The sequence below is a fragment of the Paenibacillus sp. CFBP 13594 genome, assembly GCF_014842675.1.
GTDB classification, from domain to species: domain Bacteria; phylum Bacillota; class Bacilli; order Paenibacillales; family Paenibacillaceae; genus Paenibacillus; species Paenibacillus amylolyticus_B.
The window spans coordinates 1-230686 of sequence record NZ_JACYVQ010000002.1 but is presented as its reverse complement, the minus strand read 5'-3'; the positions used below and the strand labels follow the sequence as shown (position 1 = coordinate 230686).

Annotated in this window: 165 protein-coding genes and 3 pseudogenes (1 of these 168 cut by a window edge); 93 read left to right on the top strand and 75 right to left on the bottom strand. The window is 46.4% G+C overall.

Features of this window, described 5'->3' with window-relative positions; genetic code table 11:
- Both IFU39_RS08365 and bglB read left to right on the top strand, forming a co-directional pair.
- Positions 1-888 carry the 3' end of a hypothetical protein gene (locus IFU39_RS08365; protein ID WP_192132176.1) on the top strand. Its footprint begins 1662 nt before the window's first position, so only the last 888 of its 2550 coding nucleotides appear in the window; its start codon lies off the left edge, out of view; it ends in the stop codon at positions 886-888.
- A 41-nt stretch (positions 889-929) separates the two neighbouring features.
- Positions 930-2000, top strand: a complete 1071-nt coding sequence (bglB, locus tag IFU39_RS08360) for a beta-galactosidase BglB (RefSeq protein WP_101313873.1) — start codon at positions 930-932, stop codon at positions 1998-2000.
- 59 nt (positions 2001-2059) lie between these two features.
- On the opposite strand, the gene IFU39_RS08355 is transcribed toward bglB, so the two are convergent.
- Positions 2060-4342: an FAD-dependent oxidoreductase gene (locus IFU39_RS08355; protein WP_342345649.1), complete on the bottom strand. Its 2283-nt coding sequence runs from the start codon at positions 4340-4342 to the stop codon at positions 2060-2062.
- Positions 4343-4455: 113 nt separating this feature from the next.
- Here IFU39_RS08355 and IFU39_RS08350 point away from each other — a divergent pair, with 113 nt between their 5' ends.
- From IFU39_RS08350 to IFU39_RS08290, 13 genes are all read left to right on the top strand, one after another.
- Entirely contained in the window at positions 4456-5220 is a 765-nt protein-coding gene (locus IFU39_RS08350) for a helix-turn-helix domain-containing protein (RefSeq protein ID WP_127546136.1), read from the top strand.
- Positions 5221-5585: 365 nt separating this feature from the next.
- A complete protein-coding gene (locus IFU39_RS08345; protein ID WP_206759551.1) occupies positions 5586-7919 on the top strand; it encodes an endo-1,4-beta-xylanase in 2334 nt (777 codons plus the stop codon).
- Positions 7920-8117: 198 nt separating this feature from the next.
- Positions 8118-9938 carry a cache domain-containing sensor histidine kinase gene (locus IFU39_RS08340; protein WP_192132170.1) on the top strand — a complete coding sequence of 607 codons (1821 nt, stop codon included), beginning with the start codon at positions 8118-8120 and terminating at the stop codon, positions 9936-9938.
- Between the two features lie 23 nt (positions 9939-9961).
- Positions 9962-10813 carry a response regulator transcription factor gene (locus IFU39_RS08335; protein WP_192132169.1) on the top strand — a complete coding sequence of 284 codons (852 nt, stop codon included), beginning with the start codon at positions 9962-9964 and terminating at the stop codon, positions 10811-10813.
- A gap of 168 nt (positions 10814-10981) precedes the next feature.
- Positions 10982-12298, top strand: a complete 1317-nt coding sequence (locus tag IFU39_RS08330) for an ABC transporter substrate-binding protein (protein ID WP_192132167.1) — start codon at positions 10982-10984, stop codon at positions 12296-12298.
- Positions 12299-12506: 208 nt separating this feature from the next.
- Positions 12507-13388, top strand: a complete 882-nt coding sequence (locus tag IFU39_RS08325; protein ID WP_192132165.1) for a carbohydrate ABC transporter permease — start codon at positions 12507-12509, stop codon at positions 13386-13388.
- A gap of 17 nt (positions 13389-13405) precedes the next feature.
- Positions 13406-14302 (top strand): carbohydrate ABC transporter permease, encoded by an 897-nt coding sequence (locus tag IFU39_RS08320; protein WP_244660929.1) that lies wholly within the window; start codon positions 13406-13408, stop codon positions 14300-14302.
- A gap of 186 nt (positions 14303-14488) precedes the next feature.
- On the top strand, positions 14489-15037 hold the full coding sequence (locus tag IFU39_RS08315; RefSeq protein ID WP_091017021.1) for a glutathione peroxidase: 549 nt from the start codon (positions 14489-14491) through the stop codon (positions 15035-15037).
- Positions 15038-15117: 80 nt separating this feature from the next.
- Positions 15118-15966 (top strand): AraC family transcriptional regulator, encoded by an 849-nt coding sequence (locus tag IFU39_RS08310; protein ID WP_244660942.1) that lies wholly within the window; start codon positions 15118-15120, stop codon positions 15964-15966.
- Positions 15967-16102: 136 nt separating this feature from the next.
- Entirely contained in the window at positions 16103-16357 is a 255-nt protein-coding gene (locus IFU39_RS08305; RefSeq protein ID WP_091017016.1) for a hypothetical protein, read from the top strand.
- A gap of 146 nt (positions 16358-16503) precedes the next feature.
- A complete protein-coding gene (locus IFU39_RS08300) occupies positions 16504-17103 on the top strand; it encodes a nitroreductase family protein (protein ID WP_036670536.1) in 600 nt (199 codons plus the stop codon).
- Between the two features lie 93 nt (positions 17104-17196).
- A complete protein-coding gene (locus IFU39_RS08295; protein ID WP_342345648.1) occupies positions 17197-18828 on the top strand; it encodes an S-layer homology domain-containing protein in 1632 nt (543 codons plus the stop codon).
- A 181-nt stretch (positions 18829-19009) separates the two neighbouring features.
- Entirely contained in the window at positions 19010-19927 is a 918-nt protein-coding gene (locus IFU39_RS08290) for an NAD(P)/FAD-dependent oxidoreductase (protein ID WP_192132161.1), read from the top strand.
- Between the two features lie 121 nt (positions 19928-20048).
- On the opposite strand, the gene IFU39_RS08285 is transcribed toward IFU39_RS08290, so the two are convergent.
- Positions 20049-20258, bottom strand: coding sequence for a hypothetical protein (locus IFU39_RS08285; RefSeq protein ID WP_091017011.1), 210 nt, complete (start codon positions 20256-20258; stop codon positions 20049-20051).
- 247 nt (positions 20259-20505) lie between these two features.
- On the opposite strand from IFU39_RS08285, the gene IFU39_RS08280 reads away from it, so the two are divergent.
- The 5 genes from IFU39_RS08280 to IFU39_RS08260 all read left to right on the top strand — a co-directional run bounded on the left by IFU39_RS08280 (position 20506) and on the right by IFU39_RS08260 (position 23650).
- A complete protein-coding gene (locus IFU39_RS08280) occupies positions 20506-20859 on the top strand; it encodes a DUF3243 domain-containing protein (protein WP_091017009.1) in 354 nt (117 codons plus the stop codon).
- Between the two features lie 293 nt (positions 20860-21152).
- The gene (locus IFU39_RS08275; RefSeq protein WP_192132159.1) at positions 21153-21719 is read left to right on the top strand and encodes a hypothetical protein; all 567 of its coding nucleotides are present in this window, start codon (positions 21153-21155) and stop codon (positions 21717-21719) included.
- A gap of 157 nt (positions 21720-21876) precedes the next feature.
- Entirely contained in the window at positions 21877-22734 is an 858-nt protein-coding gene (gene cyoE, locus IFU39_RS08270) for a heme o synthase (RefSeq protein ID WP_047842615.1), read from the top strand.
- A 196-nt stretch (positions 22735-22930) separates the two neighbouring features.
- Entirely contained in the window at positions 22931-23413 is a 483-nt protein-coding gene (locus IFU39_RS08265) for a tetratricopeptide repeat protein (protein ID WP_105598317.1), read from the top strand.
- A 30-nt stretch (positions 23414-23443) separates the two neighbouring features.
- The gene (locus IFU39_RS08260; protein WP_091017005.1) at positions 23444-23650 is read left to right on the top strand and encodes a hypothetical protein; all 207 of its coding nucleotides are present in this window, start codon (positions 23444-23446) and stop codon (positions 23648-23650) included.
- 37 nt (positions 23651-23687) lie between these two features.
- On the opposite strand, the gene IFU39_RS08255 is transcribed toward IFU39_RS08260, so the two are convergent.
- On the bottom strand, positions 23688-24563 hold the full coding sequence (locus tag IFU39_RS08255; RefSeq protein ID WP_192132157.1) for a LysR family transcriptional regulator: 876 nt from the start codon (positions 24561-24563) through the stop codon (positions 23688-23690).
- Positions 24564-24728: 165 nt separating this feature from the next.
- On the opposite strand from IFU39_RS08255, the gene IFU39_RS08250 reads away from it, so the two are divergent.
- From IFU39_RS08250 to IFU39_RS08205, 10 genes are all read left to right on the top strand, one after another.
- Positions 24729-25676, top strand: coding sequence for a DMT family transporter (locus tag IFU39_RS08250; RefSeq protein WP_192132155.1), 948 nt, complete (start codon positions 24729-24731; stop codon positions 25674-25676).
- Between the two features lie 188 nt (positions 25677-25864).
- Positions 25865-26896, top strand: a complete 1032-nt coding sequence (locus IFU39_RS08245) for a LacI family DNA-binding transcriptional regulator (protein ID WP_100528793.1) — start codon at positions 25865-25867, stop codon at positions 26894-26896.
- 247 nt (positions 26897-27143) lie between these two features.
- Entirely contained in the window at positions 27144-29693 is a 2550-nt protein-coding gene (locus IFU39_RS08240) for a beta-mannosidase (protein ID WP_192132153.1), read from the top strand.
- A gap of 166 nt (positions 29694-29859) precedes the next feature.
- Positions 29860-30393: a hypothetical protein gene (locus IFU39_RS08235; protein ID WP_192132151.1), complete on the top strand. Its 534-nt coding sequence runs from the start codon at positions 29860-29862 to the stop codon at positions 30391-30393.
- A gap of 77 nt (positions 30394-30470) precedes the next feature.
- Entirely contained in the window at positions 30471-31175 is a 705-nt protein-coding gene (locus tag IFU39_RS08230; RefSeq protein WP_105598321.1) for a response regulator transcription factor, read from the top strand.
- On the top strand, positions 31172-32212 hold the full coding sequence (locus IFU39_RS08225) for a sensor histidine kinase (RefSeq protein WP_105598322.1): 1041 nt from the start codon (positions 31172-31174) through the stop codon (positions 32210-32212). The genes IFU39_RS08230 and IFU39_RS08225 overlap by 4 nt, the downstream gene beginning before the upstream one ends.
- 34 nt (positions 32213-32246) lie before the next feature.
- On the top strand, positions 32247-32972 hold the full coding sequence (locus tag IFU39_RS08220) for a cytochrome c biogenesis CcdA family protein (RefSeq protein ID WP_223199926.1): 726 nt from the start codon (positions 32247-32249) through the stop codon (positions 32970-32972).
- Positions 32973-32990: 18 nt separating this feature from the next.
- Positions 32991-33572: a redoxin family protein gene (locus tag IFU39_RS08215; RefSeq protein WP_105598324.1), complete on the top strand. Its 582-nt coding sequence runs from the start codon at positions 32991-32993 to the stop codon at positions 33570-33572.
- Positions 33573-33588: 16 nt separating this feature from the next.
- Entirely contained in the window at positions 33589-34677 is a 1089-nt protein-coding gene (gene msrB, locus IFU39_RS08210; RefSeq protein ID WP_105598325.1) for a peptide-methionine (R)-S-oxide reductase MsrB, read from the top strand.
- A 235-nt stretch (positions 34678-34912) separates the two neighbouring features.
- Complete coding sequence (locus tag IFU39_RS08205; protein ID WP_192132150.1) at positions 34913-36823, top strand: AraC family transcriptional regulator; 1911 nt, start codon at positions 34913-34915, stop codon at positions 36821-36823.
- 134 nt (positions 36824-36957) lie between these two features.
- Here IFU39_RS08205 and IFU39_RS08200 read toward each other — a convergent pair whose 3' ends face one another.
- Both IFU39_RS08200 and IFU39_RS08195 read right to left on the bottom strand, forming a co-directional pair.
- Positions 36958-37629, bottom strand: a complete 672-nt coding sequence (locus IFU39_RS08200; RefSeq protein ID WP_105598327.1) for a hypothetical protein — start codon at positions 37627-37629, stop codon at positions 36958-36960.
- Positions 37630-37673: 44 nt separating this feature from the next.
- On the bottom strand, positions 37674-38195 hold the full coding sequence (locus IFU39_RS08195) for a hypothetical protein (protein ID WP_105598328.1): 522 nt from the start codon (positions 38193-38195) through the stop codon (positions 37674-37676).
- A gap of 228 nt (positions 38196-38423) precedes the next feature.
- Here IFU39_RS08195 and IFU39_RS08190 point away from each other — a divergent pair, with 228 nt between their 5' ends.
- The 5 genes from IFU39_RS08190 to IFU39_RS08170 all read left to right on the top strand — a co-directional run bounded on the left by IFU39_RS08190 (position 38424) and on the right by IFU39_RS08170 (position 42453).
- Positions 38424-39101, top strand: a complete 678-nt coding sequence (locus tag IFU39_RS08190) for an SOS response-associated peptidase (RefSeq protein WP_105598329.1) — start codon at positions 38424-38426, stop codon at positions 39099-39101.
- A 188-nt stretch (positions 39102-39289) separates the two neighbouring features.
- Entirely contained in the window at positions 39290-40420 is a 1131-nt protein-coding gene (locus tag IFU39_RS08185; protein WP_105598330.1) for an NADH-dependent flavin oxidoreductase, read from the top strand.
- Positions 40421-40557: 137 nt separating this feature from the next.
- The gene (locus IFU39_RS08180) at positions 40558-41325 is read left to right on the top strand and encodes a DeoR/GlpR family DNA-binding transcription regulator (protein WP_105598331.1); all 768 of its coding nucleotides are present in this window, start codon (positions 40558-40560) and stop codon (positions 41323-41325) included.
- A 20-nt stretch (positions 41326-41345) separates the two neighbouring features.
- Entirely contained in the window at positions 41346-41804 is a 459-nt protein-coding gene (locus IFU39_RS08175) for an OsmC family protein (RefSeq protein ID WP_192132148.1), read from the top strand.
- A gap of 58 nt (positions 41805-41862) precedes the next feature.
- The gene (locus tag IFU39_RS08170; protein ID WP_036670565.1) at positions 41863-42453 is read left to right on the top strand and encodes a DUF2062 domain-containing protein; all 591 of its coding nucleotides are present in this window, start codon (positions 41863-41865) and stop codon (positions 42451-42453) included.
- On the opposite strand, the gene IFU39_RS08165 is transcribed toward IFU39_RS08170, so the two are convergent.
- Complete coding sequence (locus IFU39_RS08165) at positions 42431-43360, bottom strand: AEC family transporter (protein WP_105598333.1); 930 nt, start codon at positions 43358-43360, stop codon at positions 42431-42433. The genes IFU39_RS08170 and IFU39_RS08165 overlap by 23 nt on opposite strands.
- A 215-nt stretch (positions 43361-43575) precedes the next feature.
- On the opposite strand from IFU39_RS08165, the gene IFU39_RS08160 reads away from it, so the two are divergent.
- From IFU39_RS08160 to IFU39_RS08100, 13 genes are all read left to right on the top strand, one after another.
- Entirely contained in the window at positions 43576-44658 is a 1083-nt protein-coding gene (locus IFU39_RS08160; RefSeq protein ID WP_192132146.1) for a lactonase family protein, read from the top strand.
- 386 nt (positions 44659-45044) lie between these two features.
- On the top strand, positions 45045-45677 hold the full coding sequence (hxlA, locus tag IFU39_RS08155) for a 3-hexulose-6-phosphate synthase (RefSeq protein ID WP_036670570.1): 633 nt from the start codon (positions 45045-45047) through the stop codon (positions 45675-45677).
- A gap of 4 nt (positions 45678-45681) precedes the next feature.
- Positions 45682-46245 (top strand): 6-phospho-3-hexuloisomerase, encoded by a 564-nt coding sequence (gene hxlB, locus IFU39_RS08150; RefSeq protein ID WP_105598336.1) that lies wholly within the window; start codon positions 45682-45684, stop codon positions 46243-46245.
- A gap of 259 nt (positions 46246-46504) precedes the next feature.
- Positions 46505-46864 carry a winged helix-turn-helix transcriptional regulator gene (locus tag IFU39_RS08145; RefSeq protein WP_062833989.1) on the top strand — a complete coding sequence of 120 codons (360 nt, stop codon included), beginning with the start codon at positions 46505-46507 and terminating at the stop codon, positions 46862-46864.
- Positions 46865-47363: 499 nt separating this feature from the next.
- A complete protein-coding gene (gene pepF / locus IFU39_RS08140) occupies positions 47364-49166 on the top strand; it encodes an oligoendopeptidase F (RefSeq protein WP_192132144.1) in 1803 nt (600 codons plus the stop codon).
- Between the two features lie 124 nt (positions 49167-49290).
- Complete coding sequence (locus IFU39_RS08135) at positions 49291-49791, top strand: DUF2500 domain-containing protein (protein WP_342345645.1); 501 nt, start codon at positions 49291-49293, stop codon at positions 49789-49791.
- Positions 49792-50026: 235 nt separating this feature from the next.
- A complete protein-coding gene (locus tag IFU39_RS08130) occupies positions 50027-51520 on the top strand; it encodes an FGGY-family carbohydrate kinase (protein WP_192132143.1) in 1494 nt (497 codons plus the stop codon).
- 1 nt (position 51521) lies between these two features.
- Positions 51522-52283, top strand: coding sequence for a DeoR/GlpR family DNA-binding transcription regulator (locus IFU39_RS08125; protein WP_192132141.1), 762 nt, complete (start codon positions 51522-51524; stop codon positions 52281-52283).
- A 244-nt stretch (positions 52284-52527) separates the two neighbouring features.
- The gene (locus IFU39_RS08120) at positions 52528-53256 is read left to right on the top strand and encodes a (Fe-S)-binding protein (protein WP_091031478.1); all 729 of its coding nucleotides are present in this window, start codon (positions 52528-52530) and stop codon (positions 53254-53256) included.
- Positions 53253-54773 (top strand): LutB/LldF family L-lactate oxidation iron-sulfur protein, encoded by a 1521-nt coding sequence (locus IFU39_RS08115; RefSeq protein WP_192132139.1) that lies wholly within the window; start codon positions 53253-53255, stop codon positions 54771-54773. The genes IFU39_RS08120 and IFU39_RS08115 overlap by 4 nt, the downstream gene beginning before the upstream one ends.
- Complete coding sequence (locus IFU39_RS08110; protein ID WP_192132137.1) at positions 54763-55488, top strand: LutC/YkgG family protein; 726 nt, start codon at positions 54763-54765, stop codon at positions 55486-55488. Before IFU39_RS08115 ends, IFU39_RS08110 begins: the two co-directional genes overlap by 11 nt.
- Positions 55489-55703: 215 nt before the next feature.
- Entirely contained in the window at positions 55704-56258 is a 555-nt protein-coding gene (locus IFU39_RS08105) for a glutathione peroxidase (protein WP_192132135.1), read from the top strand.
- Between the two features lie 297 nt (positions 56259-56555).
- A complete protein-coding gene (locus tag IFU39_RS08100) occupies positions 56556-59729 on the top strand; it encodes a bifunctional cytochrome P450/NADPH--P450 reductase (RefSeq protein ID WP_192132133.1) in 3174 nt (1057 codons plus the stop codon).
- Positions 59730-59928: 199 nt separating this feature from the next.
- Here the strand turns inward: IFU39_RS08100 and IFU39_RS08095 are convergent, their stop codons facing one another.
- Positions 59929-60351: a hypothetical protein gene (locus IFU39_RS08095; protein WP_192132131.1), complete on the bottom strand. Its 423-nt coding sequence runs from the start codon at positions 60349-60351 to the stop codon at positions 59929-59931.
- A gap of 124 nt (positions 60352-60475) precedes the next feature.
- On the opposite strand from IFU39_RS08095, the gene IFU39_RS08090 reads away from it, so the two are divergent.
- Positions 60476-60820 (top strand): hypothetical protein, encoded by a 345-nt coding sequence (locus tag IFU39_RS08090; RefSeq protein WP_091016960.1) that lies wholly within the window; start codon positions 60476-60478, stop codon positions 60818-60820.
- A gap of 171 nt (positions 60821-60991) precedes the next feature.
- Here IFU39_RS08090 and IFU39_RS08085 read toward each other — a convergent pair whose 3' ends face one another.
- The 7 genes from IFU39_RS08085 to IFU39_RS08055 all read right to left on the bottom strand — a co-directional run bounded on the left by IFU39_RS08085 (position 60992) and on the right by IFU39_RS08055 (position 70677).
- Positions 60992-62647, bottom strand: coding sequence for an MGH1-like glycoside hydrolase domain-containing protein (locus IFU39_RS08085; protein ID WP_192132129.1), 1656 nt, complete (start codon positions 62645-62647; stop codon positions 60992-60994).
- Positions 62648-62676: 29 nt separating this feature from the next.
- Positions 62677-64005: an ABC transporter substrate-binding protein gene (locus IFU39_RS08080; protein WP_192132127.1), complete on the bottom strand. Its 1329-nt coding sequence runs from the start codon at positions 64003-64005 to the stop codon at positions 62677-62679.
- A gap of 39 nt (positions 64006-64044) precedes the next feature.
- The gene (locus IFU39_RS08075; RefSeq protein ID WP_091017729.1) at positions 64045-64884 is read right to left on the bottom strand and encodes a carbohydrate ABC transporter permease; all 840 of its coding nucleotides are present in this window, start codon (positions 64882-64884) and stop codon (positions 64045-64047) included.
- A gap of 5 nt (positions 64885-64889) precedes the next feature.
- Positions 64890-65804, bottom strand: coding sequence for a carbohydrate ABC transporter permease (locus tag IFU39_RS08070; protein ID WP_091016954.1), 915 nt, complete (start codon positions 65802-65804; stop codon positions 64890-64892).
- Positions 65805-65920: 116 nt separating this feature from the next.
- Complete coding sequence (locus IFU39_RS08065; RefSeq protein ID WP_192132126.1) at positions 65921-67477, bottom strand: helix-turn-helix domain-containing protein; 1557 nt, start codon at positions 67475-67477, stop codon at positions 65921-65923.
- A complete protein-coding gene (locus tag IFU39_RS08060; RefSeq protein ID WP_192132124.1) occupies positions 67452-69269 on the bottom strand; it encodes a sensor histidine kinase in 1818 nt (605 codons plus the stop codon). Before IFU39_RS08060 ends, IFU39_RS08065 begins: the two co-directional genes overlap by 26 nt.
- 118 nt (positions 69270-69387) lie before the next feature.
- The gene (locus IFU39_RS08055) at positions 69388-70677 is read right to left on the bottom strand and encodes a Gfo/Idh/MocA family oxidoreductase (RefSeq protein ID WP_192132122.1); all 1290 of its coding nucleotides are present in this window, start codon (positions 70675-70677) and stop codon (positions 69388-69390) included.
- Positions 70678-70804: 127 nt separating this feature from the next.
- Between IFU39_RS08055 and IFU39_RS08050 the strand changes: the two genes are divergently transcribed.
- The 18 genes from IFU39_RS08050 to infC all read left to right on the top strand — a co-directional run bounded on the left by IFU39_RS08050 (position 70805) and on the right by infC (position 90551).
- Positions 70805-71707: an AraC family transcriptional regulator gene (locus IFU39_RS08050; RefSeq protein WP_192132120.1), complete on the top strand. Its 903-nt coding sequence runs from the start codon at positions 70805-70807 to the stop codon at positions 71705-71707.
- Positions 71704-72150: a RidA family protein gene (locus tag IFU39_RS08045; protein WP_091016945.1), complete on the top strand. Its 447-nt coding sequence runs from the start codon at positions 71704-71706 to the stop codon at positions 72148-72150. Before IFU39_RS08050 ends, IFU39_RS08045 begins: the two co-directional genes overlap by 4 nt.
- Before the next feature lie 8 nt (positions 72151-72158).
- The gene (locus IFU39_RS08040) at positions 72159-72749 is read left to right on the top strand and encodes a GNAT family N-acetyltransferase (protein WP_091016943.1); all 591 of its coding nucleotides are present in this window, start codon (positions 72159-72161) and stop codon (positions 72747-72749) included.
- Positions 72750-72865: 116 nt separating this feature from the next.
- Positions 72866-73096: a phosphotransferase gene (locus tag IFU39_RS08035; protein WP_091016942.1), complete on the top strand. Its 231-nt coding sequence runs from the start codon at positions 72866-72868 to the stop codon at positions 73094-73096.
- Positions 73097-73138: 42 nt separating this feature from the next.
- On the top strand, positions 73139-75361 hold the full coding sequence (locus IFU39_RS08030) for a class I SAM-dependent methyltransferase (protein WP_192132118.1): 2223 nt from the start codon (positions 73139-73141) through the stop codon (positions 75359-75361).
- Positions 75361-75936, top strand: coding sequence for a histidine phosphatase family protein (locus IFU39_RS08025; RefSeq protein WP_192132540.1), 576 nt, complete (start codon positions 75361-75363; stop codon positions 75934-75936). The genes IFU39_RS08030 and IFU39_RS08025 overlap by 1 nt, the downstream gene beginning before the upstream one ends.
- A 58-nt stretch (positions 75937-75994) precedes the next feature.
- Positions 75995-76657 carry a 3'-5' exonuclease gene (locus tag IFU39_RS08020; protein WP_091016938.1) on the top strand — a complete coding sequence of 221 codons (663 nt, stop codon included), beginning with the start codon at positions 75995-75997 and terminating at the stop codon, positions 76655-76657.
- 22 nt (positions 76658-76679) lie between these two features.
- Positions 76680-77054: a hypothetical protein gene (locus IFU39_RS08015; RefSeq protein WP_105598354.1), complete on the top strand. Its 375-nt coding sequence runs from the start codon at positions 76680-76682 to the stop codon at positions 77052-77054.
- A 179-nt stretch (positions 77055-77233) separates the two neighbouring features.
- Entirely contained in the window at positions 77234-78238 is a 1005-nt protein-coding gene (locus IFU39_RS08010; protein ID WP_192132116.1) for an ABC transporter substrate-binding protein, read from the top strand.
- 294 nt (positions 78239-78532) lie between these two features.
- Complete coding sequence (locus tag IFU39_RS08005; RefSeq protein WP_244660928.1) at positions 78533-80011, top strand: AraC family transcriptional regulator; 1479 nt, start codon at positions 78533-78535, stop codon at positions 80009-80011.
- Between the two features lie 131 nt (positions 80012-80142).
- Positions 80143-80463 carry a hypothetical protein gene (locus tag IFU39_RS08000; protein ID WP_192132113.1) on the top strand — a complete coding sequence of 107 codons (321 nt, stop codon included), beginning with the start codon at positions 80143-80145 and terminating at the stop codon, positions 80461-80463.
- A 183-nt stretch (positions 80464-80646) separates the two neighbouring features.
- On the top strand, positions 80647-81741 hold the full coding sequence (locus IFU39_RS32845) for a fibronectin type III domain-containing protein (protein WP_341073012.1): 1095 nt from the start codon (positions 80647-80649) through the stop codon (positions 81739-81741).
- Positions 81742-82003: 262 nt separating this feature from the next.
- Positions 82004-84376, top strand: a complete 2373-nt coding sequence (locus IFU39_RS07990) for a putative PEP-binding protein (RefSeq protein WP_192132111.1) — start codon at positions 82004-82006, stop codon at positions 84374-84376.
- Positions 84377-84491: 115 nt separating this feature from the next.
- Entirely contained in the window at positions 84492-86429 is a 1938-nt protein-coding gene (locus tag IFU39_RS07985; protein WP_192132109.1) for an LTA synthase family protein, read from the top strand.
- Positions 86430-86663: 234 nt separating this feature from the next.
- Entirely contained in the window at positions 86664-87671 is a 1008-nt protein-coding gene (locus IFU39_RS07980; protein WP_091016929.1) for an LLM class flavin-dependent oxidoreductase, read from the top strand.
- A gap of 99 nt (positions 87672-87770) precedes the next feature.
- On the top strand, positions 87771-88523 hold the full coding sequence (locus IFU39_RS07975) for a metallophosphoesterase family protein (RefSeq protein ID WP_091016927.1): 753 nt from the start codon (positions 87771-87773) through the stop codon (positions 88521-88523).
- Positions 88524-89006: 483 nt separating this feature from the next.
- Positions 89007-89939, top strand: a complete 933-nt coding sequence (locus IFU39_RS07970) for a manganese-dependent inorganic pyrophosphatase (RefSeq protein WP_091016924.1) — start codon at positions 89007-89009, stop codon at positions 89937-89939.
- A gap of 120 nt (positions 89940-90059) precedes the next feature.
- On the top strand, positions 90060-90551 hold the full coding sequence (gene infC, locus IFU39_RS07965; protein ID WP_192132107.1) for a translation initiation factor IF-3: 492 nt from the start codon (positions 90060-90062) through the stop codon (positions 90549-90551).
- 183 nt (positions 90552-90734) lie between these two features.
- On the opposite strand, the gene IFU39_RS07960 is transcribed toward infC, so the two are convergent.
- The gene (locus IFU39_RS07960) at positions 90735-91559 is read right to left on the bottom strand and encodes a protein-glutamine gamma-glutamyltransferase (RefSeq protein ID WP_192132105.1); all 825 of its coding nucleotides are present in this window, start codon (positions 91557-91559) and stop codon (positions 90735-90737) included.
- Positions 91560-91831: 272 nt separating this feature from the next.
- Between IFU39_RS07960 and IFU39_RS07955 the strand changes: the two genes are divergently transcribed.
- Complete coding sequence (locus IFU39_RS07955; protein ID WP_192132103.1) at positions 91832-94579, top strand: PAS domain-containing hybrid sensor histidine kinase/response regulator; 2748 nt, start codon at positions 91832-91834, stop codon at positions 94577-94579.
- Positions 94580-94628: 49 nt separating this feature from the next.
- Here the strand turns inward: IFU39_RS07955 and IFU39_RS07950 are convergent, their stop codons facing one another.
- Positions 94629-94841: a hypothetical protein gene (locus tag IFU39_RS07950; RefSeq protein ID WP_017688899.1), complete on the bottom strand. Its 213-nt coding sequence runs from the start codon at positions 94839-94841 to the stop codon at positions 94629-94631.
- 119 nt (positions 94842-94960) lie between these two features.
- Entirely contained in the window at positions 94961-95716 is a 756-nt protein-coding gene (locus tag IFU39_RS07945) for a DUF3153 domain-containing protein (protein WP_206759550.1), read from the bottom strand.
- 606 nt (positions 95717-96322) lie between these two features.
- Between IFU39_RS07945 and IFU39_RS07940 the strand changes: the two genes are divergently transcribed.
- From IFU39_RS07940 to IFU39_RS07930, 3 genes and pseudogenes are all read left to right on the top strand, one after another.
- A complete protein-coding gene (locus tag IFU39_RS07940; RefSeq protein ID WP_076217123.1) occupies positions 96323-98017 on the top strand; it encodes a M3 family oligoendopeptidase in 1695 nt (564 codons plus the stop codon).
- 249 nt (positions 98018-98266) lie between these two features.
- Positions 98267-99418, top strand: coding sequence for an iron-containing alcohol dehydrogenase (locus IFU39_RS07935; RefSeq protein ID WP_192132100.1), 1152 nt, complete (start codon positions 98267-98269; stop codon positions 99416-99418).
- 137 nt (positions 99419-99555) lie between these two features.
- Positions 99556-100481, top strand: a pseudogene (locus IFU39_RS07930) (tyrosine-type recombinase/integrase); the annotation flags it as partial.
- Position 100482: 1 nt separating this feature from the next.
- Here IFU39_RS07930 and IFU39_RS33570 read toward each other — a convergent pair.
- The 13 genes and pseudogenes from IFU39_RS33570 to IFU39_RS07835 form a co-directional block, all read right to left on the bottom strand.
- On the bottom strand, positions 100483-105856 hold a 5374-nt coding region (locus tag IFU39_RS33570), incomplete at its 3' end, for an SDR family NAD(P)-dependent oxidoreductase (protein WP_446740337.1).
- 747 nt (positions 105857-106603) lie between these two features.
- A pseudogene (locus IFU39_RS33565) lies at positions 106604-109255 on the bottom strand (beta-ketoacyl synthase N-terminal-like domain-containing protein); the annotation flags it as partial.
- A 111-nt stretch (positions 109256-109366) separates the two neighbouring features.
- Positions 109367-116800: pseudogene (locus IFU39_RS33560) on the bottom strand (SDR family NAD(P)-dependent oxidoreductase); the annotation flags it as partial.
- Complete coding sequence (locus tag IFU39_RS07880) at positions 116703-123401, bottom strand: beta-ketoacyl synthase N-terminal-like domain-containing protein (protein WP_192132096.1); 6699 nt, start codon at positions 123399-123401, stop codon at positions 116703-116705. The pseudogene IFU39_RS33560 and the gene IFU39_RS07880, both read right to left, overlap by 98 nt.
- Before the next feature lie 47 nt (positions 123402-123448).
- Complete coding sequence (locus IFU39_RS07875; protein WP_192132094.1) at positions 123449-129661, bottom strand: SDR family NAD(P)-dependent oxidoreductase; 6213 nt, start codon at positions 129659-129661, stop codon at positions 123449-123451.
- Positions 129658-133599 carry a type I polyketide synthase gene (locus IFU39_RS07870; protein ID WP_192132092.1) on the bottom strand — a complete coding sequence of 1314 codons (3942 nt, stop codon included), beginning with the start codon at positions 133597-133599 and terminating at the stop codon, positions 129658-129660. The genes IFU39_RS07875 and IFU39_RS07870 overlap by 4 nt, the downstream gene beginning before the upstream one ends.
- Positions 133600-133633: 34 nt before the next feature.
- Positions 133634-136921: an ACP S-malonyltransferase gene (gene fabD / locus IFU39_RS07865; RefSeq protein ID WP_192132090.1), complete on the bottom strand. Its 3288-nt coding sequence runs from the start codon at positions 136919-136921 to the stop codon at positions 133634-133636.
- 20 nt (positions 136922-136941) lie between these two features.
- A complete protein-coding gene (locus IFU39_RS07860) occupies positions 136942-137622 on the bottom strand; it encodes an MBL fold metallo-hydrolase (protein ID WP_192132088.1) in 681 nt (226 codons plus the stop codon).
- A 15-nt stretch (positions 137623-137637) separates the two neighbouring features.
- Positions 137638-138381 carry a hypothetical protein gene (locus tag IFU39_RS07855; protein WP_105598411.1) on the bottom strand — a complete coding sequence of 248 codons (744 nt, stop codon included), beginning with the start codon at positions 138379-138381 and terminating at the stop codon, positions 137638-137640.
- Positions 138382-138546: 165 nt separating this feature from the next.
- Complete coding sequence (bacA, locus tag IFU39_RS07850) at positions 138547-139389, bottom strand: undecaprenyl-diphosphate phosphatase (protein WP_223199987.1); 843 nt, start codon at positions 139387-139389, stop codon at positions 138547-138549.
- A gap of 394 nt (positions 139390-139783) precedes the next feature.
- A complete protein-coding gene (gene yidC / locus IFU39_RS07845) occupies positions 139784-140662 on the bottom strand; it encodes a membrane protein insertase YidC (RefSeq protein WP_105598409.1) in 879 nt (292 codons plus the stop codon).
- A complete protein-coding gene (locus tag IFU39_RS07840; RefSeq protein ID WP_244660927.1) occupies positions 140599-140949 on the bottom strand; it encodes a hypothetical protein in 351 nt (116 codons plus the stop codon). The genes yidC and IFU39_RS07840 overlap by 64 nt, the downstream gene beginning before the upstream one ends.
- Positions 140950-141041: 92 nt before the next feature.
- The gene (locus IFU39_RS07835) at positions 141042-142661 is read right to left on the bottom strand and encodes a DUF4153 domain-containing protein (protein WP_192132084.1); all 1620 of its coding nucleotides are present in this window, start codon (positions 142659-142661) and stop codon (positions 141042-141044) included.
- A 134-nt stretch (positions 142662-142795) separates the two neighbouring features.
- Here IFU39_RS07835 and IFU39_RS07830 point away from each other — a divergent pair, with 134 nt between their 5' ends.
- The gene (locus tag IFU39_RS07830; protein ID WP_192132082.1) at positions 142796-144607 is read left to right on the top strand and encodes an ABC transporter substrate-binding protein; all 1812 of its coding nucleotides are present in this window, start codon (positions 142796-142798) and stop codon (positions 144605-144607) included.
- 50 nt (positions 144608-144657) lie between these two features.
- On the opposite strand, the gene IFU39_RS07825 is transcribed toward IFU39_RS07830, so the two are convergent.
- Entirely contained in the window at positions 144658-145995 is a 1338-nt protein-coding gene (locus IFU39_RS07825) for an FtsW/RodA/SpoVE family cell cycle protein (RefSeq protein ID WP_192132080.1), read from the bottom strand.
- Positions 145992-146327 carry a PadR family transcriptional regulator gene (locus IFU39_RS07820; RefSeq protein ID WP_167483549.1) on the bottom strand — a complete coding sequence of 112 codons (336 nt, stop codon included), beginning with the start codon at positions 146325-146327 and terminating at the stop codon, positions 145992-145994. Before IFU39_RS07820 ends, IFU39_RS07825 begins: the two co-directional genes overlap by 4 nt.
- A gap of 247 nt (positions 146328-146574) precedes the next feature.
- Between IFU39_RS07820 and IFU39_RS07815 the strand changes: the two genes are divergently transcribed.
- The 4 genes from IFU39_RS07815 (at position 146575) to IFU39_RS07800 (ending at position 152630) form a co-directional block, all read left to right on the top strand.
- Positions 146575-147159: an AAA family ATPase gene (locus IFU39_RS07815; RefSeq protein ID WP_105598405.1), complete on the top strand. Its 585-nt coding sequence runs from the start codon at positions 146575-146577 to the stop codon at positions 147157-147159.
- A 333-nt stretch (positions 147160-147492) separates the two neighbouring features.
- A complete protein-coding gene (locus tag IFU39_RS07810; RefSeq protein ID WP_192132078.1) occupies positions 147493-149529 on the top strand; it encodes a serine hydrolase in 2037 nt (678 codons plus the stop codon).
- 387 nt (positions 149530-149916) lie between these two features.
- Positions 149917-151998, top strand: a complete 2082-nt coding sequence (locus tag IFU39_RS33390; RefSeq protein ID WP_192132075.1) for an ATP-binding protein — start codon at positions 149917-149919, stop codon at positions 151996-151998.
- The gene (locus IFU39_RS07800; RefSeq protein WP_105598402.1) at positions 151995-152630 is read left to right on the top strand and encodes a response regulator; all 636 of its coding nucleotides are present in this window, start codon (positions 151995-151997) and stop codon (positions 152628-152630) included. The genes IFU39_RS33390 and IFU39_RS07800 overlap by 4 nt, the downstream gene beginning before the upstream one ends.
- A 135-nt stretch (positions 152631-152765) precedes the next feature.
- Here IFU39_RS07800 and IFU39_RS07795 read toward each other — a convergent pair whose 3' ends face one another.
- From IFU39_RS07795 to IFU39_RS07745, 11 genes are all read right to left on the bottom strand, one after another.
- A complete protein-coding gene (locus tag IFU39_RS07795) occupies positions 152766-153731 on the bottom strand; it encodes a sugar phosphate isomerase/epimerase family protein (RefSeq protein WP_192132073.1) in 966 nt (321 codons plus the stop codon).
- Between the two features lie 55 nt (positions 153732-153786).
- The gene (locus tag IFU39_RS07790; RefSeq protein WP_192132071.1) at positions 153787-155505 is read right to left on the bottom strand and encodes a hypothetical protein; all 1719 of its coding nucleotides are present in this window, start codon (positions 155503-155505) and stop codon (positions 153787-153789) included.
- 21 nt (positions 155506-155526) lie between these two features.
- Positions 155527-156399 (bottom strand): carbohydrate ABC transporter permease, encoded by an 873-nt coding sequence (locus IFU39_RS07785; protein WP_105598399.1) that lies wholly within the window; start codon positions 156397-156399, stop codon positions 155527-155529.
- Between the two features lie 38 nt (positions 156400-156437).
- Positions 156438-157340: an ABC transporter permease gene (locus IFU39_RS07780; protein ID WP_017688833.1), complete on the bottom strand. Its 903-nt coding sequence runs from the start codon at positions 157338-157340 to the stop codon at positions 156438-156440.
- Between the two features lie 111 nt (positions 157341-157451).
- A complete protein-coding gene (locus tag IFU39_RS07775) occupies positions 157452-159053 on the bottom strand; it encodes an extracellular solute-binding protein (protein WP_105598398.1) in 1602 nt (533 codons plus the stop codon).
- A gap of 395 nt (positions 159054-159448) precedes the next feature.
- Positions 159449-159820: a hypothetical protein gene (locus tag IFU39_RS07770; protein ID WP_105598397.1), complete on the bottom strand. Its 372-nt coding sequence runs from the start codon at positions 159818-159820 to the stop codon at positions 159449-159451.
- A gap of 238 nt (positions 159821-160058) precedes the next feature.
- Entirely contained in the window at positions 160059-162302 is a 2244-nt protein-coding gene (locus IFU39_RS07765) for a helix-turn-helix domain-containing protein (RefSeq protein ID WP_149846563.1), read from the bottom strand.
- A 21-nt stretch (positions 162303-162323) separates the two neighbouring features.
- Positions 162324-163547 (bottom strand): MFS transporter, encoded by a 1224-nt coding sequence (locus IFU39_RS07760; protein ID WP_223199933.1) that lies wholly within the window; start codon positions 163545-163547, stop codon positions 162324-162326.
- A 43-nt stretch (positions 163548-163590) separates the two neighbouring features.
- Positions 163591-164649, bottom strand: coding sequence for an ROK family protein (locus IFU39_RS07755; protein WP_192132069.1), 1059 nt, complete (start codon positions 164647-164649; stop codon positions 163591-163593).
- A gap of 36 nt (positions 164650-164685) precedes the next feature.
- Positions 164686-165897, bottom strand: a complete 1212-nt coding sequence (locus tag IFU39_RS07750) for an ROK family transcriptional regulator (RefSeq protein WP_105598394.1) — start codon at positions 165895-165897, stop codon at positions 164686-164688.
- A 537-nt stretch (positions 165898-166434) separates the two neighbouring features.
- A complete protein-coding gene (locus IFU39_RS07745; RefSeq protein ID WP_062834072.1) occupies positions 166435-167274 on the bottom strand; it encodes a YitT family protein in 840 nt (279 codons plus the stop codon).
- Positions 167275-167648: 374 nt separating this feature from the next.
- Here IFU39_RS07745 and IFU39_RS07740 point away from each other — a divergent pair, with 374 nt between their 5' ends.
- The 3 genes from IFU39_RS07740 (at position 167649) to IFU39_RS07730 (ending at position 170539) form a co-directional block, all read left to right on the top strand.
- Positions 167649-168707 (top strand): fatty acid desaturase, encoded by a 1059-nt coding sequence (locus IFU39_RS07740; RefSeq protein WP_105598393.1) that lies wholly within the window; start codon positions 167649-167651, stop codon positions 168705-168707.
- 87 nt (positions 168708-168794) lie between these two features.
- Positions 168795-169943 carry a sensor histidine kinase gene (locus tag IFU39_RS07735; RefSeq protein WP_105598392.1) on the top strand — a complete coding sequence of 383 codons (1149 nt, stop codon included), beginning with the start codon at positions 168795-168797 and terminating at the stop codon, positions 169941-169943.
- Positions 169940-170539 carry a response regulator transcription factor gene (locus IFU39_RS07730; RefSeq protein ID WP_036608692.1) on the top strand — a complete coding sequence of 200 codons (600 nt, stop codon included), beginning with the start codon at positions 169940-169942 and terminating at the stop codon, positions 170537-170539. Before IFU39_RS07735 ends, IFU39_RS07730 begins: the two co-directional genes overlap by 4 nt.
- Before the next feature lie 151 nt (positions 170540-170690).
- Here IFU39_RS07730 and IFU39_RS07725 read toward each other — a convergent pair whose 3' ends face one another.
- The 7 genes from IFU39_RS07725 to IFU39_RS07695 all read right to left on the bottom strand — a co-directional run bounded on the left by IFU39_RS07725 (position 170691) and on the right by IFU39_RS07695 (position 182545).
- The gene (locus IFU39_RS07725; RefSeq protein WP_192132067.1) at positions 170691-171599 is read right to left on the bottom strand and encodes a hypothetical protein; all 909 of its coding nucleotides are present in this window, start codon (positions 171597-171599) and stop codon (positions 170691-170693) included.
- Positions 171600-171643: 44 nt separating this feature from the next.
- Positions 171644-172384 carry a polysaccharide deacetylase family protein gene (locus tag IFU39_RS07720; RefSeq protein WP_192132065.1) on the bottom strand — a complete coding sequence of 247 codons (741 nt, stop codon included), beginning with the start codon at positions 172382-172384 and terminating at the stop codon, positions 171644-171646.
- A gap of 471 nt (positions 172385-172855) precedes the next feature.
- The gene (locus tag IFU39_RS07715; RefSeq protein WP_036608705.1) at positions 172856-173359 is read right to left on the bottom strand and encodes a ferritin; all 504 of its coding nucleotides are present in this window, start codon (positions 173357-173359) and stop codon (positions 172856-172858) included.
- Between the two features lie 156 nt (positions 173360-173515).
- Positions 173516-173635, bottom strand: a complete 120-nt coding sequence (locus IFU39_RS07710; RefSeq protein WP_017688846.1) for a hypothetical protein — start codon at positions 173633-173635, stop codon at positions 173516-173518.
- Positions 173636-173735: 100 nt separating this feature from the next.
- Positions 173736-173993: a YolD-like family protein gene (locus IFU39_RS07705; RefSeq protein ID WP_036608707.1), complete on the bottom strand. Its 258-nt coding sequence runs from the start codon at positions 173991-173993 to the stop codon at positions 173736-173738.
- 153 nt (positions 173994-174146) lie between these two features.
- Positions 174147-175838, bottom strand: a complete 1692-nt coding sequence (locus IFU39_RS07700) for a DUF11 domain-containing protein (protein WP_192132063.1) — start codon at positions 175836-175838, stop codon at positions 174147-174149.
- Positions 175835-182545 carry a DUF7507 domain-containing protein gene (locus IFU39_RS07695; RefSeq protein WP_105598388.1) on the bottom strand — a complete coding sequence of 2237 codons (6711 nt, stop codon included), beginning with the start codon at positions 182543-182545 and terminating at the stop codon, positions 175835-175837. The genes IFU39_RS07700 and IFU39_RS07695 overlap by 4 nt, the downstream gene beginning before the upstream one ends.
- Positions 182546-182777: 232 nt before the next feature.
- Here IFU39_RS07695 and IFU39_RS07690 point away from each other — a divergent pair, with 232 nt between their 5' ends.
- Complete coding sequence (locus tag IFU39_RS07690) at positions 182778-183917, top strand: GGDEF domain-containing protein (protein WP_192132061.1); 1140 nt, start codon at positions 182778-182780, stop codon at positions 183915-183917.
- Between the two features lie 102 nt (positions 183918-184019).
- On the opposite strand, the gene IFU39_RS07685 is transcribed toward IFU39_RS07690, so the two are convergent.
- Positions 184020-184541 (bottom strand): hypothetical protein, encoded by a 522-nt coding sequence (locus IFU39_RS07685; protein ID WP_192132059.1) that lies wholly within the window; start codon positions 184539-184541, stop codon positions 184020-184022.
- 71 nt (positions 184542-184612) lie between these two features.
- Positions 184613-186253: a sensor domain-containing diguanylate cyclase gene (locus IFU39_RS07680; RefSeq protein ID WP_192132056.1), complete on the bottom strand. Its 1641-nt coding sequence runs from the start codon at positions 186251-186253 to the stop codon at positions 184613-184615.
- Between the two features lie 301 nt (positions 186254-186554).
- Here IFU39_RS07680 and IFU39_RS07675 point away from each other — a divergent pair, with 301 nt between their 5' ends.
- From IFU39_RS07675 to mnhG, 6 genes are read left to right on the top strand one after another with little or no spacing between them, the layout of a single operon-like run.
- Positions 186555-189509, top strand: coding sequence for a Na+/H+ antiporter subunit A (locus IFU39_RS07675; RefSeq protein ID WP_192132054.1), 2955 nt, complete (start codon positions 186555-186557; stop codon positions 189507-189509).
- Position 189510: 1 nt separating this feature from the next.
- Positions 189511-189849, top strand: coding sequence for a Na(+)/H(+) antiporter subunit C (locus tag IFU39_RS07670; RefSeq protein ID WP_036670645.1), 339 nt, complete (start codon positions 189511-189513; stop codon positions 189847-189849).
- Complete coding sequence (locus IFU39_RS07665; RefSeq protein WP_192132052.1) at positions 189842-191320, top strand: Na+/H+ antiporter subunit D; 1479 nt, start codon at positions 189842-189844, stop codon at positions 191318-191320. The genes IFU39_RS07670 and IFU39_RS07665 overlap by 8 nt, the downstream gene beginning before the upstream one ends.
- Positions 191321-191326: 6 nt before the next feature.
- Positions 191327-191803: a Na+/H+ antiporter subunit E gene (locus tag IFU39_RS07660; protein ID WP_091016876.1), complete on the top strand. Its 477-nt coding sequence runs from the start codon at positions 191327-191329 to the stop codon at positions 191801-191803.
- On the top strand, positions 191803-192087 hold the full coding sequence (locus IFU39_RS07655; protein ID WP_017688855.1) for a Na(+)/H(+) antiporter subunit F1: 285 nt from the start codon (positions 191803-191805) through the stop codon (positions 192085-192087). The genes IFU39_RS07660 and IFU39_RS07655 overlap by 1 nt, the downstream gene beginning before the upstream one ends.
- Entirely contained in the window at positions 192071-192463 is a 393-nt protein-coding gene (gene mnhG, locus IFU39_RS07650) for a monovalent cation/H(+) antiporter subunit G (RefSeq protein ID WP_074094788.1), read from the top strand. The genes IFU39_RS07655 and mnhG overlap by 17 nt, the downstream gene beginning before the upstream one ends.
- 128 nt (positions 192464-192591) lie before the next feature.
- Here mnhG and IFU39_RS07645 read toward each other — a convergent pair whose 3' ends face one another.
- From IFU39_RS07645 to IFU39_RS07620, 6 genes are all read right to left on the bottom strand, one after another.
- A complete protein-coding gene (locus IFU39_RS07645; RefSeq protein ID WP_244660938.1) occupies positions 192592-193707 on the bottom strand; it encodes a rhamnogalacturonan acetylesterase in 1116 nt (371 codons plus the stop codon).
- Positions 193708-193814: 107 nt separating this feature from the next.
- Complete coding sequence (locus IFU39_RS07640) at positions 193815-194834, bottom strand: dienelactone hydrolase family protein (RefSeq protein WP_192132048.1); 1020 nt, start codon at positions 194832-194834, stop codon at positions 193815-193817.
- A 191-nt stretch (positions 194835-195025) separates the two neighbouring features.
- Positions 195026-197272, bottom strand: coding sequence for an MMPL family transporter (locus IFU39_RS07635; RefSeq protein ID WP_192132046.1), 2247 nt, complete (start codon positions 197270-197272; stop codon positions 195026-195028).
- Between the two features lie 113 nt (positions 197273-197385).
- On the bottom strand, positions 197386-198540 hold the full coding sequence (locus IFU39_RS07630) for a type III polyketide synthase (RefSeq protein WP_192132044.1): 1155 nt from the start codon (positions 198538-198540) through the stop codon (positions 197386-197388).
- A gap of 241 nt (positions 198541-198781) precedes the next feature.
- Positions 198782-199402: a flavin reductase family protein gene (locus IFU39_RS07625; RefSeq protein ID WP_192132043.1), complete on the bottom strand. Its 621-nt coding sequence runs from the start codon at positions 199400-199402 to the stop codon at positions 198782-198784.
- Between the two features lie 166 nt (positions 199403-199568).
- Complete coding sequence (locus IFU39_RS07620) at positions 199569-200561, bottom strand: iron-hydroxamate ABC transporter substrate-binding protein (protein ID WP_244660926.1); 993 nt, start codon at positions 200559-200561, stop codon at positions 199569-199571.
- A 232-nt stretch (positions 200562-200793) separates the two neighbouring features.
- Here IFU39_RS07620 and IFU39_RS07615 point away from each other — a divergent pair, with 232 nt between their 5' ends.
- Positions 200794-201438, top strand: a complete 645-nt coding sequence (locus IFU39_RS07615) for a hypothetical protein (RefSeq protein WP_192132039.1) — start codon at positions 200794-200796, stop codon at positions 201436-201438.
- Positions 201439-201576: 138 nt separating this feature from the next.
- Here IFU39_RS07615 and IFU39_RS07610 read toward each other — a convergent pair whose 3' ends face one another.
- Both IFU39_RS07610 and IFU39_RS07605 read right to left on the bottom strand, forming a co-directional pair.
- Positions 201577-202812, bottom strand: coding sequence for a multidrug effflux MFS transporter (locus tag IFU39_RS07610; protein WP_192132037.1), 1236 nt, complete (start codon positions 202810-202812; stop codon positions 201577-201579).
- A 6-nt stretch (positions 202813-202818) separates the two neighbouring features.
- Positions 202819-203562: a GTP pyrophosphokinase gene (locus tag IFU39_RS07605; RefSeq protein WP_105598476.1), complete on the bottom strand. Its 744-nt coding sequence runs from the start codon at positions 203560-203562 to the stop codon at positions 202819-202821.
- Positions 203563-203807: 245 nt separating this feature from the next.
- Between IFU39_RS07605 and IFU39_RS07600 the strand changes: the two genes are divergently transcribed.
- Both IFU39_RS07600 and IFU39_RS07595 read left to right on the top strand, forming a co-directional pair.
- Entirely contained in the window at positions 203808-204686 is an 879-nt protein-coding gene (locus IFU39_RS07600; protein ID WP_091017721.1) for a prolyl oligopeptidase family serine peptidase, read from the top strand.
- Between the two features lie 85 nt (positions 204687-204771).
- The gene (locus IFU39_RS07595) at positions 204772-205488 is read left to right on the top strand and encodes a YoaK family protein (protein ID WP_192132035.1); all 717 of its coding nucleotides are present in this window, start codon (positions 204772-204774) and stop codon (positions 205486-205488) included.
- Between the two features lie 127 nt (positions 205489-205615).
- On the opposite strand, the gene IFU39_RS07590 is transcribed toward IFU39_RS07595, so the two are convergent.
- A complete protein-coding gene (locus tag IFU39_RS07590) occupies positions 205616-206512 on the bottom strand; it encodes a LysR family transcriptional regulator (protein WP_192132032.1) in 897 nt (298 codons plus the stop codon).
- A 138-nt stretch (positions 206513-206650) separates the two neighbouring features.
- Between IFU39_RS07590 and IFU39_RS07585 the strand changes: the two genes are divergently transcribed.
- Genes IFU39_RS07585 through IFU39_RS07575 form a run of 3 tightly spaced genes read left to right on the top strand, consistent with a single transcriptional unit; the run spans position 206651 to position 209106 of the window.
- Positions 206651-207394: an O-methyltransferase gene (locus tag IFU39_RS07585; protein WP_197997727.1), complete on the top strand. Its 744-nt coding sequence runs from the start codon at positions 206651-206653 to the stop codon at positions 207392-207394.
- A gap of 37 nt (positions 207395-207431) precedes the next feature.
- Positions 207432-208742, top strand: coding sequence for an MFS transporter (locus IFU39_RS07580; protein WP_091016894.1), 1311 nt, complete (start codon positions 207432-207434; stop codon positions 208740-208742).
- Positions 208743-208746: 4 nt separating this feature from the next.
- A complete protein-coding gene (locus IFU39_RS07575) occupies positions 208747-209106 on the top strand; it encodes an AbrB family transcriptional regulator (protein WP_192132028.1) in 360 nt (119 codons plus the stop codon).
- 85 nt (positions 209107-209191) lie between these two features.
- Here the strand turns inward: IFU39_RS07575 and IFU39_RS07570 are convergent, their stop codons facing one another.
- The 13 genes from IFU39_RS07570 to IFU39_RS07510 form a co-directional block, all read right to left on the bottom strand.
- On the bottom strand, positions 209192-209395 hold the full coding sequence (locus IFU39_RS07570) for a hypothetical protein (protein ID WP_017688872.1): 204 nt from the start codon (positions 209393-209395) through the stop codon (positions 209192-209194).
- Positions 209396-209471: 76 nt separating this feature from the next.
- Complete coding sequence (locus IFU39_RS07565; protein ID WP_192132026.1) at positions 209472-209750, bottom strand: YkgJ family cysteine cluster protein; 279 nt, start codon at positions 209748-209750, stop codon at positions 209472-209474.
- 79 nt (positions 209751-209829) lie between these two features.
- The gene (locus IFU39_RS07560; RefSeq protein ID WP_091016899.1) at positions 209830-210678 is read right to left on the bottom strand and encodes a chemotaxis protein; all 849 of its coding nucleotides are present in this window, start codon (positions 210676-210678) and stop codon (positions 209830-209832) included.
- Between the two features lie 222 nt (positions 210679-210900).
- Complete coding sequence (gene treP, locus IFU39_RS07555; RefSeq protein ID WP_192132025.1) at positions 210901-212919, bottom strand: PTS system trehalose-specific EIIBC component; 2019 nt, start codon at positions 212917-212919, stop codon at positions 210901-210903.
- A gap of 28 nt (positions 212920-212947) precedes the next feature.
- Complete coding sequence (treC, locus tag IFU39_RS07550) at positions 212948-214669, bottom strand: alpha,alpha-phosphotrehalase (protein WP_192132023.1); 1722 nt, start codon at positions 214667-214669, stop codon at positions 212948-212950.
- Positions 214670-215034: 365 nt separating this feature from the next.
- Positions 215035-216390: a C4-dicarboxylate transporter DctA gene (gene dctA / locus IFU39_RS07545; RefSeq protein WP_192132021.1), complete on the bottom strand. Its 1356-nt coding sequence runs from the start codon at positions 216388-216390 to the stop codon at positions 215035-215037.
- 238 nt (positions 216391-216628) lie between these two features.
- Positions 216629-217321 (bottom strand): metal-dependent hydrolase, encoded by a 693-nt coding sequence (locus IFU39_RS07540; RefSeq protein WP_091016906.1) that lies wholly within the window; start codon positions 217319-217321, stop codon positions 216629-216631.
- A 98-nt stretch (positions 217322-217419) separates the two neighbouring features.
- The gene (locus IFU39_RS07535) at positions 217420-219132 is read right to left on the bottom strand and encodes a glycoside hydrolase family 13 protein (protein WP_197997726.1); all 1713 of its coding nucleotides are present in this window, start codon (positions 219130-219132) and stop codon (positions 217420-217422) included.
- Positions 219133-219440: 308 nt separating this feature from the next.
- On the bottom strand, positions 219441-219899 hold the full coding sequence (locus IFU39_RS07530; RefSeq protein WP_192132019.1) for a VanZ family protein: 459 nt from the start codon (positions 219897-219899) through the stop codon (positions 219441-219443).
- A 42-nt stretch (positions 219900-219941) separates the two neighbouring features.
- Complete coding sequence (locus tag IFU39_RS07525; protein WP_192132016.1) at positions 219942-220811, bottom strand: effector binding domain-containing protein; 870 nt, start codon at positions 220809-220811, stop codon at positions 219942-219944.
- Between the two features lie 264 nt (positions 220812-221075).
- A complete protein-coding gene (locus tag IFU39_RS07520) occupies positions 221076-223508 on the bottom strand; it encodes a glycogen/starch/alpha-glucan phosphorylase (RefSeq protein WP_192132014.1) in 2433 nt (810 codons plus the stop codon).
- A gap of 358 nt (positions 223509-223866) precedes the next feature.
- On the bottom strand, positions 223867-224970 hold the full coding sequence (glgD, locus tag IFU39_RS07515; RefSeq protein ID WP_192132013.1) for a glucose-1-phosphate adenylyltransferase subunit GlgD: 1104 nt from the start codon (positions 224968-224970) through the stop codon (positions 223867-223869).
- A gap of 26 nt (positions 224971-224996) precedes the next feature.
- Positions 224997-226166 (bottom strand): glucose-1-phosphate adenylyltransferase, encoded by a 1170-nt coding sequence (locus IFU39_RS07510; protein ID WP_274599260.1) that lies wholly within the window; start codon positions 226164-226166, stop codon positions 224997-224999.
- 601 nt (positions 226167-226767) lie between these two features.
- Here IFU39_RS07510 and IFU39_RS07505 point away from each other — a divergent pair.
- A complete protein-coding gene (locus IFU39_RS07505) occupies positions 226768-229089 on the top strand; it encodes a tetratricopeptide repeat protein (protein ID WP_192132009.1) in 2322 nt (773 codons plus the stop codon).
- 262 nt (positions 229090-229351) lie between these two features.
- Here the strand turns inward: IFU39_RS07505 and IFU39_RS07500 are convergent, their stop codons facing one another.
- Entirely contained in the window at positions 229352-230587 is a 1236-nt protein-coding gene (locus IFU39_RS07500) for a hydoxy methyltransferase (protein WP_192132007.1), read from the bottom strand.
- Between the last annotated feature and the right edge of the window lie 99 nt (positions 230588-230686).

Below are 230686 nucleotides of genomic sequence, written 5' to 3'. Positions count from 1 at the left end.
AGCTATGAGAAGGAACTGCTGGGTGGTTATGCAGCGGGAACCACTTCAATGTGCTGGATCGCTTATGGCGTTGGCAATGTAAACAATTATTCAATAAGCAATGTTGCCTTGAGTTTATCGGATTACAGCCCTCCAGCAGCATATCAGGAGCATCTGTTGCTTGGGGACAATCAGCAGTTGGTGTTCGCTAATCAGCAGGGCAAGGGAGGTTACGCCAAGCTCTATCATTGTCGGACCAGGGAATACTCCTTATCCTCAATCATTCGCTTTCGTCCAGGCAAGCCAGGTTATCAGGAGCATGTCCAGCATTTATCTCTGTCACCTGAGGCGCTGATCTGGGTGAATCATCCGGCAGAAATATACAAGCATGGGGATGGTCGACCTTGCTTCTGGGCTGGGAATGGGATATTGCCCGATGTTGTTCAGCATGAGGGGATCGCTTTGATGATGTTTGATATTCCTGCGGATAACAACTCTGACTGGACACATGCTTATTTTCCTACTCACTCCTTCACGGAATGGGTAAGGCATGAGAACTGGCACTTTGCCCGTTTGGATAAGGGTTATGCAGCTATATATGCGGCCAACGGGACGAGTATGGAGAGCAGCGGGGTGACAAGAAAACGTGAGCTTATTTCACCTGGCTTGCGTAACGCCTGGATTATAAGAGCAGGAAGCGAACAGCAATTCGGGTCATTTGACGCTTTTATCAACCAAGTTCGTTCTGCAAGCCCGCAATTCGATAATCAAGCTTTAACTCTCACTCTAACAGACCCGGTATATGGTCCAATTCAATGGGGAATGAACAAGCCTTTTCTTATTAAAGAAGAGGAAATTATACATGAAGGTTATGGAGTGAAGGGACAACTGAAGTTACTGGACATGTAGCGCTGAATCATTTGCAAGAAACCAAGGGAGTGATAACCAACATGCCGAATCAAATGGTGCTGCAGGAGAGAATAAGCAAGGTATCCCAAGCGATGGAGTCTATGAAAAACACAAGTATCAATGAACAGTTTCCCATCGGACTAATCGACATACATCTATGGGAATGGCCGCAAGGTGTCGGTCTGTATGGCTTGCTTCAACTCCATGAGGCAACGAAAGATCCTAAAGTGCTGGAATTTCTCGAATCATGGTACAATGCAAGGCTGATGGAAGGGTTACCGGAAAAAAATGTGAACACCTGCGCTCCGCTCCTTACTTTGATCTCACTATGCGAGCTGACCGAAAACAGGGAGTACGAACAGGTCTGTGAGGAGTGGAGCAGTTGGATCATGGATGGACTGTTGCGAACCGGAGATGGTGCGTTTCAACATATGATTACGGGAGATGCCAATGATGGTCAAATTCTGATTGATACCCTGTTTATGACGGTGCTATTTTTGGCCAAGGCAGGGGTATACTTCAAGAAACCCGACATGGTGGAAGAAGCCAAACGACAGTTCCTTGTGCATATCAAATATCTATATAACAAGAAAACCGGATTGTTCTATCATGGCTGGGATTTCAATGAAAATCATAACTATGGTGCTGTTCATTGGGGAAGAGGCAATGCATGGTATACAGCGGGAGTTATGGATTTCCTGAATATCATTCCGATCGAAGACGGGTTAAAGGCCTATCTGTTGGATACAGCAACCGCTCAAGTCAGAGCACTGAGCAAGCTTCAAGGTGAGGATGGCATGTGGCACACTGTGCTGGATGATCCAACCTCTTACAAAGAAACCTCGGCAACGGCAGCGATTGGATACGGCATTCTTAAGGGAATTCGGTATGGATACCTGGATGAATCCTATCGCCAGAATGGCTTGAGTGCGCTTGAAGCGGTGTTGAAACAGATTGATGATAACGGCGTTGTACAGCAGGTGTCCTATGGTACACCTGTGGGGCAGGATGCTCAGTTTTATAAAGATATAGCGATCAGTCCGATGGGATATGGACAAGCACTTACGTTGTTTATCCTGATTGAGGGCTTGCGGGCTCCAACCGCCGAATAGAATCAGGCGGACTTGTACGGAGGATAGGGGATACAGTTTCCTGTATCCTCCTTTTTGTTTTAGTAAGCTCGAATCTCGATTAATTGGGCATATCTGCTGCCATTTGTGGCATCAATTATGATTCTCAGAGCCTGAGCTGACAAAGGGACATCCAGGGAATGAATAACTTTTCTTTTGTGATTTTCTTGAACACTTGCGACTTGTGTCCATTCGCCAGCAGGAGTCAGTACCTCCACGTGATAATCACGCACCAGCTCAGGCATCACACGGAATGTTGTGTGATGGTGATGTAAATTAACCAGATCCTCGTTCACATCATCATTAAACGTCAAGTGCAACTCAGCCAAGGTTTGTGGCTCTTCCCATGTCAGTTGCACCCATTCAGGATTGCCAGACTGCATCGGCTGCGACATCCACTGTTGCGGCCCACCGTAAGGGCGATGATAACCGTTAATCGTGTTGTCCGCTGAATATGCCGAAGTCTCAGAGAGGGTACGACAGCAGAATGGCTGACGCGCGAACCCCTGCATGGACCATAATACGACAGGCTGATTCGTGGCATGATCCTCCAGATTTTTGGACACGTGGTTTTCTTCTGTTTTGAAGAAGATCAGTACTCCGCTGTGTGCTTCTGTCGAATGGTAGAGTGAGACGGCTTTATTGGAGCGGATGATTATAAAAGCATTCTGCGGTTCTTCCGGTCGCCATTCGAGCGGCAGCTTCACCCACTGCGCATTTCCTGTTGTAACGTTAACAGTCGCCGTAACTTGTAACAAATGCGGGACGTAGTTCTCCTTACGCCCCGTATCCCACAGCTCTACCGTCAGTGCGGTATCGCTGGATGCATCCAGCAGTAGCTCCAGGCCGCTGAGCACTGGATGCACAGGCAGCAACAGGGCGACATCTGTACCCAGCGGGTACGTCTCGCCAGGCTGCTCAAGGGCGATGCCCGTCAGCGTGCTGGAGGCTGTAACCTGGGCACGCCGGGCCAGATCCAGCTCATCGTGGCTGCGCACCCCGATGATGGAAGCGTCCTGCCGCAGCAACGTCTGTTGCAGGACCGCTAGATGCCTCGCGTGCAGCTCGCGCGGCGACACCCCCATGGACGTGCAGAGCGCTGCGCCCGTACCCGCGGCTTCGCCGATGACCGCGCATGTTGCCATGACGCGCGTTGTGCCGAAGGCGACATGTGATGCACTGATGTCGCGCCCGGCCATGAGCATATTCCGCACATTTGCGGAATACAGCGAGCGGAACGGCACGTGATATACGCCATCGGCATGCATATGCTTCGAGCCGCTCGCTTCGGCGTACATGCCCTGCGGAGGATGCAGGTCAATGGACCAGCCGCCAAAGGCAACGGCATCCGGGAATTCCCGCTGGCTGATTATATCGTTCTGGGTGAGCACATAGTCACCCGTGAAGCGGCGGTACTCCCTTTTGCCAGGCAGCGAACCAATCCACTCCAGCGTCATATGATCTGCATCAAACTTGCCGGAGTTCTTGATATAGTCCCAGATCCCGTAGATCACGGACCACAGTTCATCACGGATCAGCTCATTGTCATGAACGGTGTCATGTTCACCGCCCCATTCAATCCACCAATAATGACAACCGGAATCCCCGCTGCGAATGACCCGGCGAATCGGAATGCTGGTCTGTGTAATATCCTTGGCAAAAGAAGGGGGGATATAACGGACAGGCGCACCAGCATCCTTGGTATAAAAGAGAAGTGTACTGCCCAGCGTGATCTGATCAGCCACCTCTGGTGCCCACTCTTCGCCATACTCGCTGCGGGCTTCCCGGCCGAGTGCAAACTTGGCTCCAGCCAGAAAGCCGACCAATCCATCACCCGTACAGTCCAGATAGATCTGACTTTCGAATCGGATTTTGCGCTCAGAACCCATCATCCAGCCAGTGACAGAGGTGATCTTTCGTTCATCCCCATCGCCAGTAGCCTCGACTTCATGTACATCCGTGTTCAGGTACAGGCTGATGTTGGATTCAGCTCGAACGGCTTCCAGAATGATTAAGTCCCAGAGATAGGGATTGCCCTCCGGATTACGATACTGATTCTCTACAAATAGTTCCCCCATAATACCCGTTTCCCGGGCATAACGGTTAATCCCGTGGGCGGTGGCACCGCACACCCAGACCCGAACCTCGCTGCTGGAATTGCCGCCAAGCACGGGGCGGTTCTGCACCAGCGCAACCTGCTGCCCCATGCGGGCAGCGGCTATCGCGGCGCATACACCAGCAAGTCCTCCGCCGATGACGGTGATGTCGTTTTGTACATGCTCTTGTTTCATATCTGTGACCTCCTTAACTGAAGTTAGATCCACCTTCACTCCAACTACATATCTATAATTTCATCTTAGATTTATATATTCACTTTTTAAATGCACTATACTATCATCAAACATATACTTTATTTCACAGAAAGGGTGGTCAAGTCATGGAGCTGCTTAACCACATCTACTGGAAGCAAAAAGGAGAATTTGCTCTTACGGAAGATATCTATACGACTTGGGTGGCTTTTGCCGTCGAAGAGGGAATATTCCATTATGAGATTGGGGGTCAGATCGGAGAAGCGAGTTTTGGCGATCTGGTGCTGTGCCCCCCGGCGGTTCCTTTTCGGCGGACAGTCATTACCCCGCTGACATTTCACTATTTACAGTTTAGCAGTAGCCTGGAGGAGGAGGAGTTTCTGCCACCAGCCGGAAAATCGCTGATTAATGACACGAAGCGGTTAGCCTCGACGTACGCTTATTTACGCCAGGACAGTGAGGAGAATAAGGGGGGAGTTGCCCGTTGGAAGACACATTTTATGATGGATTTGTGGCAGTTGTATCAGGTGGAACGCAGACAGAATCGCTTAAAGGAGCGGAGATTTACCGAAGACGCACGAATGGCTGAAGCGGCAGCGCTACTGGAGGAGCGGGCGGAAGAGGAGATCAGCCTTCAGGAATTGGCACAGCGACTGGCCTTGAGTCCGGTGCAGTTGACAAGGCGTTTCCGGGAAGCTTTTCAGGAGACGCCATCAGGCTATCTCAAACGGGTCCGTCTGAAAAAAGCGCAGAACCTCTTGGCTGACAGCAGCCTGACCCTTAACCAAATTGCCGAGCGATGCGGATATGAGAACGGTTTTTATCTAAGTAGAGTGTTCTCCAAAACGTTGGGCATAAGTCCATCTGAGTATCGCAGGAGACACAGGGTGTAGGCTGAAAGAAGTAAGCAGAAAGCTTTGAAGACTACTTTAAAGACAACTTTTGAAGCCAGCGGAGCACCAGGTATACACCTTCGTTATGGGTTGTCAGATTATGGAGGAGCTGGTGTGAATGAGTGCAGAAGCAACGGATACTGCATTTCTAACCGAAATTAGAGGGGGAAGTACATTTCAGTTGTAGATCATAGACAATTTATACTATAATTTACCATATGGAGTCCTTATCCGAACGTATGCCCCCCCCCGTATCCGTTTGAATGAGGACTCTGATTTTATAACTAAAACCAAGGAGGTGGATATGGCCTTAGCCTTTGGAATAAGGAATTCATCCTAATATTCGATAAAGGAGAATGGAAGCGATGAGAAAAATGATATTTTTGAAAGCGCTTAAATTTGTTTTGATGATAACTTTGTTAGTTCCTTTGTATTGGGCGGCTCCATCTGTCCATGCGGCAGAAGGGGAAAATACCTTGATTCTGAGTCATGATTTTGAAGATGGCACGGTCCAGAGCTGGAGCGGACGCGGTGAAGTAGAAACGCTTCATGCAAGCGCCGTTGCAGCGCGTACCGGAGATTATGGACTGGAAGTGAGCGGGCGTGCTATGACATGGCATGGGCCAGCGCTGGATGTGACAGAACTTTTGGAGGTGGGACAGACGTATGTGTTCACTGGCTGGGTGAAGCTTCCGGCGGGAGCGTCCAGCACAAACCTCAATATGTCTTTACAGCGTACCCTGCCAGATATAACACATTATGAAAATTTAACATTCGGTACCGCATCCGCAGGCGGATGGACTAAGCTTACTGCACAGTTTAAAATGCTGGAACCAGCGAATCAGTTATCGGTTTATTTTGAAGTGCCAGACAGTGCCACAGCTTCTTTTTATGTGGATGATTTCCGATTGGAGAAGCTGCCAGATCTCGGACCCATTGTGATCGAAGAAGACATTCCTTCCCTACAGGATGCTTTTGCGGGCAAGTTTCGAATTGGGACGGCCTTCACGAACAATGAACTACTGACCGAACCGGACAAGCAACTGCTTACGAAGCATTTTGATAGTCTGACACCAGGCAATGTTCTGAAATGGGACAGTACCGAGCCGCAAGAGGGTATGTATAATTTCAGCGGGTCGGATGCCGCAGTCGCTTTTGCAGCAGCGAACGGACAAGAGATACGCGGGCATACCCTCGTTTGGCATACACAAACTCCGGATTGGGTATTCCACGATGCCAACGGCAATCTGGTGAGCAAAACGGTGCTGTATGAACGGATGCAGCAGCATATTGAGACGGTAATGGAGCGTTATCAAGGCCAGATCTACGCTTGGGACGTTGTGAATGAAGTCATTGATGCCTCCGAGCCGGATGGCCTGCGGCGCAGTCTGTGGTACCAGATTGCCGGGGAAGAATATATTGAGAAAGCATTTGAATTCGCCCATGCAGCGGACCCGGATGCCAAGTTGTTTATTAATGACTACAATACCCATGAGCCGGCCAAAAGCCAGGCCCTCTACAATCTGATCACTCGCCTTCAAGCCAAGGGTGTGCCTATTGACGGAGTCGGTCATCAAACACACATCAGCCTCTTTTATCCAACCCTTTCGGAAATTGAGAGTTCCATTGTCAAATTTAAGGCGCTGGGCCTCGAAACACATATTACTGAGCTTGATGTAAGTGTATATTCCAATGATTCGCAATCTTATGATATCTTCCCGGAAGAACTGAAGACACAGCAGGCAGCGCTGTACAAGTCCCTGTTCCAGATCTTCCTGAGGCATACGGACACAGTCAAAAATGTTACCTTGTGGGGCAAGGATGATGCCAATACCTGGCTACGAACCTTCCCGGTCGCTCGCAACAACTGGCCGCTGCTTTTCGACGAGCGACTCCAGTCCAAGCCAGCCTATTGGTCCGTATTAGAGACGGTCCAGGTCGAGGCAGTACCAGCCGCTCCGCAGAATCTGACCGCCACTGCGGTTAGCGACAACAGCATCAATCTAAGCTGGAGTGCATCTGCAAGTGCGACCTCCTATACGGTAAACAGGTCGCTGACAGCAGCCGGACCGCATACATCTGTGGCCGCTGTATCGGGAACAAGCTATAAGGATATGGCGGTATCTGCTGGAACCACCTACTACTATGTGGTGAATGCGGTTAACAGCGTTGGGAAGAGTGTGAACTCTGTTCAAGCTTCCGCAAAGGTCCAGGGTGGAGGGCCGCCAGAGCCTGCTGGTAATCTGACTCTAGCTTATCGTGCAGGGGATACAAATCTGCTCGATAACCAAATGAAACCGCAGTTTGTCATTCACAACAACGGTACCTCCACAGTTAGCCTGAATGAACTGACAATTCGTTACTGGTATACAGTGGACGGGGAGAAACAACAATCCTTTTTCTGTGATTATGCACAGCTTGGAGGCAGTCAGATCAGCGGCAGCATAGTGAAACTGCCTGCACCTGTTCCTGGAGCGGACCATTATCTGGAACTGAAGTTCGGTACCGGAGCAGGCGTGATCCCGGTCGGAGGAACCTCTGGGGAGATACATACCCGGTTGCACAAAGCAGACTGGTCCAATTACAGCGAAGGGGATGATTATTCCTTTAACCCGCTGCAGACCTCTTTTGCCGATTGGACCAAGGTAACTCTTTACCGGAACGGCGAGCTTGTCTGGGGAGTGGAGCCTATATCCTAATTTACTAAGTCGTTATATCTAGCCTAGCCGGAGATCCCAGATCTCCGGTTTTTTTAATGCAATAGAACAAATCTGTGTATCTCTATCCCTTCCCTGGCAACTGGTATCACATATCCATGCGAATGAGCCCGGCCCCGGCCGAAGCGGGGGAACTGATGGTATAATGATCTCAATAATTGCAGGAGGAGCGCTGAGGGGATGACAAAGCCCGACTGGAAGACCTTTTTGCCGCATAAGCTCAGGTATCGGCTGTTTGGTGCGTTTGTGGTGTTGATTCTGCTGCCATTCAGCGTACTTAATGTCTACAACTATGGACAGATCGAATCTCTAGTTGAGCAAAAAATCAGCGAACAGAGCCACGAGCAACTGGTGCAGATGTATGGTTCTCTGGAGGACCAGATGAGTATTGCATTTAAAACCCTGATTTTTCTGGAACAGGATTCAGCCGTAAGAAACGCCCTGACTTCTCCAGACAATCGTTCTCCGCTTGAGAATAAGTCGTTGGTGGAAGAGAAGTTCAAGATGATCAACAACAGTTTTTTTCTATATAATCCTTCCGTGTACTTCACGCTGTTAGATTTTCATGATAACGTTTACACTTCGTATTTGCCCAAAAAAGCTCTGGCCTATGGCCCTTATCGGGAACAATTTCGCAAGCATCTTGGAGAAATGACCTTTATCAAGGGCAACACTGATTCAAACTCGTTTCCATCAGAAGAGTTACTCTACCGCTGGGATGCCCGGGATACCAACCATGTCCTGCGGGAGTTATCCTCCAGCCCGTATCTGTTGTCCCTCTATGCGTATATGAAGGACAGTGGCGGCAAAAGGTACGGAATGGCACGGATCAGCATCGATTATTCGTACTGGTTTCAGTCTATGTTGAAGGATTCGCAGAGCAATCAGGAGTATTTCCTGATTACTGGCAATGGGGAAACAATTGCCCGCTCGTCCGAAAAAGCGGTACTTTCCCCAGACGTGACCCGGGAAATTGCACTTCATCCGGCAGAGGCCTATCTGACGGATAATGATTCAGATACGCTGATTAACTACGTATACATCGAGTCACTGGACTGGTACATGGTAAATCGTATTCCACTAGCTGTGTTGTTTACGGAGATATCGGGGCTTAAGCAGCGCTATTTTTTAACGTTTTTTGGCTTCACAGCAGCATTTGTGCTCATGGCCTTTATGATCTCGGCGACGTTCACTCGGCCTTTATCACATCTGCAGAACCAGATGAAGGAGGTTGTACGCAAAAACCTCAAGGTCCGTATCCCTGAAGGCCGCAGCCGCGGAGAAGTGCTGGAACTGACCCGTACGTTCAATACGATGCTGGATGATGCCAATCAGATGATCAACAGACTCAAGGCGGAGGAACGCCAGAAGGAAGCGGTACATTTTCATATGCTCCTGGCCCAGATGAATCCGCACTTTCTCCTGAATACATTGAATACAATGAAATGGAGTGCGATCCGCAGCGGGAATGAAGAGATCTCCGAGATGTGTGTTTCCTTGGGCAAATTACTGGAGGTCAGCCTGAATTCACAGGTCGAATTGGTATACCTGAAGGACGAGATTGAGTTGGTTCAAGCCTACCTTCATATCCAGCGGATTCGTTACCGCGATAGCTTTGAGGTGACTTGTGAATTTGACGAAAAACTTGAGTATGCGCTCGTGCCCAAGCTGAGCTTGCAGCCACTGGTGGAGAATGCCATTCACCACGGTGTCGGGCCACTGGAGCAGCTTGGTCAGATCCGCATCGGAATTTACAGGCAAGACACAGGAAAGCTGATTCTGGAGGTGGCAGACAACGGAATTGGCATGGAGGAATCCCGGCGTCAGCAGATGACCCGCACACGTCCGGGGATTGGTCTGTCTAACCTTAAGGAACGATTGCGATTATTGTTCAAAGGCCAAAGTGAACTTGAAGTGATTGATACCAAGCCGGGGACATTAGTGAGGTTCAGCATTCCTTTTTTATTGTCGACGCCGTACGTACAGAAGCGATCTCACTAGACGACTGGAGAGGGGAATCTGGCATGTGGAAAGTATTACTTGTAGAGGATGAGGTATTCGTACGAGAGTCGGTACGAGAGATTATTTCCTGGGAAGAGCTGGGCTTCACGGTCATCGGGGAATCCGGTAATGGGACCGAAGCGCTGGCGATGATTATACAGGATACACCGGATCTGGTACTGACCGATATTGTCATGCCAGGTATGGATGGCCTGGAATTACTCAAACAGACCCGTCAGGCCGGGTTAAAAACCAAATTTGTCATGCTCACCTGTATGGGGGAGTTCGAATATGTACGTCGTGCAATGGAATACGGGGCTTCCAATTATATTCTGAAACTGTCCATGAGTGTGAATTCACTGCGTGATACACTCCGTAAAGTAAGTGCAGAACTGGGTGCTTCGACTGAAGCCCGGACAGAGACAGATCATCATCAAGTGCCACCTTCCACACCGGTTCTCACATCAACGCCTGTTTCGCCTGATTCTCTTACGGTCTCTTCTGCGTCCTCGCCTGAAACGGATCTTCCATTTACACCTGTTCGTGAGCCGATTGTGAAGCACCCGGAGATTAGCAAAATAATTCAGTACATCGGACAGCATTACGACCAGGACATTACCGTCAAATCCATGTCACGATATGTGATGATGGGTGAGAATTATGTGAGTGCTCTGTTCAAAAAGAAAACCGGCCATACCCTGATTCATTACTTGCATGGGGTACGGATGGAGAAAGCGGCTGAATATTTGCGTGAGACGGACCTCCCTGTACAGGAGATTGGTTACCGGGTAGGGTTCGGAAGTGATAATTATTTCATTAAAATATTCAAGCGTTGGACCGGTTGCACGCCCAGCCAGTACCGCCATCGTTCGTGACTCACAGGATGAGTAGAAGGAATATGTGTACCGAGTGCTCAGGCAAGCACAAGTAAATCCGTATTTTTGTTCAATCCGAATCATGGATATGTATCTTATGAACCCAGCAAGGTCCCTGCTACGATGTAACGGAAGGTACACTTCAATTCAGGGAGGTCATGTGACCAGATGAGAATCAAAAAAGGATTAACGGGATTAATCGTAGGTGCGCTGATGCTGGGCTTGCTTGCCGGCTGTGTAGGTAAAAATGAGACGAACGGTGGAGTTAACGGAGGTGGAGCGGCAGGGGGAAAAGTGAAGCTCACCATGTGGGGCGCGGTGCCGCCCGAGAATGGTCCACAGGAAGTGGTGGATACCTGGAATGCGGAGCATCCTGATATTCAGGTGGAATATGTTCGGTTTGTGAATGATGATGATGGCAACCTGAAGCTGGATACAGCGCTGTCCACCGGGCAGAACGTTGATCTGTATGTCAACTATACCCTCACAAATCTGGATAAACGCATCAAGGGTGGGACAGCACTGGATCTGGGCGAGTTCACCGATTATAACATTGATGAGAAAATGGGTGAAGATGCGGCTTCCTGGAAAGTGGACGGCAAATATTACGGGATGCCAACCAAGAAAAACGCTGCCTTCTTCGCTTTAAATATGAAAGCGCTTGATCAAGCGGGACTGAGCGTACCAACAGCCTGGACTTGGGATGAAGCCCGTGAATATGCACTCAAACTGAAGACAGCTGGCTTCAAGTACGGATTGGTGCAGCATACCGCTTCCTATGTAGACCCGCTCGATTCCGTTCTGGTGAAGAACGGTTATGTTAAGGCAGACGGCACTTCCAACCTAGATGATCCGCTCGTCACTAAATGGCTGGAGACGTTGAACGGAATGATGAAGGAGGATGCAACCACTCCTCCGCTCGGAGAGCAGCTGACTTCCAAAATGCCGGTGGAGAACATGTTCCTTGGCGGTGAGTCTGCCATGATTAATATCGGCGAATGGCTGATCCGCACATCGAACAACATGACCGAGTTCCCGCGGGATTGGAAAATTGCCTTTGCCCCTGTACCGAGACTGGCTGCACAAGAAGCAGATATGGTGAAGAGTGGAGGACTTGGTGACTTTATTGCGATTAATTCCAAGTCAAAAAATAAAGAAGCCGCATGGGAGTTCCTGAAATGGTACGCCGATGGGGGAATGATGCCGATGGCTGCGGGTGGACGTCTGCCTTCATCGAATGCCGTTGATCAGCAGACTGCCATTGATCATTTGCTTGGCGATTATGCCGATTCTTATGATAAAGAGTCACTGGAATTTGTGTTGTACGGTGACGAGACACCTACGTTTGTCCGCAGCATTGCGCAGGAAGTGGTTGATCTGCGTGCACAGGAGTATGAAAAGTTCTTCCTCGGTAACCAGACTGCCGAAGTTACGGTACAGAACATGGTCAAACGCCATAATGACTGGCTGAAGCAGAATCAATAGAATGCAAAAGTAATAAGTCCAAAGACCGTCCCTAATGGGGCGGTTTTTTGTATATAAGTAATAGAACAATTCCATGTTGTTTTCCTCCGAAAGTCACTGCCGAAATACATAGTTCTGTGATATCAGGTACAGGGTTATGTTCCTTAAATGTTAGAGGACATCTTGTTATGCTTAATTCCAGAACAGATGTTAAGGAGTGGGGGAGCATATGCATAAATCCTGGATGAAACGACAGAGCAGGCTCGGGTATTTGTTTATTGGGCCCAATATGATTGGCGTGCTGTTGTTTTTTATTATACCGGCTATCTATTCATTCTATCTCATGTTCACCGATTACAAATTCATGAGCCCTGAGACACATTTTGTGGGGCTGGACAATATCCGCCGAATGTTCAATGATGATCTGTTTGGGGTGGCGCTGCGAAATACATTTGTATTTCTGTTAGCGGTTCCAGTATCGATGGGGTTGGCATTTATCGTGGCTGTAGCATTGAACAAGTCGGTGTACTGGCAAAAAACACTGCGCGCCCTCTATTTCATGCCCTATATCACTAGCGGCGTTGCGATCGCCTTTGTCTGGATGCTGCTGTTCCAGCCAACGTCGGGACCGATCAACGGTTTTTTGCGGGGGATCGGTATTACAAACCCACCTGGCTGGTTATCGACAACTGAATGGTCCATGTATGCGATTGATATCATCTGGATTTGGTTCATGCTGGGGTACAACATGATTATTTATTTAGCAGCTCTGCAGGAGATCCCGGAGGAATTAGTTGAGGCTGCTAAGATTGATGGAGCCCGCCCTTGGCAGACCATTCGTCAAGTGATCTGGCCGCTTGTGAGCCCAACGACCTTTTTGCTGCTGATTACAGGACTGATTATGACGATCAAAAACTTTGGCATTATTCAGGCGATTACTCAGGGTGGGCCGGGAAACAGTACAACCGTCCTGTCGCTGTTTATCTACCAGAATGCCTTCCGCTACTACGAGATGGGATATGCTGCTGCCATTAGCTGGGCGCTCTTTGCCATCATCATGGTCTTCACAGTATTGCAGTGGCTCGGACAGAAACGTTGGGTTCACTATTAAGGAGGGAAGGGATCGTTATGGAGAAACCAATTGCCACGAACGCGAAGCCCACAGCTCCGCATGCACCTAAAGGTAAAGTCCGCATGGAGTCCTTGACCCAGATTCGGAGAATCATACTGACACTTCTGATGTCCGGGTTTGCTTTGCTGATGATTATGCCGTTTATCTGGATGATTAGCACGTCGTTCAAATCTCCTGCGGACGTATTCACCTATCCCATCCAATGGATACCCTCCAGCATGAACTGGGAGCATCACATTAAGGTCTGGAGCGGAGCGGATACCTTTGCCACCTATTATCTGAACTCGTTGAAAATATCACTAATTAGCACGATCGGAGCTGTGTTTCTCTCGGCGTTTGCAGCTTATGGCTTCGCAAGGATTCAATTCAAAGGACGGGAGACACTGTTCCTCATCTATCTCTCGATGATGATGGTGCCTCCGCAGGTGCTCTTTGTGCCCAAGTTCCTCATGTTCGAATGGGTCGGCATCTATAATACGCATTGGGCCTTGATTCTGCCCGGAATGTTCACGATCTTTGGGGTGTTTATGCTGCGGCAATTCTTCCTGTCGGTGCCATCAGAGATTTCGGAAGCGGCGTTCATCGACGGTGCCGGTCACCTGCGCATATTTTTCAGGCTGATTCTGCCCTTGGCGAAGCCAGCGCTGGCTACACTTGCGATCATTGATTTCTCCTGGCACTGGAATGACTATGAGAATGCGCTTGTGTTCCTCATCGACAAAGACCTGTATACCGTGCCGCTTGGTCTGCAGAACTTTATTCTGGAGAACAACGTGGATTACAACGGCATGATGGCCGCTGCCACGGCAGGCATTATTCCGATGATCATCGTTTTTCTGGTGGGGCAGCATTATATTATCCAGGGCGTGGCCGGAAGTGCCGTGAAGGGCTGAAGCTGCTGTCACTGCAATCCATCAAATACCCCTTTTGCTGAACGAAGAAATCTTCGCGGCAGAAGGGTTTTCTGTTGAAAGGGAGAATAACGATCTTTCCGCAATACAATAGTTCAAACTTCGTATATAATATAAAATCATATGATGCTGTATGACTACATAACTATCGCGAGGTGCACTAGACTTATGCCAACCATCTACGACTTTACCGTAACCAGAACCAGTGGAGAGCGTTTCCCACTCTATCAATATGAAGGAAAACCTGTGCTCATCGTAAACACGGCAAGTAAATGTAAATATACGCACCAGTTTGATGACATGCAGAAGCTGTATGACCAGTACAAGGATCAAGGACTTCAGATTATTGGTTTCCCATGCAACCAGTTTGCAGAGCAAGAGCCTGGAAGCAGTTCGGAAGCAGAATCCTTCTGCCAGATTAACTATGGTGTGAAATTTCCGATGTTCTCCAAATTGGACGTGAATGGAGAAGGGGCGCACCCTCTCTACGACTTTTTGAAAAAATCAGGGCCTTTTGCTGGCTTTGATGAAACCGATATACAGGCCAAACTATTGAAATTGATGGTGTCCGATAAAGCACCAGAATGGTTACATGGAGATGCAATCAAATGGAATTTCACGAAATTCCTGATTGATGCAGAGGGTCGTGTGGTCAGACGCTTCGAACCTATCGATTCCATCGATGAGATTCAAGAGAGTATTAAACAGCTTCTATAATTTCACTTTGATATCTCATACAGGGGTATGACACGAATCGTTTCCCTCTTCCGAACAGGAGGTGCATGAATGTGCCGAGCATGATGCAATTTAGTGCTTCACTGGAGTATAGTTACCGATCCACCAGCACGTTTAACCCAGGCAAGTCAGATGGATTCCATTCACATCCACATTATGAGATTTATTATTTTCATGACGGAGAATGTACCTATATCATAGGAGATCGGGTATATAACCTGGAGCCGGGTGATCTGGTGTTAATGCATGGCTTGACCCTTCACCGACCACATCCGAAGCCAGGCAGTGCTTACGAGCGAAGCACACTGCATTTTGATCCGTCTGCCATTCGCAGCAGCCTGCATCCGGACCGTATGGTTGAGGTCCTGAGACCATTTGAAGAACTCAGAAACTGTCGGGTCAATCTGAAGGGAGATAACCGCTCTGAATTTGAAGCTCTATTGCATGATCTTCATCGTCTGTCTCAAAGTCAGAGCAATTTCAGGCAAGAGCGAATGAATGTCAGACTGTGTGATCTGTTGTATTTTGTAGCAGAGATCTGCCAAGGTGATGTCCAGGAACAACTTCCCTCATCGGAGAGGGAGCGGCATGTCCAAAACATTATTCGTTATGTGGATACGCATTATATGAAGGACATTGGTCTGGATGATCTGGCACTGGAATTACATCTATCCAAACCGTATCTGGCAGGCATGTTTAAGGAAATGACAGGTTTGACAATATTCAAATACCTGTATGACCGTCGCATCAATCAGGCGAAGCTTTTGTTTCAGTTCCAGCCTGAGATCACCGTGACAGAAGCAAGTCGATTGTCCGGTTTCAAGCGCCTTTCGCATTTTAGTCGGATGTTCAAACAAAGTGTGGGATGTTCGCCTGATCTTTACCGTACCCAATTGCATCGCCAATCATAGAAGTCGTCTTTGAGCTGACCAGCTTGTCTGGTTGGCTTTTTTTGTTGATTTTCGTTTGAGGAATGCATCCCACTGTGTTTAGAGGACACGCAGAACAGGTAAAGAAAGGTAATGAACCCAGAGGAGGCGAATATGAATGAAACAGCGCACACCGGATCAGAATAACAGTGATACCCAACAGGAACAATCCCGTGACAATCCTGAACAATATAAGACAGAGCACGAAAGTCTGCTTGACCGACATGAAGAAGAACAGACTGTAGATCCAATTCCGATGGAAGATCTGAATATGGAAGCTCAGGAAGAGAAGAATAAAGATCAGACAAAAAGCAACTCGTCTACGGAAGAGAAATACCGGGCGGATTATCGCAAAAAGACGGGCGAAGGATAATTCCAATTGTTGTTTTGGGCAAACTTGTTGAAATATTTTCGGTGAATGTATATTTAGTGAAAATAAATTAGTTTGTTGACTAATGTAGGTTACTATATTATAGTTACTATGTTGGCAGTTGAAAAAAATTTGGGAGGCGAATAAGAATGACAACTTTTTTTGATGCGTTGAAAAACAGAAGATCTTATTATGGAATCAGCAAGGAATCTACAATTTCGGATGCTAAAATCCAGGAAATCGTAGAAGAAGCGGTGAAATATACACCAACTTCCTTTAACTCACAAACATCCCGTGCCGTTGTATTGCTCGGTGAACAACATGATAAATTGTGGAATCACACAGAAGAAATTTTGCGTGAAGTGGTAGGCAATGAAGAAGCCTTCAAATCCACAGCAGAAAAAATGACTGGATTCCGCAGCGGATATGGTACGGTTCTCTTCTTCGAAGATAACAATGCGATCGCACAGCTTCAACAAAATTTTGCAGCTTATGCAGATAACTTCCCAATCTGGGCTAACCAATCCAACGGTATGTTGCAACTGGTAATCTGGACTGCTCTGGAACAAGAAGGTCTGGGTGCATCTTTGCAGCACTACAACCCGTTGATTGACGAGAAAGTGAAGCAAGAATGGAACATTCCTGAGAACTGGAGATTGATCGCTCAAATGCCATTTGGTAAACCAACGGCAGCACCGGGTGAGAAAGAATTCCAACCAATTGAAGAGCGCGTAAAAGTACACAAGTAAGCTTCGCATTCCCAACATTTAACCACATACGGCCTCGCTTCAATTTGATACGATGATAGTTGATCGTAATCCAATGAAGCGAGGCTTTTTAATGTGAATAATAGATTAAAAGACATAACGAACCAACGGATATGGAAAATGGCTTTATGCGGGTTATTAACCCTTGGATCGGTAGCTGGATACGGCTCTACTGTTCAGGCTGCAACCGTGCAGCAACAGTTTCAGGATACACGCACCAGTTATGCGAAGGATGCCATTACACATCTGGTGAACAAAGGCATTGCTGCCGGTACGTCAGAGACTACGTTTGAACCGAAGAAAGCTGTTACTCGTGTAGAATTTGCGACGTTTGCGGTGAGATTACTAGGTTTGAAGCCCGTTAAAAATAATATAAATCCCTATCAGGATATAAGCATGAATGCTTGGTATTACGGCAACGTTGCTGCCATGACGAATCTTTTTATTTTGGAGGGTAAGGGTCAGGGAACGTTCCAGCCTAATGCCTCCATTACGCGCGAAGAAGCGGCTGCCCTTCTTGTTCGAATGTTGAAACAACAACCCGTAGAGACCTCGCTCTTATCTTCAACGTATTTTGACGCAGCGGATATCTCGGACTGGGCACGTCCATATGTTCAGACGGTATATCAACTTGGACTAATGCGGGGAAGTGGAGGCGTGTTCCGACCACATGACCAGGTAACGCGAGAAGAAGCAGCCGTAATGCTCGATGCCATTTTACAAAAGAAAACATGGTCTGAGCAGTTACAACGTGGGGATGAACTTGGCGTTCAGTTGGGCTGGCAATATAACTCCACTACAGCTGAATTCAAGAAACAAGTGGAACAGTCTGAAGTGAATACACTCGTCCCACGCTGGTTTTTCCTGAACAGCAGTATGAAAGTAACGGATCACGCGGACCCGGCATTGATCTCCTGGGCATCCGCCACCGACAGGCAGCTATGGCCATTGCTCGGTAATCGTTCGGATTCGGCACTTACGCATCAGATGTTATCCAGCTCAGCCAACCGAGCGGCAGTGATCTCACAGGTAGCCGCTTATGTCAAAACCTATAAACTGGACGGCATTAATGTGGACTTCGAGAATGTTGATCCGGCGGATCGTGAAGGTCTGACGGCATTTGTCACCTCTTTGACGGCTACGTTGCACGCACTGGGTGCAGTTGTTTCTGTGGATGTATCGCCAGACCTGGGTACTGATTGGACGGATGCATTTGATTATGCCAAACTGGGCGCTGTATCGGATTATATGGTGCTGATGGGATACGAGGAACACTGGAACGGTGATCCGAAAGCAGGGTCAGTGGCGTCTCTTCCATGGGTGGAAAAGGCTTTGGACACCATGCTCTCCGAGGTGGTACGTGCCAAAACAATTTTGGCCCTTCCATTGTATACACGGGACTGGTCTTCAGTGAATCCGGCAGCTAGTTCTTGGGACATTACACTTTCAGATCAGGGAATGCGTGCGCATGCTACGGGATCTGTAAGACGATGGGATGCAAGTCTGGTTCAATATATTATCGGGTACAACAGTAATGGTAAGCCAAGATATATATGGGCAGAGGATAGTCGTTCGTTATCAGCCAAAGTGTTAATGAGTGAGCAACGGCAAATCGCTGGACTGGCTTACTGGTATATGGGCGGCGAAACTGCCGATGTATGGAACGCCATTTCAAATGCTTCGCGATTTGAATCGTATAACTTCTAAGCAATCATGAATCTTATAGACCCAAACTCATCGTGATTCCGGCGGATGGTTTGGGTCTGTTTGTTTTGGTATAAGATAAGCAATATGAGGAATCGTTTAAGCTTGGCTGAACGGTTTAATGTATAGAAGGACAAACAATTTAATTAAATTAGATAAATGGAAGTTCAGGAGGAGAAGGAGCATGCGAGAGGTTGATTGCATAATTGTAGGTGGAGGGCTCGCAGGGCTTCAGGCAGCCATTCAGCTTGGACGTTATTCAGCTCATCAGGTGTTGGTAATCGACGCGGGAGAAGGCAGATCGACGTTGTGCCGGACTTATCATAATATCCTCGGTTTCCCCGATGGGGTATCCGGTGAAGAGTTTAGAGAACGAGGCAGGATGCAGGCAGAGCGGACCGGTGTATCTTTTGAGAAAGACCGTATTGTTAAAGCAGAACGTCATGGAGAGAAGATCCAATTGTTCGGTACTTCAGGAACTGAATATAGGAGCAAAACCGTGTTATTGGCAACGGGGCTCACGGATAGAGTTCCGGACATTCCGGGACTAACCCCTACGCTGGGTCGAACAGTGTATGTCTGCCCTGATTGCGATGGTTATGAGATTCAGGATCAACGTACGGTACTATTGGGATCTGGCGAACCAGGTGCCAATATGGCGATGATATTAATTCAGCGTACGAATGATCTGTTATATATCAATCATGAGCAGGCTCCCATATCTGCAGAGCTGCATCGCAGCATGAAAGAGGCGGGAGTTCGTTATCTGGAAGCGGCTGTCCAGGAAGTACAACAGATTGAGGATGGCCATATCACCGGTGTTCTGACCGAGGATGGACAGATCTTTGAGTCGGAGCGTGGATTTATCGCATTTGGAGGCAATCGTGTACACTATGAACTGGCGGAGCAGCTGGGAGCTGTAATCGCAGATAATAAACATGTGGAAGCTGATCCGCGCAGCTTGCAGGCAGCGACGAATGTGTGGATTGCCGGGGATCTGGGCCTGCACGCAGAACAAGCAACCGTTGCGATGGGTGAAGGTTCCATTGCCGCGATCTGGATTCATAAGGCGTTACAGCAGATGACAAAGGATTCACGTTGAACCTCACCTTCAAATATGAGGTTGATTATTTAATTGTTCATTACCAAAAAGTCCTCCCAAGCCATATATGTGGCAGGAGGACTTTTTGAGCTATCTTTTGCTAGGGAGAAAAGGAGTACGCTTATTTGTCTGATGAATCCGTTGACTTGGAAGATGACGTCTTGTCCTTCGAGTCATGGGAGAAGTCTTTGCGAATGTTGTCCACGATATCGCCAACCACGCCTTCAATCATATCGGTTGGTCCGGGATTATTTTTGTCTGGATGGATAACGGTATTCACTCCTGGTTCAAGTTCATCATTTTTCTTCTCATGTTTGGTTTTATCACGCATGGGATATCCCTCCTGGTTCAATATTGTATAAGGTGTTCATTAACATATCCAAACACCGTTACGTATATGTAAACGATTAACCGCTGTAGTTCTTTTGAAACGTGTACTTGCTCATATATAGAAGATATATACAGAATTGAACGTACTGATTAAACTTCTGCAATACGTTTATATTATAGATAACCAATGAGTATTAAGTTTAAAGCTTAATAACAATAAACAAACTATTATACAGGAGGTTATTCAAATGAATGAAGAAAATCATGTAATCCATAAAGATGGTCAGGTTTCAACGGACAAGGTGGACAATGCAATCGAAAAGATTGCACCGGAAGAGAGAGAACAGATTTTACAAAACTTTGATGCATTCAAAGAATACTTGGGTAAACGAATTGCGATGGGCGAGTCTATCGGATTAAGTGAAGAACAGATGGCTAAAATTGCCCAGAAAGTAGCTGACCATCTGGCTGCGAACGAAGAGCCTCGTAACCGTGAAGAAAAACTGCTTCAGGAGCTGTGGAATGTCGGCAAGGAAGATGAACGTCACATGCTGGCTCATATGCTCGTTCGTTTGGCACAAGACTCCACAACCAATCATTAAAATTAACATGTATGCATAAGCATAATATTCATGAACAAACATAAGAATCTTATGCTAGTCAATAACCTCTGAATGGCGATGCCTTCAGGGGTTATTGCCGTTTACGGAGACTACAGACACGAGTGATGACGCACATTGTAACTATTTTTAATCTGGCTGATACTTTTATAATCCCTGTTCCAAGTATGATAGGAAAAGAAAGAACGTTGGAATCGATAGTTCACATGAGCGTTTGAGAAGCAAGACTTCCGGTTAAGGAATAGTAACGTTCATATTAAGGAGAGATGTTACCTATGAAGAACGCGACAAAACAATGGAAACTAGGAATGATCGGTGCAGTTGTTGCTTTACTTGGTATGATTGTGCTGACTACATATTTACTTACCCCTGCGAATGCTCAAGGTAGTACGGATGCTCAACAACCTTCTGCGAAAGAAGCTCAAGTTGCAAACTCCGAGATGTTTACAGCCTATGTTGAAGGTATGCATATAGTAGACGGCAAATTGTTTATGACAGTGGACAAGATTGGCTGGTATCAGGGTGAAGAAGCCGATGCTATTTTTGCACAGCGCAATCCGGAAGCAGGTATAGACGGTGCTCCAGATGGTTACTATATTGTCAACGATAGTAAAGAGCAGGAACAAGTTGAGGTTAGTGCCAATGCTGAAGTATTGATGCAGTTGTATGATCGGGATGGTACGATGCAGGGCGCAGACATTCAGTGGAATGAACCTGTGACATTATCCAAGTTCGAATCGTTATATGAGAATACCCGTATTCTTGATCTGTCCGTATTCCCGTATCATCTGACGGTGCAGGACGGAAAAGTTACTAAAATTGTGCAACAATACATCCCATAAAATAAGATGAAATTCATCATTCAAGCATTCCTCCTGTTCATTGGAACGGTGAGGGATGCTTTTTGGTTATGACAAATTCATGAAAGCGATTGTAATTAATGGTAGGTACATGTATCATTATTGGAATGGCGTTTTTACATAGTTCAGGAGGAGCCTCATGCTTAAAGACATGATTGCATTAACTAAGCCCGGACTTCTAAGGTTAAATGTGTTTGCGGTGGCGGTAGGATTCTGGGTAGCTTCAAAATGGGATATCAACTGGTTATCTCTGCTCATGGTCGTGATTGGATCAACTTTGGTTATTGCTTCAGCTTGTGTTATCAACAATTATTGGGATCGTGAATTGGACCAAAAGATGGAGCGCACCAAAAAAAGGATGGATTACATTAACCATCTGAAGCCAGGGTTTGTACTTGGCTATGGCATTATCCTTGGTGTTGTGGGACTAGCAGTACTGTATCTCCTGGTGAATCCGTTATCAGGCTGGATGGCACTGCTTGGATGGTTCGCTTACATCGTGATTTACACGATGTGGTTGAAACGCAGTTCAACGTGGAGCACGTCGCTCGGTGGAATTGCAGGAGCGATGCCGCCTGTCATCGGTTATACGTCTGTAACCAATGAGATTGATGCAGGTGCCTGGTTGCTGTTTGCACTATTATTCTTGTGGCAACCACCACACTTCTGGTCATTGGGTATTCGCCGGGTAGAGGAGTATCGTGCTGCGGGCTTCCCGTTATTGCCAGTGGTTAAAGGGGTGAAACGCACCAAGTTTCAGATGATTCCTTATGTTTTTCTGCTGCTTCCTGCTGTATTTCTGTTGTATTATTACGACTACGTAGGTCTGGTATTTCTGATTGTATCTCTGGTCGGTGGACTGATCTGGTTTGTGCATACACTTAGCGGACTGAAGACACAGGATGATGAGAAGTGGGCAAAAGTGAACTTTCTGATCTCGGTGAACTATCTCATGCTCGTATTTATTGTCATGGTAGCGAATACGGTATGGTCTTAATTAGACGATGAACAGATCATTTTCAGAGAGATTTCAGCTTAAGCGAGTTGGCTGCATCGAATGAAAAAGCACACTAGGGAATAGCGTTTGGACAACCTTGAGTTGTTACAACATATTCTCCGGTGTGCTTTTTTGGTATAATCAAACAATTAAATAATATATGTGGGAATTATAATGCAAGATGGGAAGTGACAGCATGAGTAATTTGGAACAGGCCGTACAATGGAGACAAGGAGGTAAGGTGCAGGAAGCGATTGAACTACTGCAAGAGATTACAGTCCAGGAACCCGAGAATGCGAATGTCTGGTATCAGCTGGCTTGGGCGCATGATTCGCTTGGGTTAGAGCGAGAAGCTGTTCCGCATTATGAGAAGGCACTGAGTCTTGGACTTTCTGATGAGGACAGGGCAGGTGCAATACTTGGACTAGGCAGTACATATCGAACGCTTGGACAGTATGAGCAGGCAAAGGCTTGGTTTGAAACGGGCATGAAAGAATTCCCGGCGTACCGGGAATTTGAGGTTTTCTATGCCATGGTGCTCTATAATCTGGGTGAACATGCAGAAGCGATGCAAAGACTGCTCGTACAACTCGCGGACACATCGAGTGATAAGAGAATAAACGACTATAACCGAGCAATCCGTTACTACGCAGATCAGCTGGATCGGGTGTGGGAATAGATCGAATACACAGAAAAGGGAGATGGATGAATGAACTCCAATCAAGATCTGAAACAGGTGAATGAAAGGTTGGATCAAATTGAGAAAAAGCTGGATAACCTGGGAGGTAGCCAGCAGAACAAACGCTCACCTGGCGTACGCTTCCTGATTGGTTTTGGCATCACGATTGCGGTTATATTTATACTGCTGCTGACTCTTGGTGTTATACAATTTGTGAGTAACGCGAGTAACGGATAGAAAAAGTTGATGACGACAGGTAATGAGTTCTCCAAAGTTACATAGCCGGGCCGAGCCACTGTTGCACCTCTTCAATGAAACGCCGCGTAGCTGGCGATAGATTAACCAAAGACGGGCAGGCCATGCCAATCGTACGATAAGGATCTCCAGTTAGTGGCACGAGCGCGAGCGAATCAGTATGATTTTGAAGTACCATTTCCGGCAGCAAACTGATTCCGAGACCATTACGGACCATCGCCATGATGGCTTGATCTTCGGCTACTTCATAGACGACATTGAGCTTGGCTGCATGCTGCCGGATCAGTCGTTCAATCTCGTTATCTCCGCCCCACTTGGGCAGAATAAAGGGTTGCTCCAGCAGAATATCAAACGAAACAGACTCCTCTGAGGCGAGAGGATGATCCAGAGGCAGGATACACATCATCCTGTCTTTTTGCAATGGGATCGTCTCAAAAGGTGATGAATCGCCGAGAGACAGAAATCCGAGATCGATGGCACCTCCAGCCAACCAGCCCTCAATCTCAGCATAATCGCCCTCCCACAGCTTGATCTCAATTCCGGGATGACGCAGGCGAAATTGTTTCAGGATGCCCGGCAACCATTGTGTGGAGACACTTGCGAAGGTACCAATACGCACCGTACCAATCTCCGCGCCGCGAATGAGGGAGATTTCCTGGTTCATCAGTTCCGTCCAGCGCAGAATCTCACGTGTGTATCCCAGAATGCGTTCCCCTTCAGCGGTAACCCGCACACCGGAGCGGCTGCGATGGAGCAGGGAAAAACCACATTCTGTCTCCAGACTGGCGATGGCATGGCTGACTGCGGATTGGGTGATGTTCAACGCTTCTGCCGCTTTGGTGAGACTGCCATATTCCACAACGGTATTCAATATTTCGTATTTGATCAGTGACATGAATGGTTCCGTTCCTTCCCATTTTTGATACATGAATTTATTTCATATGATCCATTATAAATATTCATTTTTATAATGCAAAGAGATCGTTTATACTTGCCAAGGCGAGTTAGTTTGACGCACGATCACACAGATCAGAATACATAGAATGAAGGTTGAAGCAAGATGAATGGTGTACAGGTTAATCAAGGTCAGACAACAAGAAGAGCGGACATACAGATGCTGCTCGCAACGGTTATATGGGGATCTTCCTATCTGTTTATGAAATCGGGCCTGGAGTCCATGCAAGAATTGAATCTGGTCGCATTTCGTTTTGGAATTGCCTTTATTGCCGCAGGAATTCTTTTTCATCGGCGGTTGTTTAAGATGGATCGCAGAACACTTGTGGCAGGCGCTATTATGGGGACAGCTTTATTCGCTGCATTTGTTTTCATCACCTATGGTGTGCAACGAACCACGACATCTCAAGCGGGATTCCTAATAAGTTTGGCCGTTATTTTTGTACCGATCCTGACGACGATCCAGCATCGTCGTATGCCGGATAAACGATTGACACTCAGTATCCTGGTTGCCGTTACCGGGCTTGGCTTGTTGACGCTTCAGCATCAGCTTAGTCTGCACACAGGAGATATTCTCTGCATACTAGCAGCACTTGTGTATGCCATCTATATAATGATTGCTGGCAAGTTCACACCGAAGCATGATCCACTAACATTGGGAACAGTTCAATTGGGTGTTGCGGCGATGTGGGGAATTGCAGCTACATTTATGCTGGAAACGCCACGTATGCCCGATACGGCTGAATCCTGGGCAGCCATTCTTGGCTTAGGTGTTTTGTGTAGCGGCTTGGGGTATATTCTGCAGACACTCGCGCAGCGTCATGCCTCTCCCACAAGAACAAGTCTGATTTTTTCACTCGAACCACTGTTTGCAGCAGCCTTTGCATTTACCTTTCAAGGGGAATCGCTAACGTTGCAAGGGTATGCGGGAGCAGTTTTGATGTTGGTTGGTGTTCTGATCACAGAGATCAAACTTCCACAGCCTATCTTCTGGCGCAGAAAACGCCCGGTTTTACAGTCGGAACTTGGCGATCAGGGAGCACCAGGCATATAATTTGGGGATAAAAGGTCCTTCGTCATCTTCTATGGAAGGTGGGGAGAGGGCCTTTTTTGGTTATGTCGTACACCTTGTGAAATAGATAAACAACTACCTAACAAAAACAGAATAACATAACCTTGTTTTGTTGAATTTTGTTTTTTATGCTACACTGAATGGAAAATTAGGAAAAACGGGTGAGTAGGATGGCCAAAAGAGTAACGATGCAGCAAATTGCGGATGCTGCGGGGGTGTCCAAATTCGCAGTCTCACGTGCGCTGACAGGCAAGCCTGGTGTGAGTGAGCATACACGCGAGATGATTGTCAGAACGGCGGGGCAGCTTGGGTATTTCAGAACTGAGCCTAAGCGTTATCCGGGGGAGACACAGATATCAACGGAGATGAAGCCAGAAGCGGAGCGACAAGGCACCATATTGATTTTGTTTCCCAACATTCGTTCTCAGAATCGAGCTTCCTTATACTGGGGGCCTGTGTTTGATGGCATTTCTGAGAGGTTGAATGAGAAGGGGATGGATATTTTAACGCTGACAGAACCTTCTTCAGATCGGATGTTCTCGGTCCTTAATCCCGAAGCAATCAGCGGAGTCATAACCGTGGGCACCATCTCGACATCGGTATTGCTGGAGATTTACAGACTGCGTATTCCGCTTGTCATGGTGGATCATGAAGACCCTGCCATATACGCAGACTCGGTTTTTACGGACAATATGAAATGTATGAAAGAACTGGTTCTCATGCTCGTTGGTAAAGGGTATAGAAGGTTCCAGTTTGCCGGGCAACTGCCCGATGCAGCAAGTTTTAGAGAACGCTGGCTTGGATATCGTATGGTGCTGGAAGAGAAACAGTTGGAGGGGGAACAGCAAGACGGCTTGCTGGGACCCGAGTATGATCAGATCCGGAGATCCATTGCTGAAATGGAGCTGGAGGATATCCCTGAAGTTATTGTATGTGCAAATGACCATACAGCTGTCATTGTCATTCAGGCACTCCAAAGTCGAGGCATTCAGGTGCCCGAACGTTGTGCCGTAACCGGATTTGACAATACGCAGACGGATGAACCCATTCTTGCTTCGGTACATATTAACAAAGAGAATCTGGGAACGAGAGCAGTAGACCAGCTATTGTGGCGGATCAAACACCTGGATGAACCTTATGAACGCAAGCTGATCTATTCGGAATTAATTATTCGTGATGAATATAACGCCAGTATACTGTAATGGGATATGAATTTACGGGCTCATTTTAACAATGATCATACGGGTAAATGAAATCAGGTGAAAGACATGGAGAGGTCAGAGCTTCATGTCTTTTTGTTATGCAGAGATTGTTTAACAAATTAAATCACAAAACAGATTGACTATAAGAAGCATATCGTGTTAATTTTGTTTTGTAAGTTATTTGTTTTTATAATAACAAAACCTAACAAAATGATATTTACCAACTCTAACAACAATGGAGGCTGTCATGAGCACAATACAATCACATGTTTTTCAGAATTGGACGTTCAAGGCTTGCGAAGATCAAGAGTGGATGCCGGCTCAGGTGCCCGGCTGTGTGCATACAGATTTGCTGAAGCTGGGCAAGATTCCAGATCCTTTTTATGGAACAAACGAGAAGGAAGTACAATGGATTGATAAGATAGATTGGGAATATCAGACGGAATTTGACGTTGCCGAAGGGTTGTTCTCTCAGGAACATCTGGAACTGGTGTTTGATGGTCTGGATACATATGCGGATGTGTATGTGAATGAGGTGCATGTGTTATCAGCAGATAATATGTTCCGAGTATGGAAGGCAGATGTAAAGGCTGTATTGAAGGGGAACGGTAACATTCTCCGAATACGTTTTCGGTCTCCGATTCAGGAAGATCTGCCGAAGCTGGAGAAGCTCGGATATGCATTACCTGCATCCAATGATCAGTCCGATGTTGGCGGACTTGGCGACAAGAGAGTAAGTATTTTTGCACGTAAAGCCCCGTATCACTATGGTTGGGACTGGGGGCCGCGTTTTGTAACCAGTGGGATCTGGCGTGAAGCACGTCTTGAAGGTTGGACACAGGTACGAATCAATGATGTGTATATCCAGCAAAATGAAGTAAGCGCTACCTCAGCTTCATTAACTGCTGTTGTGGAAGTCGAGACATCACAAGCGGTAGATACGACTATTCGTATCGGCGCAGATGGACAGAGATGGGAAAGATCCGTATCACTACAACCCGGAACTCAGACTGTGGAGATTCCAATCTCTATTGATGAACCGAAACTGTGGTGGAGCCGTGGACTTGGTGATCCGCATATGTACAACTTCCTTACCGAAGTGCTTCAAGGTGAGCGAGCTGTGGCTGAATCTACAGTGAAGACTGGGCTTCGTTCCATTCGCTTGGTACGTGACAAAGATGAAGCAGGAGCATCCTTTTATTTTGAATTAAACGGGGTTGCGGTCTTTGCCAAAGGGGCCAATCACATTCCGAATGATAGCTTTATCACTGAAATTACTCATGAACGTTATCGTCATGAGATCGTATCCGCAGCCGAGTCCAATATGAATATGCTGCGCGTGTGGGGTGGCGGAATCTATGAGCAGGATGTGTTCTACGAACTGTGTGATGAATATGGAATCCTGGTATGGCAAGACTTCATGTTTGCATGCAGCATGTATCCAGGAGATGAAGCGTTCCTGAACAGTGTGAGACATGAGGCGATTGATAATGTGAAACGTCTGCGCAACCATCCAAGTATTGCACTCTGGTGTGGGAACAACGAGATTGATTCGGCTTGGGCTCACTATGTTGAGAATGGTGGCTGGGGTTGGAAAAAGGAATTTACTGCCGAGCAGCGTGAAAGCATCTGGGCCGATTACGAAGCCATCTTCCATGATTTGCTGCCAGAAGTCGTTGAAGCGTATGCGCCAGGTGTGGATTACTGGCCTTCCTCACCACTGGTATCACTGACAGGGGATGAGACGCAGCATGCGCACCCATCCACAGCTGAAGGGGATATCCACTACTGGGGCGTGTGGCACAATGTAGAACCATTCGAGAACTACAACGTGCATGTGGGTCGTTTCATGAGTGAATACGGATTCCAGTCTTTCCCGGAGTACAAGTCAGTACGCACTTACGCGGAAGAAGAAGATCTGGCTCTGGAGTCGGAAGTCATGTTGGCTCATCAAAAGAATGGCGCAGGCAATCGTCTGATCAAACAGTACATGGATATGTACATGCATGAATCGAAGGACTTCCCATCGTTCCTGTATATGAGCCAGGTGCTTCAGGCGGAAGCAATGAAGACAGCTATTGAAGCGCACCGTCGCCGCAAACCATTCTGTATGGGCACACTTTACTGGCAAATGAATGACTGCTGGCCGGTGGCTTCATGGGCAGGTATGGACTACCTTGGTCGTTGGAAAGCATTGCAATATTATGCGAAACGCAGCTTCAGCGATGTGTTGGTATCGGTAGATGGAACAAAAGAAGATACAACAGATATATATATCATCTCGGATCAATTACAACCTGTTAAAGGGCAGTTACAGATTCGTTTGCTCGGGTTCGATGGAACGGTGCATCGTGATGAAACACATGACGTGACCTTGGCACCTAATACAGGTGATCGAGTGCTGTCATTACGTAACGCGGAATGGCTTGAAGGTCATGATACAGCTAACACGCTGCTGCGCCTGGATCTGAAACAGGAAGGTGCTGCGAATATCGTACAGGAACACTATTTTGTACCGTCCAAAGACCTTGCTCTGCAGCCTGCAAACATCAATGTAAGCGGAGGAGCGGATGAGAACGGCGTTCATCTGGTACTGGAAAGTGACGTGCTTGCTAAACAGGTATGGTTATCTTCGGATGTGGAGGGTGTCTTCTCAGATAACTTCTTCGACTTGATTCCTGGCATTCCGGTGAAGGTGCAGTTCACTTCCAGAGAGGGATTGCAGTCTAATGATGTGATATCAAATCATGGACCGATCGAGGTTCGATCCATGATTGATTTTATTCGTTTGACCTAGAAGAAACGGTTGGAGTCTCTCGTAAGAGAGATTTCAACCGTTTTTTTATTGAAACCTGACCCCATTTATATATCGTAATGGTTTCGTAATACTTCGCTTAGAGAATCGTAAGCTGTCTTGCTTATTGTAATCCATGTAAGTAATAAACGAATGGAGAGTGATAAGAATGATGAAAACAAATAAGAGCAAAAAAGTGATGGTAGCAGCGGTATTGGTGATGTCTATGGCCTTTTCTGGATTGGCAAGTGCTGCAGATATGAAAACGATTAAAAAGGATGGCATGGAGCTTGTTCAATTGAGACAGGCAGCCAAAATGTATGATTACAGCATTATGTGGGACAGCAAGGATAGATCTGTAACTCTGATGTATATGGGCAAAATGGACGACAAGATGATGAAAGACGACAACATGATGGAAGACGACATGATGATGAAAGACGATAAGATGATGGAAGATGACATGATGATGAAAGACGATAAGATGATGAAAGATGACATGATGATGAAAGATGACATGATGATGGAAGAAACGATGATGCCTGCGGGGAAAACGATTAAATTGTGGATTGGATCGAAAAAAATCATGGTAGACGGTATGCAAGTTAACTTGAAATCGATGCCTGTCATCCATGAAGGGAATTCGTATGCGGCTGAGTCTGTAATTAAACAATACATGATGCCCGCCATGGGAATGAAGTAATTTAAGGGCTAAGCATCGCCATCACCATATGATATGATTGGCTCAAATGTATTTTCTGGAATATGGGGTGGGTTCGTTTGAATGAATGTGTACTTGTTGCTGATGATGATACAAATATTACGGACGTTTGTCGCAGGTATCTGGAACGGGAAGGTTATCTTGTTGTGACGGCCAAGGACGGTTTGGAGGCTATTGAGCTGTGGCACAGCCAAACGCCAAACTTGATTGTGCTCGACCTGATGATGCCGCATAAGAATGGCTGGGAAGTTTGCAACGAGATTCGGCAAACTGAGGATGTGCCCATTGTAATGCTGACGGCCCGTGGTGAGGAACAGGACCGTCTGATGGGACTGACGATGGGGGCGGATGATTATCTGACCAAACCATTCAGTCCAAGAGAACTTGTCTTACGTGTGAAGGCAATCCTGCGGAGAATGCGAATTGCGCAGGCATCACCTGTTACAACATCTGAATATACGATCAATTATGAAGGGCTTACCATTGATTTTACCAAGCGTGAAGTGCACATCAGCGGGCAGGCCATTGAATTGACCGTTACAGAGTTTGAGATGTTGTATTTGCTGGCAAGTCACCCGGGCCAGGTGTTCTCCCGTAACCAGATGTTAAGCAAGATTTGGGATTTTAGCTATGAGGGAGATACAACAACGGTGACTGTACATGTTCGGAGATTACGAGAGAAGATCGAACAGAATCCTTCTGATCCAAAATATATTAAAACAGTTTGGGGTATAGGCTACAAGTTTGCGGGTGGCAGTTCATGAAACTTCGCACATACTTGGTGTTGTCCAGTCTCACAGGCATTGGCGTATTATTAATTTGTTTGTTCATCAGTTATTCCAAAATGCTGCTTACGATCGAACAATTGTATTGGTTATCGGCTATAACGGCAGGGGTAGGCTTACTTTCATTTATTCTTCAATATTTGCTGACCAAGCCATTAGAGAAATCAATTGCGCGAATTACACAGCAGACGATCCGAATTGCCGAAGGGGATTTCCATACGGAAGTCCCTCTCATCGGTACGCAGGAATTTAAGCTCCTGGCACAGCAATTTAATGAAATGAGTTCCAAGCTGAAGGAAAGCTTTGATCATCTGCATCACTCAGAAACCGCGAGACGAGAGTTGATCGCCAATGTTTCCCATGATTTACGGACTCCCTTGGCATCCATTCAGTCATTCGTCGAAGCGTTGGAGGATGATGTCATTAAGGATAAAGAAACCTTTCAGCGTTACCTGAACACGATACGACTTGAGACGAAGCGTTTGGGAGGGCTTATTCAAGATTTGTTCGAATTATCCAGCCTGGAAGCGCAAGGGGAGGTATTTGTGCCTCAGCCTTGTCACGTCGATGAGTTGCTGCTCAGTACGTTGGAGAGTTTTTCGTTTCATCTCGCCGAGAAAACGCTGAACGTTGAAATCGATTTGCCCGATAAATTACCAGCCGCGGTCATGATGCCTGCACAAATGAAGCGGGTCCTTTCCAATTTGCTGCAAAATGCCATTCAATACTCTCCTATTGAAGGAAAAATTATTCTGGCTGCCGAAGAGAAGGGGCCGTTTATACGAATTTCAGTTACAGATGAAGGGGAAGGCATTGAAGCGGAGGAAACTTCGCGTATATTTGAACGTTTTTATCGAATTGACAAATCACGTAGTAAGAGCAATGGGGGGGCCGGGCTTGGCCTTGCTATCGCTCAATCGATTGTGGAACTCCATGGTGGCGAGATTGGGGTTCAGAGTACAAAAGGAGAAGGAAGCTGCTTCTGGTTCACGCTTCCGATCTACGTCAGTCGTTAACCTTGGTTAATCAAACGTAGTATTTATTCAGGTGGTGAATGACTTGACCAGTGATTTGGTTTTTCTTTTCGGCGTTTTTGGTGCAGGATTGTTATCGTTTTTTGCGCCATGTATTCTGCCGCTGATCCCGGTATATGTGTCTTATCTATCCGGAAGTATGGTCAACGGTACGAATCAGCAGCAGCCTGACACCAACTCGGTTCGGTTGAGGTCCACACTTGTTTTGCGGACATTTTTATTTGTTCTTGGGTTGTCCCTGGTATTTGTTTTACTCGGTTTTGGTTCCGGCATCGTTGGTAATTTGATCTCAAGTCCTGTGTTTATTGCCATCTGCGGAGCCATCGTGGTGCTTTTTGGGATTTATCAAACCGGGTTGATCCGACTATCCTGGCTGGAACGGGAGAGAAAGCTGTCAAACGATCAAGCCAAACGGGGAGGGTATGTCGGAGCGTTCCTGTTGGGTCTGACGTTTAGTTTTGGCTGGACGCCTTGTATCGGGCCTGTTCTGGCTGCCATTCTTGGTATCGCCGCAGGAGAAGGCTCTCCACTGTATGGCGGGTTTCTCATGTTCCTGTATACCCTTGGATTAGCGATTCCTTTCCTGATTCTGTCCGTTTTTTCGGAATATGTTATGAAGCGGATACGTGGTTTATACAGATATATGGGTGTCATCAAAATAACTTCCGGCTGTATTCTTATTGTCATGGGACTACTGTTAATGACAGACCGACTAAACAACTTGGTGACCTGGTTTCAATAATCATTGGAGGAATTTGGTATGAAGACGGCACGGAAATGGATGTTATCTGTAATCGTATTTGCTGGAGTCCTGTTGATCTTGAGCGCATGTGGATCACAGCAAACTGAATCAAAACAAACGGGGTCATCATCAACCCTGGCATCAACATCCGATATGAGTTCGTCAATCATGATGAACAAGGGAGAGACGGCTCCTGAATTTTCATTGCTTGATCTGAAAGGAAACACGGTTGGACTTTCTGATGTTCAAGGCAAGAAAGTGTATGTGAAATACTGGGCTTCCTGGTGCTCCATCTGCCTTGCGGGTTTGGAAGACCTGAATAATCTGGCTGGTCAAAACAATGATTTTCAAGTCATTACGATTGTGACGCCAGACTACAAAGGAGAGAAATCCTCCCAAGCGTTTACCGAATGGTTTGACCAACAGCCATATGATAACATAACTGTTCTTTTGGATGAGAAAGGTGTATGGGCCAAGAAATTTGGCGTAAGAGCATATCCTAGTTCCTTTTATATTGGCTCTGATGGTATTTTAGCGAAATCGCAGCCAGGGCATGCATCTAATGAACAGATCATGGAATCATTACAAGAGATTTTGTGAGAAGGGAGGAAGTGTCATGAAAAGGACGCTGCTCGGCTTGTTCCTCCTTGTTATAGCGATCGTTGTGTCTGCTTGTGGAAACAGGGCTGAGAGCCATTCATCTTCATCTTCGATATCCACTCAACCTGTCAAGGCATCGAGTGTCTCCGAGGAAAACCTGAGTAACCTGTACTTGGCAGGAGGCTGTTTCTGGGGTGTGGAGGCATATATGGCTCGTATTCCAGGGGTTCAGGATGTGACTTCCGGTTATGCCAACGGTGAAGGAGAGAATCCAACCTATGAGGATGTTATTCGCGGAGACCAGGGGTTTGCGGAGACTGTTCATGTAAAATATGATCCGCAGCAAGTATCTTTGCAGAAATTGCTGGAATCTTATTTTCGAGTAATTGATCCTACCAGCTTGAATAAGCAGGGCAATGATCGTGGCGTTCAGTATCGGACTGGAATATATTATACGTTGCCTGAAGATGCCAAAATCATCGAGCAAGCTGTAGAGGCAGAGCAAGAAAAATATGACCAACCCATTGTAACGGAAGTAATGCCTCTGCAGAGTTATTATTTGGCGGAGGAGTACCATCAGGATTATTTGGAAAAAAATCCGAACGGATATTGTCACATTGATATGACTGTCCTGGATGACCTGGAGATTGGGATTGATCCCGCTCAATATCCACGTCCAACAGATGAACAATTAAAGGAACGATTAACAGACGAACAGTATGCAGTTGCGGTAAACAATGATACGGAGCATGCGTTCAGTAACGAATACTGGGATAATGAGGAGCCCGGTCTGTATGTTGATATTGCAACGGGAGAGCCATTGTTCACCAGCCGGGATAAGTACGATTCTGGTTGTGGGTGGCCGAGTTTTACAAAACCGATTGTACCAGAGGTTGTTACCTATACAACGGATACGAGCTTTAGTATGGAGCGCACGGAGGTACGAAGCCGGGCAGGAGATATCCACCTTGGGCATGTGTTCGATGATGGTCCCGAAGATCGTGGCGGCAAACGTTACTGTATTAATAGTTCATCGATCCGGTTTATTCCCTTAGACAAGATGGAGGAAGAACGTTATGGGTATTTACTGTCTTTTGTCGAGTAGAGAAGGGTAGCTGACTTTATCAAAATATAATAACGCCATAATTTAGAACGGTTGAGATCTCTCTATGAGGGATTTCGACCGTTTTTTATTCTGAGGCATCTAACAAAAACGGAGGTAGGCTTCTAAGATGGTTCCATCATTGTTATAATTGATAATCATTATCAATTATGGGTAGGCTTCTGGTCACAATGCCAAGGTATTGTGTGTGTTTGATCGCTTAGGAGAGGGAGTTTATATGGGAATTCAGAATGACATCAAGCTGTGGGATCAGGTACAGGTTCGCGTGCTTGATGTGCGTCTTATATCACTCGCAACACACGAGTTCATACGCAATTATGTGTTACCAACCAGCGCATTTGTGTATGTTCAAGGCAGAGGCCAGGTCTGGCTGGATGAAGAGGTATGGACTACAAACCAGTTCTTGCTGCTGCATGGGGGAAAAGGAAGACGTCTGACACTTGAAGCGACAGGGGCTTTGGAGGTACATCTGATTTTGTACAAATCAACCTTGCCCTCCAACGTGCTTGTGGAGTACCGAATGATGTTGAACCAGCGTAATCCGTTTGAAGAGTCCTGGGCGACAGTGCCGGATCATACACTTGAGCTACGTGAGCTTGTGCGGAATATACATGAATGCTGGTCAGGGCAGGAGCGAGTGAGCAAAATTCAGGTCAAAGTGTATTTCTTTCAACTGGTACAGCTTGTCTTGTTACAGCGGAGTCGCATGTTTAACGAAGTTCAACAGCCTTCGCTTACCGATCAGGTTTTGCGATATATCAAAGCTCATTACCGGGAATCGATCTCACTTGATTTGCTTGCCCAGTCCTTGAGTTACAGTCCGCAATATTTATCACGCAAATTCAAGGAACAGACGGGATGTACACCGACAGAATATGTGATTCGGTTACGAATGGCTGAGGCAAGGAGTCTGCTTGCGTCCACAGAAGCTTCATTACAGGAGATTGCTGCGTATGTGGGTTATATGGACCCGTTTTATTTCAATCGTATATTCAAAAAAGAGACCGGTATCACACCGGGACAATATCGGTTGAAGCACCAGGAAAACTCGAAATCAGTTTCAGAAAGTACATTAAATGCAACAAATGAATCCATTGTAACAGGAGGGGATGAACGTTATCCTTTAATTGATGATGATAATCATTATCAATATAAGGGAGATGAGGAAATCAACATGTTTAACCATTTTAAATCAGCGATCATGTCGCTTGCACTTGTACTCACATTGAGTGCTTGTGGAACAGCCCAGCAGGGGGCAGAAACATCCGAAGTTGCGGCTGAACCCGAACAACCGGCAGTAGTGGAAACCCAAATGGTAAATACGACCTTTGGCGAGGTAGAGATTCCTGCACATCCGGAGCGTGTTGCTGCTATTGATTATCTGGGAACGGTGCTTGCTCTTGGTGTCAAACCGATTGGTGGAGGACAATTTCTGATGAACAGCCCTTATCTGGAAGGCCACTTGGATGGTCTTGAGACCATAGGGGACTCCGTTGAACAATTGATGGAGCTGGAACCTGATCTTATTATTACATTGAATCCGGACAAGGCGGCTTATGAGAAATATAGCAAGATTGCTCCGACCGTTTCGATCGCATCCATCACATTCCCGACACTTAAGGATGAAGTGAACTATTTCGGTAAAGTCCTTGGCAAAGGAGCGGAAGCAGAGAAGTGGCTGGCTGATTTTGATGAGGAGATTGCTAAAATTAAGCAGGAAGTGCAGAGCGTTGTTCCAGCTGATACTACATTCTCCGTTATGCAGGAATATGATCGCCAAGTCTTCATTTTTGGCAATCAGTCGGGCCGGGGAGGACGTAACATCTACGAATTGCTTGGATTGCAAACACCAAAGAACATTCCATCCGAGTTGATGCAGGGCGCTTATCATGAATTCTCCATAGAACTGCTCTCCAAATATGCCGGAGATTACATTGTGCTGACCAGCAAGTCTCAGTTGAAAGACCTTCAGGCAGATCCGATCTGGGGTTCATTACCTGCTATCAAAAATGGAAAAGTATACATATGGACGGAAGAACAATCCTGGTTCCGTGACCCTATCGCCTTGTTGAAACAGACACAGGATCTGGCTGAATGGATTATTGAACTTAATACACCGTCTAAGTAAGAAACTCCAAAAAAACCGTGCTTCCCAGTTTGCTGAGCAGCACGGTTTTCATATTTCTATGTAGGACTGAAAAGTAGAAGGGGATTAGCTGCCTGTAGGCAGATGAAGTAACAGTGTGATTACCGTATAAGAGATTATTCGCTCTTTTGTTCGTTTTGAATTTCTTGCAGATCCTCCAGCTGGAGTGTAAGGTCATTCTCGGGGTTTGCACTCACAATGACTTCTGACTGTGATTGTTGCTGACCTGGCTGATTCGACTTGGCGGCAGGTTTGATCACGTAGAGACTTTGAACGGAGTTGAGCAGGCTGGCAGGGGTGTCTTCATACGTTTCCAGGAAGAGTACATAGTCTTTGGTAGGAATCAGCTTGAGGTTGTCATCATTAAAAATCTCGGTGTTGCCAAGTTGTCCGCCAAGTTGCTTCACTTCAAGTTTTTCCCCGGCAGTGTAACCGCCCTTATAGGATTCAGCGACCTGAATCGTGTGGATCGTATAGATTTTGTCAAAAGAAGATGGATCTCCGCCCGGATCGGACGCGGGGTTTAACTCGTTTTCATTGGCAGCACCGGTAACTTGTACGATATCGTTTAAAGCTTCCACACGAGTCTCAACAACACTGCCTTTCACAATGGCATTTGCTCTCTCGGACAGGTCGCCAATGCTGGCATAACTCGGGTAATCTTCAGAAGCAATAATGGTCATGGGTGCATCGGATGGGGACGCGGTAGGTGTAACAGAAGAACATCCAACAGCAGATAAAATGAAAATGGAAGAGAGAAGCAGCGTTAATACTCGATTTTTGTTCATGGATAGGAATCCTCCTTGGATTTTTGGGATAAGTTCGTAACGGATTAGTATTTGGATTTTACGTTATTGATATCAAAGGTTTGAGGTTGGGTCATGGAATTGCGGTTACGGGAGTAAGACATAATGGAAGGACTGCTTGTTGTCGGGTTGTCACCGAGCCAGATGGAGTGTCCGAGTTCGTGGACAAATACGCTTTGAATGAAGTTGGATAAGTTGGTTGCGTCAGGGGTGATGGTGGATGCATTGAGTTCGATGCGGAAGCTTACGACTTGACTGCCGGATACGGAGGCGTAGTTGACACCATATGCTGTATTATTGAAGTTTCCTGCGGTGATGGTGTTTGGGGAGTTACTTGTTTTGGTGAATTTAACTTTGGCACCTGCATTGTTCCAGTTGGTAAGGGAAGCGTCCATGGGAGTCTGCCATGCGGAGGCGTAATTATACGTACGAATGGGGATGGTGGTGCTGGGATAACCGTAGGTTAGAAAGGTTGCCGCATAGATGGTACTGCCAAACATCGCAATCGCTGAGAACAACATGATGCTCATCAAAAACTTCCTTTTCATACTTAAAACCTCCAATAAATGTATTTTATTCTCTATCATAGTAACAAGGAATAGTTGAGTTGAAATGAGTCCGAGGTCGTTGTTTTTGTCGTGAAAAACATGAAATATATCTTGATCAGACCATAATGGTGTCAAAATAAGTCATTTTCTGTTCGATATGCATGCATAATTTCCCTGAAATAACAAACAATACGTTCAACTTCTCACAGGGAAAGGTAGTGCTAGAGCATGTGCAACCGTTTTTCATTGGCAGCCGATTTGGACGATGTCAGAGATCATTTCAAGATTCAGCGAGTGATGTATTATTATAAAAACCGATACAATATCAGCCCAACCCAGCATACGCCAATTATTTTGCATCAGGATGGTGAGCGTGTATTGGATGAGTTCCGGTGGGGGTTCATTCCATTCTGGGGTCGTGATGCCGTTAACGCGAATCTCATGACGGTACATGAGAATCCTTCCTATTACAAACTGGTAGAGACCAAGCGTTGCGTCATTCCTTGCAATGGATTATATTACTGGCGGCAAGAAGGCAAGAAAAGTTATGCGGTTCGTGTTGTCATGCCAGATCGCGGTCTGTTCGGCATAGCTGGGTTATACGAAGTATGGAGAGATACACGGAAAGAGCCGCTTCGTACCTGCACGATGCTTATGACAGGCGCGAACATGGTTACACGCGAGTTTGGCAGTAAAATGCCGGCGATCCTCTCCGAAGAAGAGATCAACACTTGGCTTGACCCGGCCAATACACGGGTGACTCAATTGTTACCGCTATTGAAATCGTATAACAGAACAGAGATGAATCTGTATCCAGTCACCCCAATGGTCGCCAACGATGAACACGACTGTTACGAGTGCGTAGAAGAGATGGATCAGAAGCTGGCTTACGTTCGGAGTTTCTGAATATCCTTTGGATAGAATGAAGAAGATTAAGGGGCTGAGAGTCTGGAGACACTCTGCTCTTTTTTTTTCCTTTCTGAAAATGAAAAGTTGCAATTGCAAAGAAACGTAACTATAATCATTACAGTAAGAGAACGCACATATTCATATATCTATTAAAAGAGATATTTATAATCAGGAGGGAACCACGAATGAATCCAAAGTTTAACCAGATGTTTGAACAAGTTTCACTGCCGACTGGTATTACACTGAAAAACCGTATCGTGCTCGCTCCCATGACTCATATGTCCTCGAATGCGGATGGTACGATATCCGACGCTGAACTTGCTTATTATGCACGTCGCACCGGTGGTGCTGGCATGTCAATTACGGCTGTAGGGCATGTAACAGAGACGGGCATTGGTTTCCCGGCTCAATTTGGTGTTTATGACGACCGCTTCATTCCTGGTCTGAAAAAACTGGCTGACACTATGAAACAACAAGGCTCCGTAGCTGTATTGCAAATTTTCCATGCGGGCCGTTTGACGCCTGAACAAGCTGTACCTGCGGGTCAAGTGGTTGCTCCTAGTGCGGTTGCAAGTGAGCGTCCGGGATCTCCTGAACCAAGAGAATTGACGGATGCCGAGATTACTTCCATTATCAAAGACTTTGGTGAAGCGACACGTCGTGCAATTGAAGCTGGCTTTGATGGTGTTGAGATTCACGGTGCTAATGGTTATCTGATCCAGCAATTCTTCTCCCCGCATTCCAACCGACGTGAAGATCGTTGGGGCGGAAGTGTAGAGAAACGTCTGACATTCCCACTTGCTGTTGTGGATGAGATTCAGAAAGTGGTTGCCGAACATACCAAACTGCCGTTCATCATTGGTTACCGTTTCTCCCCGGAAGAGCCGGAAACACCGGGACTCACGATGGAAGATACGTATGCACTGGTGGATGCGCTTAAAGATAAAAACCTGGATTACCTGCACGTTTCCTTGAACGAATTCTGGTCCAAGCCAAGACGTGGCGAAGCAGATACACGTTCAAGAATGGAATTCATCCTGGATCGTGTGAACGGTAAATTGCCTGTGATTGGCGTAGGTTCAATTCATACGGCTGATCAGGCCGCTGAGGCGCTCCAAACGGGAGTACCACTACTTGCCATTGGACGTGAGCTGATTATTGAACCGGATTGGGTTGAGAAGATCGAGAGCGGACGGGAAGAAGACATTGAAACGATTCTGACCAAATCCGATCAGGAGCGTCTGGTTATCCCTGACGGGTTGTGGAATGCAATCGTCCACACACCGGGATGGTTCCCTATGGCAGAAGATAAATAATATACACTTCAGAACTGGAATGGAGGGGGCGAAAGCTCCCTCTTTTTGCACATGGTCCAAATTCTCCTTGTCATCGCTCTGTGGTATGATGGATGAACAGGATCAACTGGATAATCAACGGTTTGGAGTGAAGAAATATGCTCGTAGCTGAACGGTATGAGAAAATAGTGGAATGGGTGGATACGCAAGGCAGTATGCGTGTGACCGAACTTAGTGAGCGCTGCGGGGTGACGGAAGAGACGATACGTCGTGATCTGGACAAGCTCGAACAGGCGGGCAGGCTCAGAAGGTCCCATGGCGGGGCGGTCAGCGTAAAATACAAGGAAGAGTTACAGTCGGAGATTCCGTATCCGGAACGTGCTGTAGCCCATGCAGAAGAGAAGCGCAGAATTGCAAGCGAAGCGGTGAAAATGGTGGAACCCGGCGACCGGATTGCTCTGGATGCAAGTACAACTGCGTGGTATATGGCGGCAGGATTGCCGAACATTCCATTGACCGTATTAACCAATTCGATAAAAGTGGCCGCAGAGCTGAGTAACAAGGAGCAGATTCGTGTGATTGCCACAGGTGGGCAATTGGCTTCGAAGTCACTTTCTTTTGTAGGACCTCTCGCGGAACGTTCGTTGGATGCGTATCATGTCGATAAAGTGTTTTTGTCTTGCAAAGGGGTGCATCTGACCAAAGGCATCAGTGAGTCAAATGAATTACAGGCCTTGGTGAAGCAGAAAATGATCCAGATTGCGGATGAAGTCATATTACTTGCAGATTCCAGCAAATTTAATATACAGGCATTTACCAGAGTCGCTGAGATGAGCAGTGTGGCAAAAGTGATTACAGATCAGGGTGTAGATGAAGAGCAAGTTAGCGCATTGATTGAGCAGAATATTACGTGTATACGTGTGTAAATAAGAAAGGAATGAATATCATGAAACATCCTTTTCATCTGAAAGCGGTATGGAATGGTGGGCGTAACAGTGAGGGAACAATCGATGCAGGTGGATTAAAAACGGTCATATCGATTCCGAAGGATATGGGCGGACCCGGTACGGGAACTAACCCGGACGAGATGCTGCTGGGTGCAGCCTCCACCTGTTACCTGATCACACTGGCAGCGATGCTGGAGCGTTCGGATATTACGCCGGATGAATTGACGCTTGAATCGGAAGCAACGGTAGATGTTACGAATAACGTATTTACGTACGAACGGATCGTACATAGACCCCGGATTGTACTCAGCCAAGATGCTTCAGAGGCGGATCTGACCAAGGCTGAGCGCCTGGCGCATAAGGCTGAATCATCCTGTATGATCTCCCGAGCGGTGGCAGGTAATGTCCAGATGGAGACACAACCGGTCATTGTTACTACAGGAGCTAACGCGGTGTGATATACTGAAGAATAGACGATTCAAGTTGTCATTTGTGTAAAATAAGGAGTAATTCGGTATGAACACACAGAAGCGCAAGACTAACCGCTGGGTACGTTTAACACGTGCTATGAAGCTGAATTTTCTCAAATTGTTACGTGCTCCCGGAGGTGCCCATAAAGTATCTACCGGATTTGCCATAGGGTTCGGACTGGAACTGATCGTGATCTCGACCGCTTCCCTGATATATCTCGTATTTTATCCAATTGTGCGATTGTCTGGGGGTTCGGTGCCAGCAGCGATTGTTGGTAATGTGATCGGGAAACTTACGTTTTTACCTATTATCCTGATGCCGCTCGCGAAACAAATTGGCTCATGGATATTGCCTGCTCACAGCATGGGACAGGGACCGGTACATGAGAGTGCATTCATGGAGCTGTTTCGGGGGAACTGGTCGGCCGTGAGTGAATTGTTGCTTGGTGGACTGGATATTCTGGCGGGTATGTCCGTGTTTGGTGTCATTTTAGGTGTGATATCGTACTTTGTCGTGAAATTTTTCTACGTCAGAGCGCTCAACCGGCGTTATGAACGCCGGCTGGAGAAACGCCGACAAGCGGATATCGCTTCGGTATCACCTCCGGTGTTAATCAGGAAGCCATCACAATCATAATGGGCAGCATGAACATGGATGCAGCAGTTGTCCACAGAATGCAGCGCGATACAAACTGCGGTGAAGCATTGAACTGTTCAGCCAAAATAACGGCGTTCACTGCGGTGGGCATGGATGCGAGGATCAGCAGCACACTGAACAACGTACCTTCGACCTGAAGAGCGGTCAGAATCAGCCAGGAGAGGATTGGCGCAGCTGCGAGACGCACCACAAGTCCGGTCCAGAAGGCTCGGCGTACATTGGGCAACCAAGGCACCGTTGCCCCTTTGGGTCTGAGCATCTGTGCTCCCAGAATGGCGAGAACGACAGGAGAGTAACCCATAGCCAGCATGGCAATCCCTCCATCCAGTGCTTCAGGCAGGCTCAGATTGGACGCACGCAGCGCAATGGCGATGCCAGCAGCATAGATGGATGGCATGCGGAAAACGGACAGAATCGCATTTTTTACGGTGAATTCGGATCTCGCGGCAAAAAAGATACCTACCGTATTAACAATAATCATCTGTCCAATAACGTAGACAGAAGCCTTGTCCAGTCCAAGCTGACCAAAGGCAAGCAGTACAAGCGGGAGCCCGTAATTCACGCAGTTCGTAAACGTGGAGACGAGGGTGAGACCCGCTTTTTCGCTTGCACCCAGACGGAAAATCCGGCTTAACAGCTCGGCGAGTGCCCACAGGGCAATCAGATTAATAATAGAGAACCAGAACGTGCTGGTGACGTCCGTCCAGGTAATCTCTGCATGCAGCAATGTATTGAAGATGAGCGCAGGGCTCAAAATATAAAGGGAAAAGGTCGAGAGCGACCGGGTATCCCAATTCTTGAAGCGTTTTAACAGAATACCTCCAATCACGGGAAGTGAGATCGGCAGGAACACATGGTATAACGTGAGTAAAAATGAGTGAAGCAATGCAATTCAGTCCCTTCTGGATGAAAAACTGATCTTATCATAGCAGAAGATGCATCTCATATGAATGGATATCAGTATGATCATGTTGTTGTAATCGCCTTGTTTAACTAAGGATTTCCCTGCTGGGCAGCGACAGCGGATTGCTATTTTGATATGGCAGATTTATTATAGAAGAGGTGCAACAAGATTACATACACATAGAGGAGGAAACTGTAATGAGTGAATCAAAACGCTTGCTCGTACTTGCTGGCTCTTACGCTGAAGCGGAAAATGAGGGCATTTATGCATATGAATTGAATGAGGATACAGGCAGCTTGTCCAAGCTTGACGGCATCGCGGGCGTGAAAAACCCAACGTTTGTCAACGTGGATACTGAGGGTAACAAACTGTATGCGATTGGTGAAACAGCGTCAGTTGAAGGCAACAAAATGTCTGAAGCGGTAGCTCTGAGCATTGATCCTTCTACAGGAAAATTATCGTTGCTGAACCGGAATAACTCCATTTCAGCTCCGCCATGTCACATCCAGCGTGACCCTTCCGGCAAATACTTGATTCTCTCCAGCTACCACGGTGGTCTGGTAGGTCTGCAAGCCTTGACGGATAACGGTGAAGTTGGAGCGCTTCTGGACGAGAAGAAACATGAAGGACAAGGTGCGCATCCTGAACGTCAGGACAAGCCACATGTTCACTCCGCATTCTTCAGCCCGGATGGTAAATACATGATGGTACAGGATCTGGGCGCGGATAACATTGCGATCTATTCCATCGATGCAGACAAAAATGAACTTGTGCTGCACAGTGAAACCAAAACACATCCGGGAGCAGGCCCACGTCACTTGGCGTTCCATCCGAATGGTCAATTCGCTTATGTGATCAACGAAGTGGATTCTTCCATTACTTCGTTCAAATATGATGCAGCAGCGGGTACGTTGACTGAATTGTCTACAGTATCCACTCTGCCTGATGGATATGATGGCAAAGAGAATACAACAGCGGAAATCACCGTTTCCAATGATGGACGTTATGTATATGGTTCTAACCGTGGACATGACAGCATCGTTGTATTTGCAGTAGATGCAGACAAAGGTCACCTGACACTGGTTGAGCATGTATCTGCTGAAGGTGAGCACCCACGTCATTTTGCTCTGACACCTAACGGCAAATTGCTGATCGCAGCTAACCGTGATACGAACAACCTCGTGACATTCACGGTGGATCAGGAGAGCGGCCGTCTGAAATACACAGGTCACAGCACAGGTGTATCCAAGCCGGTATGCGTGAAACCAGTATATCTGTAAAATGATAAATTTCTAAACCAGCCCTGGCTGGATTGAAAATGATAACGATGATAAAGATAAAGACTCTGCCAGGTGGCGGGGTCTTTTCTATTGAATATCTTATTGGATGATTAGGCTGCTGCTCTGCTGTAAGCGGGTGGATTGGAATAGAGGATTAATTCTATATTTGATTCACCTAACAACGAAAGATTATCAATAGTATCTCCCAAGTAACTACCCCACTTCAAAGTGCGTACTTCCTGAATGGATAGTCAGGGTCTACAATGAGTGAGTAGCCAAAAACAAACACTGCATGCATCTGAACAGACCAATTGGTGCAGGCTAAATATCTGATTATTATTTTTACAGGAACGAATCATACTTGAACAACAAAGGAGAAATAAATGATGAAATTGCAATTGGCGCTCGACTTGGTAAATATCCCTGAAGGTATCGCACTGGTTAAAGAGGTTGAACAATATATTGATATCGTTGAGATTGGTACACCAATCGTTATTAATGAAGGTTTGCACGCGGTAAAAGCGATGAAAGAAGCATTCCCTAATCTGCAAGTTCTTGCAGACCTTAAAATCATGGACGCTGGTGGTTATGAAATCATGAAAGCTGCTGAAGCTGGTGCGGATCTGATCACTGTGCTTGGGGCAACCAATGACAGCACGATCAAAGGTGCAGTAGCAGAAGCGAAGAAACAAAACAAACAAGTTCTTGTGGACATGATCAATGTGCCTAACCTTGAACAACGTGCTCGTGAAATTGATGCGCTTGGCGTAGATTACATCTGTGTACACACAGGTTATGACCTGCAAGCTGAAGGACAAAGCCCGTTCGAAGATCTGCAAACGATCAAAGCTGCTGTGAAAAATGCTAAAACGGCTGTCGCTGGTGGAATCAAGCTGGAAACATTGCCAGAAGTGATTAAAGCACAACCGGATCTGGTTATTGTAGGCGGCGGTATCACAGGACAAGCAGACAAAGCGGCAGTTGCAGCTGAAATGCAACGTCTTGTTAAACAAGGGTAAGCAGATGGGCAAAACACAGTACGCAGCTGACATCTTGAAGGAGCTGGAACGTACGTTAAGCCAGATCGATGATGCAGAGATGCAAGCGATGGCTGAACACATTCTGGCTGCGGAACAGATTTTTGTAGCAGGAGCAGGCCGGTCAGGACTTATGGGAAAGGCTTTTGCCATGAGACTGATGCAGATGGGGCTTCGTGTATATGTGGTGGGCGAGACCGTTACACCCGGGATCAGCTCGAAGGATTTCCTCTTGCTGTGCTCTGGCTCAGGAGAGACAGGCAGTCTCGCAGCGATGGCTAAGAAGGCTAGTCAAGCAGGAGCACCTGTCGGCCTGATTACGATCAAGCCAGAGTCCACGATTGGTCAATTGGCAACTACGGTAGTGCGCCTTCCGGCTTCAGCCAAAGAGGACACAGCGACTTCCGGAGCGGAAGTAACCATCCAGCCAATGGGCTCGCTGTTTGAACAGGGACTGTTAATCGGCATGGATGCTCTCATCCTTACGATGATGGAAATGAAGGGTATGACCGGAGCGGATATGTTTGGCCGCCACGCGAACCTGGAATAGTGAATAGATGAAAGACCGGAATCCTTTGATCATGAAGGGTTCTGGTCTTTTCTGCGATACATATCTGTATAGGTTTTATCCGAGATTTACAGTTAAACTTTGCATCCCGACCAGGCTGTAGTAGAATTAATAGATAGCTGTATCGAATGAATGTACTTATTACATCATGCATGGAGCGGAAAGCTTCCCTCGTGTGAAGTGTCCCCGTGATATGTGTAATATACGCGATATAAGATTGAAGATGAGGGGGCTCGGAGCCATGGCAGCCGAAGTCAAGGAACGGATTAATCTGAAAGAAATCAACTGTGAGAAGGAATTGACGCTTGCGGTAATTGGTGGCAAATGGAAACTGATTATTTTGTGGCATTTGGGTCTGGAAGGCACCAAACGTTTCAGTGAGCTGAAACGCCTAATCCCTCATATTACCCAGAAGATGCTGACCAACCAGCTTCGTGAGCTGGAGGAAGACAAGCTGATTGAGCGCAAGGTGTATGCAGAGGTCCCTCCTCGGGTGGAATATACGTTGACAGATCACGGCCAGAGCCTGATGCCTGTGCTGCACGCAATGTATAACTGGGGTAAAAATTACGGTGAAAATGTAATCTGGAAAGAAAGCTAAATAGTAAGATTTACAATGAACCGCCGGAAAATGGATACTTCCATAACCAGCGGTTTTTTAGTTACTTTTAAACCATGGTCACATGAGCAAAAGTTTATACGAAACGTAGGGGACAGAAATAGCTAGAAGAAGCGGAGCTAAAAGCTTTCTGAAAGAAAGCTACATCGGAAGCATACGCCTCGCCTTTTTCCAGATGCCCCTTTTATATAGATTGAACTAAACATTCACACGAGAACGTAGAGGACAGAAAGAACCTGAAGAAGCGGAGCGTTCGCCTTTATCACCGGATTTTCACCTTTATAAAATTGAATCAAAAAATTAGGGGATAACAGCGATCGGAAGGTTGTTCTGTCATCGGAGTGGTAAGTGTGAATATTCTTTAGTCCAATCTATACTCTCCTGAACCAAAAGTCTCATTATTTGCAAATGTCATGTATACATAAACCGATTATGATACGATGAGAGATATTGGAAAATACAAGGAGGATGACAACTAAAGATGGAAAAAATACGTACACGTGCTGAGGTAGATCAGGAATCCACATGGGATCTGAGAGACTTGTTTGTAACCGATGTAGAGTGGGAGCAGGAACTTCGATCACTTCCTAAGGCTGCTGCCCAGATTGAAACATTCAAAGGACGTCTGGGCGAAGGCGCTGAACAATTGCTGGCTTGTCTGGATGCGCGTGAAGCTTTGCAGGAGCGTATCGGCAAGACAGCTTCTTATGCTCGACTGAAGCAGTCAGAGGACAGCACCAATCCGGTCAATATTGAGAATTCGGCCAAGGCAGGAGATATCCTATCAAATCTGTCGTCATCCTTGTCTTTTGTCAATTCGGAGATCGTTGATCTGCCGGAGGGAACCGTTGAACGTTACCTTGCAGAACTTCCGGGATTGCAGCCGTATGCTCGGAGTTTGGAGCGTTTGATTCGAGAAAAAGCACATCGGCTTACCCCAGAGACCGAGAAGGTACTCGCTTCACTAGGAGAGGTACTGGATTCGCCATATCGTATCTATCTGCGCGGTAAACTGGCAGACATGACGTTTGACGATGCTCTCGATGAAGAAGACAATAATCGGCCACTGTCCTGGTCATTCTATGAAAATAATTATGAGATGTCATCCGATACCAAGCTGCGCCGCTCTGCTTATGCTGCGTTCAGCTCGACATTAAATGATTACAAAAATACGTTTGCAGAAGGTTATGCAACCGAAGTGAAGAAGCAAGTTGTGTTATCCAGGCTGCGTGGTTACGACGATGTTACAGATATGCTTCTTAGCCCACAGCAAGTAAGCAAAGAGATGTACAATAATATTCTGGATATTATCCAGCAGGAACTCGCACCTCATATGCGCAGACTGGCCGCTCTCAAGAAACGTGAGCTGGGTCTGGACAAGCTGATGTTCTGTGATCTGAAGGCCCCGCTTGATCCTGAATTTAGCCCTGCCATTACATATGATGAGGCGTGCACACTCATCCGAGAAGCACTTGATGTGCTTGGGCCAGAGTATGGCGAGATCGTAGAGCGCGCATTCAGTGAACGCTGGGTGGATTACGCAGATAATGCAGGCAAATCCACAGGGGCATTTTGTTCCTCTATATATGGTTCACACTCCTATATCTTGATCTCATGGGCGAACAATATGCGCGGAGCATTTACACTTGCCCATGAAGTGGGACATGCAGGCCACTTTATGCTTGCGGGACGTTACCAACGGCTCACGAATACAAGACCATCACTTTATTTCATTGAGGCACCATCGACCATGAATGAAATGCTGCTGGCAGATCATCTGTTGAAGCGTTCCGATAATCCGAGAATGCGTCGTTGGGTCATTTTGCAACTGTTGAATACGTATTACCATAACTTCGTTACGCATCTACTGGAAGGTGAATTGCAGCGCAGGGTATATGCACTCGCAACTAATGATGAGCCGATTACGGCGAAGACGTTAAGTCAGCTCAAAGGGGACATCCTCTCTGAATTCTGGGGACCTGATCTGGTGATTGATGAAGGGGCCAAGCTCACGTGGATGAGACAACCTCATTATTATATGGGACTGTATCCATATACCTATGCGGCAGGTTTGACCGCTTCCACAGCGGCAGCACAGCAGATTCGGGAAGAAGGACAGCCGGCGGTAGATCGCTGGCTTGAAGCACTCAAAGCCGGTGGAAGTCTCACGCCGCAGGAGTTAATGAAGCTTGCAGGTGTCGATATGTCCGGACCCGAGCCGATTCGCTCTGCGGTTGCTTATGTCGGCAGTCTGGTCGACGAACTTGAACGTCTGTATTCCTGATCTGGTTCATATAGTATATGGACAAGGCAGAACGGGTTGTCTGCATGCACCGCCTTCCTTGCGTGGGGGCGGTGCATCTTATTTTGCAAGGGGAAAGGAACGATGATGAATGGCGTTAACGAGCGTGTCCTCATCGATGGGCCAATTAAGCGTGGACGGCTTTGGTGTGTTTGACGACATGAGTGGAGTACCGGGTTTTGAAGGCAATCAGGGTGGTTTTTTTTCGGGATTGAATGAGTTTGGTGCCATGGGTGCGTTTGCTTCCATTTTTATTGGTGCCGTATTTCTTATTGTTGCGGGTGTGATTGTATATGCCATCATCTCAGGGGTACGCACATGGTCATCGAATAACGCAGCGGCCTTGTTAACCCTGCACTCAACGGTGGTGGCCAAACGAACGGAAGTATCAGGTGGCAGCGGGGATAGCAGTGCGACTACCCGGTATTATGTTACATTTGAATTCGACAATGGGGAGCGCGCTGAACTAATTGTTGGCGGAAACCATTATGGCATGATGGTGGAAAATGATCGAGGGATGCTGACGTATCAAGGGACACGTTTCAAGCATTTTGAGAGAGATGTACAGCCCCAGTCGGGAGTAAACAATGGTCAATTTTATACGTAAAACAAGAACTGCGGCTCCTCCCAAGTGGGAGAGAGTCGTTTTTGGTATACCCAAAAGAAAGAAAAACCGAAGGGTATTCAAACGCTTACAATGGTGATATACTCGTAAAATAAAGTAAAACAGTATCAAACAAAAACAAACAAACAATAAATACAGCATAAAGTACAGGATTACGGACTGAAATAAGAGATGCCGTTTGGAAAATAGGATGGGTTCGAAAGGTTGGTGAAGCGCGGTGAGTGTGCTGGCTTATGATTTGGGCGCTGGGAGCGGGAGAGCGCTACTAGGACATCTGAATGATCGAGGGATCGAAACGAGCGAAATTCATCGGTTCAAGAATGAACCAGTGAAGGTTGGCGAGCGGATGCACTGGGATATTCTGCGTTTGCATCATGAATTGTTGCAAGGGCTTACTCTTGTGAAACAGCAGGGAGAACAGCCGGAGAGCCTGGGGATCGATTCCTGGGGCGTTGATTTTGGTCTGCTTGGCAGTAATGGTGAGCTTCTGGGTAACCCGTATCATTACCGTGATACACAGTTTAACGGCATGATGGATCAGGTACGCCAAGAACTGAGCTCTCAGCGAATCTTTGAACGTACAGGGATTCAGTTTCTTAGCTTTAATACCCTGTATCAGTTGGCAACCCTTCAACGTAGCGGTTCTCCGCTTCTTCATGAAGCAGAGCGGTTTCTCATGATTCCGGATCTGCTTCGATATTTCCTGACGGGAGAAGCCGTGAATGAGTTCACCAATGCCACGACAACACAATTATATAATCCATCGGAGGGTCAATGGGACGGTGAGTTGCTGAAGCATATTCGCATTTCGGAGAAACTCTTTGGTGAAGCGGTGATGCCTGGCACCCGTGTTGGACAATTGCGCAGTAGCATCTGTAACGACCTTGGCCTTTCTCCTATACCTGTGATCGCCGTTGCGGAGCATGATACGGGTTCAGCCGTTGTGGCTGTTCCTGCAACGGAACGTTCATTTGCTTACTTGAGCTGTGGAACCTGGTCCCTGATGGGGACGGAGATAGATCATCCTGCGATTAGTGCCGAGAGTCTGGCTTTGAACTTCACGAATGAAGGCGGGGCGGGTGGAACATTCCGTCTGCTTAAGAACATTATGGGTCTATGGATTTTGCAGGAAAGCATGCGGGAGTGGGAGCGTCAGGGGCAGGGAATTAGCTACAATGCGTTATTGGCAAAGGCGGAACAGGCACCTCCATTTGCAAGTTTGTTTGATCCGGATGATGAACTGTTCATGCCAGCAGGAGATATGACTACCCGAATACGCCAGTATTGCCGTGATACAGGGCAAGTGGTACCCACGGATCAGGGGGCTATTGCCCGGGCAATTCTGGAGAGTCTGGCATTGAAGTATAGAAGAGTTCTGGGATGGACGGAACAATTATCGGGACAGTCGTTCAACGGATTGCATATGGTCGGTGGAGGTATCCAGAACCGCCTGTTATGTCAGTGGACTGCGAATTCCATTGGCAAGCCGGTATGGGCGGGTCCAGCAGAGGGAAGTGCTATCGGGAATATGGCTGTGCAATGGATGGCGAGTGGAGCTTTTAAGGATATCTGGGAAGCTCGCAAGGCTATTCGTGATTCATTTCCGGTAACTGCGTATGAGCCGCAGGACGGGGCAATCTGGGAAGAGGCTTACGGCAGATTTCTGCGTGTGACGGCTTCAGCTACTTCACAAGCGGGGAGTGAGATGTAACATGTTGGCAGCCGAGCGGTATGACCGGATTGTGGAGATGGTGAATGTTAAGGGCAGTATGCGTGTATCCGAGCTTAGTGAGCGCTGCCGGGTGACGGAGGAAACCATCCGGCGAGATCTGGATCGTCTGGAACAGGCAGGACGACTGCGTCGCTCTCACGGTGGTGCCGTGAGTGTGAAGGAAGATCAGCCGGAGATCCCTTACCGGATCAGGGAGACAACCCATGCGGAAGAGAAAAAGCGGATTGCACAAGCGGCTCTGGCGATGATTAATCCGGGTGATCGCATTCTGTTGGATGCGAGCACAACGGCAGGTTATATGGCAGCGAACATGCCGGATTTCCCGCTGACGGTTTTAACCAACTCGATTCAAATCGCCACCGAACTCAGCAGCCGTGACAAGGTTGAGGTCATCTCAACAGGAGGCCAGTTGGCATCTCGCTCGTTGTCTTTTGTTGGGCCGCTCGCGGAGCGTTCTCTGGAAACGTATCACGTGGATAAAATGTTCATGTCGTGCAAAGGTGTACATCTCGAAGGTGGCGGAATCAGTGAATCCAATGAACTCCAGGCAAGGCTGAAGCAGAAGATGGTTGGCATATCCGATCAGGTCATCTTACTTGCCGATGCCAGTAAATTTGGTGTCCGTGCTTTTGCTCGTGTATCCGGGTTAGATGCAGTCCATACGATCGTTACCGATCAGCCATTGGAGGCTGAACAGACAGACCGTTTGAGTGGATACGACATAGGGATTATTACAGTTTAAGCTTTTAGAATTTACTAATATAAAATGAACTAAACATTTACACGAAACGGAGAGGACAGAAATAACTTGAAGAAGCGAAGCGTGCGCCTTTATCCCCGGATTTTACCCTTTAAAAAGTAAATTTAAAAATCTGGGGATAACAGCGATCGGAAGGTTATTCTGTCATCGGAGTGTTCATTGTAAATATTCTTATTCAATATTTTTAGTCAATCATCTACTAATCAGTTAATAGGAGCGTGTAATTATGAAGGTCTCCTTATTCATTACCTGCCTCAGCGATGCCATCTATCCCCGAGTGGGGGAGGCCATGGTTAGATTGCTCGCCGCTCATGGCGTTCGGCTGGATTTTCCGCCAATTCAGACCTGCTGTGGTCAGCCATCCTACAATAGCGGGTACTGGGATGAGACTCGGGTAGCGGCCAAAACGATTCTTGAAGCGTTTGACGACAGTGATTTTGTAGTCTGTCCTTCGGGATCGTGTACGTATATGATTCATCATTATCCCGAACTGTTCGCGGATGAACCGGTGTGGTTGGAGAAGGCAAAACGATTGGAAGCCAAAGCCTATGAATTCACTCAATTCCTCGTTCAGGTACTCGGGATAACCGATCTGGGCGCACATTTTCCGCACAAAGTAACCTATCATCCATCCTGTCATGGCAGCCGTCTGCTGGGTGTAAAGGATGAACCGATGGCATTGCTATCCCAAGTAAAGGGACTGGAATTGGTTCCACTGCCGTTTGCTGAGGATTGCTGCGGGTTTGGGGGTACGTTTGCCATTAAAATGTCCGATATTTCGGGAGCGATGGTGACGGAGAAAGTTGATCATGTCAAAGAGACCCAAGCCGAAGTGCTGGTTGGTCTGGACATGGCCTGTCTGATGAATATCGCAGGTAATCTGCGTTATCGGAATGAACCGGTGCGTGTGATGCATCTGGCGGAACTACTGTATGAGGGGGTGCGAACAGGATGAGCCAACCGGGAGTTATGGATACTACGGTCAAAGAACGTGCCGGACTGGCCTTGAATGATGATTTTCTGCGTAAAGCGGTCAAATTCACAACAGAACGATTGCGTAACGGGAAGAAGTCGGCCTCAGAAGAACATGGAAACTGGGATGAATGGCGGGAACGTGGACGTCAGATTCGTCTGCATACGATTGCGCATCTGGATTATTATCTGAATGAATTTGTGAATAACGCCCGTGCGAACGGGGTCCATATTCATTTTGCAGATACATCGGTAGAAGCAGCGGCGATTGCACTCGATATTGCGGCTCACAAACAGGCGTCTACAGTGGTAAAGTCCAAATCGATGGTGTCGGAGGAAGTACATCTGAATCATGTGCTGGAGTCGGCGGGTATTGAAGCTATCGAGACCGACCTGGGTGAATACATCATACAGTTGGCAGGCGAAGCCCCATCTCATATTGTCATTCCAGCCATCCATAAGAACCGCTATCAGATTGCAGAGTTGTTATCGAAGGAAGCGGGTGAAATTCTGGAGCCGGACACAACGGTACTTGCCGGATTTGTTCGCAAAAAGCTGCGCGAGAAATTCCTTGAAGCAGATATCGGCATGACCGGCTGCAATTTTGCGATTGCAGAGACAGGTTCCATGGTTTTGTTCGAAAATGAAGGTAATGCCCGTATGGTATCCACTGTTCCAAAAACGCAGATTACACTGATGGGTATGGAGCGCATCATCCCGTCGTGGACGGATCTGGAGGTCATGGCAACCTTGTTGCCGCGTTCTGCAACAGGTCAGAAACTGACAATGTACATGTCAGGCATCACAGGTCCGCGTCGTACAGCGGATGCCGATGGACCAGATGAAATGCACATTATTATCGTGGACAACGGTCGATCCTTACAGCTCGGTGATCCTGAATTCCAGGAGTTGCTGAATTGTATTCGCTGTGGTGCTTGTCTGAATGCTTGCCCGGTATATCGTCATATTGGAGGTCATGCCTACGGCGGAACCTATAGTGGTCCGATTGGCGCGGTACTGACACCTGCACTCAATGGCAACATTGATGAATGGAACGATATTGCGGGAGCATCGAGTCTGTGCGGAGCCTGTTATGAAGCATGTCCAGTTAAAATTCCATTGCATGATATGCTCGTTTATCTACGCAGGCGTAAAGTGGAAGATGGCCATGGAAACAAAATGGAAAGCATGGGCATGAAGGGATTTGCTGCCGTTGTATCCAATTCCAAACGTTTCAGTGCGGCCATACGTCTGGGACAGATTGGGCAGAAGGCAATTGTACGCAACAACGGCATTTCTCTCAAGCTGGGTCCACTCAAAGGCTGGAACAATTATCGGGTTGCGCCAAGTCTCGCCAAGAAATCCTTCCGGCAACAATGGAACAAGCTGGATCAGGAACTGAACGAGGAGCAACAAGCCATGGATTCTTCCGTTCGCAGCCGTATGGAGCAGATTATTCGTGAACGAGAAGAAGGGGAGGGGAAGAAGCATGGTCACTGAACATCAGCAATGGCTTGCACAATTGGAGAAGAAGTCCATTGAGAAACAGGAGCAGTTTATGAATGACATTGCTTCGAAATTGAGAAGACCAAGGCAACGCCAAGCGCCGACCCAACCCTTTCGGGGAGCACCCGACTTTTGGACTGAATTGGAATGGGATGAAGAGAAGCGTATTCAAGCATTCACCGATAATTTTGTGAGTGTAGGAGCCCACATTGCCCGGGTTCAGAACATGGAAGAAGTGTCTCAATTTATTGCTAACAAATCTCATGAACTGAGTGCCAGATATATCATTCGTCAAAATGAAGAGGCGCTTGAGGATCTCGGTTTGGAAGCGCAGCTCCCGGATGTACAGATCTCAGTCTGGAATAGTCAAGCCGATGAGAACTGGAAGGCTCGTGCAGCTGAGGCTGATATCGGTGTGGTCATGGCGGATTATGCAACAGCATACACAGGCTCGGTTACTGTACTTTCTTCACCGGAAAAAGGTCGCTCGGTTAGTCTGTTGCCTACGGTACTCATCATCATTATTCCAGTAGACCGACTGTACACCAGACTGGGGGAGACGCTGGATCGATTTGACGAAGCGGGAAGAGAGAATCTTCCGGCAGGTATCCACTTTATTTCAGGGCCAAGCCGATCTTCCGATATTGAAAATGATTTAACCATTGGGGTACACGGACCAGGCATTGTATATGGTTTAATTATGGGTTAACGGTGTGCTGAGTGTGATGGCACATTATGATTTTGATAACTGTCCGAGATGCAGTATTTGACTGCTGAGGGCAGTTTTTTATTTGGTCTACTATAGTTAAAAACTATTAAAATTATATTAATTATATATTTCACCTATTAATAAGGGAGGTGTATAATCCATCTCAAGATAGAATTCATATGAGATACAAAAGACAAATAGGAGGATGAATATAGATGAGTATATTTTCTTACCAAGTTCCATTTATGGAGGCACACGAGGGTGATTTTGCTGCTTTTAAAGGGAAGGTTCTGCTTATTGTGAATACAGCAAGTCGGTGCAGCTACTCCCGGCAATTCAGTGAACTTCAGCAGATGTATGAGAAATATGGTGATCAGGGGCTGGAGATTCTGGCGTTTCCATGCAACCAGTTTAACGAGAAAGAACCTGGCAGTAGCGTTGAGATTGCCGAGTATTGCAGGAGTCAGTTTCAGATCTCCTTTCCGATCCTCGAGAAGGTTGAGGTCGTTGGGCAATTCATGCATCCTTTGTTCCGTTATCTGATTGAAGAAGCGCCATTTCAAGGTTATGATCTGGACACGAAGGAAGGACAGTGGATGGACACCTTTGTGAAGGAGAAGCATCCAGAATTGTACCAAGGAGACGGGATCAAATGGAATTTCACCAAATTCCTGGTTGACCGCAGCGGGAACGTCCGTGGCCGTTATGAAACGACAGTTGCTCCATTAGAGATGGAGTCGGCTATTCAGATTCTGTTAAAGAAATCATAAGTATATCTTAATCCCTGTCCTGAGGTCCTATGACTTTGGGACTGTTGAAGATTAGAACTGGAAATGTTAGGGTAAAAGAAGATAACGAAGTCCTCCATTTTTTTTATTCAAAAATGACCAATATACCATTTCAGTCAGTTGGTTTTATTATGGTTTTATCGTTATCTGGATGAAATATGAAAATGTGCAAAAAATAACTTGAATCTGTTGATCTGAAGAGTAAGTGCAATTGCGTTGTAATTAAGTCATTATTTTTTAGTTGTATAACTCTTAACTTGGAAAGAAGGAGTGAGCGTCATGCCACCAATTTCAGTACCTCAACCAAAAACATTTGGCCCGCTGGGTAATTTGCCGCAATTGAACTTTGAAGAGCCGGTGCAGTCCCTGGTGAAACTGGCTGAAGAATATGGACCGATCTTTCGTATGGAGTACCCCGGGCGAAGTGAATTGTATATTTCCGGTCACAAACTGGTCGCCGAGGTAACGGATGAATCCAAATTCGACAAACGTGTGTGGGCACCCCTTGCGAAGGTTCGTGCTTTTGCAGGAGATGGGCTATTTACGAGTTGGACCGAGGAGCCGAATTGGAAAAAAGCCCATAACGTACTGCTGCCAAGTTTCAGTCAACGTGCCATGCAGGGATATCACAACAAAATGATTGATCTGGCTGTGCAGCTGGTTCAGAAATGGTCACGATTGAACCCGGATGAGACGGTTAATGTTCCGGATGATATGACACGTCTTACGCTCGACACGATTGGACTCTGTGGGTTCAACTATCGGTTTAATAGCTTCTACCGGGAAGAACCACATCCATTCATTACGAGTATGGTCCGTGCATTGGATGAATCCATGAGTTCATTGCAGCGACTGCGTCTGCAAGACAAGCTGATGATCACCAAAAAGAAACAGTTTGAACAGGATATCCGTTCCATGTTCTCTTTGGTGGATCACATTATTGCCGAGCGTAAAGAGAAACCGCAGGAAGGCGCAGATGATCTGTTGTCCCACATGCTCAGCGGCAAGGACCCGGAGACAGGAGAAACGCTGGATGATGAGAATATCCGTTATCAGATTATTACATTCCTGATTGCTGGACATGAGACCACAAGTGGACTGTTATCCTTCGCCGTTTATTATCTGATGAAGAATCCGGATACGCTGGCTAAAGCTCAAGCTGAGGTGGATCAGATTCTGAAAGATCCGGTTCCCACGTACAACCAGGTTCGCAATCTGAAGTACGTTCGTATGGTTTTGAATGAAGCCTTGCGGTTGTGGCCGACGGCCCCGGCATTTTCTCTGTATGCAAAAGAGGACACGGTACTTGCGGGTCAATATCCTTTGCAAAAAGGAGACAGCGTCAGTGTACTTATTCCCAAGCTGCATCGTGACCGCGAAGCCTGGGGAGACGATGTAGAGGAATTCCGCCCGGAACGGTTCGAAGATCCGAGCAAAGTGCCGCATGATGCCTACAAACCTTTTGGTAACGGTCAACGGGCCTGCATTGGTCAGCAGTTTGCACTTCAGGAAGCAACGCTGGTACTGGGCATGGCGTTGAAGCATTTTGACTTCATAGATCATTCCGATTATCAGTTAAAGGTGAAAGAAACGCTGACGCTCAAACCGGATAACTTCACCATTCGTGTACGTGCGCGTGGGGGGCAGCCCGTCATGGCCGTTCCGGGTGTAGCGGTCGAAGAACCAAAGCCGATTGCCAAAAGAACAGAGCCGGATGCGGCCAATGCCCATCACACACCAATGCTTGTTCTGTACGGTTCCAATCTGGGTACAGCCGAAGGCATTGCACGTGAAATTGCCGATACCGCCAGATACCAGGGTTTCCGCAGTGAGGTCGCTGCGCTGGATGATCGTGTTGGCAAACTGCCAAAGGAGGGTGCCGTCATTATTGTCAGTGCATCCTATAACGGTCAGCCGCCAAGTAATGCCAAGATGTTTGTCGAGTGGATCGAACATGCAGATGCGAATGAATTCAAAGGTGTGCGTTTCGCGGTTCTTGGATGCGGTGACCACAACTGGGCCAGCACCTATCAGCGTATTCCGCGTTTAATCGATGAACAGTTATCTTCCAGAGGAGCAGAGCGGTTATCACCGCTGGGTGAGTCAGATGCCAGTGGAGATTTCGAGAAACAGGTGGGGGATTGGACAGAGCAATTATGGCCGGATCTCGCACGAACGATGGGACTGAAACTGAACACAAGCTCCAATAGCGAACGCAGTTCACTATCTGTACAGTTTGTCAGTGGGCTCGCCGTAACACCGCTTGCGGATACGTATGATGCTCATGTGGCAGAAGTGCTAGAGAACAGGGAGCTTCACGACGCGGGCAGTGAACGCAGCACACGTCACCTGGAGATTAAATTGCCTGAAGGCATAACCTACAAGGAAGGGGATCACCTGGGCATTCTGCCGCAGAATCCACCGGAACTTGTGGAACGTGTACTTCGTCGATACGGGTTTACCGGAACGGAGCATCTCGTTCTGGATGCATCCGGTCGGAGTGCCGCACATCTACCATTGCATCAACCGGTTAACCTGTATGATCTGCTCAGTCATAGCGTCGAGCTTCAGGAGGCGGCAACTCGTGCGCAGTTGAGAGAAATGGCAGCATACACCGTATGTCCACCGCATAAGAAGGAACTTGAAGCGCTGCTTGATGAATCTGTGTATATGGATGAAGTGCGGAATAAACGGATCTCCATGCTGGATTATCTGGTGAAATATGAGGCATGTGAACTGCCGTTTGAGCGTTTCCTTGAATTACTGCCTTCATTAAAAGCCAGATATTATTCGATCTCCAGTTCACCGCGTGTGCAACCCGATCAAGCGAGTATTACGGTCAGTGTTGTGCGTGCCCCGGCATGGAGTGGACAGGGAGAATACAGAGGTATTGCTTCCAACTATCTGGCTAACCTGAAGTCGGGTGACGAGATCGTGATGTTCACGCGGACACCGGAATCCGGGTTCCAACTGCCGGAGGATACACAGGTTCCCGTCATCATGGTAGGCCCGGGTACAGGGGTTGCTCCATTCCGAGGTTTCTTGCAGGCAAGGCATGTATTGAAGGAACAAGGTCAAGAGGTTGGCGAAGCCCATCTGTACTTTGGATGCCGAAATCCCGAGCATGATTATCTGTACAAAAATGAATTGGAAGCAGCCCAGCAAGAAGGGCTTGTGAAGCTTCATACGGCCTTCTCCCGTGTAGACGGGGAGGAGAAATGTTATGTACAGCATCTGATGAGAGACGATGCTCAGCATCTGATTCCTTTGTTTGAAGAGGGTGCGCATCTGTATATCTGCGGTGATGGCAGCAAGATGGCACCTGATGTGGAAGCTACACTCCAGCAGGCATACGCTGATATTCATGGCAAGTCCGCGAAGGAAGCAGAAGATTGGCTCAATCAGCTTCAGCAGGAAGGTCGTTATGCCAAGGATGTATGGACAGGAATCTGATGTACACATGTGAAGGGCCAGCTTGATCCTTAACTGGCTGAGCGGTGAGATACAGAAGCAGTTCTGTTCTCACCGCTTTTTGACATAAAATGATTCTTCAGCAGATTAGTGGTTGCATGGGTTATAATTATATATTGGAAGGGAGCACCCGTATGCAGACATTTGGAAAATATTGTATGGCTTGCGAAAAGAACCAGCTTTACTTCCGCCTACAAGGCCGTTTCAGGTTTTTTCTTCCGATGGTTGGCCGATAGATCGACTCGATGCTGGAAAGAGGAAATAAAATACGGGAAGGGACTCTGCCTTTTCCCTGAAGTTCAAGATAATCCAGTCCCACGCCCACAAGTCTGATATTGTTAAATGCATTCCTGGAAGGGAAAGTCGTGCGGATTCCCACTCGGACGCCTCGCCGTGTTCGAGGAATATCGAATACCCGAATGGAATTCAGACTAAGTGGAATGAATAACTGACGGTTTACTTTGATAAACTGCCTTGGATAGACACGACGAATACGTCCCGGTTCCAGCCCGGAGAGTGGAGTATTCAGTTCTGCAAGGTGCCCCTGGAGTTGTGCCAGGCGCTGCTGAAGTGTTTTTCCAGTATGGAGATGCTGCCAGCTCATAAGTATTCCTCCGTTCGCCATTTGTACCTAGTATATGAAGGAACGGGGTAGGAAGGTGTACGTTTGATAGCCCATGTTCGTTACGGCTAACGGGGTTTCATTTTATAATAGAGGAGTGATTCAAATGATCGTAGAGATGTATAAAGACCTCATTCAGGATGAGCGTGGCAATTATTATCTGGCAGTACAGATGGATGGCAATGAGCTTACACTCGTTAATGCATTCGTCGAAGCGGCATTCACACCTGAACTGATCTACAATGAAGAGTTCCGTGCCAAGCATAAGGAGATGGAAGGCGGGTTTGTAGGCAAAATTGCGATGGACCTGCTAAGGCACGATGTGGTCATGGGGATGAAGCAAATCGACCGAAAACTGTTGAACCTGTCAGAAGTTGAGCAGCAGTTCACGGTAAATTATATTGATACGATTGAATTTTATCGTCATCCGGCGTGGCAACGGAAGGTGTAAGGTAAACTCATCTCCTCTGTAACCAGAGCGAGAATGATTTCCGCAGTGGTAGTCAATTTCTATCTTGTGTCCTTATGAATAAGAAATAAAGAAATGTAAACACGCAAAAGGGAAAAGCGCAAGTGCAGGGGCAGTAAACCTCCGCAACTTGCGCTTTTTGCATACAAACCATTAACGATACGTAGGATAGATGATGCCAATATCGCGCTCGGTTTTCAAATTTCCATCAGCATAACGCTGCATTTCATTTCCTTTGATCTGAATCGGAATGCGCTTTCCTTGATAGTAAAGCTCTCCCTCGACGGTGCGGACGCTCATTCCAATTACGCCTTCCAGATGTCCACTATGATCCGTCACCAGTCGAATCCCTGACGGGCCATCCAGATGAACCTTGCCTTCCAGATATACCGTCATGCGATCAGGGGTGTTGACCAATTCATATCCTACTCCGTTGACTTTTCGGCTATAAGCCGTGTTGCCAGATACGACCTCGCCATGATCCATATCGATAGGGAGTAGACCGGTAAACCAGAGCTGATTCGATCCAACAGGCATAATTCCGCATAAACGCTCCACATAATCAAGGAGACAGAGGATGGAAGGGGAGTATGTCTCGGTAAAACCTTGTTCGCCGGTCCATGGGCTGAGTACCTGACCAAAACGCTTATCTTTGGATAGAGCGGACAAGATAGGCTGCATTACCCAGGTTAGCTCCACATATCGATGATGATACTCAAATGCGTGTGGTGCCCGAATCAGACTCAGAAAATTGGATGCCCCTCCCCAGCTGTTATAGGAGGAAAAGGGATCAAATCTGGGATCATCCATTGAAATTGATGTAAATGGGTATTTTGCGAAAAACTTGCTTGTATTCAACAAGTACCGACGCAGTAGATTATCGAACAATTCACGCTCGCCCACCTCGCAGGCCATCACGCGGAGCAGCACATCGGATTGCACTCTGACGAATTCGTCATTGCGATCCCGATCATAGAAGAACATATCCTGTTCGTCGTAACAATAACGGAAGAGACGTTCCAGGCTGGACTCGGCTTTGGCTTTCCAATCCGTTCCCGACTCCCCCAACTCCTCAGCCATGCGGGACAGATACATGCGCTGACAATAGATATTGGCGGTCAGATCTGGTGCCAGAAAAGGCAGAATTGGAGAATCCGGGTGATAGGCAGAAGCATCATTCATATAAGGTGTATCCGGAACATGCCAGAACCGGGGGGATAAGTCATGTCCAGTGTCAAACGTACTGAAAGCTTCTACACAGCCGCTTCCTCGGGTATTACGGTTGCGGGCAATCCACTCATCGTAACGAACCATAGCCTTATACATGGTGTTCAGGAAAGGCGACTGCTTGCCATGATTGTCATGAAGCTGATAGTGGTTCCATACACTGCGTGCCAGTGGAGTGACCAATTGGATTTGCCGGAAAGAGGGCCCGTTTGCCGTAAGTTTATACGGAAGCAATCCATCATCTCTTTGCTGCTCGGCTAATGCGAGGTACGTTGTTTCGGACACGGAAGGCAGCAGGCGAGACAGCAGCTCCGCATTGATGGTACCTGTGCTCTCTAACCAACATCCCAGATAGATGCCACCTTCTTGTAAAATGGGATCACTGTCTCCCATGGGCAGGATGCAAGCAAGCAATTTTTCCACTGCTGCATAATACGTAGCTTCCATTCGTCCGCCCGATGCTGCAAACCGGACACCCGACGCATGCCATTCCTGTAATAATTGCTGATCTTCCGGTTTAACAGGCTGAACTTGATCCATAATCGAAATGTTGCGCAGCCGATTCAGTATCTCTTCTGTCATATGTTCCTCCTCACAGATTCTGTTTCTGGTTATTGATTCGATTCAAAAATACGAACGGTTCCGTTATAGAAGTCGGAGACAGCTTGCTCTACACTTTTTCGTCCAAATCCGATCTCTTGATTTGTCGTCTGAGCTAACTTGGAGAACTCTGCAAATCCCGGAGGATTGTAACTCACCTCAAAAGGTTCAGTCTTCGTAGCTTCAGAGACAAGATTTGTATAGTTATAGACAATCTCCTCCACAGGGCCTGCACCTTCCTGAAGAAGAGTACGATTGGCTTCCGTAACGGGCACGCCGCGGTCATTACCGAGGATTTTGGCTGCTTCCGGATCATGAATCCAGAAGTCCATTAACATTGCCACTTCCTTCGGATGTTTGGTATTCGCGTAACCTGATAATCCCTGACTGGATTCAAATACAACACCCGTTCCCTTAGGACCTCGTGGTACAGGGAGAAGAACCAAAGGATCTTCCGTCAAGCTCTGGAATGCAGCGAGTTGGTTGGATGGTAGTAGAGTCATGGCTGCTTTGCCTGTGATCAACAGGGATTTACTGGTATCATCATGCGGGTTGGATACCTGCAATTCCGGTGTGACTACACCGCCGGATGCCGAAGTCTTTTCCCAATACTGGAACCATTCCAGAATGTCTTCCTTGGCGAATCCAAGTGTGCCATTTTTCATGTCATACAGTTGTTTACCCCGTTGTTTTAGATAAATATCCATCCCGTCGACGGTGAAATTATAGGTTCCATAGAAGCCGTCCCCGAGTTTGTCGGATAACTCCTTGCTGATGGCGGCATAGTCCGCCCAGTCCCAATCCGAAGCTGGCAAAGGCACGCCGGCTTTCTCAAAGAGTGCCTTGTTAACAACAATTCCCCGTGCGTTCGCACCGGCAGAGATATGTTGCAACTTCCCGTCGAGACGTCCGTATTCGATCATCGTTTCATCCATACCATCGAGATTCAGTTCGTTGCCAACATATGGGTCCAGGTTGAGCAGGACATCTTTTTTTGCATAATCAACGACATTTCCACCGAGGAAAAAGATATCCGGTGCTGTGCCTGATGCCAACTGGGTATTCAGCTTGTCGAAATATCCAGAGGAGGGTGCAAATTCTCCTGAAATTTTAATTTCCGGGTGTTTTGCCTGAAAGATCTTGAGGGCTTCATTCGTAATATCTGCCCGTTTCTGGTCACCCCACCACATGATGCGAAGTTCGACCTGTCCGCCCTCGGTAGTTCCATTGTTATTACCATCGCCTGTATTATTAGTAGCACCTGTATGGTCTGTTCCAGAGCAAGCTGTTACGAATAACAAAAGTGAAGTGATTATACCAATCATGAAACGTTTGAACATGGTGAATCCCCCTGACTATGGATAATGAGAAACGTGTTGTTACTTCAGACCTGTTGTTGCAATGCCTTCAAGGAAATATCGCTGAAACAGTAAAAAGATGATGGTCACGGGAAGCAGTGACAGGGTAGACATGGCGAGCAATGCGCCCCAATCGGATTGTCCTGAGGGGTCAAAGAGAGACCGGATGCCCAGCTGCACGGTGAACAGATCAATTTTGCTCAGATAGATCATCTGGCTGAAAAAGTCATCCCAGCTCCACAGGAAGGTGAAGATCGCTGTTGTAATCAGTGCCGGAACGAGCAGAGGCACTACGATTCTGAAAAAGATCTGTGATTGCCCGCAACCGTCAATGGTTGCACTCTCGTCCAGTTCCCGCGGTATACCGCGTATGAATTGAACCATGAGCAAGATGAAGAAGGAATCCTGCGCGAGCCACTTGGGCAGAATCAGCGGGAAATACGTATTAATCCATTGAAGCTCATTATAGAGAATGTACTGGGGCACCAGAGTAACATGGTAAGGCAACATAATTGTGATCAACATCATGCTGAACCACAGGCCTTTGAATCTGAACTTCAATCTGGAGAAAGCAAAGGCTGCAAGGGAACAGGAGATCACATTACCCAGCACACTCATGACCGAGATCAGAACGGAGTTGCCGAAGAAACGGCCAAATGAGATGCCCTGCAGACCTTTCCAGCCATTAATATAGTGCTCCAGCGTGAAGCTGGTTGGGAAAAGACTGCCACTGGTGAAAATGAGATGGTTCGGTTTAAACGAACTGAGAATTAACCATAGTACAGGATATAACATCAGCAGACCGAAAAGTATAATGGCGGCATGCCTCCCGGCCTGAACCAGTTGTCGTTTGATTGGCATATGCATTACCTCCCCTCCTGATTATCCCCGTAGAACACCCAAAATCGGGATGTAACAAAGACGATTGCGGTGAATACTCCGATAATGACCAACATGATCCAAGCCAGAGCCGAAGCATAACCCATATCAAAGAACGAGAAACCTTTCAGATACAGGTACAGGGTATAGAACATTGTTGCATCGAGTGGACCCCCGCGGCCATCTCCGATCACGTAAGCGGGTGTAAACGCCTGGAATGAATTGATCATGCTCATGATCAGGTTAAAAAAGATAACGGGGGAGAGCATGGGCAGGGTAATTCCGAAAAATTGACGTATCTTTCCCGCCCCATCGACATCGGAAGCTTCATATAAGTCTGCCGGGATCTGTTTCAGACCCGCAAGAAAGATAACCATGGCAGATCCGAATTGCCACACGGATAGCGTGATGATGGTATAGACTACATAGTCCGGATGCGCAATCCAGGATGGTCCCGAGATACCAAACCAGCTTAAAAACTGATTGACCAATCCATTCCCCTCAAAAAGTTGCCGCCAGACGATTGCAATCGCGACGCTGCCACCCAAGAGGGAAGGGATGTAATATACGGTCCGGTAGATGCCGAGGGCTCGAATTCCTTTGTTCAGCGCCATTGCCACCAGTAGAGCAAAGGCAAGTCTTAGGGGAACGGATAAAAAGACATAATAAAATGTCAGCCCCAGGGACCTGCGAAAAGTATCGTCCTCGGTAAAAATGTGAACATAGTTGCTAAGTCCGGTCCAAGTCGGTGATGACAGCAGATTGAATTTGGTCATGGATAAGTATAGGGACGCAATCATCGGTCCCAGTGTCAGACAGAAGAGTCCGATCAGCCAGGGCAGAAGAAACAAGTAGGCTGTGGTATTCTGCTGACCGTATAAGGGCTTGGTCTGTTTTTTCATCATGTGCCTCCCTTCTGCATGGATAAAATTCATGGTTACCCACTGTGAATCCGCTTACAACATGCGGCGTTTACTTGGTAACCACATCATACCGGGGAAGGGGAGAAGCTTGAATCTTATTTCTTCGGATCATGGTTATCGATTTTTTCGGAATGCTGCAACCGATAGTCTGAAGGACTCATGTTGAACATTCTTTTGAATTTCGAACTGAAATAACTTGGCGAACTGAAACCTGTCAGCTCAGTAATATCCCATACGGTTAATTGGGTTTCCTTCAGCAGTTGCAAGGCATGTTTCATCCGAACGCCCGTCACATATTGAACAAAAGAGGTACCTGCCCCTTCCTTAAACAATTCGGAGAAATAGGTAGGGTAATAGTTGAATCGTTCAGCGAGTAACGTCAACGTGAGCTCCTGCATATAGTTCTCTTCGATATATCGCTTGGCTAACTCTATAACCGTCCCATCCCCATTTTCCGAAGGAAGTTGTCGACCTAGGAAGTCTTGAGCCCATTGCATTAATAAGCGTTCTGCTTGATCTGGCGTCTTAAGCCACAGTATCCATTCCGGGGCCATAGGATAATCCATCAACAGTGAAATTTGAAAAATACTTCGTGTCATTCGGGACGGAGAGAGCTGGAATGCCTCGTGAATTTCCTTGTGGATGATGCTGCGGAAGGAGTCCAGTTCCCCACGAATGAGGCAACGATGCAGCGTTCGTGTCGTTTCTTCAGGCAGTAATGGACTATAGTCTGTTCCTGTCTGAGGGTTCAGCCCGCTGACAGCCCGTTCAGCTGAATTCCATGCCAAAAGGGAATGGATATAACCTTCTTTCCAGTGCTCAAGTCCAGATACAGATCGTCCAATCCCAACCCTAATATTCATGGAAAAAACGGATGCCGTATGTCCCGCGAGCTGTTGGATGAACTCGTGTTGCACACCGTCTGCTGTGATGAAATGCATGATCCCTGCGTGTGCCGAATCATGAAATACCTGGACATTGTCTGAATCAGACTGGGCGATTTCATAACATACCATCTCAAAAGGAAGATGCATCTGCTCGTGTAAGCGATCTTCTCGAAGATCCTGCTTGTCCGAGTGACTCATACTGGCGGTGATGAAACAGACCTTCTGATCCTGCCATGATTCGAGATGGAACAATCTCAGCCGTTCTGGCATGGAGGAAGGCGGTAGGCGATTGCCTTTGACGAGATCAAGAAGGAAACGTTCTTTCATTTCCCGGTAATACTGAGAGAGTCGCCATTGCAACAATTCGGAATCGCCTCGCACTTTACGTTGTTCATCCAGATCCGCTTTGATTTTGACTAAAGTGGCTTTTAGTTCATCCCGGGTTACAGGCTTCAGTAAATAATCCATGACCTGGCTACGGACACCTGCTCTGGCATATTGAAAATCTTCATAACCCGTGATAATAACAATCTGAATGGAAGGATTATAACTGCGGCAGACATCCAATAATCGGACGCCATTCATAACAGGCATATTCATATCGGTAATCAACAAGTCAAAATGTTCAGATTGTAAAAGTTCATCCGCTTCGATCCCGTTAGACGCTTCTCCTGTTATGGCAAAGCCCATGCCATGCCAATCGACTTTCAATTTCAACCCTTCGCGAACTTCAATCTCGTCATCTGCGATTAATACGTTGTACATCATATTCCTCCTGTACGGGTAGAATCAGTTCTATACATGCGCCACTGCTCTCATCGTTCTTCATATGAACCGTGAACAAGGCACCATAATGCAGGCGGCAACGAGCAATCACATTGCCAAGTCCAATATGCCAGCCTTCATTAAGCAATATGGATTCCAATGAGGGGGAAGCATCAGGGTGATGCATTTTATGGATTATCTCTGTTGGAATACCCGGTCCGTTGTCTGAAACGCGGATATGCAGACGATCATACAGTCGGTTGATCCGTATCTGGACCTGAGCTGTTGTCTGATGCTGAAAGCTGTATTTCACTGCATTTTCAATAAGTGGCTGAAGAATAAACTTGATGATGATCACGGAGTTCAGTGTGCCTTCTAACGTTACCGAAATGTCGAGCTTATGACCGAAACGAGTCTGCAAAATGGAGATATAACGCTGCACATAATCCAACTCTTCGGTTAGGGGAACACGGTCGTCATTGGTGTTGATAGAAAAGCGCATCATTTTACCCAAATCCTCAATGACCTGAACCGTATCATCCGTTCGGCGCTGAATGGCAAGACTGCTTACCAGCTCCAGAGTATTAAACATAAAATGTGGATTAATCTGTATGAGAAGTGCCTTGTACTCTGCTTGCTGGCGAAGAAGTTTCAGTTCAAATTCATTCTGGATATGCTGCCGCAGCTGACTGATCATATAACGGAAGGTAAAGATGACATAACTGATCTCACTCTTTACATTTTTATCTGGAGGCAGAAGTGAATCCGCTTGGTCAAAAGCCCCTCGTTGAACCTGTCTCATCGCCAGCACCAGTCTGGTCAAAGGTTTGGTTACGCCGTGGGATAACCATGCAGCAGCCAAGAGGGAGACGAGAATCAGGGCAATTGTTACCACAAGAATTGTGCTTTGGAGCTTATGGAGAGAGAGGTACATTTCCTTTTCAGGTGCCAGACCTGCCAACATCCAGCCGGTACGGCCCAGTTTCTTGAATACAAGGATGTCTCGCTGTCCTTCCTGGTTAGTGAGGTATGCCACACCGGATTTGAGCGGGCTGTTTCGAAATCGATCGATCTCTGCGGTAGCTACAGCACCTAACGCGTTTGCCTGCTGTGACAGAATGGGATTTCCTTGCTCGCCCAGTAGAAAAATAGTGCTATTCTCCGCCAGGTGGATACGCCCGAGCGGCTCCAGAAAGTAGGATTCACTGACATTCACCTTCATGACACTCTGCGCTGTAGCATGATGAAAGGTGCCAATAGGCATCAGCAGACTGACCACCGGGTTACCATGATCTCTGACACGTTCATGTTGATCGGTGTGTGCAGGTAACCAGCGTTCCCCCAACGTGTAGAAATTCGTATACCAGGATTCTTGTACAAAGGCAGGGTCATATGTTACCTGATTCTCGCTGCCAATTCGCAGTCCATTCCGTCGATAGATGGATACATCCGAGATACTGGTGTAACTGTTGGTTGCCTGAGTGAGAAAACGGCTCATCGCGAGGTTGGCCAACATCTTTTCTCCTTCCGGCAGGTTCGGATCACCGATCGCGTTATCCCAGTTTTTGCCCGTATCACTATTGAAAACAAGAGAGGCGGCGTCATAGATCTGCATCTGCACCATATCTACGTATGAACCGTATTCCTCCATTTTCTCAAGAGCAGAGGATTCGATGTAAGAGCGAATGACCGTGCGAGATTCCTTGAAGAGCAGGTAGGAGAGTGTACCAAAAGCGAGGACAAACAGGACAACGATAAAGGCAATCAGGCGGTTTTTTAAAGAGAAGAACATGGATTTCCTCCTTCTACCGAGTCAACTTGTGTGCAGGTTAATTATAAAAATATAAAAAAGACTGCGTGATATGCGCAGCCTTTAAAAAGATTAATAAAGTAGTGCGGACCTGGGAGACTTAGAAACGAACCAGATTATTGACGTTGACAGGCAAGCCTGTGGCAATGGCACGATTGGCCGCAATCCCAGTCAGAATGGATCTGGCACCGTCCACGTGGTTAGCAGCACGATGGAACGGATCTTCTTCAGGCTCTCCAAACAGATCATTCAGCAGAACCGGGTCACCTCCGCCATGTCCACCTGCTTTTTCTTCCACTTCAACCTCATATGGCGCACCGAACATCGGAAGGACCCGCAACGTTTTACCGATCAGAGCACCTTCTTTACTTTTGTCACCTAATGAATTGACATAGGATTGTTCCACAATGTTCATCTCAATCCGGCCTTTGGTGCCGTTAATGGCAATACGGTAACCTTCCCATGGCTGATAGGCAACGAGGGAGTACGTCAGAATGGCTTTGCTCCGATACTTCACAAGAACACCCATTGTATCCTCAATGTTGATACCATCCCCAAATACACTCTGATCCCGCTGATAACCATCTTCTGATTCGGCATCCAGATACATGGACTTCATATGTGCGTCTGAATCCAAATGCAGTGCAAAAGGATCTTCCTTCGCGATCGGGTTGCCAGTTGCTCGATTGTAGAACTGCGTTACACCACGTTCTTCTGCGTTTTCTCTGCCGTAAAACATCAGATCACCGAATGCAAACACGGTCTCCGGTTGCGAGCCGATCCAGAAATTCACCAAATCGAAGTGATGGGTGGATTTGTGAACGAGCAGTCCTCCGCTGTTACGCTTGTCCCGATGCCAACGGCGGAAATAATCTGCCCCGTGGCGGGTATTCAGTAGCCATTCAAAGTGAACGGACGTGACTTTTCCGATGGTATCATTCAGAATAAGTTCCCGAATCTTCGTATGGTGCGGCGCATAACGGTAGTTAAAGGTAACTCTGACATTCTGGCCAGTCCGCTTGACGGCATCCAGAATGTCTTGGCATTTCTCCTCATCGATCGTCATTGGTTTCTCGGTGACAACGTCACAACCAAGTTCCATCGCACGAATGATATACTTGTGATGGGTACGGTCAACGCTCGTTACGATGACATAGTCAGGCTTCTCCTTCTCAATCATCTGATCAAACTGATCTGCAGGATAAGTAGGTACCTCGGGATAATCGTACTTTTCCTTCAGCAGTTGATTCGCGTAGTTCATACGGACTTGATTTATATCACAAAAGCCGACAAGCTCGGAAGTATCCCTGTAATCCCGGGTTAAAGCACCATAAAAAAATTCGGCGCGGCCGCCGGTTCCGACTAATACATAACGTTTCTTGTTACTCATGTCTATCGCCTCCTTGAATATAGCTTTAGACTATAACAAGGGAGTACTTCTTTCGCCGCATTTTATGCGTAACCGCTTTCAAATGCCGCATATTTTGCTATAATTTATGGAAAGGAGAGAGGCCGACATGACAGAACCTTTCAGTGCAGATTTTCATGATCCCACGGATTTACTACATATTGAATATGATCGTCGCATTGGATATTTCTCGATGACGGATGACCACCTGCATGATCATTATGAGTTGTATTACCTGTTGTCTGGCGAGCGTATCTATTTCATCAAGGATCGGACCTATCGGGTAAAGGCTGGTGACCTGGTGTTTGTTGACCGCAATACGGTTCATAAAACATTGGAGAGCGGCATGCCTGACCATGAGCGGATGGTGCTGTATTTGAAGCCTGAGCTTTTTGCAGCCATGGCTATTTCAACGGAGTTAGTCGAAGCTTTGAAGGAGCCCTTCTGCTGGGAGATTCCTATTATAAGGTTTCCTTCACAGGTCACGGAGGTATTGGAGCGGATGGTGAGCGAAATGGTGGATGAAATGCTTCGTCCCCAGCCGGGAAGTAACCTGTTGCTTCGTCACCGGGCTATTGAATTGTTGCTGCAAGCCTATCGTAATCAGCACCTGGGCAGGTTATGCTCCGATGATCGTGAGCCGGTGCTTCATCCCAAGACACAGGCAGTCGTGCGTTACCTGAATGAGAACTATCAGAAACCACTGACATTACCGGAGGTGGCGGGCATGTTTCGCATTAGTCCGCATTATCTGAGTCGATTGTTCAAACAAACGACGGGATTTACCTTCAGTGATTATCTGAATCTGTTACGGGTGAAGGAAGCACAGCGTTTGCTGCGGGAAAGTGAGGAATCCATTACGGATATCGCCTGGCTTGCGGGATTCAGTAACTTCTCACATTTTGGCAAGATGTTCAAGCGTACTGTTCAGGTAGCACCAAGAGCCTACAGGCAGGAATATAAGGAGTCAGGTTCCGTTAGAACCCTAAAAGAAGGAGAGAATATACGATGATTGAAACGAGATTGAATGAACTGGGGATCATTTTGCCACAGGCCAGCGCCCCCGCAGCAAAATATGCGAATGCCGTTATTGTCAATGGAATCATGTATGTATCCGGTAAAGGACCAGATATCCCCGAACGTGGCAAGCTGGGATCAGACTTTACAACAGAACAGGGATATGATTTTGCCCGGAATGCCGGACTGGAGGTGCTCGCTGTCGTTCGAGATGTGCTGGGTTCACTGGATCGGGTGAAGAGAGTGGTTAAAGTGCAAGGCTTCATCAATGCGTCCGCTTCGTATCAGGAACATCATAAAGTGCTGAATGGATTCTCGGATCTGATGATGGAGGTATTCGGGGAACAAGGAGTGCACGCCCGTTCAGTATTCGGTGCAGTGTCCGTGAGGGACAATTTGCCCCTGATTATTGATTCCATATTTCAGGTGGAGGAGTAGGTATAACCATGACAGAGTTGTCTTCATTTAATCCGATCATGTTAATGATACCCGAGAGCTTCCATACGGAACGCCTCACGATTCGAGCACCGCAGTGGGGGGATGGCACAGCCGTTAATGAAGCCGTCCGTGAGAGTGCGGAGCAGCTGCGGTTGTGGTTACCTTTTGCAGAGAAAATCCCTTCATTGGAAGAGTCTGAAGTGACTGTTCGCAAAGCAAGGCTGCAATATCTGGAGCGTACCGACATGATGTTACATTTGCGTGATAGACATACGGATGAATTCGTAGGTAGCAGCGGGTTACATCGCATTGACTGGAATGCACGCTGTTTTGAGATCGGTTACTGGATTCGAACATCGCGAGCTGGTGAGGGTTTGATGACGGAAGCGGTGAGAGGTATTGAGCGATTTGCCATTACTCATCTGGAGGCGAACCGGCTGGAGATCCGCTGTGATGCCCGCAATGTGCGAAGTGCCAAAGTAGCGGAACGAGCGGGTTATACACTGGAAGGTATACTGCGCAAGAGGCGGCGGGACAGTACAGGTACGCTGGTTGATTGTATGGTTTTCTCTAAAGTCAGAGGCAGTGAGTTCGAGTAAAGGGAGGGTAGATATGGAGCGAATTGGTCAGGGAAGAACTGCGGCAATCTATGCGTATTCGAACGAGCACATTATGAAGTTATATCGAATGGATTTTCCACTCGAAGCAGTCTAGAATGAATACAACATTGCCTGATCAACAGCAGATCTATCATGGCGATTTTCCCCCCGATAATGTTATGCTCAAAGAGGCCCGCGACTCGTACTGGGTTATCGATTGGATGACTGGCATGGCGGGAGATCCCGCGGGTGATGTGTCTCAAAGCTGGGTAATATTAATGAGCGACACATTGTCGGGAGATACAGAGTCAGTTATACAATCGTTCAACTTCTATAAACGAATCTAACTATATTATATAAAAAGGTAGAGAAAGAGAGGGGACTAATTCATGCTGCATTCATTAAAGGCCATACAATCATACAAGTCAGGTAACACGCCGGAAGCCCAGCAGCAATGGCTGCAACTGCTGGCAGCAGCAGAGAAGCCCCATATTAACCTGGAGCGCATTCATTCCATTGCCGAACTTGAGGGAACAAATCCGGTGCTGGAATACACCGAGCGTACACTTCACGTACTGGAAAAGCTTCAGGTTTCTTTTTGGGTGCGAGAAATACTGGAGGACGTATTAATCTGGTCAGAGACGGCGAAGGCAGGATCACGGGAGCAGCGGCGGGTATGGCAAAAGCAGGGCGTTAACTTGTTTGTACACAATGTGGGGTCGGCTCAGTTATATGATCTATACGCAGGCGCAGAGCACCTGGATAATGACATCGGTAAGACCAAGGAGACGAGTATAAATCAACATGGTTCTCCGGGCGATTCCTTAAGTAAGAATGCGGATATAAGCGAGCATGATACGCTGAATACACACACTCCAAGGCATGAGATTATACGTACTCTAATTGCTACGCATGGACTTATTGGTCAATACATACGCGGAGAGATTCCATTTGCCGAGAATGCTTCGCTCCACGCCTTAATCGTCAAAGGATGGCTTAGTACAGATGAACTGCACACCATACTGATGGCATTAAATGAGTGCATTATTGCAGGTGTTGATCCAGCGTTATGGAATCAGGTTCAGGCTGAGGTGCAGCGCATTATAGGCTGGATTATCGTTGGACCGGATCATGAAGACTGGAGCGTGAAGGAACGGTTATCCCGCTTAAGAAGTTCATCCATTCGGCAGGGAGAAGCTATGGATACGGCTTACGCCAAGCTCCAAACGGAACTGGATGTGGAACAGGCGCTGGCTCCGCTGGCTCATCGCACATTATGGTATGTGGAGTCGGCCATGCAGGATTTTTCGTTGCAGGAGATGGTGAAAGTGTTCCTGTTGACGCTTCGCAGCGAGAGTATGAATCCCACATCCATGGAGAGCCGATCTGAAATCGTTCGCCATATCAGCTTCGAACCATTAATGAATACGATGTATTACGATTACAAAGGCGTCAAGAAGCTCAATATTTACAAGAAACGAATGATTGAAAAATATTTGGAACAGTATTCGTGGGAACAGATTACGGCAGGGGATCAGATCGTCTATCCCCATCTAACCCATCGCATTGAGCGTCATGCGGATCTGCCGGATACACTGTTTGTGACCTTTGAATTTTCTCCAGCGGCAGAGAAGCTGATTGCATTCTGTATTGAAGCGGAAAAGTCGCCGTTATACGAGAAGGCTGTACTGCTGTTATTTGACCTGTTCGGATTGCGCCGGGATGCCTATGACCGCTTCCACAACGAAGAAACGTATTTGTCCGATATGAACAGCTCCGGTGATTATAAAAAAGTACTGCTCGACTACATCGTTGGTAAACGGGTACTTGATATTGGCCCAGGTGGAGGGATTCTGCTGGATCTGATTGAGCAGGAAAAACCGGAAGTGGAGCCGATTGGTATCGATATCTCAGCCAATGTCATTGAAGCGCTGGAGCGCAAAAAACAGCGTGAAGGACATCGCTGGCAAGTCATGAAGGGCGATGCCCTGCAACTGGAGCAATATGTGCAGCCAGGCACAGTGGATACGGTTATTTTCTCATCCATTCTGCATGAGTTATATTCATATATTGAACTGGACGGTCGAAGATTTAATTCCGATACGGTTGTGGCAGCGCTGAGAAGTTCATTCCGTGTACTGTCACCTGGAGGAAGAATTCTGATTAGGGATGGTATCATGAGTGAACCCGAGGCACAGAAGCGCCGTATTCGTTTCCTGGAAGCGGATGGGATGCGCTGGCTGGAGCGGTATGCAGAGGATTTTCAGGGGCGTGCAATTCAATATGAGCGGATCTCAGACAACGAAGTAGAGATGCCGATCAACGATGCGATGGAATTTCTCTATACCTATACGTGGGGGGAAGAGGCATACGTGCATGAAATTCAGGAGCAGTTCGGTATTTTTACACCGACCGACTATAAGAACTGTATTCTAGAAGCGCTAGGCGAACAAGCCGAGATGATCATCTTCGAACATTTCCTTCAGGACGGTTATACGGAAGCACTTGGAGAACGAATGATCTTCATGAAGGAAGATGGCTCCCCTGCGCCTTTGCCAGACAGTACCTGCCTGATTGTCATTGAGAAGAAGAAAGGATTAGCGGATGGATGATGAGTGAGGCCAGTACGTTTTTGTATTTTGTCAGACATGCGGAGTCTCGATATGTTGAAGGACAGGAACGCGAGCGTGGACTGACAGAACAAGGTCATCAAGATGCGGGAACGGTTGCCAGTCTGCTGCAAGGGGAGCAGATTCAACTGTTCTATTCCAGCCCTTACAGGCGAGCAGTGGATACAATTCAGATTCTGGCAGATCGGTCAGGTGGAATTGTGGTGACAGAGGAAGATCTGCGTGAACGCCAGTTATCGAGTTCGGATGTGAAGCATGATAATTTTCGTGAAGCCAAGCAGCAGTTGTACCGTGATCCTACGTATGCGTATTCAGGTGGGGAGTCTGGTGAACAGGCTCGCTCAAGGGCAGTAGCGGTGATAGATAGAATTCTGGATAAACATGCGGGTCACAAGGTAGTCATCGGAACCCATGGAGATGTAATGACGCTTATTTTTCAACACTATGATGCTTCCTACGGTTACGATTTCTGGGAGAAGACTACGATGCCGGATATCTATAAGTTGCAGTTTGATGGAACGCGCAAGTTGGTCCAGGTCACGCGGTTGTGGGAGTGACAGGTTAATATATGAGAAATGCATTACCAGAATGATAGTGGGGAGGAGTGGTTGGCGGATGAAAATTACGCTTTTGCCTGATACATACTTTGTTGAAAATCTAAGCGTATCTTCATTACAGGATAGAATGTACTGCATATTTGATCTCGAAGGAACGGGAATTAATCCTGTGGTGGAGAGTGTGACACAATTTGGTGCGATGCATTACCAAAGAGGTCAACAATGTAATACAACATTTTCTTCACTTGCACGTGCGGACAAACCTATACCAGAAGCTGTGGCGAAATTAACAGGCATTTCGAATGAGGATATGGTAGAGGCTCCGTCGTTCGTAGAAGCATTTCAGGAATTTCAGAAATTTATTGGTGATAACGTTCTTGTGACACAAGCTGGATATGAATATGACCTGCCCATCTTGAAGCGGCATTGTGATGAGTATGGTCTCCCGATGTTGACTAACCCGGTATTGGATACAAAAGCAATGTTCACTTACATTCATCCTGAGATTACCGAGGTCGTCTCTACGGATTTTCTGATTCGGTATTACGATCTGAACACAGATGGAATTCACAGGCACAATGCTTTGGCAGATTGTGGTGTGATTGCTCGTATCTTTGAAAGTATCCTTAGCGAATATGAGGAACTTCAATTGGATCATTTTACAGCCGATCCTAATCGAATGATGAAGCGTTTTGTTATACCTGAGATGTATCTGACATGATGATGAACTGGAGGGGAGATCAATGAGCAGAACGGATGTGGAGAAGCTACTCTTGGGTCTTAACGAGGGACGGATTCTGACCCAGCAGACATTCGAAGGATTGGATGTGGAAGTTTACCTGGATGAAAGGGATGCCTCTGCATTTGCTGACGAGTGGATGCAAGCTTTTGAACGGTGGGCTCATGATACTGCGGTGGCTGAAGTAGAGGTGCTGCGCGCATGCAGGGAACAGGCGTTCAAACAGACCTTGGCTCTCACCGGCGAACCTGAGTTAGCGGGGTATGTGAGTGATGATATTGGTTTAATTGGTGCTGCACTGTTACAGGGTACGGCGAATGATTCCTTTGTGGATCAACTGTTGGAAAGTTATCGACAAGGTAGGTTGCCCCTGCGTTAAGCGGGGGGAGGACCAACAAGGGTGTTTTCGTTTGTATAAAAAAACAGCATCAAATGTACATTGTGGGTCGGATGAGGCATAAGGTACAATTCACCTAAGCAATCGATGAGAATGATAATCATTATATGTGGAATATTCTCACGGTTACATCAACAGATCACATAGGGGTGAAGGGTAACATGGTAGGTTTAGTTAAAGGTTTCAAAGGGTGGACGATTACATTACTGCTCATGGGTCTGGTTATTTCAGGGTGTAGTACAAATACCGCTACGAATGCGGAACAGACTCCTGCAACTGAAACTGAAAGTGCAGCTTCTGGAGAAAATACTTCTGGAAACGAGACAGAGCCTGCGACACGGGTTGTACAGGATGAATTTGGAGATGTGACGATTCCGGTTCAACCACAGCGGATTGCTGGAATATATGTGGAAGATTATCTGAAGGCGCTCGATATTACACCTGTAGTGCAGTGGTATAATCCGATGTGGGGTGTACAGGATTATTTAGGACTGGATGTTCCGAAATTTGATACTACGGGGAGTATTGAAGCTTTGTTGGAGTATGATCCGGATCTCATCATTGTAGATGGTGGGGTAGATATGGAGAAATATGAGATGTACTCCAAGGTGGCACCGACGTATCGTCTGCCTGAGAGCGTACTGCAGGATTCGAACCAAATTCTAAAAACCATTGCCGATGTTGTAGGTAAGCCGGACAAGGGTGAAGAAGTTGCTGCGGCATTCGGAGCCAAGGTTGCAGATGCGAAGGCGAAGTTGCAGGAAGCGGTTGGAGACGAGAGTGTCGCAGTTGTCCGGCTGAATTTTAACGATGACACACTGGCGTTGTTCGGTGTGAAAAATCGATTTACCGGATTTATTTATTCCGAGCTTGGCCTAACACCTCATCCTCTGGTTAACAAGATGGAAGAATACCAGGAAATTCTGTCTGAAGAGGCCGTGCCGCAACTTGATGCAGATCATCTTATTGTGTTCCCTTCCAATGGAGAATGGTCATCTCCCGAGAACAAGGAAGCCTTGAAGGTACTTGACAGCAAATTGTGGAAATCTCTTCCGGCCGTTAAGAACAATCAAGTGTACATCATGGAAAGATCACAATGGCAATCAGGTGCGATTACAGCAAATTCCATGAAAATTGATGATCTCTTGGAAAAAATGACTCCATAAGAATAATCCCATAAGAAAGAAAGTTCTTCAGTCAGGGTTGAAGAGCTTTCTTTTTTCGTATACACTATTTTAAATGATAATAATTCTCAGTTAAGGACGATGAACATGTGCCACACCATAATACAACTAATCCCCAAGCCCTGGCTATGCTCACTTCAGCATATGGAATACGTAGATCACCATCAATCTCATATCGATAAACGTTTGTTATACAGGATGTCGTCCTCCCACTCTATATTTGTTGTAACGTCTGGGATAGGTTCAATAGTTTGCTCAGATCAGGAATCTCATCATTTGCAAAAAGGAATGATTATGTTTGTTCCTGCTGGAACATCCATTAAGGTAGAAGGCTCTCCTTGGACAGAAAGTGAATTGCAGTATTATAAGCTTGATCTGATGATGGCTGAGTTGAAAGAAGAGACTTCGAACGCTTTGTCTAGTAGAAACATGGAGGAGCAGCAGGAACTTCCCCAAAGTCCAGATTCTCCGACATTATTACCGCTTATGCAACTCAGCTACAGTCCGTGGAGTTCATGTCTGGAAGCCTTGGAACAAATACTACGTCAACAGGTCACTGGCGGTTGGCTGGAGCAATGGGAGGTACAGCTTCGTTTCCAGGAGTGGTTCCGTGCCTTGCTTCGCCAGAGTGTCCCCGAAACAGAAGTACCCGATGACCGTGCCCGTCTTCAAAGTTCAATTCGTTATATTGGCGACCACTATGATCAGACCATAACCGTGGATGAGCTCGCAGCAGATATTGGTCTAACAAGAGCCAGCTACACTCGGCAATTCAAAAAAATCACGGGCAAGCTCCCGCTTGAATATGTAAATGCGGTTCGACTGGAGCGCTCTAAGCAACTATTGCAGCTGACGGATGATCGCATCCATGAGATTGCTCAGAATGTGGGATTCAGCAGCGAATATTATTTTGGCCGCCGATTTAAGCAATATGCTGGTATTTCACCTGGGTTATACCGCCGTCATCACCGTCAAGAGGTTCGTGTCTTTGCTCCGTATCTGGAGGACTTTGTGTTGGCTCTTGGCGTAAAACCTGTACTGCAATGCTCCCATCATTCTTGGGGGAGACAGCATTATTTGGGATTGGATGATGTACCCGAATTCGATGTAAGCGAGCAGGATGCTCAATTTAATGTGGGTAATATACCGGACTTTATCATGCTGAACAAGGGATATGATCGATGGAATCTGGACCGTTTCGAGCAGGTAGCACCTACATTTTACGTAGATCATCTGGGAGAGGACTGGCGCTCCATTTTAAGATCGACAGCCGATGTGTTAGGGAAGGTGAATCGGGTTCAAGATGTGATTGGTGCGTATGAGGACAAGGCAATGGAAGCTAAGAGTCGGTTAGCACGTTATATGCGTGGTCAAACAGTAGCTTTTTTGCGTATATCTGCTTCTGATATTACTCTCTATGGGGACCAGCAGGGTTACGTTGGCCCTGTAATTTATCAGGATCTTGGATTGATTCCGCATTCCCGTGTGCAGCAATGGACAAGACAAGAGCGGAGGATTTCCATTGGATTGGAGCAGTTAAGTCAACTTGATGCGGATCACTTGTTAATTACATTTGACACTGGAAATTCTGCCAAACCTGGAGATGAGCGCGAACTGCTCGACAGGGACGAATGGAAACGCCTGCCTGCGGTGAAGAGTGGCAATGTGTATGAGGTGGATTTCATGTCATGGATGAACTACGGTGTGATCTCTCATGGGAAGAAGATTGAGGATATACTGCGGTTTATGGCTTGAGGGATGGGAGCTAAAACTACAAACAAGCTGCTTTCAATAATTAAATTAAACTCTAAGCAAAATCAAAAAATGGCCCACTAATCTGATTTACTGTATGATATAGGAAAAATGAACTGGAGAATAGACATCCTATGAAGAAAAAAATCTGGGCCTCACTTTTAGTAATAGTTGTTATTGGGATGGTTCCTGTTACAGAGGTACCGAGGACTACGGTTGCCGAATCGCATGAAATTTTGGCTGAAGATCTTCCTGAAAGCTTACGATATGATTCTAACCATCCAGATATAATTTATGTGAAGGATTGTGGGGTCTTCGAGAAAGTTGATTCGAGTTTAATAGATTACGGTGAAGAAGAAGTTGTGGTCGATGATATACAAAAGGTAACAGATAAAACGAATGTAATTGTTGCTTATGAAGCGATTTACGTCAAAAAGGTGAATGGGAATAGCTAATTGATTAGATAACAATATGGAGCGCAAGGAGAGATTTATGCTTCTTGGGCTTTTTTAATATCCAATAAAAAATAAAATTTCAAGAATTTAACTGAATTTTATAGATGAGCAAGTTTATGTTTAGACACATGAACATATATACACTAAAGTGAGTTTGTACATAAACACTTTAGGAGGATTCATGTGAAAACAACATTGTTCAAGAAGGTCGGATTATTGATTGGAGCATTTATTTTTACAATTAGTTTTACATCTACTTTAGGGGTACATGCTGCGGTAGATTATAGTGGCGGGCTCATGGATAAGATGGTAATGACACTTAGCGATACTGAAAGCAAAGGGAGTAAATCTACATATGCACTAACAGATAATAATGAGGCTACAAGTGCGATTATAGAAAAATGGAACACTCCATCTACAGCAGTAGATCATGCGGTTGGAATCTTTAATGGAGCAGTTACAGCGAATGCTATCCGTGTAAAAGCAGATTTTGATGTTTCCGTTGGTTTATTCGATTCCACTGGAAAAGCGATTTTACCGACGTATTGGTACACAGTAAAAGCAGATCAGGCTGATGGAAGATTAATTTATCTTCCTACAACGTACAAAGGAATAACAAAAGTAAACTTGTTTAATTACTCTAATACACGGACAGTCAGTGTTTCCGAGTTTCAGCTGTATAATATCACACCTCCAACTAATCCGTTAAATCTCGAAGCATCTGCAGAAGAATCATCCATAGGATTGACATGGAATGAGACAGCAACGGCAACCAGTTACACGATTAAAAGATCAACTACAGCAAATGGGCCATATATAGCAGTGGCAACTGGCATAACCAAGGCCAATTATAAAGATTCAGATGTAACTCCAGGTACGATCTACTATTACGTAGTAACTGGTGTTAATCCTGTTGGTGAAGGTGTTAACTCAAACGAAGCTTCGGCTATTATTGAGAGCAATGGGCAGATTGATCCTGAACCAGAGCAACCAACCACACCAGAACCAGAAGAACCTACAATTCCGGAACAACCGGAGGAACCGTCCACTAACCGTGCTATCTTTGTCATTACCATGACAACGGGTTTGGAAAAAGAATTCGACCTAAGCATGAAAGAAGTAAATGATTTTATCAACTGGTATGAAGTCAAACAAGCAGGAAGTGGAAAAGCTTCGTTTGCGATTGATAAACACGACAACAACAAAGGGCCTTTCAAGAGTCGGAAGGATTATATCCTGTTTGATCGAGTGCTGACGTTTGAGGTAAGTGAATACTAAAAAATATGAAGTTCCATCAGCATAGCTGAAGGGGCTTCTTTTTGTTCAATTTGATAAATGAGCGAATGCAATTGCCAGAATCAGCTTAGATTCATCTCATTTTAGTGTAGCGTTTACAAAAAAACAGGATAACGAGCACAAAATGCAAAAGCGGATGTCCTTGACTGAACGATTGTGACATACCATTAGAATGAAGGCTGATCTGTAACGCAGGGATTGAAGTCTTCAAGCATAGCCATGAATGGCGGATGGGAGAGCTGTAATGACAAAACGGGTAATTCTGTTGGAAGAAGGTACGGCAGAGATGAAGGGGCTAATGGGCAGTATAGGGGCTGATCTTGCAGAACTTATCCATGCAGGGTGGTCTGTCCCAGCCGGATTTGTGGTCACAACGGAATGCTGTCGCGAGTTCTGTACCCGTCTTGGACATCTTTCCGGTGAAGGAGAGGAAGAGATTATTAACGCGATCCGGCATCTGGAACAGCAAACCGGGAAGTTCTTCGGACATTCGGAGAATCCGCTACTACTCGCGGTACGTACGGACCAGGATCGAGCCTCAGCAACTGCGACACAATCACTGCTCAATGTTGGTCTGAATGATGTTACTGTAGAAGGACTCGCACGTCAAACCGGTGATCGGTTGTATGCACTCCAATGTTATTCAGATTACTTAGAGGAATATGGACAGCTGGTATATGCAATTCCGTCTGAATTTTTCACAGAAATATCGAGTCATGTCAAGGGTCGGGATGAAACGGAACTTGAATTAACCATTACCGAATTTAAATATTTAATTGAAGCGAAGGGGCGTAACCCTTTTCCTCAAGATGTTCAAATTCAATTCAAAGAAGCAGTACGTGCGGTATATCATCCACAGTGTGTTGAAGCATCCAGATCTCAGAAAGAGATCGTGCGTAAATCATATTACATCTCTTCGGAGCAAAGCGCTCCTGTTCTTATACAGACGATGATACATGGAAAATGTGGAGAATCAAGCGGGACCGGAACAATATATACGTGTAACCCACTTACAGGAGAAAAGGGAATTACAGGACAATATGTCCCTACCGGGAACGCGAGCCAAACAGATCACGGCTTGGAGCGTTTAAGGAAAGACCAACCTGAGCTGTACACAAGTTTGCTGGAGATAGGTAGCCAGTTGGAGACGCATAAGGGAGAAGTGCAGGAAATCACCTTTGTGATTGAATCCGGCGCGTTGTATGTTGTGCAGACCCAGCCCGCCCGATTATCCTCAACAGCCACGCTGAGGAGTACTGTGGATTTTGTCCATGAAGGACTCATCACCAAGGAGGATGCACTTCTTCGTATCCAACCTGGGCATATCATGGAAGTGTTGAAGCGACACTACACAGATTCTAACAGAGAAGTGAGCAATGGACATCTGCCCATACAGATCCAGCCAGTAACTAATGATGAATGTCCAGCTTATAACAACTCAGATTCACTTTTATCAGCAGATCTGCAACTACTGCTCAATTGGGCTGATGAAGTGAAAGAGTTGAAGGTACTGGCCAATGTAGATCATCCACAGGATGCCATGACATCAAGGCTACTAGGGGCTGAGGGAATAGGTCTGTGCCGGACGGAGAACATGCTGTTATCACCTGCGCGGTTACCATTTGTACAAAAAATGATCTTGGCAGACAGTGAATCTGAACGCAGGCGTGGTTTGGAGCGTCTGTTGCCGATGCAGCAGTCTGATTTTGAACAAATATTCGAAGCGATGGATGGATACCCGGTAACGATACGTTTGCTCGATTCGCCGTTGCATGAACTGTTACCGGATCTGGGAGTATTGGAGAAACGGCGCGAGTGGTTACAAGCAGAGGAGTGGCAGGAGCAAAAAGACCATCAGAATGAACTGGAGGAACTGGAGCGCGTAATTCGCAGAGTCAGTGAATTGCATGAACATAATCCGACATTGGGGCAACAGGCTTGTCGGCTGAGTACGGTGTTCCCGGAGATTGTTGATATGCAGCTGGAAGCGATTTTCCGAGCAGCGGTGATAGGCATCCGACAAGGATGGTGGGTGCGTCCCGAGATTATGATCCCGCAGATCGGTCATGTGCATGAACTTCAGGTGATGAGAGATCTGGTGGATCATGTGGCGGACCAGGTGCTTGGTGAGGAGAAGCGGCATTGTCACTATAGAGTGGGGGCGATGATCGAAGCTCCGAGAGCGGCGCTGACGGCGACTCACATTGCTCGCCAGGCTGACTTTTTCTCGTTTGGCACGGATGAGCTGACAGAGATGACATTTGGATATAGCCGCCATGAAGCGGAGAAGCGGCTCCTTCTCCTTCAGCGTGATACGGACTCTCGTATGGTAACGAATAATCCATTTCATGTGTTGGACATTGAGGGAGTCGGCCAACTGGTGGAGATGGCGGTAGTCCAAGGTCGAATTCGAAAACCTCATCTGAAAACAGGGATCTGTGGAGAAAATGTTGTGGACCTGGAGTCAATTACGTTCTGCCACCGTATTGGACTGGATTACGTAAGCTGTTTGCCTGAACAGATCCCTTATGCACGAATTGCTGCTGCACAAGCAGCCATTAAGGCACAGAGAGAGGGAGCAGACACACAGAACACGGATATTTCTACAATTGCGTAACGCTCACCCTGTCCTACACGGAACTTCCATGGAATAGCAACCAGAAAACTGTTATACTGAAATATGCGTTTTGTAAAATGAACGTAAAATTTCAGGGTAAGGGTTGAAAGCGACCATGTATAATTCCAAAAATGAACGAACTTCATCACGGACCTTATTCGCCGTGTTATTCATTGTAATGCTGCTGAAGCTGTCACTGCTGCGATATTTCTTTTTTCAGGGTCTGTCCGGCATCGGTCTGTTAACTGACGCATTAGGCGTACTAACTGTGGTATGCCTGCTGGATCTGATCGTGCCCAAAGGCTGGAAGCGAGCAGTATACGGAGGATTTAATATTCTGTTTTCTCTGGTGCTGTTCGCGGCTACGTTGTATAACGTCCATTTTAGTTCGGTACCAACCTATACCGCGCTAAGTGAGCTGGGGCAAGTTGCCCAAGTAAGGGGAAGTATCGGACCACTGGTACGACCGGAGCACTTTCTGTTTTTTGCAGACATCGTACTGGCATTGCCAATATGGTTGATTATGCGCAGACGTGCTGGCGGGCGCAACCACATCAGTTACCGCGATAGCGGTTTGACGTTTGGTAGAATTCGCAGACGTTACTGGGGCAAACTCGGCGTTGCGCTTACCGCTGCATTCTGCATCGTGCTGTCTGGCAGTTTTATTGTCAAAGGTGAAACGATTGATAACGAATTAGTTCGTGCTGAGAATCTCGGTTTCCTGAACTATCAAGTATCGTCGGCCATTCTGACGAGCAAAGAGAATGAGGCCATTGCGAATGGAAACATTAACGAAACCATTGCCAAGATCAATGAGCTGGTTAGCCGGTATCCGTATCAGGATAAACCAAGTGACGGCACAGCCGTGAAGGCCAAATATTTTGGTCAGGCGAAGGGCAGCAATCTGATTGTATTGCAACTGGAGTCCTTTCAGAATTTCCCGATTAATGCTTCCTTAGATGGTCAGGAGTTAACGCCGGTATTGAATAATCTGGCCAAAGAAAGCTATTATTTCTCTCATTTCTTCCAACAGATAGGACAGGGAAATACTTCGGACGCTGAGTTCATGTCGAACACGTCTATCTATCCAACCGGAGTTGTTCCCATGTCAGCAGGGTATAGTGACCGTGAACTGCCGAGTCTTCCCAAGTTATTAGGAAAAGAGGGATATGAGTCCGAGACGTACCACGTCAATGACGTCACCTTCTGGAACCGGAACAAGATGTATCCGGCACTCGGATTCACTCGTTACTTCGACAAGCCCAGCTTCAAAAACGACAGATTCAATGACTTTGGGCCATCGGATGAAGAGTTGTACCGTGTAGGTATGGAAAAAATGACTTCGCATCAGGCTGCGAATCAGCCGTTCTATGCTCAGTTCATAACGGCATCGAGCCACTCGCCGTTTACGGTTCCCGCTGATCGTGCACGGATCACGATTCCAGCGACCATCACGAACAAACTGCTTCACGATTATCTGCAAGCAATCAACTATACGGACTATGCCATCGGTCAACTCATTAATGAGTTGAAGGCGAACGGATTATGGGATAACACTACTTTAGTGCTCTACGGAGACCACTTTGGTCTGCCAGCTGACGAAGAGATTACACAGCAGATTCAGGCCAATCTGGGCGTCCCTTATGACGGTAAAGTAAGTCGATTCAACATTCCGTTAATGATTCATACGCCGAAACAGACCAAAGGGCAAGTGATTGAGCAGCCAGGCGGTCAGTTGGATATGTTGCCAACGATTATGAACTTGATGGGTGTTTCGCTTCAGGATGAGAAATTCACTGCCTTCGGACATGATTTGCTCAACATGGACCACAATGCCTTCGGTATCCGGTATTACTTGCCGACAGGTTCATTTGTCAACGATGATATTATGTTTATCCCGGGTGCGGGCTTTGACGATGGAACGGCCTACTCCCTAAAAACATATGAACCGGTAACGGATTTGGAACCGTATCGTTCCGATTATGAACATGTGCTCAGCCTGATGAAACTGTCTGACGAGTATGTGAAGTTGTTACCGAAACGTGCACCATAAATCAATTTTTCTGCAATAGGTCAGATCAAAAACGTCACCAGTTCAAAAGCTGGTGGCGTTTTTTGCATGTTTCTTGCACAAGTGTGGTAATAAAGAGAATAACTAAAGTTTGAAACTGTAATAATTAATGTTACAATGGAATGAGCAAGAATGAAGTGAGCAAAAGCGCGTAATATTCGCAGATCTCATATTCACAGTTCTTATGAACCTAACAGACGAGAGGATTGAATATATATGAAACTGAGTGTACTCGAACACGGACATATCAATGAAGGACGAACTGTACAGGATACGTTGCAGGAAACGGTGAAACTCGCACAACATGCGGATCAATTGGGGTACTCCCGTTTCTGGATGTCGGAGCATCACGGTAGTGGTGCACTGTCTTTCTCCAGTCCTGAAGTTATGATTGCACATGTGGCTGCACATACGGATCGAATTCGCGTAGGTTCCGGTGGCGTTATGCTACCTCACTATAGTGCCTATAAGGTTGCAGAGAATTTCCGTCTGCTGGAAGCTCTGCATCCGGGACGGATTGACCTTGGGATTGGCAGAGCACCGGGAGGCATGCCAATTGCCAGCAGAGCACTGAATGAAGGCAAATCATCGAATGTACAATTTTTTCCGCAACAGATCGCGGATCTGGGCGGATACTTCCACGAGCAGTTGCCTGAGGATCATCGGTTTGCATCTCTGGTAGCCGGACCATCGGTTCCCACGGTACCAGAAGTGTGGTTGCTGGGTTCAAGCTCCGAAGGTGCGAGAATTGCTGCTGCGCAAGGGACGTCCTATGCGTTTGCCCAATTCTTCGGTACACCAGGCGGCGAAGAAGCAATGAAGCATTACCGCAGACATTTCAAGCCGTCCATCCTGAATGACAAACCACATTCAATGATTGCTGTCTCGGCATTCTGCGCGGAGACAGAGGAAGAAGCGGCTGAACTTGCGCGCAGCAATGAACTTTTCTTCTTACGCCTTGGACGAGGTCTTGAACAAAGTTCCTTCCCATCTCTGGAGACGGTAAACAACTATCCATACACAGCGATGGAGATGGAACAGATCCGTCAACGTCGTTCTTTTTCCATCGTGGGAACACCGGATCAGGTGAAAGACAAAATTACCGCAATGGCAGAACGCCATGAAGCAGATGAAGTCATTATTGCATCAGCGGTTCATTCGTTTGAAGCACGTCTGCGCTCATTCGGCTTGATTGCTGAAGCCTTTGGACTCAAGCAGGACTAATGGTAAGCAAGCGGGAATAACTACTCTAAACAGACTGGAATCTTGCTCATGCAAGGTTCCGGTTATACTCTTGCGTGATCAGGGAGAGGAGAGATTCACATGCGCAGATGTGTCATTAGTGATATTCATGGCTGTTACGATGAATTTAATGCATTGCTTAAGCTCGCAGATTATAATCCGCAGCAGGATGAATTGATTTTACTCGGTGATTATGTCGATCGCGGTCCAAGCAGCAAACAGGTCATCGAACAGATTATGCAGCTTCAGCAACAGCACCATATTATGGTGATCAAAGGCAATCACGATGCCATGATGGTGAAGGCGCTTACCCAGGATGTTGAGCAATATGATCAACATTGGATTCGTAATGGCGGACTACAGACGATGGCAAGTTATCTGGATCTGGAGCTTACTTATGATGAGCAACAGATCGATTGGGAAGCTTATGCTGAAGCCAAAAAGTGGATACGTACACACTATGAACACCATCTTCGTTTTCTGGAACAGCTTCCGCTGGTGTACGAAATTCCGGGTTATATTTTTGTGCATGCCGGGATCAACCCGGATATCGAGGATTGGAGAAGCCAGTCCGAGCGGGACTTTATTTGGATTCGTGAATCATTCTATTCCAGACCAACGACGATTAGAGAGACGGTCGTATTTGGACACACCCCCGTGAAGCATTTGCATGATGAGACAGGCATTTGGTTTGACCCGAGCGGAGACAAAATTGGCATTGATGGTGGTTGTGCCTACGGAGCACAATTGAACCTGCTGGAGATTAGCGAAGACGGCAGTCTACAGACCTTTTTTGTACGGCAAGGGCAGAGCGCTGAAGAGCCTGAGATGTAATATTTTCGTTGGACATCAGATTTCGTATGCTAATTTATAAGGTTGTACGATGGAATAAATAGGATACATATCATATCGACTTGAGGGGAATGAACCAAGTTTAGCTATTTTTCCAAAATGACTTGCCTGAGAATAATTTGCAATTAATTCGCTGTAAAGGGATTGGAATTTAGCCTTATTAGCGCTATAATCAGTAGGGTGTGATTAAAATATGACATATATTTTCTATATAAGTTCAACTAAACTTTTTACACGAGAACGGAGAGGACAGAAAAAAGCTGGAGAAGCGGAGCGTTCGCCTGAAAGCTTTCTGAAAGAAAGCTGCATCGGAAGCGTATGCTTATCACTGGATTTTCGCTTTAACAAGGGAATCAAAAAATCTGGGGACAACAGCGATCGGAAGGTTATTCTGTCATCGGAGTGGCAAGTGTAAACATCTTTGGTTAAACTTATATAAATCAGAATTGACGGAGGGCTATGAATATGGAAAAAGCGTTAATCTTCGGTCACAAAAATCCCGACACGGATACGATCTGTTCGGCAATCGCCTATGCGGATCTCAAAACAAAATTGGGTCAGGACGTTGAAGCTGTTCGTCTCGGCGAAGTCAATGGTGAAACCCAGTTTGCACTGGATCAATTCAAAATTGCTGCACCACGTCTGATTAAAACCGCTGCAAATGAAGTAAACAAAGTTATTCTGGTTGACCACAACGAGCGTCAGCAAAGTGTAAGCGATATTGAGGAAGTAACTGTTGTTGAAGTTATCGACCATCACCGTATTGCTAACTTTGAGACAAGCGGACCTCTGTATTTCCGTGCAGAGCCTGTAGGTTGTACAGCAACCATTTTGAATAAAATGTACAAAGAAAATGGCATCGAAGTGAGTGCGCCGATTGCTGGCTTGATGTTGTCTGCCATTATCTCCGATTCCCTGTTGTTCAAATCCCCGACTTGCACAGAGCAGGACATAGCCGCTGCACGTGAACTGGCTGCCATTGCTGGTGTAGATGCAGACAGCTATGGTCTCGACATGCTGAAAGCCGGCGCGGATCTGAGCCAAAAAACAATTGCTGAACTGATTTCCCTGGATGCCAAAGAATTCGTAATGGGTCAATCCAAAGTGGAAATTGCACAGGTTAACGCTGTAGATGTGAATGATGTTCTCGTGAAGCAACCTGAGCTTGAAGCAGCCATTGAAGCAATCATTTCCAGCAAAGGTCTCGACCTGTTTGTATTTGTCGTAACAGACATTCTGAACAACGATTCCGTAGCTCTGGCATATGGTACATCCACTAAAGCTGTGGAGAAAGCCTACAATGTGACGCTGTCTAATAGCAGAGCGCTCTTGAAAGGCGTAGTATCACGCAAATCACAAATCGTACCAGTTCTGACGGAAGCATTCAACACACTGTAAATCAAACCGATTGGCGTATTTGTACGCTGATATGTATTACAAATAAGTAGCAACACCATCCTAGCCTGCTCTGATCCGTAAATGGTCAGGACAGGCTTTTGATGTAGAGGAGGAAGAATCATGATCAAAAATGAAAAGATCAAAGCAGCCGAAGTGCAGCTGACCGGCCTGAATGGTGAAGATCTGGGTGTCATGTCCACGCAGGAAGCACTTCTACTCGCGAAGCAGCATAAAGTAGATCTGGTGTGCTTGTCCTTGATGACAAGTCCACCGCCATGCAAGCTGATTGGAGCTGGAGCGGCCAAAGAGGAAGCGCAGCAGGCGAAGAAAAAAGCGAGTAAATCCCCCGATAAACGTAAAGTAAAGGAAATTCGCTTGAACCTTGCGATGGAGGATCATGACCGGGATACGAAGCAATCTCAAGCGGAGCGCATTCTGAAGAAGGGTGATTCGGTAAAACTCGTCATCCAGGTGCATGGAGCTAAAGAAGGAGTTGCAGGCAAGGAGTGGGCTGAACAACTGAGCAAATCGCTAGCTGAATTCGGTAGCAAAACGACAGGTGTTCAGGTAAGTGGTAAACAGGTTGTTGTGCAACTGGACCCTAATGTGTAAACTGCTTGGAGCGATCCTCGATGTAGCACAAAGGTAAGGAATGTCGATACAGTAATGATCTTTTAGATGTAAAGAAAGCCCAATGAGGTGGCAGGCTAACTGCTGCTGTATTGGGCTTGTTTGTCATCACTTGGATTGAGGTGTCGTGCAATTTAATGCAAAAGCCGTTTCTATTCCAGTAGTTCAGCTGCGTAAATAACGGCTGCCACCAAGACGTACATATAACTGCCCAGGTAATACAGGCGTGGAACCAGCGGCCATATTATTCTGGCTGTTTTTGGCGAATCGGGATAAATAAAAGAAGTCCGGATAGATCACCATATCCATTAAGTAGGCGGAGACCCGGCTACCTGGAACGCGGAACTGATTCAGGGTACGTATAATTTCTTCGCCGCGTGCAATACCAATGCCATGACCATAATACCAGTTCTCACGCAGCATGAACGTATTCTCTCCCTGCCACTCGGGGGTTTCCGGAGAAACATCCGGATTTTTGAAATACAGCACATCTCCTGGCAGGGCGGTTTCGCTACCGTTTTTTTCGGTTAATCGCAGGTCACTGTCATAATGCCAGTCAAAGAGTAACAGATTTCGAAACAGGGAATTAAAGGCGTCTTCGCGAATGCTTCTCAGCACGCCACCATACAGCACAATAACGGTAGCTGTTGCACATTCAAAGGCATATAAGTGTCCATTCCTCCAGATATCCCGGATACCGTCGGCGGGGGTCACGTTTGATCTTAGCTCGAACCCACCTTCCGCATTACGATTCCAGAAGGCAGGATTACATCTGGATTTTTCAAAGGATGCAAAACTCACACCGCTTCGATCCAATCCTTCCGCTGCATCCACGAGAGAGCCCCTCAAGTCCCACTCAAAACGAAGATGATCCATGGATTGGTACACATACCTTGTAGGACGATCCTGTAGTTGCTGTAACCAATACCATTCAAAATCAGACCATTCCGAGCGGTTCAGCAGGGCGGGTTGATTTGCGACAATGATCATGATCCATAACCTCCGTTCCTATTCGAATATTCAACATTGTATAATCGGGAGAGCACGGGTATTGTGTAGTATATGACGTGATGTGTTCGAATTGGTATGTACATAATGAAAGTTGTCAGCATCCAAAATTAAAAATGTCGATTCATGCAGGAATTTTGTCCGATCTCGTTTATCAATCATGGCATTTGGGGTAGTACTCTATAGATGAAGTTATGTTCAGGTCGATCTATTCATACGGAATACATTCAGATTCTTATAAAGGAGGACATGTAATGTCGAAATCCATTACAGAGAGCCGATCTCTGTTCGAACAATTGTATACGCACGCACCAATCGGCATTGCTGTCGCATCGCATGTAAATGGACGGTGGTTGCAGCTTAATCCTGCATTTTGCGAGATGCTTGCATACAGTGAAGATGAACTGCTCGATACTTCAGTTGTACATATGATCTACGAAGAAGATCTGCACATGGAGGAATTCCGCAGCAAATTCTGGGAAATGACCCATAAAACAAGTGAGATGTACGAGACGGAGGTTCGCCTGAAACGCAAGGACGGTTCGTTATTATGGGCAACCATTAGAGCTTGCATCGTACGGGATGAAACGAGTGGTGAACCTTTGTATCTGCTCGTACAAGCTGCTGATATTACGAAACAAAAAGATGCAGAGGAAATCCTCATTGTGCAACGTAAGCAATTGGAAGAGAGCAGTCGCATCTCTCGCCTGCTCGCGGAGTCTTCACTGGACTTGATTGCAATACATGATGCCGATTCCAGTCGTACATTTAAATATGTATCGAATGCATGTAAAAACATGTTGGGCTATGAGCCAGAAGAAATTATAGGTAAGCCGGGAACATTTGTTATCTATCCGGAGGATGTGCCTTTGGTTGAAGCGTACGTAGAAGAGCAGAGAAAGGGGCTGGCTCCCAAACGGATCAGTTATCGCCTGTTACATAAGGATGGATCTACGGTATGGGCAGATACAATTACACACTATGTATATGACAGTGCAGGTGAATTGATGGAGATCGTCGCCGTAACACGGGATATCACAGCCAGCCAGCAACAACAGTTAAGCATGCAGGAGTACAGATCGTTATTTGACTGTAATCCCCTAGGTGTGGCTTCTCTTGATCTGGAAGGGAATTTGCTGAAAGCCAATATGGGTCAGGAACAGTTGACAGGACACACCAAGGAGGAGCTGCTCAGTCGGCCTTTTGATCACCTCATTGATCCTGTGGATCTGGAGAAGACTCGATATCATTTTGAGGAAACGGTGAAGGGCACTGCACAGAGCTACGAGATAGGCTTGATCCACAAAAATGGACAGCGAATTGAAACCAATGTTATTAATGTTCCTATTATACTTGAGGAAAAGGTTGTAGGAGTCTATGGGATTACCAGTGATATTACAGAGTCCAAACGTTATGTTGAAGAAATCGAAAATCTTAGTTATGAACGGGCATTGATTTTGAATGGCATGTCTGAGGGTGTTATTGGACTGGACCTGGAAGGGAATCTGAACTTTGCCAATCCGGCCGCTGCGGAGATCATGAACTTCTGTCCAAGTGAAATGAACGGCAAACCTCTTGAACAGATGATGATCCAGATGCAGAGCGAAGGTATCCCTTACCCATCCAAGGATACACCCATTCTACAGGCTGTTCGTGAAGGACGAGGTCTGCCGCGTACCGAATCCGTTTTTTGGAGGCAGGATGGGTCAAGTTTCCTGGCGGAGTTCCAGTTGAAGCCGATTATTGATCAGGGTAGAACCCGCGGAGCAGTGATGGTTTTCCGTGATATGACATCTGTTAAGGACATCATACGTGCCAAAGAAGCAGCAGAGGATGCAGACCGAGCAAAGTCCGAGTTTCTCGCCATCATGAGTCATGAGCTTCGTACGCCATTAAATGGCATCATGGGCATGGCCCATCTGTTAATGGAAACCGAGCTGGATGATGAACAGAAAGGTTTTGCGGAAATCATGATTGATAGCGGGGAATCCCTGTTGTACATTTTGAACGAAATTTTGGATTTCAGCAAAATCGAAGCAGGCAAAATGGATCTTGAGCGCGCACCTGTAGATATTAAGACGATGTTGGGTGGGGTGATCGAGCTGTTTGCACTGAAGGCCTCAGAGAAAAATATTGAACTCTATTGTGAAGTGTCGGATCACATTCCTGAACGCATTCGAGGGGATGAGACACGAATCCGGCAGATTTTGATTAATCTGGTGGGTAACGCTGTTAAATTCACAGAGCAGGGCCGTATTAAGGTGAGCGTAGGTGCTGATTACTCAGATGAGCATGGTCAGGATAACCTGATGTTGACCTTTAAGGTGAGAGATACGGGGATCGGCATTCCAATAGAAAAGCAGCATCAATTGTTCCAATCCTTCTCACAGCTTGATCCGGCCATCAATCGTAAGTTTGGCGGGACAGGTCTGGGCCTTGCGATCAGCAAAAAACTGGTGGAGTTAATGGGCGGAGCGATTGGCGTACAGAGTGAGATCGGTGAGGGGGCAGAATTCCAGTTCACCCTCGTAGTGGAGCGGTGGTTAGAGGAAAGTATTGACCCGATTGAAATCACCACGAATGAGGATTTGCAATTGGATCGAGCTAGTCTTGCCCATGACATCAAAATTTTGATTGCTGAGGATCAAGCGGTCAACAGTCATCTGTTGGAGGAGATGCTGCGCAAGTTTGGCGGAGTCTGTGATATCGTTGAGAATGGTGCACAGGCCGTCGATTCATTGAACCAGGTTCAATATGACCTGGTGTTTATGGATATTCAAATGCCAGTTATGGATGGGATTGAAGCGACCTGCCACATCAGACAGAGCCGCCCAGACATACCGGTTATTGCAGCGATTACAGCTTTTGCAGGCGCTGGTGACCGTGAGGAGTGTCTGAAATGCGGGATGCAGGACTTTATCAGCAAACCGTTTCATTCCACGGAGATTAGCCGCGTACTGAATACATGGGTTCCATATATTCGCTCTCAAAGGGTAACGTAACAGAAAAATAACCTGTGCCTTGAATTCAAGGTACAGGTTATTCTGTCATTTACGACCAGCCTCCGATTAAACCGGAGAGAGTCACACATTCGTCATCTTCCAAATCTGCAATCAGAGTGAGTTCTTCGTTGTCTTGTGGATCAACGGAGAATAATTCACGGCGTCCGTCCTCATGCACAATAATGACTAACTGATGGCCGCCCTTTGTATCAAACTGGTACTTAACTCCGATACCAGGTAGTGGGCATTCGCGGATATTCATGAAACCTGTCACCTCTTTAGCTTTGCTTAATGAAAAAATTAACCGTTCACACAGTACGGATGTATTCTACTATCCATAACACCGTTTGGCAAGTCACAAATAAAATTGGTGTGAAGGAATTAATTTTTTCCGTGATGTGATCTTGCACTATGGCGCTGTCTGGCCCGTCTGCGACGAACAAAAAACCAAATAAGCAGAGCAACGATTAATAATAGGCCAATGACTGCAATGATGATGATGTTCCGGATATTGGGAACCTGTACAGTCAGATCCAGTTTATTCATCTGGAGGGGGGAAACGTGCCAAATAAGCGTTTTTCCGCCATCCTCCACCTGATCTGCATTGGAATCGGCTGCCTTGATGGGCAAAGACAACTTAAAGTCAAAGTTAACATCCTTTAACAAGAGGTTTTTAAGAAAGCTAGGCACCTTGTTCATTTGATTTTTGATCTCACCATCGGGCATGGACTCCATGAGATCAGCTTCTGCTGTAATGTGCATCTTGGAAGTGAAGAAGCCGGGTGAAGTTGATTGTTCAACTTTGATCCCTTGTGGTAACTCGGATGTATCAAAGCTGGTCGTATTGTTTTTTTCAAAATGAGTGGTCGCTGTGAGTTGCTTCTGATCGCCCTGTTCCGAAACCTCTGCCTGGAAGTTATTTCGATTCAATGCATCTGCGATCAGAGGCATGAGATTGTCTTGCCCAATTTTTCCAAGAGCGGAGTTCTTTACATTGAGATTGAGATCCAGATCCGTTGATCCATCCATATTCACCGTTAGATGGGCTTCTCCATCAGCACAGGCGGATAAAATCGATAACATAAGGGCTAATAAAACAGTAAGAAATAGCTGACGTAAGGGGATGCGAGTTGACATGTCTTTCAACCTTTCTGCGTAAAAATCCAAATTCCATTTCATAGAAGTATAGTATACACCGTAAGCACGGCGGATGAAACTTTGAACCGTGCAGTGAGGTACGTATGATTTAGTGTGATCGGGGAAATAATCCATTTATTAAAATTAAAGATTTCGTATTTTTGTCAATGTTCGGTCAATTCAAACGGCGCTTCACCGTGTACACTAGTAGTAGTGTGATGAATATACGGAAGCAGGGAGGTTACATTCATGACATATATCATTATTATGGCTGTTATTATGGTCGTGGGCATGGTCGGAATGGGCTGGTTCTATCAGATTATGGATAAAGACCAAAGCTAGTATTGTTTAAATGTGAAAAGAAGAGAGACAACCTATAAGCTGGCTTCGCTAACGCGAGGCGGGCTTATTTGTGTGGGGAAAAATTTTGAGGCACTGACCTTACATTAGCACGTAATATATGTAACCATTCAAGTTGTACAATTTGACCGATGGACAAATATTTTTCGTAAAGATGGGATTTTTTAGCTGCTCTTTTGTATAATAGGGGGTAGTTTAACTCGGGATACTCTCGAGATTCTGCCAAACAGGAAAGGGTGTACATAAATGAAATTTAGTGAGTATACGTATACACGTCCGAATCTGGAACACATCAAGACATCTTTCCGTGAGCTGTTGAGCGGTTTTGAAGCTGCGGCAACGGTTGAAGAACAGAGTGGGTTCATGGATCAGATTAACGCGCTGCGCAGTGATTTTGAGACACAAGCCCAATTGGTCTACATCCGTCATTCCATTGATACCAATGATGAGTTTTACAAGGCGGAGAACGAATTTCTGGACGAGAATGCACCCATTGTGCAGGAATATATTACGGATTTTTACCGTGCACTGGTTAACTCCAAATTCCGCAATGAATTGGAACAAAAATGGGGTTCACAGCTGTTCCAGCTGGCGGATCTTTCACTGAAAACATTCAGCCCGGAGATTATTGAAGAACTCCAGAAGGAGAACAAACTTTCCACAGAATACAATCAGTTGATTGCATCGGCCAAAATTCCGTTCGAAGGTGAAGAGCGCACGTTGCCACAGTTGCATCCATTTGAACTGTCCACGGATCGCTCCATGCGGGAGCGTGCTTCGGAAGCCAGATACACTTTCATGGCTGAACATGAAGCTGAATTCGATCGCATTTACGATGAACTGGTTAAAGTACGTACACAGATCGCGAAGAAACTGGGTTATCCAAGCTATGTCGAACTCGGCTATGATCGCATGAACCGTACGGATTACAACGCAGAGATGGTTGCCAACTTCCGTGCGCAAGTTCGTGATTATATCGTACCTGTGGCGACCAAGCTCAGAGAGCGTCAGCGTAATCGGATCGATGTGGATACGTTGTATTATTACGATCAGGGCTTCAGCTTCAAGACGGGTAACCCGACACCTAAAGGTGACGCGGACTGGATTATCGATAATGGTAAAAAAATGTACGCTGAATTATCACCAGAGACAGATGCATTTTTCCAGATGATGACCGAAAACGAGCTTATGGATCTGGTAAGCAAAAAAGGTAAGCAGGGCGGCGGATATTGTACGTTCCTGAACGATTACAAAGTGCCGTTTATCTTCTCCAACTTCAACGGTACCTCCGGTGATATTGATGTATTGACACATGAAGCAGGTCATGCTTTCCAGGTGTATGAGAGCCGTGATTTTGCAGTGCCTGAATACAACTGGCCGACATATGAATCGGCTGAAATTCATTCCATGAGTATGGAGTTCTTCACATGGCCGTGGATGCAGTTGTTTTTCAAGGAAGATACGGACAAGTACAAGTTTGATCACCTGTCTTCCGGTCTGTTGTTCATTCCGTATGGTGTAGCTGTGGATGAATTCCAGCATTTTGTATATGCGAACCCGGATGCAACTCCAACGGAGCGCAAGCAGGCTTGGCGCAACATTGAGAAGACCTATCTGCCACACATCAATTACAAAGATAATGCGTATTTGGAGCAAGGTGGTTTCTGGCATAAACAGGGTCATATTTTCTCATCGCCATTCTATTACATTGACTATACGTTAGCACAAATCTGTGCATTCCAGTTCTGGAAACGCAGCAATGAGGACATGAAGTCCGCATGGGCCGACTATCTGACATTGTGCAAAGCGGGAGGAAGCCTGTCCTTCACCGGATTGGTTGAACTGGCTGGATTGAACTCACCATTTGAGGATGGTTGTGTATCCTCCGTAATTGGCGATATTGAGGCATGGCTTGACGGTGTGAACGATAAGGCGCTGTAAGCCTTCGTAAGGATAAGGATGTTTTAATGAAAGTACCATCGTAAGGTATAAGTAGTGGATATAGCTTTAAGATCGATAGGAGAGACGGCTTGGAGACCTTCGGGTGTCTGGGTCGTCTTTTTCATTACGGGTAAAAATCAACCTCAGTGTAACATTTATCGTGTTCATTGTGATTTATTTCACTATATTTGAAAACGGATTCAGTTACAATGGAGATAGTAAATCAGGGGTTACAGGAGGCTGGTTCAGATGGCAACACATGCATATTATGTTCCGCCCGTGAACTTGATGGGTAGAGGGTGTTTACAGGAAGCAGGCCAGATGATTGAACAGATGGGTATCCGCAAAGCGTTGGTCGTAAGTGATCGTCAATTGATTGCTTCAGGCGTTGCAGAGCAGGTACTGTCTATATTAAGAAAATCAGGGTTAGACTATGTCGTATATGATGAGGTTCAGCCTAATCCAACATGTCAGAATGTACATGACGGACATCGATTATTCCAGGATCATGGCTGTGACGCCATTATATCGATAGGCGGAGGTTCACCGCAGGATGCTGCCAAAGGCATTGGTATTGTAGCTACCAACGGTGGGCATATCCGTGAATATGAAGGATTGCATCAATCGAAACATAAGTCCGTGCCACTTGTGGCTGTTAACACAACGGCTGGCACATCGAGTGAGGTGACAATGAACTACGTGATTACAGATGAGGAACGTAAAGTGAAGATGGTGATGGTGGACCGTAATAGTCTGGTCTCCCTGTCGGTTAATGATCCGGAGTTAATGCTTAGCAAGCCAGCAAGTCTCACAGCGGCCACGGGAATGGATGCCTTGACTCATGCCGTGGAAGCGATGGTGACGCCTGGAGGGTTCACTGTGACAAGCGCAACAGCTGCTGCAGCTGTTGAACTGATCTTTGAATACTTGCCAAGAGCCGTGAGAGACGGCAGTGATCTGGAAGCGCGGGAACATATGACGTATGCGTGTTTCCTTGGCGGGATTGCTTTTAATAATGCGGGTCTGGGTTATGTCCATGCGATGGCGCATCAACTGGGTGGCGTATATGATCTGCCGCACGGTGTGTGTAACGCAATGTTACTCCCCTATGTGGAAGAGTTAAACGCCAAGCATGTACCCGGCAAATTCCGTCATATTGCTAAGGCAATTGGTATGGATGTGAAAGGCAGAAGCGATGAGGAATGTTCAGATTACGTCATTGAGGCCATACGTCAGCTATCAAAAGAAGTCGGGATCCCTGAGAAACTGTCTGAACTGGGTGTAAAAGATCCCGATGTGGAACTGCTTGCCGATAACGCGATGAAAGATGCATGTGCACCAGGCAATCCCTATCAACCGTCCAAGGATGAAGTGATGGAGCTGTTCCGCAAAATTATATAAGTGCGAACGTATCGAGTCGGAGGGAATCCGGCTCTTTTTTTGTTTTTCACAAATCTCGAATATTGTATATATGCCTTTGAGCATCTTCACAAATGGAGTTTAATGCGTAATAATGTAGGTCGGGCCATTGGCAACATATGACATCGACATCAGGAGGCATCATGAGACTTAGTACAAGTAACCTAAACAGCTATATTAAGCAATACGAGACTTATTTAAGCGTAGAGCGGAATCTATCCCTTAAATCCATTAAAGCCTATCTGTCTGATCTCAACAGACTTGTAGAGTGGCTTGATACTAAACATATCCATGATGTGACCAGAGAAAATTTACGCATGTATCTTGAACAATTAAACAGTGAACACACACTTAAAGATTCGACTATAAAAAGAAAGTACATATGTTTCAAAGCATTTTTTAATTATTTGGTTCAAAACGGTGATATAGTCGAGTCCCCAATTATTGGTTTCGGAAAGAAATTTAAAACGGCAAGACGTATTCCGAAGACACTCTCTGTAAGTGAGGTTGAAAAGTTATTAAATGCACCACAAGAGCACATGAAACAATTACACACGAGTTTTAGAAGAAGAATTAACCTTCGCAACGATGCAATTATTGAACTGCTCTATGTTATTGGAATTCGTATTGGTGAACTAGTGAATATTGATATGGAGCACATCGATCTCGAAGAGAAAACCGTGTTGATTTTTGGAAAAGGCCGTAAGGAGCGATTACTCTACATTTCAAGTAGCGAAGTCATCCATAAAATTAAAACATGGTTGCATGCCCGCGAACATTTCGACCCCCAATCGGATGCTCTGTTCCTCAACAAATATGGTGATCGACTCTCCATTTACTCCATTGAGGATATTTATTCTAAATACAGGGACTTATCTAAAGTTAGCAAAAAATCAACACCGCACTATCTCAGACATAGCTTTGCTACACATCTTCTGAACAATGGTGCAGATTTGCGTTCAGTGCAAGAGATTCTTGGACATACCAATGTCAGCACGACGCAAATATACACAGAAGTGTCTGTTGAACGGAAGAAGGATGTACTNGCAATAGCAATCGCTGACGCGGGTCCATGCTCTCGGCTTCACGCGGAGAAATTTCGAAGAAGCGGGGGTCAAACTCCCGTACCCCTGGCACAAGACCGCATTTCCAAGGTCCACGCCCATTGCGGGTGCAAAACCGGTCCTCCGGTGCCCTTTTTATCGCTTCCTTACCCTGACTGATCATCGACCACATCTCGTCCACATCACGTGCTTCGGGGAACCGTCCGCTCATACCAATAATGGCAACAGGTTCCGTGAATTGATCCATTTTGTCCAGATTACGTGCAGTTGGGCGAAGATCGGATGCAGGGAAGGATTTGCCGCCAGCCCATCTTCCGGAACGTTCAGATCGGTAACCTCGGTCCGCGACATCGGATTTCATGTCGGTCACGACTTCCCTTTCTTCGTACATGCCAATTAAAACATCCCGATGCTCGTTTTCCAGATATTCAGCCAATCCCTTCAGTGTAGAATGTCCAAAGAAAATGGATGGTGTCACTTCCGCTCCGTAATGATGGCTTAACCGTGCTGCATACTCCGTCAAGCTGATGGAATCAAATCCAAACTCCGCAAGATTGGCTTGAGGGTCCAATTCTTCATGAGGTATCTTTAACAGCTCGCTTGCTATTTCTCCAAGCTCCCATTGCGCGCATTCAGCCACCGTTTTGCCACGTAACTCCATACGTACACGCCGCTTCACCGCAGGATTCGTAAAAACCGGATTCCTAACTCCATGTGAAGGCTGAGGCATGCTGTCAGCTCCATCAGGTGTGAATTCAACACCCAGAAAACGATATATGCGTTCCGGTTTCCCCGCCATAACGAGTTGGTGAGCGTAAGGTTCATTTAGAATTTTTGGAAATAATGCTAGCCCTTCGTCTTTTTCCAGAAAACGTTGACCGCTGGTTTTGAGATACATGGCCGAAGCATTCTTTTCTTCTGTGCCCATTCCGCCCTCTCTCCAAAGCGGCCAGTTGATGGATACCGTGTGAATAGGACCCGTGCGATGCTGTTCTTGGGCATAGGCCATCTGGAATCGATTCGCCACAGCATAATCACAGGAACCGAAGTCTCCCAAAATAGCCGATGAGGAAGAGAAATAACTGCGGAACTCCAGCGGTTCGTTAACAAGCGCCTTGTCCAATGCCATTGTTCCCCGGATTTTGGGAGCAAGCACACGCTCAAAATCTGCTGCTGATTTATCCAGCACACTTACCCGACTTTCAATCCCGGCAGCGTGGATCAGTCCGTGAATTTCGCCAAATCTTCGTTTAACTGTTCGCACCGCTTCTTCGACTTGTTCTAATACAGCAACATCAGCCTGAACATACATGACCTGACTGCCCGCCTCGGTCAACTCATCAATTCTTTGCTGTTTCACAGAATCCAGGGAAGATCGGGCCATCAACACCAGATTTACTCCCAACGGAGCCCATGCTCTGGCAAAAGCGAGGCCAATTCCTCCCAATCCGCCTGTAATCAAATATGTCTTTCCTGGCAACACGTATTCTGTTCCCTGTTTGTAATGCTCGACAGGTGGGATTGATCTGATACGGCTTACTTTGCGCTGCTGATGCTCATAACGTACGCTGCATCGCTGGTTCGACCTTAATTCTTGCCATAACCGTTCACTCCACCATTGCCAGTTCACTTCGTTTATGGATTGCACATCACTGCTGATTACCTGTAATTTCGTATGGGGCATAACGAGCCCAAGTGAACGCTCAAAACCAATCCATGCATCCAGGTAACACCGCTCGATCCCTGTTCTGTATTCCCCGGCGAGCAGAATTCGGCCAGGCTTGATCTTCTCTGCTGCCAATGCCTGAAGCAAAAGTAATATCGGCTTCGTGTCCTGCAGCAGTAGCGGTTCCTCCAGTGCCGACAAATATAGTACAGTATCCACGTTCCCATATTGCTGGCTGATCTCCTGAAGCGCTTCTCTGTACTTCGCTAGATGAACGGTATCCGTCTCTTTTTCCCACAGTCCCGGATCGATGAAGACCAGCTGGATCTCAGGGTTGTGATGTTTCATCCGTGAAACGAACCTCTCCTGATTCTCCTGACGGGAAAGTACACATAACATAGTCTGTGGGTTCTCTTCATGATGAAGTTCTGGCTCCGATTCTTCCCATATTTCCTCAAAAGCCATCAGAAGGTTATCATCTGCAACCTCGCGTCCGATCTTCTTTCTTTCCATGTCCTCCGGTACATCTTTTGTCATCAGATTCTTTTGGACCTGTAAACCCGCCATGTGTGCAACTACCTGTTCTTTCGCATCATAGAAAGTAACATCCAGCCCGGAATCCAACTCCCTGATCCACATCCACAGCGGATGCTGCAAGTGATCTGCGGAAAATTCCATAGACTCCATGGAAAGCCAGGTATGTCTTTGACTCTGTACCTCATGTGTAAGCGATTCTCCTATCTCATGTACAAGCGAGTCGCCTGCCTCACTTACTGGTATCGTTTTGTTACGATAATCTGCTGCCGCTCCCGTTCTTGTCTGAAAGATGTTTGCCGCCAGTGATACGGCTTCAGTCAGCGACTTCGGTGTAATCAGCAAAGCCCGATCCTGATCATTGCGATTAGGCGAGAGCTTTATTAACACTTCATTCTCTCCGGTATAACAACAAACAATGGATGAGCATATACCTTCTGACGATAGGTTCCTAAGCTCCATTTGCGTACATCTTTCGGTAATGGACTGCACATCCATTGGGGGCCTCACGAATTCCAGAAGTTCATACTCGATGCGACCCCTGCCCCATAACTCTTCATCACCCTCATCTCTTTCACTGAATATCTCATAGATTAAGGATTGATCTGATTGTGGAATGATGACCAAATGAACCTCCAGAGCTTCCTCTGTCACCACCATTGGATTAACCCACTGATGGTCGAACAGCTTCATGTGAACCGGAGCCTGATTCATCCCGTCCGCTCCTTTTAACGCACATGACACCGCTGCCCGCACCATCTCCACATGGGCTGCATCAGGAAGACATTTGTAACCCGATTCCATAGGCTCATGCAGTAACGGTTCTTCCAGTGTAAAAATAGAGCTATACCGCTGTTCGCGCAGCGTTGACGTATTCCGGTGTATAAGCGGATGAAGCTTTGCTGTATGATGCTGCTCGTTCATCTGGACTGTTGCAGCGGATGACGGGGTCACCCAGTATTCTTCCTGAGCAAACGGATAGGATGGCAGATGAATACGTCCAGGAGCAGCCTCGCCGTACATGTTCACCCAATCCAGCGCGTAACCCTGGCAGTATAAATCAGCCAGGACATGAAGAATGTCACGGTATGCCCCGGTTGAGGGTGCTTGAGTTTCATGCTGAAGTTGATGTAATAGCTCATGACCGTGTTCCCGGACAATGCGCTGTTCAATGAACTCCCGGCCCACTGTCCCGCGGAACATCTTCCCGTTATTTTCTTTCGTACCGAACTGTTTCCAGACATGCACAGCATCCGCCTTGGACTGTACAACCACCGCACAGCGGTGACGGAAATGCTGTCGTCCCTCCAGCAGCGTATAGCTGATTGTCGCCAGATCCGGCATCTCTTCCCGTTCCAGTACAGCGATCATGTCTTCCACCTTGCGTTGTAGTGCTGCTTCCGTTTTGGCCGACAGTGCCAGCAAATAATAAGGCGCTGCATTTCCAGCCATTTGTTTTTGCCTGTTGCCTTCATAACTTTCCACTACGACATGCACGTTGGTTCCACTCATGCCAAAGGCACTTACCGCACCCAATCTCGCCTGCTCTGTTCGTGGCCAAGACCGATTGCTTTTATTCACATAAAACGGCCCCTCCGACCACCGGATATATTCACTTTCCTCTTCACAGTGCAGACTTGCCGGGATCGTCTCATGACGCATCGCCTGTACCAGGCTAATCAGGCTCACCACTCCCGAAGCGGCGAGGGTATGACCCAAATTCGTTTTTACCGACGTCAGCGCACAGGAGCCTGGCTCCATATTTCGCGTTTTGTAGGCCTCCTGCAAAGCATTGATTTCGACTGGGTCTCCGAGACGTGTTCCCGTCCCGTGAGTCACAATGTACTGCATGTTCTCCGCTCGAATGCCGTACCGGGTATACACCTCATTCATCAGTGCTGTCTGTGCCACCCCACTCGGCGCGGTGATTCCATTCGTTTTGCCATCATAGTTCATGCCACTGCCCCGAATGACCCCGTAGATCGAGTCTCCATCCGCCTCAGCCTGCGATAAGGTCTTTAATACAACAACTGCTATCGCTTCTCCCGGAACCATGCCATTGGCACGCTGGTCAAACGCATAACAGCGTCCATCCTCGGACAGCATGCCCGCCTGGGACATCGCTTCGAATCCCTGCTCGGTAAGCAGCAGACTCACCCCTGCCGCAAGAGCCGTGTCGCACTCTCCGGCTCGCAGGCTGGCACAGGCTTGATGAACAGCCGCCAGCCCCGAAGAACAAGCCGTATTAATCGCCATATTGGGACCATTCAGGTCCAGTAGATAGGCTAATCTAGCGGCCAGAATGGCATTGTGGTTGGATGTAAGCGGCCCGTCCAGACCAACAACTTGTAAATACTCATTGTTCTCCACCCCGACAAACATACCGACCCGGCCGGAGGAAAGCTGTCTTTTGCCATAAGCGGCATCTTCAAGCGCTCTCCAGGATTCCTGCAATAGCAATCGCTGACGCGGGTCCATGCTCTCGGCTTCACGCGGAGAAATTTCAAAGAAGCGGGGGTCAAATTCCCGTACCCCTGGCACAAGACCACATTTCCAGGCATCCTTTTTACTGCTGGTGAATCGATCCGAGGGAACGGTCTTAACAGCCGTTTGCCCATTTACGAGAATCGACCACATCTCATCTACATTGCGCGCTTCGGGAAATCGTCCGCTGATGCCAATAATGGCAACAGGTTCATCGGCCGTTTGCATTCGACGTGTATCTCCCAAACGCCAGTACTTGCCAGATGCTTGTCTTTGGGCCTTAGACTTTCGGACTTTGGCACGATGCTGTGCCGCTTTGCTTTTAATCGGTGCAGCTTGCTCTGTATGTTTTTCTTCCGTTTGGATTTCGTGATCTGCATATTGATCCGTGATGGCCTGCTCGAATTCTCGCTCCAGATAATGAGCCAATTCATAGAGTGTGGTGTGATCGAAAAATATGGATGGTGCCAGATCCACTCCAAAACGCTGATTAAGAACCGTTGCGTATTCAGTCAGGCTAATGGAATCAAATCCATATTCCGCAAGATTTTCATTGCCATCAATCAGTTCTCTTGGAATTTTCAACGTTTGCCCCGCCAGTTCCCTTAACTCCCATCTTACACACTCCGACGTTGTTAGACCCAAAAGCTCCGGTCTCCGGCGAGAAACCATGAGAGCAGATGAAGCTTCTTTTGAGAGGATCACGGTTTCTTTCTCGGATTTACTAAATGAAGAATCAAGTGCAAATGCACCTGTACTTGTACTTGTACTTGTACTTGCAGTATCCGAATGGACCACCACTCCTTCGCTTTCTGCCTCTGGCGATATGGCTGTAAATCCTGCTTCTAATCCCTGAATCTTTAACACTACGCGTCCTTCTGATGAATACAAACGAATGTCCAACACTTCAAGCCCTGGTGCCCCGTTCATCCGTTCTCTTCTGTCTACTCTCGCCCAAGAAATGTTTGATGCGCCTATTGCATCAAGTCTTTGAAGGGATTGAATGTAAACAGGACGTGAAGCAGACATATCCAACTGCTGATTTGCTTCATTTTCGATTTCCGTCCAGCCCAGCCCCCCATAAACGGCAAGCTGAATGGCATCTACTGGCAGTTTGTACACTGATGGTACAGATAACACATCCGTTGCATGTTCAAACTTGATCAGGATATGACCTTCCCCCGCATATATACGTTCTACCGCATAAGGAGATGAGGACAAGAGAGGCTTTGAAGCATGGTTCGCAAAAGCAGTGATCGACGAATCCAGCTCAACCGTGTCGAGCTCATCGATAGAACCAATCTCCAGAGCATCTGATGCTGTAAACTCAGAAGCCACCTTTTTGGCCATTCCGCTACTGTATATGGGTTGGAGTCCCCCTGCATGTTCACCATATATGACGTATCCCACGGTTAAATGTGGTTCGGATTGCAATGAGACGTGTAACGGAAGTGTCTGATCAGACACGTAAATAGAGCTGTCCCATATCACATCCTGCAACTGGATCGATAATTCAGATTCTTCTGGATCATGATGATCAGGTATCGCCAATTCCATAGCGGCATAGGCGATCTCCAGATGAAGTAAGTCAGGCAATAATTTTGCTGTTTGTTCTTCATGGATCTCCATAAGCATAGGTGAGTCCATCGTGAAGAGTGAACTGTATCGCTGCTCATGAAGATCCGAAGTATTACTGTGCAGAAGTGGATGAAGCATGGCTGGCCCATTACTTCCAATTACGTTGGAGTTGGACGATGCTACCTCTAATTTCATTGGAGCCCAATAACGATTTCTTGCAAAGGGATAGGACGGCAAACTGATTCGACGCGGGTGCTGCTGTCTGTTGTCCCCGTATAGCTCCATCCACTGGATCACTGCCCCTCGTGTCCAGGCGTCCAGTACATGCTCATAACGACCCTGGGACAGCCAGCGTTTCACATTCTCTTTCATGTCTTCCTCATCTGTTAACCAGCCCGGATTGTCTTGTCCTTGCTTCACATGACCCTGATAATACTGGCTTCCTTTGCCTACCGGTTCCGCCTGACCCGCCTGTTCCACATAGCTGTCCAGCTTGGCGAGTAGCTCGTCCACCGTTTGCGCCAGTACGCCCAACCGAGCCTCCATTGCTTCACGTCCGGTTTGCAGCGTATAGGCGATCTCCCTTACACTCCAGCTGCTCTGCCCAATGCGAAGTGTATCCCGCAGCTGACGCGCCTGAACGACCAGTCGTTCCTCGTTTCTCGCCGACAGCACAACCATCCCGGGAACTTCATTTTTCTCGCTTTTCTCGTGTTGCTCGTTCGCCTGTTCTTGCACCAGTTCGGGTTCCCGGTATTCCTCCAAAATGAGATGAGCATTCGCTCCACCTGCACCAAACGAGGAAATTCCCGCCCGTCGCGGTACGATCTGACCGTCCACCCTTGGCCGTGCCCAAACGTCTAGCTCCCGCTGGACCCTGAACGGGGTTTGACTAAAGTCAATATGCGGGTTCGTCTGCTGCACATGCAGGGACGGCGCCAGCTCCCCATGCTGCAATTGCAACAGCACCTTGGTGACTCCCGCGATGCCTGCTGCGCTCTCCGCATGTCCGATATTGGATTTCGCTGAGCCAATGGCACAGTAGGTTTCTTCCGATGGCTCTTGCTGAAAAGCTTTACTCAACCCCGCAATCTCGATGGGGTCACCGAGCGACGTACCCGTGCCATGGGCTTCCACATAACTGATCGTCCGCGGGTCAACTCCCGCCTCACGCAAGGCCCGGCTGATGACGTCCGCTTGAGCGTTGGGATTCGGCACGGTATATCCGTTCGTTTTTCCACCGTGATTCAACGCCGACCCTTTGATCACGCCGTAAATCCGGTCCCCGTCTGCAACGGCTCGTGCGAGCGGCTTTAACAGGACCGCGCCAACGCCTTCACCCGGTACATACCCGTCGCCCCCTTCACCAAAGCTCTCACAACGGCCTTTGCTGGACAGGAATCGTCCCTGGGACAACATGATATATTTGTTCGGGTGGACCGACACATTCACCCCGCCCGCCACCGCTACCTGACATTCGTTCTGTCTCAGACTTTGGCACGCCAGATGAATGGAGGTCAGCGAAGACGAACACATCGTATCCACCGCCAGACTTGGTCCGCGGAAATTACAGAAATACGACACCCGGTTGGCGATGGACGCCGGATTACCCGAGAGCGCAATTGAGGACTCGGCCCCGTACAGCTGATATTCCTCGTACATCACACCCACGTACACCCCCACGGTGTCCGCCGCCAAACGCTCCCGCGTATACCCCGCATCCTCCAGCGTCTCGTACACACACTGCATGAACAATCGTTCCTGCGGGTCCATCATCTCGGCTTCCCGGGGAGAGATCTGGAAGAACAACGGATCGAATTCGTCCACACCGTCCAGAAATCCACCCCAGCGTCCATAGGTCTTGCCCGGCGTGCCCGGCGCCGGATCATACACCTGCTCCTGATCCCAGCGTTCTGGCGGGATTTCGGTGATACTGTCTGTTCCACTGCGTAGATTCTCCCAAAACTCATGGATATTCCGCGCTCCCGGATACCTTCCCGCCACACCAATAATGGCGATATCCTGCTTCTCCTCCTTCTCTTGCACCTGAATGGATGATTCAGTTGGATTTATCGAATTCAAAGAATTCATTGGGGCTGCATTCTTCGACTCTGGATTAGTAGCTTGTTGATTCTTTAACGTCCTCTTTTGGCGTAAAATGCCCTTGGAGTTAACGTCCTCTATTTTTGGCTTTTGTACAGCAACCGAGGTTGGAGATATACTAACGGACTCCTTAGAACGTTCTCCCCCTACAATGAGTCGCAGTTGTTCATGATGGTGCTCAAGAAAATATTCGCTCAGAGCCCGAAGGGTCTGATACTCGAAAAAAAGTGTTTTGGGCAAGAGACCAAACTGTTCTTCCAAATGGGTAGTCATCTGCATAATAAGCAGCGAATCTATACCATATCGATCCATGGCTGTATCTGCATCAATCCTTGATGTTGGAAGTCCGATGACACGGGCTAAACGCTCTTGCAGAAATTGAACTGTTTTTACTCGCAAATCAGCATCATTCTTCTGCGCAAGGTCATGTTTCTCTTCATTCATATCCAGGTCCATTCGCTCCTTCCCCAGTGGGTGGATCTGACCGGTAACATGCCGGATCGTTTGACTCATGTTTAAGTGTTCCAACAGTGTCTCTGCGGAAATGTCCCATCCATGCCGGGTCAGCAGTCTGCGGGAAAGCTCGCTCCATTGTACCGGGTCCAAACCATATTCACTCCAGTCTATATCCGGATCAATCTCCTGCTCCGCCACGTTTAGTAAGGCGGCAACTTCCAACGTAAGCACTGCTTCCAGCTCAGCTGCGCTTCCCGCCTGAGACGTCTGAGACGCAACTTGTGGCGTTTCCGTGTGGGTGGGTAGCCATTCCGACACCGGTTCAAGTTTGTCTGCCTTTACCGGCTCGATCGGTTGGCCCGACCACGAATCTCCCGGTTCCAGCAGGCTTCTGCGCAGCACCAACAGATTGCCTTCCGCAACCGCCACCTGACTGCTTCCACTCGCCCAGGCCTGATACAGCGCCTTCACACCCGAAGCGGTTCCCATCGGTCTCAGCCCATGCTGTTTCCACAGACGTGCCTTCCCCTCTTCCTCCAGCTGCATCCCGCCTTCTTCCCACAGCGGCCAGTTGATGGACAAGGTTCGACCCTGACACTCCCCGCGCTTCATCCGTGCATTTCGGCTCACCGCATACGCATCCATATACCCATTCGCGGCGGCATAGTCGCCCTGCCCTGCATTCCCCGTCACCGCTGCACCAGAGGAGAACAGCAGCAGTATATCCAGCGCCTCTGTCCCGATCGCTTCTTCCAGGTTCCGTGTGCCATTTACTTTCGGGGCCAGCACCGCCTGCCAGTCGGGTTCCGTTTTGTACCGAATCAGACTGTCCCGGATCTCTCCGGCACAATGCAGCACCCCGTTCACCCGGCCGTATTGCTGACGAAGACGCCGAAATAGTGCATCGACCGCCTCTCTGTTGGTGACGTCCACCATTTCATAAAGAACCCGGGCCGGAAGCTGCGCCATCTCTCGCTGTACCGTCTCTGGCATCGCCGGAGATCGGCCGGTCAAAATGAGTGTACTGCCTTCTGTTTGAGCAGCAATTTCCTGGGCCCAGATACGTCCCAGTCCACCAGCTCCACCTGTAATGACGTAGACGCCTTCGTCCCTCCAAGGGGACAACAGCGGGAATCCCGTCTTTGTCTTCGGCTCCATCTCGGCTTCCGCATGTACATTTCGAATCAAATGTTCATCCATATCCACATTCTCATCCATGTCCACGTTAACCGCCTGCCAGCCCGCTCGCTTCAGCCCGTCCGCTTCCCAACGCAGATGGCTTTCCTCCGCATGGAGCGCACACTGGTACAGTTGTTCAGCCAACACTGCGGCGGATGTCTCTGGCTGGATTTCGACCAGCTGTGCCAGACAGCCCGGATGTTCCCGTCGCACCGTCCGCAGCAGCCCACTCAGGCCAGCGAACCGTCTTCCTTCTTCATCTCCAGCTATGACAATTTGCAAGGCCAATCGGCCGCTTTGATGTTTTGAAAGTTGCTGCTGCACGTGGTGCAGGATGGCCTGAACAGCCTGTCCGTACCGCGCCTCCAACGCCCCCGTTAACGCCATCTGCTCCCAGGGCAAATCCGCATCTGCATTCGCGTAATCTTGCGGGGCCCAATCACACAGCAGCACCGCCGGCTCGACTGCCGGAATTCCAGGCGTTAGAGCGCGCTGCGGCAGTTCCTGCCACTCGGGCTGCACCAACAGTACGCCTTCCCGGCTTTCCGGTACACGCGAGGTAATGCCCCGCAGCCGAATGCAAACCTGTCCCTCTGAATCGCACAGTTCCAGATCCAGTTTACGGACCCTCACCTCCGCGGCGGAAGATGCCGCAGGATCGGGGCGAACACGCACTACCACCCACATTTGCGCTTGGCAAGGAGCCATCACTTCCGCCTCCTCCAGCGCAAAAGGTAACGGAGCGGAAGCCGGCTGGTTTCCATACCGTTCTCCTGTGCTCCCAAGGGCAGCGCCCTCCAAGTTTACTTCACCCTTCAGAGGTGTGGATCTCAACGCTGCCGCGATCTCATCTCCTGCCAATAGGGCAATGGTCGCTTGCAAGGCTCCATCCACCATCCCCGGATGCAGCACGGTGTCCGCTTGCCCCTCGAAGAGGGCGTGTGGCAGACGAAGCTGCGCCAAGGCCTCGTCCGCCCCCCAGTGTAGTTCGACAATCGCCTGATGGGACGGACCGTACTCCAAGCCCAGCTTCCGGAACGTTTCATAACAGACTTCCCCGCTGGCCTGTCCCTGCGTGCAACGGCTGCGTACGGCCTGCAAATCCAGACTTTGCACGGCTTCTGCCAGGGGGCGTCCGATGCTCACACGCCCTTGACTATACACCGCTTCCCCAGACTCGATGGCAGACTCGGTGGATGACGCTGCCGATATTTCATAGGACAAGCTCCCATCGGCCTCGGCTTCAAGTGCAAGATGAACCTCCACAGGCTCCTCCCCAACGATGAGCGTTCTGCTCCACATGACATGGCGCAGCAGCAGACTATGTGTGCGCGGAGACCAGTTCGCTGCGTGTGCTGCTGCTGCCTGGGCCATCTCCAGCTGAACGACAGCGGGAAGCAGCTTGTGCCCCTGCACCACATGATCGCTTAGGAAGGGCTCATTGCCGCTGAACTGACTGCTGTACCATTGGCCTCGCAGCAGATCCGAGCGGTTATGGTGTAGCATACAGTGCAGTACTGCCGCCTTCTTGCCGGAACCTGCCATCACGCTCTCCCCTTTTGCATGAACCATGGGGACCCAATAACGCTCTCTTTGAAATGAATAGGTAGGAAGACTGATTCGAGTGGGCTTGCTGTCCTTCTGAACCATGCTTTTCCATTCAATGGTTATTCCTTTGGCCCATACTTCGGCGATAGAAGCCAGCTTTTTTTTGTTCATCCATATTTGGAGCGCTGTCCGAATGTCTTCATCTGATTGAAACATTTCTGTAATCGCATCTTCTTGATGCCGGACTTCTCCCTCATAACCAACCTGACTGTTCAACGATCCAATCCCCAGGCCTTGGTCCTTGCTTTCCAAGTACTCTGCACATTTCCTTTGCAGTTCCTCAAGAGAACGGACAACAAAAGCAACCCTATATCGCATATGTTCTCTGCCCACCTGCAGTGTGTATGCCAGGTTGGAGAGCTTGATTTCCTGTGTGGCGGTGGAATTTTGATGTTCCTCCCTAGTGGAGAGATAATTCATCATGTCGCGCACATGATCAAGCAGACTTGTTTGAGTTTTCGCAGATAACGGGATAATGACCGGAAGCTCGGACTCAAAATTCGAACCGGAGTTTACTACTGTCGGTGCATATTCTTCAACAACCAAATGGGCGTTACTGCCGTTTGCTCCGAAGGAGCTAATACCCGCTCGCAAAGGTCCGGTTTCTGGAGTGTTACAATCTGCCTTTACGTTTCTCCAGTCTCTTCCTTCCCTCTCCACATAAAAGGGAGTGTGCTGAAAAGGAATATACGGATTCAGACGCTCTGCATGCAGGGAAGGAAAAATCCGGTTGTATTTCATCTGTAGCAGTACCTTGGTTAACGCAGCTACACCCGCGGCTGCTTCCAAATGCCCGATATTGGACTTTAATGAACCAATTGCACAGCTCTGTTCCGGCAGTGACCAGTCCGCCAACGCTTTGTGCAGTCCCTGGACCTCGATCGGATCTCCGAGAGACGTTCCTGTCCCGTGTGTCTCAAAATAACTGACCGTTCGAGGATCAACCCCTGAACGTTTGAAGGCCTCTTTAATGACTTCCGACTGTGCCGTTGAATCCGGTACGGTTGGACCCGATGTTTTTCCTCCATGATTGATTGCAGACCCTTTAATGACTCCATAAATGGAATAACCTTCCTCTTTGGCATGACGCAGACTGGTCAGCAATACCGTTCCGGCACCCTCACCCGGCACATATCCGTCTCCGCCCTCTCCAAAACTGCGACATCTTCCATCGGATGACAGCAGCTGTGCCTCTTTCAAAAACAAATATCGATGTGGATGCGTAATGACGTTGACTCCACCTGCCAAAGCATACTCACATTCCTCATTTCGAATGCTTTCGCAGGCGAGATGAATGGCTGTTAATGCGGAGGAACACATGGTATCTACCGCAAGAGAAGGACCATGGAAATTCATGCAATACGATACCATGTTTGCGACGGACGCTGCGCTGACCCCCAAGGATGTAGGTACACCGCGATCTGTCAGTTCCGATGCAAACAGCTCATAATGGTTCCAGAATACACCAGCAAATACACCAACACTCCGGGTACCTGTTGAAGCATCATGATGCTGACTACGTTCAACCCGAAAACCCGCATCTTCACAAGCTTCCCATGCCGTCTCCAGAAAAAGTCTCGCCTGAGGGTCCATCATCTCCGCCTGACGGGGAGATAAATTAAAAAATAGTGGATCGAACTCGTCAATCTTATCGATGAATCCCCCAAACTGATAATATGAATCTGGCGTATACGAAAACCGCCCCTGTTCCCAACGTTCGATGGGAAAGCCTGTAATGCAATCCTTGCCTGATAACAGATTGGCAGCAAACTCATTCACATTCCGAGCCATCGGATAGCGGCCAGCCACACCAATAATGGCTATATCTTCTGTATGCCTTCCCGATAACCGCTTTTCTTTTCGAGAAACCTCATGATCATTTTTTGAAACTTTTGCGGAGGAAGCCCCCTCCACATGGATAACCGTTTGCGCAAAGCTGCGGATGAGCGAGGGTTTACCATACATCACAACAGTCTGCGGTGAACCATTCATCATAAGTGAATCGAACAGTTGCATTCCTTCGTTTGGAGGCAGCGGAACCAATCCCGTTTTGGCTTTCAACTGCTGCTCGTAAACTGGATCGATCGACATGCCTCCATTCGCCCATAGGGGCCAATTAATTGAAATGGTTCTGCCTGATCGCTGTCCTGCCACAACCTGCTGCTGACGCCGCTCTGCAAACCGATCCATAAAAGCGTTTCCACAAGCATAATCTGCTTGTCCCCTATTCCCGAGCACAGCCGATAGTGAAGAGAATAAAATAAAAAAGTCCAGTGGTTCATCACGAGTATATTCATCCAGGTACCAAAGTCCATGCACTTTAGGGCCTAGCACTTCCGAAATATTCTCTTTTGTTTTCTGTAAAATGAATTGGTCTCGGGTAATTCCTGCACAATGCACGATTCCCCGAATAACTCCCAGACTGGTCCGGATCTGCTGGATAACATGACTCATCTGCTCGCTATGATTTAGATCTGCCTGAAAATAATGAACATCCGCTCCCAGACTCTTCAACTCGGATATCTTAGCGGACTCTTTTTCGCCAAGAGAAGAACGCCCCACCAGCGCCAATGTAATCCTCCCTTGCTCTGCCAATTGTCGGCCCACCATCAAGCCTAATCCACCTAATCCACCTGTAATTACATACACTCCATCATACTGGCTTTTATGCGGCATCGGGATCGGCTTTTCACGGTATTTTTTCACCCTTCGCACACGAGATTTTCCGGTGTAATACACTTCAATAACTCCCGAGGAATGTGTTAACCGCTCCTTATTCAACCACTCCGCCCATTGGGCTTTTGTAACAGTATGAATATCATCCACCGTAATTGTCTGCCCATGCATATGGGGGTTCTCTGCATGAGCTGTTCTTAACAGTGCTCCCATGGCGCCTGCAAAGTCACTGCCCGTTCCTGACGGACCAATCACTTGAATATGGGTCTCCGTTTTGGGAAACTGCTGCATGTAATTCTGAAGCCAGACTATGCATTGCTCGCACATTTCTTCAAATGATTGTGGCATCATGGTATGTTCGCTGGTTAGGGTGACAACCTCTGATTGCGGAAAACATTCCTTGATCATTTGATCATGTCCAGTTGCCTGTTCGCAAAGAATGACAACGTGGCTCCGCACCGTGTTAGAGGTGTTACGCATATGCAGCGTGACTTCTTCCCAGAAGGGTTCGAGCATGATCAATGAGTAGTCATCACCCTTTCCCTGATCATGATCGAGTCCCGAAGTTCTGGTGCTTGCCTTGCTGACCGAAACTTTGTTCTCCGCATACTTATTTTCAGTAAATGCCTCAGACCAATGTTGGTGCAGGTATGCAGCAAGAGACTGAATATTGGAATATTCAAATAACAGCGTGGGGTAAAGCTGTTCCTTCACTTTGTTCTCCAGCGTCCTTGAAAGATTGATAAGCTGCAAGGAATCCAGTCCCATCTGATAAAATCCCAGCTCTGTATCCAAAATCGCTTCAGATGTTCCAAGCACTTTGCCGATCTCTTCCTTTAAATAGTCCGCAACCTGCTTCATACTTCCTTCTGGAACACTTCTTCGCCGATTCGATAGTTCGGATGTTTCATGTAGGCTGACAGATGAACTTTGAATACTGACCTGTGTGACCAGCTCTGGTACAGATGCATCCTTTGATCCTGACGCTTCTACCCCACTGGGATTCTGATGAACATCGGCCCATTTCTGTATCAAATGAGGATTTCGAATGCGTTTGGCGGTTAAACGCTCAAATTCAACCAAGGTCTTGCCAGCAGAGTCGACAATCCGAATATCCATGGAGACCAGATCCGGTGATGAGACCGAATGGTCTACAGTCAATGGTCGGGCGAGCGAATGCACACCAATCGTGTCAGGTAACGGGCCGAAAATACGAAACCGATCGATCATAAACGGAATATAGGGAGTCTGATGGTCATACATTCCCTGTGCTTTTGCCTTTAAACGGAATGAGGAGCCCGCAAACGTTGCTCCATCCAAAAAAGCCGCATGTGCATAAAATTCATCGGAGTAAGCGGAGGCCTGATCACTGAGATTCAGACACATAAGCTCCTGATTCTCATTTTGGTAGACGACCCCTGAAGTTTGCATAAATGGCCCATGTTCGATGTTGACCTGCCTCGCTAATTGATAAACCTCATCCATGCTCCACTGATCCCGGGATTGAGTTTTCAGATCCTGAACATTAATCACGGGTGGATTAAACTCGGGATCAACAAGAAACATCGTACATTGCATATGTTGTTCTTCACTGTCCTGATCGATGATACCATTCGTCACTTTGTTGCTCGTAATGGTTACCCTCCACTGCATCTCTGAGAGTACAGGTGAGAACGTCACAGCGATTTGACGATCAAATTGCTCTGATGTCACAATGGGCGTTGTAAACAAAATCTGGCGCAATTCGATGGCGTGTGTCTCTATATATAAAGCCGACAAACGATAGATCATATCCAGCAGAGTGACCCCGGGTAACGTACAAATTCCGTGTACACGATGATCCTGAACGATGGCGTTGCTGTGGCTTAATCGTTGCACGTACGTTTCCTGAATGCGTCCTATCAACGACAGTTCCCCCTTACTGCAATTTTTTCGGTGTGAAGAAAGACAGCATATGCTCAGGTTTACGATTGGTTTGTCCGGAATACGATCTGACCACCACGTTTTTCCCCTCACCCTCGTCAGGCCAAAACCGGGCCCTTTTCCAGACAATGCGATTGAAACGAGGTTCCAGTGTCGCTTTATTTTGGTCCGGGACACCCTCATTGCTGACAAGGATATGAGCGTTATTTCCTCCGAGCCCAAACGCGCTGACACCCGCACGCAACACTTTATTGGTCCAAGGTGTAAGTTCTTGAACAAGGAATAACGGACTTTCTTCAAAGCGAAATCTCGGATTCGGATGCGGACAATTTATACTGGGCGGGATCTGGCCATGAACCATACTCAGCAAAACCTTGATCATGCTAACTGCCCCTGCCGCACTCAACAGATGTCCAACATTGCTTTTGACACTTCCCACGCCGCAGAGAGCCCTCTTTTCCATACGGGTTCCCAGCACTTGAGTTAACGCTTTAAGCTCAATGGGATCTCCAATGACCGTGCCTGTTCCATGTGTTTCTACATAATTGATTGAAGCCGGATCAACATTGGCATCCTTGATCGCACGTTCGATCAACGTCTGCTGAGCCTGGGGATTCGGTGTGGTGACGCCCATCGTATGACCATCATTGTTAATTGCTGAACCATCAATCACGCCGTAGATTTTGTCACCGTCCGCTATGGCCTGTTCCAATCGTTTCATAATGATTACTCCACAGCCCTCCCCAACCCCAATTCCGTTGGCAGAGGCATCAAAGGTTTTACATTGTCCATCTGGTGACAGCACCCTTGATGCAGTCAGGGAAAGATAAGGGGTCTCATCCAATAAAACTTCAACCCCACCGGCGATCACCAGATCTGCTTCCCCATCTTGCAAACTCCGGGCAGCCAAGTGGATGGCTGTTAGGGAACTGGAACAAGCGGTGTCCACGACCATGTTTGGACCTCTGAGGTTATATAAATGAGCCAAATGTGCCGTAATAAAATTTTGACCTGTACCAATAATGGTTTGTTTGTTGTCCTGACGTATTTTGCTCATGAAATGACCTGTTCTTGCCCCTGCAAACACACCAACCTCAAGCGACTCAAGCTGATTTTTTCCATATCCTGCATCTGCAAGTGCTTCAGCGCTAACCTCAAGCCACTGCCTTTGCAAAGGGTCCAGATGAGTTGCCAGTGAATGATCCATTCCGAAAAAATCGGGATCAAACGATTCCAGCTCATCGAGAAAAGCTCCCCATTTGCTCATACTTTTCCCGGCTTTGCCATCAGGATGGTAGTACGTTCTCCAATCCCACCGGGATGACGGAATTTCACGTATACTGTTTTTGCCTGTCTTCAGATTGTTCCAAAATTGTTCCGGGTTCACCGCATCTGGGAAATGACAGGCCATTCCAATGATGGCCACTCGGGAACGGGAATGTTCTTTGGGCGGCTGGAGAATCTGTCGGGCCTCATGTCTGTTGAACTGCTCAGGAGATATACGTGGACTTGTTACGTATTTTTGCAGCAAAGCCCCTGTCAGTCCTGCGATCGTTGGATAGTCCAAAAAGAGATAAGGTTCCACCACAGGAATTTGAAGCTCGCGCTCTATCCGGCGTGCCAGCTGTGCAATCAGGATTGAATCCATCCCGAAATGTTCGAAGGATCGGTCTGGGTTCATTTTTTCGGGTTCAATACTCAATTCCTCGGCGAATATGGAACTTAATTTCATCTGTAATATCTCTGATGTATCAGAAAAAGAAGCCCCACTTGTCATAGGTATTTCGGACATCGTTTCAGCTTTAACCGTTCTGGAAATTCCCGCTTCCCCCCCAGTGTCAATGGATTCGCTGCTCACGATTGCCGGAAGCATGACTGCGCTTTGTTGGGTAACTAGTGCCCAGTCCAGCAACTTCAGTCCTTCTTCATCCGTGATGCTGAGCAGGCCGGTTTCGTTATAAGCTTGACTTGGAAACTCACCCATCCCGGATTCCTTCCAGTTCGGCCATTGGATGCTGATAAGTGGACTGGTACGGGCATGCGCTGCGGCATAATAATCCATGTAGGTGTTAGCCATGGCATAATCGCTTTGTCCGACACCAAGTTTCGAAATGGCTCCAGCCACGGAAGAGAACAGGGCAAAAAATTGCAAGGGATCGTGACGGAAGCATTCATACAGTGCTATAGTGCCTAATATTTTGGGGGACAACACCCTCCGAATCGACTCCAGCGGTTTACGAATAAAGGCGGGATTCTCCATGTCGGCTATGCCAGCTGCGTGAATTACTCCTCCGGCTGCGCCCATCGTTGAACGTATATGTTTTACAGCCTCCAGAAGTTTCTCCTTATTACCTATATCAAGAGAGAGTACTTCAATCTGTACACCCTGTTTCTCCAATTCCAGGATATCTCTAATTTTGCTGCCGATCTCGTCTTTGTCTCCACGTCGCGCCTCCCATTCATGTCGAGATGGAAATGGGGTCTGACCGATCAGAACAAGTTTACGGACCCCGTAGTGTCGGACGGCATGCTGCGCACACAGCATGCCGAGACCCCGTGTCCCCCCAGTGACCCAAAGAACATGATTGGATGAAAAAGGACGTCGGGTTTGATTCAACTGCTGTATATTCACGTTATCGAGTGTATCCAGATAAGCACTGTACCGCTGTCCTTCACGATAACAGACCTCCTGTTCCTTCCCTGCATGAGTTAACTCCTGAACGATCTGTGCTGCGATATCAAGCTCACTGTCCCCCGGGTCCACATCAATATGCCGCGAAATAATATGACTGTACTCACTTTGTAGTATCCTGTAGAGCCCAGCCCGTTCTGCGCCACCCATATGAATCGATGGGTTCTGGAAAGACTCTAGGCCCATGGTGACTCCAAGTAGTTTTAATTCTTTGTGACCACGGGTATCAATCATTTGTTGGAGCTGTGCTAACCAGTAGATCAGTTGGTCCAGCATCATTTCTTCTGCTTCCATCTTTCGGCTACAGCCTGACAGATCTATAAAAGCATCACAATTCATTAAAACATCGAGCAAACGTCCAGAATCCTGCTCTTCCTCACTCACAAGCACAACCTGGCTCCCCTGTATCATCTGTGAAATCTTATTGGCAAGTCTGGCGGTTTCCATTGTAGATCCAACCACAACTTTCCCATGTTCTGGATCAAGCTTTGTAACCGCCGCGTGCCTCCACTGCTTCCCGAGAAGCTTGGCTATTCTGCGCTCTTTTGTGACAGGAGCAACATCCGAAATCTCCTTGTTTACATTCCTTTCAATGGAAGGGATGGCTTCCCCGGAACTCACCCAATACTTTTCCCGTGCAAAGGGATACGTCGGCAGAGGTATTCTTTTATACTTTTCCGTCAAATACAGCCTGTTATAATCCAATTCATATCCTTGTACGTACAATTCAGCAATAACATGCAGGTTTTCAAGATATCGCGAATCATCTGCTGATTCCTCAGCGATTTTTTGGATACATTCATTGCCATAACGTCGAAGAACAGACTGCTCTTTGGAAGGCTGGCCTGATAAATCCGCCGCGTATATCTGTGATGAGCCCCCGGTTTCAAGCCATTGTTCCAATATGGAGGCCATATCGTCAGAATGCTGAATTACACACGCTAACCGATGCTCCAGATGTCTTCTCCCCGTCATCAAAGTAAAGCTTGTGCTTGCGTAATCAAGCTGGGCTCCCACTTTCCTGTAATGCTGCGCAATTCGTCTCACTTGTTCCCTCAACTGTCCTGTCGATTGTGCAGACAACACCAATAGATAACCCGGTTTATGTATTGATGGAGAAAACTCTCCGGAAGGCTCCTCGATGGCAAGGTGAGCGTTGGTTCCACTAAAGCCAAATGAGCTTACAAGTGCAGCCCTCTTAAGTCCGGTGGGTGTATGCCATGGATTCAATTGAGTATTGACATAGAATGGACTTTTCGAAAAATCAATATTGGGATTTGCTTTGGAATAATGAATGGATGGTGGAATCTGTTGATGTTTCAAGGCCAATAACAATTTGATAACACCGGCTATGCCCGCTGCTGCAATCGAATGTCCCATATTCGACTTGATCGAACCTAGTGCAGCATATTGAGAACGGCTCGTATACTTTCGAAAACTTCGGTTCAGCGCTTCGAATTCAATGGGATCACCCAGCTTCGTTCCAGTACCATGCGCTTCAACCAATTGGATCTGATCGGGATTAACACCGAACTGTTCGTATAGCTGGCGTTCAAGTCTTTCCTGTGAGGCTCTACTGGGGGCTGTGATCCCATTGGTGCTCCCATCCTGATTGATACAGCTGCCTTTGAGGATCCCATGTACATGATCACCATCTTGGATGGCATCCTCCAGCCGTTTGAGCAACAAGGCCCCCACACCCTCACTCGGCACAAAACCGTCTGCACGTTCATCAAAGCTATGACACCGTCCAGCCGGGGACAACATGCCCGCCCGACTAGCAGAAAGATAAAAATCAGCCGTGGATTGCACAAACACTCCACCTGCCAGAGCAAGCTCCACTTCCCCTGACCATAGGGCTTGACAAGCCAGATGAATGGCAACCAGCGAACTTGAGCAAGCGGTATCAACCGCAATCGCCGGCCCCTGTAAATTCAGAAAATAGGATACTCGGGCAGGTACGATGGATGCAGCATTGCCCCAAAAGGCTTGTGCAGGGGCCTGTTCACCGATCAACTTCTCATAGTCTCCTCCACAATATCCGGTATACACTCCGCATTGACGGCCCTGAATTAGTTCGCCCGCGTATCCGGCGTGTTCAAGGGTTTTCCACGATTCCTCCAGAAACAATCGCTGTTGCGGGTCCATATGCATTGCTTCAACATTGGAGATTTTGAAAAACAAGGGGTCAAAACAATCGCTATCTTCCAAAAAAGCTCCATGGTTATTTTCAGTTTTCTCTACGGATGATCCTGTCTGTTCGGAAGTCCACCGCGCCCCACGCTGAATCAAGTCATTGCCTGCAGCCAAATGCTCCCATAATTCATCCACATTATCCGATTGCGGGAATCTGCCGCTATAGCCAATGATCGCAATGTCCTTGTGTCTGTTGTTGGCACCGGAGGATGTTATATCGCCATCGGAATGACTCTTCATTGCATCACCCAACGTGAATTCCCGCTCTTCATTCATCTGTTCAGTCCATTGGACGTCGGGCCTATCGGCACTGGCACTGCGCCCCCCATGAAGCTGCGTTTGTTGTTCAGGCTCCATCGGTTTCTCCTGTACCATTGGGGAAATATACTGTGCAAGCTGGTTGACACAAGGAAAATCAAAAATATCGGTGGTGAACAGCTCCGTTCCCAGTCGTTCATTGATCGAATGAATTAATCGAACACCCGTTATGGAGTCAACCCCATAATCGGAAAAAGCCTCCTCAGGGTCGATAAGCTGTGCCTCCACTTTCAAAGATTCACATAATGTCCGAACAAGCACTTCCTTTATGTACTTCAGTTTTTCTTCGGATGTATGTGAACCCTCCACTTCGGGTAACCGGATTTCTGACGGTTTTTCCTGAATATCCTGCGAAATGTGGCTCGTTTGACTTTCGGCCTGATGTTTCACCGTTTGCTCATGTTTCAAGATTTGCTGACGTACCACGCCATTGCTTGTTCCCATTATCACTTGCTGGCCCTTAGATTCGTCAGAATGAGCCAGTAACTGTACTTCCCCGAACCCCTCGGATAACAATACGTTTTTCCAAGTTTCCTGTTTAAGCAATGGTCCTCCGGAAATACGCAGAGCAGGGTCCACATAGCTCCACCACCCATCCAACAAACCAAATGTAAGGTGATTCAATAGCGTATTTTCAGTGATTTCATTGATCAAAAAAACACCCTTACAACGGAGTAATGCCTTAGCATTCCTTAAGGCAAGGCGAATATTAGGAGCAGCATGCATGACATTAGTTGCTATCGCTATATCATAAGTCCCCGCTTGCAGAGATTGGGTGGACAAAGGTTTAGACAAATCAAACGTTCCGTATGTAAGGTACGGATAATGCGGGCCATATACCTGTTGGGCATGACTCAAAAAAGCCTGGGAAAGATCGGTATAACAATACTCCAGAATATGGGGATGAAAATCACTCAGCCGGGTAAGAACCGCCTGGCTCGTGCCTCCCGTTCCGGCTCCGATCTCCACAATACGGATATGTGCACTCGGCTCCTGCACAAGTTGCTGTTTTATAATAGCTGCAACCTGCTCTGCCAAAACGGCATTGAAATAATCGGCAGCAGGATTATTCATGTAAATGTTCTCCACCAGATGCATGGAACTATTCGGAAAAATAATGTCGGTTGCGGACTTCTGACCCGTCAAAATGTCCGGCAGCGCTCGGAGCGTGGCATCCAGCAGTGGAATGTAGGAAGATACGTTTGGATCGGATAGCCACAGCAGTTTTTTCCTATCCCATTCCTTCCATGCGTGAGCCAGGTCCGTATCGTTGGTCTGAATCAAGGGATTTACAGCACCAGTAGAGGTGAAATAACCGTATTTTCGCAAATAAAGAAGACTCTCCCGCCACCATCTTCCGTAACGCTTGATCAATGAATCAGGCATTTCTGCTACAGCTGCATCTTCACCCCGAAAATTGCTCAAAAGTCCTGTAGCATGCAGTCTGCCCCATAATAATTGACCCAACAACTCTTTCAGTTCTGTCATTACACGTTCCCCCTACCGTCTGATAATCCCCGCTCTTCAGACCCCTGTTATACAACCAAAGACGGTACAGCCCCCTGATAGACCATAATGGATTCTTCTTCATGCAAGATCTGCATATCCACCAAAGGCTGTTTCCTTATCAATGCAATCTGATCCAGCACACCATTCATCAGTACATTAAGAGCCTCCATCGCTTCAGGAGCTTCGATTGAACCTTGTCCTGCTTTCGCCATGCGTGTCTTATAATATTCAGAACGTACCGAACCCACACTTCCCCAATATCCCCAGTTCATCACTTTGACGGGGAAATTACAGCACTGTCTCAAAAATTGGGCGAATACATCTTTGAACGTACAGCCGGCTACGTAATTGGCCTGTCCGGCCGAATTCAAAAAGGAGTTCATGGACGAAAAAAAGAGTACAAAGTCAAGCGACTCTCCGATACACGCTTTGGCTATATTGATGCTGATGTCTACCTTGGTGGAATAAGCTTTCCGAAAAGCAGCTTCGTCCATATATTCCAGGCTACGATCCTCCAATACGATGGCTGAATGAATAAAACCATGAATGGTTTGATGATTCCGCCTAATATCTGTACATGCTTGACGCATTGCTTCCGAATCCGTTGCATCAACAGCCATGTAACAGGGCGCAGGTCCGAGCTCGCCCAGCCTTTGCAATTTCGCCTGAATATCAGCATCCAGTTTCCTTCTTCCCAGCCAGATGATCTGGGCTTTGTAATGCTGGATCATATATTCACTCCATGCCTCTCCGATTCCGCCTGCTCCCCCGATAACAACGTATACACCTCCATGGCGATAGGAATGAGACTGCCCCGAACTCACAGGGGAATATGTAACGGACGCAAGTTGTTGACGAAACCATTCGCCATGTCGGTTTACGTATGGGAATCCGTAGGAATCAGCAGACCACGAAAACAACTCGTGCATATTCTTATCGTTCAACTGATCCAAATCCACCTGTCTAACCTTCCATCCGGGTCGTTCTTTGCATAATACTCCTATAAGACCATGTATCCCGGCATGAGTGGGATCAACCGAATCAAGTGTATGAATGGCGTTTGCCTGCATTGTGATTACAGTCCATTCCATGCTCCGATTCCCATATCCGTCCTGAAGAAGTGCCTTAATTAGTCTGTACAGAAGAAACACGCCTTCTTCCTGAGCCTCAATCATTCCCTCGACATCAGGTGAGTTTCCGGTGGTTAGCGGAGATATCCACACCATATGTCGAAGGTTCATAATTGGGATCAGTTGTTCCGTGATCCGCATGATCGAATCCTGTGGATTCAAAACGATCACTTCGGCGTGAGGCAGATATTTAAGCAGCTGAGTCAAGTACGAGCTCTTCGTACCTACCAAGCATATTTCTCCCGGGAGATCGTTGAGTACACGTTCATGTTCATGTTCATGCAAGCCGATTGTCTGCTCTTTCCATGCAGGGGCCAGCATTTGTAACTCATATGTCTCCATCCCTTTAGTCTCATTGAGATTAGAAGCTTTTGGCTCAGGTCTTCTAAAACGCATTGCCCTAATAGATACCCGTACATCACCCTCTACATTAAACAAATCCATGTCATATTCGGTATCTGCGTGTACAACGGCACTGCCACTCTCCTGACGTACTCGGACATGAGCCCACATCTCTGCTTCGCAGGAGCCAAATATTTGAAGTTGCTGTATGGAGAAGGGCAACAAAGACGTATCTTGCGGCTCCTCCTGAATATTTCCCGAAGCACTGGACCAGATCCCGATGGTGGCCTGAAAAGCATTATCCAGAAGACCTGGATGAAGGGTGCCCTCCTGAAATCCATCGATAATATTCGAAGGCAGAGCAATTCTGGCCAATGCCTGATCATGACCCACTGATACAATTTTCAGACCCTGGAAGTCTGGACCATACCGCATGCCTCTTGCTGAAAAAAAGGAATAACATTGCTCTGAAGTGAGATTTTCCAGATTACAGCTGCTCAGGATTGTCTCCACTTCGCTAGTCTTGCGTACTCCACGCTTGGTAATCACAGCAGTCCCCTGGCTAAAAACCATGGTCTCTGTCCCATCCCCCTGAGACTCACTTGGAGATTGAACGGTCACCTCAATATCTCCATTAGAGGATGGATTAAGAAGGATTCGGAGCCTTCCCATACCTTGTTGAGCTACAACAGGTTGGAGCCATACCAGCTTTTGGAGGTTAATTTGTTCATCCTCTCTGGGTTGAGCAGCCATCATGACAGCGGCCCTGATCAACTCAATATGTGCTGAGGCAGGCAATACATTATATCCGTTTATTTCGTGATCCCGAAAAAAGGATTCCTGACCCGTAAATTCAAATTCGTAGCGGTATGACCGAAAATCCGATCTGTTTTCCAGCTTCATCATGAATCTGTTATCCATTCCCGACCGATGAGCTCCAGCGTTTTCTATACGGTTGACTGGATTAGGAAGCCAGTGCCGTGTCTCTGCAAACGGATAAGTCGGGATGGAGATTTTCCGTTGCCCTTCACTTTTATCCATTGAAGACCAATCAATCCTGTTACCGGTTACCCAGAGCTGAGCAAGTTTATGGAGTTCTGCTTCCATCATGGAATCCTGATCTGTGGATGGATGATTGTAAGTTATAACATGTTCATCTTGGAGGGATTTGCGCTTGGATACGCTCCCTTGCCAACATCGATATAGATCTGCCTGACCTGCAACAAACCGCTCAAGCATGTCTACGGCATCCGTGATGCTCGAACTCACCAATGCAAGTCTTTCCTCCATCTCTTCCCTGCCCGTTTGCATTGTAAATGCAACATCAGCTAGGGTAATCCCATCCGTTTGACTCAGAAATTCAACGATTCGCTTCGCATATGCTTTCAATCGATCCCTGTTCTTTGCAGAAACGATGAGTAACTGGGGGCGATTGGATATATTTTGGGAACTATTGTGCTTGGTCACGTATTCGCGGATGACGATATGAGCATTGACACCTCCAAACCCAAATGAACTTACGCCCGCACTTCTGGGCAACGTGTCATGTTTGCGATTCCACGTCTGTCCTTCCTTTACGATATAAAATGGACTGTTCTTCAACTGGATGTACGGGTTAACTTCATTTAACTGCAGATTTGGCAGCAATCGGTTATGCTTCATACTGAGTAACACGTTTAGTACTCCCGCTACTCCTGCTGCTGCCTCCAGGTGCCCAATATACGTTTTTATAGTCCCCACTGCACAGTGCGGAACAGTGGAATCCGGGGATGAGCCGCTCTGCGTGCCATGCAATTCATCCCAGTTTTGAACCAGCTGGGAGAATGCTTTTTTAAGCGCATTTATCTCGATTGGATCACCCAATGGCGTCCCCGTACCATGTGCTTCAATATAATCTGCTGTCCTCGGATCAATTCCTGATCTCGACCACGCTTCAACAATGAGTTCTGCCTGTGCGTTAGGATTTGGAGACGTCAAAGTGTTGGCATGTCCCCCATGATTTATAGCCGTTGCCTGAATTACTCCATAGATATGGTCTCCATCCGCTTCCGCTTTGGACAACGGTTTAAGCAGCAATGCCCCACTACCCTCACCACGAACGTACCCATCAGCACCTTGATCAAAGGTTTTACAGCGACCATCCACACTGAGCATGCCTGCCTGATTAAAAGCAATCATCAGCTGTGGACTTGCGATAACACTAATGCCTCCGGCAACTGCCAGTTCACATTCTCCGTTGTGTATCGATTCCACTGCCCGATGAATGGCGACCAGCGAACCGGAACAGGCTGTATCCACGGGTTCACTAGGTCCATGCAGATTTAGAAGATATGAAATTCGGTTAGCCAGAATGGAATGAAATATGCCCAACGCTGTATGTGCCTCGGTAGGAATGCCTGCTTGATGCATCAAATCATAATAATCTGAACTAACCACCCCGACAAACATGCCTGTTTTACTCCCAGACAAATCGGATGGCCTGTAACCAGCATCTTCAATGGCTTCCCATACGGTTTGCAAATAAATGCGCTGTCTCGGGTCCATCAACCCCGCTTCATGAGGCGAAATTCCAAAAAACGAAGCATCAAATTGATCAATGGCTTTCATAAATCCGCCCCATTTGATGTTGGTTTTATTAACTTCCTTTATTGGGTCCCCGTAATATTGATGCCAATCCCAGCGTTCAGGAGGGATTTCGGAAATAAAGGTTTTTCCGGAAACCAAGTTCTCCCATAGTTGATCCATACTCTCGGATTGAGGCATATGAGCGCCTATTCCAATAATGGCAATGGGTTCTTTATTGCTCCTATGGACATCAACAGGCTCACTTGCGTTCTCATTTGTTTCATCAGCACTGACCGTATGTGAAGTCTGCATTTCGGGTTCATCGTGTCCCCCACTCATTCCATGATATCGGGCAATGTCTTCGCCATAAGCTCCGCTCAGGTAGGTTGCAAAGGTCCTTAAAGTCGCATATTCAAACACAACAGGAGGCGTCAGATCAATGCTATATGTTGCGTTAAGTCGATTGACAAAATCAGTCGTTGAAATGGAATCAAATCCATAGTCGCTCTTATCCGCATCCAGATCCAGTTCCTGTATGTCAACACTAAGAATCTTAGAGGATATGGTCAAAATGACCTCTGAAACCCTTTCTAGTAGAACTTCTTCATTTATGCTGTTCTGCAACAACACATCCTTTTTCGGAGGATCCACATCTGCAAACGATGTTTTCTCGTGTACCTTCTGAAATTTGGCCGCATCCCCGCCAACAATTACCAGCTGATTTTCCTTACAATGGAAAGCATCTTCAAAAGCATGTATGGCATGTTCGCTGGATATCGCTGAAATCCCGAGCGTATTCTCCAAAAAAAGGCGATGAGTTGGATCTACTCCCATCCCCGCTTCCGACCATAGAGGCCAATTCAGAGAGATCGTCTGACCAGAACGTAACCCCTCTTTGTTCAAACGATCCCGTTGACGGCAAAAACCGTCCATAAAGCCATTGGCAAAGGCATAGTCACATTGTCCAGCGTTGCCCAGAACGGACATGACGGAAGAGCAAACGATGAAAAAGTCCAACTGTTCATGACAAGAAGCTTCGTCCAGCCAAACCGTTCCGTATACTTTAGGAGCGATAACAGCATCCATGTCCACTTTATTTTTGGATTGAAGCATGGAGTCTCTCAATACGCCAGCGCAATGAATCACACCATGAATACCCCCAAATCTGGCTTTGCACTCACGGATGAGATTAAAAGCGGACTCACGTTGCGATACATCCGCCGGGATATACACTATTTCAGCTCCGAACTTCCCTAGATCATGCAATTGTTGTTCCTGATCCCTACTCAGAATGGAGCGTCCGGATAAAACAATGACTCGAGCGGATTTGGCAAGCAAGGAGGCAAACTTTAGACCGATGCCGCCCATCCCACCTGTGATCAAATACACGCCTTCTTTGTTCCAATCCACTTGTGAATATTCTCTTTTCGGCAACGATACCAATCTTTTTACATAACGCCGATTGTCCCAATAACGAACCTCTACCGCTTGGTCCCGAGCTTCCAGCTCCTGTTTGATGAGTTGTAACATATCGATTGGTTCATTTCCCATGTCCAATGTACGACATGTCCATTGCGGGTGTTCCCATGTTACACTGCGCATGAAACTGCTTACGGCTTCACTTGCCGGTTCTTCTTTATGATCGCTGGAATAAACATATAAAAGATGTATTTTCTTTTTGTCAGCACATTTCGCCAGCCATTGGCATGTATAAAATAAGGCGTACACGCCCTGGGCAAGCTGTTTACTCAGCAGCGTCCCTCCATCTTCCGAAAGCACGGCACCATTCCATCCATGAACGACAGTATCAGGTATCCACTGTAATTCGGACAGTCGGTTGAATAAACGCTCGTAATCCTCTTCATGTTCCGGACGGACTACGAATGTATCAGCATCCTGCTCGATGAATTGATTTCCTTGTATCACACGAATGATGGAAGCACTCTCATCCCATTGCCCCATATTTTCTTCACCAGTAACAAATAACAGAAGTCTCTCACTTTTGAAAACCGTACGTTGAAGGTCTTGAATTTCCCAGGATGGATACAGATACGTATTCTGCTGTATGTTTTTTTCATTGGAAGCCGAATTATCATGCCGCTCTATTTCCTGTATAAGCTGATAGGCTATCTCTGATGAGAGACGTCGTCCCTTCACCATTTCAAGAATCTGATCCAGTGATAACATCTGATCTTTTCTCATCGTTCCTCCATATAAGTTAAGACATCAATGGGTTCAACCTCTCCGGCTTCCAATCTTTGCAAAAGTGTTTTCAGTGAGTCCTTCGCATGGCGCTTTTTGTCCTGAACCTGTCTTACCGTAAAATCACGCATCTCCATGCATATTTGTTCCTGTTTATTAAGCAAGACAATATCAAACTTGAACGCTTTTCCCCCTTGTGTACTCTGCTGCCTAACATACACACTTCCCTTGTCGGGAAGCCGATTCAACCATTTGACCGTACCTATGGAATAGGGCATACAAAGACTAGAGCTTACCTTTTGGACAAGTAACATCGCTGTCTGCAAAGCACTGTCCATCGTTACAGGATGAAGCGTGTAGGCATGTGACTGTTCATCACAAGGGAGTGGGAGCGCAAAGCTGGCAATAGCCTCATCTTCACTCACCCAACAATCCGTTATGGATTGAAAGGATGGACCGTAGACGAGAAGACTCTTTTCAAGCGTGCGATATACTCCTGGAACAGGGTCAACACACCTTCTTCTAATCGCATCCATATCACGTTTAACTCCGTATTCAGTGCCTTGTCGCAAGACTTGTTTATTGCCTTCTATTTTTATTTCATACAACGTTCCTTGCCCGTGAATTCGTCTGGAGTTTGAATCATCGCCGGTCCATACGTGAAAATGAACTTTCCCCTCAGCTCTTGACAAAGAAATATTTACTTCAACAGGATGCTCCATAACCGTCAGGGGTCTTGACCACACCACTTCACCAAAACCAGTAACCTCCTGGATTCCTGCCTTCTGCGCAGCGGCCAATGCCATTTCCAAATAAGCCACACCTGGTAAAGTCCGTTTACCATCTACGATATGATCATTCAGAAAAAATTCTTTGCCAGTAAACAGCGTTTGGTACTTGAATTCATCCAAGGTTGAGGTATTCCAGCCAGTCATCGGGTGTAAAGCTGGATCTATCCCCTTCCCCTGTGGACGCGGAAGCTTATGTACATCCATAACCGATGGATTAGCCAGGGTATTGTTATTGTCATGTAATCGATGTATTACAGACTCGAAACGCTGAGTCGGCAGGGCACACTTGTTAAATGTTCCTGAAGGGAACCATAGGTCCCACCTCACATTCACGCCATGGAGCCATAACTGACCGAGGATATTCCAGACGTCATATCCAGCTTCATCCTCTTTTAAAGCAAGTTTCAGCGTATCAGGTGAGACAGATTGAAATACTCCGATGTCGATGATCTTGATGTCTGACGAAATTTTCCCCAGATCAACCCGGCTTTCTTGTGTTTGATGCAGCCATTGCTCAACATTTCCAATTTCGGGCAGGTTATCGTTTCGGTCATATAACGGTTTTTCGTTTTGGTCCGTATGCATCTGTTGCTGTTTCAGGTTCATGGATTGGGCAACCGCCTTATAATCCACATTGGAATCCAAAACAAGTTGGGCGATCATTTCAGGAAGTAAGATGTGATCGTCCATCAGATCCAATATTTGTTCGAATCGTGGATCGGGCTCAGTCATGATCGTCAAATCCCATTTGCGATTCAACCTCCGCAGTGAATGAGCCACAGCTGTAACGATAATGAACAACTGTTGAGTGGAAAGCTCCGTAACCATCAAGACATCAAGAGGCTTCCCAAGCAACTCTTCCAAATCCCAATCGTCCCCACTTACTTTACCTAGAAGATTCGACCATTCATCTATATACTTTCTGAAGGTGAACTGATGAGAGATGAGTGATTGACCCTTAGTTAGATAATATTGAACCTGTTCGTTATCACTGACCATTGGATATTCCAATCGATCATCTTGTCTGTTCCCAGAGCCCACACTTTCAACTAGTGTGCCACCCAACAAGTGACGAAGATAGGCCTCGTTAAAAGAAACCGGATACAAAATGTCTTGCAATGTGGGATCATAATAGGGAATACACGGACGATGGAGTTTAAAGATGTTAGCTTCATTTCCCCCTGCAAGCCTCAAAAGAATTTGTTCTGGCACAATCATCTGGTTTACCCCAAGAACTGCCCACATCCCTGCACGTTCCCCTGTCATCCATTCCACTTTTAAGCCCGCATCAAGTAAACATCGAAGGACGGCGTATCCAGCAATGAACTGACAGCATGGAAGTGTCTCTTCTTCCCATGGTTCATTGTAGAACATCCGCCGATAATGATCGGCAAGCGGACGATCAGCAATTTGATCCAGTAAGGATTGAACGATGTCATCCACGTGCGGTAAATCACGGGTTAACATGCTAAATTGCTCATAGTTTATATAGGAAAAGTTCCCCACTCTTATTGCCCACTTTTGCTGTTTTGGCATGAAAGGACGACTTGATTCCGAATGCAACTCTTCCTTCAACTGCTGTAAGTTGTCTGCCATCACAGCATAACGATAAGGAAAAGCCACTCTTCCCGTGAATAATGTTCCACTAATATCACGCAGCGTACAATCTTCAAACTCGGGTGTGAGCGAGAATGCTCTCCACGATTCAAGCTGTTTTTCCAAATGCCATTTTGATTTTCCAGATAGCGTGAACAGCTGAGAACGGGCTGCTGCTGCATCATCCTTCTGTTTGTTCGAGGGTGCAGCGCACCACTGTTCAATCACCAGATGTGCGTTGACCCCACCAAAACCGAAAGAGCTTATGCCCGCTCTTAAAGGCAAACCTTCGCCAGCACTGTTCCAATCCGTTAGAGCCCTTGTCACTTCAAAAGGAGTACTCTTAAAATCTATGATCGGATTAGGTTCGTTAAAATGAAGGTTGGCAGGTATTTTACCATGTTTCATCATCATGATCACTTTCACAATACCAGCCATGCCCGCAGCGCTCTCCAAGTGGCCAATATTGGTTTTTACCGAGCCAATCCGACAGAATTGGGCTCGGGAAGTATAGGCAGCAAATGCATTTTTAAGCGCTTCAATTTCAATCGGATCTCCCAACGACGTTCCCGTTCCATGTGCCTCAATATAAGTGACCATTTCCGGGGAAATATCTGCATCCTGATAAGCAGCCAAGATGACGTCTTGTTGTGCCTTCATGCTCGGAGCAGTTATGGATGCGCTTCTTCCACCATGATTGCAGGCAGATCCTTTGATAATCCCGTAGATATGATTGCCTTCCGCTAAAGCATCTTCAAGCCTTTGAAGCAACAGTACGCCTGCTCCATCCCCTGGTACATAACCATTGGCTTCCTTATCAAAGGTCTTACAACGCCCATCCGGACTTAACATTCTTGACTTGGAAAATGAAATAAACTTCCAGGGATGCAAATTTAGATTTACACAGGCAGCCAAGGCGTAATTGCACTCTTTTCGTTGCAGGGCTTGTTTGGCTTCATGCACGGCTACTAATGAAGATGCACAAGCTGCATTTACCGATATACTCGCGCCCTTGAGGTCCATGACGTAAGAAATTCGATTGGCAAGAATACTTTCATAATTTCCAAGACAAGCGTAGCTATCTATCTCCAATTCGGGAAGGCAAGCCATTTGGCGGTGATCTACTGTCATTACTCCGGCATAAACGGAAGTGATCTGATTCTGTAACCTTTGAAGCGAAATCCCGGAATCCTCTATGCATTGCCAGGATACTTCAAGTATCATTCGTTGCTGAGGATCCATATTTTTGGCCTCTCGGGGAGAGATACTAAAAAAGCGGTGGTCAAAAGAATACACATCATCCAGCAGACCGCACCATTTTCCAATACTCTTATTAGGGGCGTCAATATCTTGAGAATAGAACTTTGATACATCCCATCGATCTGGGGTAACCTCCCTGACGGAATCCACACCATTCGCAAGATTATCCCAAAACGTCGTATAATGATTAGCCTGCGGAAACCTGCACGCCATACCGACGATCACAATATCCGTAAGGCTCATTTCCGGATTACTATCGGATGTTGATTTCGTGTCCTTCTTTTGTCGCATCATCACACCCCCCTGTCCCTAACCATGCTAAAAGTTAGTTCGTCTCAACCTGCACAGCCAATTGCTTCAATCGTTCCTGTAAAACCAAAGCCGTATCTTCCATCAACTTTATGCCCACTTCAGCTACACGACGGTTTCTCCAGTCCTCGAGATTTGTGCCTTTCACCCATTGATTAAAAGCTCCCAAGGCTGGACCACAGTGGATTTGATAATCGACCTGATGACCTGCTGTTCCTTCCATTGCAAGCCTTGTACTGTGGGCAAAATACCACTTAAACACCAAGGCCATTTTGTACTTGGGATTCTGCTCGGCTTTCTGTATTTCCTCGGAAGATCTATATTGAACAACCTGGCGGTATACTTCATCAAAGGTTTTTTTGAAATATTTGTTTTCCAGCTGCTGTTTGTTTTTTTCGCTAATGTCATTCAAAGAATCATGCTGCCGATATAAATCATAAAGCTTGTTCGCTCTCGCGGGGAAAAATACACCTTTGCGAAGAACCTGTACCTTGGCTCCAATCTCAAACATATCTCCAGCAGGGGCATATTCCGTGTCGTGAATGTTCATATCCTGTAGTAAATCCTTGGCAGCATCGCTAGTAGCTGCTTCAACCGTGCATTGATTGATTGAACCTGTTACGATAAAATCCGCTCCGAGCAAAAATGCTGCTGCTGCTGCTTCAGGTGTACCAATACCACCGGCAGCACCAATGCGAACTTCTTTCGAATAACCGTACTTTTCCATCATCGTATTGCGAAGACGAACCATGGCAGGCAGCATGACATACGCCACACCCGCATCTGTATGTCCACCCGAATCAGCCTCAAGGCACAGATCCTCTGCAATGGGTACTTTTTTCAGGAGTTCTGCCTGAACAGATGTAATCTTGTTTTCCTTCAACATCTTCTCAACCATGAATTCCGGAGCGGGGCTTAAAAATGCTTCAGCCACTTCTGGTCTGGATACTTTGGCAATAATGCGATTCGTTGTGGATACTCGCCCGTCTGAAGAACGCTTCAGTCCATGGGCACGGTACTTGATTAATGCCGGAGTAACACCCATGAAGGCAGAAGCCTCTACTGTATTTACACCTTTACGTAGTAATAAGTTAACTTGTTCTTCTTCTCGTTCAGGATGAGTCATTTGATGAAGAAGATTTAACCCATACGCCTGTCCATCCTGCAAATGGTGTTGTATATAATCGATTCCTTCTTCGATCTGCTTCAGGCTTAACCCCCCTGTGCCCAAAAAGCCCATCATTCCTGATTGCCCCACTTTAACAACCATCTCCGCCGAAGCAATGCCTCTGTACATTGCACCTGTCAAATAGGCCAATTTCAAATTATAGTCCTTTTTGAAGGGTTTCGAGCCAAGAGACTCGGCCAGTCGAGTTCCTTGGCTGCCAGATTGTAAAACGGATGATATTGGAGTATCGGGGTGAACTGCTGACGATAACGGTTGGACAGACATGTCATCAGGACGATATACGATGGGTCCGCACTCTGTCTGAATCTTTGTAACCAGCTTAGTCAGCACGTTGCCTGGACCGATCTCTTCTATTGTGTTTACGCCCATGCCCATCAGAACCCTTACCGTTTCACACCAGCGAACCGGATGTGTAATTTGGTGCACCAAATTGGCATGAATTTCATTTGTACGGTAGGGCTGCGCTGTATAATTTGAGATGACGGTCATCGTTGGAGCGGAAAATGTATAATGCTGGAGGTGCTGATCGAATTGTTTGGCTGATTCCTCCATATAACGGGAATGAAATGCCCCGCTGACCCTGAGAGGGATATACATTTGTGCACCGTTTTGCTCAAAAATCGGTTTGGCCTGATCAATGATTTCTTGAGGCCCTGCCAAAACAATTTGGGTCGGAGAGTTCAGATTGGCGATATCCAGTTGATGCAGTCCAAATCGTTGAAGGATTGTCTTCAATGCACTCTCGGTTAAACCGATAACCGCGGCCATCCCCCCTTTAGGGGCCCTGCTCATGATTTCTCCTCTTTTATGTACAAGCTTCAATCCTGTAGCAAAATCAAATACGTCTGCGGCAAAAAGCGCATTGTATTCTCCCAGACTGTGGCCTGAAACCAAGCATGGCTTTCTGCCCATTTCCTTGATTTTATGTAGATACATCATGGCATTAACAACAAACAAAGCCGGCTGTGTATATTCTGTCAGGCTCAATTGCTGAGACCGATCGTACAAGCACAGTTCCTGAATGGAAAATCCAAGAATATCATCCGCCTGCCGAGTCAACTCTGGAAACTGCTCAAATAATCCTTCACCCATGCCCAACTTCTGTGATCCCTGCCCTGGAAATACATATGCCCACAAAGGTTCATCCCCTCCAGTTTCATTCGAATTGGCGTAACGACTAATGATCTGTTCCACATGTTTTGCATCCTGATGGAAGGGAGTCATGGTTATATATGTTCGTTCCTTCCTGTGGCTAATCTGATTTACGAGGCTGGAAAGTGTACCCGAAGGCCCCAAATCCAGAAATATACTATTCGGTTTCTCTTCTTTTATATGGGTTAACGCGCGAGAAAATAGGATCGGTTCCTTGACAACTTGCCAAAAATGATCGGTAGATACCTTGGTCACAGATTGTCCCGTCAAACTGGAGACAAGCGGGGTCGTGGGAGCATGATATGACTGCTTGTCCAGATAGGCTAAGTACTCTTTGGCCGCAGGATCGATATAGGCTGAATGAAAGCCATGAGTCACAGGCAATCTGACATAAGTAATCCCCTGACTTTTCAGCCAATCCTCTGCTTTTGTAACCCCTTTCATACTTCCAGAGATCACTAGATGATTTGATGAATTCACAGCAACAAGCTCGCACTCTGCATGCAGCTCCAGATTGGTATCATAGACTTCACGACTATGCAATACAGCAAGCATGCTTCCTGGAATACATGTCTTGTGAATGATTTCAGCTTGTCTATAAACCGCTTCGAGTCCCGCCTTGGGAGTTATTACGTTGGATACAGCCGCTGCGGCAAACTCCCCTAAACTGGTGCCCACAACGGTTGTAGGCATGACACCGCTCTCCATTAACGTTCTGGCAAGCGCGTATTCCAACATATAAATGGCCGGATGTGTAACTAGAGTTTCATTGAAATCATCAGGATAAGACGGATTGGAATCATATAATTCCTGTATAATGGATTTGCCGCCGATGTCTTGAACCCAACGATCCATCTGCAACATCCATTGGCGAAATACCGGATAATTCTGGTATAGTTCCTTTCCCGCCTGAAGATATTGTGAACCCTGACCGGAGAACATAAAAACAATATTTTCCTTCACAAGTCACACCCCTTGTTCCTTCACACAAAACTTTTGGCATCCGGCTGATTCTTACGCATACGAAAAGCGATAAACTGTTCTTCATCCGAAATATTAAAATATATGTTTCTCTCAAGCAGCATCTGAAGTGTCTGACCCGGTTCAACGCCAAATGAATGTGCAGGGTATACCCTGACGGAAGGATGTATTTGTTGCCGTATTTTTTGCAAACTCTGATACATCGCACCTGGATCTCCTCCGCGTTCGGGGCATATGCCACATCCCTCTGCAAACAGAGTATCTCCTGTAAAAATATGATTTGTTAATGAATAACATATAGAACCTGGCGTATGTCCTGGGGTGCTTATACAGGATATCAGTGTATTGCCTATTAAAACGGCATCTCGATCCTTTACAGGCTTCAAATTCTTACAGTGGTACTTAAAAAAATCAATTTCCGCTCCCCCCATATAAACCCGAGGATTAAAACGTTCGAGCAATGCTCCTACAAGATGAACATGATCCGCATGGGAATGTGTCAACAGGATGTGTGTGAGTTTGGTCTGCTCAGCTTCCAGGGAATCCAGAATGGCTTCAAGGTCCCAGGAAGGATCAATTACCGCTGCCTCCTGAGTCGCTTCATCAACGACGATATAGCTATAATTAATGAATGCTTCATAACTGGATTTAATAGAAATAACCTTGTATTCACTGGTTGTCATAAGAAGTTCCCCTTGTTAAACAAATGAAATGATCATATACAAACACGCAAAACCAACGATAAGTATAAACGGAGTATCTATGGTATGAGGTGAGAATGCCTCAGCCAGAGTTACAGCTATAGGAAGAATTAGCAGTGCAACAACTAATTGTGGAACAGTAAAACTGCTTGCAAACACCAAAAGGATCAACACTGCTGATAGAAACACACATAAACTGCCTTCGATACTTCTCGTAAACTTTTTCTTCGAAAACAAGGCATGAACGCGATATTTATGTTTCCCAAAGCGAATACCGATCGGTTCGGCAAGCCCGTCCCCTAGTCCATTGATGATAACGGGAATAAAGGCCAGCGTGCCATAACCTATGCTTTGAAAATACAGAAAGCATGGTGCCAGAACGACGTAGCCGGCAATTAATTGCGTATTCATCCATAGCAAAGTATGAGGACGATCTTCGGGACGGTCAAAAGAAGCAAACATGCGTTGAACCAATACACTTTTCTCGCGAATTGGCTTAATATAAATGAGCATGATAACGCAGTTCATCAGCATTCCGACGATAAAAATGGGCCCGGTATACCCTGTACTGGAACTCACGATCATTTCAATAGCTAACGGTGTAATAAATGACATGAAATGAACAATTTTACGAGCATAATTCACACGCAACTGATATTTGAGTACAATCGTTCCGATCAAAAATTGGATTCCGTACAGTATGACAAACATGATGCTTTGCTTTATGATGAATGCCGTCATATTTTGCGCTCCCACCCCAGTAGATGAATGTCCCTTTGATAACCACTTATTTCCAAAAAATAAAAGGGAGTCTTTCCTTTTCAATGTGATTTATAAAAACACTGATCATGGATAAGACTCCTGCGACGGTTAATTTATTCACATGTAATAGATAATAAGAATGCTTTAGTTAAGCAAAAAGATCCAAAAAGCGGCTGCCAATACAAAACGATAGATTGCAAAAGGAATCAGTTTAATCCGGTTAATTAACTTCAGGAAAAATTTAACTGCAATCATGGCTACAATAAAAGCAGTCACAAACCCTGTAATAAATAAGGGAAGATCATCAACCGACAGATAATCCCAGCTCTCGTATAGATCCTTCAGTGAAGCACCGAACATAATAGGAAGCGCCATTATAAACGTGAATTCCGAGGCAGTTTTGTGACTCATGCCTGCTAGCAAACCTCCCGATAGCGTGGCACCCATTCTCGAAAAACCGGGAACAAGTGCAAAGCACTGGAACAGACCTACGATTAAAGCCTGCCGGTAAGTGACTTGATCCAATGTTTCTGCAGCCGGCTTTTTGGGTTTGAATATCTCGGCTGCAATCATCAGAATCCCGCCAAGGATTAACGTTACAACCACCGTTTGAGCACTGAACAAAACCTCTTTTATGTAATCGTAAAAAAATACGCCCCCAATACCAAAAGGGATAACACCAATAATGATATGAAGAAGTGTTAATTTTTCCTTAGCTTTGTTTGCTTTCCGATCTTCTCCAACATGGATGCCAAGGATGCTGAGAATTCGTTTCCAGAACAGAAAAGCCACAGCCAGGATTGAACCGAGTTGGATTACAATCTCGAATGTCGAAGCACGTACAGTACCCTCGAAACCTAGCAAATGCCCCACCAGAATCAAATGACCTGTGGATGACACTGGGGCGAATTCCGTAAGTCCTTCCACTATTCCCAGTATAAGCCCGATAATAATATCCACTAATTTTCCTCCAAATTCTAAATGAATTATAATTTATCACAGTATTCACTTACATAAAAAGCCATATTAAGTCAAGTCTTTACACTAGAATAGCCCCTCTCCAAAACTCTTAAACAAAATGGTAATTGATGCATCAAATTTTGTCAATAAATCCAAACAATAAATTTTATTTGTTTTTATTCCATGTTTCTACACCATCTGGTTCATTCTGAAATTGGCTTAATTCGCTCCTACCATAAGTATGTTATCCTCCTCCCCTTTATACTAAATACTAAATTTTTTTGATCTATGAAAATTGTTTTTGGATCACTCGGCTTTTCACCCTCACAAAAACACCCTATAAAGTAGACTTTGTGTCTGCTCTATAGGGTGTGATATACATAGACGATGCTCTTATAATAGTGATGCTACTAGCCAGTCTCTAGGACTTTGCAGGTTTGGCCGACTTGTTATGTTTTGCAGACTTTACCTTCTTCACCTCAATTATAGCAGGCTCCTGCGGGTGATCTACCGGGTACATTTTACGGAACAATAATGTCTGTAGTACCAGGAATGAACCCCCAACTGTCCAGTAGAGCGGCATCGCTGCCGGGGCTGAAAGGGAAAAGAAAGCCATCATCAATGGGGAGAGATATCCCATAATGGCGAACTGTTTTCGCTGCTCAGGCGCCATATTGGCTTGTGATACTTTAGCTTGGATCAGATATATGACTGCAACCACCACAGCGAGCACGTAATCCGGCGCTCCCAGTTTGAACCAAAGGAACGAATGGGAGGACAACTCCGGTGTAAGTCGGATGGCTGTGTAAATACCTGAAAGTATAGGCAGCTGAATGAGCATCGGCAAGCAACCAATGTTCAGCGGATTAAACTTATGTTTCTTGTATAGTTCCATTGTTTCCTGAGATAGCTTTTGCTTATCAGCAGGGTCATTTTTGCCTTCATATTTTTTCTTGAGCGCATCCATCTCGGGTTTCATGGCGTTCATGATGACTCGTGTTCCCTGCTGGGACTTGGCTTGACGCATCATCAATGGCAACAGTGCTAAACGAATGACCAGCGTAATCACGATAATCGCGACCCCGTAGCTTCCGTTAAATATCGTGGCAATATGCTGAATCAGATACGACAGTGGAAATACAATGTAGTGATTAAAAAATCCCGGTGTCGATGAAGTAATCTCCGACACGTTGTTGCTGCATCCGGCAAGCAGCATGACTGCAAACAAAATGACAATCAGGCCATAGATCCGTCCCTTGCCCGAAGTAAAAGTGAATCCCTTGTTGGTCTTATGTTCCATATATATCCTCCTCGTTGATTTGTTGACCAATCGTTCAACGAGGAATGACAATCTGGTTCATCTTCATCGGGCGCTTCTCTTCGTCTAATCATGCGGCTCCAGTCTTCCTGTCTGTGCTGTCTGTCCAAACACAGGGCGGGAAGTACAGGTTCAAGTCCACCACCGGCGCCACCTTCCACCCAGTACTCTGTCATGCCACAATGAAGATGGGCAATATAGGCATAACTGACGGTGAAGATGAGTCCAATCGAGAATAAATATGGTAATATCTCCTGCAGTTCAAACAAGGGATTCACCCCCTTTATAGGTTAGTTTTTATATTATAACACTTACATATTGTTTTTGCATAAATCCGTACGTGAAAACAACTATTATTCAGTTATTCCGTTCTCAATTTGGACAACTCTAGCTCAGCTCTGTGTCTTGCTACGTTATAAGAAGGCCAGGAACGATCTGATGTATCCATATCCAGATATGCTTGACGTTCCAGCATTTCCCTCTTGAGATCCGGACACTCCTCTAGAGCAAACGCTCGAAGTAACGGAACTGCATCTGCTGACAGACTCGCCAGATAGGTAGCATCAATATTGCCAGTCTGATGATAACGTTCAATATTCAGCTCGGCAATCCGTTTATCCATACCCACATAGTTGACAGCAACATATGCAGTGAGCGCAAGCACAATATACCAGCGGATCAGCGGTATGGACGTGTACCGTATACGAAGGCCAGCAATCAGCAATAGGAGTGCAAGGAAGATCATGAATGCGTGTACCAGAAAGCGAATGTATGTATATCCATATGCCTGTTCATACAGATTTAGGCGCATAAAAGCGGAATACAACATGATTGCTGAACAGCTGACCAGAATCAGGAGAAGTGCCTGATGCACGATCATGCCTACTTTTCCACTCGGACGTGTGAATTGCAATGCAACAATAAGAATAAAGAAATTAATACCTGTAACGAGAATCAACTCTGCGAATCCGCTTCTCGCATACTCAGCGTAAGACAGATCTACCGGAAGATGTCCCTCTCCCGCACCAAACAGATACGAAAACTGTACAAGAACGAACATAACGTACACACAGTTGATGACGATCAGCATGGTGCCCACAATGATGGGGTCCAATCTGAATGGTTCCCGATGAACCGGAGTACGTTCGGGCTCGGGTGTAATCTTATTCGTAAATTGACTTTCAGTAGCCACATTCACAGGAGAGACTTCCTGCATATGATCACGCGTAATCGGCGTAGATGCTGCGCCATTTTTCCAATGTGCGTTCGCTCTCTTCTCTGCCTCATATTGCATTGGCTGTACAAATCCCCATACATAACCGAACAGAACTACACCTGCAATGACAATCCAGATGATTCTCGGTATCCCTGGGGTAAAAGCCAATTGATTCAGCCACTCCGGAAAACCGGCTAAATACTGATCAAAGACCCCGTCAGCAGAGGACAGTAACGCAACGACTACAATGAGGATAGGCAAGGACGCCACAAGACCAATGAGTACTTTGAAAACAACTGTTTTTTGGGATTTGCCCCTGCCACGCCCTCCTGCTCTCACAGCAAGGGCAGCAATAGTCCCCCAATGACGTATGGCTTGAGGCAGCATGTGGTCAATAGCCGTACCAATCAAACCAATCTCCCACCACTGCTTCTGTTTTCTGCCCATTAGATAGGTCATATGTAAGATAACTACGCCGGGTACAACCAGGAAATTAAGAACACGGAACAGTTCATTGTCGTATAACAGGAACGTTAGCGACAACAATAGCACTACAGCCGCCACAAAAGCATCAATGAACTTGAAAGACCTTATGCGGTCCCTTGCAAACAGATACATGAACACATAAAAGAGAATGACAAAGATAGGATACGATACGCCAATCTCATTACCATAGAATAAATACTGGTGAATGATCGCTAGCACCCATGCAGACAGTAGCGTGATAAGAGCGCGTTGCGGTGAAGCCATTATTTTATCAATCATGGGAAAAACCTCCATTAACCTTTCTATGCTATATTCTAGATGATAAAATAGGAATATAAATAGAAATTATAATCGACAAAACTTCTTATTTTAGAGGAATACGTCAGAGTTCACCTCCAGGAGGGAATCAACACTTGAAATTACATCAGCAATATCTGCTGTTGCATCGTCATTACGGTCACCATACAGAACATGAACTTACACTCGCCGATCTCGCTGAGTTGCTAAATTGTACACACCGAAATATGTTAACGATTGTCAAAAAGATGGTCGCCCATGATTGGATTCGTTGGGCTTCCCAGCGTGGCCGGGGTCGGCGTTCTTCACTGACTTTGCTTGTTCCGGCTGATCAAATCGCCGCAGAATATATGATACAGGCCATGAATCGCCGGGAGTTGCAGGAAGCTGCCGAGCAGGTGAGCGCATTCTCCAGTTCAACAATCATGCAGGATCATCTAAACCAGTGGTTGCTAGGGTATTCAGGACATCATACGGAAGCCGGCACCAATAATGAGCAGATTGATACGCTTCGGTTGCCCCTGCGCCAACAGCTTCATGCGCTTGATCCGCTGTACATTAATCTGCTCGCTGAGTCCTTTGTGACTAGCCATGTCTTTGACGGGTTGGTTCAACGTGGTGAACAAGGTGAGATTCTCCCCTGTCTCGCTCATACTTGGGATGTCAGTGCAGACCGACAGACCTGGACGTTTTATTTACGAAAAGGCATTACATTTCACAATGGTCAGATGCTGACGTCCCATGATATTGTGCATACGTTTGAACGTCTGCAATCTACAGATCGTCGGACACTGTACCGTGATGTAAGTAAACAGCTCCTATCTATTGAAGCGGTCAGTCCCTTGACCGTGTGTTTTCGGCTTAAAAAACCTCACGAATTGTTTCTGTCCTTTCTTACAACAAGTCGTGCGGCGATTGTACCCTCACCGGGAACACACGAACTGAAGATGAATCATGCGGGTGATCTGCATGCAATGCAAAAAACTGTCGGGACGGGACCGTTCAAGGTCACTGCCTGGGATGATCACTTGTGCAGACTTGAAGCCTTTTCATCATATTTTCAGGGTAGAGCACATATGGACCGGGTAGATATCCTGCAAATTCCGTGGAGTGCCTCGGCCAAAATGGATGATAGCCAAGATATCGAAACTCCGTTCTTTCATCTTGTTCATAATCCGTCTGCGTCTGCGGGTGCAGACTGGACTCAGATTAGTGCAGGTGTGATGGTTCATAAATTACTCACATGTAATACGCAAAAAACCGGACCGTTACACGATCCGGAAATAAGAGCACACCTTCAGTCATGCCTTGCTGGAATGTATAGAGATGACGGACATGCAGATGACTCTGAGGTTGTGGAGACTGATTTTAGTGTGGTAAATACCAAGAAAGTCCAGGTCCACTCGGAGGGATTTAGCCATGTATCGATAAGTTCGATATCCTCCAGTCCCATCTCCTTGCACATTGCAACCATTCCACAATATCGCAGGGATGCTAAACATCTGGCGTCCATACTGGAGCAGTACGGTTTCTCCTGTACCGTCCGTACCGCTACGATGGAGCAGTTCAAAGGAAATCTCCGGCTGGAATCTGATCTGATTCTCTTCTCTCTCATTCGGGACAGGGACGAAGAACTACGCCGGTATGATCTCTACTCCACGTTGTCTGAGCATCTGGAAGATTCGGCTCGTACAACGATCCATGAGATGTTGCAAACCATTATCGCCTCTCCGATTGCAGCAGATCGAACTTCTGAATTATACCGAATTGAACAATTCTTGGTTGATCAGAATTTACTGTTCCATTTATCCGAAAAGCCAGTAGAAACCGCATATTTGCCTTCGGTGCGTGGTCTATCTTTCAACAGCCAGGGCTGGGTGAACCTGCGTCATATCTGGTTTCCTTCTGACGCACGATCACATCCGTAAGATTAAACATCGTATTATATTACTTATACCATCCGATCACGTATCTTTTTTTATTTTGACATGGACGTGATCGGCTCTCCCTGTTTGCTTCTCAATGAAATAGTATCTTTACGTCGATATACTCCAAGCAGTAAACCCATCATGGCGTATTCTAAGATCACATGAGAACCAAATCCAATAAAAGGGAAAGTGACGCTGACAATCGGAACCTTTCCCGTAGTCATCGCAAGGGAGTAAAGCATTTGCAAAGAAAACATCAACGTAATGCTGAACACGATCATACGACCAAATTCATCGAGTACACGAGGTAGCATTTTCAGCATACTAGTAAGAAACCATACGATTCCAAGCAACAGCAGTATGCCTGCTAACCAACCAAATACATCAATAAGCATTACACCGGGATAGTCCATATAAAATCCTGTAAAGTGGTCCAAAGACGTGTCAGAACCGTTTCCCCACCATCCGGCGGAATGAAGAATACTCATAATTGAGTGGTTATAGCTACCATGTCCTAGCGGGTCATTTTGGAGATTAAACACGGCAGTGAGTCTCTCAAACCGCCTGTACTCACCACTCAAAAACAATTGCATCATAGTGACAAGTCCCGCAATTGCAGCCCCTACAAATGTATAAAGCCATTTTTGTGTAATCCAGGCAAACAAGATAATAGTTGCCGTTCCGAATGGAAACAATCGCACCCAATCTGAAGCTTGTAACAGGCTAAAAGAAGGCAAAGCCACAAGAAGAATATAAGTTGAGACGGATTGTACGTCACACTTAGTACGCAGCTTATCCAGCATAATCGCGCCTATGGCGAGGGGCAATACCCACATGGATATCGTCGTGAGATCAATAGTTAACCCAAATATACTCCAGAACCGTTGTACACCATAATCAAACGGTGATACCAGCGGATTAATCCACAACATACCACTTAACAAAATATAGATCCACCAGGCAGATTTCTTCCATTTTTGATAATCAAAATACATCAAAAACACCATCAGTACTAAACCAAATATAGTGTAGATCAAATGACTTTTATACAAGAACTGAAACCTTTCAACTGAGATATTTGTTGTATAAATCCACGTCAGCAGCAGACTTATGATTAGCAAACTGGAAAGTCCCGTTAACAGGCCCCAGTGCATACGATGGCGATGCAACCGGTGCATACTCTTGCCTACGACAGCAGGATCACCCATCTGTTCAATGGCATGTGCAATTGCTTCTTCTTCTGTATAACCTTCTTGTTCTTTGTCCAAAATGATCTCTTCCATGTGGTTTCCCAACTCATCACGCAGGTCGTTATGTACTTCGCGAGCTTTAACCTGAACACACATGTGATCAAGATAATGCTGAATTCGTTCATCTCGATTCGTCATGTCAGGCCTCCTTCCCCAAGCACCCGATCCACAGCTCTACGGAACAAATTCCACTCCGCTTTTTTACTTTCTAAGGCCTCCATGCCCTTGTCACGAATCGAATAATATTTACGTTTACGGCCTTCAACCTCCATCCAGTACGACTCTACCCATCCTTCAATCTCCATGGCATGCAAAATAGGATATAACGTGCCCTCTTTCAGATTAAACACACCCTCAGATTGACGATGTAATTCCTTAATTAATTCGTAACCGTACAACGGTCGTTCCTTCAATAAAGTTAGGATTAGTGTCTCGGTACTACCCTTAATCATTTGTTTGTTAACCTGCAACGCGCTCACTCCTTCCTTTTCATACTTTTAAATCTCTTCTGATCATATACATCGGAAACCTATGCATAGAACAACTAGGTATGATATTACCTTATCCTTCCTTTTCTGTCTAGCTAACATGCTTCTTTATTTATGTTAAAATAAACAAGTCCTTTCATTCACGAACTTTAATTATGAATCTATATATTCGTGTATTTTTTAATTACATATCTTATTTTTTGAATCTAGTTAAGGAGGCATTACATTCATGAGCAAACTAATTTTCTTTCTCGGCGGGGCCGGAAGTGGCAAGACCACCCTTGCCAAAGCCCTTTCCCGTAAACATAAAGCGGCTTTTTTCGATATGGATATCCTGCTTCGTCCCGCGGCTGAGGCAATTATGACCCTTCAGGGACTTGATCCATCCGACCGAGATTCGCCTGAATACAAGAGGTTGTGCCGTGATCTTGGATATCGTATTACGATGGACGCAGCTCTGGATAACGTTCAGTTGGGTATCGACACGATCGTTGTCGGGCCATTTACCAAAGAAATCGGAACCCCGGATTGGATTGCTCAGGAACTTGCAAGAATTGGACGTTCTCTGGAAGACACGGATGTGCGTGTCGCCTATATCTATCTTGAGAATGAAGCGTTGTATCACGAGCGGATCACAGCGAGACAATCCCCATTGGATGAATGGAAACTTGAAAACTGGGATGCCTTCACAGCTTCTCTCGTCCGTAAAGAAGTAGCCTGGCCGCTCCCTGCTTCATCCGTCGCTTATATTGACAATTCCAATGATGATCCTGCGATTGCCTATGCCGAACTTGAACGACGGATGTACGAGTAGTTTTATAAAAGCTACTTCCCAATTTCTTTGCACTATGTCGCTTCACATGGAAAATAAAAAGACGAAACAAAAAGAGGTATTTGTCGAGACTCCCGTTGGGTCCATCATGACAAATACCTCTTTTTCATATATTCAAATTCATCTTTTCATATGTTCAAGATCATTCGCAACTCACTATTCACCTTCTGCGATTGCGGGATCACGCAAAAAGGTTTGCGGAAGTCCTGCCATAATAAGTGCGTACTACGGAATCGCCATTACATTCGAACTGCTAGATTATAGATGTACTTAAATGTAAGAGAGCCAACATCTCTCAACTCAAAGGAGAATTTCATGAAATCTTACGTAGCAACATGTCCAATTCAACAACAACAGAACTACAAATCGAATCCTAAATGGAAACGTGTCGTAGCCAACATCCTTCTGGTTGCATCTCTGAGTTTCACCACAATAACCAGTGTATCGGCAGAGAATAGTCTCCCCCTTCAACAGGTAACCCCTCAGGAAACGGAATCGTTCATCAATCAATTCTTCGCCCAGCCTGAAGTGAAGTCTGCTCTGAAAGGGGCTGTCGTCACCGTTGTTCACGATCAACAGATTGTGTTGAATAAAGGATATGGTTATGCCAATGCGGAAAAACAAATCCCCGTCGATGCCGACTCCACCCTGTTCCGTGTAGCCTCCATCTCCAAAACACTGACAGCAACCGCTATTATGCAATTGGCCGAGCAAGGTAACGTAAAGCTTGATCAGGATATCAGCGCATACACAGACGCTTTGCATCTGACCAACCATACCGGAACAACGTTAACATTGGAACATCTGATGACCCACACCAGCGGGTTTGATTTCACGGATGCAGTAGCTACAGACAGGGAGCTGGGAAGTTCTTATCCGCTTGAGCAATTCATCAAAGACCACCAACCGTCCGTTGTCCGCACGCCAGGAGAAGTTTTCCGTTACGACAACTACGGCTATGCACTCTTGGGCTACATTGTTCAGAAACAGTCCAAACTTCCGTTTGAGACTTATGTACAACAGCATATTTTCCAGCCACTCGGTATGTCGAATAGCCATTTTACACTAAGCAAAGACTCGCTCAGTAAACTCGCGACTCCTTATGGCGCTGAAGGGCAGGCATTACCGCAATATCCCAATGTACCGGATAGCTCACCTGAGGGTGGATTAATTACGACTGGACGGGATATGGCTCATTTTATGCTTGCGCAGCTCAATCAAGGTTCATACCAGGGTGCACGTATACTCGAACCGGCATCCGTCCAGGACATGCAAACGTTGGATGTCTCCATACACCCTGATATACCCGGCACAGGTTATGGATTCGAATCCACCTATTCGCAATATAATCATGGACGGAAAGTCGTGAGTAAAGCAGGCGATCTTGCAGGCTTCCACTCCAATCTATGGCTGTTGCCTAACGAGAAGACCGGACTATTTGTCGTCTCCAACAGTGATGGACCTGATCTGCGAGAAGCGCTTTTCCAAGCATTTATGGATCATTTTTATCCGAACAAAGAGACCCAAGATGTCAATTATATCGTACCCGATTTTTCACTCCGTACCTACGAGGGACTATATCGGGATATTCGCTTGCCCGCATGGTTGTATGATATTTCAGCAACAGAGAAAGGGCTTCAGGTTATAGACGCTTATGGCACTCACACTTTAACACCCGTTAAGGACATGTTGTTCATGGATGAGGACGGTAAACTCGCTGGTTTCAAAAAAAATCAGTTAGGTGAAATCACGTATTTCTATTACAACAAGTCAGATAGCTGGTCCGAGAAATTGCCAGAAGCCAAGCCTTATGAAGATGTGCCAGAAGACCACCCCTATGCTCCGTACATCTATCGCTTAACACAGATTGGCCTGTATCCACAGGATCAATCCCAATTTGAACCAGAGAAGCCTGTAAGTCGTGGAGAATTTGTAACACAGGTCGTGGGTATAAGCGGGATGTCAATTTCGACTCAATCACCAAAATTTAAAGACACCCAGTTAAGCCCCTATGCCGCCTTCATTCAAACCGCCCTGGAACTGGGAATTGTGCAAGGTAACACCCGTGGATTGTTCCATCCTGACCAAGCCATCACAAGGCAAGAGGCCGCAGTGATTATTTCCAGAACGGCTCAACAACTACTTGGTGCACCTGCCGTAACTGCCAATCTTGCCGGTTCACAGGATCGTTGGGCTGAAGAAGGGGTCCAGTTTGTGGTTGCTCTAGGTCTCTACGGTCCGGAAGTATCCATATCCAGCAGCGGTGCTGTGGATTATAGATCAAAGCAGCCTATGCTTAGGCAGGAATCATCAATTTTGATGTACAAAATGTTAGGCACTCTGCTACATTAACATAGAGTGATGCTCGGCAAGCCATGTCATTGCTACATGGCTTGTTTTTCCACTTCATTTTACCAATGATGCATTTTATAAGAACGGATGATTACTCGCATGGGATTAAGAAATTCATTACATAGTGTCACCACATATAAATTTAGTTCTGTTTGGTTTGTCACGATGTTGTGCTTTACACTAACAGCCACATATATCCATATCTCGTCATTTATGAACCCTTATATCGGACTTTCGTTAACACCAAATGCCTCTAATTCTTGGGCAGTACATGATGTAGATCCTCAAGGTTTGGCATATACATCCGGGATTAGATCGGGTGACACTGTTATCTCGTTGGAATCCAAAGGAGAAGTCCGATTACTCCATCAAAAAGGTGAATTCTTAGTGACTGAAGCCTATACCATTAGCGTTGAGAATTCTCGCGGTCAGGCATCCGAACATACCATGAAGCCTGGGCCACGTGAATGGTTTAACATCGGATTCTCATCCATTTTGGAGTTATTGCTATTGGTGACAGGAAGCTACGCCCTGTTTAACCAACCCGGTTCACGAGTGATGCGTCTGTTCTACCTGCTTAACCTGTCCATGGCCATATGTATATTGACGATATACACATCCCAGTTGCCTTTATCCAATTATATTCTGGCCTTTTGTGCGGCATGGTTACCTTACTGTCTAGCCGCTTTTTATGTGTCTTTTGTATTCCGTACCCGTCTGCATCGTTTTCGGTGGTTACTATTCATCAGCAGAGGTATTGCAGTTGCTTATTCTGCAGGCCTAGTATATTTATACATCAAGCAGTGGATGATGACCGATGTTCAGATCAATCAAGGCATTACCACCGTCAGTACTCCTGTTGCGCCGTCTGGTCCAACCAATCTGCTTAACTTTATTCTTTGCGCAACCCTTCTGATCTTAATCTGGATGACATGGGTTAATCGTAAAAGCTACAATCGCAAGGAGCAGAACCAGCTATTGCTCATGTTAACAGGAATTATTTTTAGCCTAATTCCCTTCATCATCTGTTTTGCTATTCCAACCCTGCTTCAAGGTGAACCATTATTGCCTGTAGAGTACACATTAATTGGATTTCTTCCTTTATCATGGATGTTCACTTATGTACTTGTACAACGGAGCATGCTTGACTTCAAACTGGTTATGCCAAGATTGATGATTCATGGACTATATGCTTTGATCGTATTTTTACTGTTTCTGGCTGCTTCGCACCTGCATTCGTTAATTCATATCAGCTTACTGTTTGTCTCGTTTTTGCTGATCACTTGGGTGTATCAGTACATGCTCACCCGCTCACGCAAGAAAAACAAACTTAATAAAGACTGGTTGGAACACCAGCAACTGCGGTTGACTGTGCGAATGGCTGAGCAGCAAAACATGCGGGACATGATTCACGTGTTTGCCGAGATGTTCCACAAGATGCTGGATATTGAAGGCGTCATTGTCATATGGATTGATGATAAGCACAGATATTCTCAGGAAGGTACAGGCGTTTTTTCTTCCATTCAGAATATCGATAACGAGGTGTTGGATATTGAAGTTTTACGACAGAAATATGACTTGGCACAGGTTTGGGAGCTTTCAGGTGAACCAACGACGGAGATGATAGGATTTCTAGGCATTGGTCACAAAGAAAATCGCACCTTTTTTTCAGCAGAAGAGCAGGAGATCATTGATAAAGGCAGGCTGGAAGCGATTCGAATGCTCATCAATGGCAAACTCTTATCTGATCTGCAGAAGCGATATGAATACCGTGTAGACCAGACAGATCTTCATGAACACCAGATACGCCGCCATCGGCAGTTCAATGATATTATGATGGAAGCCCAACAGGCAGAGCGTATGAAAACCTCTTATTTCCTGCATGACCAACTGCTACAAAACCTGATTTTCCTGTCTCGTGATTTGGAGGAATTACACGATACCGGAGAGACGCATAAGGATCAAACGGCTGTTTGGCTGGAGTGCCTGTATGCTTCCCAGAGAGATATACGCCAATTGTGTGATGATCTCTACCCTCATATTATGGATCGAAGTGATCTGGAGGAAGCGTTGCAATGGCTCATCCGTACACTTCAAATACAAAGTGGTCTCAGAATGGAACTAAACTATAACGCCCTCTCTGAAGAGTTAAAGCACGATCCTCTGAAATCCACCGTCTTTCGGACGATCCGTGAACTCATTATGAATGTGATGAAGCACGCACAGGCGTCGTTTTGCTTCATACAGGTACATACAAGGGATAATGACTTGATTCTCCAAGTAGAGGATAACGGCTTGGGGTTTAATGTTCATACCACATTTGCTACTGCAACAGGGCACTTCGGTTTGATATCCATACAAAGCAGCATTCAGCATCTCGGTGGAGAATTAACCTTACATTCCAGCCTTGGCAAAGGAACCTCAATCAACATTCTTTTGCCTTTAACCAAAGGAGCAACTGAACAATGAGCGAACCCATTACAGTCGTACTGCTTGATGATCACCCCCTGGTCATGGAAGGTCTCAACAATCGCTTAAACCGCGAACCCGGCATACAGGTATTGAAGACTTTCAGCGATCCATTACTTTTTTTATCCGAAGTAGAGGCGTTGCGACCAGATGTTGTCGTCATGGATATTCGCATGCCCCAACTTGATGGTTTTGAGGTTGTGAGAAGATTGAAAGATCAATACGGGTTATCCGTCAAAATTATATTGTTATCCGGGTACAACTATCACGAATTCCAGTTGAAGGCTTATGATCTGGGCGTCCATGCCTACTTGTCGAAACAAGCAACGTATGGACAGATTATTAACGCCATCCACCAAAGTATGTTGGGTCATGTGCTTGTTCCAGAGACCATGTTATCCTCTAATCTGGAGGAATCACTCACTGCAACAGAACGCGAAGTGCTTAACCGTATTGCACTGGAGATGACCAATAAGGAAATTGCACAGGATCTGGCGATCAGTCAACGTACAGTGGAGTATCATATCACCTCTATTACACAGAAATTTGGTGTGAAGTCCAGAATTGGTGCTGTAGTCAAAGGATATCAGGCAGGGATCCTCGGTGATGTAACACTCCCTGAGAAACGGTAAAAACATGTACCAGTTTAAAAGAACAACATAAGAGCGGCAGAACACCCTGTAATGCAACCTGAGGTTTGTTCTGAACCGCTCTATCTGTTGGTTTACTTTCCTATAAGGTGCATTCATGTTTGAAGCATGTGATCTTTATCCGCGCTGACGCGCCGCATGACGTTCAGCAATACGAGCCGTGATTATTCCATGACTTTCATCAATTTCTTCCGGTGTACAAGCGGCTTTCAGCTCATATACTTTCACCGGCGAACGATCAATAATATCCAAAAATGAATCAAAAAAGGTCATGTCTTTACTATGAATATATGGACACCAATGATCTGCCAACCCTACGGTTTCATGAATATGCACGCCAACCACGTGATCAATCAACGCATTAGCCTCGCGTACATTATCGTACAGCCCCATTCGATCCATCATCATACCGTGACCAATATCGTACCAAAGACCAAGCGGCGCGCCCTTCATTTGCCCAATAATCGCCCCTGCTTCGTGCAAAGTCGGCATCTGATAACAGCGTGAACGGGTCTCAATACCGAAACTCACCCCGTATCCTCGCTGCTCAGACAAGTCACATACCTCTTCCAGACTCTCCTGAATCCGGCTCAGGTAATGTGCGCTGCCATCTTCCCGCTTCTTCAGCATCTCTTGCCATAAAGATTGATATGCCGGTGAATCCGGTCCTTGATCATGGTATATCTTTTTCAATGCTTCATCTATATTGTATTCAAACGGGATCTCACCGGGATGTACAACAACAGCCTTGGCGCCATAACGATGTGCGTACTCGGCTGAGCGAAGTAACAGTTCAATCGCTCGTTTACGGCGCGGCTCATCATCGAATCCGAGCAGGACGGAATCCGTCCCATAATCCGGATCAGCCACATGCGGGAATGTATTATGCACACTGGATACACCGATTTCGCCCCGTACAATCATCGGTTCTATCGTCTGCAGCATCTCTTCCGTAACATTATAATTCAATTCCACCTGTCTGAATCCAAGAGATTTGATCTCTTCAATCATGCCTTGTCCGGTCGTATGACGTTTGATGTTCCAACATGTTGAGAACGAATATTCCTGTTTGTCCGTATACATTATTGGTCCTCCTGTCTCTCATTCTATCGCCTATTCATATTCCATTTATCTCTATCTATTCATTCCTCTGTCCATTGTCTTCACGGAGGGTCAATTCAAATCTCATCTGGTTAGCAGTCTGCCCAGGCACATAACGATAGATGATCTCCGCATGATTCACATACATTAATACGGATGGTTCAGGCGCTTCAGCCTTCACGGTACACGTAAGTCCAGGGAACTGCCATAAGGCTGGCGTAATATCCTGCTGACGAAGGGAAGGCCCTCTGATTTCAAAATAAACTTCGATTTCTTCCTCTGTATCCAATGCGACATCAATGGTTAACGAATCTGGCGTGAGATCCGCATCAAACGTCAATCCCCGCAGATGACTATTCCACCCCTCGCCTACCTCACGGCGGATCAAGCGAAGATAATAACGCTCCCCCGTCTCTATCTGCCAGTGGATCGTAGCTGGATGCATCTGTCCATTCGTATTCACACTTCCCGACATGGCCCCAATCATCCGATCCTCACCGATCCAAGCTTTGGCTGTACACAAATTCCGATTGGACGTTGGATCATTGCGCTCACACAGTTCCATGAACTGTTTCTGCACAAGCCGATCCGCTTGATGAGTCCTGAAATACGGCACGGCTTCTGCGGGCACATCGACCCCAAGGAGCGCAATCAGTGGATCATGACCTGACTCACAGTTGATTCCTGCCAGATATTCATACCCTTCACCAAGCAAAAGATAGATAAATACACCGATCGAACTATGCTCTCGCATCTCCATGTCGTACGCCCGAGAGAATGGGCCGGAGAGATTCTCCAGGTTGGCATTGTAATATAGCGCAATGTTATTCCACAGCCCGTGTTCGATCCGGTGTCCAATTTCAACTAAACGTTGGGTGAGTCCATACTTTCGATACATGCCAAGCACGGACAGATCCACCCCGTAATACGTTGTCGTATTGAATTCCGCGAATGTACCGTTGTATTGTTCAAACTCCATCATCAATCCCTCTGCCTGTTCATCCGAATGCTGAATCCATTCTGTTCGGTTCAAGCGATGGCCATAATAGTGGGTGATGAAAATATGCATCAACTCAATATTCGTGTTCATTGGAATTACGTCGGATAACCTCCGTTCTATTGACCCTTGAACAGCCAGTTCCATCGCATGGTCCATCCGTTTCATGAGTGTCTCCGGCATAAGTTCGGCGAATTCGGCAGTTACGACCACACAGACACAAGCGATAAACTCGCGCCAGTTGGGATCATAACTGATCCAGACCGGTGGCAGGACCTGATTCACTGCCGAATGAAACAGGCGTTTCAGTTGTTTGGAATCTGCCGTCTCTGTAAGCAGAGATCCATCTTCCTGTAATTTATGGATAAACTGCGCAGACACCTTCTCAAAGGTGCGTTCCAGGAAATAGGCCGTGCCTGGCGCAAAAGATTTCCAAGCATAGTGACCCGCTGGTGGATGCACATCATTTGGCCGGGTCGCGAAGGTTCCGTGATAGATTTCATCCGGAGCGTCATATTGAACATCGAGCACCTTGTGGAACACCCGTATCGCGCGTTCCACATCACCAGGCTCATCTCGAATCAACAACCCTAGCGCATAATGTGCGCTGGCTCGTGTGCTATGCTGCGATGAATCCTCCTCTTCGAAACTGCGAAGCAGATCCATTTCCTTGTCATAGAAGCTATCCATCATCAACATGGACTGATTTACAAGGTACTGCTGTTCTTTTGACATCTTCTCTACCATTCGTTGTGTCATGTCATGGACCTCCCGAGACTATTAACCTTTTACAGCACCTACCATTACGCCACTGATAAAGTACCGCTGCAACCATGGATACACCAGAAGGATCGGTAACGTGGAGAATATAACGCTGGCTGCTTTCAGACTCTCAGGCAAGACTTGAACAGCACCAATACCTTCGTTCTGCATCAGTTCTGTAATCTGGTTTTGCTGAATCATCTGATACAATTTCAATTGCAAAGGGTATAGTTCAGGCTTCGTAATATACATGAGTGCATCCTGGAAACCATTCCAGCGTCCTACAGCGTAGAATAGGCTCAGTGTTGCCATAACCGGAAGAGAGAGTGGCAAAATAATGCGCATAAGTGTTCCGAAGTGACTGCTTCCATCAATGCCCGCTGCTTCTTCCAGACTTTCTGGAATACCTCGGAAGAAGGTAATGAGAATGATCATATAAAACGGACTAATCAATCCCGGCAGAATGAGTCCCCATGAGCTGTCGAGTAGATGCAGATTTTTGATCAGAATGTACTCGGGAATAATACCTCCACTGAAGAACATCGTCACCACAATAACAAGCATGAACCACTTGCGCCCCTTCAGGTTACTCTTCGCCAGTGGATATGCCGCTGCAATGGTCATCGCCATGCTTAGCACTGTACTCAGGACGGTCAGCCAAACGGTATAGATGAGAGAGCGAATCATCGATCCATCTGCAAATACTTTGGTATATGCCTCAAAGGATAACTCTTTGGGGAAAAAGGAAACTTCTCCTGAACCGATCGCCCGGTTCGAGCTGAGCGAGATCGCAATAATATGAATGAATGGTGCAAGACACAGCACCATCGTAATGATAATAAGAATGACGTTTACCGTGTTGAATATTCGATTCGCCGTGTTTTCAGACATCCCACTCACTCCTTACAGATCATATGTGATTCAATCCACTACATAATGCTCTCATCGGTTAATTTCTTGGACGTATAGTTTGCTCCGAGTATGAAGACAAGTCCAACTAAAGCCTGGAACAAACCTACAGCTGTTGCGAGCGTAACCTGACCAGATTGTAAACCGACACGATAGACAAACGTGCTGAGCACATCCGAGTATTCACGTACAGCCACGTTACCGATAATAAACGGTCGGTCAAAGCCGATAGAGATCATGTTGCCGACATTGATGATCAATAAGGTAACAATCGTTGTTTTGATGCCTGGCAAGGAGATGTGCCAGATTCTGCGTAACCGACTTGCTCCATCCACTTCTGCGGCTTCGTAGAGTTCCCGGTTAATGCCCGTGAGGGATGCCAGATACAGAATCGTACCCCAGCCTGCACTCTGCCACACGCCTACCGCAAGATACGTAAAGAGCCAATAGTTTTTGTCTGAAAGGAATGGCAATGGATCAAATCCCATGCTCATCAAGATATTGTTGATGAAACCGGACTGCGTACCGAATACCTGAAGTACGATCCCTCCAATTATGACCCACGAAATAAAGTGAGGAATGTACAGTAAAGTCTGTGCCAACTTTTTGAACCAGGCCTTCTTCAGCTCAAACAATAAGATGGCTAATATAAGTGGTGCCGGGAAGGAGACCAGTAGATCCAGCATGTTAAGCACTAACGTGTTGCGTAATGCCGTGTAGAATCCCTGGTTTTGAAACACTTCTCTGAATGCATCCAAGCCAATCCACTCACTACCGGCGATCCCTTGAAAGAAGTTAAAGTCCTTGAACGCAATCTGCACGCCATACATTGGCCCATACTTAAAAATAATGAAGTAGATCATGGGCAGTAGGAGCAGCGCATATAGTTGCCAGTTTCTGCGGAAATAGATGCTTGTTTTCATAAACCTTCCCCCCATGTCATTCAGGATTCTTCATCAAGGCGATGTTGCCATCGCCCTAATGAAATCCCTGTTCTTTGTTGTCATACACATTGGATGTGATCTCTACTCTACTTATTTCATCGCTTTGTAAGCTTCTGTACGTTCATCGAGGATTGCTTGGCCACCGCTCGCCATGTAGTCCTTCATCATGCTGTCATACGTGGCTTCAAAATCAGCGGGTTTGGAAATGGTTGTTTTCACGAAAAATTCCATGAACTTGTCTTTCAGGCCGTTACCGTAACGCGCTTCTGCATCAATCGGTTTGGAGAAGCGTACCGGTTGAATGGTGTCCGTGTTGGAAATGGCTACCGACTTGCGCATATCATCCCGATACTTCGACTCTACCTGAACGACATAGGCCTCTTCATTTTTCTTGTCATCCCCAACGTATTTACCGTTCACGATAATGGCAATGTCACCAGAATTATAGATACGGCCTGCAATTTCAGGAGAAGCATCATCTTTGATCAGTGGTACCCCATCCACAAGTTCGTAGTTCTCGTTTTCAACACCGAATTGCAGGTCGAACAGGTTGTTGCCTGAAGCCATCCAATCCAGATACTTCATCGCTGCTTCCGCATTTTTGCTCGATTTCGGAATCATGACATACATCGCATTGGGTGCATATGCCGGTTTGGCAAATTTGCCTTCGGAGTTTTTGAATGCATCAATTGGTGTGATCACTGCACCAGGTTGATTGGTTTGCAGGTTTTTGTACGTACCGGAGATATAAATCTCCCCGGCATCCTCGGTGTAGAATCCAACTTTGCCGTTAGATACATCTTCCCACAGCTTTTTCTTGTCTTTGTCGAGTCCAAAGTCCTTGCTCATTAATCCTTCATTATACAGTGTGTTCATATATTTCAGGGCTTCCTTGAAACCAGGCAACAACGTTGGATAGTCATTGGAACCCAGTTGTTGCGTTAATGTATATTTCTGTTCTTCCGTCAGCGGTTCAATGAATGACCAGATCAGTGGTTCATATTGAGCCGAGGCAATGGACATCCCCATCGGGATAAGTCCTGTGCCAACCTTACCCGGATCTTTTTCCTTAAAGGCCTTCAGTGTGGTATGCAGCTCCTCAGCTGTCTCAGGTGAAGGCAATCCGAGTGCGTCCAGCCAATCCTGACGAACATAAGATGCGTACTTGCCAAGTACAAGACGTTTACCTGGAACCGCAAACTGTTGACCATCGTATTGACCGTAGGCCAACGTTTCATCTCCGAGGAACTTCTTCAGGTTAGGACCACTTTGATTGATCAGATCCGTAAGTTCGGTCAGACCTCCTTGCTCTGCATACCGGTTGAATGTTCCCGAATCGTAGGTGAAGACAATATCAGGAACTTCAGAGCCACTCGCCATCAGAACGTTAAGTTTCTGTACTTCCTCCGAGCGTGGTACGGGAACAAACTGAACATCGATGTTGTTTGGATCACCAAACTTCTCTTGAATGAAGCGAGTCAGATAACTGTCCGAAATGGTGTAGCCCGCCGGAGTGTTTCCCCGATCGAAGATTTCCACTTTCAAAGTCGTTTTTTCCCCCGAACCCGACTCTCCTGATGAAGATGTTGATTCGCTTCCTGATGAACATGCAGATAATAATAGAGTGAATGCTGTTACCACTGCGAGGATTGAACTTGCCTTGCTTGCCTTACGTCTTTGAAATAATCTCATTTGACCTTTCCCCTTTCGCACACTCTCTGAATGGATTCACATGATTGCCACTCCACTTTGTTCATCCCATTTTGTTGCACCTGTGAATGTCACTAATCATTACATAAGATCTGATATTTAGACAATAAACTATTTTCAAAATGTGAAATTCACGTTTTTTAAGTTAAATACCGCGAAATATAAACATATTTCCTGACAATATACAATTTTCACACCTTATATGTTAACTATGATAACATATTGTGTTGTATTCATTTTGGTTTCTCATAGACAATCTGGAATCACCCAGCTTGCAATAATCTTTTTTCCATTAAATCTCTCTTCAAAAAATGAAAAAGAGACCACATCTTATGTGATCTCCTTGTTTAGCAACACGTGTAGAACGATTCGACGCACTAATTCCTTGGCGGAAGATTAAACTTCATTTGACCAAACAACGTATCGATGGCATTTCCCGCAAATTGATCCATCACATGTTCGTTGCTTGTGTCCGTATGTTCCAAAATCAATACATTATACTTCTCATCATAATGCATTCCGCCCAAAATAAATCGTACAGGAATGCTCTGAGCCGCCCCTGCCTTCGAAATGACCTGAATAAGTTCGGATTCATGCCTTTGTTGACTTGTCGTATAGGTACCAACAGGTATAGTTATCGTATATGACGAGTCATCTACATGAAATGTAAATGTGTTGTTGTTTGCTGTAATGGTAACCCTTTTACTGATATCTACTGATCCCCATACTTGCTGTCCGTATTTGTACATCATCTTCACTCCTGCCCTATTAATCTATGGATTGTCATAATGCTAGTATAGGACATTCGTAAAATTCCTTAACAACATACCAGTTACACTGGCCTAAGATTGTGGTTGAACATCAAAAAAATCTCCTGCAAAGGACGATAAGGTACGAACCTTATTCCCTCATACAGGAGATTTCATAGATATCTCTAAGATGATTGGATTTCACCCGCTAACGGGTGTTCTAACACGACCAATATCATTATTGATCCCCTTGTTTTCCACTCTGCTTGCGGTAGTCCCCTGGTGTCACGCCCATAATCCGTTTAAATACTCTGCCGAAGGAGATGGCATTGGCATAACCCACTTGCAGAGCAATATCCTGAACAGCCATATCGGATGCAGACAACAGACGACAGGCCTTTTCGACCCTCAGTTTCACCAGAAAATCAACAAACTTCATCTCAAACTCTTCCTTAAACAGATAACTCGCATATTTGCCCGAGATCTGGAACCGATCACTCAGATGTTTCAGCGAAAGATCCGGATCATCAAAATGCTCTTCAATATAAATCCGCAGCTCGTTGATCATCGCGCGATGACTTTTCGTTTCATTTACAGATACATAATTGCGATAAACCTCTTTAAGCCACTCCTGCAAAATTTCTTGAATCCCCTCCAGTGTCTCCACCTGCTGGATATCACTACGAAGACGAGTCAGAATTCCCTCGGCAAATTGGCTTTGCAACCGCTCAGACAGCTCCCCGAATTCACGGGACAACATCTGGATTAACGCCTGCAGCAACATGCGAATATCGTTATCTGTAATCTGATCTTCGCTGAACGCAACAAACATCTGATCCAGTTGAATCCGCCAACCATCACCGGTTAGTCTGAATTCACGGACAAAGTCTGCGAGCATTTGTAAATACTTGTACGATTTCAGCTCAATACGATCCGGTAGTTGCTCACTGAGAACGATGGCATCTTTACCAAGAGTAAGTCTATGCTGCAAACCCGCATCTGCACTCGCATAGGATCGAGTGATCTCCTCCCAGCCCGATACGGTTCGTCCAATGCCAAAGGTAAACCGGAGTCGGAAGTGTTCCGCAATCCACATATGCATCTGCTTAGCCAGATCCATAAGCAATTCACGGTCCAGTCCTTCCTGCTCATCCGATGCAATCACCACAATAAGCCTGCGGTTCCCAAACCATTCAGCCCAACCGCCGAACTGGGTCTCATTCTGCACAAGTTCTTCCACTACGTTCATGAGCGCAATCTTCAGAATATTCTGATTGGTCGAGAGATCGTCACCATTCATCTCCGCAATGAGGACAGCAACACTCTTCGGTTCCATGAATCGTTCCTCTAGCGGTTGCAGATGGCGAAGTCGGTGACGGAATGAATCCATTCGCTCTCCTTCCATCAGATCAACAAGCAACTGTCTGCGATGAATCAGTAAGTTTTCATGATGTTGTTTCTCATAGTCAACCGTTTGAGCAATCAAATGTTCCAGCGCACGATCGATGAGTGCCAGTTCATCTTTGACGGATGGAGCTGCTTCATCCTCCTCGGCACGTGGCTGTAACGCCTGAATTCGATTCATGATCAGCTGAATGGGGCGTGTATTTCTGCGAGTAATGTAGATTAGTCCAGCCACCGCACCAACAATTGTTAATAAACCAATACCGATCCACACATAAGAGACAAGGGATACCCATGAATACAGTTGTCCGGATTGAATACCGCTCTCAAAGACCAGACCAAGTTTGTCCGCAGTCACACGATTAAGGATTTCGCCTGCTGAAGGGTCCATTTGATGCGCGGTATAGATCAGATTGTCGCTCTTATCCCGAACCTGAAGAACAGATAACTTTTCATTCGTCATGTTATCAATCTGCCGTTCTACTGCATACATGCGGATGGTAATGACGAGCAGACCTTCCCCGCCCCACGGTAACGGAAGCCACTTATTCATACTAATCACCTGTGAAGGTACGTCGAAGGAACGTTCCTTATAATCACGTGGCAGATTCCAACCGAGGTTCTCCCGATCTTTCAAGGCTTGCTCAATATAGGCACGATCTTCAAAATCTTCCAAACGCATCATGCCTCTCGGCGTAAGAATCTGGGAATCGGACATACGATAGAGATAAATGGATTGAATCATATCCTGCTGATCCAGCATACGTCCGAACCCACTTGCCGCATCATAGATGAACTGACTCGATAATTGTCCCCGTCCAGCTTCCAGAAAGCGACTATATGTTTTGTTTGCACCAATGTCTTCAAGTAACCGAAGTTCAATGTCGCTTAGCGAGCGCTCCAGTGTATCCACGATATAGCGGGTGGAGATCATGTCGGCTTTTTGTGTTTCGTTACGTGAGAGTTCGTTGACAATCAGGAAGGAGAGAAAGATTAGAATGGAAATCGTAAGCAGAAAAATAGGAAAATACGAATACATCAACTTGGTGTGCCAATTCCGCTTCAGATTTACTTTCATAGGCTCCAACTCCTTCCATCTCTATTCTAATGAGTATGCTCTTCTCTGTTCTTTGGCCTGCCTGCTGACGATATACAGAATCACTGATCCTAGTGCCGCACTGATCGTGCAAGCCAGATACATCAGTGATGGACCGCCGGAATCGAGTAAATATCCATTAAGCATATTACCTACAATTCCGCCCAGGCCAGCAAACACCATGTTAAATAAACTTTGTCCCGTGGCCTGCATTTCCCGCCCCGTAACCGAAGCCACATATTCGACTGCTGCGATATAGAAGAATCCGAAGGACAACCCATGCAGCACCTGAACGCCAATCATGACCTCAGGTGTCGGCCATAGCCATTGTATTCCCCAACGTAACATATACGCCCCAGCTGCAAGCAGCATCGTCCGTTCATGTCCCCATTTTCGGAGTATGAATGCCGCTGCCAACATGGATGGAACATTAGTAATTGACGCCAGCAACAGTGCTGTACCCGTCATGGTCACCGAACCACCAGCCATTTGAAATGAAATAACAAAAAAGGAGTTAAACGCAGTGAGCGTTTGGTTAACCAGGAAACAACCTGTTAGAAATAGAAGGAATGTCCGGTTTCGGAGCAATCTTGCCAAACCTACGGAGAAGGTTACCGAGGACGAGGATATGCTCGTCTGCCGGGGGAGTGTACTTGCCAGTATAGCGCTCAGAATGTTAAACAGGAGAAATGGCAGCCATAACATGTGAATGGAAAACTGGGAGAGATACATCCCTGCGGCAAATCCACCAACTCCCGTTCCTATGCTGCCGAAGAGTCGGATCATGCCATATGAGGTGTTCGCGGCTCTCGCGGCTGTAACCGCATAGGAGTCAGCCACGGGTATTTGAGTCACTTGGAATATAGTGCATAAAGTATAAATCAATATTAATATAAAGTACACTTGAATATTGTAGAAATACGCTAACGATGCAGGAACAAGCAGGCTTATCACCAGTACGAACCGTGTCTTTTTAAACTTATCTACCAGAATTCCCCATATAGGTTGAAGAATAATGGATACAAGTGTGCCAAACGCCATAATAAATCCGGTTTCTTTACTGGAAAACCCTTGTGTTACCAATATGGGATTAATGTACGGGTTAAACATCCCCCCGGCAAGCCCCATAAACAGATATAGGCCCTGCAATTGGAGTAAAACACGTTTTGCATCATTGGAATCGGCTTTTGTTTTCTCTGTGTAAGCCTTCATATGTCTACTTCTCATCCGGATCTCCATCCTTTAATTCTATAGTAGCTTGACCTATTCTCTATTGATATGTGTGCGCTAGACTCGACCTGATTGCAGCCAATGCCCCGATTGCTCCTGCTTTGTTCCCCAGTTCAGCTACAGCTAAAAGTGTAGGCAGAACGGTGTAACGTTGGAGGCGTGTGCGCACTTCATTTAGATAATAGGATGGGTTGGATGCAGCCACGCCACCACCGATCACTATAATGGAAGGATTGAGTAAAGCCGTAATATTCGCCAGACCTCTAGCCATATAACGCATGGGTAGTTCCAGAATCTCCAGGGCGGCAAGATCACCCGACTCGGCTGCTTTGAATACATGCCTGGCTTCAATCTGTTCCGCTTCCCCTCCTGCCAGACTCATGATCAGGGATAAGGAACTTCCCTTTCCAGCAGCAAAATAACGCCTCGCCTGTTCGGTAATTCCCGTACCTGAAGTCACTTGCTCAAATACGCCAAAGGAATCCGCATCCGCAACATAACCGGTATGAAGCCCTTCCTCACCTGCAATGAAATGCCCAATCTCACCTGCTGCTCCATTCTGGCCGCTATAGAGCTGTCCATTCAGGATAAGAGCAGATCCAATGCCTGTTCCAACCGTGACCATTACACAGTGTTGATGTCCCTGTGCTGCCCCTTGATCATACTCTCCCATTGCGGCCATATTCACATCATTATCCAACATGATATTCCCTCTGTAATACTTCGCAATAACAGGGCGAATATCTAGCTCAGGCCACTGAAAAGCCGGAGCATTTCGCAGTATTCCCTCCTCTTGCAGAATCACACCAGGGAATCCCAAACCTGCACCGTTAAGTTGATCCAGACTGCATCCAACTTCGCGGCAGAATGTTTCCAATTCAGCGAATAACCATCGGAAGAACTCATCCGGCTGATCACTGGCAAGCGTAGGCAAGATTCGTTCATGAACTTCATTTCCAGCCTTTTTTGATGACAAGAGCATTAATGTTTTGGTGCCTCCAATGTCAATACCTGCAATCCAGCCGGATGGATCACCTCCAACCGTACCATCCTGATTGGAATGATAATTATTACTTACGTTTTTCACGGATTCTGTCATACCTTTTCCCTCCTCACATGTTGTATATCCAATGTCTTAATCCATGGCTTCCTGCTGAAGGTTCAGCATCGTTTGTTGTATGGCTACCTGCACTGCACCAGTAACAACAGCTTGCTCACCAAGCTTGGAACAGATTAACTGTGGTTGCACCGGGAATTGCTCAGAGATGATCTGCCTCAGTAAAGGCAATAACACATCACCGTTCCCTCCTATACCTCCGCCAAGCACAATGAGATCTGGGGCAAGCACAACGCTAATCTGCCGCAGAGCGGAAGCAATCTTCTGGCTGTATTGTTGTAGAATGTCTAACGCCTCTACTTCTCCACTGCGTGCAGCTTCAAATAACTTCTCGGGAGTCAGGTGTCTGTGAAGATCATCTGCACCCGAATCAGCAACCTCCAATAATAGTTCATCATGCTGATCTTGATAATCTTTCGCCAGTTGCATCAGACCATCAGCGGACAGCACTTCCTCCAGACGCCGGCCATCGTCCACCAGCATCTCTGCGATCTCTCCAGTTAAGCCGCCTAAACCTCGAAGCAATTGGCCATGTACCATGATGCCAGCACCCGTCCCTGTACCGATGGAGAAAAAAACAAACAAGGGATATTCTGCTGCTGCACCACTCCGATACTCCCCAAGCGCCGCAAGATTCACATCATTTTCCAGAATCACTTCACAGGGAAAAGCTCCTGACAACGACTCTAGAGAGAAAGCTTCTTCCAGACCCGCTAAAGGGTCCACAATACGATGGATACGCCCTGATCCAGGCAGCACTACGCCTGGTATACCGAACCCGATGCACTGAATCTGATCCCAGTTCAGATGATTTTCATCAAGCAGTTCGTTCATATGGCTTCGAAGAAGCTCCGGCATCGTCGCTGTCGAATCTGTTCGCTCATGAGCTTCTTGGACAACCATGGGATGTGTCCGATAGGCGATGATCTCTCCATTCAGATCGGATAATGCAATCCGAATACGTGTTGCGCCGATATCTATGCCACAGACATAATAAGCCGTTTCATTGAAACGAATGAGCGTTGCTTTTCGACCCTGAGCGTTGTCAGCTGGCCCCATTTCCCTTACCAGATTACGGTTAATCAGATGTTCGACCGCCTGAGACACCGTTGGTTTACTAAGTCCTGTCTGACGGCTGATATCCGCTCTCGACATGGTTCCCTGAGTTATGAGGGCATCCATAATGAGATTTTCATTCAGATTGCGGATATACTGCGGTGTGCCAGCCATGTTATCGCCTCCTTTTATAGTTAGTTAGGTTTATTAACAAATTGATTAAATTCAATATATCATCGTGTTTGGTGGGTGTACAGCTTTTTGTCATTGCACTCTTTTAGTAGAAAGAACTACACCTCCATCTATAACACAAAAGCCTAATAAAGGGATTATTATACAATAATAGACGTTTATACATTTCCGAAACAGTGACACGCTCATAGAATACCTTATCACGATCAGGGAGGTTTTAATATGTATAGAAAACATCATAAGTGTCATCATCCAAGACCAAAGTGTTTTTACAAAAAAATTACGAAAACCTGTGTTACCAAAGTTAAATATGTCCCTACAAAGTGTAAAAAACATTGTCATGTCACTGTTGAATATTGTGAAGTCAAAAAAAGAAGACATTACTAATACTCTTTTGCCCTTCTCTTTGGAGAAGGGTTCTTTCTTATTGAACTAGATTAATACCGGATACCATTAACCTATCAAAAAAGTTGCGGTGATATTTCACCGCAACTCCTTTCTTCCTTATATACATATTCATCAAGTTTTGGAGAGTTCAATAAATCCTTCACCGAAAACATCACGCACATCATGAATGGTGATAAAAGCAATCTCATCTTCTGCTCGTACAATCTTCTTCAGCATAGAAACTTCCTGCTTGCTAATCACAATGTATAGAATTTCTTTCTTATTTTTTGTGTAATAGCCATGACCGGACAGGACGGTTACTCCGCGATCCATCTTCTCAATGACTTGCTTCGCGATTTCATCCTGTTTGGAAGAGATAATCATGACTGCTTTTTTCGGATTGAGCCCTTCAATAATGAACTCCATTGTTTTGGTTCCAACAAACAGCAAGACAATTGTACACATTAATCCTTGTGGTCCAATGATGAAATATGAGGAGAAAGCCACAATCAGATCAAAGAACAGAAGTCCATAACTGATATTCCAATCCAGATATTTGTTGGCAAGTCGGGCCAGGATCACTGTTCCCGCCGTTGTGCCTCCTACTCTAACAATCAAGCCAATACCCAGACCGGCAAATACTCCGGCAAAAATGGTATTGATCCAGAGTTCATCCGATGCAATCGTCCAACTCTCCGTCAGGTGCAGGAACAACGAGTTGAATACCACCGCAATAATCGTATATACCGTAGTCGTTTTGTCAAGAAACCGATATCCCACAATTAACAAAATGCCGTTCAGGATCAAGTTCATCAGTCCAGGGGACCATTCAAACAGGTAATACAAAATAATCGTGATACCTGTGACGCCGCCTTCAGCCAAATCGTTCGGTATGACAAACAGGTTCACCGCCAGTGCAAACAGAAATGCACCTGCCATAATAAATAGGATATCCGTAATTCGTTTCTTCATTATGCATTCCATCCAATCCATCAGAAATCAACCTAATCGACCCGTCTCATAAGTTGTCATAATCACTCAAGGATAGATTTTACCATGCTCACAACAAAATTTGTATACATAATACAAATTGTTGCGTAATTTGTGCAAAGGAATTAGTAAAACCTGCTCTTCTGTCTGCTGCAGAGCTATTGAGTATCATACACCCATGACAAATGTCATGGTCCGTCATTGATATTCGTCATTACAGAAGGCTGACGTTTATGACTTACTGTCATGTTCGGATTGTTTTACAATGATAAAAACGCTTCCTACAGGAAAGTCTACCGGGAAACGCCAAGTTGTAACTGATTACAGTTATAACGATTGAAGGAGGACACAATTTTATGAACAGATCAAAAGAAATGGCCTTAAAAAAAGAAGTTACCCCTTACGAAAAAAATGATCTCAGACTAAGTATCCGCCAGTTAATCAATACATTGCTCCCGCTCTTCTTGTTATGGGCTGCAGCTTACTTTAGCTTATCGATTTCCTACTGGCTGACCTTCCCGATTGCCTTGGTGGCATCCGGATTTGTACTGCGGACCTTTATTATTTTCCATGACTGCTGTCATGGTTCATTCTTCAAGAGCAAACGCGCCAATGATATTCTCGGTACCATTACTGGTGTATTGACAGTTACACCCTATCAGCAGTGGAAAAACGAGCATTCTATCCATCACGCAACAAGCAGTAATCTTGACAAACGTGGTGTAGGTGATATCTGGGTTATGACGGTCGACGAATACAAAGCAGCTTCTCCTTGGGGTCGTCTCTTCTATCGGATTTATCGTAACCCGTTTGTATTGTTTTGTATCGGACCCATTTACGTGTTCCTGTTGGCTTATCGTTTTAACCGCAAAGGTGCTAGACGTAAAGAACGTATCAATACACACCTCACTACCGTATTGATCGTAGTACTCTATGCATTCATGTCCTGGTTAGTCGGATGGCAGGCTTTTGTAATGGTGCAGGCACCTATCTTCTTCTTCTCCGGTTTCTTTGGTATCTGGTTGTTCTACGTCCAACATCAGTTCGAAGAGACGTATTTTGAACATGAAGATGAGTGGAGTTATGTAAAAGCAGCTGTTGAAGGCAGTTCTTATTACAAATTGCCAAAATTATTGCAATGGATCAGTGGTAATATCGGGTTTCACCATGTGCATCACTTGAGCCCACGTGTACCTAACTATTTCTTGGAAGAAGCACATAACGCAACACCACCTTTGCAAAAAGCAACTACTATTACACTACGTTCCAGTTTGGTTGCCCTGCGCTTCCGTCTGTGGGATGAAGATTCTAAACAGTTTATTAGCTTCAGACAGCTCAAAAACTTGTCCCGCAAGCCGTATGTTCAACCGCCTATCCGAGTAACCAATCCAGCGGGTCTGACAGAGAAGCCTTAACTCTGTCGGATTCGTTTTCTTGTGTTCAAGCTATAGTCATGCTACAGTCATGCTAAAGTTGAGTACAAGTGCAAGGAGGAGAATTACATTCAAAAGTGGATGCAAAATTTTTATAAAAAGACAGGATTGAATCTTTATGTGTGGCTCGCCTTTTTCATCCTGCCCTTCTATTTCATTTCACAATATTCCAAATTATGGACGTTGGTAACTGGCATCATCATCATCCTCGTTTTCTTCGTCTGTTATCTGCTCGCCTTCATCACCAAGGGCTGGCAGGTGTACATGTGGATTGGACTACTTATTGCCATATCCATTACGATGACTATTGCCTATGATTATGCCTATTTCTCATTGTTTCTTGCTTTTTTTATTGGGAATATTAAAAATAAAGCCGGTTTCTTCACCCTCTATTCGGTGAACCTGGGAGCCAGTTTCGTAACCATTAATTACGGTTTCATTAATCAGAGTTCTCTGCTCGTGAGCCAACTCCCGTTTGTATTCATCAGCTTGATGGCCTCCATTCTGCTTCCCATCAGTACGTATAACAAAAACAAAACTGAACATTTGGAAGGCCAATTGGAGAATGCGAACAAGCGACTTGATGATCTCGTAAAAATGGAAGAACGCCAGCGTATCGCTCGTGACCTGCACGATACACTTGGACAGAAGCTCTCTCTGATCGGTCTGAAAACCGATTTGGCGAGACGGCTGCTCCGCAATAATCCCGATCAGGCCGAGATCGAATTGAACGACCTCAGACAAACGGCAAGTACAGCTCTGAAGGAAGTCCGGGAAATGGTCACCACCATGCGTGGTACACAATTGGTCGATGAACTGTTCCGGGCGGAGCAGATTCTGAAGGCCGCTTCGATTGAATTTGTGCTGGAAGGTAATCCGAAATTACAGGATACGTCACAATTAAATGAAAATGTGCTCGGTATGTGCTTGAAAGAAGCTGTCACGAATGTCGTCAAACACAGTCAGGCAACAACCTGTACTATCATCATCAAAGAAACACTAGCGGATAATGTATTAACCGTTCAAGATAACGGTGTTGGAATAGAACGAACTCGCAAACAGGATCGGCGCGGAACAGGAATTTTGGGCATGAAGGAACGACTTGAATTTGTGAACGGTTGTCTGGATATTCGCTCTGCGGCAGACATCCCGGGTACAGCGATCATTATTCATGTTCCGAAACTCGTTCGCAAACCGATAAAGGAGGCAGAATCATGATTAGAATTGTAATCGCGGAAGATCAGCGCATGATGCTCGGCGCCTTGTCCTCCCTCCTCAATCTGGAGGAAGATATGGAAGTTGTCGGACGTGCCAGCAACGGCCAGGAAGCCCTTGCCCTTGTCCAGGAGCTTGCACCAGACATCTGTCTGATGGATATAGAAATGCCCGTGAAAAGCGGCCTTGAAGCCGCAGAAGAACTCAAAGGAATGAGCTGTAAGGTCATTATCCTGACCACTTTTGCCCGGACCGGATATTTCGAACGTGCCCTGAAGGGCGGTGTCCGTGGTTACCTGCTCAAAGACAGTCCAATTGAAGAACTTGCCGAGTCGATCCGCCAAGTTATGAATGGCAGACGCATCTTCGCTCCCGACTTGGTAGATGAAGCTTATGTAGAAGAAAACCCCCTGACAGAACGGGAGAATGCCGTACTAGGCCTCATGGCAGATGGGAAAAACACCAAGGAAATCGCCGGGCATCTGTTCATCACAACGGGCACGGTGCGTAACTACATCTCCATTATTCTCAACAAGTTAAATGCCAGTAACCGCATTGAGGCCATCACTCGCTCCAAGGAAAAAGGGTGGTTCAAATGAAAGCACCGCTTTAACCCATTGAAACAAAAATAAGCATGTACCCCGGCTGCATAAGCTGCGATAACATGCTCAAAATAAAAAGCTTGGCCCAGCAATTTCTTCCTGGGCCAAGCTTTTTTTAGGTGTATCGTAACCATCCCACACTCAAGATTTATTTCACAGATACAACCAAACCAAGAGCTTCCAATGGCACTCGATCGGTCATTAGCTGATGAATTTGGTTACCGTCCTGCCATGAGATCGTTACATGAACAGACTGTCCACCACTTGGATATTCAACCTTGATATACCCTTTATCTTTGGGTACCGGCAAGGTATGTGACTCCAGGTACTCCACCATTTTCTTCGCTATGCCCGGATTATTCATTTCATCTTCGGATACCGAACGAATTTCCAGCGTCCATCTACCTTCTTGCCAAGTCAGATATTGACTGCCTGCGGCACCTTCACTCATACCTTTGATGCCATGTCCCAGATCCACAGCCATATCTGCTGGAATATCTTTCAGGTCCGTCTCAGGGAAAATTTCTGGCTGATTCGGGTCCTTATAGGTCTTCACTTCATAGGTAGCCAGTACAGGAATCTTACTGTCGGATGCCGTTAAAGATTGATCATTAATGGCAACAGACTGAGTGGTAGCATAGAAGTTCACCTTAAATGCATCAGCAGTATTTGACAGTATTGCTGCACTCAAAGATGTACCCTTGTCCAATGTGAATGAAGTGGGTAACGCCGCATCCTTCATCTTCAACTGGTTGCGAACTTGCTTGATCACATCATTCACACCTGATTGACCAGTGGCAACTTGGTTGTCATTTGTCTTGGATCCAGATGTGTCTTCATTATCTGTTGTGCCCGTATTCTCTTTGGTTCCTGTTTCATTTTCATTAGAGAAATCAGCACCACCACTGCCGGTCTCGGTCTGCTCACCGACTGTTGTCGTTGATGAAGAACTATTCTCTGATGATGCTGCATTTGAATCCGGTCCGCCACATCCTGCCAGAGCAAGTAAAACGGCTGTCGTTACTGGAATCGTGATCCATAATGGTTGTTTCTTCATGATGTGTACCTCCTTCGTTGTAGCCAAGCTAAAAATTAAAAAGATTAACGCTTGTCGTTCCAGAAGTTAACCGGCTGCACTTTTTTGCTTAATACTTCAAAACGATACCCTTCTGCCTTCAAAGTTTTTAACACTTGCGGTAATACTTTCAGCGTTGCTTCCTGGTCGTGCATAAGCACAACAGGTGTTGTTCCGCTCTTTTGCACATTGTGGATCTGTTTCATTACACTGTTATAGACTTTCTGGTGATCTTTCTTGTATTTCCAGTCTTCCGAGTCGACATTCCAATCCCATAGATGGAATCCACCTTGGCCCAGCAGTACATTACGGAATGCCGATTTGAGATAAGGTTTACTACCATATGGCGTCCGCACGAGACTTGTTTTAACTCCGGCAACCTTGTTCAGACTTGCATTGGCCTGTTGCATCTCTTTCAATCCGCTATATGTAGATTTATAGAATTTGCCTGGAACGTGAGTCACACCATGCAGACCCAATCCATGCCCGTCAGCTACGATTCGTTTGGTAGCCTTCTGAAATTGCTCCATTTGAGGTCCCAGCATGAAAAACGTTGCCTTCGCATGATATTGGTCCAGAATATCCAGTAACTGACCCGTATGAGCGGTTGGCCCATCATCAAACGTCAGGTATATAATCTTTGAATTTTGTTTGCTTGCACCATCCTTGGATGCAGCTGATTTGGCAGATACCGACTGCGGCAATAATAGTGGAATGATTAGTAAAATAGCAAGTGTGACCATGATAGATTTACGAATATGTAGCATAATTAAAAGTCTCCCTTGTGTGTTATATTTCCCCGGGTGTCCATGTTTTTCTACCTTCATCCCTTGGCGATTAATCCTAATACTATCAAAGATAGTGGCTCCTGTTCTCGCTCCAAAGGCTACGGTAGAGTTACACTTTTGTCAGATAAACCTAAAATTTAATACGAATTTGATAGATTTGCGCAAAATAAGATCCCGTCAGGATAGATCAAATGTGACATATCCTCTATTACCCACATTCAGAATTTTGATAGACCTTTACTCCAATTCAAGCAAATCAATACAATCATTAAATATCTATGCATGCAAAAAAACCTGCACAAGTGCAGGCTTCTTTGTCTTCAATCAGCATATGGCATCAAACCATCATCCCTTGCAAGGAGATTGCCCCCATTGCTTTCAGGATCATTACCTCATGCTGTATGTAAATGGTGTTTTGACGCTGGAATCTTATCGAGTCCCTACGTGCATTTATTCAGCAGGAGCAGTGAACGAACGTTTGCCAAACTCGGCATCCAGCATGTAGAAGGCATTGCTGTCTTTTTCAATGCGGCGCAGCTTCTGAATAATATTGTCAAACAAAGCTTCCTCTTCAACCTGCTCATCAATGAACCATTTCAGGAAATACATCGTTGCATGTTCACGTTCATTCAGAGCGATGTCAGCCAGATTGTAGAATTTTTTCGTGTTTTGCTGTTCATGAGCATAACCATGCTCAAATACATCCAGCATCGAAGCATATTCATTCTTCGGTTCTGGCAAAGCCTCAAGTGTGGCACGTTGTCCACGATCATTCAGGAATTTGTATATTTTCATGCCATGGAATCGCTCCTCTTCCGCTTGCACGATGAAGAAGTTCGCAAATCCATCCAGACTTTTGCTGGAACAATAGGCTGCCATAGCCAGATATACATGAGCAGAATAAAACTCAAAGTTCATCTGTTCATTTAAAGATTCTGTTAACGTTTGGCTCATAATCAAAACACCTCTTTCTTTCTCTAGGGATGGTTATATTCTAACATAACGTCAGCAGGACTTACACCGATTTTCTACAAAATTCGCCAAGGACTGAACGTACAAAAAAGCTCTGCCGCAATGGCAGAGCTTCTTTCATTCTTTAGAGATATGCAATTATACCAAGAACGCTTTGGAGATGATAACCAACAGGATGAACAGAACCAGAATGGCACCTACAGAAGTGAAACCTCCGTATCCGTAGCCTCTTGTTTCTCCACCTAATACTTCGCTCATTGACCGTACCTCCTCTGCAACAGGTATGGGTTATCTTATGCAGGAAGAACGACTTTGACAGGGCGGATGCCCTAATTATTCAAAAGCTGTTTTTTTTCGTTCAGTACCGGGGAGATTGCACACGCATGATATCCAGAAAAGGCACCTTCGCTGTGAACTCTTCTTCGGTATACTCTACATGCACAAGTCGTGTACGGGAGTCCATTTTGACGATGACTCCTTGCACCTGATCTTCCTTACCCCATACGGTCAACAGTACTTCCGAACGTTCCCGAAAAGCTTCAACTAGTTGATTTCCCAACTCTTCAAGTTCGAATTCATCCCGTGTAGGTCTTTTTGCTACTTTTGCTTTTGCCAATGTGGCTGCCTCCTCTACTCCGACGTCCCGATTCCACGGGTTGATTGCCGAGTTCATATTCAATTAGTATACCATTCATTTACGTTCGTGTAATCTCATGGCAACCAGAATAAGCAAATTCCTCAGGCAAGTTACCGTTAACCGTGATACCTCCTATTCTTCTCCATACTCCACAATGATGCTGTACTCATTCGATCGGGTTTCGCCAGCCCGTTTTTGTCCATTCCATTCATACGTGTACCGAGCAATCAAGGCTCCTTGCAGCGTCCCCGTCTTCTCAGAAGCTAACTTCGCTACATACGAGATGTTCTTTTCCGTTTCAGGCTCAATCACGCCCACATGCAGAACCCGTGGTGTGGAATACTCTGGTAAGCTCAATTGGATCTCACCCGTAGCTTGCCCAAGCCATCTGGCACCCTCAGGTAAAATGCTCCCAAGTTGTACACGTGCCGGCAAATTGCCTGTATTCCCCACACGTACCTGAAAAGTGACGGTACCTCCCTGCTCGACCAATGTGGGTGTCACTTGAACGTAAGCCTGAATTATCGGCGCTTTCAATTCGACCACAGCTTCATTAGATGTAATCATCCGCTGCACTGACCGTGAATCTGGCAATCGAAATGTATACATCAGGCTAGCATGATTCACATACCTGTAGTCATCAGGCATCGATTCATCTCGATCTGGAAGTTTCGCTTCGAACTGAATATTCAGAACCGACCGGGCTGTCAACGTCCCCAGATTAAGCCCTTTAGCCAGATTGGTTCCGGGACGTTTAACCCCATTCCAGCGCAGACTGCCTTCGACAAATGTTACACCTGTTCGCAGTACATCCAGGAGAGTTCCATCCACCGCATAACTGCTTGCATTGGAGATGGTAATATTATATTGGACGGCATCACCCAATGTGGCCGTTACCGGGAGCACACTTTTCACCACAGAGACCTGTGGCTGTAACACTTCCAGAGTAACCTGATTGGAGTAAAGCGTCTCCTGCTGTCCTGCCGAGATATATGACAGTACAGCTACACTTGATATTCCATTCGCATCGCTTCCCCCAATAACCTGAACCCGATATTGTATCCGAATTGAGCTTCCGGGCAAAATCTCTCCAAGTTGTATGCCCGTATCAGGCGTTACTTGTGGCGCAAACATTTCATCTACGATGACACTCGCTGGTATAAAAACAATTCCCTGTGGCAAAGAAATCGTTACTTGGGCATTCGTGGCTGCAATAAAACCCGGATTGCTCACGATAACGGTGTACATGACAATATCCCCTGAGAAGGTATAGATGTGATCCGCCTGAAAGGAGATCTCCAGCCGGGATGAGACCAGATTGACCTCCACGATATTGGATTGTTCCATACCCGTAACCGTTCTGCCTTCCGGTGTCAAAAACTCATAGTTAACCTGTGCCTGATTCAGCAGCTTCAGTGTCTCAGGTAAACGTAAGATTACAACTTGGAAGTGGTATCGCAACGTGGCTCCGGGCTCGATTTCAGCTGGAGGCAATCCACTCTCCGGTGATGCTCCCGGTAACGGAATACCATCACGCAGTACACTATTGGGAAGCAGTGCCGTCTCTGCAGATAGCTGATCCAATAGGTACACTAGGGCCGGAAGATTTCCGGTGTTAACAATTTCAACATGGTAGATAAGAGACTGCCCCAAGGCAGCCTCCGTGACATTGCAGACTTTTCTGACTTCAAGCCTGGGGCCGATCCACGGTGTTACAACCGTATTCGAATAGGATACCTGTTCCAGTTCAGTCGCACCCGAGCTGAATCGAACCAGGGACTGATTCTTTAGCCAGTGGGACAACGGACCGGAAGATTGGCTCATATCACCACAACCTCTACTCTGAATGTAACCGTAACGGAAGCACCCGCAGCAATCGATCCAAGTGTGATACCTGTATTCGGATTCCCTGTTGGTCTTGGCACACCATCCACCGTAACACTTCCTGGCACAAATACTGTACCGACAGGTACCGGGTCAACCATGACCACATTATTTACCACTTCAATGCCGCTATTGGTTACTACAACCGTATAGGTGATCACATCGCCGACAACGGCATCAACCGCACTTGTGCTTTTGACAACAGTCACATTTGGTGCAGATACCGGAATCACCAGAACATTGGAGGATACCGTCCCTGTCAACAGACGGCCATCGGGTGGACTAAATGTATAGTTGGCCACCGCCTGGTTAACGAGTTGCTGATCCTGCGGCAACGAATCTACAGTCACTTCGAGGGTAACCGTTACAATAACCGTACCTCCGGACGGTATGGAACCCACAACGATACCCGTCTCCGGATTGGCACCTGGCTGTGGAACACCATCAATCAGAACACTGTTGGGAAGCAGTACGGCTCCATTCGGTATATTGTCCGTTAATGTCAAACTTGCATCCAGATTCCCGCTATTGTTAATGGCAAAAGAATAGGTGATGGTGTCACCAATCGTTGCATTGGAGGTGCTCCCTGTTTTGGTTACGGCAATAATCGGCTGATAGATTGGTGTTACAACCGTATTGGAATACGCTGCTCCCGAGAAAACACCCGATGTGAAACTTACGGAAGACTGACTGCTCACTTGTGGTGGTGTTGGAAGCGTATTGACCCGCACTGCATACGATACCGCTATCGATGCTCCAGGGGCTAAACTACCAAGGGCTATGCCCAGCGCAGGGTTTGCCAAGGCCCGTGGAACGCCATCTACCAAGACGCTGCCAGCAACAAATGTGGTGGCTGGGTTAATCGGATCGGTGATCACAATGTTGTTTACCGGGTCAATTCCTTCATTGGTCACAACCATCTCGTATACGATCGTATCGCCCACCACAGCATCACTCACCGGAGTGGTCTTCACAACGCTGACATTCGGAGCAGATACTTGAATGTTGAGTGCGTTGGACGTAATCGTGCCTCCAAGTGTTCTTCCATCAGGCAATGTATACGAAAATGTAGCAGAAGCCTGATTGGTGATGGACTGGCTCAAAGGTAACGTCACAATCACAACGGAGAAGGTAACTAGAGTTGTTGTGGAAACGACACCAAGCGGAATACCCGAAGCCGGATCTGCACCTGGTGCTGAAGCCCCGTTAATAATAACGCTATTTGGAACAAGCTCTGTTCCTGCCGGAATGGTATCGGTCAACGTGACGGATGCCCCATAGTTCCCGGTATTGGAGATGGCGATGCTGTACACAACGGTATCCCCTACCGTTGCTATCGTCTGATCTCCCGTTTTCACTGCCGCCAGAATAGGTTGAAAGACCGGAGTTGTAACCGTATTGGAGAATGTGGTCGCTGAGAAAACCCCTGATGTAAAACTGACCGTGGACTGATTGTTTAACACTGCACTTGCCGGGAGCGCCGTAACCTGCACACTAAATACAACGGTTACCGTAACGCCAGGTGCGATGGAACCAAGCGTTATTCCCGTAGAAGGATTGGCACCAGGGCGCAGAACACCATCAACAAACACGCCAGTTGGCGCAAGAACGGTACTTGTCGGCACTGCATCCGTGAAAACCACATTGTTGACCGTTGCAATTCCGTTATTGGTTACAGCGATGCTATACGTTACGATATCACCAACTGATACCGCCGTTGAAGTTGTGGATTTGACGACATCGACATCCGGTGCCGATACGGTAATGGTCAACACATTGGATAGAACAGACTCCGTGATGTTCCGCCCATCCGGCAATGTATATGATAGAGCTACAGAAGCCTGATTCACCAGTTGTTGCGGACTTGGCAGCGTATCAACAACCACTGAAAAGGTAATGGTGGTCGTAGCTCCGGGAGCCACGTTGCCTGCGGGGATGCCCGTTGCTGGATTTCCTGCTGGCAGCGGTTGACCGTTTACAATAACGCTATTTGGAACAAGGATGGTTCCGGCTGGAAGGTTATCTGTCAGGTTAATCTGGGCTCCAAAGTTTCCCTGATTGTTCACGGTTATCGTGTAGCTGACTGTATCCCCAACGGTAGCATTTTGTGTACTGGCTGTTTTTTGTGCTGAAAGAATAGGCTGGTACACCGGAGTGACCACAGTATTTGAAAAGGTTGTGCTTGAGAATGTACCTGAGGTAAAACTGACCGTAGAGCGATTGCTCAACTGATCACTTGGCGGGATCGCGTCGACACGGATACTGAATGTGACCGTCGCGGACGTTCCGGGCCCCAATGTACCAAGGGGTACCCCACCTGCCGGATTGGCTCCGGGTTGCGCAACCCCATTCACTGTGACACTCCCTGTAACAAAGGAGGATCCAGCTGGAATCGGGTCTGAAAACTGAATATTGCTCACCGGTGCAATTCCGCTGTTGGTCACTAGAATGGAATAGGTCACCGTATCGCCTACCGTAGCCGCGGTGGAAGCTGTGCTTTTGACAACAGCGACGTTTGGTGACGAGACCGGGAACGTGAGTGTATTCGAAGTGGCTGAGCCAGTCAACGTCCGCCCATCTGGAGGTGTAAATGTAAAGGATGATGTAGCAAAGTTGCTAAGCTGCTGCGGAGATGGAAGTGAATCCACAACAACGGCAAACGTGACAACAGCTGTCGCCCCCGCTGCTACAATACCTATCGGAATGCCTGCTGCTGGCGTCGCTCCTGGCTGTGGCACACCGGATACAACCACACTGTTGGGTACTAAAGTAGTCGCAGCGGGAATGGTATCTGTCAGGGTAACATTTGCCTCCAGATTGCCTGTGTTGCTAACCGTTACTGTGTATACAACCGTATCACCTACGGTCGCATTTACGGTATTTGCCGTTTTGACAAGTGAAATCTGCGGTTGTATGACCGGAGTCTGAGTGGTATTGGACGATGATGACCCTGAAAATGAACCGGATGTGAAGCTGACCGTCGACTGATTGTTAATCTGCGAAGGAATCGGCATGGTAATCGTCACCTCAAAAGTTACGGTAACCTCGGCTCCTGGAGCCAACGTACCGATTGGAATGCCGGCGGTCGGATTGGAGAGCGGGAACGAAGTCCCGTTCACAATGACACTTCCGGGTACAAATGGGGTATTCGAAGGAAGAGGATTGACATATACCACATTATTAACGGCTACTGTGCCGTTATTACGAATAACAGACGTGTATCGAATGACATCCCCGACTACGCCGTACTCTACATTGTCACTGTTGACAATCGTTACATTGGGTAGAGAGACAGGAATAGTGATGGTGTTGGATGACGAGAATCCGGCAATCGTTCTCCCACTTGGAAGCGTGTAAGCAAACGAAGCAACCGCCTGATTAATTAACTGCCTTGCATCTGGCAAACTGGTAACCGTCGCAACAAAAGTGACCGTTGCACCTGTGCCCGCAGCAATCTCTCCTAGACTGATCCCTACATCCGGGCTGACCCCAGGTGTAGGTACGCCATTAATAATGACACTATTTGTGCTGAATACCGCTCCTGCTGGAATGGGATCTGTCAAGGTAACCGTTGCAGCTATATTACCTGTATTGTTAATTTGGATGGTGTAATTAAACGTATCTCCTACCGTCAAACTTGTTGTACTTGCTGACTTCACCACTTGAACCACTGGCAGAAATATGGGGGTATTTACCGATATGGAAGAAGAAACACCATTAAAACTGCCTGATGTAAATGCTGCATTGGCCCGGTTACTAACCAAACCTGTGGATGGAACAGAATTCACCCGGGTCTGATAGGTCACAGTTACACTGCTTGAGCTATTCAATGTACCCACTGCGATTCCCGCAACGGGGCTTGCGCTTGTAACAGCAGATCCATTAATCGTGACACTACCCGGGACAAATTCAGAGCCGGATGGTGCATCCGAAATCACCAGATTTTGGACCGCACTAATTCCGGCATTGGTTGCAATAACGGTATAGGTAAGGATGTCACCTACAGTCGCATCAGGTGTGTTTACCGTTTTGCTAATCGAAATATTAGGGGCCGATGCAGGTATTCGAACGATATTGGATTGACTTGACCCTGAGAGATTCCGTCCGCTGGGAAGCTGGTACGTATAAGTTGCGGTACCCTGATTCTCCAGTGTTGGCGGAGATGGAAGTGTACTCAGTGTTGCGCGAAATACGACCGTTGCCGTAGCACCTGGCGAGAGACTGCCCAGCGTTATACCGGTTAAGGGGCTGGTTCCCGGACGCGCAGTACCATTCACGGTTACCGAATCCGGGACAAACGTCAGCCCCGCTGGAATCGTATCGGTCACATTCACTTGAGTCGCTATGTTTCCACTGTTCGTGACTGCAAGTGTGTATGCAATCTGATCCCCCAGTGTCGCATTGGTTTGGCTTGCCGACTTGTTGATACCGACAACGGCTTGGTATACAGGGGTTGTAATGGAATTGGAGTTGGAAATGCCCGTGAACGAACCAGAGCTATAGGACACTACCGCTCGATTAACTAAAGAACCTGAAGCAGGAAGAGACTGCACATTCACCTGAAACGTCACCGTTGCAGAACTTCCGGCCGCCAATGTCCCAATAGAGATGCCACTGCTCGGATTCGCAGACGGTACGACAGTTCCTCTTACGGTTGCACTGCCAGAAACAAAGGTTGTTCCAGCAGGGAGCGCATCTGTAAGTACCACATTGTTAATCACCTGAATACCGCTGTTGGTAGTAACTATGGTGTACGTGAAGGTCTCCCCGACTGCAACATCGGTAACGGATGCTGATTTTACCGTGGTCACATTGGGCAATGTTACCGGGATCGTTAAGGTATTCGAGGCGATGTTTCCCGTGATCGTCCGACCATCAGGTGAATTAAAGGAATAAGAAGCCGTAGCCTGATCCACAAGAGTCGGCGGTGTCGGCAAGCTTGTTACAAGCACCTGAAAGGTCACGGTATTGGCACTTCCTGCCGCGAGGCTCCCCAGATTAACGCCAGTAACCGGATTGGCACCAGCAATCACATTTCCATTCAGACGAAAGCTGCCTGCTACATATGAGCTACCACTTGGTATGTTATCCCTCAATGTAACGTTGGCAGCAACATTCCCTCCGTTGTTCACTTGGAGTGTATAGGTAACCAGGTCACCCACCGTGGCATTGGTGGTACTCGCCGATTTCACAACGGACAGGTTTGGCGAATAAACAGTAAGGGTGGAGTTATTGGACGGAATAACTCCCGTAATCACTGCCCCCCCTGCCACACTTTGAAATGTAAAAGCGGCATTCGCTGAATTCACCAGCTGCAATATGCTTGCATCCTGACCAATGAGCGCACGATAGGTGACTACGATGCTGCTGGACAGGTTTAATGAACCCAGCGGAATGCCTGCGGTCACATCGAGTGTTGGGCGGGGTATCCCTGCGACCGTTACACTCCCTGGAATGAAGGTAAGCCCTGCAGGCAGTGAATCGGATAACACAACGCTGGCCGCACTGGCTGTACCTGCATTGCTGACGGTAACAGTATAGAGAACACTATCTCCCGCCACCGCGCCGGAGGCAACGGATGCCTTGGCCACTGTAATTTTGGGCGCATTGATATCCACCTGAATCGCATTGGCATTGACAATGTAGGCATCCCCCGAGGTCGTCAGCGTTAACACAGCAGAAGACTGGTTGTTAATCAGTCTCGCAGATACATCCACATTGGTAATATCCCAGCCTTGTCGTCCACCGATAATATTGGTGCCTGGGGCCCCGTTAGTCTGGTTTCGTGTTCCGAAAGTCCCTGTTGTGTTAAGCGCTCCCGTATCCCCATTGATTTGGGATGCAAAAAAGTTCGCAGCCAGATTATTGGGCCCGGACAAAGCAACCGATGTAGCTGAGGTTGGCCCGAATAATGCCTGATCTCCAGTCCGGTTCGCGTCACCTTCCTGGGCACTGAACAGCGCTCTTCCTCCGAGTACACCGGAGAGGGGGGTGGCGAATCCAGTCAATGTTGTTACGACCGGTGGTGAAGTGGATTGCACAAGTACGCCGCCTGCACGCAAAGACATGTTGCGAAAAGGGAGATTGGGATTCTGATAAATAACGCCAAGTGTCCATCCCGCATGATTGGCCGTGGAATCATTTGTAATAACTATAGTCCCTACCACTGCTCCGGTGATATATGTACCTGCTCCCCCATTTTGTACAAGTGTCGTCACATTGGCGGAACGTACATAACCTGCGGCGTTGTTACCCAGATCAAACTGATTGTAAGTCACCGGGTCAGGTGTAACACTGAATGAACCTGCAGGGGTAGTGAACGTTACCGGATTGTTGATCGCTGAGCTCAGATTGACAGTTCCATTGATATAACTTCCGCCCCAGATTAATTCCGCATACAGAACGGTACTTCCCGCAGGAAGAACAAGGATAGCAGCGGAACTGTTACTCTGATACAAGCTTGTGGTCCCCAGTGGGTAGGTGCCGTATTGGACGCTGGTGTTGGTTGTGGTAAAACCTCCAATACTATCCTGTGTTCCGGGTACTCCCGCCGTTTCTGAACGACTCAGTCCAAGCGTATTTCCTGTAAATGTAATTGCTCCCGTAGCATTAACGGTTGAACGAACGACAAGAGGAATGAAGATCACCTCCCCTTCATCAATGATTTCCTACATATGGAACGGAGCCATGTATATAGTCTATGAGTGTATTGTTGAGTTTTGTTTGTCCTCCATAAAAAGTTTGTGATAACTCGAAAATTATGTGAGTCTTGTTCTCACATAACAGTTAAACACATTTGCGTTTTGTTCATTGTGATTTATAATTATCTTATACGAGAGTAATTCTGTCGTACCATTATGATGCAGTCAGCGGTGATATATGAAAGGTTTCCATACGCACAATAGCCACATTCCAACAGAGTACGAGTTCAAACATTCCAAATGGATTCAAAAAATGCTCCATGCCTACTGGATAGTCATCATTGCACATTTCGCCATTCAGATTGGCTGTTTCCTGTTTCTGGAGTATGATCGTACACCGATAGATTTCTTGATGAATGTCCTGTTCTGGCCTACGGCCGTCAGCAGTTCATGCATTTTGTTCGCAAGTTGGGTTGATCGGCGCTTCAGTTCATATTCCTTTTACACCATGTCTATAGCCAGCACGGTTATCGCCTGGACAATTATTCATGTCAATTATGACATTCGGATTATATTAGCAATCTGTCTGTTGCCCATCTTTGCTTCGGTGCTGTTCTTCAGTAAAAAGAGAGTCTGGATTGTCTTTCTGATGCAGATGACTGGTTACTTTCTGGTTTTGTTCGATCCGGCCTACCGGTTGTACCTGTCTTCATTTGACATGGTATCCATTCCTGCTTTTCTAATCCTAGGTACATATGTAGCACAGGTTATCGTAACCAGCGGCGTTGAGGTGCTTGATGATCTTCAGGCCAGCATGCTTGCCAAGCAGGACCTTATTGTGCGAAATGCCATTATGACCAAACAGTCCAAAACAGACGGTTTAACCAACCTTTATAATCAAAGCTCATTCAAGGATTATTATGAAAAAGCATTTGAGTATGCCAACAGTGGCATGAGTATGCATCTGGCCCTGATCGATATTGATGACTTCAAATCCATTAATGATACGTATGGTCATCGGGTTGGAGACATCATTCTGGAGAAAGTGTCCCTGATCATTCAGGAAACCATTACCTCAAGTGATATTGCAGCACGGTACGGAGGCGAAGAGTTCGCCTTATTGATGTTTGAGCAATCTTTCAAGCAGGCCTATGCCTTGGTGGAACAGATTCGTCAGAAGATTGCCCTGATGGGCCATCTGGAACTTGAAGGAGCTTCCATCACCGTAAGTATCGGTCTCAAAAGCTACAGCCCTAATCTAACCAAAGACAAATTGTTCGAGGAAGTGGATACCTGTCTGTATGCCGCCAAACGAACAGGTAAAAATAAAACCGTAACATCACTTGACCTGACTTCGTCCTTCGTAGAGAAAATATAAATAAAAAAGTTGTGCTGTACACCGGAATTCCGGTCTGTACAACACAACTTTTTTTGGGTCGAATATGATCAGCAGGCCGATCTTCTTCATACGTCTATGTTTTCATTCCGCCCATTCCCAGCGATGACGATTTTGCTCCAGCATCGGATGCAGGTATTCGGACGATCCGTCAATGATGAGACGCAGCTCTTTGATCCAATCCTTGAAGGAATCAAATGAAGCAAACAGATTTGCCATCTCTATCGTCAAATAAAGAAAGTGAGGGGCTGGATATTCCGCAGTAATATGACGCAGAGCGCTATCCACAGGTGTATATTTCTTTCTCTTGCCCTCAAGCCCCTCCACACGTATACGTGAAGTTGGATGTTCCCGACGCCAATCATGCAGGCGGTCTTCTCTTTTGTAATATGCCTGTATCGTATCCTTGCTCATTCGTTTAAACGTGCTCTCGTGTAAAGGATACAGCACAAGCTGTATGAATGAACGAGTGTCCGCCTTTGCAGCGGCGCGTTCAAGTTGCTCATCGGTCACATGTTCAAACGAGTCATAAAAAGTCAGTGTGCCTTTGCGGCTGGCCACAGGTGGCTCATAACCATAAGGTACAGTTGTATATTTTCCAGACATTTCACCCCTCCTTGTCTATAGCCACATTCGTACAAAGGTGATTGGGATAACCGAGCTAATATTATTATACGCTAACGATCCTGCTTCAACTCGGAATAAAATGTCATTCTGTTCTTGCCTGCACGTTTGGACTCATACAAAGCTTCGTCCGCCATCCGGATAATCTCACTTGGATTGTCGCTGTTGGTTGGATACTCAGCACCTCCAATGCTACATCCAATTCGAATTCGCTCGTATTCGATAATAAACGGCTTGTTCAGACTTTGAATGATGGCTTCTGCATAAGCCATGGCTTCTTCCCTCGGATGACTTCCAACAGACTGAAGTACAATCAGGAATTCATCTCCGCCCAATCGGACCGTTATACCCTTCTCCTGACCAAGAGCAGACAGTCGCTGGGCCACTTTCTGTAGTAGCACATCTCCAGTTTGATGTCCAAGTGTATCGTTGACCCGTTTGAATCCATCGAGATCCAGATAGAGAAAAGTCAGCGTGTGATTTTCACTTTCAGTCTCCAGAGACTCCTCCAGATACACTTCTAGGGCAGTGCGATTCGGCAGACTAGTCAACTGATCAAAATGCGCCAGATTCTGCATCACGACCAGCTCCGAGTTTTTATTCATAAGAGAGGTCAGCATATCCCGAAGCGAACGGGACAACACTTCAATCTCCTTAATCCCTTTAATCGCAGGAATTTCAAGCTCTTCCCCTGCACGCAGTCGATTGGCTACTCTGGTAAGACGCACAAGTGGGGCAGAGATCAGACGTGAGACAAACCAGCCAATCAGTGCAAACAGTACGGTAACGGCGAGTCCCGACCACACATTAAACCACATCAGGTCAAACACAGAAGCAAAAGCAGATGACTTGACTTGACGAATGACTACGGTCCAGCCTAATCCGGGATAATCCAGATGACCCTGGCTGTAGGCAAATCCTGTCACATATTCCTTACCATCTGGCCACTCTTCAATGGACCAGCTGCTTTTGTTGCGCTGGGCCTCTTCGATGCCGGGCAATGCCAACGGTTTACCGATCCATTCCTTCGGCCCCAACAGCACTGTACGTTCCTTTTTGCTTACGATAAAGAACTCAATGTCTTTTTCTTCCCTTTTCAATGGGGCAAGCACGGACTCTTCGACTTCCTTCGCCCATTCCCAACTTAAATGTGCAGCGAGCACACCCTGAATATGTCCCTTGCTATCCTTCAGCGGAAAACTGATATCAACAAATTGCAACGGCTCTTCCGTTGGATTCGGAAGCAGCTTGGCAAGAAGTACTGCATTATGCACATCTCCAATGAATTTACCCTTGATTCCCTCCTGATACACAGGTCGCTCTGATAAATTTTCCCCAAGCAAGATACCATCCGTGGCAGCTAACACTTTTCCCTTCGGGTCCATGAATCCAACCCATGAGAATGAGGGAAAGCTATCTTGTAACTGATCCAGCAGCATCTGAATCTCATCAGGTTGAAATCCATCTTCCAACGAAGCCATTTGACCCAGCAGGTCCAGTTCACCCGCGCGAGCGGACATGAATCGATCCAGCTTGTCCGAAGCCTGTGAGGCCGTGCCTGTAAGCGAGTGACCAATCTCAGTCTCTACAGCAACAAATGACTTTTGGCTAAAAATAGACCCAATCGTCAGAGTAACCAGCAAGGATAACACAGCAAAGATGACAGTAAGCACAGTTCTAATTTTGAATGACATTATTTCCTCCATTACACGGTGAAACCATCTTGCTTTTCAACATAACTATGCTGTAAAGAGTACACGGAATGTCACCTAATCGTTTTCATATTTATCGGAACTTGTGTGTTTTTTTATTATACATGCCCATACAATATTATACTGAAATCTTCACCGTGTTTCTTCCATTCAAAGAATAGACACGATTCTGTATATACATACTTGGGTTATGAATATAGAGAGCAAGCATATCCTTCAAAGGATCATGCGCCTGTATGTCACAGAGAGAGTAATCGAAATACTAAACATTGGGGGTGTAATGTTGAGCCTGCTTCATGTTGCTGTTATTCTGCCTTTTGCCGCTGGCATTCTTCTTGCCATGCTGCATCGTTTCTTCCGTAAAAACCATTTGGGATGGCCGGTTCTCCTTGTCCCGGCACTATTATTTGTATACTTTGCGAGTCTCATACCCGCTGTGTCACAGCGCAATACCGTAGCCGGAAATATCCCGTGGATTCCTTCACTGGACATTGGATTTAACCTTTATCTGGACGGTCTGAGCCTCATGTTGACACTGCTAATCACCGGAATCGGTGTCCTCGTTGTTCTCTACTCCATCTTCTACATGGATATGAAAGAAGCGCTGAACCGTTTCTACCTGTATCTGTTGATGTTCATGGGAGCCATGTTGGGCGTGGTGTTGTCTGATAATATGATCGTGCTCTACGGATTCTGGGAATTGACCAGTATTACGTCGTTCCTGTTGATTGCATTCCATTACAAACGTAAAGCCTCGACTTCAGGAGCACAAAAATCATTCCTGATTACGGTATTTGGCGGTTTCGCCATGCTTACCGGATTCATGATGATGTATCTCATTACCGGAACGTTCAGTATTCGTGCAACCATTGCAGGATTGGGTCAGTTTCAGGAAAGCGCACTATTTCTACCCGCACTTATCTTGATCCTGATTGGAGCTTTCACCAAGTCAGCTCAGTTCCCGTTTCATATCTGGTTGCCGGATGCCATGGAAGCTCCAACACCTGTTAGTGCCTATCTTCACTCAGCCACCATGGTCAAGGCCGGACTGTACGTTGTGGCCCGGTTTACACCGATCTTCGGTGGACAGGGACTCTGGTTCTGGCTCGTTACTGGCGTTGGTCTTCTGACTTTGTGTTATGGATCATTCCTGGCGGTGAAAAAAAACGACCTCAAAGCGATTCTCGCCTATTCGACCATCTCTCAACTTGGTCTGATCATGTCCCTGTTAGGGGTTGGATCTGCTGCTCTCTACTTCGGATATGGCGAGTCCTCTGCGATGTACACCGTGGCAATAACCGCTGCGCTGCTTCACCTGTTTAATCATGCGACCTTCAAGGCCGCTCTGTTCATGGTCGTAGGGATTGTTGATCATGAAACGGGTACACGTGACATTCGGAAGCTCGGTGGACTTGCTTCATTCATGCCAATTACATTCACCGTGGCATTGATCGGTTCACTTGCCATGGCGGGTATTCCGCCGTTCAACGGATTCCTGAGCAAGGAGCTATTCTTCCAGGCGATGGTGGAAGTCACGCATCTGCGAATCTTTGGACTTGGGTCCTGGAGTGTTCTATTGCCGGTATTCGCTTGGCTTGCAAGTGTGTTTACCCTGATCTATGCGCTTATTATCGTGTTCAAAACATTCCTCGGTCGTAGCCAAAGCGAGATCCCTGCCGAGAAGCTGCACGAAGCGCCCGCTGGTATGCTCATTCCGCCCGTTGTTCTAGGTGTTCTTGTCGTTGTATTCGGACTCTTCCCGAATCTGCTGGCCGGATCACTGATTGAACCGGCCATGGCCGCTGTGCTTCCATCCCTCTTGAATGGGAATGAGCGCTTCGATGTACATTTCTCCCTGTGGCATGGATGGACTCCGGAACTGATTATGACGATCGGAGTTGTGATTCTCGGAATCACTCTCTACAAGCTGTTGCCACGATGGAGGAATATTTATGAGCACTATCCACAAGGATTAACCATTAACAATATGTACCATGTTGTATTGGATAATCTCCAGCATTATGCACGCAAATGGACGGAAGCCTATATGAATGGCTCGGTTCGTAATTATCTGGTTTACATTTTTTCATTCACGGTCGCCTTGTTGGTCTATGCCTTCTTCCGTTCAGGAGAGAATATCACCTGGAATCTGCAGGGCAATGCACCTTTCTCATTTTATGAGGTCGTTCTGCTAGTCACGCTCATCGGTGCTGCGGTTTCAATTCCTTTTGCCAAAAACAGACTGTCGGCAGTCATTATGACGGGCGCGGTTGGTTACATCGTAACCCTGCTGTTTGTACTCTTCCGGGCGCCGGATCTGGCATTGACACAGATGATTGTTGAGACCGTATCCGTTGCATTGTTCCTGCTTTGCTTCTACCATCTGCCTGAATTGCAACGTGGCAAATCAAGCCGCAGTTATCTCACGGTAAATATGATCGTAGCGATTGCAGTCGGAGTTGTGATGACCTTTGTAGCTCTAGCTGCAAGCGGAACAGCATCACTGGATAGCATTTCTACCTTTTTCCTTCAGGAAGCGTATGAGTCTGCGGGTGGTAAAAATGTCGTGAACGTCTTATTGGTTGATTTCCGTGGCTTCGATACGTTATTGGAGATTATGGTGCTTGGCGTTGCTTCATTATCCATCTACTCCATGATTAATCTGAACCTCGAAGCGAAAGATCTCGGAGCTCGCTTGAAGTTCCGTAAGAAGGACGAAAGTCAGGAGTCCGAACCTGCTCTGGATGATGAAGCGGACAATACGAAAAAGTATGGTAACCGGGAACGGAGCTCATCCTCGTGGGATACTGTACCTTTGCAGAGTAATGATGTATTGCTGCAAACAACCACCAAGGTCGTTGTGTTCATCATTCTAACGTTTGCCATGCACCTGTTCTTCGCAGGACACCACAATCCGGGCGGAGGTTTCATCGGCGGCTTGGTAACAGCGGCGGCGCTCGTATTGATTGCCCTGGCATTCAGTACAGATACGATACGCAAAGCGTTACCCGTTGACTTCCGTGTTCTAACTGGGATCGGATTGGGTATAGCGTTACTGACAGGTGCAGGTTCATTTATATTCGGAGTTCCATTCTTAAGCCAAACCTTCGGTTATTTCGAACTTCCTTTGCTGGGAGAGACAGAACTCGCCACGGCCATGCTGTTTGATCTTGGCGTGTATCTGGCTGTCCTGGGTGTCACCATGACCATCATTCTACAGATCGGGGAGGATCGCTGATATGGAAATATTGATGTGCGTAGCCGTTGGCATTCTGTTTGCGGTTGCCGTCTTTTTAATCTTGTCGCGGAGCCTGCTCCGTATCGTACTTGGCATGTCCATACTAACCCATGGCGTGCATCTGCTCTTGATCACCATGTCACGTCTCAAAACCGGGGCACCACCACTGCTTGGGGAGATGGCTGAACGTTATGTCGATCCTCTTCCTCAGGCTTTGATACTAACTTCAATTGTAATTAATTTTGGACTCACTGCGTTCTTCTTTGTTCTCTCCTATCGTTCTTATCTGAAGTTAAAAACAGACGATATGGAAGAAGTAAGGGGGCGCCCATATGAATAATCTCGTCGTTCTGCCAATTCTGTTGCCTTTGGTTACAGGTGTTCTGGCTTTGCTCTTTTTCCGAAAGACAAATATCCAACGGATCATTAGTGTCATCGGACTTTTGTTTACAGCAGCGGTCTCGACGATACTCATTACTCGTGTGACTCAAAATGGAGTACTAACGCTTAATATGGGCGGATGGGCACCTCCCTATGGCATTGTGCTAGTAGCTGACATGGTGTCTGCCTTGCTTGTTGTTGCTGCTTCCATCATTGCGCTGGCTTGTCTGCTTTATGCATTCCGCAGTGTGAACAAGGAGCGAGAAGAACATCACTTCTATCCGTTCTTCCATTTTCTGATTGCAGGAGTTAACGGTTCATTCCTAACCGGAGATTTGTTCAACCTATTTGTTTGCTTTGAACTGATGCTCATCTCTTCCTATGCACTGATTGTATTGGGTGGTACGGAAAGACAGCTTCGGGAAACGATTAAATATGTCTTGATTAACATCGTTTCTTCAGCTCTTTTTGTCGCTTCCATCGGCTTCCTCTACTCCATAACTGGCACACTGAACATGGCAGACTTGTCCGTCAAAATTGCTGAAGTGGGACAGAGCGGAGTCATTACCTTAATTGCTGTTCTCTTTCTGATCGTATTTAGCATCAAGGCCGGGCTGTTCCTGTTCTTCTGGTTGTCGGGCTCTTATGCGGCACCACCTGCCGTCGTCACTGCATTGTTCGCAGGATTGCTTACCAAGGTTGGCTTGTACGCGATTGTGCGAACATTCACACTGATCTTCTATCATGATCCTGATTTCTTCCATACCCTGATCGGATGGATGGCTGGTGCTACGATGGTCCTTGGTGTCATCGGTGCGATCTCCTACCGCGATGTGAACAAAATTCTCATCTACAACGTGGTCGCAGGTGTAGGTTTTGTCGCTTTTGGTATGGCTTCAGCCAGTCGCCCTGCGCTGGAAGGTCTGCTCTTCTACATGCTGCATGACATGTTGATCAAAACATTGCTCTTCCTGCTCGGCGGTGCCTTGATCGCTGTTGCAGGAACATCCAAACTGGACAACATGGGCGGGCTGATCCATCGCTATCCGCTGCTCGGCTGGATGTTTTTCATTAGTGCACTTGCCTTGGCGGGCTTGCCTCCATTCAGTGGTTTTCCGGGGAAGTTGCTTCTCTTTGAAGGTGGCTTGCAGGCAGGCTTGTATGGTCTGACCGGCATTGCGGTACTTTCGAGCTTGTTGATGTTATATTCGGTACTGCGCATCTTCATACAAGCGTTCTGGGGCGAAGCGCCAGCCGGGGTTGCCAGACGCCCATACGCGGTGAACGGCCTGCTGATTCCTGCCGGAATTCTGTTTGTATTCATCATCGTAATGGGTGTGGGGGCTGAAGGCATGTTCCAACTGACCTCCCGCGCAGGCGATATTCTACTGCATCCCAATATTTATATTGATGCCGTATTGAAGGAGTAGATGTCTATGGCCTTTCAGATTGTACTGAATCTTATCATTGCTTTTGTATGGATGTTTCTGAACAACGCCTGGAATGGTGTTGGTTTTCTCATAGGTTACCTGCTCGGACTGCTTCTTATCGGGGGAATGCGCAGATTCTTCCCCCAGCGCTTCTATATAGTGCGAGTCTGGGCCATCTTCAAACTGATTACATTGCTGTTCAAGGAACTGGTGCGAGCCAGCATTGAGGTTATACGCCAGATTATCAAGCCCAAGCTCGACATAAGGCCCGGTATTTTTACGTATAAAACTCAATTGTCCTCGGATTGGGAGGTCACCCTGCTCTGTCTGCTTATTTCATTAACACCAGGTTCTCTGCCACTTGAGATCTCGGGTAATCAACGCAAACTGTTTATCCACGCGCTGGATATCAAGGATGAACAGAAAATGAGAGATAATATTCAAAACACATTCGAAAAAGCAATTATGGAGGTGACGCGTTAATGTTATCCTCACTGTTGTTCATCTCATTGCTCATTCTCTCCTTAGCCATACTAGGGTGCTTGTACAGGGTGCTTCGGGGACCATCCATGGCTGATCGGATTACAGCATTGGATACCATTGGCATCAATGTGATTGCTATCGTTGCCGTACTGTCGATGATGTTGCAAACCCAGGCCTATCTGGATATCATCTTGCTGATTGGCATTCTGGCTTTTCTAAGTACAGTGGCATTTGCACGTTATATTGAACGGGGGGCGGTATTCAAAAATGATGGAGATCGTTAAGGTAACCACTGAAACCGCTATAGGTTTACTCGTACTGCTCGGTGCACTACTCAGTGCACTCAGTGCATTCGGACTTATCCGTCTGCCTGATGTATATCTACGTGCCCATGCCGCAACCAAAAGTATGACACTTGGCGTGTTCTGTGTACTAAGCGCTACATTTTTCTACTTCTGGTACTTCGATAACTATATCAGTGCCCGCTTGTTGTTAGGTATTCTGTTTGTATTCATTACGGCTCCTGTCGCCGGACATCTGAACGGACGGGCCGCCTATCGCACAGATGTGCCACTCTGGGAGCAGAGCGTTCAAGATGAACTGGAACCCTTGTTAAAAGGTAAAAAAGTGAACCATGAAGCCAAGGATATGATGGAGTAATCCCCAGCCTGGGCATAAAAAATACCCCCAAGGATCAGCCTCCCGTTTCGCGGCATGTTCCCGGGGGTATTTTTTAATTTTTCATAAACGGATCAACACTGATTATGCAGATTGATTAAGTAGTAAAGTCAGAATCCATTCAGTCCCTGTCTTCTTAGATCCGCAGCCACAATACGTGCAAGCTCCGCAGCCCCTTGACGATTCGGATGCAGACTATCCCCTGTCATATACAGAGCAAGTGTTGCTGCTGGACCAATAGACGTGAAATAGGCAGAACTCAGCTTGTTCAGTTCAAGAAGGGTAACCCCCTCTTCCTGAGCGAGTGCACGTGTGGATTGATTGTACCAGCGGTTCTCCGCTTGATGTACATTCGCTGTATTAAAGTCTGTTGCCCGGCCCTGAGGCGTGGAGAGGATAACCGTTGCTCCTTTGTTTTTCGCCAGACGCACCATATCCCGCATAATCTCTTTGAACTGCGCCTCCGTTGTATTATTCTTGGCATTGGTATCGTTAATTCCAAATTGCAAAATAAAATAGTCTCCCGGCTTGATATACTTCAGAATCGCTTCCATCTGACCATCATCGCGGAAACCTCTCGCAAATTGACCACTTGACGCCATATTTCGAACCTGGAAGGTGGAATTGTTCACATAGGACGGAAACAGCTGTCCCCAACCTCCTTGTACACTGCTACCCAGCGGATAGTAATTACAAACTGTTGAGTCACCACCAATGTAGATCGTGCGGTTGGTAACGGTCTGATTGGATAACTTCCGGATTTCGAGTGCACTAAGTGTGAAGGCCGTACCTGTCTTTCCTTCTGTAACCAGCAGGTTTAATTGCCCGTCAGTCACCGGAATTTGAAACTGGTCCGTTGCCCCGTTTCCCGTCATATTGATGATCTGGTAGACACCTTCTGCAGCCACGCTGGCTCTGGCAGTATTGCCTAGGACCACTTTAACTTCATATAGTCCATTGGACAGATTCACATTGAAGGTATTGGTGCTCTTGGTACCGTACGTCAGAAACTGCACAGCGTCACTCTTAACCCCGCTTCCTGAGGCAGACACATTCCTCATCTGTGCAGGTGTGTTGAAGCCATAACCTTTCGTAGGCGTATAGGCATCTCCTGCGGACACGCCTGTGTAACCGCTCTCAACAGCGCCCGAACCAAAATCAAATCTGTAATTGTCCGTTGCCGCTTCGGCGACTTGCCCTTCATTGCTTCCCAGACCGATGCCCATTGTACTCGCAAACAGAACAAAACAGAGCAGAAGCTTTACCGATATTGACCATTTCATCACTGAATTCTCCTCTCGAATCAGAATTATATTGGTGCACGATCCACACTTCACAGAACTTGATCAAGCCAGTCATAAGCCTTAGCTCCGCTAATCTCATGTCCACCTGTAAAGAAATCCGCATCCAGTGATTCTGATGCTCCCGCCTGCTCATATATGTGTGTCAAACGGGCATACGCTTCTCTCGCTGCATGGATCGGGAACACCTGATCATCACTTCCGGCTTCAATAAAAAGTGGCCTTGGCACAATCAGGCCGATGAGATCCGGCAACTCCGCTTCACGCAGGATACCTGGTACATAGTTATCCAGACAATGGTTCCGATCCAGTATGCTGCCCTGGAATGTACTAGCATAGCCACTTACTACAGTTGCCCGGAACCGTTCATCCAACGCGGCTGTAAATGCAGTCACCAGCCCACCGCCCGAGATACCCATGCTTCCAATTCGCTCCGAATCCACTTCTGGCCGAGTCGATACATAATCCAGTACACGTGTTGTTTCATACACCCTATGACCGGCGAGGGTCTTCCCCACCATGAGCAGATGCGCAGCAATCTTCGTACAGGAACTTACTCCTGGTGGCGCATCGCGGTCCTCTTCCAATCTTCGATCACCAAATCCGAGCAGCTCTGGAGCCGCAACCACATAACCACGCTTCACAAGCGCTACAGCAAAGTCCTTGTGTAATCCGGGCTCTCCTGTCCGTGGCGACCCATCCGGTTCCATACCCGATATCTCTCGGCTACCGTAGCCATGCCCATGACAAGCAACGATAGCAGGTCTCTTGTTATCGGTAATGCTTCCATCACCCGGAATTAATAAATACACAGGCATGCGAAGTCCTGCATAGGTCGTAATTTCAATTCGCTCCCGAATATATCCGTCACATGTAATGCGCTCCAGTAAGACAGGATTCAGTGCGGCCGCCATCGTGGGAAAACCGCCCAGCCGTTCTTTCACACGTTTACGTAACTGATTGCGCCATAACTCCAGGGGTTGATCTGCATGATACGCGGAACGACCACGAAGATTCGTTTGTTGTTGTAGATAGGCTTCAATATCAGACATGGGCCTGTGTCCCTCCTGTTTTTCGTAGGATAACGTAGATATAAGACTGTCATATGGAATTAATCCCATCCATTATAGAACATGGATGTCACCCATGAATTGAACATGTTTGCCTGTTTTGAATGGAATCACACGATTTCTAGCCAAAAAAAGGATATCTCCAACCTGAAGACAGGTTACGGAAATACCCTTCATTTTATCTGCCCTGGCAACCACCAGTTCCACCTGCCCATTAATTTCATCAATGCAGGTACCAGTATTAGCCGGATCAACGTAACGTCAATCAACACCGCTGCCGTGATTCCGATCCCTAGCTGCCTCACACCTGCAACTTCAGCAAAAGCAAACGGCACGGTCACCGCAAGCAGAATGGCCGCTGCGGAGGTAACCAGACGGCCTGTAGAAGCCAATCCCTGTTGGACAGCCACATCACTGTCTCCGGTTCGTCTATACACTTCCTGAATACGGCTCAGCATAAACACACCATAATCCATGGATATGCCAAACACCAATCCTGCAATGAATACAGGAATCATAATGGCAATGGCTGACGTTTCCATCCCCAGATGTCCTTCATTAAACACCCACACCAATATGCCAAATGAAGCGGCTAAGCTAAGCAGATTCATCAAAATTGCCTTGATTGGTATGAGCAGAGATCTGAATGCTGCCAGTAACACAAGATAATTGGATACCACTACAAATACTAGCACTTTGGGCAGTTGACTTGTGACTTCCTGCATGATTTCAACCTGCTCGGCAGCTTCCCCGCCATAACGCAGTTTTACGTTGGTGGAACCAAGTGTATAATCGCTCTTCCTCATTCGTTCCAGCCAGTCTGCAACCTGTTCCGAACCAGGCTCCCCGTGCACCGTGGCTATCAATCGAATCGAATGATCAGAGACCGTTGAACGCAGCCATGTCGTCCTGGTTGACTCCTTGCCTTCTATGGAAGGAGTGAGCGCCGACGGTGGAATTTGAAAAAGGCTCTGCGAGCCATTTTGATTCGGCTGTAATAGGCCCCATGGTGAAACAATGCTCAATACGCCTGAGTCCTGCAGTAGCTGACGGGCTTTGTTGTGAGCCATCTGCCAGTGTGAGGCAGTTAACAGTTCCTGCTGTCCGCCAATCACGATCTCGATGGCGGAGGTATTCTTTTGCCCCAGATCATATTGCAACTGCTCTGCTGCTTGGCGGGACTCCATTCTCTCTGGCAGTGAAGAAGCATTCGGGACGGACAGTTCCAGCCGGGGCACTGGATAAACACACAGGAGCAGCACAACCGTACCTCCAATGGCCATACTGACTGGTCGTTTCATGACCATCGCTGACCATCGATGCCAGACTGAACCTCTAGGTAACCAATGGAATAACTTTCGCCTGAATACACGATTCGCAGACAGTGATAGCAGAGCTGGCAGCAGCGTAACATTTAATAGTAGCGATAGGAGCAGAACAATAATGGCCCCCAAGGAGACACTCAGAAACATCGGCAATCTGATCCAGAGCAAACCCAGCAGCCCAAGGAGCACGCAAGCTGCCGAGAACAACACCGCTCTGCCTGCTGTACGTAATGTTTGCTGAAGAATCTTGCTTCGCAAAATCTCGCTCTGCATATCTAGGCTGCTGCCCGTAACGTTAGCTTTGCCTTCATCTTCATAGGCCCGCTGAACTTCTTCCCTGTACCTGCTCAGAATGATCAGGGCAAAGTCTATACTCAGTGCCATGCCCACCATGGGAATCACATTAATGATAAAGTTGGACAATTCCAGGTGATAACCAAGGAGTGACGTGACTCCCATAGCGATAATCACAGCACTGATCCCCATCATGACAGCAATCAACGCGGCATATAGCCCCCTGAATGCAAAACACAAAACGATCAAGGCAATCGGCAGTCCCACCATCTCTGCCCGTTCCAGATCACGAAAGCTCAGATGATTGACATCCTGCTGCACGACTGCCTTTCCAGTCAATTGCACCGTACCTGGACCGTCTGTTGCCAGCACGGCGCGCAACTGCTCCAGCGGAGGACCCATCTGATGCGCGGGCACATCCATCTTCACAAGGGCATATGCCCTATGCTCTTGCAGCGTCACCCTTTCGCTAGCATCCAAAGGGGATGTGATAGAGGTTACCGCAGGCAACACTTGAACCTGTGTCAAACGATCCTTGATCCACTGCCGGAACTGTAACCGCGAGGTATTTTCCTTTTTCTCAAACACCAGAATAACCGGATCAGCAGGAGATCTGAATTCTTCCTCCAGAACAAGTCCAACCGCTTGCGCATCCCCGTGAACCCGTTTTAATCCGTGATCTTGAACAATGTCAGGTAACTTCCATGCCCAGACCGCTGACATCCCGATGATAAATACCCAGCAGAGAATAATGAACCGCGGATATCGGCTGATGAAGGCAGCAAGTCTGCGATAACCCATACCTAAGCTCCTCTGCGATCAGATTAGTATTCGATTATATTCATCGGTAAGGGTAAGATCATAAGCACATTCAACCACTTGGGGTGTATATCTCCTTCACTCGGGTTCGCGAACTATTGGATGCCATGATTCACAGGTGTTCTGTTCGCTATGGGGGCAGGGATGTATGTAAACGGAAGTAACTCTGCTGTCAGTCCCGGGCCAAAGGCCAGCGCGATCCCACTGGAATGTTCTTCCTTCTGTCTATAATCCTCGCGGATGGCTTGAAGAACAAAAAGAATCGTCACGGACGACAGGTTGCCATAATCCCGCAGGATGTTTCGGCTGTAGGAGACCTGCTCATCTGTCAACTGATACAGCTTCTGAACGGCATCCACGATGCCTCTGCCTCCCGGATGTATCGCCCATATTTCCGGTAAACCGCTCCCCTCGAGCAATCGTTCTACCTCTGGACCGAGATGCAAACCAAGCAGCTTGGGAATCTGTGGTGACAGGTAGAGATCAAAGCCTGTATTGCCCACTTCCCAGATCATTTCTTCTGTACAATCCGGGAGCAGCGTTGAGTATCCACGGCCTAGTCGAAAACATTCATTGCGGTCTGTCCCAGACGCACCAATAACACAGGCAGAGGCACCATCACCAAAGAACGATGCAGCATACAGGTCGTCCCGTTTGGCAGATGGCTGAAAGTGAAGTGTACATAGTTCCACGCACACGATGAGAACTGTAGCCTTCTGATCTGTCGTTACAATGGAATTCGCCAGTTGGATCGCCTTCAGACCGGCTGCACATCCTTGAAACACCAGTGGAATCCGGTTGATCTGCGGTGACAGTTCAAGTTGCTGGATCAGCCGAACATCAAGTCCGGGCAGGAATTGCCCCGTGCAACTCACCGTAATGAGATGTGTAATTTCCGAGGAGGATACGTCTGCGTCCTGAAGCGCCTGTCCGGCCGCCTCCAGACCAAGGGGAACAGCAGCAGCTTTGTATTTGCCCATACGCTCGGATGTAGTCGGAACCTCCTCCGCATTGGTAAAGGGTAAATATCGGCAAGAATCAACAGGCTCAAGCAGATTCGGTTCACACGTATACCGAGTTTCCACACCGCACTGATTAAAGATCCGTTTGGCCCATCTTCTCGCATCTGGCTCATGTTCCAGCGCTTGCGCGAGACGGGCAGATACATCCTTTTGCTCAATACGGTGGGCAGGCCACGCCGTTCCTATTCCCATAATACTTGCCCCTGTACTTTCCTCAAGCTGGTTCATCGGCTTAACCCCCTATATAGTCTTGTCTTTCGTAATCAAAAGTGGGCTTTTTAAACATCCTATATATCAAATAGGTTCATATAGAAATGTGCAGGATATAGTACAAGTCTATTCACTTCCTGTCCCGTTTATGTTCATATCACAACAAAAGGCGGACAACCTATGCGAGTTTCGCATGTGTTGTCCGCCTTTATCAACAGGGTTAAACCCTTTCACAAATTACATATAGGATCTTTCATAACTATTCAGGTCGAATTATGGTGAATCTCTCTCCGAGCTTGGCATAATCATTACCCGCCAGTCGGCTGACTGGTTTCAAATGATCCATCAGGATATAGCCCTTGTCCGGATTGTAGACTTGTTCGCTGAAATGATACTGCACTATGCGTACCAGCAACAGATCACTCATCGGTTTGCCATCATCGTTGGTAATGGGAATGTGCTGATACAGCTCACACTCCATCCGGATAAGTGCTTCCTTTATTCCTGGCACGGTGACCTTTGTACTTGGCACTGTAGTCAGTTTCGTCCGTTCAAGCTCACTTTCATGGGGTTCAAGGATAGCTGCTGTCTCATTTACTTCTGCTATGATTGCTTCATCACATATATGCACGACCAGTTCTTGATGAGCAAGTACATTACGTGCAGTATCTTTCATAATGCCGTCTTTACGTGCAATGGATATGGATAACAGCGGTGGGTCCGAACTGACCACATTGAAGAAACTGAAAGGCGCTGCATTGATTACATCATTCTCATCTGAACGTGTTGTCACAAAAGCAATTGGACGTGGCACCACCGAACCACTCATCAGTTTATAGTTATCTCTTCCCGTTATTTCACGTGGATCCAATGTATACATATGTAATATCCCCTTCCCTGCTCGTGTAACAAGTGTCAATTTCACTTCAAGACACGATCACACACTCATATTTATTATATAACGTAAAATGCTGAATTAACAAAAAAACTCCCTGGTGCCCATTGCACCAGGGAGTAGGAACATGCTTTTTCATATCGACGAATTCTTATTTAACAATGCTGTTCTGAATGTCTTCCATAATTTGAAGGTTCGCTTGAACTCCACTATACAACCAGCTGCTAGACCGGGTGAATTCAAACAAATTGCCATTTTTTACAGCCGGGATACTTTGCCACACTGGATCTTTCAGTGCTTCCGCCCCAGTACCTGCATCACTATTCACAAAGAACAAGTAGTCTACATCCATTTCCGCCAGCTTCTCCATAGAGATGGAAGACCAGTTACCTGTTGCATTGGCAGAGATTTCTTTTACAACTTCAGGCTCTTGAAGTCCAAGTTCTTTGTACATTACTTCTCCACTTGATACGTTGTCACTTACAATAAAGAACTTGCCGCTAACCAACCAAATGGCCGCTGCTGATTTTGTTCCACCTGTAACGTTGTTGATCTTTTCCTTGATTTCTGTAGCTTTAACTTCGTAATCATCCAGCGCTTTTTGCGCTTCATCACTCTTATTCAAAATCTCACCGATTTTCAGTAACGTTTTACGCCAGTCGCTATTGATCTCATCGCCAAGTACATAAGTAGGTGCAATTTTACTGTACTGTTCGTATTTTTCTCCTTCAACCACACTTTCAGAACCAACAATAATCAGATCCGGGTTAAAACTTGTTACCGCTTCAAAAGGCAGATCAAAAGCAATCGTTGGGATACCATTCAGATCTTTTTGCAGATATTCCTGGATTCCGTTGGCTACCGACCACTGAGCAACTGGCTTAACACCTAGTGTTACCAAATTGTCTTCCAGATAAGACGCGATGACACGCTCCGGATTAGCCGGGATGGTTACTTTGTGTCCCATTGCATCTGTTAATGTGCGCGCTGTAGCGGATTCTGTTTGCGTCTCTGTCTCCGTTGTTGTATCTTTCTCTCCTGCTGCTCCGTTCTCTGCCGGCTTCGCTCCACACGCTGCCAACCAGATGGACATAACCATCACCGTAATCAGAAGCATGATCATCTTTCTATTATTCTTAAGCAATTTGTTAACCCCTCTCATTTCATTATGAACACCTTATTCGGCGTTATTGTGACAGATTTTAATGTTCAAAAATATTGATACTATTATTGATACATATAATATCCGTATGTACATTTGACCATTTCCATTGACAATGATAATTGTTATCAGTCCAGTTGTCAATCCGATTATGTCCCGAGTGGATCACATAAAATCTTCTTGGCGAGATTCACATATAGGCGGATGCCGCCATATGCTGAATGCAGAATACGACGACAGGAAGGATGTTCTGTACATGTATTACGAATATAACCCTTATCTAAGTTATGGAGAAGACCGTTCCTTTCAATTGCCTCCACTGTTCCCAGGCGGTGGCGGCACACCGGGTGGTCCAACGTTTCCTGGTATACCTGGCGGTCAAGGCTCCTATCCTCCATACATTCCAGGTGGAGGACCCGGTCCATATATCCCTGGAGGCACTCCAGGTACGATCCCGGGTACAGCACCGGGCGTACCTGCGCAGCTGACTCAAGGCAATCTGCCCACCCTGCTTAGTGCCTATCCTCGTCCGGTAGGTCAGCCTCCGGCAGAAATGCTTTTTCTGTATAACCTGATCAAAAGCAGCCCGGGTCTGCTTCCGCTCTTCCTCCAGCAACAGCCGCAAAGTCTCACTCAAGCTGTGCAATTTGCACAGACGGGTACAGCGGCACCACGAGATAACGAAGAACGTGCGCTGCCCAACTTTTGCTATAACCGATGGTCCCTTGTCTTCACATACAATGATGTCTACCTGATGTGGCCTGCGATTAATCTGTTTGGTTTTGTGGTGGGGTACTTCTATCCATTCCTCACGCCAGGTATACTGTCCAATACACAAATTTTGTTTGCGCTCTGCTAAACTTGTCCTTACCTACAGCAAGAGCCTCACTTGGAAGCATAATTCCTTCCAAGTGAGGCTCTTGTTCGTTCTTTAACCCAAAATAACTTTACACTATTTTAAGACTCCATAAACGCAAGGTGTTCAGAATCAGTACATTTAACTCAACACTTGATCGTTCTGGCGCTTCCTGCCTCTACTGACCATTAGGAAGTAAATCACCAAGGCACCGAGATCAGCACACCCGATAACGATTCCCATTGGCACAGCTGTGCCTTCTCCCCCGAGACCTACGAGGGGAGCGACAATACCACCGAACAGGAACGTCATCACACCAATAAGCGCAGACGCACTGCCTGCCGATTTCTCCTGATTGGCCATCGCCAAGGCGAAGGACGCGGTATTGACCAACCCAACACTGGATACCACCAGAAATAACGGAATCAGTACAGAGATTAGATTACCCTCAGCCAGAATGGCGATGAGCAGTGAAGTTCCTCCGAGCGCCGCGGTTAGCAGCCCCGCGATTAACAGCCGGGTCTCAGATACCTTACCTGCAAGTCTGCCGGCAACCTGACTGGCCAGAATAATACCAAGCCCGTTTATGGCAAAGCAAACACTGAATATTTGCGGCGATACCCCGTATATCTTCTGAAGCACAAACGGTGAACCGGATATGTAGGCAAACATGCCAGCGGCTACGAACCCCTGGGTTAACGCATAACCCATAAACTGACGATCCCCTGCGATTTGCCGAAACGTAATCAGGGTCTGTTTCAATCCCCCGCTTGATCTGCGGTTGGAGGGCAATGTCTCTCCAAGGCCGAAAATAACAGCCAACAGCGTCAGAATACCGATGAGGCTAAGCAAAATAAATACGCCGTGCCATGACGTATATGTCAACATTTGTCCACCAATGATCGGTGCAGCAATCGGGGCTACGCCGTTAATCAGCATCAACAGGGAGAAGAACCGTGTCAGTTCCGGGCCTGAATATACGTCTCTGACGATTGCGCGCGAGATGACAATCCCTGCCGCTCCAGCTACACCCTGAATGAACCGCAGCACAACAAAAGAGCCCATCGTCGGGCTGACCAGGCAAAGTATGGAGGCGATAGTATAGAGCACAAGTCCTGCAATGAGCGGTGTTCGCCGACCACGTACATCACTTAGAGGTCCGGCAAGCAACTGTCCAACCGCAAGTCCAATCATACACGCCGTCAGACTGAGTTGAGCATACGAAGTAGATGAACCAAACTCATCAGCCAGTGTAGGTAATGCGGGTAAATACATATCCAGGGACAACGGCCCGAAGGCCGACAACGTCCCCAGAATTAAAGCCATCCGTACACGGGATGTGGAGTTTGTGTTCAATGAAGCCATTGTACTCTTCATCAAATATTACTCTCCGCTACCCAGTAGCTTGAGCAGGTTGGACGGCAGTGTGAACTGTTGATTGTTAATAATAATACGGCGCAACTCTTCTTCATCCCGCTCGTTATCGGCGTCCTTAATCTCCTGAATTTCCCGGTGAAGTCGCTCCATCTGTTGATCCAGTGCATTTGCCGAATCTGCCGCACTTTTCAGTTCCTTGGTCAAATGCTCGGGAACATCCTTATTGTATTTATAAAAAATCTTATGCTCCAGACTCGCCCAGAAATCCATCGCGATTGTACGGATCTGGATCTCCACACATGCTCGTTCCTCACCATTGGACATGTACACAGGCACTTCCACCAGAAGGTGAAGGCTTTGGTAGCCGTTTGGCTTTGGATTCTCGATGTAGTCTTTGACCTCCAGTACACGCAGATCACTCTGGTTGCACAGCATATCCTTAATGCGATAGATATCCGAGATAAAGGAACATGTAATCCGTACCCCGGCGATATCCTTGATATTTTGCTTGATGCTCTCAAATGTTAACTCATGATTTTTGCGGAACATCTTGTTCATAATGCTCTCAGGAGATTTCAGTCTGGACTTTGTATGCTCAATTGGACTGTAATCATGCAGAGACTGGAATTCTTCCTTCAGGACTTCAATCTTGGTCTCCATTTGATCCAGAGCAAATTTATAGATCATCATAAATCTGGTAATTTCATATTTGAATTTCTTGAATTGATCGATTGGATGTGGAGCGTTCATCATGGCTTTCTCCCTTTCTTTCTGCACACTAAAATTAGTTTTATGAATATGAGAACAAGCGGTCAATCCACATGTCTCCTGAACCATTATAAATCATATGGAGCCAATAAACGAATTTCTCACATTTGGGCTGGCGATCCAGCGTGGAAGGTATGGGAACTTATTTTACGTGCATCCTATAGAAACATCCCTGTCATTTGGCCTGTTATTACCGATGAAAGAGGTTGATTTTCCTGCTCTATCAAGTGACGTATTCATCCGATACACTTCGGGTTAAAGCTTATTTATACCTGCCACAAGGTTGTTCATTACCTGATATCACGACATATGAAACTTCTCATTTCGACTCTGTCTCCTCTGCCTTTCCGAAATTCGCTTCAATACATACATCTCTACATTTGCAACCACTCGCCAGCCACTACCCTTCTGCAACAATGCATGATACGGATAATATACCGGAACAATGGCCTGTGCTGATCTATTGTCGCGGCGGACTTGGCAGCTATGGCGGGGTAAATACCGTTTGGCTTGAGCAATTTGTACATAAAGGTTATATCGTGTTCGCCCCATCCTATCGTGGCAACGAAGGTGGTGAAGGCCGTGACGAGTATGGCGGGAAAGATGTCGAAGATGTGCATGCCGCATACCGGTTGATGCAGCGTTTACCTTTTGTCGACCGGACACGGATATCGTTAATGGGGTTCTCACGTGGGGCCATTAATGCTGTACATACCGCAACTGCCTATAATGAGGGACCGGACAAAGTACATAAGTTAGTTCTTTGGAGCGGTGTCGCCGATGTGGAACGCACTTACCATGAGCGAACCGACCTGAGGCGCACATTGAAGCGGGTATTAGGTGGTTCCCCTCGCACAGCTCCGGAAGCTTATCTCGCCCGTTCTCCCTTATCCAAAGCGAACAAACTATCTTGTCCGGTGCTGATCATGCATGGTACATCAGATACACAGGTGAACTATAGCCATGGAACCCGAATGTATCACTGGCTTAAGCGCCGAGGTGCGGATGTCACATTTCACGCTTATGGCGGGCAGGATCATCATTTTCACGAGAAAATACATGAGTCAGCAGTGAACAATATGTTTGATTGGCTCGCTGCACCTTAAATCTTGCACTATGAATTCATTTTGAAGAAGCATGGGTTATGGCTGTATACTAGAGGGGCTACGTTTTTTTGAAAGGACGGATAGGATGAATCAAAGCACCCTCCAAAAATACGCCATGCTGCTTCTCTGTATGTCTGCCGGAATGGTGGATCTGATCGGATATCTGGGACTGGGGCATGTGCTCACAGCCAATATGACGGGAAATATTGTTTTGTTGGGTATTGCCATTGCCCGTGCTCAGGAATTTGTTGTAATTCGGTCATTGCTTGCTCTCATTGGTTTTATTGCCGGCAATGCCATTGCAGCACATATGGTTGGACATGTGCAGACCAAAAATGGCTGGTCCTCCAAGGTCACAGCCGTATTTACTGTTGAAAGCATATTGCTCCTGCTGTTCGCCATCGCCATGATTAGTCCATTTTCAGAACAACTGTCTTATCTGTTAATTGTCATCCTAGCCGTTGCAATGGGGATGCAAACAACTGCGGCACGCCGCATTGGCATTGCTGGCATCTCAACAACTGTGCTCACCAATAATTTGGCCGCTGTGGTTGAGGATACCGTAAGCATCCTCAAAAAGCTGCGACATGCCAATATCCGATCGTTAGCCAAAGCCTTGTCCACAGACTCCTACCTTCGTGCAGGTGCTGTTGTCATCTATTTGATCGGCGTCATTGCAGCCGCATTGTTATTCCACCGTGTGCCCATGATTGCAGTCTGGATTCCTGTCCTGATCATTGGCGGCGTAACCCTATACGCCCGATTACATGCATGGGGAACATCACAACAAAGCGAAAGTTAATAGTTGAAGAAGCAACCCATTCATTTTTAAAAGGCTGTTCAAAAGTCCGCTTTAGGGTACTGAAAACTGGTCTTTTTAAACACATATTTTAAGTTATTTTAAGTTATTTTAAGTACAATCACGCTATTTATTTCATCAAAGACGCCTCTTGGCGGATAAGCTTGACAAGATGCTGTGCAGCAGGTGATAATACCTCCCCGGCTCGTGTACATACAGCAACCGTATTTCTCAGCTGTATACCTCGAACAAACACACGTGCCAGCCTGCCTTGCTGCACATCTTCGTTCACAACCAAAGAAGATATAAAGTTGGCCCCATAACCTGCCTTCACCGCACTAATCGTTTCGTTCAGCCCGTTGAACTGAAGCGCAATGCGGGGAGCGGCCAGGTTATTTGTAGTGCAAAGGGAAACGAGTCTCTCACGCGTGGCACTGCCTTCTTCGCGCATGATGAACGGTTCTGCCATCATCTCATGCAGCTCGATTTCTTTTCCCGCATACGGATGGTCAGGGTGCACAACAAACCACATCTCATCGTCAAACAATTCATCCCATTGGACACCCGCATGTGTAATGCCACTTCCACCATACACTGCAATCTCTGCCTCATAACGAAGCAACTGGTCAAATGCCATCCGGGTGTTGGTTGTGCTCACAACAATCTCCACATCCTCGTGCATTTGCTTAAACCGCGCGATCCAGACCGGCAACAGAAAATTCGAAGGCAAGTAGGTTGCTGTAAGACGGATCAGTCCTTTCTTGCCCTCCCGAAAATCCTGCACAAAATTCTCAACATCCTGCTCCAGCATGAACAGACGTTCCGCATATCCTGTTAACTGTATCCCCGCATCCGTAAGCACCAGTCTTCTTCCCTCCGAAACAAAAAGCTGGATTCCTAATTCACGTTCAAATTTCTTCACCTGAGAAGATACCGCAGGCTGACTAATATTTAGTTCCTCTGCGGCACGAGTGACCCCGCCATATCTCACAATGGCATGAAATAATCGTAATCCATGCAGATTCATGTTTACACCTCTTCCACGTCAATTACATAATCTAAAGTTATATTAACATACATAATATATATTTTATTTATATATCCACTCCATTTATAGTTGAAATATGAAATCCAATACATGAAACAAGGAAAGGAACATGTGAAGATGAATAATATAAATACGACCAACCTACAGCATACCTGGACTCAAGTCGACGACTACATGAATGATCTGCTGATTCCATCAGATTCCCTGCTGGAACATACACTGCAAAGCAATGCCGAAGCTGGACTCCCTGCACATGACGTAACACCAAATCAAGGAAAGCTGCTTCAGCTCCTGCTGCAAATCCAAGGCGCATCCCGTGTACTTGAAATCGGCACATTAGGTGGATACAGTACCATCTGGATGGCAAGAGCGCTGCCTGAACACGGACGTATCGTCTCCCTGGAATCGGAATCACACCATGCAGACTTGGCTCGAGCCAATCTCACACGAGCAGGACTGTTGCACAAGGTAGACCTGAGAGTTGGTCCTGCCCTAACCACCCTTCCCGATGTTCAGGAAGAATACAGGGAACCGTTTGATATGATCTTCATCGATGCTGACAAACCGAGTAATCCCGATTATCTGAGATGGGCCCTGCGACTGACTCGGCCGGGAAGTCTTATTATTGGTGATAATATCGTCAGGGACGGTGAAGTGATCCGCACAGACAGCACAGACCCTAGAGTTCAAGGTGTTCGATCATTCCTGCAGTTGATCGCGGATCACCCTCGGCTTGAAGCTACAGCACTGCAAACCGTCGGTAGCAAAGGTTACGATGGATTCGTCATTGCTCGTGTGATTATGCCCCTGAACCAAAATAAACAGTGGTCAATTCTTCCGCAAATTCCCCTTTCCTGTTAAACTGGAATCACTGCACAGGCAGACTGGGGGGAACCACTTGAGAGTTTTACAACATATTAATGATGAAATTCGCGGCTGGTCCCGCAATATTCAACTGTTTTTCCTGGCTAGCATTCTGTATCAGATCGGAAATGGCATGTTCTCTGTCTTGTACAATCTGTACATTCAGGGTCTGGGCTATAATGATACAATGAACGGCCAGATTGTAAGTATTCAATCACTCGCAACAGCCATTATGTTTGTTCCTATCGGTCTATGCGGTGATCTGTTCAGCCGCAAGCGATTACTCATTACCGGGGCATTATTCAGCGGAATCTTTCTAATCGGACGCTCCTTCGATTATTCAGCTACAGGACTGATTTGGTTCGCGGTATTTTCTGGCCTTTTCGCTGGGGTATTCCAAGTATTGGCCATTCCTTATCTGGCGGAAAACGTCAAAAAAAGCCAGCGGCTGAAGATGTTCAGTTATTATTCATCCCTTGTGCTCGCTTCCCAGGTTCTTGGTAGCCTGGGTGGCGGCGTATTTGCAGATTTGTTACATACGGCAGGACTCGCCAAAGTGACCGGATTGCAGACGGTTTTATTTGTCGGTGGTGCAGCAACACTGGCTGCGTTTATTCCACTGTTATTTGTAACCGAAGGCAAGGCTGCTCCGCAGACAACCATTCCGGCACAATCAGATCTTCAACCCAATACAAATCTAAAAGAAAGTTTGACGAATACCGCCAACACGAATGATTCGATCACCAAGAAAAAAGATTCCCGACTGATTGGTCAGTTTATAGTGACTCAGTTGTTAATTGGATTAGGTTCCGGACTGGTTGTACCGTATTTGAATCTGTATTTCACCAATCGGTTCTCGGTTTCTCTCAGCGGCATGAGCTTACTGATTGCACTTGGTCAGATTATGACGATTGTATCCATGCTGATTGGTCCTACCCTGGCAGCAAAGGTCGGAAGCGTAAGAGCCGTTGTCATTTTCCAGGTCATGTCGCTGCCCTTCCTTCTATTAACAGGTTTCACCAATCTGTTGTTCATCGCTTCGCTCAGTTTCTTGTTCAGACAAGCATTGATGAACGCAGCCAATCCCATTCATTCAGCCATACTGGTGGATCGGATCTCGGACAAACGCCGCGGCATTGCCAATTCACTGATGCAGACCTCGTTTATGATTGGTTGGGCGACCATGGGACCTGTTCAATCCTATCTGGTCACCACATATGGAACATACTGGGGTTACGCGATCACTTTCAGCATCACAGGCTGTCTATACGTTATTTCATCACTGATGTACTTTGTAATGTTCAGAGAACCCAAACCTTCCGCTAGGGCTCTCGCAGGATCTTAATGAGTTGAACAGTAGCAGTCTGGTTGTTCCACAGATAACGCAACGTATCTCATCACCAGGAGTGGTCCCACATGAACATGAATCCTTCATTGAACCTGGATGCATACCTGAATCTCTTGACGTAGCAACGTGGGAAACCCTTTTCCCCGAGATTCTTCTCTATGCTCCGCTCTGTGAAACGGGTGCATGGGTTGCACGCAAACTCCGATTTCCGACGACCTTTATGCTGGGTCCCATGATTGTCATATGTGTCGTTCAATTAAGCACAACGATGCACACACCCAGCCTGCCAGCCTCCCTCTTAAACGTGATGAGTATGATCATATTCCTGCGTGATTCCATGCCAAAAAGAGTATCCATTTGATGTCACATCCTGCGGATACTCTCTTTTATTTGTACAGACTCATCTTCAGCATTTGGCCTCATTCAATTTTAAGTATAATGACTACTTATGAATAAATTCGGTTGTACATCCAGCCTACAATGCCCACCGTAACCACTGTTGCCCCAATAATGAATGCATAATAGCCAATCTTACTTTTGGACTCCGAAGTCTGATGATCATAATAATCCGAGTTACGTCGGTAAAAGCCCATCCATAACTCTCCGATCATATTCACAACAACCAATACAAAACGTTTAACAAGCCCCATTATATTCGCATCTCCTCTCTAGATCGACCATCTTCCATATTAAGTATAATTATCCTAATTAATTAAAACAAGTCACTTAAACTACTTTCGGCGCAATCACGGTCGGTGCAGTTTCTTGCTCCAACCAGGTTAGAATATCAAATGCTTCCTGATCGGTGCTACCACACATCTCTTCCTCAGCTTGCAATCCACTGCATACCGCAGGACGATCTTTTTGGCCAAAAATTCCGCAGCGATTATCATTCGTAAGCTGCACACAACGTACACCTGCCGGCTTGCCATGAGCCATGCCCGGTATCGGTGATGATATGGAAATCGCGATACAACATGCGGCACAGCCTGTCCTGCATTCCATACATATACCCTCCTAATTTCAATACACTTACAATACATGTTCAAAAAGACCGATTTTCAGTTTTTGAACTACCTCTTAATTATGAGCGATTTATCCAGGTCCAGGTTCGAGCGAGCCCCTGAGCCATTCTCCGATTCATGCTTCGATTCGAAAAATACCCCCCATGACTTAGCGGATTCCAACTCATCGCCACGCCGCCAGAGTTCACTTCAATGTCTTCTTTAACCGCTTTCTCATAAGCGGGATCAATGGGGCGTAATGGATAACCCAGAATATCATCCCGATCGTAGAAGTTCACCCATTCCCCTTCCAGCCCGGCATAATAGTGATTCACATGGGAAGAGGGCACCTGAATTGGGCAACTAAAGTCATGGTAACGCAAACTCCATAAGGGCAGGGTTGTACCAAACGAGTAAAAATTGGTCAGGGTGTCGCCCCGCTCCAAAGCCGAGTTCACATCCACAACTTCAGGAACACGACTGGACGGATATTGCAGATCGTAGAAGAAGTTACTGGCGATTACGGCACCCAAACTATGGGCAACCACACAGAGCGGAGCTTCGGGTCCGTTACGCTGTGCAAGGGTATGCATCGCCTGATTCAACGTTCGATGTACGGCATCATAGTTATGGCCTTGATTTTCCACAGGTTGATATGCAACCGCATCAGCCAGGTAATGGATTACAAATCGGCGCAACGCCTGAAAGTTCAATCCCGGAGAGCTGACGAGCTGTTGAAAGAGAGCCTCTTCCCGCTCCTCAAATACATCCGCCCAATATACAGGTTCGATATCCACCATCTGTTTAGAGGCTCCAGGCAAGACCATCACCTTGTCCAATTCCTTATGCAAACAAGCAATCAGCTTGTCCGCGTACCCATCCTTCCGCATACCCAGCCCATGAATGACCATCACCGCAATACGTGTCATGGCTCTCCTCCTCATCGATCTAGGAACTCTTTCTCCACCATATGAACGCCACGACTCGAACATGCCTGAAGCTTGCTTTGTTAGAACCTTTCCAACCACCATTATTTTAAAAATGTGATTCTTCCATTTTATATACAGTTTACCATGATAACCATGAAAATAACGATCATACAGCAAAAAGGAGCTGCGCATCATGCAGCCCCTTCTTGTTGTTGTATTCAATTAACCTTTCAGATGAACCTTCAACACACCATTTTGATTAGATGTAACATCACCTGTGGTGACTTCCACCCGTTCAACCATATCTTGACCATCTGGAATGATAATCGGTGTAATCAGCGGGTATCCCGCATCTTCAATTACCTTACGATCAAACTCCAACAGTTTTTGTCCAGCCTTTACATGCTCGCCAGCTTCCACATGCATGTTGAAGCCTTCACCCTTGAGGGATACTGTATTAATCCCGACATGGATCAGAACTTGTAATCCACTTGCGTGTTCAAGAATCACCGCATGTTTACTTTTGATTACATGAGCTACCTGAGCATCAAACGGGGCAACAACAACGTTGCCGGAAGGTTCAATCGCTACACCTTCACCCATCTGTTTCTCGGCAAAAGCCGGATCTGGTACTTGCTCCAGTGATACGGCCTGACCTGTTAATGGCGCCATGATTTCCAGCGTATTCACTGCTTCGTCCCCTACTTGAGCTGCACTACGTGTGCGCTGGTTTGGATCTGTTTTTGTAGTTGAAGAGGTAACACCCGAAGCGGACTGCGATGTAGCCGCTTTAGGCTCAGCAACGGTTTCATTACTTTCATTACGATCTTCTTTTCTCAGTTTGGCTCTGCCAAAAAGGACGGTCAGTACAAATGGTACAACCAGGACAATCGCCATGCCGATGAAGAAGACGCCCCATTTGTTAGGGAAAATCGACAGGAATCCCGGTACGCCACCTACACCGATGGAGGTTGCCTGAACATTATTCATCGTCAGCAACACACCACCAATCGCGGAACCGATCATACCAAAGATAAATGGATAACGGTAACGGATGTTAACACCAAAGATCGCCGGCTCGGTTACCCCGAGGAAGGCCGACACCGAGGACGTTGCTGCAAGTCCTCTCATTTTCTTCTCACGCAAGACAAGCATCATCGCAAGTGCCGCCGAACCCTGTGCGATGTTGGACAATGCCAGCATCGGCCACAGGAACGTACCGCCCTGACTACCAATGAGCTGAACATCCACCGCGAGGAACGTGTGATGCATACCGGTGATAACGAGCAAAGCGTATAGACCACCGTAGATCAGACCACCCAGCGCCGCGTAGGAATCGTATACATAGATCAGGCCTGAAGTGATTGCATTTGCAATAGCAAATGTAACCGGTCCAATAATCGTAAATGCAAGGAATCCGGTAATCAGCAACGTGACTGGTGCAACGACCAGCAGTTTAATTGAATCATGTACCCTTTTATTCAGGAAAATTTCCATCTTCGCAAGCAGATAGGCCGATACCAGTACCGGCAGAACCTGCCCTTGATAACCGATCTTCTCAATCTCCCAACCAAACAAATTCCATGTTGGCACTGTACCTTCATTTACGGCATCAGCATAACCATATGCACTCAGCAGATCGGGATGTACCAGAATGAGACCAAGCACAATCCCGAGCAGCGGACTGCCGCCGAACCTTTTTACAGCTGCCCAACCGATTAGAGCCGGCAGGAACGTGAAGGCTGTACTTGCGATCGTATTAATAATGGACGCAAGATCCTTCCAGGCTGGATAAACATCCACTAGCGATTTTCCATCAAAGAAAATACCTGGACCTGTCAGAATATTGTTAATCCCGAGCAAAAGTCCTGCCGTAATGATTGCTGGCAAGATTGGAATGAAAATATCCGAGAGTGTTTTAATCGCTCGCTGAATTGGATTTTGCTTTTTACCAGCAACCGCCTTCACATCATCCTTGGAAGAACGATCTCCCCCGGTAATCTGAATCATCTCATCATAGACCTTATCCACCAGACCAGGCCCAATAACGACCTGGAATTGTCCTTGGGAAGAGAACTGTCCTTTAACCAGATCATTCTGATCCAGACTTTCAGTATCCACTTTACTCTCATCATACAGGGCAAACCGGAGTCGTGTAACACAGTGTGTAGCAGCTTCAATATTCTCTTTGCCACCGACTGCCCGGACGATCTCCTCAACCTGTTTTTTATCAATTGCCATAGTGTCACTTCCTATTTATAAAATGTGATTAGTCCTGTTGTGGCACAAGCCACATATAGGATGCATACGGACTGAGAGAGATTTCCTGCGTCAGCGCAGGGGTTGCCTCCGTATTTCCTATGAGTAACTCTGCTGATTTGCCTGCAATGTGATCATTCCAGACCGCTTCCGGCAGCGAGAACGTAACGTCTCGTTTACTGAAGTTGGATACAACAATCAGGGTTTCACTTCCATTGGTCCGTGCGTACGCGAATACATCCGGGTGTGCATCGTCCAATCGTTCATACAGACCGTCGATCAGCACGTTAAACTGTTTACGCAGGGCAATCAATTTGCGGTAGTGGTAGTAGATCGAATCTGGATCAGCCAGCTGCTGTTCCACGTGAATCGAAGGATACCGCTCATCCACCTTCAGCCAAGGTGTTCCGGTAGTAAATCCGGCGTTCTTACTTCCATTCCACTGCATCGGTGTGCGGGAGTTGTCCCGGGAACGCTCCTTCACGATTTGGAATGCTTCTTCAGCGGATTTGCCTCGTTCTTCCTGAAGCAGGCGGTACATGTTCGTCGATTCGATATCACGGAACTCGCTAACGTCATTCCAGACCGGATTCGGCATGCCGATCTCCTCTCCCTGGTAGACATAAGGTGTACCTTGCATTCCGTGTATCGTTGTTGCAAGCATCTTGGCACTCTCGGCACGATAGTCACCATCATCAGCAAATCGGGACAGTGCTCGTGGCTGATCATGGTTATTCAGGAACAGCGCGTTCCAGCCTCCACCGGCCTGCATGCCTGTCTGCCACTCACTGAAGAGCTGTTTCATCGCTTCAAAATCATACGGCATCAGTTCCCACTTCTGACCATTCGGATAATCCACTTTCAGGTGATGGAAGTTAAACGTCATTGAAAACTCCCGGGAAGCCGGGTTCGAATATTGGATACAATGTTCCAGTGTTGTGGAAGACATTTCCCCTACCGTCACCATGTTGTAAGGCCCGAATACTTCATCGTACATCTCGGTGATGTACTCATGCACACGCGGTCCATCCGTGTAGTATTTGCGTCCATCACCCGGTGACACGCTGCCATCATCATCAGGGAAACGCTGATCTTTGGAGATCAGGTTAATCACGTCCATACGGAAACCATCCACACCTTTTTCGGCCCAGAACTTGATCATATCCCGTACAGCTTTGCGTACTTCTTCATTCTCCCAATTCAGATCTGCCTGCGTTTTATCAAATAAAGTCAGGAAATATTGTCCCGTCTGTTCATCGAACTGCCAAGCAGGTCCACCGAACTTGGATTGCCAGTTGTTCGGCACACCACCATCCGGGGCAGGATCTTTCCAAATATAATAATCCCGATACGGATTATCCTTGGAAGAACGGGATTGTTGGAACCACTCATGATCGGTTGAGGAGTGATTCACCACGATATCAATCATGAGTTTCATATCACGAGCCTTCAGACCTTTCAACAGTTCGTCAAAATCCTCCATCGTCCCATAATCCGGATTAATCCGGTAATAGTCCGCTACGTCATATCCATTATCATGCTGCGGGGATACATATACCGGCTGCAACCACACAATATCGATACCCAGATGCTGCAAATAATCAAGCTTCTCGGTTAATCCACGAATATCTCCAGTACCCGATCCAGTTGTATCATTAAAACTCTTCGGATATACCTGATACACCGTTGATGTCTTCCACCAAGATGACGGAGTTGTGTTATTAGAACTCATGTTAACGCCTCCAATAAATTGTAATGCTCTTATGTGATGTTCTCGGCTAACTTCATATCTATATTACATAAGTAAACATGTATATACAAGTTGAAACTATAATATGTATATTCTTCGCCTCTTCTACACATTCCCCATAAATCTTTCCTCTGTAACATTTATTTTGGAACCTGCGTTCGTGAACCCAATGATATCTGTATTGAGACAACAAGAAACCGTCTGTTCTTCCCACCATTGGTGCGGGCAACAGACGGTCTAACTTGGTTGAACTTTTTAAATGTATTCTACTGTTTTTTTACTGTTGTAATGGATTGTTATTATAAAGTTGTTGTCTTGACTTAATCACCACAGCGGAGCCACGCTTCTTACGACATCTCCGGTGAAACTAAGGCTTTCCCTTGTTTTTCCTGCATATTCAACTTCAATAAAGATAGTGCAGCTTGCTCTTCCCTTTCCAGTTCAGCAACACTGATCTCACCAGAGAGTACGGCACGCATTCGCTTCTGATCCAGCAGACCTTCCCATTTTGCCACCACAAATGCTGCGACACAGTTGCCCATCAGGTTGGTGAATACACGCATTGTATCCATGAATCGATCTGCACCAAGCAGTAGAGCAACCGCTGCTACCGGAAAAGCATTGACAGCCACTGCCGTTGCAGACAGGGCCAAGAATGCGGAGCCAGGCACTCCTGCCATGCCTTTGGAACTTAACATCAACACCAGTAAAATCGTAATTTGCTGCATCAATGTCAGTTCAATCCCTACGGCCTGAGCAACAAAAACCGTTGCCAACGATAAATAGATTGAAGCGCCATCCAGATTAAACGAGTACCCCGTCGGTACCACAAGCCCCACAACCGCACGATCACAACCCGCCTTGGTTAGTTTGTCCATCATGCGTGGCATCACCACTTCCGATGATCCGGTTCCAATCGCCAGCATCACTTCAGAACGGGTATATTTCACAAATTGCAGGAAATTTAGCCCGGTAATCCACCAGGCAGCCAATGCCAGCATGACCAGAAACAGCAGTGCTGCGCCGTAACATGCCAGAATTAGCAGACCAAAGGATGATAATGTGGAAGCCCCATAGGCACCAACCGTATAGGCCATGGCTCCAAATGCACCAATCGGTGCTAGGTTCATGATATAACCAATGATGCGGAACACAATTCCGAGCAGGTTCTCAATCAGCGTCAGTACATTCTCTTTTGCCTTACTCTCGGTTGCTGCCAGTGCAACCCCGAACAGGCATGCCACGAGCAGTACTTGCAGAAGTGCATTTTGTGCAAAGGCATCTACAACACTTGTCGGAATAATATTCATGATAAAGTCTACCGTATGCGGTAACTCGGAACCATTGGTTTTTGCTTCAATGCCGCTTGCATCTATGGTTGAAGGGTCCACGTTCATTCCGGCACCGGGGCGAAGCAGATTGGCTGTTCCCAATCCAAGTACCAGCGCAACGGTAGTTGCAATTTCGAACCACACGATGGCTTTCAGTCCGATGCGACCTACCGACTTCAGATCACCGATCTTGGCAATGCCTGTCACAATCACCATGAAAATCAGTGGTGCGATGATCATCTTGATCAATTTGATGAAACCTGTTCCGAGCGGTTGCAGCAGGCTACCCAGATCCGGCCACAGAATGCCTACGCCAATTCCGATGATTACCGCTACAATAATTTGAAAAAATAATGATTTCATAAATGACATGAACACTCCCCCTATTTGCGGTCAATTCGGATTTCCGTTTGGTTTCCGTGTAACTTTTTATATCATTCTAAACGAGAGTTCAACAATGGAATTTCAATTTTTTTGTCATTTGTACCAACTCTATCGGTGAAAATTGAACCTGGAACCGAAAAAAGACGAATACCACGTCAGTTATCTTGACGTGATATTCGTCTTTATCCATAAATCCATTTTTTATTGAACAGGGGTTAAATGTGCATCACAGGGTAATAGATTCTCCCGGGGCCAGCACACGTCCTTCCAACCCTTTTGCAGCCAGTTGTTGCACGAAGTGTTCCGCATCCTGACGAATCACCGGGAATGTATCATAATGAACCGGAATGGTCAGTTTGGCATTAAACCATTCGGCCGCTTGCAGTGCATCCTCAGGTCCCATGGTGAAATGTCCACCAATCGGCAAGAAGGCAACATCGATATCATGACGATCACCGATCATTTTCATATCCCCGAAGAGACTTGTGTCTCCGGCATGCAAAATCGTTTTACCACCAATATTAATGATATATCCAGCAGGCAAACCTGCATACATGATCCGTTGTTCTTCTTCGAGCACAATCCCGGAAGTGTGGAATGCCTGAATCATTTTGGCTTGAGCGAAATCAAGATCTACCGTTCCGCCCATGTTCATGCCAAGTGTATCCAGACCCTTCCAAGACATATATGTAGCCAATTCCACAATAGCGACAACTTTGGCGTTATTCGCTTTGGCAATAGGCTCAGCATCGAGGATGTGATCCATATGTGCATGTGTCAGCAACACAACATCGGTCTTAATATCTTCAGGCTTCGTGACGGCAAGCTCGTTGCCACGCAGGAAGGGATCAATGATCAGAGACTTTTCTTCTGTGCTCAGCTGTACACTGGAGTGACCGTGGAACGTAATATTCAACAACTTGGATTCCTCCCGACATATGTTTTGATTATTTTGAAAACCACTATTTATTATAAATCATACCTCATCACCAACGCAAAATCATGCTAGCCTCCGTCTCACCGCTGCTTACGATATACTCTTGCTTCATACGGCTGAAGCTGAATGGCACCTTCATCGGTAGAATAACGTCTGCTTACATTGCTGATGATCAGCTTGACATGCTCGGCATTCCACCCTTCAGGCCAGTGCATCTCAGGCTCATGCTCACGGAAATTCAGAATGACCAGCATCTGCTCATCTTCCAGCGTTCGGGTATAGGCATAGATATCCGGATCATCCGGCAATAGCAATTCATACGCGCCATAGATAAGCACTTTATGTTGTTTGCGAAGCGCAATTAACTTACGGTAATAATGCAAAATGGATTGCGGATCACTTTCGGCATCAGCCACATTAATCTCAGGATAATTATCATTCACCTGAATCCACGGCTGACCCTGGGTAAACCCTGCGTGTTCCGTCTCATCCCATTGCATCGGCGTGCGAGCATTATCGCGACTCTTCAGCCAGATCGCCTGCATGACTTCATGCTTCGACTTACCTTGACCAATGTAATGATTGAAATAATTTTTGGTCTCGATGTCCCGGTATTGTTCGATATTCGGGAAAGCGACATTGGTCATGCCGATCTCTTCTCCTTGATAGATGTAGGGGGTCCCTTCGAGTGTAAGCATCCATGTCGCCAGCATCTGAGCAGAACGCACCCGATATTTACCATCATCGCCAAAACGGGAAACTGGACGTGGCTGATCATGGTTCCCCATATAATTGGCGTTCCAGCCTCTACCATGCAAAACCGTTTGCCACCGGCTCATGATTTCTTTGAGATCTGTCAATTTCCATTCCTTATAGTTCCATTTACCAATTCCGGAGGATTTAGCATCGATAAACATATGCTCAAACTGGAATACCATATTAAGTTCGTCACGATCCGTCCCGACATAAGCCAAGGCCTGTTCAGGCCCAAGTCCTGAAGTCTCGCCAACCGTCATGGGTCCGTAGGGTTTCAGGATCATGTTATTCAGTTTCTTCAGGATGGAGTGTACCTGTTCCAGATTGGAAAAGAGCTGATACGCTGGAACCACCGGCAGATTATCCGGATTGTGTGCACTTGGCAGACCCTCTGCCTTGGCGATATGCGCTACTGCATCGAAACGGAATCCGTCTACCCCTTTTTCCAGCCACCAATGCACCATCTCATACATCTCTTCTGCCATCTGTGCATTGTTCCAGTTGAGATCGGGTTGCTGTTCCGAATACAGATGCAGATAATATTCATTTGTCTCGGGATCATGCTTCCACACCGAACCCCCAAAATAGGACTCCCAATTATTCGGCACCTGCCCATTTTTGCCTGAACGCCAAATATAATAATCCCGTTTCGGATTCATCTTTGATGAACGTGATTCAGCAAACCAAGCATGTTCATCCGACGTATGATTCAGCACCAGGTCCATCATGATCTTGAGACCACGCTTGTGGGCCTCTGCCAATAATCGATCAAAATCCTCCATCGTGCCATACTTGCGTAAAATGCCGTAGTAATCCCGGATATCATATCCGTTATCATGTCCTGGTGAATCATAAATGGGACAGAGCCAGATCACATCTACGCCCAAATTCTCCAAATAATCAAGCTTCTCATAGATTCCCTGCAAGTCGCCATATCCATCCCCGTCCGAATCTTTAAAGCTGCTCGGGTAAATCTGGTATACCACACTCTCTTTCCACCAAACGATATCGCCCACCTCGCTCTCATCTTTATCCAATATATAAATTGAACTAAAGCATATTTACACTGGATACTCCGATGACAGAATGACCTTCCGACCGCTGTTATCACCAGATTTTATGAATTCCCCTTATAAGGGGGAAATCCGGGTATAAAGGCGAACGCTGATTGCTTCTTCAGGTTATTTCTGTCCTCTCCGTTTCGTGTAAATGTTTAGTTCAATTTATATATAATCTCTGTTCACTATATTAAGCCGTTAATATGTTTTATCCGAAATGATTCCCTTGTAAACATTTGAAAGGGTTCTTATGCAAAAAGACCCGGTCATGGACCGCGATCTGCGGTTCAATTCCGAGTCCTTTTTTGTGAACATAAGACTAACTTATATCCGGCGTAACCTATCCAGGCACCGATATTATTCAGAATAATGTCATCCACATCAAACGAACCTACACGTGTAATCAATTGTGTGACCTCGACACCCAGCAGAAGCAAAACAACTGTAGATGTAAATGTCAGGAATGTGCGGCACCTCCGAAACAACCATGGGATCCAGATGCCCAGCGGAATGAACAATACGATATTTCCAAACAAATTTTTGACCCAGGTATCTGTATTGTACCTCTCCCTCTCCATAAGAAGTGGACGAATCGTCTCGAAGGGTACGAGATTATATTGATAATTCATGCTAGGTGTTCGTCCACTGACAAACAGTAAAATGCCCATAATCAGTATATAGAGCACTGCCATACAAGCAACAATGGTCAGCATCCACTTGGAGTGAAGCCACGACTTTTCGCTCATTCATCCCGTCCTCCGACCTTGAATTCCGCGAAGCGGTAAGGTCTATTTTAACGGGATATAGATCTTCATGTCCAGTTGTTCAGGGGTCGATTTCCAGACATCCGTCACTTCAAAGTCTGGTCCTTCCCTCCGTTCATAGTTGGACTGCGGCAGCCAGCTGCCATAGATCATTTTACGAATATCCTGCCCGGAGCCTTCCACGGTGAACTCTGCATACAAGCCTCCCGGAATTTCAATCGAGGTAAAACCGGGTTCAAGCACCTGAGATGCTCCACTGCTCTCTTCACCCACAATAAAAGAAAATGCTCCATCCTCTTCGAAATGACAGGCCACACCATAAGCCATATCAGGGCGTGTCCTCTCCGGGATCGCCATGAATCTCTGTTCCACACCAAAATCGTGATAAAATCCAGGTATTTCAGCATAATGCTGATTGTCATTCAGGTTGGTCTTATATTCATAGCCGATGATCCAGTTCGGTGCCAATGTGACCAGACGGGGTGTGTTCATGTGGAATGTTCCACCAAGTGAAGTTCGATAATCATTAAAATCAATGCTCTGTTGCATCTTCAAAAGAGACAACTGCTCCGCTTCCAGCTTACGCAGCTTCGCGGGTGTCATTCCAAAGTAGGTTGAAAATGCACGGGTGAAGGCCTCCTGGGATTGATAGCCAAAGCTCATCGCAATGTCCAATATGCCTTCCGATGTGCCCCGCAGCATCCCTGCAGCTTCCGTTAATCTTCGTCTGCGCACATATTCAAGTACCGTAAATCCGGTGATCGCCTGGAATAAACGCTGAAAATGAAACGCCGAAAAGTTCGCAGCAGCGGACGTCCCTCTGATATTAAAATCATCTTGCAAATGCTGCTCCAAATACTCAATAGCAAGCTGAATTTGTGTGTAATGATCCATAGTGACGGCTCCCCTATCTAATTCAAAATATCAAACGACTTCTTATGTAGTATGACTGAGATCCAGATCTTTTTTTTGATTTTGTGTGCGAACTTGTATGATGAAAGATACGCGAGTTGCGGTTCTCTTCAAGTTGAATGATACTATGAAACACTGTATGCCAGAATCCCCTTGTTCTACAAGGAGATGCTCTCTACGCTGGTTGATTTACCAGCAGAGATGGCTCTTGTGAACAAGGGGACTTGTTTGTTTAACAATCTATTCTTACCCTTTCCAGTTCCCGGACACGGGGTGAATACCCCAGATATCTGTCGCATACTCACTAATGGTACGATCACTTGAGAATATGCCGGAATGAGCCGTGTTTAATATCGCTTTCCGGGTCCAGCCCGGAATATCCCGATACGCCTGGTCAATCGCAGCGTGCGCGTCAGCATAAGCAGCAAAATCACGCAATACAAAGTATTCGTCACCATGGGCCAGCAAGGAGTCATAAATATCCCAGAACTCCCCATCACGATAACAGAATGCACCTGGATGCACTAATTGCTCCACAACCTCGCGAATGCGTTCATCGTGCTGCACAATCTCATTCGGACGATAGCTGCCCGAACGATAATACTCAAGCACTTCGTCTGCACGCAGACCGTAGATGAACATATTTTCTTCCCCAACCTGCTCCGCCATCTCCACGTTGGCTCCATCCATCGTGCCAATCGTTAAAGCACCGTTCATCATAAACTTCATGTTGCCCGTACCGGAAGCTTCCTTGCCTGCGGTTGAGATCTGTTCACTAACATCCGCAGCGGGAATGATCTTCTCTGCGAGAGAGACGGAATAATTTTCGAGGAAAAATACCTTCAAGCGGTCATTTACGGCCGCATCCCGATTCACTGTTTCAGCCACGGTGTTGATCAGCTTAATAATTTTCTTGGCAAAATAATAACTCGGCGCTGCCTTGGCACCAAAGATGAACGTACGTGGCACCATATCAAACGAAGCATCATTCTTAAGCCGGTTATACAGATGCATAACATGCAGAATGTTCAACAGTTGACGTTTGTACCCGTGCAGCCTCTTCACCTGTACATCAAAGATGGAATCCGGATTCACTGCTGTCCCGGTATGATCCAGAATATACGCAGCAAGCCGCTCCTTGTTATCCCGCTTAATCAAACGGAACTGCTCCTGGAATGATGTATTATCCGCAAAGCCAGCCAACAGGTCCAGCTTGCCCGGCTCTGTTATCCAATCGTTACCGATTGTATCCGTAATCAGATCCGACAATTTTGGATTGGCATGCATCAACCAGCGGCGATGGGTGATACCATTGGTTTTATTATTGAAACGCTCTGGATACAGTGCATAGAACGGAGCCATCTCGCGCTCTTTCAAAATCTCGGTATGCAAAGCAGCAACACCATTCACGCTATGACTGCCTACAATCGCCAAATGCGCCATCCGTACCTGGTCGTCTGCAACAATCGCCAGATGCCCTATGCGATCCGGATCTCCCGGATACCGCTCCAACAGCATGCCACAGAAGCGTTTGTTGATCTCTTCAATGATCATGTAGATTCGAGGCAGCAGCCTGCTGATCATGGATACAGGCCACTTCTCAAGCGCCTCACTAAGCGTTGTATGATTGGTATACGATACAGTACGGGTTGTAATATCCCATGCTTCATCCCAGCCATACCCCTTCACATCAATCAGGATGCGCATCAGTTCTGGTATAACCAAGGTTGGATGCGTGTCATTAATGTGGAAGGCTACTTTATCTGGCAAACGATCATATGGTAGCTCCAGCTTGTTGAACGTACGCAAGGCGCTCTGTACACCTGCTGAGCACATGAAGTATTGCTGCTTCAAGCGCAGCAACTTTCCTTCGTACTGGGAATCATCTGGATATAAAAACTCCGAGATCGATTCAACCGAACGGCTATAATCCAGATAGCCGTAATAGTTCGAAGGGGTGTCGAGTGAAGTCTCGCGCTTTGGCTCGGCACTCCATAGACGCAATGTGTTCACATGGGTTTCACCATAACCGATGACAGGCACGTCATAGGGAATGGCGACAACCGATTCGGCATCTTTTGTAACAAACTGATATTCTCCATCCTGCTCATGAGCTTCTACCCGGCCCCAGAACTGTACTTCCACCTTTTTGTCTGGACGGCGGACTTCCCATTCATTGCCCTTATCCAGCCAATTGTCGGGTAACTCTACCTGATTACCATTGATGATTTTTTGCTCAAACAAACCGTATTTATAACGAATCCCGCAACCATGTCCTGCATATCGGAGTGATGCAAGTGAATCCAGGAAACAGGCAGCAAGTCGTCCCAGACCTCCGTTACCGAGTCCTGCATCCGCCTCCTGTTCTTCTATCTCTTCCAAGGAGAAGCCCAGCTCAGCTAAACTGTCACGCACCAATTCCAATTCATTCACATTCAACAGATTGTTCCCGAGCAGACGTCCAATCAGGAATTCCAGCGAGAAGTAATAGACCTGTTTATCCTGGCGCTGCTTGAACCCCTGATTCGACGCTGCCCAATCCTGGCCTGCATATTCACGAATCATGCTTCCCAGTACGTGGTACACGTCTTCCTGTGTTGCTTCTTCAATCGGTTTGCCCAATTTGCTGACCAGATTCCGTGTAAATATACTCTTGAACGTTTCTTTGTTGTCAAACAAAAGTAGGTTCCTCCCGGGGAAATCCTGCAGGATGGTGGCGGTTCATACACTCAGTTGCACATGAGTGCCAAACCTTTAAGTGCTACACTTTCGGCTAAAAGCCCGTTCCGGTGACGAATCGTTCTTATGATCGCTGTTATCACCAGATTTTTTTGATTCCTTTTTTAAAAGGGGAAATCCGGGGATAAAGGCGAACGCTTCGCTTCTTCAGAATCGATTTCGTCTCCTCCACTACGTTTGCACGTATGAGGGAGCTCTAGCAGTGGCCCGATGCTTAGAAAGTGTATGAACCTTAAATCCATCCTACAGGATTTTTATTTTATATATATTTATAGAAGATATCGGTTACGTGTGGGCATTAGATAATAGTACTTTTCGCTAAAATGTATGGATTCGACGGGTCACCGATCAGCGTCTGTCCTCCGGTCAGCTTCACGTCTTTATCGAGAATGACATTCTCAAGGACCGTCCCCTCACCAATGTAACATTTCTGCATGATGATGGAACCTTTTATTTTGGCACCCTTGGCCACCTGTACACCACGGAACAGAATGCTGTCCTCCACCTCTCCACCCACAATGCAGCCATTCGCGAGAAGTGAATGTTTAACATCGGCGGTATCCAGGTATTTGGCAGGCGCTTCGTATTTAATTTTGGTCTGGATCGGATCTTCCTTGAACAGTTGTTCATATTGCCCTGTGTTCAGCAGATCCATACTGTTACGATAATAACTGTCAATGGAATTGATGACTGCGTGATAGCCATCATATGCATAGGCAGCGATATTCAATCCATCCGGATTTTTTTGAATCACATCCCGGAAGAAATGGCTCTCGCCATGATCAATACAACGCTGCACCTGGCGCAAGAACAATTCTTTTTCCATGATGAAAATTTCTGTATATATATTCGGGTGATTAGCGCTTTGGTGAATGTCCACCACGTTACCGTCACCGTCATGATCAACTTTGACACAGGCGTCATGCTCAGGAAGCAGCTGATCTACCTTTTTGCAGACCAGTGTAACGTCAGCTCCTTTACTGATGTGATACCTGTAGACATCCTGGAGGTCTGCTTTGGTTACATGGCGACTGCCCGCATGCACAACATATTGCCCTGCCCCTCTGTGGAAAAAGTCCAAATTGTTATGGAAATGCTGCAAATCCCCTTGTGATGTATCTGTTGGATCGTTCCAGTCTGGTGGCAAAATAAACATGCCCCCATGCTTGCGATCCAAATCCCAAGGCTTACCGTCACCAAGATGGTCCATCAGAGAGCGATACTTGCGACGGACAAACACACCAATACTCTCGATTCCTGCATTCATCATATTGGATAGTACAAAATCGATCAGACGGTAACGCCCGGCATAAGGCACCGCGGCTCCGCAGCGAAAGTACGTCAATTCCTTCAATTCCTCAAGTTCATGGTCAAGGTTAATAACTCCAATCAATTGTTTCATCGCATGCACCGTCCTTTTGACTTCAATTAGGCCTTGCTGGTTATTCCTTGGCGAAGCTGACGTTCCAGTTCTTCCTGATCCACGAGCAATATATCACTCTCATCTTCCGGTGCAGGCGAAATCTGTGTTCCATCGGGAATAACCAATCCTTCTGCGATAATAGCTCGATAAATGCGTACATTTTGCCCGATTTTCACTCTTGGCATGATCACCGAATCGATGACAGCACTGTTCTCACCAACTTCAATTCCGTAGAACAGAACAGAATGGTTGACCTCACCATGCACTACTGTGCCTTCACTAATAATACAATTCCGTACCTTGCCCGAAGGTGAGATATATTGTGCAGGTTGGTTCGGATTACGTGTGAAAATACGCCAGTCCGGATCATTCAGATTAAATGGTGTGTCTTCGTCTAACAGGTCCATATTGGATTCCCACAGACTGCGAATGGTACCTACGTCTTTCCAATAACCTTCGAATGGATATGCATATAAGGATTTTTCGTTTTCAAGCAACAAAGGAATAATATCTTTACCAAAATCATAGGAGGTGGATGCCTGTTGTTCATCCTGGATCAGGAAACGTTTCAGTACATCCCACTTGAAGAGATAGATACCCATGGAAGCCAGTGTGCTCTTGGGCTCAGGAGGTTTTTCTTCAAATTCATAGATGCTATAGTCATCGTTGGTGTTCAGCACCCCGAATCGGCTGGCTTCTTCCAATGAGACATCAATGACCGATATGGTGCAATCCGCATCTTTATCTTTGTGATACTGGAGCATTTTTTCGTAGTCCATCTTATAGATATGATCTCCTGACAGAATGAGCACATGCTCAGGATCGAATTGTTCAATAAAGTTCAGGTTACGGAAGATGGCATCTGCTGTTCCACGGTACCAACTGCTTCCGTCTTCACGTTCATGGGGAGGAAGTACGTATACTCCGCCATTTTTACGGTCCAGATCCCAGTCACTGCCGATACCAATATAGGAGTGCAGGACAAGTGGTTCATATTGAGTTAATACGCCCACTGTATCAATACCCGAGTTAGAGCAGTTACTTAGCGGAAAATCAATAATTCGGTACGTACCGCCAAAATATACTGCTGGCTTAGCCAGTGATTTCGTTAATCCTTTTAACCTCTTACCTTGCCCTCCGGCAAGTAGCATCGCTACAACTTCTTTTTTCGCCATCATTACAGCCTCCTCCACGTGCATTCGTTCTGATTCATTTCAGAGCCCATAATCGATATTCTGTTGTGTGGACACTGTTGTCTTGATTAGGAGCATGCTGTACAGATGTGTAACCGGTGAATCTTGTTGCAGTTAAACTTTTTGGATTGTAAAGCCTGAAATAGAGATGATGCTGGTGTAGAATTGCTTGACTGTCTTACAGAGGTGAATGTTAGATGCAGAACTTAAGGTGTAGCTCGTGAACAATGTAATAGACTACTCCTATTTAACATTAAACACGAAACGGACTGGGGAATCTTGCTGGAAAACATCGACATCAAGTTGCGGGTGAAATTACCCTTTCTCGTGCCGCTGTTATTCATATTGTATTCGATAATAGTTAATGAAACTCCTTTTGGAAAATTCATGGTAAAAGTGTGACACTACTAGACCCATACACCTATAAAATCAAAAATACAGGTCTTACGAATCATAAAACGGCAATCAATTTGTAAATTTTTAGAGGAATATATAGAAATGTGTCGAATAGATAGATGTAGTATNATAACTTAAAAGTGTAGAGTAAAACCTCCAAATAACTATAAATTATTTGGAGGTTGTTATGTTAGCAAACAATTTTTGGGATTTAGATTCTTGGGACAAAATATTCAGTATAATTGCTGTTTTAATCCCAGCCTTATTAGCAATATATAATTATATAAAAAGGAAAAAAAAGAAAATCATAGTTTCTAATGCAAAACCCAATATTGCTTATTTTACGGACAGGATAGCAATTTCAGAAGAAATTTTTAAAGAATTACAACGTTCTAAGGAAGGGCGAATGTTTCAAATATTTGGCTCACCGGGAGTGGGAAAAACTGAGTTTGCTAAATTAATTAATATGGCTGTTAATTATAATTGCCAGTCTAAAGATGAGGAAGATTTTATTGATTCAATTGGATATAAAAAAGAAAAAAATGTACAAGCATTTTTCATAAAATGTGAAAATAAGGACACATATCATGTGGCTATTAAAAATATTTTCGAACTACTATTAATTAATGAAAATTCAGACATCAATCGTGCTAGCGCTGCCCATTTTATCATTGAAAAAATACGAAAGAAGAAAAAAACTCTTTTTATTTTTGATGATATAAAAAGTTATGATGAACACGATAAATTTTGCGAACTGTGGAACGAAATAACTAATGGACTAAAAAAACTAAACTCAAATAGTGAATGTACTTTTATTCTATTTTATTCTGGTTTATTGGAAAAAAAAGAGGCTAACAACAATATATTTAAAATCTCCAGTATACAAAATTTGGAAGAAAAATATATGGTTGAATACTTAAATAAGAGAAACATTTCGCTAGATGAAAACGAGTATGATAAATTGTTTGCTTTAACAGCGGGAAATATTCAAATGCTTAGTTTGATTGCAGATAAATATGACAAAGAAGAATGTTTCGAGATCAATTATAAAAATTTGAATGATATCACTGAGTTATTTTACAATTACATAACTGAGGATGAGAAAACAACGTTCAAACAAATATTATCTTTATGCGTATCAAAAAATGAGGTTTTCATTAGTATGTTGGGATTACTTAATCATCCCCATAACCCAGTGATAATAGATCAATTCGATAAATTAGAAACAGTAGGATTAATTAGGAAAAATAGAAACTCGTCATACTCGGTTACTGAATCTTTACTACTACCAGCGATTAATAAGGAGTTTCAGGCTGTTCAATTAAATCAAACCAGAGTACTGGATTTAGTACAACAGATGCAACTTATGGTTGAAAATGAAATTGTCCATGAATTCATTCAACCTATGAAAACAGATGCTAAACTGATTCAAATATTAGATACTCTAAAAAAGAATAGTGATTCTAAAAATTATACAGCTACACTAAGAATCAGTTACCTTTTGAAGAATGTACCTATGCTGAAAGAACAGATTGAAGAAATTGATGGAGGTTCCTTTTATGAAAAACTCATTTACTTTGTTGCAGATGCATTAATTGGTTATGGCGCATATAAGGAAGCTACAGAAGAAATTAAAACTAATACAAACTATTATGTATTGAGGCCTGCAACCGTAACATCAGAAAACTTCGATGTAATTTTTTTGTTGGGTAATTTATTTCATTTACAAAATCAATACAAAAAGGCTATAGAACATTTCAAAATCATGAGTGAATCAGAAAATGTAAAAGAATCATTGTATTACAAATCAAAATGTTATTGGGGTATAGCACATTGTTATCGTCATATCGGTAATTTAGATCAAGCAAAAGATTACTATTATAATTCTATAACCATTTGTGAACTCGACACTGTACAAACAAAAGCAATATATATTAAATGTATGAACGAACTCAATAACATTTTCTTTTATAGAAACGAAAAACAACCATTTAGTTTCGATCATATTACTGCCTTAATTGAGGAGGAAAACTCTGTAGCTGATTTATCAACCAATAAATACAAAGCTATAGAACAGGGAATGAAAGGAAACTTTGATAATGCTATAAATTTAATAGATGAAACGATAAAAATATATGAAAAGAAAAGTGAACGTCTACAATTTAATTTATTATTTGAAAAAGGAGAATTGCTAAGACGTAAGCAAGATTTCAAACAATCAATTGAATACTTCAAAAAGAGCTTAGATGCCTCCCTTATAAATGGAGATAAAAACATTGAGCTATATAGCAATTTAGGTATACTCTCGGTTGAATTTGAATCTAACACACATTATTTTACAAAGTCCCAAGAGGAACAATTTAAATTACTGGAACACTGCTTTGAACTTTGTGAAAATGAGGATGAAGATGTTTGTTTTGAACTTGGAAAACAACATGTAGTAGAGATGCTCGATATTTTAAATGCAAACGGACCTAGCTTTTACAGCAGAATTCTTCCATTATTTTAATAACTAAGTTCCCGATCAATTATATATTCTTGGAAGCAGGCATGGGTCAAGGACGCGTCAGCTATACTCTTGTTTCGTAATTTCGCCAAACTAGAGGAGTCGTATTCGGGACGATGGTATTTGTCTACATCCAAGTCACTTTGTAGCTCCTGCATATAAACGAGTTTCATAGTGCCCCCCATACCACGTTATATTTTTAAAGTGATACGGGGAACATTGGGAGAGGGAAGCCTTTCTTTATAGGGATTTCAGTTAAACTTTTTTATAAGCTCGTGGAAGGGGTACTAAAAGTATAATTTAAGGACTCTGGTATTCTCAAATCTGCAATTAATTTTTGAGTATTTAGATTGGTGAATTGTAAACTATGTACTATTTTTGCTATCTGATCTATAGGATCTTCTTGCCATGCAAGTCTTGCTATTTCTTGAGTACCTAGCCTTATACCGTACTCATTAAATAGCTTTTTATTTTTCTTATTAAGAGTAACATTATTTTTAAAAGCATTACTGAAAATAGTATTCATAGCATCTTTACTTGTTCTTATAAATACTTGATGAGTATTAGTTGGAATTTTGTTAAGAAGAGGAATATCAAGACCGTACTCTGCAAGTGCTATACCTAATCCTTTTGAGTATTCTATAGTTTTTTTAGCATATTCCTCTCCGAATATTTCCATCTCAAATAAAGTATAAAGTAAACTTACTACTTGGTGCATTTGAGTATTCCTAAGATATTTAGGACTTATATTTTCGTCTAGTTCTTTTGCTATTTCTTCATTATTAGTCATTATCAGACCATTGGCCGGACCAGGAAGTGTTTTGTGTGTTCCACCAAACAGCACACAATTTATTGGATTTTCAAGTGGATTGGCTACTTGTTTCCCCGCAATTAAACCCAGGGTTTGACTAGCATCATATAAAAATAAAGTATTAGAAGGAAGCTTTAATTTATCGTAATCTGGAACCTTTATAATATCCGATGGCGCATATAACAAGTATTTTATATCTTCCTCAATTAAAGTGTTGTATATTTTTTCATAATCTAAATCTAATTCTTCATAGTTATAGGGCATATCAATGATTTCTAAACCTAATCTTTTACATACATGCTCCATCGAAGGATGCCCACCTGACGAACTAGTGGAAAGCATGATTTTATCTCCAATATTAGTAAGAGACATCAAAATTGAAGTAACACAATTCATACCTGATAAAGTTCTAGCATCAGCATATTTAGATGAAAATAATTTAGAACATTGTTTACTTATTAGCTGATAAATTTCATATAAATGTTCACTTCCAATAAAATTATCCTCAGAGGAAAATGAGTTAACCCCGTTCATAATGTATCTTTCCTGATAATCTTGTTGTAAAGGTACTTTAGCAAAAGTTGACATCCTATTTTCTGCGGCACACAAGGGCAATGTGAGCCTTTTTTTTGCTAAATAACCCTCCTCATTTTTTTTAAATTTCACATAATTTAAAACGGTATTTAACACAATAAAACCTCCAAATAATTTATAGTTATTAGTATATAAATTGCTGATAGATTGCTCTGGCAATTCTGATCATAGCTTCTATACTACATCTATCTATTC

Excerpts from the sequence above, each read along its gene's own strand:
- bglB (WP_101313873.1), top strand. The coding sequence starts at position 930 with ATGCCGAATCAAATGGTGCTGCAGGAGAGAATAAGCAAGGTATCCCAA.
- IFU39_RS08350 (WP_127546136.1), top strand. The coding sequence starts at position 4,456 with ATGGAGCTGCTTAACCACATCTACTGGAAGCAAAAAGGAGAATTTGCT.
- IFU39_RS08345 (WP_206759551.1), top strand. The coding sequence starts at position 5,586 with ATGAGAAAAATGATATTTTTGAAAGCGCTTAAATTTGTTTTGATGATA.
- IFU39_RS08340 (WP_192132170.1), top strand. The coding sequence starts at position 8,118 with ATGACAAAGCCCGACTGGAAGACCTTTTTGCCGCATAAGCTCAGGTAT.
- IFU39_RS08335 (WP_192132169.1), top strand. The coding sequence starts at position 9,962 with ATGTGGAAAGTATTACTTGTAGAGGATGAGGTATTCGTACGAGAGTCG.
- IFU39_RS08330 (WP_192132167.1), top strand. The coding sequence starts at position 10,982 with ATGAGAATCAAAAAAGGATTAACGGGATTAATCGTAGGTGCGCTGATG.
- IFU39_RS08325 (WP_192132165.1), top strand. The coding sequence starts at position 12,507 with ATGCATAAATCCTGGATGAAACGACAGAGCAGGCTCGGGTATTTGTTT.
- IFU39_RS08320 (WP_244660929.1), top strand. The coding sequence starts at position 13,406 with ATGGAGAAACCAATTGCCACGAACGCGAAGCCCACAGCTCCGCATGCA.
- IFU39_RS08315 (WP_091017021.1), top strand. The coding sequence starts at position 14,489 with ATGCCAACCATCTACGACTTTACCGTAACCAGAACCAGTGGAGAGCGT.
- IFU39_RS08310 (WP_244660942.1), top strand. The coding sequence starts at position 15,118 with ATGATGCAATTTAGTGCTTCACTGGAGTATAGTTACCGATCCACCAGC.
- IFU39_RS08305 (WP_091017016.1), top strand. The coding sequence starts at position 16,103 with ATGAAACAGCGCACACCGGATCAGAATAACAGTGATACCCAACAGGAA.
- IFU39_RS08300 (WP_036670536.1), top strand. The coding sequence starts at position 16,504 with ATGACAACTTTTTTTGATGCGTTGAAAAACAGAAGATCTTATTATGGA.
- IFU39_RS08290 (WP_192132161.1), top strand. The coding sequence starts at position 19,010 with ATGCGAGAGGTTGATTGCATAATTGTAGGTGGAGGGCTCGCAGGGCTT.
- IFU39_RS08285 (WP_091017011.1), bottom strand. The coding sequence starts at position 20,258 with ATGCGTGATAAAACCAAACATGAGAAGAAAAATGATGAACTTGAACCA.
- IFU39_RS08280 (WP_091017009.1), top strand. The coding sequence starts at position 20,506 with ATGAATGAAGAAAATCATGTAATCCATAAAGATGGTCAGGTTTCAACG.
- IFU39_RS08275 (WP_192132159.1), top strand. The coding sequence starts at position 21,153 with ATGAAGAACGCGACAAAACAATGGAAACTAGGAATGATCGGTGCAGTT.
- cyoE (WP_047842615.1), top strand. The coding sequence starts at position 21,877 with ATGCTTAAAGACATGATTGCATTAACTAAGCCCGGACTTCTAAGGTTA.
- IFU39_RS08265 (WP_105598317.1), top strand. The coding sequence starts at position 22,931 with ATGAGTAATTTGGAACAGGCCGTACAATGGAGACAAGGAGGTAAGGTG.
- IFU39_RS08260 (WP_091017005.1), top strand. The coding sequence starts at position 23,444 with ATGAACTCCAATCAAGATCTGAAACAGGTGAATGAAAGGTTGGATCAA.
- IFU39_RS08255 (WP_192132157.1), bottom strand. The coding sequence starts at position 24,563 with ATGTCACTGATCAAATACGAAATATTGAATACCGTTGTGGAATATGGC.
- IFU39_RS08250 (WP_192132155.1), top strand. The coding sequence starts at position 24,729 with ATGAATGGTGTACAGGTTAATCAAGGTCAGACAACAAGAAGAGCGGAC.
- IFU39_RS08245 (WP_100528793.1), top strand. The coding sequence starts at position 25,865 with ATGGCCAAAAGAGTAACGATGCAGCAAATTGCGGATGCTGCGGGGGTG.
- IFU39_RS08240 (WP_192132153.1), top strand. The coding sequence starts at position 27,144 with ATGAGCACAATACAATCACATGTTTTTCAGAATTGGACGTTCAAGGCT.
- IFU39_RS08235 (WP_192132151.1), top strand. The coding sequence starts at position 29,860 with ATGATGAAAACAAATAAGAGCAAAAAAGTGATGGTAGCAGCGGTATTG.
- IFU39_RS08225 (WP_105598322.1), top strand. The coding sequence starts at position 31,172 with ATGAAACTTCGCACATACTTGGTGTTGTCCAGTCTCACAGGCATTGGC.
- IFU39_RS08215 (WP_105598324.1), top strand. The coding sequence starts at position 32,991 with ATGAAGACGGCACGGAAATGGATGTTATCTGTAATCGTATTTGCTGGA.
- msrB (WP_105598325.1), top strand. The coding sequence starts at position 33,589 with ATGAAAAGGACGCTGCTCGGCTTGTTCCTCCTTGTTATAGCGATCGTT.
- IFU39_RS08205 (WP_192132150.1), top strand. The coding sequence starts at position 34,913 with ATGGGAATTCAGAATGACATCAAGCTGTGGGATCAGGTACAGGTTCGC.
- IFU39_RS08200 (WP_105598327.1), bottom strand. The coding sequence starts at position 37,629 with ATGAACAAAAATCGAGTATTAACGCTGCTTCTCTCTTCCATTTTCATT.
- IFU39_RS08195 (WP_105598328.1), bottom strand. The coding sequence starts at position 38,195 with ATGAAAAGGAAGTTTTTGATGAGCATCATGTTGTTCTCAGCGATTGCG.
- IFU39_RS08190 (WP_105598329.1), top strand. The coding sequence starts at position 38,424 with ATGTGCAACCGTTTTTCATTGGCAGCCGATTTGGACGATGTCAGAGAT.
- IFU39_RS08185 (WP_105598330.1), top strand. The coding sequence starts at position 39,290 with ATGAATCCAAAGTTTAACCAGATGTTTGAACAAGTTTCACTGCCGACT.
- IFU39_RS08180 (WP_105598331.1), top strand. The coding sequence starts at position 40,558 with ATGCTCGTAGCTGAACGGTATGAGAAAATAGTGGAATGGGTGGATACG.
- IFU39_RS08175 (WP_192132148.1), top strand. The coding sequence starts at position 41,346 with ATGAAACATCCTTTTCATCTGAAAGCGGTATGGAATGGTGGGCGTAAC.
- IFU39_RS08170 (WP_036670565.1), top strand. The coding sequence starts at position 41,863 with ATGAACACACAGAAGCGCAAGACTAACCGCTGGGTACGTTTAACACGT.
- IFU39_RS08160 (WP_192132146.1), top strand. The coding sequence starts at position 43,576 with ATGAGTGAATCAAAACGCTTGCTCGTACTTGCTGGCTCTTACGCTGAA.
- hxlA (WP_036670570.1), top strand. The coding sequence starts at position 45,045 with ATGAAATTGCAATTGGCGCTCGACTTGGTAAATATCCCTGAAGGTATC.
- hxlB (WP_105598336.1), top strand. The coding sequence starts at position 45,682 with ATGGGCAAAACACAGTACGCAGCTGACATCTTGAAGGAGCTGGAACGT.
- IFU39_RS08145 (WP_062833989.1), top strand. The coding sequence starts at position 46,505 with ATGGCAGCCGAAGTCAAGGAACGGATTAATCTGAAAGAAATCAACTGT.
- pepF (WP_192132144.1), top strand. The coding sequence starts at position 47,364 with ATGGAAAAAATACGTACACGTGCTGAGGTAGATCAGGAATCCACATGG.
- IFU39_RS08125 (WP_192132141.1), top strand. The coding sequence starts at position 51,522 with ATGTTGGCAGCCGAGCGGTATGACCGGATTGTGGAGATGGTGAATGTT.
- IFU39_RS08120 (WP_091031478.1), top strand. The coding sequence starts at position 52,528 with ATGAAGGTCTCCTTATTCATTACCTGCCTCAGCGATGCCATCTATCCC.
- IFU39_RS08115 (WP_192132139.1), top strand. The coding sequence starts at position 53,253 with ATGAGCCAACCGGGAGTTATGGATACTACGGTCAAAGAACGTGCCGGA.
- IFU39_RS08110 (WP_192132137.1), top strand. The coding sequence starts at position 54,763 with ATGGTCACTGAACATCAGCAATGGCTTGCACAATTGGAGAAGAAGTCC.
- IFU39_RS08105 (WP_192132135.1), top strand. The coding sequence starts at position 55,704 with ATGAGTATATTTTCTTACCAAGTTCCATTTATGGAGGCACACGAGGGT.
- IFU39_RS08100 (WP_192132133.1), top strand. The coding sequence starts at position 56,556 with ATGCCACCAATTTCAGTACCTCAACCAAAAACATTTGGCCCGCTGGGT.
- IFU39_RS08095 (WP_192132131.1), bottom strand. The coding sequence starts at position 60,351 with ATGAGCTGGCAGCATCTCCATACTGGAAAAACACTTCAGCAGCGCCTG.
- IFU39_RS08090 (WP_091016960.1), top strand. The coding sequence starts at position 60,476 with ATGATCGTAGAGATGTATAAAGACCTCATTCAGGATGAGCGTGGCAAT.
- IFU39_RS08085 (WP_192132129.1), bottom strand. The coding sequence starts at position 62,647 with ATGACAGAAGAGATACTGAATCGGCTGCGCAACATTTCGATTATGGAT.
- IFU39_RS08080 (WP_192132127.1), bottom strand. The coding sequence starts at position 64,005 with ATGTTCAAACGTTTCATGATTGGTATAATCACTTCACTTTTGTTATTC.
- IFU39_RS08075 (WP_091017729.1), bottom strand. The coding sequence starts at position 64,884 with ATGCCAATCAAACGACAACTGGTTCAGGCCGGGAGGCATGCCGCCATT.
- IFU39_RS08070 (WP_091016954.1), bottom strand. The coding sequence starts at position 65,804 with ATGAAAAAACAGACCAAGCCCTTATACGGTCAGCAGAATACCACAGCC.
- IFU39_RS08065 (WP_192132126.1), bottom strand. The coding sequence starts at position 67,477 with ATGTACAACGTATTAATCGCAGATGACGAGATTGAAGTTCGCGAAGGG.
- IFU39_RS08060 (WP_192132124.1), bottom strand. The coding sequence starts at position 69,269 with ATGTTCTTCTCTTTAAAAAACCGCCTGATTGCCTTTATCGTTGTCCTG.
- IFU39_RS08055 (WP_192132122.1), bottom strand. The coding sequence starts at position 70,677 with ATGAGTAACAAGAAACGTTATGTATTAGTCGGAACCGGCGGCCGCGCC.
- IFU39_RS08050 (WP_192132120.1), top strand. The coding sequence starts at position 70,805 with ATGACAGAACCTTTCAGTGCAGATTTTCATGATCCCACGGATTTACTA.
- IFU39_RS08045 (WP_091016945.1), top strand. The coding sequence starts at position 71,704 with ATGATTGAAACGAGATTGAATGAACTGGGGATCATTTTGCCACAGGCC.
- IFU39_RS08040 (WP_091016943.1), top strand. The coding sequence starts at position 72,159 with ATGACAGAGTTGTCTTCATTTAATCCGATCATGTTAATGATACCCGAG.
- IFU39_RS08035 (WP_091016942.1), top strand. The coding sequence starts at position 72,866 with ATGAATACAACATTGCCTGATCAACAGCAGATCTATCATGGCGATTTT.
- IFU39_RS08030 (WP_192132118.1), top strand. The coding sequence starts at position 73,139 with ATGCTGCATTCATTAAAGGCCATACAATCATACAAGTCAGGTAACACG.
- IFU39_RS08025 (WP_192132540.1), top strand. The coding sequence starts at position 75,361 with ATGAGTGAGGCCAGTACGTTTTTGTATTTTGTCAGACATGCGGAGTCT.
- IFU39_RS08020 (WP_091016938.1), top strand. The coding sequence starts at position 75,995 with ATGAAAATTACGCTTTTGCCTGATACATACTTTGTTGAAAATCTAAGC.
- IFU39_RS08015 (WP_105598354.1), top strand. The coding sequence starts at position 76,680 with ATGAGCAGAACGGATGTGGAGAAGCTACTCTTGGGTCTTAACGAGGGA.
- IFU39_RS08010 (WP_192132116.1), top strand. The coding sequence starts at position 77,234 with ATGGTAGGTTTAGTTAAAGGTTTCAAAGGGTGGACGATTACATTACTG.
- IFU39_RS08000 (WP_192132113.1), top strand. The coding sequence starts at position 80,143 with ATGAAGAAAAAAATCTGGGCCTCACTTTTAGTAATAGTTGTTATTGGG.
- IFU39_RS07990 (WP_192132111.1), top strand. The coding sequence starts at position 82,004 with ATGACAAAACGGGTAATTCTGTTGGAAGAAGGTACGGCAGAGATGAAG.
- IFU39_RS07985 (WP_192132109.1), top strand. The coding sequence starts at position 84,492 with ATGTATAATTCCAAAAATGAACGAACTTCATCACGGACCTTATTCGCC.
- IFU39_RS07980 (WP_091016929.1), top strand. The coding sequence starts at position 86,664 with ATGAAACTGAGTGTACTCGAACACGGACATATCAATGAAGGACGAACT.
- IFU39_RS07975 (WP_091016927.1), top strand. The coding sequence starts at position 87,771 with ATGCGCAGATGTGTCATTAGTGATATTCATGGCTGTTACGATGAATTT.
- IFU39_RS07970 (WP_091016924.1), top strand. The coding sequence starts at position 89,007 with ATGGAAAAAGCGTTAATCTTCGGTCACAAAAATCCCGACACGGATACG.
- infC (WP_192132107.1), top strand. The coding sequence starts at position 90,060 with ATGATCAAAAATGAAAAGATCAAAGCAGCCGAAGTGCAGCTGACCGGC.
- IFU39_RS07960 (WP_192132105.1), bottom strand. The coding sequence starts at position 91,559 with ATGATCATTGTCGCAAATCAACCCGCCCTGCTGAACCGCTCGGAATGG.
- IFU39_RS07955 (WP_192132103.1), top strand. The coding sequence starts at position 91,832 with ATGTCGAAATCCATTACAGAGAGCCGATCTCTGTTCGAACAATTGTAT.
- IFU39_RS07950 (WP_017688899.1), bottom strand. The coding sequence starts at position 94,841 with ATGAATATCCGCGAATGCCCACTACCTGGTATCGGAGTTAAGTACCAG.
- IFU39_RS07945 (WP_206759550.1), bottom strand. The coding sequence starts at position 95,716 with ATGTCAACTCGCATCCCCTTACGTCAGCTATTTCTTACTGTTTTATTA.
- IFU39_RS07940 (WP_076217123.1), top strand. The coding sequence starts at position 96,323 with ATGAAATTTAGTGAGTATACGTATACACGTCCGAATCTGGAACACATC.
- IFU39_RS07935 (WP_192132100.1), top strand. The coding sequence starts at position 98,267 with ATGGCAACACATGCATATTATGTTCCGCCCGTGAACTTGATGGGTAGA.
- IFU39_RS07880 (WP_192132096.1), bottom strand. The coding sequence starts at position 123,401 with ATGACAGAACTGAAAGAGTTGTTGGGTCAATTATTATGGGGCAGACTG.
- IFU39_RS07875 (WP_192132094.1), bottom strand. The coding sequence starts at position 129,661 with ATGAGAAAAGATCAGATGTTATCACTGGATCAGATTCTTGAAATGGTG.
- IFU39_RS07870 (WP_192132092.1), bottom strand. The coding sequence starts at position 133,599 with ATGCGACAAAAGAAGGACACGAAATCAACATCCGATAGTAATCCGGAA.
- IFU39_RS07860 (WP_192132088.1), bottom strand. The coding sequence starts at position 137,622 with ATGACAACCAGTGAATACAAGGTTATTTCTATTAAATCCAGTTATGAA.
- IFU39_RS07855 (WP_105598411.1), bottom strand. The coding sequence starts at position 138,381 with ATGACGGCATTCATCATAAAGCAAAGCATCATGTTTGTCATACTGTAC.
- yidC (WP_105598409.1), bottom strand. The coding sequence starts at position 140,662 with ATGGAACATAAGACCAACAAGGGATTCACTTTTACTTCGGGCAAGGGA.
- IFU39_RS07835 (WP_192132084.1), bottom strand. The coding sequence starts at position 142,661 with ATGATTGATAAAATAATGGCTTCACCGCAACGCGCTCTTATCACGCTA.
- IFU39_RS07825 (WP_192132080.1), bottom strand. The coding sequence starts at position 145,995 with ATGACGAATCGAGATGAACGAATTCAGCATTATCTTGATCACATGTGT.
- IFU39_RS07815 (WP_105598405.1), top strand. The coding sequence starts at position 146,575 with ATGAGCAAACTAATTTTCTTTCTCGGCGGGGCCGGAAGTGGCAAGACC.
- IFU39_RS07810 (WP_192132078.1), top strand. The coding sequence starts at position 147,493 with ATGAAATCTTACGTAGCAACATGTCCAATTCAACAACAACAGAACTAC.
- IFU39_RS07800 (WP_105598402.1), top strand. The coding sequence starts at position 151,995 with ATGAGCGAACCCATTACAGTCGTACTGCTTGATGATCACCCCCTGGTC.
- IFU39_RS07795 (WP_192132073.1), bottom strand. The coding sequence starts at position 153,731 with ATGTATACGGACAAACAGGAATATTCGTTCTCAACATGTTGGAACATC.
- IFU39_RS07790 (WP_192132071.1), bottom strand. The coding sequence starts at position 155,505 with ATGACACAACGAATGGTAGAGAAGATGTCAAAAGAACAGCAGTACCTT.
- IFU39_RS07785 (WP_105598399.1), bottom strand. The coding sequence starts at position 156,399 with ATGTCTGAAAACACGGCGAATCGAATATTCAACACGGTAAACGTCATT.
- IFU39_RS07780 (WP_017688833.1), bottom strand. The coding sequence starts at position 157,340 with ATGAAAACAAGCATCTATTTCCGCAGAAACTGGCAACTATATGCGCTG.
- IFU39_RS07775 (WP_105598398.1), bottom strand. The coding sequence starts at position 159,053 with ATGAGATTATTTCAAAGACGTAAGGCAAGCAAGGCAAGTTCAATCCTC.
- IFU39_RS07770 (WP_105598397.1), bottom strand. The coding sequence starts at position 159,820 with ATGTACAAATACGGACAGCAAGTATGGGGATCAGTAGATATCAGTAAA.
- IFU39_RS07765 (WP_149846563.1), bottom strand. The coding sequence starts at position 162,302 with ATGAAAGTAAATCTGAAGCGGAATTGGCACACCAAGTTGATGTATTCG.
- IFU39_RS07760 (WP_223199933.1), bottom strand. The coding sequence starts at position 163,547 with ATGAGAAGTAGACATATGAAGGCTTACACAGAGAAAACAAAAGCCGAT.
- IFU39_RS07755 (WP_192132069.1), bottom strand. The coding sequence starts at position 164,649 with ATGACAGAATCCGTGAAAAACGTAAGTAATAATTATCATTCCAATCAG.
- IFU39_RS07750 (WP_105598394.1), bottom strand. The coding sequence starts at position 165,897 with ATGGCTGGCACACCGCAGTATATCCGCAATCTGAATGAAAATCTCATT.
- IFU39_RS07745 (WP_062834072.1), bottom strand. The coding sequence starts at position 167,274 with ATGAAGAAACGAATTACGGATATCCTATTTATTATGGCAGGTGCATTT.
- IFU39_RS07740 (WP_105598393.1), top strand. The coding sequence starts at position 167,649 with ATGAACAGATCAAAAGAAATGGCCTTAAAAAAAGAAGTTACCCCTTAC.
- IFU39_RS07730 (WP_036608692.1), top strand. The coding sequence starts at position 169,940 with ATGATTAGAATTGTAATCGCGGAAGATCAGCGCATGATGCTCGGCGCC.
- IFU39_RS07725 (WP_192132067.1), bottom strand. The coding sequence starts at position 171,599 with ATGAAGAAACAACCATTATGGATCACGATTCCAGTAACGACAGCCGTT.
- IFU39_RS07720 (WP_192132065.1), bottom strand. The coding sequence starts at position 172,384 with ATGCTACATATTCGTAAATCTATCATGGTCACACTTGCTATTTTACTA.
- IFU39_RS07715 (WP_036608705.1), bottom strand. The coding sequence starts at position 173,359 with ATGAGCCAAACGTTAACAGAATCTTTAAATGAACAGATGAACTTTGAG.
- IFU39_RS07710 (WP_017688846.1), bottom strand. The coding sequence starts at position 173,635 with ATGAGCGAAGTATTAGGTGGAGAAACAAGAGGCTACGGATACGGAGGT.
- IFU39_RS07700 (WP_192132063.1), bottom strand. The coding sequence starts at position 175,838 with ATGAGCCAATCTTCCGGTCCGTTGTCCCACTGGCTAAAGAATCAGTCC.
- IFU39_RS07690 (WP_192132061.1), top strand. The coding sequence starts at position 182,778 with ATGAAAGGTTTCCATACGCACAATAGCCACATTCCAACAGAGTACGAG.
- IFU39_RS07685 (WP_192132059.1), bottom strand. The coding sequence starts at position 184,541 with ATGTCTGGAAAATATACAACTGTACCTTATGGTTATGAGCCACCTGTG.
- IFU39_RS07680 (WP_192132056.1), bottom strand. The coding sequence starts at position 186,253 with ATGTCATTCAAAATTAGAACTGTGCTTACTGTCATCTTTGCTGTGTTA.
- IFU39_RS07670 (WP_036670645.1), top strand. The coding sequence starts at position 189,511 with ATGGAAATATTGATGTGCGTAGCCGTTGGCATTCTGTTTGCGGTTGCC.
- IFU39_RS07665 (WP_192132052.1), top strand. The coding sequence starts at position 189,842 with ATGAATAATCTCGTCGTTCTGCCAATTCTGTTGCCTTTGGTTACAGGT.
- IFU39_RS07660 (WP_091016876.1), top strand. The coding sequence starts at position 191,327 with ATGGCCTTTCAGATTGTACTGAATCTTATCATTGCTTTTGTATGGATG.
- IFU39_RS07655 (WP_017688855.1), top strand. The coding sequence starts at position 191,803 with ATGTTATCCTCACTGTTGTTCATCTCATTGCTCATTCTCTCCTTAGCC.
- mnhG (WP_074094788.1), top strand. The coding sequence starts at position 192,071 with ATGATGGAGATCGTTAAGGTAACCACTGAAACCGCTATAGGTTTACTC.
- IFU39_RS07645 (WP_244660938.1), bottom strand. The coding sequence starts at position 193,707 with ATGGGCATCGGTCTGGGAAGCAATGAAGGGCAAGTCGCCGAAGCGGCA.
- IFU39_RS07640 (WP_192132048.1), bottom strand. The coding sequence starts at position 194,834 with ATGTCTGATATTGAAGCCTATCTACAACAACAAACGAATCTTCGTGGT.
- IFU39_RS07635 (WP_192132046.1), bottom strand. The coding sequence starts at position 197,272 with ATGGGTTATCGCAGACTTGCTGCCTTCATCAGCCGATATCCGCGGTTC.
- IFU39_RS07630 (WP_192132044.1), bottom strand. The coding sequence starts at position 198,540 with ATGAACCAGCTTGAGGAAAGTACAGGGGCAAGTATTATGGGAATAGGA.
- IFU39_RS07625 (WP_192132043.1), bottom strand. The coding sequence starts at position 199,402 with ATGTATACATTGGATCCACGTGAAATAACGGGAAGAGATAACTATAAA.
- IFU39_RS07615 (WP_192132039.1), top strand. The coding sequence starts at position 200,794 with ATGCTGAATGCAGAATACGACGACAGGAAGGATGTTCTGTACATGTAT.
- IFU39_RS07610 (WP_192132037.1), bottom strand. The coding sequence starts at position 202,812 with ATGAAGAGTACAATGGCTTCATTGAACACAAACTCCACATCCCGTGTA.
- IFU39_RS07605 (WP_105598476.1), bottom strand. The coding sequence starts at position 203,562 with ATGAACGCTCCACATCCAATCGATCAATTCAAGAAATTCAAATATGAA.
- IFU39_RS07595 (WP_192132035.1), top strand. The coding sequence starts at position 204,772 with ATGAATCAAAGCACCCTCCAAAAATACGCCATGCTGCTTCTCTGTATG.
- IFU39_RS07590 (WP_192132032.1), bottom strand. The coding sequence starts at position 206,512 with ATGAATCTGCATGGATTACGATTATTTCATGCCATTGTGAGATATGGC.
- IFU39_RS07585 (WP_197997727.1), top strand. The coding sequence starts at position 206,651 with ATGAATAATATAAATACGACCAACCTACAGCATACCTGGACTCAAGTC.
- IFU39_RS07570 (WP_017688872.1), bottom strand. The coding sequence starts at position 209,395 with ATGGGGCTTGTTAAACGTTTTGTATTGGTTGTTGTGAATATGATCGGA.
- IFU39_RS07565 (WP_192132026.1), bottom strand. The coding sequence starts at position 209,750 with ATGGAATGCAGGACAGGCTGTGCCGCATGTTGTATCGCGATTTCCATA.
- IFU39_RS07560 (WP_091016899.1), bottom strand. The coding sequence starts at position 210,678 with ATGACACGTATTGCGGTGATGGTCATTCATGGGCTGGGTATGCGGAAG.
- treP (WP_192132025.1), bottom strand. The coding sequence starts at position 212,919 with ATGGCAATTGATAAAAAACAGGTTGAGGAGATCGTCCGGGCAGTCGGT.
- treC (WP_192132023.1), bottom strand. The coding sequence starts at position 214,669 with ATGAGTTCTAATAACACAACTCCGTCATCTTGGTGGAAGACATCAACG.
- dctA (WP_192132021.1), bottom strand. The coding sequence starts at position 216,390 with ATGTCATTTATGAAATCATTATTTTTTCAAATTATTGTAGCGGTAATC.
- IFU39_RS07530 (WP_192132019.1), bottom strand. The coding sequence starts at position 219,899 with ATGAGCGAAAAGTCGTGGCTTCACTCCAAGTGGATGCTGACCATTGTT.
- IFU39_RS07525 (WP_192132016.1), bottom strand. The coding sequence starts at position 220,811 with ATGGATCATTACACACAAATTCAGCTTGCTATTGAGTATTTGGAGCAG.
- glgD (WP_192132013.1), bottom strand. The coding sequence starts at position 224,970 with ATGAAACAATTGATTGGAGTTATTAACCTTGACCATGAACTTGAGGAA.
- IFU39_RS07510 (WP_274599260.1), bottom strand. The coding sequence starts at position 226,166 with ATGGCGAAAAAAGAAGTTGTAGCGATGCTACTTGCCGGAGGGCAAGGT.
- IFU39_RS07505 (WP_192132009.1), top strand. The coding sequence starts at position 226,768 with ATGTTAGCAAACAATTTTTGGGATTTAGATTCTTGGGACAAAATATTC.